At 55.8% G+C, this 230,686-nt stretch carries 207 protein-coding genes, 5 tRNA genes, 3 pseudogenes and 1 riboswitch (2 of these 216 running past the window's edge); of the genes and pseudogenes, 125 read left to right on the forward strand and 90 right to left on the reverse strand.

All coding sequences use genetic code 11. The features are described 5' to 3' along the window. The 18 genes from cydA to pnuC all read left to right on the forward strand — a co-directional run. Positions 1 to 520 carry the 3' end of a cytochrome ubiquinol oxidase subunit I gene (cydA, locus tag ACMWKA_RS00820; RefSeq protein WP_414759911.1) on the forward strand. The gene continues 1,049 nt to the left of window position 1, outside the view, so the window shows 520 of its 1,569 coding nt (coding positions 1,050-1,569); its start codon lies off the left edge, out of view; its stop codon occupies positions 518 to 520. 15 nt (positions 521 to 535) lie between these two features. Further along, on the forward strand, positions 536 to 1,675 hold the full coding sequence (gene cydB / locus ACMWKA_RS00825; RefSeq protein ID WP_414759912.1) for a cytochrome d ubiquinol oxidase subunit II: 1,140 nt from the start codon (positions 536 to 538) through the stop codon (positions 1,673 to 1,675). Between the two features lie 14 nt (positions 1,676 to 1,689). Continuing rightward, complete coding sequence (gene cydX, locus ACMWKA_RS00830; protein WP_003858598.1) at positions 1,690 to 1,803, forward strand: cytochrome bd-I oxidase subunit CydX; 114 nt, start codon at positions 1,690 to 1,692, stop codon at positions 1,801 to 1,803. Then, complete coding sequence (gene ybgE / locus ACMWKA_RS00835; protein WP_013097534.1) at positions 1,803 to 2,093, forward strand: cyd operon protein YbgE; 291 nt, start codon at positions 1,803 to 1,805, stop codon at positions 2,091 to 2,093. The genes cydX and ybgE overlap by 1 nt, the downstream gene beginning before the upstream one ends. Positions 2,094 to 2,240: 147 nt before the next feature. Continuing rightward, a complete protein-coding gene (gene ybgC / locus ACMWKA_RS00840; protein ID WP_003858593.1) occupies positions 2,241 to 2,645 on the forward strand; it encodes a tol-pal system-associated acyl-CoA thioesterase in 405 nt (134 codons plus the stop codon). Continuing rightward, a complete protein-coding gene (gene tolQ, locus ACMWKA_RS00845; protein ID WP_013097532.1) occupies positions 2,642 to 3,334 on the forward strand; it encodes a Tol-Pal system protein TolQ in 693 nt (230 codons plus the stop codon). The genes ybgC and tolQ overlap by 4 nt, the downstream gene beginning before the upstream one ends. A gap of 3 nt (positions 3,335 to 3,337) precedes the next feature. Beyond that, a complete protein-coding gene (gene tolR, locus ACMWKA_RS00850) occupies positions 3,338 to 3,766 on the forward strand; it encodes a colicin uptake protein TolR (RefSeq protein WP_003858589.1) in 429 nt (142 codons plus the stop codon). Positions 3,767 to 3,794: 28 nt separating this feature from the next. After that, entirely contained in the window at positions 3,795 to 5,078 is a 1,284-nt protein-coding gene (gene tolA, locus ACMWKA_RS00855) for a cell envelope integrity protein TolA (protein ID WP_062730151.1), read from the forward strand. 130 nt (positions 5,079 to 5,208) lie between these two features. Further along, positions 5,209 to 6,501 carry a Tol-Pal system beta propeller repeat protein TolB gene (gene tolB / locus ACMWKA_RS00860; RefSeq protein ID WP_013097529.1) on the forward strand — a complete coding sequence of 431 codons (1,293 nt, stop codon included), beginning with the start codon at positions 5,209 to 5,211 and terminating at the stop codon, positions 6,499 to 6,501. Between the two features lie 35 nt (positions 6,502 to 6,536). Next, positions 6,537 to 7,058 carry a peptidoglycan-associated lipoprotein Pal gene (gene pal / locus ACMWKA_RS00865; protein ID WP_006177214.1) on the forward strand — a complete coding sequence of 174 codons (522 nt, stop codon included), beginning with the start codon at positions 6,537 to 6,539 and terminating at the stop codon, positions 7,056 to 7,058. A gap of 9 nt (positions 7,059 to 7,067) precedes the next feature. Beyond that, complete coding sequence (gene cpoB, locus ACMWKA_RS00870; protein ID WP_013097528.1) at positions 7,068 to 7,862, forward strand: cell division protein CpoB; 795 nt, start codon at positions 7,068 to 7,070, stop codon at positions 7,860 to 7,862. Positions 7,863 to 8,023: 161 nt separating this feature from the next. Next, positions 8,024 to 8,099, forward strand: a tRNA-Lys gene (locus ACMWKA_RS00875). A 27-nt stretch (positions 8,100 to 8,126) separates the two neighbouring features. Continuing rightward, positions 8,127 to 8,202, forward strand: a tRNA-Val gene (locus tag ACMWKA_RS00880). Positions 8,203 to 8,205: 3 nt separating this feature from the next. Next, positions 8,206 to 8,281 (forward strand) — tRNA-Lys (locus tag ACMWKA_RS00885). Between the two features lie 46 nt (positions 8,282 to 8,327). After that, positions 8,328 to 8,403, forward strand: a tRNA-Lys gene (locus ACMWKA_RS00890). Positions 8,404 to 8,425: 22 nt separating this feature from the next. Continuing rightward, positions 8,426 to 8,501: transfer RNA gene (locus ACMWKA_RS00895), tRNA-Lys, on the forward strand. A gap of 191 nt (positions 8,502 to 8,692) precedes the next feature. Then, on the forward strand, positions 8,693 to 9,736 hold the full coding sequence (gene nadA / locus ACMWKA_RS00900; RefSeq protein ID WP_414759913.1) for a quinolinate synthase NadA: 1,044 nt from the start codon (positions 8,693 to 8,695) through the stop codon (positions 9,734 to 9,736). Between the two features lie 22 nt (positions 9,737 to 9,758). Further along, entirely contained in the window at positions 9,759 to 10,478 is a 720-nt protein-coding gene (gene pnuC / locus ACMWKA_RS00905; RefSeq protein ID WP_020685075.1) for a nicotinamide riboside transporter PnuC, read from the forward strand. Here pnuC and zitB read toward each other — a convergent pair. Together zitB and ACMWKA_RS00915 are read right to left on the reverse strand one after the other, a co-directional pair. Next, on the reverse strand, positions 10,475 to 11,407 hold the full coding sequence (gene zitB / locus ACMWKA_RS00910) for a CDF family zinc transporter ZitB (protein ID WP_013097525.1): 933 nt from the start codon (positions 11,405 to 11,407) through the stop codon (positions 10,475 to 10,477). The genes pnuC and zitB overlap by 4 nt on opposite strands. 106 nt (positions 11,408 to 11,513) lie before the next feature. Further along, complete coding sequence (locus ACMWKA_RS00915) at positions 11,514 to 11,891, reverse strand: YbgS-like family protein (RefSeq protein WP_020685076.1); 378 nt, start codon at positions 11,889 to 11,891, stop codon at positions 11,514 to 11,516. 304 nt (positions 11,892 to 12,195) lie between these two features. Between ACMWKA_RS00915 and aroG the strand changes: the two genes are divergently transcribed. Further along, entirely contained in the window at positions 12,196 to 13,248 is a 1,053-nt protein-coding gene (gene aroG / locus ACMWKA_RS00920; protein ID WP_013097523.1) for a 3-deoxy-7-phosphoheptulonate synthase AroG, read from the forward strand. 61 nt (positions 13,249 to 13,309) lie between these two features. Here the strand turns inward: aroG and gpmA are convergent, their stop codons facing one another. The 7 genes from gpmA to modE form a co-directional block, all read right to left on the reverse strand. After that, complete coding sequence (gene gpmA / locus ACMWKA_RS00925) at positions 13,310 to 14,062, reverse strand: 2,3-diphosphoglycerate-dependent phosphoglycerate mutase (protein WP_008501111.1); 753 nt, start codon at positions 14,060 to 14,062, stop codon at positions 13,310 to 13,312. Positions 14,063 to 14,282: 220 nt separating this feature from the next. Next, positions 14,283 to 15,326, reverse strand: a complete 1,044-nt coding sequence (gene galM, locus ACMWKA_RS00930) for a galactose-1-epimerase (RefSeq protein WP_058661669.1) — start codon at positions 15,324 to 15,326, stop codon at positions 14,283 to 14,285. Continuing rightward, positions 15,320 to 16,468: a galactokinase gene (galK, locus tag ACMWKA_RS00935; RefSeq protein ID WP_038418919.1), complete on the reverse strand. Its 1,149-nt coding sequence runs from the start codon at positions 16,466 to 16,468 to the stop codon at positions 15,320 to 15,322. The genes galM and galK overlap by 7 nt, the downstream gene beginning before the upstream one ends. A 3-nt stretch (positions 16,469 to 16,471) precedes the next feature. After that, positions 16,472 to 17,518, reverse strand: coding sequence for a galactose-1-phosphate uridylyltransferase (gene galT, locus ACMWKA_RS00940; protein ID WP_248076409.1), 1,047 nt, complete (start codon positions 17,516 to 17,518; stop codon positions 16,472 to 16,474). A 9-nt stretch (positions 17,519 to 17,527) separates the two neighbouring features. Next, positions 17,528 to 18,544 (reverse strand): UDP-glucose 4-epimerase GalE, encoded by a 1,017-nt coding sequence (gene galE / locus ACMWKA_RS00945; protein ID WP_023622345.1) that lies wholly within the window; start codon positions 18,542 to 18,544, stop codon positions 17,528 to 17,530. 201 nt (positions 18,545 to 18,745) lie between these two features. Beyond that, a complete protein-coding gene (modF, locus tag ACMWKA_RS00950; RefSeq protein ID WP_414759914.1) occupies positions 18,746 to 20,218 on the reverse strand; it encodes a molybdate ABC transporter ATP-binding protein ModF in 1,473 nt (490 codons plus the stop codon). Positions 20,219 to 20,285: 67 nt separating this feature from the next. Continuing rightward, a complete protein-coding gene (gene modE / locus ACMWKA_RS00955) occupies positions 20,286 to 21,074 on the reverse strand; it encodes a molybdenum-dependent transcriptional regulator (RefSeq protein ID WP_040020659.1) in 789 nt (262 codons plus the stop codon). Positions 21,075 to 21,203: 129 nt separating this feature from the next. On the opposite strand from modE, the gene ACMWKA_RS00960 reads away from it, so the two are divergent. The 4 genes from ACMWKA_RS00960 to modC all read left to right on the forward strand — a co-directional run bounded on the left by ACMWKA_RS00960 (position 21,204) and on the right by modC (position 24,055). Next, positions 21,204 to 21,353: an AcrZ family multidrug efflux pump-associated protein gene (locus ACMWKA_RS00960; protein ID WP_013097516.1), complete on the forward strand. Its 150-nt coding sequence runs from the start codon at positions 21,204 to 21,206 to the stop codon at positions 21,351 to 21,353. 178 nt (positions 21,354 to 21,531) lie between these two features. Continuing rightward, positions 21,532 to 22,308 (forward strand): molybdate ABC transporter substrate-binding protein, encoded by a 777-nt coding sequence (gene modA, locus ACMWKA_RS00965; RefSeq protein ID WP_038418921.1) that lies wholly within the window; start codon positions 21,532 to 21,534, stop codon positions 22,306 to 22,308. Continuing rightward, a complete protein-coding gene (gene modB / locus ACMWKA_RS00970; RefSeq protein WP_095439902.1) occupies positions 22,305 to 22,994 on the forward strand; it encodes a molybdate ABC transporter permease subunit in 690 nt (229 codons plus the stop codon). The genes modA and modB overlap by 4 nt, the downstream gene beginning before the upstream one ends. 2 nt (positions 22,995 to 22,996) lie before the next feature. Next, entirely contained in the window at positions 22,997 to 24,055 is a 1,059-nt protein-coding gene (modC, locus tag ACMWKA_RS00975; RefSeq protein ID WP_340348055.1) for a molybdenum ABC transporter ATP-binding protein ModC, read from the forward strand. On the opposite strand, the gene ACMWKA_RS00980 is transcribed toward modC, so the two are convergent. After that, a complete protein-coding gene (locus ACMWKA_RS00980) occupies positions 24,056 to 24,874 on the reverse strand; it encodes a pyridoxal phosphatase (protein WP_038986077.1) in 819 nt (272 codons plus the stop codon). A gap of 140 nt (positions 24,875 to 25,014) precedes the next feature. Between ACMWKA_RS00980 and pgl the strand changes: the two genes are divergently transcribed. Beyond that, positions 25,015 to 26,010 (forward strand): 6-phosphogluconolactonase, encoded by a 996-nt coding sequence (gene pgl / locus ACMWKA_RS00985; protein ID WP_129327592.1) that lies wholly within the window; start codon positions 25,015 to 25,017, stop codon positions 26,008 to 26,010. A gap of 106 nt (positions 26,011 to 26,116) precedes the next feature. On the opposite strand, the gene ACMWKA_RS00990 is transcribed toward pgl, so the two are convergent. Next, positions 26,117 to 27,400 carry a putative acyl-CoA thioester hydrolase gene (locus ACMWKA_RS00990; protein WP_038986074.1) on the reverse strand — a complete coding sequence of 428 codons (1,284 nt, stop codon included), beginning with the start codon at positions 27,398 to 27,400 and terminating at the stop codon, positions 26,117 to 26,119. 224 nt (positions 27,401 to 27,624) lie between these two features. On the opposite strand from ACMWKA_RS00990, the gene hutI reads away from it, so the two are divergent. The 5 genes from hutI to hutH all read left to right on the forward strand — a co-directional run bounded on the left by hutI (position 27,625) and on the right by hutH (position 33,864). After that, a complete protein-coding gene (gene hutI, locus ACMWKA_RS00995; RefSeq protein ID WP_095427300.1) occupies positions 27,625 to 28,845 on the forward strand; it encodes an imidazolonepropionase in 1,221 nt (406 codons plus the stop codon). Next, a complete protein-coding gene (hutG, locus tag ACMWKA_RS01000; protein ID WP_048971077.1) occupies positions 28,842 to 29,777 on the forward strand; it encodes a formimidoylglutamase in 936 nt (311 codons plus the stop codon). Before hutI ends, hutG begins: the two co-directional genes overlap by 4 nt. Before the next feature lie 19 nt (positions 29,778 to 29,796). After that, entirely contained in the window at positions 29,797 to 30,531 is a 735-nt protein-coding gene (locus ACMWKA_RS01005; RefSeq protein WP_013097507.1) for a histidine utilization repressor, read from the forward strand. 127 nt (positions 30,532 to 30,658) lie between these two features. Next, positions 30,659 to 32,347, forward strand: a complete 1,689-nt coding sequence (gene hutU / locus ACMWKA_RS01010; protein ID WP_161657403.1) for a urocanate hydratase — start codon at positions 30,659 to 30,661, stop codon at positions 32,345 to 32,347. Then, positions 32,344 to 33,864 carry a histidine ammonia-lyase gene (gene hutH, locus ACMWKA_RS01015; protein WP_414759915.1) on the forward strand — a complete coding sequence of 507 codons (1,521 nt, stop codon included), beginning with the start codon at positions 32,344 to 32,346 and terminating at the stop codon, positions 33,862 to 33,864. Before hutU ends, hutH begins: the two co-directional genes overlap by 4 nt. Positions 33,865 to 33,950: 86 nt before the next feature. Here the strand turns inward: hutH and ACMWKA_RS01020 are convergent, their stop codons facing one another. Further along, positions 33,951 to 34,427, reverse strand: coding sequence for a kinase inhibitor (locus ACMWKA_RS01020; RefSeq protein WP_414759916.1), 477 nt, complete (start codon positions 34,425 to 34,427; stop codon positions 33,951 to 33,953). 48 nt (positions 34,428 to 34,475) lie between these two features. Then, entirely contained in the window at positions 34,476 to 35,783 is a 1,308-nt protein-coding gene (gene bioA, locus ACMWKA_RS01025; protein WP_130626492.1) for an adenosylmethionine--8-amino-7-oxononanoate transaminase, read from the reverse strand. Positions 35,784 to 35,851: 68 nt separating this feature from the next. Between bioA and bioB the strand changes: the two genes are divergently transcribed. The 4 genes from bioB to bioD are packed head-to-tail and all read left to right on the forward strand — an operon-like array spanning position 35,852 to position 39,479. Next, a complete protein-coding gene (gene bioB, locus ACMWKA_RS01030; protein WP_014831141.1) occupies positions 35,852 to 36,892 on the forward strand; it encodes a biotin synthase BioB in 1,041 nt (346 codons plus the stop codon). Beyond that, complete coding sequence (gene bioF / locus ACMWKA_RS01035) at positions 36,889 to 38,046, forward strand: 8-amino-7-oxononanoate synthase (protein ID WP_214553445.1); 1,158 nt, start codon at positions 36,889 to 36,891, stop codon at positions 38,044 to 38,046. Before bioB ends, bioF begins: the two co-directional genes overlap by 4 nt. After that, positions 38,030 to 38,785: a malonyl-ACP O-methyltransferase BioC gene (bioC, locus tag ACMWKA_RS01040; protein WP_369706376.1), complete on the forward strand. Its 756-nt coding sequence runs from the start codon at positions 38,030 to 38,032 to the stop codon at positions 38,783 to 38,785. The genes bioF and bioC overlap by 17 nt, the downstream gene beginning before the upstream one ends. Further along, positions 38,778 to 39,479 carry a dethiobiotin synthase gene (gene bioD, locus ACMWKA_RS01045; protein WP_020685271.1) on the forward strand — a complete coding sequence of 234 codons (702 nt, stop codon included), beginning with the start codon at positions 38,778 to 38,780 and terminating at the stop codon, positions 39,477 to 39,479. The genes bioC and bioD overlap by 8 nt, the downstream gene beginning before the upstream one ends. Here the strand turns inward: bioD and ACMWKA_RS01050 are convergent. Beyond that, positions 39,442 to 40,164: an ABC transporter ATP-binding protein gene (locus ACMWKA_RS01050; protein WP_023622020.1), complete on the reverse strand. Its 723-nt coding sequence runs from the start codon at positions 40,162 to 40,164 to the stop codon at positions 39,442 to 39,444. The two genes, bioD and ACMWKA_RS01050, sit on opposite strands and share 38 nt — an antisense overlap. 751 nt (positions 40,165 to 40,915) lie before the next feature. Between ACMWKA_RS01050 and uvrB the strand changes: the two genes are divergently transcribed. Then, positions 40,916 to 42,931 (forward strand): excinuclease ABC subunit UvrB, encoded by a 2,016-nt coding sequence (gene uvrB / locus ACMWKA_RS01055; RefSeq protein WP_013097496.1) that lies wholly within the window; start codon positions 40,916 to 40,918, stop codon positions 42,929 to 42,931. Positions 42,932 to 43,002: 71 nt separating this feature from the next. Here uvrB and yvcK read toward each other — a convergent pair whose 3' ends face one another. Then, complete coding sequence (yvcK, locus tag ACMWKA_RS01060; RefSeq protein ID WP_013097495.1) at positions 43,003 to 43,911, reverse strand: uridine diphosphate-N-acetylglucosamine-binding protein YvcK; 909 nt, start codon at positions 43,909 to 43,911, stop codon at positions 43,003 to 43,005. 226 nt (positions 43,912 to 44,137) lie between these two features. Next, positions 44,138 to 44,272, forward strand: a riboswitch (molybdenum cofactor riboswitch). On the opposite strand from yvcK, the gene moaA reads away from it, so the two are divergent. The 6 genes from moaA (at position 44,260) to ACMWKA_RS01090 (ending at position 47,733) form a co-directional block, all read left to right on the forward strand. Next, positions 44,260 to 45,249 (forward strand): GTP 3',8-cyclase MoaA, encoded by a 990-nt coding sequence (gene moaA, locus ACMWKA_RS01065; RefSeq protein WP_058680904.1) that lies wholly within the window; start codon positions 44,260 to 44,262, stop codon positions 45,247 to 45,249. (Overlaps the previous riboswitch by 13 nt.) Positions 45,250 to 45,273: 24 nt before the next feature. After that, positions 45,274 to 45,786, forward strand: a complete 513-nt coding sequence (gene moaB / locus ACMWKA_RS01070) for a molybdenum cofactor biosynthesis protein B (RefSeq protein WP_013097493.1) — start codon at positions 45,274 to 45,276, stop codon at positions 45,784 to 45,786. Between the two features lie 3 nt (positions 45,787 to 45,789). Continuing rightward, positions 45,790 to 46,275 (forward strand): cyclic pyranopterin monophosphate synthase MoaC, encoded by a 486-nt coding sequence (gene moaC, locus ACMWKA_RS01075; RefSeq protein ID WP_248048221.1) that lies wholly within the window; start codon positions 45,790 to 45,792, stop codon positions 46,273 to 46,275. After that, on the forward strand, positions 46,268 to 46,513 hold the full coding sequence (gene moaD / locus ACMWKA_RS01080; protein ID WP_013097491.1) for a molybdopterin synthase sulfur carrier subunit: 246 nt from the start codon (positions 46,268 to 46,270) through the stop codon (positions 46,511 to 46,513). The genes moaC and moaD overlap by 8 nt, the downstream gene beginning before the upstream one ends. Before the next feature lies 1 nt (position 46,514). Further along, the gene (moaE, locus tag ACMWKA_RS01085) at positions 46,515 to 46,967 is read left to right on the forward strand and encodes a molybdopterin synthase catalytic subunit MoaE (RefSeq protein WP_013097490.1); all 453 of its coding nucleotides are present in this window, start codon (positions 46,515 to 46,517) and stop codon (positions 46,965 to 46,967) included. 58 nt (positions 46,968 to 47,025) lie between these two features. Then, positions 47,026 to 47,733 (forward strand): Bax inhibitor-1 family protein, encoded by a 708-nt coding sequence (locus ACMWKA_RS01090; protein WP_014831151.1) that lies wholly within the window; start codon positions 47,026 to 47,028, stop codon positions 47,731 to 47,733. An 83-nt stretch (positions 47,734 to 47,816) separates the two neighbouring features. Here ACMWKA_RS01090 and ACMWKA_RS01095 read toward each other — a convergent pair whose 3' ends face one another. Genes ACMWKA_RS01095 through ACMWKA_RS01105 form a run of 3 tightly spaced genes read right to left on the reverse strand, consistent with a single transcriptional unit; the run spans position 47,817 to position 50,775 of the window. After that, the gene (locus tag ACMWKA_RS01095) at positions 47,817 to 48,779 is read right to left on the reverse strand and encodes a lysylphosphatidylglycerol synthase transmembrane domain-containing protein (protein WP_114519137.1); all 963 of its coding nucleotides are present in this window, start codon (positions 48,777 to 48,779) and stop codon (positions 47,817 to 47,819) included. Beyond that, positions 48,779 to 50,017: a cardiolipin synthase ClsB gene (clsB, locus tag ACMWKA_RS01100; protein WP_020684983.1), complete on the reverse strand. Its 1,239-nt coding sequence runs from the start codon at positions 50,015 to 50,017 to the stop codon at positions 48,779 to 48,781. The genes ACMWKA_RS01095 and clsB overlap by 1 nt, the downstream gene beginning before the upstream one ends. Beyond that, positions 50,014 to 50,775: an endonuclease/exonuclease/phosphatase family protein gene (locus ACMWKA_RS01105; protein WP_058683717.1), complete on the reverse strand. Its 762-nt coding sequence runs from the start codon at positions 50,773 to 50,775 to the stop codon at positions 50,014 to 50,016. Before ACMWKA_RS01105 ends, clsB begins: the two co-directional genes overlap by 4 nt. Positions 50,776 to 50,908: 133 nt before the next feature. Between ACMWKA_RS01105 and ACMWKA_RS01110 the strand changes: the two genes are divergently transcribed. After that, complete coding sequence (locus ACMWKA_RS01110; protein ID WP_014831155.1) at positions 50,909 to 51,319, forward strand: YbhQ family protein; 411 nt, start codon at positions 50,909 to 50,911, stop codon at positions 51,317 to 51,319. Here the strand turns inward: ACMWKA_RS01110 and ACMWKA_RS01115 are convergent. From ACMWKA_RS01115 to cecR, 5 genes are read right to left on the reverse strand one after another with little or no spacing between them, the layout of a single operon-like run. After that, on the reverse strand, positions 51,281 to 52,387 hold the full coding sequence (locus ACMWKA_RS01115) for an ABC transporter permease (protein WP_014831156.1): 1,107 nt from the start codon (positions 52,385 to 52,387) through the stop codon (positions 51,281 to 51,283). The two genes, ACMWKA_RS01110 and ACMWKA_RS01115, sit on opposite strands and share 39 nt — an antisense overlap. A 9-nt stretch (positions 52,388 to 52,396) precedes the next feature. Further along, positions 52,397 to 53,530, reverse strand: coding sequence for an ABC transporter permease (locus ACMWKA_RS01120; RefSeq protein ID WP_038418946.1), 1,134 nt, complete (start codon positions 53,528 to 53,530; stop codon positions 52,397 to 52,399). Further along, a complete protein-coding gene (locus ACMWKA_RS01125) occupies positions 53,520 to 55,259 on the reverse strand; it encodes an ATP-binding cassette domain-containing protein (RefSeq protein WP_013097482.1) in 1,740 nt (579 codons plus the stop codon). Before ACMWKA_RS01125 ends, ACMWKA_RS01120 begins: the two co-directional genes overlap by 11 nt. After that, complete coding sequence (gene hlyD / locus ACMWKA_RS01130) at positions 55,252 to 56,247, reverse strand: secretion protein HlyD (protein WP_414759917.1); 996 nt, start codon at positions 56,245 to 56,247, stop codon at positions 55,252 to 55,254. Before hlyD ends, ACMWKA_RS01125 begins: the two co-directional genes overlap by 8 nt. Then, complete coding sequence (gene cecR / locus ACMWKA_RS01135) at positions 56,244 to 56,921, reverse strand: transcriptional regulator CecR (protein ID WP_013097480.1); 678 nt, start codon at positions 56,919 to 56,921, stop codon at positions 56,244 to 56,246. The genes hlyD and cecR overlap by 4 nt, the downstream gene beginning before the upstream one ends. A gap of 205 nt (positions 56,922 to 57,126) precedes the next feature. Between cecR and rhlE the strand changes: the two genes are divergently transcribed. Then, positions 57,127 to 58,479, forward strand: a complete 1,353-nt coding sequence (gene rhlE, locus ACMWKA_RS01140) for an ATP-dependent RNA helicase RhlE (RefSeq protein ID WP_414759918.1) — start codon at positions 57,127 to 57,129, stop codon at positions 58,477 to 58,479. A gap of 210 nt (positions 58,480 to 58,689) precedes the next feature. Here the strand turns inward: rhlE and ACMWKA_RS01145 are convergent. Continuing rightward, positions 58,690 to 59,001: pseudogene (locus ACMWKA_RS01145) on the reverse strand (hypothetical protein); the annotation flags it as partial. Between the two features lie 197 nt (positions 59,002 to 59,198). On the opposite strand from ACMWKA_RS01145, the gene ACMWKA_RS01150 reads away from it, so the two are divergent. Together ACMWKA_RS01150 and dinG are read left to right on the forward strand one after the other, a co-directional pair. Then, complete coding sequence (locus ACMWKA_RS01150; protein ID WP_040020676.1) at positions 59,199 to 60,320, forward strand: PAAR domain-containing protein; 1,122 nt, start codon at positions 59,199 to 59,201, stop codon at positions 60,318 to 60,320. A gap of 641 nt (positions 60,321 to 60,961) precedes the next feature. Next, positions 60,962 to 63,139: an ATP-dependent DNA helicase DinG gene (dinG, locus tag ACMWKA_RS01155; protein WP_047352104.1), complete on the forward strand. Its 2,178-nt coding sequence runs from the start codon at positions 60,962 to 60,964 to the stop codon at positions 63,137 to 63,139. Here dinG and ACMWKA_RS01160 read toward each other — a convergent pair. The 5 genes from ACMWKA_RS01160 to ACMWKA_RS01180 form a co-directional block, all read right to left on the reverse strand. Then, positions 63,126 to 63,626: a fimbrial protein gene (locus ACMWKA_RS01160; RefSeq protein WP_038984985.1), complete on the reverse strand. Its 501-nt coding sequence runs from the start codon at positions 63,624 to 63,626 to the stop codon at positions 63,126 to 63,128. The two genes, dinG and ACMWKA_RS01160, sit on opposite strands and share 14 nt — an antisense overlap. Positions 63,627 to 63,636: 10 nt before the next feature. Then, positions 63,637 to 64,626: a fimbrial protein gene (locus ACMWKA_RS01165; RefSeq protein WP_038420895.1), complete on the reverse strand. Its 990-nt coding sequence runs from the start codon at positions 64,624 to 64,626 to the stop codon at positions 63,637 to 63,639. Positions 64,627 to 64,643: 17 nt separating this feature from the next. Then, positions 64,644 to 67,139 (reverse strand): fimbria/pilus outer membrane usher protein, encoded by a 2,496-nt coding sequence (locus tag ACMWKA_RS01170; RefSeq protein ID WP_223232813.1) that lies wholly within the window; start codon positions 67,137 to 67,139, stop codon positions 64,644 to 64,646. A 71-nt stretch (positions 67,140 to 67,210) separates the two neighbouring features. Beyond that, positions 67,211 to 67,885 (reverse strand): molecular chaperone, encoded by a 675-nt coding sequence (locus ACMWKA_RS01175; RefSeq protein WP_058679309.1) that lies wholly within the window; start codon positions 67,883 to 67,885, stop codon positions 67,211 to 67,213. A gap of 61 nt (positions 67,886 to 67,946) precedes the next feature. Beyond that, on the reverse strand, positions 67,947 to 68,480 hold the full coding sequence (locus tag ACMWKA_RS01180) for a fimbrial protein (RefSeq protein WP_029882477.1): 534 nt from the start codon (positions 68,478 to 68,480) through the stop codon (positions 67,947 to 67,949). Between the two features lie 225 nt (positions 68,481 to 68,705). Between ACMWKA_RS01180 and ybiB the strand changes: the two genes are divergently transcribed. Continuing rightward, positions 68,706 to 69,668, forward strand: a complete 963-nt coding sequence (gene ybiB, locus ACMWKA_RS01185) for a DNA-binding protein YbiB (protein WP_058679308.1) — start codon at positions 68,706 to 68,708, stop codon at positions 69,666 to 69,668. A 114-nt stretch (positions 69,669 to 69,782) separates the two neighbouring features. Here ybiB and ybiJ read toward each other — a convergent pair whose 3' ends face one another. From ybiJ to mcbA, 3 genes are all read right to left on the reverse strand, one after another. Next, positions 69,783 to 70,043, reverse strand: coding sequence for a DUF1471 family protein YbiJ (gene ybiJ / locus ACMWKA_RS01190; protein ID WP_013097471.1), 261 nt, complete (start codon positions 70,041 to 70,043; stop codon positions 69,783 to 69,785). Positions 70,044 to 70,328: 285 nt separating this feature from the next. Next, positions 70,329 to 70,595, reverse strand: coding sequence for a DksA/TraR family C4-type zinc finger protein (locus tag ACMWKA_RS01195; RefSeq protein WP_414759919.1), 267 nt, complete (start codon positions 70,593 to 70,595; stop codon positions 70,329 to 70,331). A gap of 117 nt (positions 70,596 to 70,712) precedes the next feature. Then, entirely contained in the window at positions 70,713 to 70,979 is a 267-nt protein-coding gene (mcbA, locus tag ACMWKA_RS01200) for a DUF1471 family periplasmic protein McbA (RefSeq protein ID WP_013097469.1), read from the reverse strand. Between the two features lie 243 nt (positions 70,980 to 71,222). On the opposite strand from mcbA, the gene rlmF reads away from it, so the two are divergent. After that, positions 71,223 to 72,131: a 23S rRNA (adenine(1618)-N(6))-methyltransferase RlmF gene (rlmF, locus tag ACMWKA_RS01205; protein ID WP_013097467.1), complete on the forward strand. Its 909-nt coding sequence runs from the start codon at positions 71,223 to 71,225 to the stop codon at positions 72,129 to 72,131. Positions 72,132 to 72,179: 48 nt separating this feature from the next. Here rlmF and ybiO read toward each other — a convergent pair. The 6 genes and pseudogenes from ybiO to rhtA form a co-directional block, all read right to left on the reverse strand. Continuing rightward, positions 72,180 to 74,390, reverse strand: a pseudogene (gene ybiO / locus ACMWKA_RS01210) (mechanosensitive channel protein); the annotation flags it as partial. Between the two features lie 129 nt (positions 74,391 to 74,519). Next, the gene (gene glnQ, locus ACMWKA_RS01215; RefSeq protein WP_013097465.1) at positions 74,520 to 75,242 is read right to left on the reverse strand and encodes a glutamine ABC transporter ATP-binding protein GlnQ; all 723 of its coding nucleotides are present in this window, start codon (positions 75,240 to 75,242) and stop codon (positions 74,520 to 74,522) included. After that, positions 75,239 to 75,898: a glutamine ABC transporter permease GlnP gene (gene glnP, locus ACMWKA_RS01220; protein ID WP_003858462.1), complete on the reverse strand. Its 660-nt coding sequence runs from the start codon at positions 75,896 to 75,898 to the stop codon at positions 75,239 to 75,241. The genes glnQ and glnP overlap by 4 nt, the downstream gene beginning before the upstream one ends. Before the next feature lie 93 nt (positions 75,899 to 75,991). After that, positions 75,992 to 76,735, reverse strand: a complete 744-nt coding sequence (glnH, locus tag ACMWKA_RS01225) for a glutamine ABC transporter substrate-binding protein GlnH (RefSeq protein WP_013097464.1) — start codon at positions 76,733 to 76,735, stop codon at positions 75,992 to 75,994. Between the two features lie 361 nt (positions 76,736 to 77,096). Then, positions 77,097 to 77,600 (reverse strand): DNA starvation/stationary phase protection protein Dps, encoded by a 504-nt coding sequence (dps, locus tag ACMWKA_RS01230; RefSeq protein ID WP_013097463.1) that lies wholly within the window; start codon positions 77,598 to 77,600, stop codon positions 77,097 to 77,099. Positions 77,601 to 77,899: 299 nt separating this feature from the next. After that, positions 77,900 to 78,787, reverse strand: coding sequence for a threonine/homoserine exporter RhtA (gene rhtA, locus ACMWKA_RS01235; protein ID WP_058650918.1), 888 nt, complete (start codon positions 78,785 to 78,787; stop codon positions 77,900 to 77,902). A gap of 354 nt (positions 78,788 to 79,141) precedes the next feature. On the opposite strand from rhtA, the gene ompX reads away from it, so the two are divergent. Beyond that, complete coding sequence (gene ompX, locus ACMWKA_RS01240) at positions 79,142 to 79,660, forward strand: outer membrane protein OmpX (protein WP_013097460.1); 519 nt, start codon at positions 79,142 to 79,144, stop codon at positions 79,658 to 79,660. A 149-nt stretch (positions 79,661 to 79,809) separates the two neighbouring features. Here ompX and ACMWKA_RS01245 read toward each other — a convergent pair whose 3' ends face one another. Beyond that, a complete protein-coding gene (locus ACMWKA_RS01245) occupies positions 79,810 to 81,393 on the reverse strand; it encodes a phosphoethanolamine transferase (protein ID WP_058650917.1) in 1,584 nt (527 codons plus the stop codon). A gap of 283 nt (positions 81,394 to 81,676) precedes the next feature. Continuing rightward, positions 81,677 to 81,805: a manganase accumulation protein MntS gene (gene mntS / locus ACMWKA_RS01250; RefSeq protein WP_013097458.1), complete on the reverse strand. Its 129-nt coding sequence runs from the start codon at positions 81,803 to 81,805 to the stop codon at positions 81,677 to 81,679. 183 nt (positions 81,806 to 81,988) lie between these two features. On the opposite strand from mntS, the gene mntR reads away from it, so the two are divergent. The 9 genes from mntR (at position 81,989) to ACMWKA_RS01295 (ending at position 92,632) form a co-directional block, all read left to right on the forward strand. Further along, entirely contained in the window at positions 81,989 to 82,462 is a 474-nt protein-coding gene (gene mntR / locus ACMWKA_RS01255) for a manganese-binding transcriptional regulator MntR (RefSeq protein ID WP_013097457.1), read from the forward strand. After that, on the forward strand, positions 82,459 to 83,568 hold the full coding sequence (locus ACMWKA_RS01260; protein WP_038418965.1) for an anion transporter: 1,110 nt from the start codon (positions 82,459 to 82,461) through the stop codon (positions 83,566 to 83,568). The genes mntR and ACMWKA_RS01260 overlap by 4 nt, the downstream gene beginning before the upstream one ends. Before the next feature lie 101 nt (positions 83,569 to 83,669). Further along, positions 83,670 to 84,764, forward strand: coding sequence for an HlyD family secretion protein (locus ACMWKA_RS01265; RefSeq protein ID WP_038418967.1), 1,095 nt, complete (start codon positions 83,670 to 83,672; stop codon positions 84,762 to 84,764). Then, entirely contained in the window at positions 84,761 to 86,332 is a 1,572-nt protein-coding gene (locus ACMWKA_RS01270; protein ID WP_029882858.1) for a DHA2 family efflux MFS transporter permease subunit, read from the forward strand. The genes ACMWKA_RS01265 and ACMWKA_RS01270 overlap by 4 nt, the downstream gene beginning before the upstream one ends. Then, positions 86,332 to 87,855, forward strand: a complete 1,524-nt coding sequence (locus tag ACMWKA_RS01275) for an efflux transporter outer membrane subunit (RefSeq protein WP_349705045.1) — start codon at positions 86,332 to 86,334, stop codon at positions 87,853 to 87,855. The genes ACMWKA_RS01270 and ACMWKA_RS01275 overlap by 1 nt, the downstream gene beginning before the upstream one ends. 106 nt (positions 87,856 to 87,961) lie before the next feature. Beyond that, positions 87,962 to 89,002 carry an aldo/keto reductase gene (locus tag ACMWKA_RS01280; protein WP_040020693.1) on the forward strand — a complete coding sequence of 347 codons (1,041 nt, stop codon included), beginning with the start codon at positions 87,962 to 87,964 and terminating at the stop codon, positions 89,000 to 89,002. Between the two features lie 147 nt (positions 89,003 to 89,149). After that, complete coding sequence (locus tag ACMWKA_RS01285; RefSeq protein WP_414759920.1) at positions 89,150 to 90,526, forward strand: glycoside hydrolase family 1 protein; 1,377 nt, start codon at positions 89,150 to 89,152, stop codon at positions 90,524 to 90,526. 51 nt (positions 90,527 to 90,577) lie between these two features. Beyond that, positions 90,578 to 91,900, forward strand: a complete 1,323-nt coding sequence (locus ACMWKA_RS01290; RefSeq protein ID WP_095455632.1) for a PTS sugar transporter subunit IIC — start codon at positions 90,578 to 90,580, stop codon at positions 91,898 to 91,900. 15 nt (positions 91,901 to 91,915) lie between these two features. Beyond that, positions 91,916 to 92,632 carry a GntR family transcriptional regulator gene (locus ACMWKA_RS01295; protein ID WP_013097449.1) on the forward strand — a complete coding sequence of 239 codons (717 nt, stop codon included), beginning with the start codon at positions 91,916 to 91,918 and terminating at the stop codon, positions 92,630 to 92,632. A gap of 43 nt (positions 92,633 to 92,675) precedes the next feature. Here the strand turns inward: ACMWKA_RS01295 and ldtB are convergent, their stop codons facing one another. Then, complete coding sequence (gene ldtB / locus ACMWKA_RS01300) at positions 92,676 to 93,596, reverse strand: L,D-transpeptidase (RefSeq protein WP_020689864.1); 921 nt, start codon at positions 93,594 to 93,596, stop codon at positions 92,676 to 92,678. Positions 93,597 to 93,817: 221 nt separating this feature from the next. Between ldtB and ACMWKA_RS01305 the strand changes: the two genes are divergently transcribed. Continuing rightward, the gene (locus ACMWKA_RS01305; RefSeq protein ID WP_013097447.1) at positions 93,818 to 95,413 is read left to right on the forward strand and encodes an ABC-F family ATPase; all 1,596 of its coding nucleotides are present in this window, start codon (positions 93,818 to 93,820) and stop codon (positions 95,411 to 95,413) included. Between the two features lie 93 nt (positions 95,414 to 95,506). Here ACMWKA_RS01305 and ACMWKA_RS01310 read toward each other — a convergent pair whose 3' ends face one another. Both ACMWKA_RS01310 and ACMWKA_RS01315 read right to left on the reverse strand, forming a co-directional pair. Further along, positions 95,507 to 97,870: a TIM-barrel domain-containing protein gene (locus ACMWKA_RS01310; protein WP_414759921.1), complete on the reverse strand. Its 2,364-nt coding sequence runs from the start codon at positions 97,868 to 97,870 to the stop codon at positions 95,507 to 95,509. 17 nt (positions 97,871 to 97,887) lie between these two features. Beyond that, positions 97,888 to 99,189, reverse strand: a complete 1,302-nt coding sequence (locus ACMWKA_RS01315; protein ID WP_023621974.1) for an MFS transporter — start codon at positions 99,187 to 99,189, stop codon at positions 97,888 to 97,890. A gap of 287 nt (positions 99,190 to 99,476) precedes the next feature. On the opposite strand from ACMWKA_RS01315, the gene ACMWKA_RS01320 reads away from it, so the two are divergent. Next, positions 99,477 to 100,550, forward strand: a complete 1,074-nt coding sequence (locus tag ACMWKA_RS01320; RefSeq protein WP_414759922.1) for a LacI family DNA-binding transcriptional regulator — start codon at positions 99,477 to 99,479, stop codon at positions 100,548 to 100,550. Here the strand turns inward: ACMWKA_RS01320 and ACMWKA_RS01325 are convergent. The 4 genes from ACMWKA_RS01325 to ACMWKA_RS01340 all read right to left on the reverse strand — a co-directional run bounded on the left by ACMWKA_RS01325 (position 100,547) and on the right by ACMWKA_RS01340 (position 106,274). Then, a complete protein-coding gene (locus ACMWKA_RS01325) occupies positions 100,547 to 101,803 on the reverse strand; it encodes a DUF1479 domain-containing protein (protein WP_013097444.1) in 1,257 nt (418 codons plus the stop codon). The two genes, ACMWKA_RS01320 and ACMWKA_RS01325, sit on opposite strands and share 4 nt — an antisense overlap. 153 nt (positions 101,804 to 101,956) lie before the next feature. Beyond that, positions 101,957 to 102,772: a Cof-type HAD-IIB family hydrolase gene (locus ACMWKA_RS01330; protein ID WP_029882866.1), complete on the reverse strand. Its 816-nt coding sequence runs from the start codon at positions 102,770 to 102,772 to the stop codon at positions 101,957 to 101,959. A gap of 165 nt (positions 102,773 to 102,937) precedes the next feature. Further along, complete coding sequence (locus tag ACMWKA_RS01335; protein ID WP_045901360.1) at positions 102,938 to 105,370, reverse strand: formate C-acetyltransferase/glycerol dehydratase family glycyl radical enzyme; 2,433 nt, start codon at positions 105,368 to 105,370, stop codon at positions 102,938 to 102,940. Positions 105,371 to 105,374: 4 nt separating this feature from the next. Beyond that, a complete protein-coding gene (locus ACMWKA_RS01340) occupies positions 105,375 to 106,274 on the reverse strand; it encodes a glycyl-radical enzyme activating protein (protein ID WP_414759923.1) in 900 nt (299 codons plus the stop codon). Positions 106,275 to 106,402: 128 nt separating this feature from the next. Between ACMWKA_RS01340 and fsa the strand changes: the two genes are divergently transcribed. Continuing rightward, on the forward strand, positions 106,403 to 107,065 hold the full coding sequence (gene fsa, locus ACMWKA_RS01345) for a fructose-6-phosphate aldolase (RefSeq protein ID WP_102751719.1): 663 nt from the start codon (positions 106,403 to 106,405) through the stop codon (positions 107,063 to 107,065). 62 nt (positions 107,066 to 107,127) lie between these two features. Here the strand turns inward: fsa and moeB are convergent, their stop codons facing one another. Together moeB and moeA are read right to left on the reverse strand one after the other, a co-directional pair. Beyond that, on the reverse strand, positions 107,128 to 107,880 hold the full coding sequence (gene moeB / locus ACMWKA_RS01350; RefSeq protein ID WP_029882870.1) for a molybdopterin-synthase adenylyltransferase MoeB: 753 nt from the start codon (positions 107,878 to 107,880) through the stop codon (positions 107,128 to 107,130). Between the two features lies 1 nt (position 107,881). After that, the gene (gene moeA / locus ACMWKA_RS01355) at positions 107,882 to 109,114 is read right to left on the reverse strand and encodes a molybdopterin molybdotransferase MoeA (RefSeq protein WP_414759924.1); all 1,233 of its coding nucleotides are present in this window, start codon (positions 109,112 to 109,114) and stop codon (positions 107,882 to 107,884) included. A 189-nt stretch (positions 109,115 to 109,303) separates the two neighbouring features. On the opposite strand from moeA, the pseudogene iaaA reads away from it, so the two are divergent. The 5 genes and pseudogenes from iaaA to gsiD all read left to right on the forward strand — a co-directional run bounded on the left by iaaA (position 109,304) and on the right by gsiD (position 115,526). Beyond that, positions 109,304 to 110,267: pseudogene (gene iaaA / locus ACMWKA_RS01360) on the forward strand (beta-aspartyl-peptidase). Further along, positions 110,254 to 112,125, forward strand: coding sequence for a glutathione ABC transporter ATP-binding protein GsiA (gene gsiA / locus ACMWKA_RS01365; protein ID WP_414759978.1), 1,872 nt, complete (start codon positions 110,254 to 110,256; stop codon positions 112,123 to 112,125). The pseudogene iaaA and the gene gsiA overlap by 14 nt, the downstream one beginning before the upstream one ends. 23 nt (positions 112,126 to 112,148) lie before the next feature. After that, a complete protein-coding gene (gsiB, locus tag ACMWKA_RS01370; protein WP_045295697.1) occupies positions 112,149 to 113,687 on the forward strand; it encodes a glutathione ABC transporter substrate-binding protein GsiB in 1,539 nt (512 codons plus the stop codon). Positions 113,688 to 113,692: 5 nt separating this feature from the next. Next, positions 113,693 to 114,613, forward strand: a complete 921-nt coding sequence (gene gsiC / locus ACMWKA_RS01375; RefSeq protein ID WP_058684156.1) for a glutathione ABC transporter permease GsiC — start codon at positions 113,693 to 113,695, stop codon at positions 114,611 to 114,613. A 1-nt stretch (position 114,614) separates the two neighbouring features. Further along, positions 114,615 to 115,526: a glutathione ABC transporter permease GsiD gene (gene gsiD, locus ACMWKA_RS01380; protein ID WP_029882874.1), complete on the forward strand. Its 912-nt coding sequence runs from the start codon at positions 114,615 to 114,617 to the stop codon at positions 115,524 to 115,526. 63 nt (positions 115,527 to 115,589) lie between these two features. On the opposite strand, the gene rimO is transcribed toward gsiD, so the two are convergent. After that, positions 115,590 to 116,915, reverse strand: a complete 1,326-nt coding sequence (rimO, locus tag ACMWKA_RS01385; RefSeq protein ID WP_013097432.1) for a 30S ribosomal protein S12 methylthiotransferase RimO — start codon at positions 116,913 to 116,915, stop codon at positions 115,590 to 115,592. Positions 116,916 to 117,131: 216 nt separating this feature from the next. Between rimO and bssR the strand changes: the two genes are divergently transcribed. Both bssR and ACMWKA_RS01395 read left to right on the forward strand, forming a co-directional pair. Beyond that, a complete protein-coding gene (bssR, locus tag ACMWKA_RS01390; RefSeq protein ID WP_013097430.1) occupies positions 117,132 to 117,515 on the forward strand; it encodes a biofilm formation regulator BssR in 384 nt (127 codons plus the stop codon). A gap of 107 nt (positions 117,516 to 117,622) precedes the next feature. Then, positions 117,623 to 118,741: a PQQ-dependent sugar dehydrogenase gene (locus ACMWKA_RS01395; protein WP_414759925.1), complete on the forward strand. Its 1,119-nt coding sequence runs from the start codon at positions 117,623 to 117,625 to the stop codon at positions 118,739 to 118,741. On the opposite strand, the gene ACMWKA_RS01400 is transcribed toward ACMWKA_RS01395, so the two are convergent. Continuing rightward, positions 118,742 to 119,368 carry a glutathione S-transferase family protein gene (locus ACMWKA_RS01400; RefSeq protein ID WP_013097428.1) on the reverse strand — a complete coding sequence of 209 codons (627 nt, stop codon included), beginning with the start codon at positions 119,366 to 119,368 and terminating at the stop codon, positions 118,742 to 118,744. A gap of 241 nt (positions 119,369 to 119,609) precedes the next feature. Between ACMWKA_RS01400 and dacC the strand changes: the two genes are divergently transcribed. Continuing rightward, positions 119,610 to 120,815: a serine-type D-Ala-D-Ala carboxypeptidase gene (gene dacC / locus ACMWKA_RS01405; protein ID WP_040020720.1), complete on the forward strand. Its 1,206-nt coding sequence runs from the start codon at positions 119,610 to 119,612 to the stop codon at positions 120,813 to 120,815. Between the two features lie 49 nt (positions 120,816 to 120,864). On the opposite strand, the gene deoR is transcribed toward dacC, so the two are convergent. The 3 genes from deoR to ACMWKA_RS01420 form a co-directional block, all read right to left on the reverse strand. After that, positions 120,865 to 121,623 carry a DNA-binding transcriptional repressor DeoR gene (gene deoR / locus ACMWKA_RS01410; RefSeq protein ID WP_038418989.1) on the reverse strand — a complete coding sequence of 253 codons (759 nt, stop codon included), beginning with the start codon at positions 121,621 to 121,623 and terminating at the stop codon, positions 120,865 to 120,867. Between the two features lie 67 nt (positions 121,624 to 121,690). After that, positions 121,691 to 122,299 (reverse strand): undecaprenyl-diphosphate phosphatase, encoded by a 609-nt coding sequence (gene ybjG / locus ACMWKA_RS01415; protein ID WP_020689884.1) that lies wholly within the window; start codon positions 122,297 to 122,299, stop codon positions 121,691 to 121,693. A gap of 7 nt (positions 122,300 to 122,306) precedes the next feature. After that, complete coding sequence (locus ACMWKA_RS01420; RefSeq protein WP_095427279.1) at positions 122,307 to 123,035, reverse strand: phosphatase PAP2 family protein; 729 nt, start codon at positions 123,033 to 123,035, stop codon at positions 122,307 to 122,309. Between the two features lie 167 nt (positions 123,036 to 123,202). Between ACMWKA_RS01420 and ACMWKA_RS01425 the strand changes: the two genes are divergently transcribed. After that, a complete protein-coding gene (locus ACMWKA_RS01425) occupies positions 123,203 to 124,435 on the forward strand; it encodes an MFS transporter (RefSeq protein WP_013097422.1) in 1,233 nt (410 codons plus the stop codon). A gap of 58 nt (positions 124,436 to 124,493) precedes the next feature. On the opposite strand, the gene ACMWKA_RS01430 is transcribed toward ACMWKA_RS01425, so the two are convergent. Both ACMWKA_RS01430 and ACMWKA_RS01435 read right to left on the reverse strand, forming a co-directional pair. Beyond that, positions 124,494 to 125,306 (reverse strand): Cof-type HAD-IIB family hydrolase, encoded by an 813-nt coding sequence (locus tag ACMWKA_RS01430; protein ID WP_023620241.1) that lies wholly within the window; start codon positions 125,304 to 125,306, stop codon positions 124,494 to 124,496. Continuing rightward, positions 125,296 to 126,510: an MFS transporter gene (locus ACMWKA_RS01435; protein ID WP_023620242.1), complete on the reverse strand. Its 1,215-nt coding sequence runs from the start codon at positions 126,508 to 126,510 to the stop codon at positions 125,296 to 125,298. The genes ACMWKA_RS01430 and ACMWKA_RS01435 overlap by 11 nt, the downstream gene beginning before the upstream one ends. Before the next feature lie 82 nt (positions 126,511 to 126,592). Here ACMWKA_RS01435 and ACMWKA_RS01440 point away from each other — a divergent pair, with 82 nt between their 5' ends. Continuing rightward, on the forward strand, positions 126,593 to 127,144 hold the full coding sequence (locus ACMWKA_RS01440) for a TetR/AcrR family transcriptional regulator (RefSeq protein WP_062856878.1): 552 nt from the start codon (positions 126,593 to 126,595) through the stop codon (positions 127,142 to 127,144). Between the two features lie 15 nt (positions 127,145 to 127,159). Here ACMWKA_RS01440 and arsC read toward each other — a convergent pair whose 3' ends face one another. From arsC to ACMWKA_RS01460, 4 genes are all read right to left on the reverse strand, one after another. Continuing rightward, positions 127,160 to 127,591 carry a glutaredoxin-dependent arsenate reductase gene (gene arsC / locus ACMWKA_RS01445; RefSeq protein WP_038984932.1) on the reverse strand — a complete coding sequence of 144 codons (432 nt, stop codon included), beginning with the start codon at positions 127,589 to 127,591 and terminating at the stop codon, positions 127,160 to 127,162. 12 nt (positions 127,592 to 127,603) lie between these two features. Continuing rightward, positions 127,604 to 128,893, reverse strand: coding sequence for an arsenic transporter (locus tag ACMWKA_RS01450; RefSeq protein WP_414759926.1), 1,290 nt, complete (start codon positions 128,891 to 128,893; stop codon positions 127,604 to 127,606). A 35-nt stretch (positions 128,894 to 128,928) separates the two neighbouring features. Then, positions 128,929 to 129,249: a metalloregulator ArsR/SmtB family transcription factor gene (locus ACMWKA_RS01455; protein ID WP_414759927.1), complete on the reverse strand. Its 321-nt coding sequence runs from the start codon at positions 129,247 to 129,249 to the stop codon at positions 128,929 to 128,931. A 255-nt stretch (positions 129,250 to 129,504) separates the two neighbouring features. Further along, entirely contained in the window at positions 129,505 to 131,190 is a 1,686-nt protein-coding gene (locus ACMWKA_RS01460; protein ID WP_014169303.1) for an aspartate:alanine antiporter, read from the reverse strand. A gap of 270 nt (positions 131,191 to 131,460) precedes the next feature. Here ACMWKA_RS01460 and ACMWKA_RS01465 point away from each other — a divergent pair, with 270 nt between their 5' ends. Next, positions 131,461 to 131,844, forward strand: coding sequence for an inner membrane protein YbjM (locus ACMWKA_RS01465; RefSeq protein ID WP_414759928.1), 384 nt, complete (start codon positions 131,461 to 131,463; stop codon positions 131,842 to 131,844). A gap of 27 nt (positions 131,845 to 131,871) precedes the next feature. Here the strand turns inward: ACMWKA_RS01465 and ACMWKA_RS01470 are convergent, their stop codons facing one another. The 3 genes from ACMWKA_RS01470 to ACMWKA_RS01480 all read right to left on the reverse strand — a co-directional run bounded on the left by ACMWKA_RS01470 (position 131,872) and on the right by ACMWKA_RS01480 (position 134,260). Continuing rightward, entirely contained in the window at positions 131,872 to 132,042 is a 171-nt protein-coding gene (locus tag ACMWKA_RS01470) for a hypothetical protein (protein WP_156037802.1), read from the reverse strand. A gap of 144 nt (positions 132,043 to 132,186) precedes the next feature. After that, the gene (locus ACMWKA_RS01475; protein ID WP_414759929.1) at positions 132,187 to 133,383 is read right to left on the reverse strand and encodes a hypothetical protein; all 1,197 of its coding nucleotides are present in this window, start codon (positions 133,381 to 133,383) and stop codon (positions 132,187 to 132,189) included. A 607-nt stretch (positions 133,384 to 133,990) separates the two neighbouring features. Next, a complete protein-coding gene (locus ACMWKA_RS01480) occupies positions 133,991 to 134,260 on the reverse strand; it encodes a GrxA family glutaredoxin (RefSeq protein WP_006809455.1) in 270 nt (89 codons plus the stop codon). Positions 134,261 to 134,444: 184 nt separating this feature from the next. Here ACMWKA_RS01480 and nfsA point away from each other — a divergent pair, with 184 nt between their 5' ends. From nfsA to ACMWKA_RS01535, 11 genes are all read left to right on the forward strand, one after another. Beyond that, entirely contained in the window at positions 134,445 to 135,167 is a 723-nt protein-coding gene (gene nfsA, locus ACMWKA_RS01485) for a nitroreductase NfsA (protein WP_020689894.1), read from the forward strand. 51 nt (positions 135,168 to 135,218) lie between these two features. Continuing rightward, complete coding sequence (rimK, locus tag ACMWKA_RS01490) at positions 135,219 to 136,121, forward strand: 30S ribosomal protein S6--L-glutamate ligase (protein WP_013097373.1); 903 nt, start codon at positions 135,219 to 135,221, stop codon at positions 136,119 to 136,121. 63 nt (positions 136,122 to 136,184) lie between these two features. After that, entirely contained in the window at positions 136,185 to 136,661 is a 477-nt protein-coding gene (locus ACMWKA_RS01495) for a YbjN domain-containing protein (protein WP_003858385.1), read from the forward strand. A 351-nt stretch (positions 136,662 to 137,012) separates the two neighbouring features. Further along, on the forward strand, positions 137,013 to 138,125 hold the full coding sequence (gene potF / locus ACMWKA_RS01500) for a spermidine/putrescine ABC transporter substrate-binding protein PotF (RefSeq protein WP_013097372.1): 1,113 nt from the start codon (positions 137,013 to 137,015) through the stop codon (positions 138,123 to 138,125). A 143-nt stretch (positions 138,126 to 138,268) separates the two neighbouring features. Next, a complete protein-coding gene (gene potG / locus ACMWKA_RS01505; protein WP_013097371.1) occupies positions 138,269 to 139,402 on the forward strand; it encodes a putrescine ABC transporter ATP-binding subunit PotG in 1,134 nt (377 codons plus the stop codon). Positions 139,403 to 139,412: 10 nt separating this feature from the next. Then, positions 139,413 to 140,366 (forward strand): putrescine ABC transporter permease PotH, encoded by a 954-nt coding sequence (gene potH, locus ACMWKA_RS01510; RefSeq protein WP_414759930.1) that lies wholly within the window; start codon positions 139,413 to 139,415, stop codon positions 140,364 to 140,366. Then, positions 140,363 to 141,208 (forward strand): putrescine ABC transporter permease PotI, encoded by an 846-nt coding sequence (gene potI / locus ACMWKA_RS01515; protein WP_020689897.1) that lies wholly within the window; start codon positions 140,363 to 140,365, stop codon positions 141,206 to 141,208. The genes potH and potI overlap by 4 nt, the downstream gene beginning before the upstream one ends. 65 nt (positions 141,209 to 141,273) lie before the next feature. Next, positions 141,274 to 141,747 carry a YbjO family protein gene (locus tag ACMWKA_RS01520; protein ID WP_020689898.1) on the forward strand — a complete coding sequence of 158 codons (474 nt, stop codon included), beginning with the start codon at positions 141,274 to 141,276 and terminating at the stop codon, positions 141,745 to 141,747. Positions 141,748 to 141,787: 40 nt separating this feature from the next. Beyond that, positions 141,788 to 142,927: a 23S rRNA (uracil(747)-C(5))-methyltransferase RlmC gene (rlmC, locus tag ACMWKA_RS01525; RefSeq protein ID WP_095427273.1), complete on the forward strand. Its 1,140-nt coding sequence runs from the start codon at positions 141,788 to 141,790 to the stop codon at positions 142,925 to 142,927. Between the two features lie 105 nt (positions 142,928 to 143,032). Further along, complete coding sequence (locus ACMWKA_RS01530) at positions 143,033 to 143,740, forward strand: response regulator transcription factor (protein WP_029883196.1); 708 nt, start codon at positions 143,033 to 143,035, stop codon at positions 143,738 to 143,740. Further along, positions 143,724 to 145,193, forward strand: coding sequence for an ATP-binding protein (locus ACMWKA_RS01535; protein WP_038419005.1), 1,470 nt, complete (start codon positions 143,724 to 143,726; stop codon positions 145,191 to 145,193). Before ACMWKA_RS01530 ends, ACMWKA_RS01535 begins: the two co-directional genes overlap by 17 nt. A gap of 86 nt (positions 145,194 to 145,279) precedes the next feature. Here the strand turns inward: ACMWKA_RS01535 and artJ are convergent, their stop codons facing one another. The 6 genes from artJ to ACMWKA_RS01565 all read right to left on the reverse strand — a co-directional run bounded on the left by artJ (position 145,280) and on the right by ACMWKA_RS01565 (position 149,783). Then, positions 145,280 to 146,011, reverse strand: coding sequence for an arginine ABC transporter substrate-binding protein ArtJ (artJ, locus tag ACMWKA_RS01540; RefSeq protein WP_013097364.1), 732 nt, complete (start codon positions 146,009 to 146,011; stop codon positions 145,280 to 145,282). A gap of 155 nt (positions 146,012 to 146,166) precedes the next feature. Next, positions 146,167 to 146,835 carry an arginine ABC transporter permease ArtM gene (gene artM / locus ACMWKA_RS01545; RefSeq protein WP_414759931.1) on the reverse strand — a complete coding sequence of 223 codons (669 nt, stop codon included), beginning with the start codon at positions 146,833 to 146,835 and terminating at the stop codon, positions 146,167 to 146,169. After that, on the reverse strand, positions 146,835 to 147,551 hold the full coding sequence (gene artQ, locus ACMWKA_RS01550) for an arginine ABC transporter permease ArtQ (protein WP_013097362.1): 717 nt from the start codon (positions 147,549 to 147,551) through the stop codon (positions 146,835 to 146,837). Before artQ ends, artM begins: the two co-directional genes overlap by 1 nt. A gap of 6 nt (positions 147,552 to 147,557) precedes the next feature. Beyond that, a complete protein-coding gene (gene artI / locus ACMWKA_RS01555) occupies positions 147,558 to 148,289 on the reverse strand; it encodes an arginine ABC transporter substrate-binding protein ArtI (protein ID WP_414759932.1) in 732 nt (243 codons plus the stop codon). 20 nt (positions 148,290 to 148,309) lie between these two features. Next, positions 148,310 to 149,038 carry an arginine ABC transporter ATP-binding protein ArtP gene (gene artP, locus ACMWKA_RS01560; protein ID WP_045901386.1) on the reverse strand — a complete coding sequence of 243 codons (729 nt, stop codon included), beginning with the start codon at positions 149,036 to 149,038 and terminating at the stop codon, positions 148,310 to 148,312. 226 nt (positions 149,039 to 149,264) lie between these two features. Then, positions 149,265 to 149,783 carry a lipoprotein gene (locus tag ACMWKA_RS01565; RefSeq protein WP_013097359.1) on the reverse strand — a complete coding sequence of 173 codons (519 nt, stop codon included), beginning with the start codon at positions 149,781 to 149,783 and terminating at the stop codon, positions 149,265 to 149,267. A gap of 107 nt (positions 149,784 to 149,890) precedes the next feature. On the opposite strand from ACMWKA_RS01565, the gene ACMWKA_RS01570 reads away from it, so the two are divergent. The 3 genes from ACMWKA_RS01570 to ACMWKA_RS01580 all read left to right on the forward strand — a co-directional run bounded on the left by ACMWKA_RS01570 (position 149,891) and on the right by ACMWKA_RS01580 (position 151,928). Continuing rightward, a complete protein-coding gene (locus ACMWKA_RS01570) occupies positions 149,891 to 150,214 on the forward strand; it encodes a heavy metal-binding domain-containing protein (protein WP_006174327.1) in 324 nt (107 codons plus the stop codon). Then, entirely contained in the window at positions 150,211 to 151,041 is an 831-nt protein-coding gene (locus tag ACMWKA_RS01575; protein ID WP_414759933.1) for an N-acetylmuramoyl-L-alanine amidase, read from the forward strand. Before ACMWKA_RS01570 ends, ACMWKA_RS01575 begins: the two co-directional genes overlap by 4 nt. 263 nt (positions 151,042 to 151,304) lie before the next feature. Then, positions 151,305 to 151,928, forward strand: a complete 624-nt coding sequence (locus tag ACMWKA_RS01580; RefSeq protein ID WP_047351950.1) for a helix-turn-helix domain-containing protein — start codon at positions 151,305 to 151,307, stop codon at positions 151,926 to 151,928. On the opposite strand, the gene ACMWKA_RS01585 is transcribed toward ACMWKA_RS01580, so the two are convergent. Then, positions 151,925 to 152,551 (reverse strand): hypothetical protein, encoded by a 627-nt coding sequence (locus ACMWKA_RS01585; protein WP_038984443.1) that lies wholly within the window; start codon positions 152,549 to 152,551, stop codon positions 151,925 to 151,927. The genes ACMWKA_RS01580 and ACMWKA_RS01585 overlap by 4 nt on opposite strands. Beyond that, positions 152,551 to 154,104, reverse strand: a complete 1,554-nt coding sequence (locus ACMWKA_RS01590; RefSeq protein ID WP_414759934.1) for a peptidoglycan-binding protein — start codon at positions 154,102 to 154,104, stop codon at positions 152,551 to 152,553. The genes ACMWKA_RS01585 and ACMWKA_RS01590 overlap by 1 nt, the downstream gene beginning before the upstream one ends. A gap of 299 nt (positions 154,105 to 154,403) precedes the next feature. Here ACMWKA_RS01590 and gspC point away from each other — a divergent pair, with 299 nt between their 5' ends. From gspC to ACMWKA_RS01665, 15 genes are all read left to right on the forward strand, one after another. After that, a complete protein-coding gene (gspC, locus tag ACMWKA_RS01595) occupies positions 154,404 to 155,135 on the forward strand; it encodes a type II secretion system protein GspC (RefSeq protein WP_045295711.1) in 732 nt (243 codons plus the stop codon). Positions 155,136 to 155,147: 12 nt separating this feature from the next. Then, on the forward strand, positions 155,148 to 157,076 hold the full coding sequence (gene gspD, locus ACMWKA_RS01600; protein ID WP_038419009.1) for a type II secretion system secretin GspD: 1,929 nt from the start codon (positions 155,148 to 155,150) through the stop codon (positions 157,074 to 157,076). 13 nt (positions 157,077 to 157,089) lie between these two features. Then, positions 157,090 to 158,568, forward strand: coding sequence for a type II secretion system ATPase GspE (gspE, locus tag ACMWKA_RS01605; protein WP_414759935.1), 1,479 nt, complete (start codon positions 157,090 to 157,092; stop codon positions 158,566 to 158,568). Further along, on the forward strand, positions 158,568 to 159,776 hold the full coding sequence (gene gspF, locus ACMWKA_RS01610) for a type II secretion system inner membrane protein GspF (protein ID WP_020689910.1): 1,209 nt from the start codon (positions 158,568 to 158,570) through the stop codon (positions 159,774 to 159,776). Before gspE ends, gspF begins: the two co-directional genes overlap by 1 nt. A 2-nt stretch (positions 159,777 to 159,778) precedes the next feature. Next, a complete protein-coding gene (gspG, locus tag ACMWKA_RS01615) occupies positions 159,779 to 160,228 on the forward strand; it encodes a type II secretion system major pseudopilin GspG (RefSeq protein WP_013097349.1) in 450 nt (149 codons plus the stop codon). After that, on the forward strand, positions 160,228 to 160,713 hold the full coding sequence (gene gspH, locus ACMWKA_RS01620) for a type II secretion system minor pseudopilin GspH (RefSeq protein WP_020689911.1): 486 nt from the start codon (positions 160,228 to 160,230) through the stop codon (positions 160,711 to 160,713). Before gspG ends, gspH begins: the two co-directional genes overlap by 1 nt. Beyond that, the gene (gene gspI / locus ACMWKA_RS01625) at positions 160,706 to 161,080 is read left to right on the forward strand and encodes a type II secretion system minor pseudopilin GspI (RefSeq protein WP_013097347.1); all 375 of its coding nucleotides are present in this window, start codon (positions 160,706 to 160,708) and stop codon (positions 161,078 to 161,080) included. Before gspH ends, gspI begins: the two co-directional genes overlap by 8 nt. Further along, positions 161,077 to 161,748, forward strand: coding sequence for a type II secretion system minor pseudopilin GspJ (gene gspJ, locus ACMWKA_RS01630; protein ID WP_414759936.1), 672 nt, complete (start codon positions 161,077 to 161,079; stop codon positions 161,746 to 161,748). The genes gspI and gspJ overlap by 4 nt, the downstream gene beginning before the upstream one ends. Continuing rightward, positions 161,745 to 162,761 carry a type II secretion system minor pseudopilin GspK gene (gspK, locus tag ACMWKA_RS01635; RefSeq protein ID WP_414759937.1) on the forward strand — a complete coding sequence of 339 codons (1,017 nt, stop codon included), beginning with the start codon at positions 161,745 to 161,747 and terminating at the stop codon, positions 162,759 to 162,761. Before gspJ ends, gspK begins: the two co-directional genes overlap by 4 nt. Before the next feature lie 15 nt (positions 162,762 to 162,776). After that, positions 162,777 to 163,907, forward strand: a complete 1,131-nt coding sequence (gene gspL, locus ACMWKA_RS01640; RefSeq protein ID WP_130626459.1) for a type II secretion system protein GspL — start codon at positions 162,777 to 162,779, stop codon at positions 163,905 to 163,907. Next, the gene (locus ACMWKA_RS01645) at positions 163,904 to 164,389 is read left to right on the forward strand and encodes a type II secretion system protein M (RefSeq protein ID WP_414759938.1); all 486 of its coding nucleotides are present in this window, start codon (positions 163,904 to 163,906) and stop codon (positions 164,387 to 164,389) included. Before gspL ends, ACMWKA_RS01645 begins: the two co-directional genes overlap by 4 nt. Then, complete coding sequence (locus tag ACMWKA_RS01650) at positions 164,386 to 165,183, forward strand: prepilin peptidase (protein WP_262812358.1); 798 nt, start codon at positions 164,386 to 164,388, stop codon at positions 165,181 to 165,183. Before ACMWKA_RS01645 ends, ACMWKA_RS01650 begins: the two co-directional genes overlap by 4 nt. Positions 165,184 to 165,446: 263 nt before the next feature. Then, positions 165,447 to 168,149 carry a glycosyl hydrolase family 18 protein gene (locus tag ACMWKA_RS01655; RefSeq protein WP_040022868.1) on the forward strand — a complete coding sequence of 901 codons (2,703 nt, stop codon included), beginning with the start codon at positions 165,447 to 165,449 and terminating at the stop codon, positions 168,147 to 168,149. Between the two features lie 137 nt (positions 168,150 to 168,286). Further along, the gene (gene iagB, locus ACMWKA_RS01660; protein ID WP_029883008.1) at positions 168,287 to 168,739 is read left to right on the forward strand and encodes a type III secretion system invasion protein IagB; all 453 of its coding nucleotides are present in this window, start codon (positions 168,287 to 168,289) and stop codon (positions 168,737 to 168,739) included. 136 nt (positions 168,740 to 168,875) lie between these two features. Beyond that, on the forward strand, positions 168,876 to 170,717 hold the full coding sequence (locus ACMWKA_RS01665) for a glycoside hydrolase family 19 protein (protein ID WP_013097339.1): 1,842 nt from the start codon (positions 168,876 to 168,878) through the stop codon (positions 170,715 to 170,717). Between the two features lie 96 nt (positions 170,718 to 170,813). On the opposite strand, the gene ACMWKA_RS01670 is transcribed toward ACMWKA_RS01665, so the two are convergent. The 4 genes from ACMWKA_RS01670 to poxB form a co-directional block, all read right to left on the reverse strand. Further along, positions 170,814 to 171,827: an NAD-dependent epimerase/dehydratase family protein gene (locus ACMWKA_RS01670; protein WP_013097338.1), complete on the reverse strand. Its 1,014-nt coding sequence runs from the start codon at positions 171,825 to 171,827 to the stop codon at positions 170,814 to 170,816. A 92-nt stretch (positions 171,828 to 171,919) separates the two neighbouring features. Next, the gene (locus ACMWKA_RS01675; protein WP_013097337.1) at positions 171,920 to 173,356 is read right to left on the reverse strand and encodes an SDR family oxidoreductase; all 1,437 of its coding nucleotides are present in this window, start codon (positions 173,354 to 173,356) and stop codon (positions 171,920 to 171,922) included. 10 nt (positions 173,357 to 173,366) lie between these two features. After that, the gene (ltaE, locus tag ACMWKA_RS01680) at positions 173,367 to 174,368 is read right to left on the reverse strand and encodes a low-specificity L-threonine aldolase (RefSeq protein WP_020689923.1); all 1,002 of its coding nucleotides are present in this window, start codon (positions 174,366 to 174,368) and stop codon (positions 173,367 to 173,369) included. Between the two features lie 38 nt (positions 174,369 to 174,406). After that, a complete protein-coding gene (gene poxB / locus ACMWKA_RS01685) occupies positions 174,407 to 176,125 on the reverse strand; it encodes a ubiquinone-dependent pyruvate dehydrogenase (RefSeq protein ID WP_023343670.1) in 1,719 nt (572 codons plus the stop codon). Positions 176,126 to 176,277: 152 nt separating this feature from the next. On the opposite strand from poxB, the gene ACMWKA_RS01690 reads away from it, so the two are divergent. Next, positions 176,278 to 176,712, forward strand: coding sequence for a DoxX family protein (locus ACMWKA_RS01690; RefSeq protein WP_029883004.1), 435 nt, complete (start codon positions 176,278 to 176,280; stop codon positions 176,710 to 176,712). A 97-nt stretch (positions 176,713 to 176,809) separates the two neighbouring features. Here ACMWKA_RS01690 and hcr read toward each other — a convergent pair whose 3' ends face one another. The 4 genes from hcr to aqpZ form a co-directional block, all read right to left on the reverse strand. After that, positions 176,810 to 177,778, reverse strand: coding sequence for an NADH oxidoreductase (gene hcr, locus ACMWKA_RS01695; RefSeq protein WP_414759939.1), 969 nt, complete (start codon positions 177,776 to 177,778; stop codon positions 176,810 to 176,812). A 10-nt stretch (positions 177,779 to 177,788) separates the two neighbouring features. Continuing rightward, positions 177,789 to 179,441, reverse strand: coding sequence for a hydroxylamine reductase (hcp, locus tag ACMWKA_RS01700; protein WP_023622157.1), 1,653 nt, complete (start codon positions 179,439 to 179,441; stop codon positions 177,789 to 177,791). Between the two features lie 144 nt (positions 179,442 to 179,585). Continuing rightward, on the reverse strand, positions 179,586 to 180,485 hold the full coding sequence (locus tag ACMWKA_RS01705) for a lysine exporter LysO family protein (RefSeq protein ID WP_013097331.1): 900 nt from the start codon (positions 180,483 to 180,485) through the stop codon (positions 179,586 to 179,588). Between the two features lie 157 nt (positions 180,486 to 180,642). After that, entirely contained in the window at positions 180,643 to 181,338 is a 696-nt protein-coding gene (gene aqpZ / locus ACMWKA_RS01710; RefSeq protein ID WP_013097330.1) for an aquaporin Z, read from the reverse strand. A gap of 371 nt (positions 181,339 to 181,709) precedes the next feature. Between aqpZ and ACMWKA_RS01715 the strand changes: the two genes are divergently transcribed. Continuing rightward, a complete protein-coding gene (locus ACMWKA_RS01715) occupies positions 181,710 to 183,368 on the forward strand; it encodes an ATP-dependent endonuclease (RefSeq protein ID WP_013097329.1) in 1,659 nt (552 codons plus the stop codon). Here ACMWKA_RS01715 and ACMWKA_RS01720 read toward each other — a convergent pair. Then, positions 183,365 to 184,321, reverse strand: coding sequence for a VirK/YbjX family protein (locus ACMWKA_RS01720; protein ID WP_062934918.1), 957 nt, complete (start codon positions 184,319 to 184,321; stop codon positions 183,365 to 183,367). The two genes, ACMWKA_RS01715 and ACMWKA_RS01720, sit on opposite strands and share 4 nt — an antisense overlap. A 159-nt stretch (positions 184,322 to 184,480) precedes the next feature. Between ACMWKA_RS01720 and macA the strand changes: the two genes are divergently transcribed. Together macA and macB are read left to right on the forward strand one after the other, a co-directional pair. Continuing rightward, a complete protein-coding gene (gene macA, locus ACMWKA_RS01725; protein WP_251999839.1) occupies positions 184,481 to 185,596 on the forward strand; it encodes a macrolide transporter subunit MacA in 1,116 nt (371 codons plus the stop codon). Continuing rightward, entirely contained in the window at positions 185,593 to 187,533 is a 1,941-nt protein-coding gene (gene macB, locus ACMWKA_RS01730; RefSeq protein WP_020689930.1) for a macrolide ABC transporter ATP-binding protein/permease MacB, read from the forward strand. The genes macA and macB overlap by 4 nt, the downstream gene beginning before the upstream one ends. A 70-nt stretch (positions 187,534 to 187,603) precedes the next feature. Here the strand turns inward: macB and cspD are convergent, their stop codons facing one another. Next, complete coding sequence (cspD, locus tag ACMWKA_RS01735; RefSeq protein WP_008499993.1) at positions 187,604 to 187,825, reverse strand: cold shock-like protein CspD; 222 nt, start codon at positions 187,823 to 187,825, stop codon at positions 187,604 to 187,606. A 267-nt stretch (positions 187,826 to 188,092) separates the two neighbouring features. On the opposite strand from cspD, the gene clpS reads away from it, so the two are divergent. Both clpS and clpA read left to right on the forward strand, forming a co-directional pair. After that, positions 188,093 to 188,413: an ATP-dependent Clp protease adapter ClpS gene (gene clpS, locus ACMWKA_RS01740; protein ID WP_006174393.1), complete on the forward strand. Its 321-nt coding sequence runs from the start codon at positions 188,093 to 188,095 to the stop codon at positions 188,411 to 188,413. Between the two features lie 27 nt (positions 188,414 to 188,440). Further along, a complete protein-coding gene (clpA, locus tag ACMWKA_RS01745) occupies positions 188,441 to 190,720 on the forward strand; it encodes an ATP-dependent Clp protease ATP-binding subunit ClpA (protein WP_023622164.1) in 2,280 nt (759 codons plus the stop codon). A 276-nt stretch (positions 190,721 to 190,996) separates the two neighbouring features. On the opposite strand, the gene infA is transcribed toward clpA, so the two are convergent. The 5 genes from infA to trxB form a co-directional block, all read right to left on the reverse strand. Then, positions 190,997 to 191,215 carry a translation initiation factor IF-1 gene (gene infA / locus ACMWKA_RS01750; protein WP_002211347.1) on the reverse strand — a complete coding sequence of 73 codons (219 nt, stop codon included), beginning with the start codon at positions 191,213 to 191,215 and terminating at the stop codon, positions 190,997 to 190,999. Positions 191,216 to 191,499: 284 nt separating this feature from the next. After that, complete coding sequence (gene aat / locus ACMWKA_RS01755) at positions 191,500 to 192,204, reverse strand: leucyl/phenylalanyl-tRNA--protein transferase (protein ID WP_013097324.1); 705 nt, start codon at positions 192,202 to 192,204, stop codon at positions 191,500 to 191,502. Positions 192,205 to 192,249: 45 nt separating this feature from the next. After that, on the reverse strand, positions 192,250 to 193,971 hold the full coding sequence (cydC, locus tag ACMWKA_RS01760) for a heme ABC transporter ATP-binding protein/permease CydC (RefSeq protein WP_414759940.1): 1,722 nt from the start codon (positions 193,969 to 193,971) through the stop codon (positions 192,250 to 192,252). Continuing rightward, complete coding sequence (cydD, locus tag ACMWKA_RS01765; protein WP_013097322.1) at positions 193,971 to 195,737, reverse strand: heme ABC transporter permease/ATP-binding protein CydD; 1,767 nt, start codon at positions 195,735 to 195,737, stop codon at positions 193,971 to 193,973. The genes cydC and cydD overlap by 1 nt, the downstream gene beginning before the upstream one ends. Before the next feature lie 114 nt (positions 195,738 to 195,851). Further along, positions 195,852 to 196,820 (reverse strand): thioredoxin-disulfide reductase, encoded by a 969-nt coding sequence (gene trxB, locus ACMWKA_RS01770; RefSeq protein ID WP_414759941.1) that lies wholly within the window; start codon positions 196,818 to 196,820, stop codon positions 195,852 to 195,854. Between the two features lie 544 nt (positions 196,821 to 197,364). Between trxB and lrp the strand changes: the two genes are divergently transcribed. The 10 genes from lrp (at position 197,365) to ACMWKA_RS01820 (ending at position 211,417) form a co-directional block, all read left to right on the forward strand. Further along, positions 197,365 to 197,859 carry a leucine-responsive transcriptional regulator Lrp gene (lrp, locus tag ACMWKA_RS01775; protein WP_000228469.1) on the forward strand — a complete coding sequence of 165 codons (495 nt, stop codon included), beginning with the start codon at positions 197,365 to 197,367 and terminating at the stop codon, positions 197,857 to 197,859. 135 nt (positions 197,860 to 197,994) lie between these two features. Beyond that, positions 197,995 to 201,717 carry a DNA translocase FtsK gene (ftsK, locus tag ACMWKA_RS01780; protein WP_414759942.1) on the forward strand — a complete coding sequence of 1,241 codons (3,723 nt, stop codon included), beginning with the start codon at positions 197,995 to 197,997 and terminating at the stop codon, positions 201,715 to 201,717. Between the two features lie 128 nt (positions 201,718 to 201,845). Continuing rightward, positions 201,846 to 202,457: an outer membrane lipoprotein chaperone LolA gene (gene lolA, locus ACMWKA_RS01785; RefSeq protein WP_013097319.1), complete on the forward strand. Its 612-nt coding sequence runs from the start codon at positions 201,846 to 201,848 to the stop codon at positions 202,455 to 202,457. 9 nt (positions 202,458 to 202,466) lie between these two features. Beyond that, entirely contained in the window at positions 202,467 to 203,810 is a 1,344-nt protein-coding gene (gene rarA / locus ACMWKA_RS01790) for a replication-associated recombination protein RarA (protein ID WP_414759943.1), read from the forward strand. A gap of 92 nt (positions 203,811 to 203,902) precedes the next feature. Beyond that, positions 203,903 to 205,195, forward strand: a complete 1,293-nt coding sequence (gene serS, locus ACMWKA_RS01795; protein ID WP_008499983.1) for a serine--tRNA ligase — start codon at positions 203,903 to 203,905, stop codon at positions 205,193 to 205,195. A 210-nt stretch (positions 205,196 to 205,405) separates the two neighbouring features. After that, entirely contained in the window at positions 205,406 to 207,850 is a 2,445-nt protein-coding gene (gene dmsA / locus ACMWKA_RS01800) for a dimethylsulfoxide reductase subunit A (protein ID WP_102752531.1), read from the forward strand. 10 nt (positions 207,851 to 207,860) lie between these two features. Beyond that, positions 207,861 to 208,478 (forward strand): dimethylsulfoxide reductase iron-sulfur subunit DmsB, encoded by a 618-nt coding sequence (gene dmsB, locus ACMWKA_RS01805; protein WP_029882994.1) that lies wholly within the window; start codon positions 207,861 to 207,863, stop codon positions 208,476 to 208,478. 1 nt (position 208,479) lies between these two features. After that, positions 208,480 to 209,343, forward strand: a complete 864-nt coding sequence (locus ACMWKA_RS01810; RefSeq protein ID WP_058651188.1) for a dimethyl sulfoxide reductase anchor subunit family protein — start codon at positions 208,480 to 208,482, stop codon at positions 209,341 to 209,343. Positions 209,344 to 209,617: 274 nt separating this feature from the next. Continuing rightward, complete coding sequence (locus ACMWKA_RS01815; protein WP_013097314.1) at positions 209,618 to 210,766, forward strand: MFS transporter; 1,149 nt, start codon at positions 209,618 to 209,620, stop codon at positions 210,764 to 210,766. A 123-nt stretch (positions 210,767 to 210,889) separates the two neighbouring features. Then, complete coding sequence (locus ACMWKA_RS01820) at positions 210,890 to 211,417, forward strand: anti-virulence regulator CigR family protein (RefSeq protein ID WP_414759944.1); 528 nt, start codon at positions 210,890 to 210,892, stop codon at positions 211,415 to 211,417. A 36-nt stretch (positions 211,418 to 211,453) separates the two neighbouring features. On the opposite strand, the gene pflA is transcribed toward ACMWKA_RS01820, so the two are convergent. From pflA to ycaO, 4 genes are all read right to left on the reverse strand, one after another. Next, positions 211,454 to 212,194: a pyruvate formate lyase 1-activating protein gene (pflA, locus tag ACMWKA_RS01825; RefSeq protein WP_014831281.1), complete on the reverse strand. Its 741-nt coding sequence runs from the start codon at positions 212,192 to 212,194 to the stop codon at positions 211,454 to 211,456. A 198-nt stretch (positions 212,195 to 212,392) separates the two neighbouring features. After that, positions 212,393 to 214,675: a formate C-acetyltransferase gene (pflB, locus tag ACMWKA_RS01830; protein WP_013097311.1), complete on the reverse strand. Its 2,283-nt coding sequence runs from the start codon at positions 214,673 to 214,675 to the stop codon at positions 212,393 to 212,395. Positions 214,676 to 214,726: 51 nt separating this feature from the next. Continuing rightward, the gene (focA, locus tag ACMWKA_RS01835; protein ID WP_013097310.1) at positions 214,727 to 215,584 is read right to left on the reverse strand and encodes a formate transporter FocA; all 858 of its coding nucleotides are present in this window, start codon (positions 215,582 to 215,584) and stop codon (positions 214,727 to 214,729) included. Positions 215,585 to 215,990: 406 nt separating this feature from the next. Next, positions 215,991 to 217,751, reverse strand: a complete 1,761-nt coding sequence (ycaO, locus tag ACMWKA_RS01840; protein ID WP_414759945.1) for a 30S ribosomal protein S12 methylthiotransferase accessory factor YcaO — start codon at positions 217,749 to 217,751, stop codon at positions 215,991 to 215,993. 127 nt (positions 217,752 to 217,878) lie between these two features. Between ycaO and ACMWKA_RS01845 the strand changes: the two genes are divergently transcribed. The 10 genes from ACMWKA_RS01845 to ACMWKA_RS01890 form a co-directional block, all read left to right on the forward strand. Beyond that, positions 217,879 to 218,571 carry a DUF421 domain-containing protein gene (locus ACMWKA_RS01845; protein ID WP_013097308.1) on the forward strand — a complete coding sequence of 231 codons (693 nt, stop codon included), beginning with the start codon at positions 217,879 to 217,881 and terminating at the stop codon, positions 218,569 to 218,571. A gap of 162 nt (positions 218,572 to 218,733) precedes the next feature. Next, positions 218,734 to 219,822: a 3-phosphoserine/phosphohydroxythreonine transaminase gene (serC, locus tag ACMWKA_RS01850; RefSeq protein ID WP_095440418.1), complete on the forward strand. Its 1,089-nt coding sequence runs from the start codon at positions 218,734 to 218,736 to the stop codon at positions 219,820 to 219,822. Positions 219,823 to 219,890: 68 nt separating this feature from the next. Further along, positions 219,891 to 221,174, forward strand: coding sequence for a 3-phosphoshikimate 1-carboxyvinyltransferase (gene aroA / locus ACMWKA_RS01855; RefSeq protein WP_414759946.1), 1,284 nt, complete (start codon positions 219,891 to 219,893; stop codon positions 221,172 to 221,174). 185 nt (positions 221,175 to 221,359) lie between these two features. Then, positions 221,360 to 222,043 carry a (d)CMP kinase gene (gene cmk / locus ACMWKA_RS01860; RefSeq protein WP_013097305.1) on the forward strand — a complete coding sequence of 228 codons (684 nt, stop codon included), beginning with the start codon at positions 221,360 to 221,362 and terminating at the stop codon, positions 222,041 to 222,043. A 111-nt stretch (positions 222,044 to 222,154) separates the two neighbouring features. After that, entirely contained in the window at positions 222,155 to 223,828 is a 1,674-nt protein-coding gene (gene rpsA / locus ACMWKA_RS01865; protein ID WP_008499966.1) for a 30S ribosomal protein S1, read from the forward strand. Between the two features lie 170 nt (positions 223,829 to 223,998). After that, on the forward strand, positions 223,999 to 224,286 hold the full coding sequence (ihfB, locus tag ACMWKA_RS01870) for an integration host factor subunit beta (RefSeq protein WP_003858233.1): 288 nt from the start codon (positions 223,999 to 224,001) through the stop codon (positions 224,284 to 224,286). A gap of 214 nt (positions 224,287 to 224,500) precedes the next feature. After that, a complete protein-coding gene (locus ACMWKA_RS01875) occupies positions 224,501 to 226,765 on the forward strand; it encodes a ComEC family protein (protein ID WP_058651190.1) in 2,265 nt (754 codons plus the stop codon). Between the two features lie 36 nt (positions 226,766 to 226,801). Then, a complete protein-coding gene (gene msbA / locus ACMWKA_RS01880; protein WP_013097303.1) occupies positions 226,802 to 228,550 on the forward strand; it encodes a lipid A ABC transporter ATP-binding protein/permease MsbA in 1,749 nt (582 codons plus the stop codon). Then, the gene (gene lpxK / locus ACMWKA_RS01885; RefSeq protein WP_058660291.1) at positions 228,547 to 229,524 is read left to right on the forward strand and encodes a tetraacyldisaccharide 4'-kinase; all 978 of its coding nucleotides are present in this window, start codon (positions 228,547 to 228,549) and stop codon (positions 229,522 to 229,524) included. Before msbA ends, lpxK begins: the two co-directional genes overlap by 4 nt. Positions 229,525 to 229,568: 44 nt before the next feature. Next, a protein-coding gene (locus ACMWKA_RS01890; RefSeq protein WP_058651193.1) for a winged helix-turn-helix domain-containing protein crosses the window boundary here: on the forward strand, positions 229,569 to 230,686 show its 5' portion. It continues 112 nt past the right edge of the window; 1,118 of the gene's 1,230 nt are visible here — the first part of the coding sequence; the start codon lies at positions 229,569 to 229,571; its stop codon lies off the right edge, out of view.

The following is a 230,686-nucleotide window of genomic DNA, read 5'->3' on the forward strand; positions in this document are numbered from 1 at the left end:
TCTGGGCTACGGTCTGCTGCTGAAACGCTATACCCCGAACGTCTCCGACGCGACGGAAGCGCAGATCCAGATGGCAACCAAAGACTCTATTCCACGCGTAGCGCCACTCTACTTTGCATTCCGTATCATGGTAGGCTGCGGCATCATCATGCTGCTGATCATTGCGGCGTCCTTCTGGTCTGTGATTCGTAACCGCATCGGCGAGAAAAAATGGCTGCTGCGTACGGCGCTGTATGCTATCCCGCTGCCGTGGATCGCAATTGAGTCCGGCTGGTTTGTTGCGGAGTATGGACGTCAGCCATGGGCGATTGGTGAGGTGCTGCCAACGGCGGTGGCCAACTCCTCGCTGACAGCAGGCGATCTGATCTTCTCAATGCTGCTGATCTGTGGTCTCTACACCCTGTTCCTGGTGGCTGAACTGTTCCTGATGTTCAAGTTCGCGCGCCTTGGCCCAAGCAGCCTGAAAACCGGTCGCTATCACTACGAGCAGTCCGGTGTGACTACTCAGCCGGCACGCTAAGACAGGAGTCATCAAATGATCGATTATGAAGTATTGCGTTTTATCTGGTGGCTGTTGATCGGTGTTCTGCTGATCGGTTTTGCTGTCACGGATGGTTTCGACATGGGGGTGGGGATGCTCACCCGTTTCCTCGGTCGTAATGACACCGAGCGTCGAATCATGATCAACTCCATCGCCCCGCACTGGGACGGTAACCAGGTGTGGCTGATCACCGCAGGCGGCGCGCTGTTTGCTGCCTGGCCGATGGTTTACGCGGCTGCGTTCTCCGGTTTCTACGTGGCGATGATTCTGGTTCTGGCGTCTTTATTCTTCCGTCCGGTCGGTTTTGACTACCGTTCCAAGATTGAAGACACCCGCTGGCGTAACATGTGGGACTGGGGCATCTTCATTGGTAGCTTCGTTCCACCGCTGGTGATTGGTGTGGCATTCGGTAACCTGCTGCAGGGTGTACCGTTCCACATGGACGAGTACATGCGTCTTTACTACACCGGTAATTTCTTCCAGCTGCTGAATCCGTTTGGTCTGCTGGCAGGCGTAGTCAGTGTGGCGATGATCATCACCCAGGGCGCAACCTATCTGCAGATGCGTACTGTTGGTGAGCTGCATCTGCGTTCTCGTGCAACGGCTCAGGTTGCTGCCCTGATCACACTGGTCTGCTTCGCGCTGGCAGGTGTTTGGGTGGTCTACGGTATTGATGGTTACGTGGTGACGTCTGCGATTAACCACGTCGCGCCGTCTAACCCGCTGACCAAAGAAGTGGCGCGTGAGGCCGGTGCATGGCTGGTGAACTTCAACGCGATGCCTGTGCTGTGGGCTATTCCGGCGTTGGGTGTGTTGCTGCCGCTGCTGACGGTTCTGACGTCTCGTCTGGAAAAAGGCGCTCTGGCGTTCGTGTTCTCATCACTGACGCTGGCGTGCATCATCCTGACTGCAGGTATCGCTATGTTCCCATTCGTGATGCCATCCAGCACCATGCTGAATGCTAGCCTGACCATGTGGGATGCAACCTCCAGCCATATGACGCTGAACTTAATGACTTATGTTGCTTGCGTGTTCGTTCCGATTGTTCTGGCCTACACCATCTGGTGTTACTGGAAAATGTTCGGTCGTCTCACTAAAGAACATATCGAAAGCAACACCCACTCTATGTACTAAGTAAGGAGCTGAATATGTGGTATTTCGCATGGATTTTAGGGACGCTTCTTGCCTGTGCTTTTGGTGTCATCACTGCCCTGGCGCTTGAGCACGTTGAAGCGACCAAAGCGGGTGAAGAAAAACACTAATGAAGATTATCGCAACGTTATATGCGGTAATGGATAAGCGCCCGTTACGGGCGCTTTCTTTAGTGATGGCATTACTGCTGGCAGGGTGTATCTTCTGGGACCCTTCGCGTTTTGCAGCGAAGACCAGCGAGCTTGAGATCTGGCACGGTTTTCTCATTATGTGGGCGGTGTGCGCAGGTGTGATCCACGGCGTAGGCTTTCGTCCGAAAGCGATTCACTGGCAGGGCATTTTCTGCCCGCTTATTGCCGATATCGTGCTGCTTGCTGGATTGATTTTCTTCTTCTTCTGAATAAGAAATGTCCGTTAACCATATGGGCTTACCCGAGCCCATAAAAATTTACTCTCCGTTTACTTTCTCCCATTCCAAACCATCATTCCCGCGCGTATAGTAGCGAAGTTTAAAGCATAAACTTTTGTTGCATTACCGGGATGTAAAGTGAATACAACGCTGTTTCGATGGCCGGTTCGTGTCTATTACGAAGATACCGATGCCGGTGGTGTGGTTTACCACGCCAGCTACGTTGCTTTTTATGAACGGGCACGCACAGAGATGCTGCGCCATCATCACTTTAGTCAACAGGTACTGTTGGCTGAGCGAGTTGCCTTCGTGGTACGCAAGATGACGCTTGAGTATTTTGCGCCTGCCAGACTCGACGATATGCTCGAAGTCCAAACTGAAATTACATCAATGCGCGGAACCTCGCTGGTTTTCACGCAGCGGATAGTCAATGCAGAGAACACCGTACTGAACTCAGCTGAAGTACTGATTGTCTGTGTTGATCCAACCATAATGAAGCCTCGTGCGCTTCCTAAGTCTATTGTCGCGGAGTTTAAGCAGTGACTGACATGAATATCCTTGATTTGTTCCTGAAGGCAAGCCTTCTGGTTAAACTTATCATGCTGATTTTGATTGGTTTTTCAATCGCATCCTGGGCCATCATCATCCAGAGAACGCGTATTCTCAATGCGGCTGGCCGTGAAGCGGAAGCGTTTGAAGATAAGTTCTGGTCGGGTATCGAACTGTCCCGTCTGTATCAGGAAAGTCAGGGTCGTCGCGATAGTCTCGCTGGCTCCGAACAAATTTTCTACAGCGGATTCAAAGAGTTTGCCCGTCTGCATCGCGCGAACAGCCATGCACCTGAAGCGGTGGTGGAAGGGGCCTCGCGTGCGATGCGTATCTCCATGAACCGCGAGCTGGAAAATCTTGAAACGCACATTCCTTTCCTGGGAACGGTGGGTTCCATTAGCCCGTATATCGGCCTGTTTGGTACGGTGTGGGGGATTATGCACGCCTTTATCGCGCTGGGCGCAGTGAAGCAGGCGACGTTGCAGATGGTTGCACCGGGTATTGCAGAAGCACTGATTGCAACCGCTATCGGTCTGTTTGCGGCAATCCCGGCGGTTATGGCTTACAACCGTCTGAACCAGCGCGTGAATAAACTGGAACTGAACTACGACAACTTCATGGAAGAGTTCACCGCGATTCTGCACCGTCAGGCGTTTACCAGCACCGAGAGCAACAAGGGGTAAACCATGGCCAGATCGCGTGGACGAGGTCGTCGCGAGCTCAAGTCCGAAATCAATATCGTTCCGCTGCTGGACGTACTGCTGGTGTTGCTGCTGATCTTTATGGCGACAGCGCCCATCATTACCCAGAGCGTGGAAGTTGATCTGCCGGATGCGACAGAATCACAGGCGGTAAGCACCAATGACGATCCTCCGGTCATCATTGAGGTTTCCGGCGTAGGGCAATACAGCGTCGTGGTAGAGAAAGATCGTATGGATCAGCTACCGCCGGAGCAGGTGATTGCTGAAGCGCAACGACGCCTGGAGTCAAATCCGAAAACGGTCTTCTTAATCGGTGGTGCGAAAGACGTGCCTTACGATGAAATTATTAAAGCGCTGAACTTGCTACATAGTGCGGGTGTTAAGTCGGTTGGCTTAATGACTCAGCCTATTTGATCATCCGCGTAGTTTTTGGGAACCGATAGTGTCAAAGGCAACCGAACAGAACGACAAGCTTAAGCGAGCGATAATCGTCTCCGCAGTGCTGCATGTGATCCTTTTTGCAGGGCTGATCTGGAGTTCGTTCGACGAGCATATTGATGCATCAGGCGGCGGTGGCGGTTCTTCTATCGACGCCGTCATGGTGGATCCCGGTGCGGTCGTGCAGAACTATAACCGTCAGCAACAGCAGCAGGCGAGTGCAAAACGGGCTGAAGAGCAGCGAGAAAAACAGGCGCAACAGCAAGCGGAGGAACTGCGTGAAAAGCAGGCCGCCGAGCAGGAACGTCTGAAGCAGCTTGAGAAAGAACGTTTGCAGGCGCAGGAAGCCGCGAAAGAGCAGGCAGAACAGCAGAAGCAAGCCGAAGAGGCCGCGAAGAAAGCCCAGGAACAGCAAAAGCAGGCGGAAGAGGCGGCAGCGAAAGCCGCAGCGGATGCCAAAGCACAGGCTGATGCCCAGGCGAAATTAGCGGCAGAAGCGGCGAAGAAAGCCGCTGCCGACGCCCAGAAGAAAGCGGAAGCGGAAGCCGCGAAGAAAGCCGCCGCTGATGCTCAGAAGAAAGCGGAAGCAGAAGCCGCGAAAAAAGCCGCTGCTGATGCTCAGAAGAAAGCGGAAGCCGAAGCTGCGAAAAAAGCGGCTCAGGAAGCCGAGAAGAAAGCGGCTGCCGAGGCTGCGAAGAAAGCCGCTGCTGCCGAGAAAGCTGCCGCAGAAAAAGCCGCCGCTGCTGAAAAAGCGGCTGCGGAGAAGAAAGCTGCCGCCGAGAAAGCGGCTGCCGACAAAAAAGCTGCAGCTGAGAAGGCTGCTGCCGATAAAAAAGCGGCTGCTGAAAAAGCTGCAGCGAAAAAGGCTGCTGCAGAGAAAGCTGCTGCCGCTGCGGGCGTTGACGATCTGCTGGGCGATCTCAGTTCCGGTAAGAATGCGCCGAAAACAGGCGGTGGGGCGAAGGGGAGTGGTCAGCCGTCTAAAGACAGTGGTACTTCGGGTGCCAACGGTGGTGCGACGGGGGCGGATATCAGCGCTTACGCTAAGCAGATTCAGGTGGCTATTCAGAGTCGCCTGTTTGATGCAGGCCTTTATCAGGGTAAACAGTGCGTGCTGCATATCAACCTTGCGCCAGACGGCCGGTTGAAAAATGTGACGTCTGAAGGGGGCGATCCTGCGCTTTGTCAGGCAGCATTGGCCGCAGCAAGATCGGCGAACATTCCTAAACCGCCTAGTGAGGCTGTTTATGAAAAGATAAAAGATGCCAAACTGGACTTTAAGCTGTAATCGACTCTCCTTACGGAAGTATGGAAAACAGTCTATTGTCGTAACCAGGGTTTAGTAGTTTTGTCTATTTGGGTTTGTTAACATTCTGCTAAATTATCGTGGGTAAGGTTACCCAGATAAGGGAGATATGATGAAGCAGGCATTACGTGTAGCATTTAGTTTCTTAATGCTGTGGGCAGCTGTACTGCACGCAGAAGTACGTATCGAGATCACCCAGGGGGTGGACTCGGCACGCCCAATCGGTGTAGTTCCATTCCAGTGGGCTGGCCCTGGTGCGGCGCCTGAAGATGCCGGCGGCATCGTGGCTGCTGACCTGCGTAACAGCGGTAAATTCAACCCGTTAGATCGTTCTCGTCTGCCTCAGCAGCCGGGTAGCGCGCAGGAAGTTCAGCCTGCCGCGTGGTCTGCACTGGGCATTGATGCCGTGGTTGTGGGTCAGGTTACCCCTAACCCGGACGGCTCTTACAACGTGGCCTGGCAGCTGGTGGATACCGGCGGTGCACCGGGTACCGTTCTGGCTCAGAACTCTTACAAGGTCACTAAACAGTACCTGCGCTATGCGGCTCACGCTGCCAGCGATGCGGTATTCGAAAAACTGACCGGTATTAAAGGTGCGTTCCGTACCCGTATCGCCTATGTGGTACAGACCAACGGCGGCCAGTTCCCGTATGAGCTGCGCGTCTCTGACTACGACGGTTACAACCAGTTCCTGGTGAAACGCTCTTCTCAGCCACTGATGTCTCCAGCCTGGTCTCCGGACGGATCTAAACTGGCTTACGTGACCTTCGAAAGCGGTCGTTCTGCGCTGGTTATCCAGACGCTGGCTAACGGTGCTGTTCGTCAGGTGGCGTCGTTCCCACGTCACAACGGTGCGCCTTCGTTCTCGCCGGACGGCTCTAAGCTGGCCTTTGCGCTGTCCAAAACCGGTAGCCTGAACCTGTACGTGATGGACATTGGTTCTGGTCAGATCCGTCAGGTGACGGATGGTCGCAGCAACAACACGGAACCATCCTGGTTCCCGGACAGCCAGAACCTGGCGTTTACCTCTGACCAGGCAGGCCGTCCGCAAATCTATAAAGTGAACATCAACGGCGGGGCTCCGCAGCGTATCACCTGGGAAGGCTCTCAGAACCAGAACGCAGATGTGAGCAGCGACGGTAAATTTATGGTAATGGTCAGCTCCAACGGTGGGCAGCAGCACATTGCCAAACAAGATCTGGTAGCGGGTGGCGTCCAAGTTCTGTCGTCAACGTTCCTGGATGAAACGCCAAGTCTGGCACCTAACGGCACTATGGTAATCTACAGCTCTTCTCAGGGGATGGGATCTGTGCTGAATCTGGTTTCTACAGATGGGCGTTTCAAAGCGCGTATTCCGGCAACTGATGGACAGGTAAAATCCCCTGCCTGGTCGCCGTATCTGTAAATAATAATTAATTGATTACTAAAGGAATCATAGAAATGCAACTGAACAAAGTGCTGAAGGGGCTGATGATCGCTCTGCCTGTAATGGCAATCGCAGCGTGTTCTTCTAACAAGAACGCCAGCAATGACCAGAGCGGCGAAGGCATGATGGGTGCCGGCACCGGTATGGACGCGAACGGCAATGGCAACATGTCCTCTGAAGAGCAAGCGCGTCTTCAGATGCAGCAGCTGCAGCAGAACAACATCGTTTACTTCGATCTGGATAAATACGACATCCGTTCTGACTTCGCTGCGATGCTGGATGCTCACGCTAACTTCCTGCGTAGCAACCCGTCTTACAAAGTCACCGTAGAAGGTCACGCGGACGAACGTGGTACTCCAGAGTACAACATCTCCCTGGGTGAACGTCGTGCTAACGCTGTTAAAATGTACCTGCAGGGTAAAGGCGTTTCTGCTGACCAGATCTCCATCGTTTCTTACGGTAAAGAAAAACCTGCAGTACTGGGTCATGACGAAGCGGCGTACGCCAAAAACCGTCGTGCCGTACTGGTTTACTAAGAGAATTGCATGAGCAGTAACTTCAGACATCATCTGTTGAGTCTGTCGTTACTGGTTGGAATAGCGGCCCCCTGGGCCGCTTTTGCTCAGGCACCAATCAGTAGTGTCGGCTCAGGCTCGGTGGAAGACCGGGTCACTCAACTCGAGCGTATCTCTAACGCTCACAGTCAGCTTTTAACCCAACTCCAGCAACAACTTTCCGATAACCAAACTGATATCGACTCCCTCCGTGGTCAGATTCAGGAGAGCCAGTATCAGCTTAACCAGGTTGTGGAACGTCAAAAGCAGATCTTGCTGCAGATTGATAGCCTGAGCAGCGGGGGGGCAGCAGCGCAACCAGCAGCGGGCGATCAAAGCGGAGCGGCCACAGACGCGCCAGCGCCTTCAGCCGATGCCTCTGCTGCGACAGGGGCGCCTGTGCAGAGCGGTGACGCGAACACGGATTACAACGCGGCCATTGCACTGGTACAGGATAAATCGCGCCAGGATGATGCTATCGTTGCGTTTCAGAACTTCGTTAAGAAGTACCCGGATTCCACTTACCAGCCAAACGCAAATTACTGGCTGGGTCAGTTGAATTACAACAAGGGTAAAAAAGACGATGCGGCGTTTTATTTCGCTTCTGTGGTGAAAAATTACCCGAAATCGCCAAAAGCGCCTGATGCAATGTTTAAGGTCGGCGTGATCATGCAGGACAAAGGTGATACTGCGAAAGCCAAAGCGGTTTATCAGCAGGTGGTTGCAAAATTCCCGGGCACGGAAGGGGCCAAACAGGCGCAAAAACGTCTGAGTTCGATGGGATGATTATCGCATGACCAGAAATCGCGTTATTTCTGGTCGTGCAGCATGATTACTAAGCAGTTAAGTGATCTTCATCGAAATTTTTGTTGCGCAGAATTCTTAAATCAGTAATATATGCCGCCGTTGCCACGGGATATCAAACAACGTGAAAGCAGCGTAAAAGTGGGTCGTTAGCTCAGTTGGTAGAGCAGTTGACTTTTAATCAATTGGTCGCAGGTTCGAATCCTGCACGACCCACCACTTAAAGCAGTTCCGGCAGTACAGAGTGGGTGATTAGCTCAGTTGGTAGAGCATCTCCTTTACACGGAGGGGGTCGGCGGTTCGAGCCCGTCATCACCCACCACTCGGGTCGTTAGCTCAGTTGGTAGAGCAGTTGACTTTTAATCAATTGGTCGCAGGTTCGAATCCTGCACGACCCACCACTTCAAACGTGGAACCGAGTAAAATCTTCGAAGTCAGCACCCGAATGGGTCGTTAGCTCAGTTGGTAGAGCAGTTGACTTTTAATCAATTGGTCGCAGGTTCGAATCCTGCACGACCCACCACTTCGAAGAAAAATCCCGCAAGGGGTCGTTAGCTCAGTTGGTAGAGCAGTTGACTTTTAATCAATTGGTCGCAGGTTCGAATCCTGCACGACCCACCAATGTTAAAAAGCGCCCTAAAGGCGCTTTTTTGCTATCTGCAATACAACAAATGCTCCGCACATCTATTCCCGGTGACTTTTCACTCCAGATTCGCTATCTTGTTTAGTATACAAAACACAATTGCCCTGCGTTTTGCTATGTCAGGCAAAAGAAAGGCAATATTGTTAAGCCAGTAAAACGAGAAGCCATAATGAGCGTGATGTTTGATCCTGAAGCCGCAATCTATCCCTTCCCGCCGAAGCCTGTTCCGCTGAGCATGGATGAAAAGCAGTTCTACCGTGAGAAAATCAAGCGTCTTCTCAAAGAGCGAGATGCCGTGATGGTGGCACATTACTACACCGATCCGGAAATCCAGCAGCTGGCGGAAGAGACCGGAGGCTGTATTTCTGACTCTCTGGAGATGGCGCGCTTTGGTGCAAAACATCCTGCTTCCACGCTCCTGGTTGCGGGGGTGCGTTTTATGGGGGAAACGGCAAAAATCCTTAGCCCTGAAAAAACCATCCTGATGCCAACGCTGAACGCGGAGTGTTCACTGGATCTCGGCTGTCCGATTGACGAATTCTCGGCCTTCTGCGATGCCCATCCTGACCGGACCGTGGTGGTGTACGCCAATACGTCCGCTGCAGTGAAAGCGCGCGCAGACTGGGTTGTTACGTCGAGCATCGCCGTTGAACTGATTGAGCACCTGGACAGCCTGGGTGAGAAGATTATCTGGGCACCCGACCGCCATCTGGGAAGCTACGTCCAGAAGCAGACCGGGGCAGACGTGCTCTGCTGGCAGGGCGCCTGCATCGTTCATGACGAGTTCAAGACGCAGGCACTGTCCCGTATGAAGGCGCTTTACCCTGACGCCGCTATTCTTGTTCATCCTGAATCACCGCAGTCGATTGTCGACATGGCCGATGCCGTGGGTTCAACCAGCCAGCTTATTAATGCTGCCAGAACGTTGCCGCATAAGCAGCTTATCGTGGCGACCGATCGCGGTATCTTCTACAAGATGCAGCAGGCCGTGCCGGAGAAAGAGCTCCTCGAAGCGCCAACCGCAGGCGAGGGGGCCACGTGCCGCAGCTGTGCGCACTGTCCGTGGATGGCGATGAACGGCCTGAAAGCGATTGCCGAAGGGTTAGAAACCGGCGGTGCGGCGCATGAAATCCATGTGGATGCCGCTCTGCGTGAAGGCGCGTTAGTTCCACTTAACCGCATGCTGGATTTTGCGGCTACACTAAGTACTTAATTCACTACGTCCCGGGGAAAAGATGGATTTTTTTAGCACACAAAACATTCTGGTTCATATACCGATTGGTGCAGGTGGCTATGACCTGTCATGGATTGAGGCCGTTGGCACGCTGGCGGGATTACTCTGTATCTGGCTCGCAAGCCTGGAGAAGATCAGCAATTACGCGTTCGGGCTCATTAACGTTACGCTGTTTGCGATTATCTTCTTCCAGATCCAGCTCTACGCAAGCTTGCTTTTGCAGCTGTTCTTTTTTGCGGCCAATATCTACGGGTGGTACGCGTGGTCGCGGCAGAACAGCCAGCAGGAGGCCGAGCTGCAGATCCGCTGGTTACCCTTGCCGAAAGCCATCGCCTGGTTTGTCGCGTGTGTGGTCGCCATTGGTTTAATGACGGTCTACATCAACCCGGTATTTGCTTTCCTGACCCGCATTGCTGTGGCGGCCATGTCCGGCATCGGGTTACAGGTGACAATGCCTGTGCTTCAGCCGGATGCTTTCCCGTTCTGGGATTCCTGCATGATGGTGTTGTCCATTGCGGCGATGATCCTGATGACCCGTAAATACGTTGAGAACTGGCTGCTGTGGGTCATCATCAATGTCATCAGCGTGGTGATTTTCGCCCTGCAGGGCGTCTATGCGATGTCTCTGGAATATCTGCTGTTGACCTTCATTGCCCTGAACGGAAGCCGGATGTGGATTAACAGCGCGCGTGAGCGAGGCTCTCACGCGCTCTCCAGTTAATGGTGATGATGATGTGAATGGTCGGACTGCGCCTCATTCAGGTGGCAATCCGGCCCGTTACAGGGCTGGTACTCCATCTGGATGGTCGCGTGACCAATTTCATAGTGATGTTCAAGAAAGTGCTGGATGCGTTCGAGCAGCGCATCGTGGTCGTGCGGCGGGATCACCTGGACGTGCAACGTCATAACCGGTTTCTCGCCCACCAGCCAGACGTGCACGTGGTGGACGTTACGTACTTCAGGAACTGAACGATGCAGATTACGCTTTAACTCGGCGATATCCACCGAGGCGGGCGCCCCCTCCAGCAACTCATTGACGCTCTCCTTCAATAGCCGCCAGGCGCTGCGTAACACCAGACACGAGACCAGTACAGAAAGAATAGGGTCGACAGGCGTCCAGCCGGTGTAGAGGATCACCAGTGCGGCAACAATGGCTCCCACCGAGCCCAGTAAATCTCCCATCACATGCAGAGCCGCGGCGCGTACGTTAAGGTTCTTTTCACCACTGCCGCGATGCAAAATCCAGAAGGCCAGAAGATTGGCAAGCAGCCCCGCCACGGCGATCGCCATCATTGTCATCCCGGCGACCGGCTGAGGGTGTCTGAAGCGCTGAATGGCCTCCCAGACGATAAGAAGGGTAATGACCACCAGCGCAATCGCATTAACAAACGCGGCAAGCGTCGTCAGCCTCAGCCAGCCGAATGTATGGCGTGCATTAGGAGGACGACGTGCAAACTGTACGGCCAGGAGGGCAAAAAGCAGCGCTGCTGCATCGGTAAGCATATGTCCGGCGTCAGCCAGCAGCGCCAGGGAGCCGGAGATCAAACCGCCGATCACCTCAATAATCATGAAGGTGGCGGTAACGCCGAAGGCCAGCAGCAAGCGTTTAGCGTTGTCGTCGCCGGAGGCGTGGGAATGTGTGTGAGCCATGTTATCTTTCCTGATTCGTTATTGTTATTAGTGTAGCGTTTTTAATAAGTTACTCAAAAAGAAAGGAGAGCCTGAGCTCTCCTTTCGCAGTTAAATCCCTAACCGGTTACTGGGTTGTACCATCCGTTTTGGTATTGGCATCATCGCCCACTTTGTCATTCGCGTCCGGGCAACGGCCGTCTTTACACATCGTGTTTTTGTGAACCTCATCCTTGCTCATATTGTCATGATTCATGGTGCCTGAGTCGGTACCATCAGGGTGCAGCATCGTGCCGCCGGTATTCGTGTTCCCGTTATTAATTTGGCTGTTATCGACATTGTTCGGGGCGACATTCTGTTTGGCATCAGGGGCCACCTGGCCTGCTGACGCAGCCGCGTTAGCATCGCCGTTACCCGATGAGCTCGTTTCAGCCGCAAGAACGCTGCCGCTTGCCAGGGTGAGGGTTGCCGTCAGGAAGAGAGTTGCCAGTTTCGTCATTTTCATCATGGTGCTCCTGTTCTTGTCGTTACGCTGGATAACATTCTCCAACAGTGCATCTTTTTCAGAGGCGAAAGATCCCGCCAGACGGACTTACGTCAGTAGGGAATCGCGTTTAATAAAGCAAAAATGGTTGTTACAGTTAAAAAGCTTAGGTTAGATCTCGTTTTTCGCTATTTTGTGGCGATTTTTAGGCGAATTCCAGGAATTATCTGCGTGAAGTGTAAAACCGTGTTTACACTTCCTGGTCGACAAGATAGATTGAAAGGATTGCTTTCATTACTAAAGATATGGCAGAGCTGGAAAGAAGATGAATTATCAGAACGACGATTTACGCATTAAAGAGATCAATGAGTTATTACCTCCTGTAGCACTCCTTGAGAAATTCCCCGCCACTGAAAATGCCGCAAATACGGTTTCTCATGCTCGTAAAGCGATCCACAAGATCCTGAAAGGTAATGACGATCGTCTTCTGGTGGTGATTGGCCCGTGCTCTATCCACGATCCTGCCGCGGCAAAAGAGTATGCCGCGAGACTGCTTAAGCTGCGCGAAGAGCTTAAAGATGAGCTGGAAATTGTGATGCGCGTGTACTTTGAAAAGCCGCGCACCACCGTTGGCTGGAAAGGGCTGATTAACGATCCGCATATGGACAACAGCTTCCAGATTAACGACGGCCTGCGTATTGCGCGCAAGCTTTTGCTGGAGATTAACGACAGTGGCCTGCCAGCCGCCGGTGAGTTCCTGGATATGATTACGCCACAATATCTGGCAGACCTGATGAGCTGGGGCGCCATTGGCGCGCGTACCACTGAATCTCAGGTTCACCGTGAACTGGCGTCCGGCCTCTCTTGCCCGGTGGGTTTTAAAAACGGTACCGATGGCACCATCAAAGTCGCTATTGACGCCATCAATGCGGCAGGGGCACCACACTGCTTCCTGTCCGTGACCAAATGGGGTCACTCTGCCATTGTTAACACCAGCGGTAACGGTGACTGCCATATCATTCTGCGCGGCGGTAAAGAGCCTAACTACAGCGCAAAACATGTCGCGGAAGTGAAGGTCGGGCTGGAAAAAGCGGGGCTGCCGCCTCAGGTGATGATCGACTTCAGCCACGCCAACTCCAGCAAGCAGTTTAAAAAGCAGATGGAAGTCGGCGCTGATGTTTGTCAGCAGATTGCTGGCGGCGAGAAAGCGGTGATTGGGGTGATGATTGAAAGCCATCTGGTTGAGGGTAACCAGAACCTCGAAGGCAGCGAGCCGCTGGTCTATGGCAAGAGCGTGACGGATGCCTGCATTGGCTGGGAAGATACCGACGCGATCCTGCGTCAGCTGGCGAATGCGGTAAAAGCCCGTCGCGGTTGATTCTTCCGGCACAAATAAAAAAGCGCGGAAGGCTCCGCGCTTTTTTTATGTCCGGCGAAAATTACTTCGCTTTACCCTGGTTCGCAACAGCCGCGGCTTTCGCTGCGATCTCATCCGCGTTACCCAGATAGTAGTGTTTGATTGGCTTGAAGTTTTCGTCGAACTCATACACCAGCGGTACGCCAGTCGGGATGTTCAGTTCGAGGATCTCGTCTTCACCCATGTTGTCCAGGTATTTCACCAGCGCGCGCAGGGAGTTACCGTGAGCGGCGATGATCACGCGCTCACCGCTTTTCAGGCGTGGCAGAATGGTTTCGTTCCAGTAAGGAACAACGCGGTCAATGGTCAGCGCCAGGCTCTCGGTGGTTGGCAGCTCAGCGTCGGTCAGTTTCGCGTAACGCGGGTCGTGGCCCGGATAGCGCTCGTCATCTTTGGTCAGCTCTGGTGGGGTTACCGCGAAGCCGCGACGCCACTGTTTAACCTGCTCGTCACCGTACTTCTCAGCGGTTTCGGCTTTGTTCAGACCCTGCAGCGCACCGTAGTGACGCTCGTTCAGTTTCCAGGATTTCTCAACCGGCAGCCAGGCCTGATCCAGCTCGTCCAGCACGTTCCACAGGGTGTGGATGGCACGTTTCAGCACAGAGGTGTAAGCAAAATCAAAGCTGAAGCCTTCTTCTTTCAGCAGTTTACCTGCTGCTTTTGCTTCGCTTACGCCTTTCTCAGACAGATCAACGTCGTACCAACCGGTGAAGCGGTTTTCGTTGTTCCACTGGCTTTCGCCGTGGCGCACCAGAACCAGCTTAGTAATAGCCATCTCTTACTCCTCAAGCATTTTTAGAATGATAACAATTCTCATTATATTGCCGTGGCCGTGCCAGCAGCAACGCTTAACCCTAACCATAGCGAAAATAGTCTCTGAGTGTAAGGTGCTTGTGAATCCAGGGTTATGATTTTGTCTGCGATTGGCGCTATTTTCAGCAAGGCGTGCAGAAAAAAGCCCTCCAGGGGAGGGCTGACGTTGTTGCGGCCGGAGGTTAAGCGTGCGGAGTAAAATGATACTCGGTGACGCTGACGTACTCTTCACCCGGGCGCAGCACACAGTCCGGCTGTGGCCATTCGGGATAGTTCGGGCTGTCCGGCAGGAACTCGCTTTCCAGCGCCAGACCTTGCCAGTCGCTGTACTCGCCGTGCTCTCGTGCGGTTGTCCCGCCAAGATAGTTACCGGAATAGAATTGCAGGGCAGGGGCGCTGGTGTAGACCGTCATCTGCAGTTTTTCATCCGCAGACCAGACCTGTGCAGCAGGCTGTTTCACATCGCCTTGTGCCTGCAGCAGGAACGCGTGGTCGTAACCTTTCACCTTGCGCTGATCGTCATCGCTCAGGAAATCCTGGGCGATAGATTTTGCGTTGCGGAAGTCAAAGCTGGTACCTTCCACGGGCTTCAGCCCCTGATACGGAATGCCCATCTCGTCCACCGGCAAATAGGCATCCGCAAGGATCTGCAGCTTATGGTTACGCACATCGCACTGGTTACCGTCCAGATTGAAGTAGGCGTGGTTGGTCAGGTTGACCGGACACGGCTTATCGACCGTCGCACGGTATTCAATGGCGATACGGTTGTCGTCGGTCAGCGTAAAGCGTGCAAACGCGGTAAGGTTACCCGGGAATCCCTGGTCGCCATCCAGCGAGTCAAGTGAAAACAGTACTTCCCGGTCGTTTTGCTGGACAATTTTCCAGCGGCGTTTGTCAAATCCTTCCGGTCCACCATGCAGCTGGTTCTCACCCTGGCTTGGCAGCAACGTGTAGCGAACACCGTCGAGCTCAAAACGGCTTTTCGCAATGCGGTTCGCATAGCGCCCGACGGACGCGCCAAGATAGGCGGCCTGGTTGATATACTGCTCAGGCGAGGCGCAGCCGAGAAGGGTTTCGCGCACGCTGCCGTCTGGCATTGGTACGCGGGCGGAAAGTAGGGTGGCACCCCAGTCCATGAGCGTAACAACCATCCCCGCGCTGTTGCGCAGGGTTAACAGGCGATACGGCAGACCATCCGGTGCGAGGGTTGGCGTTTCGTTTAGCACTGTCCGGCTCCTTGTGATGCTTTACAAACATAGAACGTTTCTTTAATGCCCGTTTTGGCTTCGTACTGTTTCTCCACCGCCGACTGGACGGCCGGGACGAGATCTTCCGGCACCAGAGCGACGATGCAGCCACCAAAACCACCGCCCGTCATGCGTACACCGCCTTTATCGCCGATGACCGCTTTGACAATCTCCACCAGGGTGTCGATTTGCGGAACGGTGATTTCGAAGTCATCGCGCATGGAGGCGTGGGACTCTGCCATCAGTTCCCCCATACGTTTCAGGTCTCCTTTTGCCAGCGCGGAAGCGGCTTCAACGGTTCGGGCGTTTTCGGTCAGCACATGACGAACGCGTTTTGCCACTACCGGATCCAACTCGTGCGCCACTTTGTTGAATTCATCAAGCGTCACGTCGCGCAGGGCCGGCTGCTGAAAGAAGCGTGCGCCGGTTTCGCACTGCTCGCGGCGGGTGTTGTACTCGCTGCCCACCAGCGTACGTTTAAAGTTGCTGTTGATAATCACGACCGCGGCACCCTTTGGCAGGGGAACGGCTTTGGTTCCAAGCGTTCGGCAGTCAATCAGTAACGCATGCTCTTTTTTGCCCAGCGCGGAGATAAGCTGGTCCATGATGCCGCAGTTGCAGCCCACAAACTGATTCTCCGCTTCCTGGCCGTTCAGTGCGATTTGCGCCCCGTCCAGCGGCAGATGGTACAGCTGCTGGAAGACGGTTCCCACCGCCACTTCCAGGGATGCCGACGAGCTTAAACCGGCCCCTTGTGGCACGTTGCCGCTGATGACGAGATCTGCACCGCCAAAATTCTTGTTACGCTTTTGCAGATGTTTCACCACGCCGCGCACATAGTTGGACCACTGCTGGCTGTCGTGGATAACAATCGGGGCATCGAGGGAAAACTCGTCCATCTCATTACTGTAATCCGCCGCAATTACGCGCACTTTGTGGTCATCGCGCTTTGCGCAGGCGATCACCGTCTGGTAATCAATGGCACAGGGCAGAACAAAACCGTCGTTGTAGTCGGTGTGTTCACCAATCAGGTTTACGCGGCCAGGTGCCTGGATAACGTGGGTGGCAGGGTAGCCAAATTTTTCAGCAAACAGGGATTGTGTTTTATCTTTCAGACTCATTTATTAGACTCCTGATTCGCGATAATGGACATCGCTAACGGCACGCAGGCGTTCTGCGGCCTGTTCTGCCGTCAGGTCACGCTGGGTTTCCGCCAGCATTTCATAGCCCACCATAAATTTACGCACCGTCGCAGAACGCAGCAGCGGCGGATAGAAATGGGCATGCAACTGCCAGTGTTGATTCTCTTCGCCGTTAAACGGTGCGCCGTGCCAGCCCATTGAGTACGGGAAGGAGCACTGGAACAGATTGTCGTAACGGCTGGTCAGCTTTTTCAGCGCCAGCGCAAGATCGTCACGCTGTGCGTCGCTGAGATCCGTAATGCGCTGAACATGTGCTTTAGGCAGCAGCAGCGTTTCAAAGGGCCACGCCGCCCAGTACGGCACAACGGCCAGCCAGTGTTCCGTTTCGACCACAGTACGGCTACCGTCGGCCAGTTCACGCCGGGTGTAGTCCACCAGCATCGGGGAGCCGTTTTCCGCGTAATAGGTTTTTTGCAGGCGATCTTCTCGTTCGGCTTCGTTGGGCAGGAAACTGTTCGCCCAGATCTGCCCGTGTGGATGCGGGTTAGAGCAGCCCATCGCGGCGCCTTTATTTTCGAATACCTGCACCCACGGATAAGTCTGGCCCAGCTCCGCAGTTTGTGCCTGCCAGGTGCTCACCACCTCTTTCAGCGCATCAACGCTAAGCTCCGGTAGCGTTTTGCTGTGATCGGGCGAGAAGCAGATCACGCGGCTGGTTCCCCGGGCGCTTTCACAACGCATCAGCGGATCATCGCTCTGCGGCGCGTCCGGCGTGTCGGTCATGAGCGCGGCAAAATCGTTGGTGAAAACGAAGGTGCCTTTGTAGTCCGGGTTTTTATCTCCCGTTACGCGGGTGTTGCCCGGACACAGGAAGCAGTCCGGGTCGTGCTGTGGCAGCGTCTGTTTTGCAGGCGTCTCTTGCGCCCCCTGCCAGGGGCGCTTGGCGCGATGCGGAGACACCAAAATCCATTGCCCGCTAAGCGGGTTAAAACGACGATGCGGATGATCGACGGGATTGAATGAAGTCATGACGGATCCTTAGTCCGGATAACCTTGTGGGTGGCGAGACTGCCAGTGCCAGGTATCCTGTGCCATTTCATCCAGCGTGCGGGTAACACGCCAGTTAAGCTCTTTATCGGCTTTGGTTGCATCAGCCCAGTATGCCGGGAGGTCTCCTTCGCGGCGGGGGGCGAAGTGATAGTTGACCGGCTTACCGCAGGCTTTGCTGAAAGCGTTAACCACATCCAGCACGCTGCTGCCAATACCGGCGCCGAGGTTGTAAATATGCACGCCCGGTTTGTCGGCCAGCTGCTGCATTGCCGCCACGTGGCCGTCGGCCAGATCCATAACGTGGATGTAATCACGCACGCCGGTGCCATCTTCAGTTGGATAGTCATTGCCGAACACCGCCAGCGACTCGCGGCGGCCCACCGCCACCTGTGCGATATACGGCATCAGGTTATTCGGAATACCCTGCGGATCTTCACCCATATCGCCTGACGGATGGGCGCCGACCGGGTTGAAGTAGCGCAGCAGGGCGATGCTCCACTCCGGTTGTGCTTTTTGCAGGTCGGTCAGGATCTGTTCCACCATCAGTTTGCTTTTGCCGTACGGGCTTTGTGGCGTACCGGTGGGGAAGCTTTCAACGTAAGGAATTTTGGGCTGATCGCCGTAGACGGTGGCGGATGAGCTAAAGATGAAGTTTTTGACGTTCGCCGCGCGCATGGCGGAGATAAGACGCAGGGTACCGTTGACGTTGTTGTCGTAATACTCAAGCGGCTTCGCGACCGACTCACCGACCGCTTTCAGGCCAGCGAAGTGGATCACCGTTTCAATGGCGTGGTCGTGGAGGATCTCGGTCATCAACGCTTCATTGCGGATGTCACCTTCGACGAAAGTCGGCTGTTTTCCGCCAAGACGTTCAATCACAGGCAGCACGCTGCGCTTACTATTGCACAGGTTGTCGAGGATGATGACATCATGACCGTTTTGCAGCAGTTGCACACAGGTATGACTTCCTATGTAACCGCTACCACCTGTTACCAGAACTCGCATATTTCGCTCCATTAGGCTTATGGTATGTAATAACCATAGCATAACAGAGACGTGAAAAGTGTGACATGGGATAAATTAGTGGAATCGTTTACACTGTTTTTCAAACCCGCTTTTTTTTGATCCAGTCGCATTGTAGATCAAAGAGATAAAGAAGTATCACTGCAGGTTATCTGAAAAGCGGAGGGCGGCGCCCTCCGGAAGTTAATCGATTTTGCTCAGCAGGTAACGATAGTGCTCACCGTCCGGGATAAACTCCAGACGGTGCGTGATGCAGGCCGGTGCGTCTTCAGCATGATGTGAGACAAACAGTAACTGGGTCTCACCTTCGCCAATCAGCACATCCACAAAGCGACGGATCAGCTGGCGGTTCAGCGGATCCAGCCCCTGAAGCGGCTCATCGAGGATCAGCAGCGTCGGGTGTTTCACCAGCGCCCGGACGATCAATGCCAGACGCTGCTGCCCCCAGGACAGACTGTGAAACGGCGCGTCAGCGACCCGGTTGTCCATCCCCAGAATATCCAGCCACTGCTGGGCCAGCTTGTGCTGTTTGTCCGATACCGCCTGATAAATACCGATGGAATCAAAGTACCCGGAGAGGATCACATTGCGTACGGTGGTGCTGACCCGGTAATCCAGATGCAGGCTGCTGCTGACATAGCCGATATGCTTTTTGATATCCCAGATGGTTTCACCGCTTCCGCGACGGCGGCCAAACAGGGTCAGATCGTTGCTGTAGCCCTGCGGGTGATCGCCGGTGATCAGACTCAGCAGCGTCGATTTCCCCGCGCCGTTGGGACCGACAATCTGCCAGTGTTCGCCCGGATTAACCGTCCAGCTGAGATGATTCAGGATCGGACGATCGTCATAAGAGACCACCCCGTCACGCAGCACAATCCGCGGCTGATTGGGATCTAAAGCGAGACGTACCGAAGGGGCGTCGGGGTCGGGCAGGGTAATGCCGTCGAGCTTTTCGCTGTGCGCCAGTTGGGCAATCAACGCCTGCTTCAGCAGTACCGATTTTTCGCCGGTTTCGGTAAGGCTGCAGTCCGCCAGCACCCCGGCGTTCTGCACAAAATCCGGGATTTCATCAAAACGGTTAAGCACCAGCACAAGGGTGTAGCCCTGCTGGTTAAGCGAGGCCAGCAGGTCTGCCAGCTGGGCGCGGGACTGCACGTCCAGACCGTCGAACGGCTCGTCCAGGATTAACAGCTCAGGTTCGCTCATCAGCGCCTGGCAGAGCAGCGTTTTACGCGTCTCGCCGGTAGAAAGGTATTTGAAGCGGCGGTTGAGAAGGGCGGTGATGCCGAACTGCTCCGCCAGCTGCTGACAACGGGCAGGATTGTTGACTTCATCCTGAATAATTTCTGCCGTTGTGCGGCCCGTGTCTTCTTCGCCCGGGCTGAGGAGGTCCGTGTTGTTACGCTGCCATTCATCGCTCACCAGCTTCTGCAGCTGTTCAAACGACAGGCGCGTCGTACGCGTAAAATGGCTCTGGCGTTCACCTTTAAGCAGGGTGAGCTCTTCGGCCAGCGCCCGGGCCAGCGCGGACTTGCCGCTTCCGTTGGTGCCCACAAATGCCCAGCTTTCACCCGCATGGAGTGTTAAATCTGGCAGCGTCAGCGTTCGGGTATCGCCAAGACGAAACGTACCTTGCGAAATATGCAATGATGACATGATTTATCCCATTTTTTGCAGCATCAGATGTCAGGGATACTCACTGTCGACACGCTTGTCAATCCGCTCAGCACAATGTGGCGATAATTACCCGGTCTGCGTTGAAATATGCGGTGACTACAGCACCTTCTTCTAATTCGTGCGCCTCGCTCAGGGCAACCGTCGCGCACAGCACCTGGCCGTCCGGCAGGGTCATCAGGACCTCACACTGCGCTTCACCACGTTCAATGTGCTGGATGGTGCCCTGCAGCTGGTTGTCTGCCGCTTTGGCGCGTTCGGCATCGCGTGTCACTGCGACCCACGGCGCTTTCAGCAACACCAGCACCTCCTTGCCTTCATCCAGTCCCAGACGCTCTCCGCTTTGGGCGGTAATCGCGGCTTTCAGGCGGGTGGTGCCGTCGGCAAGCAGGATCTCGATATGTTGCTGCACCTGCCCGTTATCGCGCGCGGTGACCGTGCCAAACCACTGGTTGCGGGCGCTGGTCTGGAGTGAGAAGCGAGAAATGGCGGCTAACAGGCTGTCCAGCGGGAGGTTATCATCGTCACTTAGCACATCGAACGCTTTCTGCTGGATCTGGGCCAGCAGGTCATAAAGCTGAATCAGACGCTGGCCGTAGCGGGTCAGCACGGCGCCACCGCCCCCTTTGCCGCCCGTGGCTCGCTCAACCAGCATCTGCTCGCTCAGGGTATTCATGTCGTTGATCGCGTCCCAGGCGCTTTTATAACTAATGCCCGCGTTCTTTGCCCCCTGGCTTATTGAACCCGTTTGTTCTATTTGTTTAAGCAGGGCGATACGTCGTGGATCGGCGAAAAGCTTCTGCTGAAGTCGTAGGGTAAGGAGAATTTCAGCCTGCATAACGGAGTGTCCTGACAAAAGAGCTATTGTGAACCAAATGGCACAGGGCGCAAAGGGGACCGCACAAAAGGGGATGTTTTTCTTACTTTTCAGGGTAGAATAAGCCGTCCACAATATCTGGAGAAAACCATGTTAGAGTTGTTGAAAAGTCTGGTATTCGCCGTGATCATGGTACCAGTAGTGATGGCCATCATCCTCGGTGCCATCTACGGCCTGGGTGAAGTGTTCAACGTCTTTTCGAACATTGGTCACAGAGACCGCGCTAAAAAGCAGCACTGATTCCCCACAAAACGCCCGGCTTGCCCGGGCGTTTTGCTCTCAAGTATTTTTCGTCATCGCCGATATGATTTAAAGCATCCGGTAATTGTACCTCTTGATCGGTACGATTTAACGCTGGGATATCTCCGGCGTTGTCGTTATATTATTGCGTATATAACGAAACTCACAGGAGCTACAGATGGCACGTACAGGGTTACGCTTTTTCGCAGGGGCAACGCTGGCACTTTCGCTGACCGGACACGCGCTGGCCGACGAAGGTAAAATTACGGTTTTTGCGGCGGCGTCGCTGACGAATGCGATGCAGGATATTGCTGCTGCGTATAAAAAAGAGAAGAACGTCGACGTCGTCTCCTCTTTCGCGTCTTCTTCTACACTGGCGCGCCAGATAGAAGCGGGGGCACCGGCCGATCTGTTCATCTCTGCCGATCAGAAATGGATGGATTACGCCGTTGATAAGAAAGCCGTGGATACCACAACCCGCGAAACGCTGCTGGGGAATAGCCTTGTCGTGGTCGCGCCAAAAGCCAGTCCGCAGGGTGACATCACCATCAACAAAGAGACTCACTGGACGCGTCTTCTGAACGGTGGCCGGCTGGCAGTGGGCGATCCGGACCATGTACCGGCTGGGATTTACGCGAAAGAGGCCCTGCAGAAACTGGGCGCGTGGCAGACACTGTCATCAGATCTGGCGCCGGCGGAAGATGTACGCGGTGCGCTGGCGCTGGTGGAGCGCAATGAGGCTCCGCTGGGCATTGTCTACGGCTCGGATGCCGTTGCCAGCAAGGGGGTCAAAGTGGTTGGCACGTTCCCGGAAGACGCCCACAAAAAAGTGGAATATCCTGTTGCGATTGTTGATGGACATAAAAATGCGACCGTGACGGCCTTCCAGGCGTACCTGAAGGGGCCGGAAGCGTCCGCAATCTTTAAACGTTATGGATTTACGACTCACGAATGATATTGACCGATCCTGAATGGCAGGCTGTACTGCTGAGCCTGAAAGTCTCTTCCCTGGCGGTTGCGCTAAGTTTGCCCTTTGGGATCTTCTTTTCCTGGTTGCTGGTGCGCTGTAAGTTTCCCGGCAAAGCGCTACTTGACAGCGTTCTCCATCTTCCGCTGGTATTGCCGCCCGTCGTGGTGGGATATCTGCTGCTGGTGTCCATGGGCCGACGCGGGTTTATCGGCCAATGGCTGTACGACTGGTTCGGGCTGACCTTTGCCTTTAGCTGGCGCGGTGCGGTGCTGGCCGCGGCGGTGATGTCATTTCCGCTGATGGTGAGGGCTATCCGCCTGGCGCTGGAAGGGGTGGATATCAAACTGGAACAGGCCGCCCGCACGCTGGGTGCCGGGCGCTGGCGCGTCTTTTTCACCATTACGCTACCGCTCACGCTGCCGGGCATTATTGTCGGTACGGTACTGGCCTTTGCCCGTTCGCTGGGTGAATTCGGTGCCACCATTACCTTTGTTTCGAACATCCCCGGTGAAACGCGGACGATCCCTTCGGCCATGTATACGCTGATACAGACGCCGGGTGGCGAAGGTGCTGCGGCGCGTCTGTGTGTTATCTCAATTGTGCTGGCGCTGATATCGCTGCTGGTCTCTGAATGGCTGGCGCGACTCAGCCGCGAGCGGATGGGGAAATAGTTATGCTGGAACTCCATTTCACCCAGACGCTGGGAAACCACACCCTTACACTGGACGAGACGCTGCCTGCCACCGGCATCACCGCCATCTTTGGGGTCTCTGGCGCCGGGAAAACCTCGCTCATTAATGCGATCGGTGGCCTGACACGCCCGCAGGCAGGGCGCATTGTGCTGAACGATCGCGTCCTGAATGACGTTGAAAACAAGATTTACCTGACGCCGGATAAACGGCGTATTGGCTATGTGTTTCAGGATGCGCGGTTATTCCCGCACTACAGCGTGCGCGGGAATCTGCGTTATGGCATGGCCAAAAGCATGGCCGCGCAGTTTGACAAGCTGGTGGCGCTGCTGGGCATTGAGCCACTGCTTGACCGGTTGCCTTCCTCGCTCTCCGGCGGTGAGAAACAGCGAGTGGCGATAGGGCGCGCGTTGCTCACCGCCCCCGAACTCCTGCTGCTTGATGAGCCGCTGGCCTCGCTGGATATTCCGCGTAAACGTGAACTCCTGCCGTATCTCCAGCGCCTGGCGCGTGAAATCAAGATCCCGATGCTGTACGTCAGCCACTCCCTGGATGAAATTCTGCATCTGGCGGATAACGTACTGGTGCTGGAAAACGGCAGCGTAAAGGCGTTTGGCAATCTTGAAGAGGTCTGGGGCAGTAGCGTCATGCACCCGTGGCTGCCCCGGGAGCAGCAGAGCAGTATCCTGAAGGTGAGCGTGCTGGAGCACCACCCGCATTACGCGATGACCGCCCTGGCATTGGGCGACCAGCACCTGTGGGTGAATAAAATCGACAAGCCCCTGCAGTCGGCGCTGCGTATTCGTATTCAGGCGTCGGATGTCTCTCTGGTTTTACAGCCTCCGCTGCAGACCAGTATCCGTAATATCCTGCGCGCGAAGGTCGCCGAGTGTTTTGATGATAACGGTCAGGTAGAGGTGCAGCTTGAGGTGGGGAGCAGGACGCTCTGGGCACGGATCAGTCCGTGGGCCAGGGATGAGTTAGGGATCAAACCTGGCCTGTGGCTTTACGCGCAAATCAAGAGCGTCTCCATTACCACCTGATTACAGCAGGTGGGTATAAATATACTGCGCGATGCTGTCGGTGGTGTTATCGCCAATCACCACGTTAGCGCGCGCTTTCACCGCGTCATCGGCATTGCCCATTGCCACGCCCGTTCCGGCGGCTTCCAGCATGCTGATGTCGTTGTAGTTATCGCCAAAGGCGATTACATCCTGCATTGACCACCCCTGAGACTCCACGAACTGTGTCAGGCGTTTACCTTTGCTGTTACCTTTACGGGCAATATCCACCTGGTCATGCCAGGACCATTCGCACTCCAGACCCAGCGCCTGTTCAACGTGTTTCGCGAAGGTATTCAGTTTGGTGGTATCTTCATCGGTCAACGCGAATTTCCAGATAGCCTCAACATCCTGAGCCGCCTGGCGCAGGGAAGAGACCTGGGTAAAGACCGGACGCTGCGCTTCTGGCAGAGACTGAGCCCAGTTGGTGGTGCGGATAACGTGGCCGGTCGGGCGCTCATAGACCATCGCATTATCGACATACATCAGGCCGTGGATCGCATGTTCATCCAGCAGATCTATTAACTGCAATGCCTGGGGAACCGGCAGCGGGTCGGATTCTAAAACCTTTTTTGCTTGATAATCATACAAATAAGTGCCATTACAACAAATTGCAGGTGTATCTAACGCCAGTGCCTGATAAAAAGGGTGAATGGCAACGTGATGTCGACCCGTTACGATAAGGAGTTGATATCCCACTTCCTGCGCGCGTTTAAGCGCTTGAAGGGAGGAGGGGAGAAGGGTTTTTTGCGGCGTCAGTAAGGTACCGTCTAAATCCAGAGCAATCACACGCGAGGTCATTTGTTTTTCCGGGTTAATATTGAATTTACGATCTGATGGGATGGTACACCGAGAGGCGAACGCGTCAAAATTCCCGTCGACAATTCAGCATTCACCGTCAAAAGTTAACTACTTTCATGCGCAGTGAGGAGTGAATATTCATGAAACAAACCGTTTATACCGCCAGTCCTGAAAGCCAGCAGATCCACGTCTGGCGTTTAAATGCCGAGGGGACCCTCACGCTGGTGCAGGTTGTTGATGTGCCTGGTCAGGTACAACCAATGGCGATCAGCCCGGATAAACGTTTCTTGTACGTGGGTGTGCGCCCGGAGTTTCGCGTGCTGGCCTACCGCATCTCTCCGGATGACGGCGCGCTGACTTACACTGCGGAAGCGCCATTGCCGGGTAGCCCAACCCACATCTCAACCGATCGCCAGGGCAACTTTGTTTTCAGCGGCTCCTATAACGCGGGCTGTGTCAGCGTGACGCGTCTGGAAGAGGGCATTCCGGTCGAAACCGTGGATGTGGTGGAAGGGCTGGAAGGCTGCCACTCGGCGAATATCTCCCCGGACAACCGCACGCTGTGGGTACCGGCGCTGAAGCAGGATCGTATCTGCCTGTTTACCCTGAGCAACGATGGTCACCTGGTGGCGCAGAATCCGGCTGAAGTGACCACCGTAGAGGGGGCAGGCCCGCGTCATATGGTCTTCCATCCAAACCAGCAGTACGCCTACGTGGTCAACGAGCTGAACAGCTCAGTGGACGTCTGGGAACTGAAAGATCCTAACGGGCAGATTGAGTGCGTGCAGACGCTGGATATGATGCCGTCTGACTTCTCGGATACCCGCTGGGCGGCGGATATTCACATTACGCCGGATGGTCGCCATCTCTACGCCTGTGACCGTACTTCCAGCCTGATCACCATCTTTAGCGTTTCGGAAGACGGCAGCGTGCTGGCAGTAGAAGGCTTCCAGCCGACGGAAACGCAGCCGCGTGGTTTTAATATCGATCACAGCGGTAAATACCTGATTGCAGCGGGGCAGAAGTCTCACCACATCGCCCTGTACGAAATCAAAGGCGAGCAGGGCCTGCTGGAAGAGAAAGGGCGCTATGCGGTAGGCCAGGGGCCAATGTGGGTAGTGGTAAACGCTCACTAAGCGGCTTAAAACAAAAAACCTCGCGAACGCGAGGTTTTTTTATGCCCGATGGTACTGCATTAATGGACAGGCCGGGTAAGGCGAAGCCGCCACCCGGCAAAACAGATTACTGCTTCGGCTCAGCAACCACTTTGCTACCCAGACCGCGGTTGTTGTATTCCCACATGCGGTTGAAGTTAGCGTCGTTCAGGTTGCGCTGCACGTTTCCTTTATCGTCCACGGAACCGGTATTGCCGGAGAATGGACGTTTGGAGATGGCGGCGTCAGCCCATGGTTTTGCCACGTTGAAACCTTCGTTGATAACGCTGTCGCGGATCACAACCTGACCGTTGGTTGCAGAGTCCACGTCCAGGGAGCGACCCAGCTGCGCCACGCCGTCACCGGAGGCGTTGAAGCGGCTGTTGACGGCGAGGAAACCGTAGAACAGGTTAGACTGTGTCGCTGGCGCAAAGACATAACCTTCCTGCTGAGTACGTGAGTTTACGACGCGGAAATCGGTGTTATCAAATACCACCGCGCCACGACCGGAGACCATATCCACATCACCTTCGATGTAGCTGTTGGTCACCAGCGTACGGGTCAGACGGTTATTCTGCAGGGTGTTCTGTACGCCGCTGTTGGTCACGAAGAAGGTGTTCTGACGACCCAGAATGTTCACGTTGTTGATCTGCACTTTGTCGCCATCGCTACGCAGCGCCACGGCCTGGTGGTTACCCGCATCAACGCTGTCGCCCAGGGTGTTCTGAATGGTCAGGTTCTGCAGTTGCAGACCGTTGTTCTGAGACCAGACGACCGCAGAACACATCACGCCAATGGTAGCGGCACGCTTGCTCTGGCAGTTATCAAACATATACCAGGCCGGTTTGCCCGGCATGTATTTACCCGCCGGGTTGACCAGGTGACGCCAGGTGGTGCTGTCAATTTCGGAATCAATCGCCAGACCAATTTTAACGTCGATGGCTTTTTCGCCCAGACCGTAAAGGGTGATGCTGCCCGGTGCTGCCGGAATGTAAACGGTACCTTCATATTCACCTGGCATGATCGCGATGTACTGGCGAGATGCGCTGTGTTTGGTGATGGCAGCGTCAACCGCAGCCTGAATAGAGGTATGCGTCACGCCCTGCGCCCCTGCCGGACCCACAACAAAGTTTGGCTGCTTCGGCAGGTTAATAGAAGACGGCGTCCACGGCGCAGCGTTTGGATCCATCGCGGAGAAGTAGTGCGCGCGATCGAAGTTTTTCGCTTCATCAGCGGACAAAATCGGACGGGACGCGGTGCCTGGCGCGACCTGCTCAGAAGGTCGCTGATCCGGTGGCGTTGAACTGCATGCGGATAATGTCACGCCAAAGGCGAGTGCCAACGCCAGACGGGAAATCCTGGAAATGTTCAAGGTGAAGCTCCTGGGTATGCAAGTCTTAAACGAGATAGACGAAATAGCCTGCTTTTTTATACTAAGTTGAGCGAAACGGGAAGATAAAAAGGGGAAAAGTTGCATTTTTCGCCCGCAGGGGGCGGGAAAGTCGTCACAAATAAATAACATTTTCATAAAGGCGGTTGACAGCAGCCAGCAGATGAAAATAAATGTCTATACAACCCATGACAAGTGAAAGGCTTATGCTGCAACTTCATCCCGACGATGTGATATGGCGAAATGCGCGACTGGCGACAATGGTTCCTGGTGAAGAATCTTATGGCCTGCAAGCGCATCATGCCCTTGTGGTGCGCGGTCAAACCCTTCTGGCCGTCATTCCTGAAGCAGACCTCCCTTCCGGGCATGATAAATGCGTCGATCTCGGTGGACGCCTGGTCACGCCGGGTCTTATCGACTGCCATACCCACCTGGTGTTTGGCGGCAATCGCGCGGCGGAGTGGGAGCTGCGTCTCAACGGTGTCTCCTATCAGACCATCAGCGCACAAGGGGGCGGAATTAACGCCACCGTCTCGGCAACCCGCGACAGTTCGCCGGAAAATTTGCTTACACTGGCGCAGCAGCGGCTGGAGCGGTTAATGAATGAAGGGGTGACCACCCTGGAAATCAAATCCGGCTACGGTCTTAACGCCGCGGCTGAAGAAAAAATGCTGCAGGTCGCACACCAGCTCAGCCTGAGTAATCCGGTTGAGATCAGCCCAACCCTGCTGGCGGCACATGCGGTTCCGGCGGAATACCGCCACGATCCAGACGCGTACCTCACACTGGTGTGCGAGCAGATCATGCCCGAACTGTGGCAAAAAGGGCTGTTCGAAGCGGTGGATGTTTTTTGTGAAAACGTCGGCTTCACGCCAGCACAAACCGAGCGGCTTTTCCTGGCCGCCCGCGCACGGGGTATTCCGGTGAAAGGGCACGTGGAGCAACTTTCTAACCTGGGCGGTGCGGCGCTGGTCAGCCGATTTAAAGGGTTATCTGCCGATCATATCGAATACCTGGATGAAAAGGGTGTTCAGGCCATGGCGCAAAGCGGCACGGTTGCGGTACTGCTGCCCGGCGCGTTCTATTTTCTTCAGGAGCGTCAGCGTCCACCGGTTGAACAGCTCCGGGCGCAGGGCGTACCGATGGCGGTCGCCACGGATTACAACCCCGGCACCAGCCCGTTCGCGAGCATTCATCTGGCCATGAACATGGCCTGCGTACAGTTTGGCCTGACGCCTGAAGAGGCCTGGGCTGGCGTCACGCGGCACGCCGCGCAGGCGCTGGGGCGTGGAACAACGCACGGGCAGTTAAAGGCCGGTTTTATGGCTGATTTTATCGTCTGGGATGCAGACCATCCGGTAGAAATGGTTTACGAGCCGGGACGCAATCCGCTGTATCAACGCATTTTCCGGGGGGAGGCAGTATGAGTTGGCAGCCCGTTGCAGAGACCGTCTGGCAGGGGCGCGACGACAGCGCCGAGGCCAGCAACGCAAAACGTATTTTTCAGACCATACGCCAGCCGTCTCAATTTACCCCGGTTTCATCCGCGATTGCGCTGATAGGCTTTGCCTGTGATGAAGGAGTAAGGCGTAATCAGGGCAGGCAGGGTGCGGCGCAGGCTCCCGACGTGCTGCGTAAGGCGCTGGCGAACATGGCAACGCATTCCGGCCACGAACGGCTGGTGGACATGGGGTCGGTTTACGTTGAGGATGACCAACTGGAAGAGGGCCAACAGGCACTGAGCGATGCCGTGGTCACCTGTCAGCAGGCTGGCATGCGTACGCTGGTGTTGGGCGGCGGACACGAGACCGCCTGGGCCCACGGCCGTGGTATTCTTGAGGCGTTCCCGAATGAGCGCGTGGCGGTCATCAACCTGGATGCGCATCTTGATTTGCGCAAGGCCGAACGGGCCACCTCCGGCACCCCGTTTCGTCAGCTGGCGAACTACTGTGCTGACCACGCGCGGGAATTTCAGTACGCCTGTTTTGGCGTCAGCCGCGCGGCGAACACCCAGGCGCTGTTTGACGAGGCTGAACGGCTTAACGCCACGCTGGTGGACGATCTGCATTTCCACCGGGATGCGCTATCAGCCCTGGAACAGGTGCTGGCGCAGGCCGATCGTGTTTACCTCACCATTGATCTGGACGTTCTGCCCGCAGCCGAGATGCCCGCCGTGTCAGCCCCCGCGGCGTTAGGCGTGCCTGCGCGGGATCTCCTGCCCGCGATAGAGCGCATTTGCCGTAGCGGAAAACTGCAGGCCGCCGATCTGGTAGAATTTAACCCTCACTACGATCGGGACGGACAGGGGGCGAAGCTTGCCGCCCGTCTGGCCTGGCAAATTGCTCACTGGTGGGCATAACAACATTTAAGGAGTCACGATGTTCTCACGCTCACCTCAGCCGCCGTCCGGCTCTCCCGCGCCTTTCTACGAAAAGGTGAAGCAGACGATCAGCGAAAAAATCGCCACCGGCGTCTGGCGGCCGCATGACCGCATTCCCTCTGAAGCCGATCTGGTGGCGCAGTTTGGTTTTAGCCGGATGACCATCAACCGGGCGTTACGCGAGCTAACCGACGAAGGCCTGCTGGTGCGCCTGCAGGGGGTCGGGACGTTTGTGGCGGAGCCAAAAGGACAATCGGCGCTGTTTGAAATCCGCAGCATTGCGGACGAGATAGCGTCGCGAAACCATCAGCACCACTGCGAAGTGCTGGTGCTTGAAGAGACGCAGGCCAGCGCCGAGCAGGCTGCGGTACTGAACGTCAAGGAGGGAACCCGGATCTTCCATTCCGTAATGGTGCATTTCGAAAATGACGTGCCGGTGCAGATTGAGGATCGCTGCGTAAACGCCGAACGGATACCGGACTATCTGGACCAGGATTACACTCAAACCACGCCGCATGCCTTTCTCTCGCTTGTCGCACCGCTGACGGAAGGGGAGCACATTGTGGAAGCGGTGCGCGCGACGCCGCAGGAGTGCGAGCTGCTGCGTATCAAAGAGCACGATCCCTGCCTGCTGATCCGCCGCCGCACCTGGTCATCCGCGCAGATTGTGTCGCATGCAAGACTGCTGTTCCCCGGTAGCCGCTATCGGTTGCAGGGCCACTTTATGTCATAAGTTTTAAAAGCGTGATAGCTAACGCAATATAACAAAATTGTATCTTTTTTGTTAAATCTGACCTTGTGTGTGCTTGTCTATACAAGTATATCTAAATGCATCATCTGTCCCGTATGAGGAGCACACAATGTCGTCAGGTAAATACCGTCAGCAGGATGTCCGCGCCGCGCGCGGCACCACCCTTACCGCCAAAAGCTGGCTCACCGAAGCACCACTGCGCATGTTGATGAACAACCTTGATCCTGAGGTTGCGGAAAACCCCCACGAGCTGGTGGTGTACGGCGGCATTGGCCGCGCCGCGCGCAACTGGGAGTGCTATGACGCCATTGTTAAGGCCCTGACCGAACTGGAACACGACGAAACCCTGCTGGTGCAATCCGGCAAGCCGGTCGGCGTGTTTAAAACCCACAAAAACGCGCCGCGCGTTTTGATTGCCAACTCCAACCTGGTCCCACACTGGGCGACCTGGGAACACTTTAACGAACTGGATGCCAAAGGGCTGGCGATGTATGGCCAGATGACCGCGGGTAGCTGGATCTACATTGGCAGCCAGGGGATTGTGCAGGGCACCTATGAAACCTTCGTCGAAGCCGGTCGTCAGCACTACAACGGCTCGCTGAAAGGCCGCTGGGTACTGACCGCGGGTCTGGGTGGCATGGGCGGTGCACAGCCGCTGGCCGCGACGCTGGCTGGCGCCTGCTCGCTGAACATTGAGTGCCAGCAGAGCCGCATCGATTTCCGTCTGCGTACCCGCTATGTTGACGAACAGGCCGACAGCCTCGATGACGCGCTGGCGCGTATCAAAAAATACACCGCGGAAGGTAAAGCGGTATCGATAGCGTTGTGCGGCAACGCGGCAGAGATCCTGCCGGAACTCGTGGCCCGTGGCGTTCGCCCTGACCTCGTCACCGACCAGACCAGCGCCCACGATCCGCTGCACGGCTATCTGCCAAAAGGCTGGACGTGGGAAGCCTACCAGCAAAAAGCCGAAACCGATCCTGAAGGCACGGTACTGGCCGCTAAGCATTCGATGGCAGAACACGTCTCCGCCATGCTGGCGTTCAGCGAGATGGGCATTCCGACCTTCGATTACGGCAACAACATCCGCCAGATGGCAAAAGAGATGGGCGTCAGCAACGCCTTTGATTTCCCGGGATTTGTTCCTGCCTATATTCGTCCGCTGTTCTGTCGCGGTATCGGTCCGTTCCGCTGGGTGGCCCTGTCCGGCGACCCGGAAGATATCTACAAAACCGATGCCAAAGTGAAGGAAATTGTCGCGGACGATGAACACCTGCACCACTGGCTGGATATGGCCCGCGAGCGCATTAACTTCCAGGGCTTGCCGGCGCGTATCTGCTGGGTTGGGCTGGCGTGGCGGCAAAAGCTGGGTCTGGCTTTTAACGAAATGGTGCGCAGCGGCGAAGTGTCAGCCCCGATTGTGATTGGTCGCGACCATCTGGATTCTGGCTCCGTCGCCAGCCCGAACCGTGAAACCGAAGCCATGCGCGACGGCTCAGATGCGGTCTCCGACTGGCCGCTGCTGAATGCCTTACTCAACACCGCCAGCGGCGCGACCTGGGTATCGCTGCACCACGGTGGCGGCGTGGGGATGGGCTTCTCCCAGCATTCCGGGATGGTTATCGTCTGTGACGGAACGGATGAAGCCGCCGCGCGTATCGCACGCGTGCTGCACAACGACCCGGCAACCGGCGTGATGCGTCACGCAGATGCGGGTTACGAGATTGCTATTGAATGTGCCACAGAGCAGGGACTTAACCTGCCGATGATCCCTGCCACACAAGGAAAGCATGAATGAACGCGTTAACACTCACTCCCGGCTCGCTCACGCTCAAACAGCTGCGTCATGTCTGGCGTCAGCCGGTCACGCTCTCGCTGGATGAAAGCGCCCATGCCGCCATTAACGACAGCGTGGCCTGCGTTGAAGCCATTATTGCCGAGGGGCGTACCGCCTACGGTATCAACACCGGTTTTGGTCTGCTGGCGCAGACGCGCATTGCCACGCACGATCTGGAAAATCTCCAGCGTTCGCTGGTGCTTTCCCATGCCGCAGGCGTTGGCCAGCCGCTGGACGACGAGATTGTCCGTCTGATGATGGTGCTCAAAATTAACAGTCTGGCGCGCGGCTTTTCCGGCATTCGTCTGAGCGTGATCCAGGCCCTGATAGCGCTGGTGAACGCGGAAGTCTATCCGTGGATCCCCGCCAAAGGCTCTGTTGGCGCCTCCGGCGATCTCGCCCCGCTGGCGCATATGTCGCTGCTGTTGTTGGGGGAGGGCCAGGCGCGCTGGCAGGGAGAGTGGCTCCCGGCAAAAGAGGCGCTGAAAAAAGCCGGATTAGCGCCAATCACCCTTGCGGCAAAAGAGGGGCTGGCACTGCTTAACGGCACGCAGGCCTCCACGGCCTTTGCGCTGCGCGGTCTGTTTGAAGCCGAAGATCTGTTCGCCTCGGCCGTGGTGTGCGGTGCGCTGACCACGGAGGCGGTGCTGGGCTCGCGTCGTCCGTTTGACGCGCGTATTCATGACGTACGTGGCCAGCGCGGGCAAATTGACGCTGCCGCAATGTATCGCCAACTGCTGACGGAGACCAGTGAGATTGCTGATTCGCACCATAACTGTGACAAGGTACAGGATCCGTACTCACTGCGCTGTCAGCCGCAGGTGATGGGTGCGTGTCTGACGCAGCTGCGCCAGGCCGCAGAAGTGCTGCTGGTGGAAGCCAACGCGGTGTCCGATAACCCGCTGGTGTTCGCCCAGGAAAACGAGGTGGTCTCCGGTGGTAACTTCCACGCCGAGCCCGTGGCGATGGCGGCGGATAACATCGCGCTGGCGATTGCCGAAGTGGGCGCCTTGTCCGAGCGGCGAATTGCGCTGATGATGGATAAGCATATGTCCCAGCTGCCACCGTTCCTGGTGCGCAACGGCGGGGTGAATTCAGGCTTTATGATTGCCCAGGTGACGGCCGCAGCGCTGGCGAGCGAAAACAAAGCGCTGTCGCATCCGCACAGCGTGGACAGCCTGCCAACCTCTGCCAACCAGGAAGACCACGTCTCAATGGCTCCGGCAGCCGGACGTCGTCTGTGGGAGATGGCCGCCAATACCCGTGGCGTGCTGGCGGTGGAATGGCTGGCGGCGTGTCAGGGGATCGATCTGCGTGAAGGGCTGAAGTCCAGCTCGCAGCTGGAACAGGCACGTCATGTGCTGCGTGAGCACGTAACGCATTACGATGATGACCGCTTCTTTGCGCCGGATATTGATAAGGCGATGCAGCTTCTGGAAGAGGGGCGTCTGGTGGGGTTGCTGCCTTCGGTGCTGTGATTTTTTTGCCCGGTGGCGCTGCGCTTACCGGGCCTACGAATCCGAAATGTAGGCCGGGTAAGGCGTAGCCGCCACCCGGCTTTTTTTTACGAATACATCGCCGTAATCGACGCGCTCTCCAGCGAATGGAAATGCACGTTAAACCCTACCATCGCGCCGCTCGCCCCTTCGTCGACCTCAATCTTCTCTACATCCAGCGCGTGAACCGTGAAGATATAGCGGTGCGTTTCTCCTTTTGGCGGCGCTGCGCCACCGTAACCGGCTTTCCCAAAATCGGTGCGCGTCTGAATGGCGCCTTCCGGCAGGGCGACCAGGTCGGAGCCGGAACCCTGCGGCAGAACGCGCGTATCGGCGGGCAGGTTAGCCACAACCCAGTGCCACCAGCCGGAGCCGGTTGGCGCATCCGGGTCGTAGCAGGTGACCACAAAGCTTTTAGTACCCGCCGGCACATCGTCCCATGCCAGGTGCGGAGAGATATTATCTCCCTGATACCCCATCCCGTTGTAGACGTGGCGTTCTGGCAGTTTTTCGCCGTCGCGCAGATCTTTACTGATGATTTTCATACGGTTTGCCCTCGTTATTCACTCGTTCAGGAAGTGTAACGCATAGGGTCAAATCGTGAAATGCGCCGGAATGTTAACGGCTTCAACCACCGCGGCGGTTAACGTGCGTAGCTGTTCAGCCGTGATGATATACGGTGGCATCAGGTAGATAAGTTTGCCGAAAGGCCGCACCCAGACCCCCCGCTCTACAAAGAAGCGCTGCAATGCCGCCATATTCACCGGATGGGTGGTCTCAATCACGCCGATGGCACCCAGCACGCGCACGTCCGCCACGAAGTTCGCCCCCGAGGCGGCGCTCAGCTCTTCTTTCAGCTGCGCCTCAATCGCCGCAACCTGCGTTTGCCACTCGCCGTTTTGCAGGAGCGCGAGACTTTCGTTTGCCACCGCGCAGGCCAGCGGATTACCCATAAAGGTCGGGCCATGCATAAAGCAGCCCGCTTCGCCGTCGCTGATGGTGTCGGCCACCTGACGGGTAGTGAGGGTGGCGGAGAGCGTCATGGTGCCACCGGTCAGCGCTTTCCCCAGGCACAGGATATCCGGTGTGATATTCGCATGTTCGCAGGCAAACAGCTTACCCGTGCGGCCAAATCCGGTGGCGATCTCATCGGCAATCAGCAGGATGCCCTCGCGGTCACACATTTTACGAATGCGTTTTAACCACTCGGGATGGTACATGCGCATCCCACCAGCACCCTGAACAATCGGTTCGAGGATCACGGCGGCAATCTCATGGCGGTGGGCAGCCATCAGCCGCGCAAAGCCGGCCATGTCCATTTCATTCCACTCGCCGTCGAAACGGCTCTGCGGGGCCGGGGCAAACAGGTTTTCCGGCAGGTACCCCTTCCACAGGCTGTGCATGGAGTTATCCGGATCGCACACCGACATCGCGCCAAAGGTATCGCCGTGGTAGCCGTTGCGGAAGGTCAGGAATCGCTGACGGGATTCCCCCCTGGCATGCCAGTACTGCAGCGCCATTTTCATCGCCACTTCCACCGCCACCGAGCCGGAGTCGGCAAGGAATACGCACTCCAGCGCATCGGGCGTCATCGCCACCAGACGACGGCAGAGATCAACCGCCGGTTGATGGGTAATGCCGCCAAACATCACGTGCGACATCTGCTCAATCTGCGCTTTCATCGCGGCATTCAGACGCGGGTGGTTGTACCCGTGAATGGCCGCCCACCAGGATGACATACCGTCAACAAGCGGCTCGCCGCTGGCAAGGTGCAGTTCGCAGCCGTGGGCCGAGGCCACCGGGTAGACCGGAAGCGGGCGGGTCATGGAGGTGTAAGGGTGCCAGATATGCTGCTGGTCGAAGGCGAGATCGTCCTGGGTCATAATCGACTTGTAAACCATTTTGAAAAGTTTTAGGTTTACGAGTATAAACCGAACCGAAAATTAACAAAACCCTTTGGAGAAGCCCCATGGCTCACCACGCACGCTGGACGATGTCGCAAGTCACTGAATTATTCAATAAACCTTTCCTGGAGCTGATGTTCGAAGCCCAACAGGTGCATCGTCAGCACTTCGATCCGCGCCATGTTCAGGTCAGTACGCTGCTGTCGATCAAGACCGGTGCCTGCCCGGAAGATTGCAAATATTGCCCGCAGAGCGCGCGCTATAAAACCGGGCTGGAATCTGAACGTCTGATGGAAGTGGAGCAGGTGCTCGACTCCGCGCGTAAGGCGAAAAACGCGGGCTCTACCCGTTTCTGCATGGGGGCGGCATGGAAAAACCCACACGATCGCGACATGCCGTACCTGGAGCAGATGGTAAAAGGGGTCAAAGAGATGGGGCTGGAAGCCTGTATGACCCTCGGCACGCTGAACGAAGAGCAGGCGCAGCGCCTGTCTGCTGCAGGGCTGGATTATTACAACCACAACCTTGACACCTCGCCAGAGTTTTACGGCAACATCATCACCACCCGTACCTATCAGGAGCGTCTGGATACGCTGGACAAAGTGCGCGAAGCGGGCATCAAAGTGTGCTCGGGCGGGATTGTGGGGCTGGGCGAGACGGTGAAAGATCGCGCCGGTCTGCTGCTGCAACTGGCGAACCTGCCGACCCCGCCGGAAAGCGTGCCAATCAACATGCTGGTGAAGGTCAAAGGCACGCCACTGGCGGATAACGAGGATGTCGATGCGTTTGATTTTATCCGCACCATCGCGGTCGCGCGCATCATGATGCCAACCTCATACGTCCGCCTTTCTGCCGGTCGCGAACAGATGAACGAGCAGACGCAGGCGATGTGCTTTATGGCTGGCGCTAACTCCATCTTCTACGGCTGCAAGCTGCTGACCACGCCGAACCCGGAAGAGGACAAAGACGTCCAGCTGTTCCGCAAGCTGGGGCTGAACCCGCATCAGACCGAGGTGCTGGCGGGAGATAACGAGCAACAGCAGCAGCTGGAGCAGCAGATTTTCAACGCCGATACCGAACAGTTCTACAACGCGGCATCCGTATGACCTGGCAGGCTCGTATTCAATCCGCGCTCGAAGAGCGCCGGGCGCGGGATGCTTTTCGCGTTCGCAGGGTAGTGGAAAACGGTGCAGGCCGTTTTCTGACCCACGCCCGGCGGCAGTACTGTAATTTTTCCAGCAATGATTATCTCGGCCTGAGCCAGCATCCGGCGATTGTTCGCGCCTGGCAGCAGGGGGCGGAACACTACGGCGTGGGCAGCGGCGGTTCGGGGCACGTCAGCGGCTATACAACAGCGCATCAGGGGCTGGAAGAGACGCTTGCCGACTGGCTGGGCTATCCGCGCGCGCTGCTGTTCATCTCCGGCTTTGCCGCCAATCAGGCGGTGATTGCCGCGCTGATGGGCAAGGACGATCGTATCACCGCGGACCGCTTAAGCCACGCCTCTTTGCTGGAGGCGGCGAGTCTCAGCCCGGCACAGCTGCGGCGCTTTGCCCACAATGATGCGCTTTCGCTCGCCACGCTGCTGGATAAACCCTGTGCCGGACAACAGCTGGTGGTGACGGAAGGGGTCTTTAGCATGGATGGCGACAGCGCGCCGCTTCGTGCGCTGTCTGACGTTGCGAAACAGCAAAACGCCTGGCTGCTGGTGGATGATGCCCACGGTATTGGCGTGATGGGTGAGGACGGTCGCGGTAGCGCCAGTCAGCAGGGCGTGAAGCCGGAACTGCTGATCGTCACCTTTGGCAAAGGCGTTGGCGTGAGCGGGGCCGCCGTGCTGTGCAGCGAGTCCGTCGCCGATTATCTGCTGCAGTTCGCCCGACATCTGATTTACAGCACCAGTATGCCGCCTGCGCAGGCGGTGGCGCTCTCTGCCTCGCTGGAGGTGATCCGCGGTGAAGAGGGGGCTGAACGGCGCGCGCGTCTGGCAGAACATATTCAGCGTTTCCGTCAGGGTCTGGATCGGCTTCCTTTCCAAAGCACCGACTCGCAGAGCGCCATCCAGCCCGTTATCGTGGGGGAAAACAACCGCGCGCTCGCGCTGGCACAGACGCTGCGCGAACGGGGAATGTGGGTCACGGCCATCCGTCCGCCCACCGTGCCGCCGGGTACGGCGCGTCTGCGTCTGACGCTGACGGCGGCGCACAAAGCGGAAGATATCGATGCGCTGCTGGAGGCTCTCCATGTCGCCAGTCAATAAACAGGCCATTGCGGCGGCGTTTGGCCGTGCTGCACGCAGTTATTCTCAGCATGATGAGCTTCAGCGTCAGAGCGCTCAGGGGCTGCTTGAGCTACTCGGTGCGCGTCGTTTCCGGTACGTACTGGATGCCGGATGCGGCCCCGGCGGCAACAGCCGCTACTGGCGCGACGCCGGAAGCCACGTCACCGCACTCGATCTCTCTGAGCAGATGCTGGACGAGGCGCGACAGCAACAGGCGGCTGACCGCTATCTGACTGGCGATATTGAGTCGCTTCCGCTGCAGGATGCGCAGTTCGATCTGGTGTGGAGTCACCTGGCGGTACAGTGGTGCAGTAGCCTTTCGCAGGCGTTAAACGAGCTGTATCGCGTGGCGCGTCCGGGCGGAAAGGTGGCCTTTACCACCCTGCTGGAAAGCTCGCTGCCCGAGCTGAATCAGGCATGGAAAGCGGTAGACGAACAGCCGCACGCCAACCGCTTTTTAGCGTATGAACAGGTGACGGACGCGCTGACGGGCTGGCGCTTTCGCAGCCAGGTGCAGAACATCACGCTGAACTTTAGCGATGCGTTCAGCGCCATGCGCTCGCTGAAGGGCATTGGCGCTACGCATCTGCATGACGGGCGCGAGAGAAAACCGCTCACGCGCGGGCAGTTGCAGCGCCTGGAGCTGGCCTGGCCGCAGCGGCGGGGCACTTTCCCGCTCTCTTATCAACTCTTTCATGGGATTATCGAACGTGACTGAACGTTATTTTGTCACCGGAACGGATACCGAAGTGGGTAAAACGGTGGCCAGTTCCGCACTGTTGCAGGCGGCTCGTCTGCAGGGCAAAACCACCGCCGGGTACAAGCCCGTCGCCTCCGGAAGTGAGATGACGGCACAGGGGTTACGCAACACCGACGCGCTGGCGCTGCAGCGTAACAGCACGCTGCCGCTGGACTATGCGGCGGTGAATCCTTATACCTTTGCCGAGCCGACGTCGCCGCACATTATCAGCGCCGATGAAGGCCGCCCCATCGCGTTTTCCGTGCTCTCGGACGGCCTGCGCGCACTGGAGCGCCAGGCTGACTGGGTGCTGGTGGAAGGCGCAGGGGGCTGGTTTACGCCGCTGTCGGACGAACTGACGTTTGCGGACTGGGTCCAGCGTGAGCAGCTTCCGGTGATCCTCGTGGTCGGGGTGAAGCTCGGCTGTATCAACCACGCCATGTTAACGGCACAGGCCGTTCAGCAGGCCGGGCTGCGTTTGGCGGGCTGGATAGCCAACGACGTGGTCGCACCCGGTAAGCGTCATCAGGAGTATCTGGCCACGCTCAGGCGAGTGCTTCCCGCGCCGTTCCTGGGGGAGATCCCATGGCTTGCGGACGGTGCTGAGCACGCCGACACCGGGCATTACCTCGACCTCAGTGCCTTGCTTCCCGCGACATCCAGTGGGCAATAAGCTCGTCATCCAGCTCGGTAACGTGGCCCTGGGCCACGTTACGCCCGCGATACAGCATACAGAAACGATCCGCTACCCGGCGGATAAACGACAGCTGCTGCTCGGCTAATAACACCGTCATCCCCAGCTCACGATTAAGCCTCGCCAGCAGATGGCCCAGCTTCTGAGCAAAGCTGTACCCTGCGCCCTGCAGCGGCTCATCCAGAATCAATACCCGCGGTCGGTTGACCAGCGCGTTAGCCAGAGCCAGCTGATACTGATCGTCCGGGGAGAGCCCGTTCGCCCGAATCTGTCGCAGCGCCCATAGCTGCGGGAACAGGTCATAGACATCGCTTTTTGCGCGCGTGTCCGTTGCCCCTGTCGCCCGCATGGCGATGTGCAAGTTTTCCTCAATGGTCAGTTGCGAAAAAATCCGTCGGTCCTGTGGCACGTAGCCAATCCCCGGCAGCGCGCGTTGATCCGGTGCCTGACGCAGTAAATCACAGGGCGGGGCACCGGCTTCGTGCCAGACGATGGTTCCGCTCTGCACCGGTAACGCGCCGGTGATGCAGTTGATGAGGGTGGTTTTTCCCATGCCGGGCAGGCCAATCACCCCTGTGCATAAGCCCTGCGGTAAATCCAAATCGACATTCCATAGCGTATGTTGGTTTCCGTAAAACTGATTGACTGCACGCAGACTCAACATCTTTCTCTCCTTAAAAATGTATGTGGGTGAGGCTCGTTAATGAATCTGCAAATCTCCTGCCAGAACCGTTGAACTGATTAAAAAAGAGGCTTTTTTAGGATAATGCCGTCGCAAAACGACCGATCGATAAGCGGATTGCACTGTCTCAGTGCCAGAACTGTTAGCGGTGGTGCAGGGACTGAAATGGCTGAATTGTGAGCAAGATCTCATTGATTGGTTATGAATAACGCAACGGTTGATTGGCAAAAATTAGCGATAAAAATTTTTTGTCACCGCCTCGTGGGAAAAACCGGGAATTTGCTGAGCGGCAGTCTGTATGGGCTGGACGCAGTTATCCACTATTCCTGTGGATAACCATGTGCATTAGAGTTAGAAAACACGCGATAAGCGAGAGAGGACGCGGGTTACGCCCAAATTGACGCGAAACGCGGCTCTGGAAAATATCCTTTAAGATTTAAATGGTTAGATAAAATCAATTGCCGTCATAAAAGTGTCACCGGTTGCCATAAAACAACCATTACCTGGCTTGACAAATGTTAAAAATGAAAATGTTCTGGGGATAACCGGGTAGGGCTGGTGTTTTATGTCGTCTCAGTCGAAATTTTGACCGGGAATACGCTAATCCTTCGGGTGCTATGCTAAATATCGTGACACGCTACTGGTTTTACATCCAGTGTTTTTTACTGGCATTCCTGGCCACAACGAGTAAAATTACTCACCTGCCGCTTTTTACATCACCAGGTTGTCGCCCATGAGTAAACCGTTCAAACTGAATTCTGCTTTCCGTCCTTCTGGCGACCAGCCTGAGGCGATCCGTCGTCTTGAAGAGGGGCTGGAAGATGGGCTGGCACACCAGACGCTGCTGGGGGTGACCGGTTCGGGTAAAACCTTCACCATCGCCAACGTCATTGCGGATCTGCAACGCCCCACCATGGTGCTGGCGCCCAACAAAACGCTGGCGGCGCAGCTGTATGGCGAGATGAAAGAGTTCTTCCCGGAGAATGCCGTCGAGTATTTCGTCTCGTATTACGATTACTACCAGCCAGAAGCCTATGTGCCGAGCTCTGACACCTTCATCGAGAAAGATGCCTCGGTGAACGAACACATTGAGCAGATGCGTCTCTCGGCGACGAAGGCGCTGCTGGAGCGTCGTGATGTGGTGGTGGTCGCATCGGTGTCTGCCATCTACGGTCTGGGCGACCCGGATCTCTACCTCAAGATGATGCTGCACCTGACGCAGGGGATGATCATCGATCAGCGCGCGATTTTGCGCCGACTGGCGGAGCTGCAGTACACCCGTAACGACCAGGCGTTCCAGCGCGGTACGTTCCGCGTGCGCGGCGAGGTTATCGACATCTTCCCGGCGGAATCGGACGACATTGCCCTGCGCGTTGAGCTGTTTGACGAAGAGGTGGAACGCCTGTCGCTGTTCGACCCGCTCACCGGCCACGTCGAGTCCGTTATTCAGCGTTACACCATCTACCCGAAAACGCACTACGTAACGCCACGCGAGCGTATTGTGCAGGCGATGGAAGAGATCAAAGAGGAGCTGGCGGAACGCCGTAAGGTGCTGCTGGCGAACAATAAACTGCTGGAAGAGCAACGCCTGAGCCAGCGTACCCAGTTCGATCTGGAGATGATGAACGAGCTGGGCTACTGCTCCGGCATCGAAAACTACTCCCGTTTCCTCTCCGGTCGTGGGCCGGGCGAGCCGCCGCCGACGTTGTTTGACTACCTTCCGGCGGACGGGTTACTGGTGATCGACGAATCCCACGTCACGATCCCGCAGATCGGCGGGATGTATCGCGGTGACCGCGCGCGTAAAGAGACGCTGGTTGAGTACGGCTTCCGTCTGCCGTCGGCGCTGGACAACCGTCCGATGAAGTTTGAAGAGTTTGAAGCGCTGGCACCGCAAACCATTTACGTTTCGGCGACGCCGGGCAACTACGAGCTGGAGAAATCGGGCGATGAGGTGGTTGACCAGGTGGTTCGTCCGACAGGGCTGCTGGATCCGGTGATCGAAGTCCGTCCGGTTGCGACGCAGGTGGACGATCTGCTCTCCGAGATCCGCGCCCGTTCGGCAATCAACGAGCGCGTGCTGGTCACCACGTTGACCAAACGTATGGCGGAAGACCTGACCGAATATCTGGAAGAACACGGCGAGAAGGTGCGTTATCTGCACTCGGATATCGATACCGTGGAGCGTATGGAAATTATCCGCGACCTGCGTCTGGGCGAGTTTGACGTGCTGGTGGGGATCAACCTGTTGCGAGAGGGTCTGGATATGCCGGAAGTCTCGCTGGTGGCAATCCTCGACGCCGACAAAGAGGGCTTCCTGCGTTCTGAGCGCTCGCTGATCCAGACCATTGGCCGCGCCGCGCGTAACGTCAACGGTAAAGCGATTCTCTACGGCGATAAAATCACCCCGTCGATGGCGAAAGCGATTGGCGAAACGGAACGCCGTCGCGAGAAACAGCAGCGCTACAACGAAGAGCATGGCATTACGCCGCAGGGTCTGAACAAGAAGGTGGTGGATATTCTGGCCCTGGGTCAGAACATTGCGAAGACCAAAGCGAAAGGACGCGGCAAGGCGCGTTCCGTGGTGGAGGAAGATACCGTCGCGCTGACGCCGAAAGCGCTGCAGCAGAAAATCCACGAGCTGGAAGCGCAGATGATGCAGCACGCCCAGAACCTGGAGTTCGAAGAGGCAGCGCAAATTCGCGACCAGCTGCATCAGCTGCGGGATCTTTTCATCGCCGCATCTTAAAAGCAGCGTGTTTTCGCCCTCTCCCTGTGGGAGAGGGCCAGGATGAGGGCATCAGGCCGCACAAAACGAGCCTAACCCAACTCCTGAATCGCCTTCTCCAGCGCGTCACGCAACAAGTGACGGTCATGACGGTATTTGATATCGCTGGCCTCCAGCGGCTCCTGCACCACCACGCGATCGCCAATGCCCGTCACATCCACTTTCGGCCCGACCACAACACCGTCGATGATTTTTTTACCGACGTACTGCTCCATCAGCTCCAGTTTATCCGCCAGGGACAGGCTGGCCGCTGCCGGACTCAATTCGCGGCCTAAATTACCGATGTACACCATCGGGGCGGGCGTTCTGCGCAGGGCCTGCGCCAGCTCTTTCACCAGTAAAATCGGCATCAGGCTGGTGTAAAAACTGCCCGGGCCAATCAGGATCAAATCCGCCTCGGCGATGGCCTCAACCGCTTCGCGCGTGGCGGGAACGGCCGGGTAAGTCATCAGCTCTTTCGGCGGCAGCGTAAGCTGATCAATATTCACTTCGCCGTACACTTCATGGCCTTCCACGTCGATGGCCATCAAATCGACCGGTTGTTCAGACATCGGGATCAGGAACGCATCCACTTTGAGCAGATTGCGGATGAGATTGATCGCTTCCAGCGGGCGCACGCTCAGGTGATCCAGCGCTTTAAGCATCAAATTTCCGAGGTTATGCCCGGAAAGTTCCCCGTTACCGCCAAAACGGTACTCAAACATCGCCGAGGCGACGCTCGGTTCGGTAATTAACTGGTTCAGGCAGTTACGCATATCGCCCCAGGCAATGCCGCCTTCTGCGCGTCGGATCCGCCCCGTCGATCCGCCGTTATCCGTTGTTGTTACTATCCCTGTCAGTCTTGAGCCAAGGGATGACAAAGAGGACATCACCCGGCCCAGACCATGGCCTCCACCCAGTGCCACCACCCGGTCAAGATCCGCAAAAGTGCGATTGCGCATACCTATTCCTTATCACGTTCTATCTGCGTAACAGTAACCTAACTACCCCTAAAAGACGATGCCTCAGCCAGGGCAAAATGACGTATATCAATGCGAATCTGCTGTTTTGGCGTATTCTGTAACGAAAATGCACGATCAGGTCGCTATATACATGTTTATATAGCGTTAAGCGGTAATGGCGAAAGGGTGATTTACGCGCTACTATCGCCATAACCACGTTTTCAAATTTGAAAACATACACTCTAGCCCTGGTGCCTGTGTCGAAAGATATGGCGCCCTGGCCGTGGCAACTATGCCACCAGGGTACAGAAAGAAATGACTGTGCCTCCCGTATCTGGAAAGGTGTACATGGCTTCACAACTTACTGATGCTTTCGCGCGTAAGTTTTACTACTTACGTCTGTCGATTACCGATGTGTGCAACTTCCGTTGCACCTACTGTCTGCCCGACGGCTACAAACCGGGCAGCGTCACCAATAACGGCTTTCTCTCCGTGGATGAAGTTCGCCGCGTTACGCGCGCGTTCTCGGCACTCGGCACGGAAAAAGTGCGTCTGACCGGCGGAGAACCTTCGCTGCGCCGTGACTTCCCCGACATTATTGCCGCCGTGCGTGAAAACGAACGCATCCGTCAGATTGCGGTGACCACCAATGGCTACCGCATGGCGCGCGATGTCGCAACCTGGCGTGATGCGGGCTTAACGGCCATTAACGTCAGCGTGGACAGCCTGGATGCCCGTCAGTTTCATGCCATTACCGGCCAGGATAAATTCCAGCAGGTGATGGACGGTATTGATGCTGCGTTTACCGCCGGGTTCGATAAGGTCAAAGTCAACACCGTGCTGATGCGTGATGTAAACCATCATCAGCTGGACACCTTCCTGGCGTGGATCAAATCCCGCCCCATTCAACTGCGGTTTATTGAACTCATGGAGACGGGCGAGGGCAGCGAGCTGTTCCGCCGCCACCATATCTCCGGCATGGTGTTGCGCGATGAGCTGCTTAAACGCGGCTGGATCCACCAGATCCGCCAGCGAAGCGACGGCCCGGCGCAGGTCTTTTGTCACCCGGATTACGAAGGGGAGATTGGGCTTATCATGCCTTACGAGAAAGATTTCTGCGCCAGCTGTAACCGCCTGCGCGTCTCCTCGGTGGGCAAACTGCATCTGTGTCTGTTCGGGGATGGCGGCGTTAACCTTCGCGATCTGCTGGAAGACGATGCGCAACAGGCCGCGCTGGAAGCGCGTATTTCTGAGGCGCTGACGCATAAAAAACAGACCCACTTCCTGCATCAGGGCAACACCGGCATTACTCAGAACCTGTCATACATTGGCGGGTAATCAGGCTTAAGAAGGAACCAGAAGATGAGTCAGGTCAGCGCGGAATTTATCCCGACACGTATTGCCATCCTTACCGTTTCCGACCGTCGTGGCGAAGAGGATGACACCTCCGGCCACTGGCTGCGCGAAGCCGCCCATGACGCCGGGCATAAGATCGTCGATAAAGCGATCGTCAAAGAGAACCGCTATGCCATACGCGCGCAGGTCTCCCAGTGGATTGCCAGCGATGAAGTGCAGGTGGTGTTGATCACCGGCGGCACCGGTTTTACCGCAGGCGACCAGGCGCCAGAGGCGCTTATCCCGCTGTTTGACCGCGAGGTAGAAGGCTTCGGCGAAGTGTTCCGCATGCTGTCGTTTGAAGAGATTGGTACCTCGACGCTGCAGTCACGTGCGGTGGCGGGCATGGCGAACAACACACTGATATTCGCCATGCCGGGCTCGACCAAAGCCTGCCGCACCGCGTGGGACAACATTATCGCCCCGCAGCTGGATGCCCGTACCCGTCCGTGTAATTTTCATCCCCATTTAAAGAAATAAGCTATGTCGCAACTGACCCACATTAACGCCGCTGGCGAAGCGCATATGGTGGACGTTTCTGCCAAGGCCGAAACGGTCCGCGAGGCGCGTGCCGAAGCGTTCGTTACCATGCTGCCAGACACCCTGGCGATGATTATCGACGGCAGCCACCATAAGGGTGATGTCTTTGCCACTGCCCGCATCGCCGGGATCCAGGCGGCGAAACGCACCTGGGACTTAATTCCGCTCTGCCACCCGCTGATGCTCAGCAAGGTGGAGGTCAATCTTCAGGCCCAGCCAGAGCACAACCGCGTGCGCATCGAATCGCTGTGTCGTTTAACCGGTAAAACGGGCGTGGAGATGGAAGCGCTGACGGCGGCGTCCGTTGCCGCGCTGACTATCTACGATATGTGCAAAGCGGTGCAGAAAGATATGGAGATTGGCCCGGTTCGTCTGCTGGCGAAAAGCGGCGGCAAATCCGGTGATTTTAAGGTGGACAGCCATGATTAAGGTGCTCTTTTTTGCCCAGGTGCGTGAACTGGTGAATACCGACAGCCTGACGCTGGAAGCGACGTTTAAAGACGTTGCCGCACTGCGTGCGCATCTGGCGGCGCAAAGCGACCGCTGGGCGCTGGCGCTGGATGAAGGGAAGCTGCTGGCCGCCGTCAACCAGACGCTGGTGGAGTTTACCCATCCGCTGGCGGCAGGTGATGAAGTGGCCTTCTTCCCACCGGTGACGGGGGGTTAAGATGGCTGATACGCGAATTCTGGTTAGCCCTGAGCGCTTTAATGTCGGTACGGAATATCACTGGCTGGCAGAGCGCGATGAAGACGGTGCTGTTGTGACCTTCACCGGTAAAGTGCGTAACCACAACCTTGGCGACAGCGTAAAAGCGCTGACGCTGGAACACTATCCGGGCATGACCGAGAAATCTCTGGCTGCGATCGTCGAAGAGGCGCGAGGCCGCTGGCCGCTCGGGCGTGTGACGGTTATCCACCGCATCGGTGAGATGTGGCCGGGCGAGGAGATCGTTTTCGTGGGGGTGACCAGCGCCCATCGCGGCAGCGCGTTTGCCGCCGGGGAGTTCATCATGGATTACCTGAAAACCAAAGCCCCGTTCTGGAAACGTGAAGCGACGCCGGAGGGGGAGCGGTGGGTTGAATCGCGCGACAGCGACAAACAGGCCGCCAGCCGTTGGTAACAGGTTTATGTGGATGTGTTAGTCTTAACGTGTGTGTCTACTTAATCAGGAGTGAATCATGGACCGATTTCCGCGTTCCGATTCGATAGTACAGCAGACCCGTAGTGGCCTGCAGACGTATATGGCTCAGGTTTATGGCTGGATGACGGTGGGCTTACTGCTTACCGCATTTATCGCGTGGTATGCGGCCAATACCCCTGAACTGATGATGTTTATCTTTTCCAGCAAAATCACCTTCTTTGGGCTGATCATTGCGCAACTGGCACTGGTGTTTGTGCTCTCCGGTCTGGTACAGAAGCTGAGTGCCGGGATGGCGACCACCCTGTTTATGCTCTATTCGGCACTGACGGGGCTGACGCTTTCCAGCATTTTCATCGTCTATACCTACTCCTCCATCGCCAGCACCTTTGTGGTCACCGGCGGGATGTTTGGTGTGATGAGCCTGTACGGTTACACCACCAAACGTGACCTCAGCGGTCTTGGCAACATGCTGTTCATGGGGCTGATCGGGATTGTGCTGGCGTCGCTGGTGAACCTGTGGCTGAAGAGCGACGCGCTGATGTGGGCGGTAACCTATATCGGGGTGGTGATTTTCGTTGGCTTAACCGCCTACGACACCCAGAAGCTGAAAAACATCGGTGAGCAGATTGACGTGCGTGACAGTTCCAACCTGCGTAAATACTCAATTCTGGGTGCCCTGACGCTGTATCTGGACTTCATCAACCTGTTCCTGATGCTGCTGCGTATTTTCGGCAACCGTCGTTAAATACTGCCCCTCACCCTAACGGTGCGGTTTTTCTCCCTCTCCCTGTGGGAGAGGGCCGGGGTGAGGGCATCAGACCGCTGCGCCTATTTTGCCATCGCCTTCTCGTTCTTCGCTCTCAGCTTCTTCGCCCGGCTCTCAAGCACCAGATAACAGACCGTGGCCAGCGCCAGCGGCAGGAAGTAATAGAGCATGCGGTAGGCGAGCAGGGCGGCGATAATCGTCCCATGAGAAACATGTTCTCCGGCAAGCAGGGCGATAAATACCGCTTCCAGCACCCCAATCCCGGCCGGAATATGTACGATCACCCCGGCAATACTGCTCACCAGCAGCACCCCCAGCACGAAGAAATAATTCACATCTTCGCCAATGAGCAGCCAGATAATTGTCCCCATCGCCATCCAGTTGGCGCTGGAGACCGCCATCTGCAGCACGGCAAATTTCCATGAGGGTAAAACCAGCTTTTGCCCTTTGATGGTCATATGGCGGCGTCTGGCAAAGGCGCAGGCCCAGAGATACAGGGCGATAATGAGCAGGAGCGCGAAACCCAAAATCCGCAGCGTGGCTTCATCGATATACCAGTGTGCGGGCAACTGCACCACGCCGATGGTAAAGATCACCCCACCCAGCAGAATATAACCCAGCCAGTTGGTGGTGATGCTCAGCGAAAATATACGCGTGATAGTCCCACCGGGCAGTCCCAGGCGCGAGTACAGGCGATAGCGCATGCCAATCCCTCCGACCCAGGTGCTGAGCGTCAGGTTAAAGGCGTAGCAGATAAACGACACCAGCATGACCTGGCGTTTTGCCAGCTTGTGGCCGCAGTAGGCGCGGCCCAGCAGGTCATAGCAGCCGTACATCAGATAGCTCACAATCACCAGCCCAACCGCTCCCAGCAGCACCATCCGGTTGTAGTTGCGGATGACTTTCCACACCTCTTCCCAGTCCACCTTTTGCGCGTAAACCACCAGCAGCACCGCAACGGCAATAAAAAACAGCCAGGTCAGGATCTTTTTCGCCATTCGCCAGCGTGGATGCGATTTAGACATCAGGTTTTCCCTCCATCTTCCGCCTCAATGCGGTCCTGGGTTTCCATTTCGGGTTGAACAGGCGGATCCACCAGCGCAAGTTTTGGGGTATGCGCCGGCAGCCAGCCCACCATCGCCGGGAAATGGCGCAGGAAGTGGAACACCACTACGCTGATCCCCAGATTCCACCAGGTGCGTTTTGGCACCATGGACTCGTCCACGCGCACGCAGTCGTTGACGATCAGACCCTGCAGGTTATCCCGCAGGGTCTGGTTAAACTGGCGATCGTGAATGATCAGGTTCGCTTCCAGGTTAAGCGACAGGCTCAGCGGATCGAGGTTACTGGAGCCGACGGTCGCCCAGTGATCGTCCATCAGCGCGACTTTGCCGTGCAGCGGTCGGCGACGGTATTCGTAGATTTGCACTCCGCCTTTGAGCAGGTAGTTATAGAGCAGCCGCGCGCCGACTTTGACGATGGGCATATCCGGCTCGCCCTGCACAATCAGCTTCACGCGGACGCCGCGTCGGGCAGCACTGCGCATGGCGTGCAGCAGCCGGTAGCCCGGGAAGAAGTAGGCGTTGGCGATGATCACTTCGCGTTTGGCATTCGCCAGCATTTTCAGGTAGTGGCGCTCAATATCGTCCCGGTGCTCGCCGTTATCCCGCCAGACGAACAGCGCCTGCGCTTCGCCGGGCTTCCGGTTCTCTTCCGGACGATGGCGGCGCTTCCACCAGCGTCGGGCGGCCTCTTTGCCGGGTAAGTTTTCCAGTTCAAACAGCAAAATGTCCTGAACCACAGGCCCTTCGATGCGGATGGCGTAATCCTGCTTGGCCTCCGGGCCGTAGTCAGACATATGCTCGGCGGAGTAGTTAATTCCACCGACAAACGCCACCGTCTCATCAACGACGACGATTTTGCGGTGCATCCGGCGAAAGAGATTGGTACGCATGCCGAACAGGCGAGGGCCGGGATCGTAGTAGCGGAACACAACGCCTGCGGCAGTGAGCTCATTCACGAACGCATCGCTAAGATCGGGCGAGCCATAGCCATCCAGCAGCGCTTCAATTTTGACGCCGCGCTGGGCGGCGCGCAGCAGCACGCTGTGCAACTGTTTGCCCACATCATCTTCAAACCAGATAAAGGTCTCGAGGATCACTTTATGCTGCGCGTGGTCTATCGCATCAAAAACGGCGGGGTAATATTCGTCCCCGTTGACCAGCAGCGTGATCCGGTTGCCTTCCTGCCAGGTACATTTCATAAGTGGATCTCCGCGCTCAGCGGGGCATGGTCGGAAAGGTGGCGCCAGTTAAGCAACGCCAGCGCGGTCGGGCTGCTGGCATGGGCGTTTTTCACATAAATGCGGTCAAGCCTCAGCAACGGGAAGCGCACCGGAAACGTGCGCGCAGGTCTGCCGTGCGCGCGGGTGAAAATCTCCTCCAGCCCGGCCTCCACCTTCAGAGGGTGGTTAGCCCGCTGCCGCCAGTCGTTGAAATCCCCGGCAATCACCACCGGCTCTCCTTCGGGCAGGGCGTTAGTCCATTCAGCCAGCATCTGCAGCTGTGCCTGGCGATGCGCTTCCCGCAGACCGAGATGCACACAGCCAACGTGCACCGGAAAATCGAGATCCGGCGGGGTGATACGGCAATACAGCAGCCCACGCTTTTCGCTTTCGCCGACGGAGACGTCCCGGTTCTCGTAATGTTCAATGGGATAACGCGACAGCACCGCATTTCCGTGATGCCCTTCAGGATAGACCGCATTGCGGCCGTAAGCGTAATCACTCCACATGGTGTCGGCCAGAAATTCATAGTGGGGCGTGTCGGGCCAGTTTTCGAAGTGCATCGGATGGACCTCGTGCGCGCCCATCACTTCCTGCAGGCAGACAATGTCCGCGCTGACGGTGCGAACCGCGTCGCGCAGCTCCGGTAAAATGAAGCGGCGATTAAATGCTGTGAAGCCTTTATGAATGTTTATCGTCAGCACTTTAAGCGAGAAATGCTGCATTTTTTTGGTCATAAGCTCCTTCCTGAGTGACTATCCCAATGAAAATAAAGTGTAGTCGTCGTCACAAAAAGATGCGGTGTTACGGAATTTTCCGTAAAGTGCGGTAGTCTGATTAAGCAGAGAAAAATCCTTCAGGAGAGAAGCCATGAAGTGGCAACAACGTGTTCGTGTCGCAACGGGTCTAAGTTGCTGGCAGATAATGTTGCATTTACTGGTCGTGGCCGTACTGGTGATGGGCTGGATGAGCGGCACGCTGGTGCGTGTTGGCTTAGGACTATGCGTCCTCTATGGCGTCACCGTGCTGTCGATGTTGTTCCTGCAGCGCCATCATGAAGCGCGCTGGCGCGAGGTGGGTGATGTGCTCGAAGAGCTCACCACCACCTGGTACTTTGGTGCCGCAATGATTGTGCTGTGGCTGTTGTCTCGCGTGCTGCAAAACAACCTGCTGCTGGCGCTGGCCGGTCTGGCCATTCTTGCAGGGCCTGCGGTGGTCTCTTTGCTGGCCAAAGAGAAAAAGCTACGCAATGTTGCGTCTAAACATCGCGTACGCCACTGACCCCGTCGTGGCCGCTATGACCAGTAGCGGCCACAAACTTCCCCAGATAATATCCAGACTCGCATCCTTCAGATAAATTTGCTTGGTGATATCCGTAAAGTGACGAATCGGGTTTATCCACGTCAGATCCTGTAACCACACCGGCATATTCTCAACCGGCGAAACATACCCGGAGAGCAGGATGGCCGGCATCATAAAGACAAATACGCCAATAAACGCCTGCTGCTGCGTGGAGCAGAGCGCGGAAATCAGCAGGCCAAACCCGACCAGCGACAGTCCATAGATCACCATCGTGAAGTAGAACAGCGCCAGCGACCCGGCGAACGGGATCTGGTAGGCCCAGATCCCCACGCCCAGCACGATGGTGGCCTGGAACGTGGCAACAATCAGGGCGGGAACCGCTTTACCGACGAAGATTTGCCAGGTCGCCAGCGGGGAGACCAGCAGTTGATCGAGCGTACCTTGCTCGCGTTCGCGGGCGACGGACAGGGAGGTGACGATCATCACCCCAATGGTGGTAATCATGGCGATCAGCGACGGCACCACAAACCATTTGTAGTCCAGGTTTGGGTTGTACCAGTTACGTACCACCAGCTCGCTGTTGTTGGGCTTCGGTTTCCCCTCCATCAACTCCTGCTGATAATCCTTCACCACCTGTTGCAGATAATTCGCGGCAATCTGCGCGCTGTTGGAGTTACGCCCGTCGAGGATCAACTGCATGGGCGCGGGCTGGAAGGTGTCCAGATTGCGGGAAAAATCAGCCGGAAAACGCACCAGCAGCAGCGCTTTCTGGGTATCGATGGTGGGCTGGATCGCCTGTGGGCTTTTCAGCAGCAGGATATGGGTAAAAGCCTTCGCCCGGGCAAAGCGCTGGGTCAGCTCGACGGAATGTTTACCGTTGTCTTCGTTGTAAATCGCGATGGTGGCGTTGGTCACCTCAAGCGTGGCGGCAAAAGGGAACAGAAACACCTGGATGAGCACCGGCAACACCAGAATGGCGCGGGTTTGCGGCTCGCGCAGCAGCGATTGCAGCTCTTTGCGTATTAACGTCCATAAACGGTGAAACATGTTCGCTCCTTAATCCAGACGCCGTTTGGTTTTCATCCACGTCAGCCCAATAAACATCGCCGCCGACGCCAGCAAAAACAGGGTATTGATAATCAGCACTACCGGAATATTCCCCGCCAGGAACAGGCTTTGCAGCGTGCTGACGAAATAGCGCGCCGGAATTATGTAGGTCACGGCACGGATCACCGCGGGCATGCTGTCTATCTGGAAGATAAACCCGGACAGCATAATCGACGGTAAAAAGGCGGCGTTCAGCGCCACCTGCGCGGCGTTAAACTGGTTGCGGGTGACGGTGGAGATGAGCAGCCCCATGCCCAACGTGCTCAGCAGGAACAGGCTGGTAATGAAAAAGAGCAGCACCAGCGAGCCGCGGTACGGCACCCCAAGGATAAACACCGAGACCAGCATACAGAGCAGCATCGCCAGCATGCCGAGGAAGTAGTAGGGGATAAGCTTACACAGCAGCAGCTCAAGGCGCGTCACTTCGGTTGAAAGCAGCGCCTCCATGGTGCCGCGCTCCCACTCGCGGGCAATCACCAGCGAGGTCAGGATTGCGCCAATCACCGTCATAATGATGGTGACCGCACCCGGGATAATAAAATGCTGGCTGATGGCGGCAGGGTTAAACCAGTAGCGCATCTGTACGTCGATCAGCGGTTCGAACGTTTCGCCCCGGTCTTCGGCGCGCTGCATCTGCCAGAGCTGCCAGATCCCCTCTACGTAGCCCTGGACAAAGTTGGCGGTATTCGGCTCGCTGCCGTCAGTGATCACCTGGATCGGCGCAGCGGTATCTGCCCGCGCCATGTTGGCGGCAAAATCGACCGGGATCACCACCAGACCGCGGATTTTCCCGGCCTGCATCTTCTGAATAAGCGCTTGCCGGTTGTCGCTGATGGTGGCGTCAATGTAGGGCGAGCCGGTCATGGCGTGGGTGAAGTCCAGCGCCTCTTCGCTCTGCTGCTCCAGTAATATCCCGACCCGCAGCTTGCTGGAGTCGAGGTTGATCCCATAGCCGAAGATAAACAGCAGCAGAAGCGGGATAACCACCGCAATCAGCCAGCTGCTGGGGTCACGCACGATCTGACGCGTCTCTTTGATGCACAGCGCGCGCACCCGGCGCCAGGAAATCGCCTTATTGCGCATCGGCATTCTCCTTATCCCAGTCGTGGATGAGGGTGATAAACGCCTGCTCCATGGTCGGGTCCGGCACCTCGTCGTCTGCAGCCTGGGCTTTCAGGTCATCCGGCGTGCCGTGGGCAATCAACTTGCCGCGATAGACCAGCCCGATACGGTCGCAATACTCCGCCTCGTCCATAAAGTGGGTGGTTACCATCACCGTCACCCCTTTCTCCACCATGCTGTTGATGTGCAGCCAGAACTCGCGGCGGGTGAGGGGATCAACGCCTGACGTGGGTTCATCCAGAAACAGAATATCGGGCTCGTGCATCAGCGAGCAGGCCAGCGCCAGCCGCTGTTTGAAGCCCAGGGGCAACTCATCCGTGGCGTGGGAAGCGATAGCTGTCAGGCCAAACGCCTCGCTCATGCGGTGGATTTTCTCGTCCTGGGCGCGCCCTCGCAGGCCGTAAACGCCGGAGAAAAAGCGCAGGTTCTGCTCGACCGTCAGGTTGCCGTACAGCGAGAACTTCTGCGCCATATACCCCAGATGCTGGCGCGCCTTGCCGGAGCTGACTTTCAAATCCATATCCAGTACCAGCGCTTTGCCGGACGTAGGCACCAGCAGGCCACACATCATCTTAAAGGTGGTGGATTTCCCCGCGCCGTTTGGCCCGAGCAGGCCAAAAATTTCACCGCGCTTCACCGCGAAATTGACGTTATCGGTGGCGGCGAAATCACCGAATTTTTTGGTCAGGGATTTGGCTTCGATCACCGTCTCACCCGGCGTACCTTCCACCGTGTGCAGGATCGCCCCGAGCGGCGATTCCGAAGTACCCGCTCCGCCCAGCAGATCGATAAACGCGTCCTCAAAGCGGGGAGCCGTCTCTTCCATCTCAATGTCAGGCATGCCCGGCGCGTGACGAATATCCGCTTCGGTCGCCTCTTTGGTCAGGATCACGCGCACCGAACGGCCCTGAATCATCCCGTCGCTGACCTGGGGCAGCTTCAGCACCCGTTGCAGCAGTTTGCGGTTCGACTCCTGCGGGCTGTGCATCAGGAAACTGCGTCCGGCCATGCTTTGGGTCAGCTTCGTCGGTTCTCCCTGATAAAGCAGCTCGCCTTCGTTCATCAGCAGCACATCGCGACACTGCTCGGCTTCATCCAGATAGGAGGTGCTCCAGAGGATCAGCATTCCGTCACCGGCCAGCTCGTGCACCATCTGCCACAGCTCGCGGCGTGAAATCGGGTCCACGCCCACGCCGGGCTCATCCAGCAGCAGCACTTTCGGCTCGCCGACCAGCGTACAGGCCAGCCCCAGCTTTTGCTTCATCCCGCCGGAGAGCTTGCCCGCCAGACGATCGGTGAAGGGACCGAGGGAAGTGAAGGACAGCAGACGGGCGAAAGTCTGCTGACGGGTTTCACCGGTCACGCTACGCAGATCGGCGTACAGATTAAGGTTTTCCATCACCGTCAGGTCTTCATAGAGACCAAACTTCTGCGGCATATAGCCGAGCATGGCGTGGAGTGCACCGTCATCTTTAATCGGATCGAGCCCGAGCACGCTGGCCGCCCCTTCATCGGGCTTAAGCAGGCCTGCCAGCATCCGCATCAACGTGGTTTTGCCTGCGCCGTCCGGACCAACCAGCCCGGTTACATAGCCTTTCTGGATGGTGCAGTTCAGCGGCGCGACGGCCGGTTTTTCCATGCCCGCGAAGCGTTTGACCAGATTGTCGAGCCGGATAACCGCGTCATTCATGTCGTTCCCCGCTGTTCACTTTTACGGTGACTGGCATGCCCTGGCGCAGCGCGTCGTCCGCATCGGTGACGATGATGCGCAGGCGATACACCAGGTCGGTACGCAGATCCGGCGTTTCCACCGTTTTTGGCGTGAATTCAGCGGTGGGTGAAACAAAGCCCACTTTGCCGTGATACGGTTTATCGGGACGACCGTCGGTATAGAGCAACAGTTCGCGACCCGGCTGCATCTGGCCGAGGTTTGGTTCATCAATGTAGGCGCGCACCCATACCGGACGGGTGAGCGACAGGGTTAAAACGGTGCTTCCGGCGTTGAGCATGCTGCCGGGCTCCACGGCGCGGGTCATCAGCGTGCCGTCAGACGGTGCCACCAGCGTGGTGTCGTGCAGATCGAGTTCCGCCTGGGCCAGTTGGGCCTGCGCCTGTTCAAGGTTGGCTTTGGCCTGGGCGATATCCTGCGGGCGGTTACCGGTGTGGTACTGACTCAGTTTGTCCTGTGCGGATTTCAGCGTTGCCTGAGCCTGATCGCGTGATGAACGGGCGTTTTCCAGATCGTTGGCCGAAATAGTGCGGCTTTTCCACAGCCCCTGCTGGCGGGCATAGAAATTCTGCGCATAGTCATAGGCCGCCTGCGCCTGTTTGACTGCGGCAGCAGCCTGGGCAATCTCTTCGTCACGATAACCGGCCAGCATCAGATCATATTGCGCCTGGGCGACGGAAACGCCGGCTTTTGCCTGCATCAGCGCGTTCTCGTAGGGCGCTTTATCAAGCATCCCCAGCGTCTGCCCGGTTTTGATGGTGTCACCCTCATCTACGTTAAGCGACGCCAGCCGCCCCCCGACGCGGAAGCTCATGTTCACGGTGCGAATATCAACGTTACCGTACAGCGTCAGGCCGCGATCCTGATGGCTTTGATACCACAGCCAGCCACCGACGCCTGCGGCAAGCAAAACAACAACCACCAGAATGATGGCGACAGGTTTTTTCATGACTTCAGGCTCCTTTGCGTTAAGCCTTGCAGGATCAGATCCAGATGACAGGTGATAACCTGGCTAATCTGCGCGGCTTTATCCTCATCAAATTGTGTCCAGCCGGTGCGTAACAGAATCGTTTCTCGCCCCAGACGGAAGGCCAGAATCTCACCCAGCAGGGCGTGGGTATGCAAAATCGTAGCGGTATCGTTGGCGTCTTGCCCGGTATAGGCCGCGATCAGCCGGGTCAGGTGCGTGTGCATCGGGGCAATCACCTGGTCATGCACCAGCTGGTAGGCGGCAGTGGGGAAGAGCTGTTCACGGGAGATAAATCGACTCAGGTTCAGCGTGTCGTCGTGCGTCAGCAGGCGGATCATGTTGTGGCAGGCGTTGAGGATCAGCTGGCGGATAGCGTCACGATCGGGCGACGGCTGGCTGAGCAGCGCGGTGGCTTCCTCCACGTGCGGGTGAAACTGCGTGCCAATAAAATCGGCGATCCACTGGGCACAGGCGAGGTATAAATCCTCTTTTGAGCCAAAATAGTAGGGGATAGCCGCAATGTTTTGCCCGGCCTGCGCCGCGATATCCCGGGTGGTGGCGTGTAAGCCATACTCACCAAACTGCGCCAGCGCGGCAGCAATAAGCTGGCTTTTGGCCTGTTCGCCTTTAGAGGTTGTCGGGGTTGTATTCATAGCGGCATTAAAAATTAATCAATCGATTGATTAAGATTATGCCTGATTAGCGAAATCGTCGAGGGAAGGTGGAGGGATATTTTATGCGCCACGTCACAAAAGCTGCTACACTCCGCCCCTTCGCGACATTGTGGTTTTTGTCCTCCTAATTGTTATATCTCCCTGAAAACTACACCTGTGATGGTCGGGGCGGTTCGGAGTTTTTATGTCTTTTGATTCCCTTGGCCTGAACCCGGAAATTCTGCGCGCGATCGCAGAGCAGGGCTACGTTGAGCCAACCCCAATCCAGCAGCAGGCGATCCCTGCCGTTCTGCAGGGCCGTGACCTTATGGCCAGTGCCCAGACCGGGACCGGTAAAACCGCAGGCTTCACCCTGCCACTGTTAGAGCTGCTGGTAAAAAAACAGCCGCACGCGAAGGGGCGTCGCCCGGTTCGTGCGCTGATCCTCACCCCAACCCGCGAGCTGGCGGCGCAGATTGGCGAGAACGTGCGTGACTACAGCCGCTATCTCAACATTCGTTCGCTGGTGGTTTTCGGCGGTGTGAGCATTAACCCACAGATGATGAAACTGCGCGGCGGCGTGGACGTGCTGGTGGCAACGCCGGGCCGTCTGCTGGATCTGGAACATCAGAACGCCGTGAAGCTAGATAACGTCGAAATTCTGGTGCTGGACGAAGCCGACCGCATGCTCGACATGGGCTTTATCCACGATATTCGCCGCGTGCTGGCTAAGCTCCCGCCGCGCCGTCAGAACCTGCTGTTCTCCGCGACCTTCTCCGACGAGATCAAAGCGCTGGCTGAAAAGTTGCTGCATAACCCGCTGGAAGTTGAAGTGGCGCGTCGCAACACCGCCTCTGAGCAGGTGACCCAGCACGTGCACTTCGTTGATAAAAAGCGTAAGCGGGAACTGCTCTCCCAGATGATTGGTCAGGGTAACTGGCAGCAGGTGCTGGTCTTTACCCGTACCAAGCACGGTGCAAACCACCTGGCGGAACAGCTGAACAAAGACGGTATTCGCAGTGCGGCTATCCACGGTAACAAGAGCCAGGGGGCGCGTACCCGTGCGCTGGCGGACTTTAAATCCGGTGATATCCGCGTGCTGGTGGCAACCGACATTGCTGCCCGTGGTCTGGACATTGAAGAGCTGCCGCACGTGGTGAACTACGAGCTGCCAAACGTGCCGGAAGACTATGTTCACCGTATCGGCCGTACTGGTCGTGCGGCGGCCACTGGCGAAGCGCTCTCGCTGGTCTGCGTGGATGAACACAAACTGCTGCGCGACATCGAACGCCTGCTGAAGAAAGAGATCCCGCGTATTGAAACGCCGGGGTACGAAGTGGATCCGTCCATTAAAGCGGAGCCAATTCAGAATGGTCGGCAGCAGCGTGGCGGCGGTGGACGCGGTCAGGGCGGCGGCCGTGGTCAGCAGCAGCCACGCCGTGCCGAAGGCGGTGCGCCGAAGTCGGGCAATAAACCGCCTCGCCGCGACGGCGAAGGGAAACCGGCAGGCGAAGGACAGCGCCGTCGCCGTCCGCGTAAACCGGCTAACCCACAGTAATCTGGAAGCCCGGCCGTAAAGCCTAATGCCGTTCACTTAAGCCTCACGTGACTTAAAGCTGAACGGATATTTAGGCGGAACATAAAGCACCGAACGATCATGTCTTCGGTGCTTTCTTTTTTCCGGCAAAAAGAAGGATTTTACATTTTCCCTCATTCCTTTCAGATGTTTAGGTATATTTACTGCTGTACCTTTACCGCAGACCCGAGCAACCATAGCCCTTAGATTCGTAACGCTAACACCGCATGTTGGCCCAACGAATCGGCCTCCCTCAGCAGTATTAGCAGAACGATGCCCCACAGTACGCACGCGCCCGGTGCTATGGCAGTGATCCAGCACGGCTGATGCAAGGCGCAGCAGCTTACCTGTCACCGCACTGCGGCGGTATTGATAATTCCATAAGAAGACACGGACAGCTGCCACGTCAGCGCGGCGCAGATCCAGCCGCCCCGAACCATTCATCAGGAAGCGATACACATCTTCGAATACAGCAGCATTTGTAATCCGTTCAGCCAACGGCATGTTGCCGAGATACTCCAGATAACCCACAGCCTCACTGTCAAAACGCGAAACAGGGGAATAAACGCCACAGAGGAAGGCAAATCGATATACAGCCCCTCTAATTACCTATCACTTTGTTACAACTGCTCATTTACTCACCACCGGCAAAAGCCTACACTTTTCTTAAGGATTTCAAACCAACACAGGGATAAAAATAAATGGCTATTGGTCACTACTTATTCAGGGGTGATAAAACGGTTTGCGGTGGTCGGATTATTGAAGGATGTATCGATCATCAGTTTTTTTCTAGAGACATGGCTTGTGAAGGGCATCAAGTGACATGTGGGAAACATGCTGGCAGATTCCGCATAGTGGGAGGGCTTGAAAACGATGAAATACATGGTAAAAGGATTGCCGGAACACTGCACAGCCGTAGCTCTTGCCCCTGCAAATCACGTTTTATCCCTTCTATCTTCGATACTTACGAATTTTCTACAGAGCCAGCGAAAGCCAACACCGCCCAATCTCACATCGTTGAGTTTCCCGTTCTCCCAGGCCCGATTGCAGATCCTAAAATTGATAGCTTTGCTGACACCTGCGAGCCAGAAGATAACCCGTTATTGAATGGTGTTTACATCTGGACTGAAACCACTGACGCAGGACACGCCTTTGTATCCGTACATCAGAATAATTCGATCTACGTATACACCTATGGGCGATTTGGTAGAAGAGGTCCAGCTAACTTTACAGGCGATGGAATACTCAACTTCTTTACCGGAGAGGATGCTCGTAGCTACTACCGTGAAGAACTTTATAAAGTTAATGCTCGGGTATTCAAGATTGATGATGCATCCGTAGCTGAGACACGCTCATTGTTTGAAAACCTTTGGAACTCAGGAGCAAAGCCAATCCCTACAGAGAAAATGGGTGAAAGAACCAAACTCAGGGGAAGAGTAATTGACGTCTATGATCTGACTGGTAGCAACTGTACAACGCATACTGTTCAGGTAATTCGTAAATCAGGCTCAAACGTTTTCGAAACAAGCTACACATCGACTACAACACAATTACCGATTGAAAGCGAGGAAGACTTTGCAGTGCCTTTGTCTCTACAAAATTATCTTATTCGCAAAAGCAGTAGCTTAAGTTCGATGCAAGTAACTGAAGTTACCAACGAATTCAAAGAACAGTATCCAAACATAGACAATTACACTGCTGGTGAAGAAAACGCTATGGAGAAAAGCCTTGCAATGGGAGCCTCAAAATTAGGTTCAGCTTCTGGTTATTCTGGCGGTACGGTTGGTGGAGTCTTGGGGGGGTCATATGACCTTGACGAGTAGAACAAAATTTATCATCCGATGGGGAAGCATAATCACGATTTCTTTCATTTACATAGCATCCATTTTGGTTATTGTTTTAGATTATGGGATAACGAGAAAATACACAGACATACTCAACGAAAAGACGATCACGATTGAAGCCTGTAATGCTGTGGTTGCTGAATTTGATCAGTATTACGACAGACTGATTCATGTTTCGCTCTTCGGTTACGTTGTTACTTCCGTGTTGATTCTGCTCATTTTCAAGAAAGTGAGATAACCGCCAAAGGCTGGAGTGATCTAGCCTTGCCCCCTTATCCCTGATTTTAGGCATAACAAACCTAATGTCCTATTGGTGATATACGATCAAGCGGAGTGGCGAGACATCATTCGGGGTTATGTCATTACAACGTGGCTTATCAGGGCGCTCGTGCATCCTCAACAGGAACCGTGAGCCAGACGGAGACAGAGCCTGCATATCGTATTCAGACATAAAAAATCCGGGTTTAGAGGGAATGAACCTGGATTGTCTCTTACTGGCAGGATCGTTCAAATACTATTAAACGATCGGCATTAGGCCGTAAAGCCGGGCTTTTCTTTTTGCGGCGACGAAAATAAAGTGCCACAATAGTGGCTGTTTATACAGTATTTCAGGTTTTCCGATGGCTTTAACCGCGGCGCTGAAAGCGCAGATTGGTGCCTGGTATAAGGCACTCCAGCAGCAGATCCCCGACTTTATCCCCCGGGCACCACAGCGGCAGATGATTGCCGATGTGGCAAAAACGCTCGCCGGTGACGACGGGCGACATCTGGCGATTGAAGCACCAACCGGGGTCGGTAAAACCCTCTCTTATTTAATCCCGGGCATCGCTATTGCGCGGGAAGAACAAAAGACGCTGGTGGTCAGCACCGCTAACGTGGCGCTACAGGATCAGATCTTCAGCAAAGACCTGCCGCTGCTGCGCAAAATTATCCCCGAGCTGCGTTTTACCGCCGCCTTTGGCCGCGGACGTTATGTCTGCCCGCGTAACCTGGCGGCGCTCGCCAGCAGTGAGCCCACCCAGCAGGATCTGCTGGCGTTTCTTGATGACGAACTGACGCCAAACAACAAGGCGGAGCAGGAACAGTGCGCGAAGCTGAAAGCCGATCTCGACAGCTACAGGTGGGACGGTTTGCGCGATCACACCAGCCAGGCCATCGGCGATGATTTATGGCGCAGGCTCAGCACCGATAAAGCCAGCTGCCTCAACCGTAACTGTCACTACTACCGCGAGTGCCCGTTTTTTGTCGCCCGGCGGGAGATCCAGGAAGCGGAAGTGGTGGTCGCCAATCATGCGCTGGTGATGGCGGCGCTGGAGAGCGAGGCGGTGCTGCCGGAGCCGAAAAACCTGCTGCTGGTGCTTGATGAAGGCCACCATTTGCCTGACGTAGCCCGGGATGCGCTGGAGATGAGTGCTGAAATCACGGCCCCGTGGTTCCGCCTGCAGCTCGATCTGTTCTGCAAGCTGGTGGCCACCTGCATGGAGCAGTTCCGTCCTAAAACTACGCCGCCGCTGGCGGTGCCCGAGCGTCTGAGCGAACACTGTGACGAGGTCTACGGCCTTATCGCATCCCTGAACAACATTCTGAATCTGTATCTCCCGGCGACTCAGGAGGCAGAGCACCGTTTTGCCATGGGGGAGCTGCCGGACGAGGTGATGGAGATTTGCCAGCAGCTGGCGAAGCATCTGGAAAAGCTGCGCGGCCTGGCCGAGATGTTCTTAAACGATCTCAGTGAAAAGACCGGCACCCATGACGTGGTGCGTTTGCACCGTATTCTGCTGCAAATGAACCGTGCGCTGGGCATGTTTGAAGCGCAAAGCAAACTCTGGCGGCTGGCCTCAATGGCGCAGGCGTCCGGCGCGCCGGTCACCAAATGGGCCACCCGCGAAGTGAGAGACGGGCAGGTGCACCTCTTTTTCCACTGCGTGGGCATTCGCGTGGCCGATCAGCTGGAAAAGCTGATCTGGCGCAGCGTGCCGCACGTGGTGGTAACGTCAGCGACCTTGCGTTCCCTGAACAGCTTCTCGCGGCTGCAGGAGATGAGCGGCCTGAAAGAAAAAACGGGGGACCGTTTCGTGGCGCTGGACTCGCCGTTTAACCACTGCGAGCAGGGCAAGCTGGTGATCCCGCGTATGCGCTATGAGCCGCTTATCGATAACGAAGAGCAGCATATTGCCGAAATGGCCGCCTATTTCCGCGAACAGCTGGAGAGTAAAAAATACCCCGGCATGCTGGTGCTGTTTGCCAGCGGACGCGCCATGCAGCGCTTTCTGGAACATGTTACCGATCTGCGTTTACTGCTGCTGGTGCAGGGCGATCAGCCGCGCTATCGGCTGGTAGAGCTCCACCGCCAGCGCATCGATAACGGCGAGCGCAGCGTGCTGGTGGGGTTACAGTCTTTTGCGGAAGGTCTGGATCTGAAGGGCGACTATCTGACCCAGGTGCATATTCATAAAATCGCCTTCCCACCCATCGACAGCCCGGTGGTGATCACCGAAGGAGAATGGCTGAAAAGCCTCAACCGCTATCCGTTTGAGGTACAAAGTCTTCCGGCGGCGTCGTTTAACCTGATTCAGCAGGTGGGTCGTCTGATTCGTAGCCACGGCTGCTGGGGCGAAGTGGTGATCTACGACAAGCGTCTGCTCACCAAAAACTATGGTCAGCGCCTGCTGAATGCCCTGCCGGTGTTCCCGATAGAACAGCCGGAGGTGCCTGAAATAAAAAAACGCCCGGCAAAACAGACTGCCGGGCGTCGGAAAAGCATCCGTGCTAAGGGGCGCGGTCCTACTGGTAAGTAAAGGTGGCCTGAACAACGCTGTTGAAGGTACCCGCCGTCACAGGCAGGGCGGTAGCGTAATAGCGTGCCGCCATGGGAAAATCGGCGGTGTGGGTACCGGCGTCAATCACCACGCTAAAGCGGGCTTCGGGGGCAAGCACGATGTAATCCAGACGATCGGCCAGCTCTAATGCCACCCCTTTGGCGGTGCCACTATTGGCGAATTTAAAGGGGTGGTCCGTATCGCGGGGGCCGTCAACGCTGATGGTGGCAACCGTCAGGGTGGGCGGACAATTGGTGAGCTTTAAATCGAAGTTTTTCCACGGGCCGGTGTCGCCGATATCCTTAAAATCACTGGCGACGGCCTGTCCCAGATCCACCACCATGTTCTGGCTGGCGCTGTCTACCTGGCAGGTGGTGTCGTAAATATTCCCTTCGATATTGAGCGTGACGTCGGTCGCGCCCGCAGAGAGGCTCGTCAGAGCGAGCAAAAGGGATAACGTTTTCATCTTCGCTCCGTTACTGGTATTCAAGATCGATGGTGGCAATCGTATTGGCTTTCCCCGCCGTGACGCTGGCATCCGTCTGGTAATACTGCACCGCGAAGGGGATCACATCCGGAACGCCTGGCTCGGCTCTTCCACCCACCGGGATTGGGTAGTCGTATTTAAGATCGACACCGTCAAGCAGCATTCTCACCCCCACGCCCGTGGCGCTGTCGCTGCCGGGCGTCAGGTTCAGGACATCTGCATACTGGCTGTTGATGCCATTTGCGCTGGTTACCGAGGCCGTAAGATTAACCTCTTCGGTACAGGTAGCGGTGATGTTGAAATACTTCCAGGCGGTATAGCTGCCCACGTGGGTAAATTGCGACACCGGGAAATTGCCGAGGGTCACCGTCAGATTTAGCGGATCAATAGAACAGGTCGCCGTTCTTTCGCTGACCGTGGCGGAATAGTGGCTGGTATTACGTGCACCAGAAATCCCCACAGAGTTATAAACCCCGAATCCATAGGGATCCTGCGCGAGCGAAAGGGTACCGCTACCGATATGTGATGCCGTTTTGATTAACCGCTGGGTGTAGCTGAAAGAAAATGTTTGTCCGCTGTCGCTGCTGACCGTCCCAATGGGCGTGGCGGTTGTATCGCATGAGTACCCTTTGCCGCGAACGATCTGCCCGCTGCTGTTCAGAAGCTCAATGCCGATGCCGTCAACATTGGTGGTGTACACGCCCGGCATGCCAGGCACTTCCGTTCCCGTTCCGTAATAGCAGGAAATTAGGGTGTGATTCGTCATCGTGCCGGTACAGCTGCCGTTAACGGTATGGGTCTTTGCCGAACCCGGGATGACGCCGCCAATATCGAGTGTTGTGGGTACAGAAAGCGTGCCCGCATCAAGGGTATAAGGCAGATCGGCGCTGTCACAGGAGGTTGCCGCCTGGGCATGCGGCACCAGACACGCGCTCGTGAGTAAAACCAGCAGTGCGAAGACATATCTACACATGTTCATTTTTTCCTCGGGAAGGGTCATACACACTGCGCCGTGACGTTAAGAACAGGGCCGTCGGCTTTGGTGGGCAGGTGATAAGTTGCCTTGCAATGGCTGTCGGCGGCTTTCCCCCAGCTGACGTTAACCGTACCTGCCTCGTGCATACCGGTGAGGTACACCTGCCCGCCGTCGCCTACGATAAATTCACCGTCCTGATGGGCCTGAGATGCCGTTGCGCCAAAGGGGATCGGGCGACCATCCGCGTGTTTTAGTGTCATCAACACCCGACTGCCTACGTGCGTTTCATAATGTGCTCGCACGATGGCGCCGCGCGTTGGCGTCACCGTTTTGGCGGCCTGGTCGATATCGGCATTTTCCGGCAAGGTTTCGGTGTTCAGCGCGAGGGTGTTGTGACGGTATGGCGAAACGTACGGCACAATGGCATAGCCGCGATAATCGGTGTTGATGCCTGTCTGATTGGTGACATTGGTGTCGTCTGCGCCCGGCGCTTCGATCAGCGCAGCGGTCTCACCCATCGGCTGACCAAGGGTGATGCCGTGCGCATGGGCGATCATGCTGCCCTGAAGACCGACATTGAGCTGTTGTTGCTGGTTATCCTGGGAATACCCGGCACTCACTTCGCCGTAGGTGCCTTTATAATCGGCATTCAGACTGGTGCTGTCCCCGCTGCTCTGACTATGGCCCTGCTGAACCCCCCAACTGAGGTTATTACCGGCCAGCGCCGTGCCGTTCAGACCCACGCTTTGGGTTGTTTCGTGCTTCGTGCTGTTCAGGTTGTAGTTCACCCAGGTGTTGCTGAGCCAGCGATCGAGCGGAACGGAGACGTTAAACGCGATCGTCTGCTCGCTGGTTTTCTCATTATTATCATCCCCGCTGTCACGCGTGTTTTTATCCAGTCCGTAACTGAGACCGTAGCTGATGCCGTGCCAGGAGTTGTTGTAGCCGAGGTTCAGTGAGGTCATCCCCTGGCTTGAATTCCAGTAGTTCTCTTTGACCAGGCTTAACGTCAGGGAACCAAACGCCCCGCCCAGGGACTGGTCGACAGTCGCCTCCTCGCGGCTGCGGCGCGTGTCCGACGTTTCCCAGTCGTCATTACGGGTATGGGAATCCAGCGTGTCCTGCAGGGTGTAGAACCCCTTGCTGTTATAGCGATAGCCAGCAATGGAAAAATGGGTACCGGTGGTGGCGAAATCTTTGCTGTAGCGGATGCGCCAGGAGCGCCCGCGAGTGGGGTCCTGATCCTGCATCTCTGATTTGGCGTCGGTGACATCCACCGAAAAGGCCCCGAGATCGCCGATATTCTTGCCGACCCCCAGCGCCAGCGCATCGTAATACTGGCTTGCCTGCACGCCGCCGTAGACCGTAAAGCCGTAAGGCAATCCGTAGATTGCCGTACCCTGCATAAACGGGTTTTTTTCGACGTCGTTGTCATAGCTGCGATAGCGCCCCGCGGTGAGGCTGTATTTAAAGCGGCCTTCACGCTGCAACACCGGCACCGACGCATAAGGCACCACAAAATGCTGTTCGCTGCCGTCCGTCTCTTTCACGGTGACGTTCAAATCGCCGCTTCCGCCGGTGGGGTAGAGATCGTTAATCTCGAACGCGCCGGGAGCGACATAGTTCTGGTAAATGACGTAACCATTCTGGCGAACGATAACCTGGGCGTTACTGTGCGCCGTACCGCGTATTACCGGCGCAAAGCCCTTCATGCTGTCCGGGAGCATGTCGTCATCCGAGGCGATCTGCGCCCCGGTGTAAGAGATGCTGTCAAACACGTCGGAAGGGGAAGAGCTTTGGCCGAATGTGACGTTCCCGCCAAGGGCGATAATATCGCGCTGGGCGTAGGTATAGACCGAAGAAAACTGGCTCTCTGCGTCACCGTCACCGCTGGTTTTGCTCCAGGTGGAGTAGTTACGAAAACGCCACGCCCCGAGGTTAAGACCCGGACGCAGGTTAAGAAACTCGCTGCGCTGATCGCTACCGTTCTCACCTTTGCCGCGGTTTTCCCCGGCGGTGAAGCTGTAATTGAGCAGCAGGGCGTTAATTCCCTCGTCATACTCCTGCGGGTCGACGTAATCACGCGGTACATGAGTAATTGCGGTCTGGGGAATGCTTAACAGCAGCTGCTGCGGATTAACATGAAACGTTGCGCTGGCGGAGGGGATCACGCTCAGGTCAATGCACTGCGCCTTATCGTCCTGCCCGAATTTTTCGGTATTAATACCGAAGCTTTTTAACTGGGCGGCGCTAAGGCACGGCTGCAGGGTTGATTTACCGCTGGCGTCTTTCTTCAGCGTGAACTCAATCTCTTTGCTTGCCACTTTATTATTGTTGACATAAACGTCAACGTGATATTTACCGGGAGCCTGACCGGGACCAATCTCATAAATACTGAGGTCGGTTTTACCCTGGCCTGGGTTATCAATATCCAGTAGCGCCGGGTTGAAATAATCATCGGCCAGCACTTTTTGCACGCACACACCCAACAGCGTGCAGCCCAATGCAATAAGCATTGAGCGTCCGTGCTGTTTGGGTGGTTCGGTGGAGTAGTCCCAGCTCATAATAATATTCGCTATTCCAGACGTTATTTAATCTGTGCGCTATAGGACTGGCTAATACCGCCGTAATCATTGATGATTTTCCAGGTCACGGTGTGTGCTGTAATATTTCCTGGTATCGCGAAATGGGTTTCACTTTTTGGGCCGGCATAGGTGGCTTTATCGACCTTTTTACCGTCGAGCGTTATTTCCTGGAAATTCATATAAAACGGCGTGGGGTTTTCGACAATCAGCTGGTTTCCCCGGGTGTGCCAGGATAATTGCGTGGCGACATCTTCCGGTTTTCCGGTAATACCTGACGGGCGATAAAGCAGCTTAATGCGGGTTTTAATCGCAATCTGCAGCGTATTAACGCTCTCATTGCGCGCAGAAGAGGGGATGGATTTAATATTCAACCAGAACAGCGATTCGCGATCGGCAGGTAAGTTTCCCCCGGTTCTGATGATGCGCAGAACGTTCTCTTGCTTCGCATCAAGGCGAAACAGCGGCGGCGTGATCAGGAACGGCGCTTTCTCACGTGCGTTATCTTCCGTTTCGACCCATGACTGCACCAGATAATCGAGATTGTCCGGGTTGGTGATCCCAATAGAGGATTCTTTTTTACTTTCTGGGTAGACCACGCGCGTGCCGCCAATGGTAATACCCGCATGGGCAACGGAGGCAATCAATAAAAAAGAGGAGGCCAGAAGATATTTTCGCATAGTGACACCGTAATAAAGCAATAACAGATATTAGCCACTGGGGTAGCTAATATCTGTTTTATTAGTTGTAAACGATAGTGAAGGTAGAAGCGGCATTCGCCAGTCCGGCAGACACCGTTCCTCCGGTCTGGATATAACGTGCGCCAAACTGCAGATCGTTTGTTGTGGTACCTGGCGTGAGCGTATACGCAGCAGAGGCCGTATATAAGCTCAGTGGATTTTCCGTTTTATCCAGCAACTGAACACCCACTCCTGACGCCGAACCGGTTCCTGATGTCACAGCAAGAATATCTTTGTTGTTACTGTCAGGCGTCCCGCCGAACGTCACCGAGGCGCTGGTAACCGTTTCAGGACAATCTTTTAACTGAATACTAAAGCGGGTTGTCGAGGTCGTCGAACCACTTCCGGTAAATGCAGATTTAGACACCTTACCTAATGAAACATTAAGCGGATTGCTTAAACCGTTTACCACAGTACATGCAGAATCAATAATCTCACCTGTGAAATTAATTTGACCTTCACCACTGGACGCAAATACAGAAACGGAAGCACACGCCATCCCGGCGGCGATCCCCGCAATAATCATTTTTTTCATTTAAATCCTCTGAATGAAAGTATGGCACTTCAGGTATTAATCATCACGTGGCTGATTAATTCGGCATGAACTATCGCTGAGAACTATTTTTCGTTCAATTTATCTTCAGACCATTTTTACCCTCGAAGGGCGTTTGTTCGGGTGTCGGGAGAGAAAGGAAAATGATTACCCGCCAGGCATTTATCAGGGCTATAGTATCTGCAAAGAGCCGCAAGGAGAGATGTCGTGGACTATCGTAAAATTATCAAAGAGGTAGGGCGGGGGAAAAACCATGCCCGCGACCTGGATCAGGAAACGGCCCGTGCGCTGTACACCCATATGCTTAACGGCGACGTTCCCGATCTGGAGATGGGCGGTATCCTGATTGCGCTACGCATTAAAGGTGAAGGCGAAGCGGAGATGCGCGGTTTCTATGACGCGATGCAGGCGCAAACGCTGCGCTTAACGCCACCAGTAGCCAGACCGATGCCGATTGTCATCCCTACCTACAACGGCGCGCGCAAACAGGCGAATCTGACGCCACTGCTGGCTATTCTGCTGCATAAGCTCGGGTTCCCGGTGGTTGTTCATGGCGTTAGCGAAGATCCGACTCGCGTCCTGACGGAGACCATTTTCGGCATGTTAGGTATCGAGCCGACCCTGCACGCCGGACAGGCACAGGCAAAGCTGGATGGTCATCAGCCGGTCTTTATTCCGGTTAAGGCGCTCTGTCCACCGCTGGAAAAACAGCTGGATATGCGCTGGCGCATGGGCGTGCGCAACAGTGCGCACACCCTGGCGAAACTGGCGACGCCGTTTGGTGAAGCGGATGCCCTGCGCCTCTCCAGCGTATCGCACCCGGAGTATGTCACGCGGGTGGGCAAGTTCTTTGAAGATATCGGCGGCAGGGCGCTGCTGATGCACGGCACCGAAGGGGAAGTTTATGCCAATCCGCAGCGCTGCCCGCAGCTGGTGCTGATTGATGCCGCCGGCACGCGACCCGTGCTGGAGCGGGGTGAAGAGAATGTGGATGTGGTGTTGCCGGAGGCAAAAGATCCGCACACGACTGCGCACTGGATTGAGCAGTGCCTTGCCGGCAATGTCCCTGTTCCGCACACCCTTAAGCTGCAGATGGCCTGCTGCCTGCTGGCAACCGGAGAAGTGGAGTCTGTCCAGGCGGGGTTAGCCCGTGTGGAACAGGCGTTTTAGGCAAAAAAAAGCCCGTCCAGTGGCGGACGGGCAAGCAAGGGTAACAACAGGGTCAATGAGGGTTGGAGCAGCTCACCAGAGGGTATGGTGAGGGTGGAGCATTAATTCAGTCGATTATTTGTAGATAACCGCAGTGCCGCTCAGCTTGTTATTGCCGTTAGCGGAGGTAATGGTGTATCCGCTTGCACCGGCCGCTGCGGCTTTCTCAGCCAGTTTGGCTTCCAGACCGTCCAGCGTGGTTGCGCCATCAGCACTCACCACACCCACTTTATTCATGTTCTGTGCCTGAGCAGAAGAAACGGGCTCTACAGCGAAAGCGCCAAAGGACAGAGCGGACAGGGCAACAGCAGCAACAGCATATTTGATGGTTTTCATAATTAATCTCTCGCAGGTTTTTCTGTTAAGGGGACTATGTTCCGTCGATGTGATAAGTATCACGTTTTTTTTCGGCAGATAAAATCGAAGAGAATTGACGTGGTTGCTCAAAAAAATTGAATGACAAATAACTTATTGAATATTAATAAATTCAGAAGGGCAATTTACAGTTCTTGTCGCTCCGGTTTACAGACGCATGATTCATGGCACATTTTGCTACGCGCCTGTTAAAAAATCGTGAGCGTAAAGGAAATCGCTTGCGCGGTGAACTTCGGTAAAGGAAAGTCAACGTAACTGGCTGTCTTTCGATCCTCTGCGATTATATCCTGAATGTGATTTATTTTTTGAATCTTTATTCTGCTGGCAGGAGACGCATAACCGTACGCCGGGCATGGCTTTACGGCGCGCTTCCGGAATCGTTTCTCCGCACTCTTCACATTCCGTTAAACTTTCTCCGCGCGGAATTTTACCGCGAGCACGGGCAACGGCATCTTCAATGGTACTGTTGATCTGTTCGTTAACGGCGTCATCATTCGCCCATCCGGAAGCCATGGCTTATCCTCACGTTCGGTGTGTATCTTATTCATATGGGGTCAAAAAACGTACAGTCAAGACGGGGGTTGAGAACTGCATCTGTCAGCCAGATGCAGTGGTTCTCGGAAGGGGAACTTATTTATAGATGGTTGCTGTGCCATACATATGGTTATCGCCGCCGGCGGAATTCACCACGAAGCCTTTCGCACCTTCTTCGCGCGCTTTTTCGGCCAGCTTGTTTTGCAGATCGTCAAGGTTACTTGCACGGCTTACCGAGACGGTGCCTGCGGGGCGCAGCTGGCTGGTATCGGTACTTTCGGTCAGTGACTGAACGGCCATGGCAGAAAATGACGCACTCGCCAGCGCGCCAGCGATAACAACAAGAGTCAGGTATTTTTTCATAATCACATCCTCAGGGGGAAACAACAGGTGATTCCCTTTAAGTTTAGAAGCCTGACGAGTGTGATTTAGCGCAAAAATTTGATGATGATCTGCTTATTTTTTGAACGATATAAATTGACAATTCGCTGACAGATCAGCGACATAAAGGTCACTGATTTATGGCGTTTTTTTGCGCACAGCAGAGAGATATTTACCGTTGCTCCCGCACAGGGTATCTTACGCCGCTGTTTAAAGGAGAATGCCATGACTTCCAAGCCGGGATTACACCCGCGAAATCGCCACCGCAGCCGCTATGACATGAAGGCGTTATGCCAGAGCTGCCCTCCGCTGCAGGACTACATCGTGCAGACCCCAGCCGGTGAGCCTTCGGTCAACTTTGCCGACCCGCAGGCGGTAAAAATGCTGAATAAAGCCCTGCTGGCGCATTTTTACGGCGTTACGCACTGGGATATCCCGGAAGGCTTTCTCTGCCCGCCCGTGCCGGGGCGTGCCGATTATCTCCACTATCTTGCCGATCTTCTGGCTGACGATCGTGGCGGCGTTATTCCTCAGCAGGCCACGGTTCTGGATATTGGGACCGGCGCGAACCTGATTTATCCGCTCATCGGCGTGCATGAATATCACTGGCGCTTTACCGGGAGCGAAATTGGCGCTGAGGCGTTTGCCAGCGCGCAGGCGATCATTAATGCCAATCCTGGCTTAAGTCGGTCTATTCGCTTACGCCGTCAGAAAGATGCCGCCTCTATTTTCAACGGCATTATCCACAAGAACGAGCACTACGACGCCACCCTCTGCAACCCGCCATTCCATGATTCAGCGGCTGCCGCCCGGGCCGGGAGCGAACGTAAGCGTCGCAATCTGGGGCAGGCTGAAGATGGCGCGCTCAACTTCGGCGGCCAGCAGCAGGAGCTGTGGTGCGAAGGGGGCGAGGTGGCGTTTATCCTGCGCATGATCGCGGAAAGTAAACAGTTTGCCCGTCAGGTGAAATGGTTTACCACCCTGGTTTCGCGCGGCGATAACCTGCCGCCGCTCTACCGCGCGCTGACCGAAGCCGGTGCCGTGAAGGTGGTGAAAAAAGAGATGGCGCAGGGACAAAAACAGAGCCGCTTTATTGCCTGGACGTTTATGGACGATAACAAACGTCGCAAATAGCACGCCGTCGTAAGCCGGGTAAGGCGAAGCCGCCACCCGGCTCGGTTCCAGCGTCGGCTCCTGCGGAGGGAGCGGCGAGGCGGGCGGCGGCAGCACCTGATACGTCTGCACCGGCATACGCACATCCGCCAGATCAAAGTGTTTTTTCACCATGCTGTCGAGGGCAAAACGTACCGTCCACTGTTTGAGCGGCTGGGTGGTGAACGACACGCGCAGGGTAAAGGCGGTGTTGGTCAGCCCGACAATACCGGCAAACGACGGCTCGCCAATCACCAGGCCGCGAATATCCTCCATGGACATCATCTCATCTACCGCGTCCCGCAGCGCCTGTTTGGCTTTATCGGCATCTTCATGACGATCGACATCATAATTTGCCACCACCGAGCCAATACCCCGGACGAAGTTGGCGAAGGTGGTAATCGATGACCACGGAATAATATGGTACGCCCCGGTGTCCTGGCGCACGCCGACGGATCGAATCGACATTCGCTCAACGGTGCCGGTCAGCGGCCCGATGGTCACCAGATCCCCGGTGTTCATGCCGTTTTCAAACTGAATAAAGATACCGGTGATGATGTCCTTCACCAGCGTCTGCGAGCCGAAGGAGATAGCCAGACCCAGCGCACCCGCACCGGCCAGCAGTGGCGCGATATTCACGCCGATTTCCGAAAGCACAATCATAATCGTGATGGTACTGATGATAACCGCCAGCGCGTTGCGGAACAGGGTGAGCAAGGTGCGGGCACGCGCGCTTGGCAGCGGCCTGCCGTGAATGTCAGAGACCAGGCGGTTCTCAATCAGGCTTGCCAGCAGCGTCCAGCCTACGGCAGAGAAGAACAGGATCAGCGCGATACGAATTAAAATATCAACGGTCTTTTCCCCCGCGCCGTTGTGCAGCCAGTTCCAGAAATCGAACAGTCCCCAGGCATTGAGCAGCAGCATAATCGCCACACAGACGGTGAGAATGCGCGCCACCTTCAGTGAAACCGAAAGCCAGCCGTTCACCCGTTTTTGCAGCTCCGGGTAATTGCGCTGAACCTGCGCAGACAAGGTAATGGTTTTCGATAGCCAGCGAGAGAGCAGACCGGAAACAAAGGCCGCGACGCCAATAATGGCCAGGCTTTTAAACGTGGCACCCATCATAAATTTCAGGCTGTTGCCGGGATCGAACAGCGAGAAGAAGCACAGCACAATGAAGTAAGCGCTGGCCAGCCAGTGCCACACCAGGGCAAAAGCGCGAATAAAGAGGCTAAAGAACGAAAGGGAACGGTCAGCCAGGTGCAGCAAGCTCTCGGTGATCGTCTTTTTGTTATGGAAGATGAGATAGAGCGCCCAGACGGTAATGCAGATCATAATCAGCACATTCGCCAGCGCACCAGACTGGACGTTCACCTGGTTGGAGATAATTGGCACGGACACCAGCAGACCATAACCAATCAACCCGCTGAGCACGCTCAGACGCAGCGCCCAGTATCTGGCGCTGCTATCCCGAATAGTGAAAGGGCGAAGATCTGGCACGCGTGGGCAAAATATCAGCCGCAGCAGCGCTTTAAAGAACTCAATTACGGCGAAGGCATTCAGAAACAGCGCCTGCTGGAAGGCGATAGTTTTGTTGCCGGTATTCAGCCTGTCGGTCAGCAATTGCCCTGTAAACAACGTCAGCGCCAGCAGCAGTAAATCAATGATAAACGCGGCGGCGATCATCAGCGGCAGATGCAACCAGCTGCTTTTCTGCTGATTCTTCTTGCGACCCCATTGCCCCATTTTTCGGTACAGGGGCCACGCGCACAGGCGCACCAGCCAGTAAAAAATGAAGACGGCGGACGCCAGCAGTAAAAATTGCGTGGCAGCCGCGGTAAACGTCCGGGGGTTAAAGGGCTTGTGCGAAGAGCCCATCAGGTTGCGATAGAGCTGGGCAAAGCGCGAGGAGAGGGCATCGGCATAGTGGCGGCTAACCTCAGTCACATTTTCCAGCACCGTTTTTTGCTCTTCTACCGGCGGCGGGGTGATGGTTGGAACGGGCTCCTGGGGTGGTGTGGCGGCAATTTTTCGCAGCTGATCGACTAACTCTTGCCTGGAGGTGTCGTTTTCCAGCACATCGGCAAGGGCACTGTAGGCGGCTTTTTTCTCTTCTGCATCCGGTTCCGGTGGAGGCGTTTTTTGCTGCGCAGTGGACGTTCCGGTGGTGACGCCGGGGATAGCAACGGCTATCGATGGCGCACTAAACAAGCTAAGCAACAACAGCAGGATCCACGGCACGGTGCCCTCCGGTGAAAATGTCGAACAAAATGATAAGTATAGAGGGCAGGGAGCGGAGGGCGTGTTTTGGGAACAATCTGGCGAAAAAAAGCCGGGCATGCCCGGCTTTGTATTTTAGAGGTCTGGCAATCAGGAGACGTGCTGCAGGAACTCCTGCAAACGCTGGCTTGGCGGGTTTGCAATCAGCGCCTGCGGGTTACCGTCTTCTGCGATACGGCCTTTATCAATGAAGATAAGGCGGGACGCCACTTTTTCGGCGAAGCCGATTTCGTGGGTCACGATCACCATCGTCATGCCTTCTTCGGCCAGATCCTGCATGACTTTCAGCACCTCGTGGCGCAGCTCCGGGTCGAGTGCGGAGGTTGGCTCATCAAACAGCATCATTTTCGGTTTAACCGCCAGCGCGCGGGCGATAGCCACACGCTGCTGTTGTCCACCGGAAAGTTCAGAAGGGTAGTGGTGAGCACGTTCTGCGAGGCCCACTTTCGCCAGCAGATCTTTAGCCAGCGCTTCCGCCGCCGCTTTGTTGGCACCGCGTACGCGCAGCGGGCCAAACATTACGTTTTCCAGCGCCGTCAGGTGCGGGAACAGGTAAAACTGCTGGAACACCATGCCCGCTTCCTGACGAATCAGACGGTCGTCCACTTTCGGATCATTCACCTTCAGACCATCGACGATCAGATCGCCACTGGTGATCTCTTCCAGCTTATTGATGCAGCGCAGCAGCGTGGATTTACCGGAGCCAGAGGGCCCGATAATGACAACCACTTCACCCTGTTTGATGCTCAGATCGATATTGTGCAGCACCTGGGTTGGACCAAAGTGCTTGGATACGTTTTTAAATTCAATCACAGGATTTTCATCCTTCTTTCAAGACGACGCAGAACGAAGCTAAGAACCAGAGTGATAATCAGGTAGACAACGGCTACCGCACTCCAGATTTCCAGCGCACGGAAGTTGCCAGCAATGATCTCCTGGCCCTGGCGGGTCAGTTCAGCAACGCCAATAACGATGAACAGCGACGTGTCTTTGATACTGATGATCCACTGGTTGCCCAGCGGCGGCAGCATGCGGCGCAGCGCCAGAGGCAGAATTACGTGACGGATGGTTTCGCGACGCGAAAGACCTAACGCCAGACCCGCTTCACTGAAGCCTTTATGAATCGACAGCACCGCACCGCGCGTAATTTCCGCGATGTAGGCACCTGAGTTGATCATAATGGTCACGACGGCGGCGCTGAACGGGTCGATGCGCAGGTCGGTGAAGGCCATTGGCAGGGCGAAGTAGATGAACATGACCTGTACGACAATAGGCGTGCCGCGGATCACTTCGATGAAAACCAGTGCGATGTGGTTTGCAATCCAGCCACCGTAGGTGCGGGCGAAACCGGCGACAAGACCGATAATCAACCCGCCAACCAGACCGAGGACCGAAATCCACAGGGTCATTTTAGCGCCTTCAAGCAAGAGAGGAATGGCAGGCCAGATGGCGCTCCAGTCAAACTGCATGATGTATTCCTGTATACCGTGGTGAAAAACGAAAAACGTAGGCCCGGTAAGCGTGAGCGTCACCGGGCGTTACAAACCTGAATTCAGGTAAAATTATTTAGGCTCGGTACCGAACCATTTTTTGTAGATTTCGTTATACGTGCCGTTCTCTTTCAGGGTTTTCAGCGCGCCGTTAACTTTCGTACGCAGGTCGTCGCTGCCTTTCGGGAAGGCAATACCGTACTGCTGTGCTTCCAGAGACTCACCGACCGCTTTGAACTTACCGTTACCTGCGGTTTTGATGAAATAGAGGATGTTAGGCGTATCGTGCAGAACCGCGTCAGCACGGTTGGTGCCAAGTTCCATATAGGCGTTATCGATGTTCGGGAACTGGCGCAGATCTTTGGTTTTGATGTTCGCTTTCGCGTAATCAACGGAGCCGGTGCCGCTCTTCACCGCCACCACTTTACCGTCGAGATCTTTCACGCTTTTAACATCGTTATTGTCAGCTTTGACCATCACCAGCAGGCCGCTTTTGTAGTAGCCGTCAGAGAAGTCGATCGCTTTTTTACGCTCATCAGTAATGGTGATGCCTGCCAGGGCCAGGTCTACGTTTTTGGTTTGCAGTGCCGGGATGATACCGCTGAAGTCCATTGGCTTCAGGGTGTAATCCAGTTTGAGTTCTTTTGCGATTGCGGCCCACAGATCCACATCAAAACCAACGTATTTATCACCCTGTTTGAATTCAAACGGAACAAACGCCGTGTCGGTGGCTACAACCAGTTTATCGGCGGCCTGAGAAGAGACCGCAAAAGCCAGGGTAAGTGCAGCCAGTGAAACTTTTAATACAGACTTCATAGCATTTCCTTTTATATCCACGGGGCGATCCCCTGCGAGAACGACAGGCACAATGAAAAAATCGTGCCAACTTTACAAGCTGTTGTTTTGCAAAGGGGAGGATGTCATGCATTGCACAATAAACGTGGCAATGATGTCTGATTGCACCAAGGTGGAGCACCGTTTTGGTGCGCGTCGTTTGGCTCAACTGACGGGGAGATATTTAGCGCAAATAATGATGAAAAAACAATCTTCCGTTAACGGTTGTGTGAGGTGATTATTACATTTCTTTCACGTTTGCAGCGTCTCAGTGGAAAAGTGTGCACCATAAATGTGCAAAACCCTCACCGGAGGCGAGGGTTTGATAGAAAATTCGTATGGATTATTCGATGTTAGATTCGATAAACCACAGGAATTGATCCAGGTCGCGAGACGCGGCGGTGAAGATATCCGCAGTATCTTCGTCTTTAGCCTGGCTAATCGCTTTACGCACGTCGTTAGCCACAATCGCATAACGGTCTGCCAGCTCTTTTAGGTGATCCTGAACGGTGTGAATATCCAGCGGATAGCTTTTCAGTGGCGTTTTGCTGTTAATCACCTGCGTGGTACCCAACGCCACACCGCCTAACTGCACGGCGCGTTCGGCCATGGTGTCCAGGTGGGTGACCAGTGCTGTGCGGAAGCCATCCAGCATTTCATGAACGGCAATAAAGTTTGCACCGCGCATATTCCAGTGGGCCTGTTTGGTGATCAGCGAAAGATCGATGAACTGGATCACCTGGCGATTCAGCAACTCAATCGTTGCTTTTTTGTCGCTGTCCGATACATCGTTACGGGTATAAAGCAGATTAGACGCTTTCGTTTTCACCAGTTTAGCGGTACTCATAATCTCATATCCTCTTGATGTTTATGTCCCAGGTAATTACGGAACTAAGTATAGCACCGGATTTTTTCCCTGCGGTTTGGCTGTGCCTATTGGTTTAATAGCAAGAAGGGAGTTGAATTATTAACTGCTTGAACTGTATGGTATTTTTTAAAATTGACACAGATCAATCTTAATTCTCTATTTCCCATTAAGGGCGAGGGAAATATGACTTTTCGATGACGAAGAATGTAAGAAATTATAAATAATACAGAACTGGCCTTTATTCTGCATGGCACCGAGGCCATGCAGAATATACGGTATCAGCGGATGTCCACTTTCTCAACTTTTGGCTCAGGGCGCATGGTGAGCGTTGACCCCATCGACGCCGCAATAATGGAGCACAGCGCCAGCGTCTGGGTAAATGTGAGGGTTTCCCCGAGGAATACCATACCGGAGATGGCGGCCAGTGCAGGCTCCATGCTCATCAGGGTACCGAAGATGCGCGTCGGCAGCCGCGTGAGGGCAATCATCTCCAGTGAATAAGGCAGAGCCGTTGAGAGGATGGCGACAGCAAAACCCACCGGCATTACTGACCACTGCCAGATAGAGTCCGTCGCCTGAGCCATACCCAGCGGAACAAAGATGATGGCGGCAATGAGCGAGCCCAGCGCGACGGTCGCCGGGCCGTGCTCTTCGCCAGCGCGCTGACCCGTAAGGATATACACCGCCCAGCAGGCTCCGGCGCCCAGAGCCAGCGCGGCACCCGTCAGGTCGATTTCAGAGACGCTCTGGCCCAGTGGCAAGAGGAACCACAACCCCACAACCGCTAGCACCACCCAGATAAAATCGACAGGCCGTCGGGAGGAGAAAAGGGCCACCGCCAGCGGGCCGGTAAATTCCAGCGCGACGGCAATCCCCAGCGGAATGGTCTGGATAGAGAGATAGAACATATAGTTCATGGCCCCCAGCGCCAGCCCGTAGAAAAGCAGCGGGAGGCGCTGCTCTTTTTTGACGCGCAACCGCCAGGGTTTAAAAATGACCACGAGGATCAGGGTACCCAAAGCGATACGCAGGGCAGTCACCCCCGGTGCGCCTACCAGTGGAAAGAGCGATTTCGCGAGGGACGCGCCACTCTGTATGGACAGCATCGCAATTAGAATTACAGCAACCGGCATCCAGACCGATGACGTGCGGGATATCCCTGGCATCCTTTCTCCTGTCAATTTTTGTCAAATAGGGTAAAAGCCGCAGTGTAATTGAAATATGGCGCAACGGTTGAGCTACTGTTGAAAAAAAACCAGGGAAAATCCGTAAAATGGATAAGCGTTGCTGGTTTTATCGCCTGTCAGATTAGGAATAATCTGGATGAATGTAACGGCGTTGACGCGCAGTATGAGTATTTAGCAACAGAAATCCTTCGTGATTTGAACAAGATAACTGATGCTGGAAACGTTCTGTTACAGGAAAGGTCCCGTTAGACATCACGAATCACAAAGAGTTTCGCAAATTTTTTTGATATATTTAAAACTTACGGATTTACTTGAAGCACATTTGAGGTGGTTATGAAAAAAATTGCATGTCTTTCAGCACTGGCCGCTGTACTGGCTGTTTCCGCAGGTACCGCTGTAGCTGCTACTTCCACTGTTACCGGTGGTTACGCTCAGAGCGATATGCAGGGCGTAATGAACAAAGCTAACGGTTTCAACCTGAAGTATCGTTACGAGCAGGATAACAACCCACTGGGCGTGATCGGTTCTTTCACCTACACCGAGAAAGATCGTTCTGAAAACGGCGCATACAACAAAGGCCAGTACTACGGCATCACCGCTGGTCCAGCTTACCGTATCAACGACTGGGCAAGCATCTACGGTGTTGTAGGTGTTGGCTACGGTAAATTCCAGCAGACCGAAAACCAGGGTCTGAACCGCACAGCAAGCAACAGCGACTACGGCTTCTCCTATGGCGCGGGTCTGCAGTTCAACCCAATCGAAGACGTTGCTCTGGACTTCTCCTATGAGCAGAGCCGTATCCGCAACGTTGACGTTGGCACCTGGATCGCGGGCGTAGGTTACCGCTTCTAATCACTTCGGTGAGCCAGTAAAAAATCCGCCCATGTGGCGGATTTTTTTTTGCATGGTAAAAGCAAAACGGCAACCAAGGGTTGCCGTTTTTAGTGTTTTTTCCCTCTCCTGTGAGAGAGGGCCAGGATGGGGGCATCAGACCGCACAGCTTACTTACTCTTTATATCGAAAATATCCGTACCCAAATGGTTATAGTCAACTTTCTGTAACTTGAAGTTGGTAACGTACACTGGGGGAGCTTTCTTGTTTGAGATAAACGGGTAAGCATTTTTGATCTGCTCTGCTGAAATCCCCGTCCACTGCGAGAAGAACGTCAGGAAATCATTGGCCGAGCGGCGCGCGGTGATAATACGATGCTTCTTGTCATCACTCGATAACACCATAAACGGTACCTGGAAGTTTTGCTGGAATTTATCGTCGTGCGCCAGATACTGCACCTCTTTACCGCGCTCTTTAAACGCCAGCCCGTGATCCGAGAAATAAACCATCGAGAAACTCTCACCCGTATTACGTAGCTGATCGTACAGCTTGCTGAGCAGTTCGTCGGTTTGCGTCATGGTGTACAGATAACAAGAGGTCTCTTTAGATTGCACAAACTCGGCGTATTTCCCCTGCGTGCGGTCACAGGCCTGAGGGTGCGAACCCATCAGGTGCAGGACGATCAGCTGTGGCTGCGTACGCTGCGTGGCAAAAACCTGTGCCGTCATCTTGAGCAATGCTTCGTCTTTGGTATTTTTATCGGCTTCAAAATCCCCGTTTTTCAGGAACTGCACTTCATCGGCACGCTTCGCGATGCTGGCAATGGCGGTATCGTATTCGCCAATTTGCCCCTGATTAGAGAACCACCACGTCTGAAAACCGGCACGGTTTGCCAGCGTGACAAAGTTATCCTGATACTGTGGTTTGCCGTCGACAACGCGGTTCAGGGTCAGGCCGAGCGATTTCTGCGTCGAGCCGCTGGCCGCAATATAATCGGTAAACAGGGTACCGTTGACGGAGCTGGCGAACGGCGTGTTATCCCAGTGTCCGCCGAACGCGCCCATCGCATCGCGGCGTGCGCTTTCGCCGATGACGACCACATAGGTATGGTACTTCGGCTTCACCGCCAGCACGTTCCAGGTGTCTTTCATATTGGAGAGCTCAGCCATGCGCGCCTGCTCGTCGAGAACTTCCTGGTTATTGACGACAACGTCTTTTACAAAGCGGAACACCGGGTAGCCGGTATCCTTCAGCTTGAACACGCCGCCCCAGGCCAGGTTTTGCACGGGGGTGACAAAGAAGGTCACTACGCTGAATGCCAGGCACAGCGTCTCTATTTTTCCCCACGCTTTTTTCTCATCGGGTTTACGACGCACCGCTATAACGCCAAGCGCAAAAATAAAGAGGCCGACCACGTAGCTGTACCACGGGAAGATCGTCAGGATCTCGGTCGACTCTTCCATGTTGGTCGAGTGCAGCGCCAGCAGGGTATTAAAGTTTGGCGAACCGTAAGCCTGACCAAACGGGAAATAGAGCGCTGCAATCAGGGAGCAGATGCCCACTAACGTTTTTTGCGCGCGCGGCGCGGTACGCCACAGCAAATGCAGAATGCAGGTAAATGCAACGGCATACAGCAGGCTGAAGGGGTAACCCAGCGCAAAGTTAATCAGCAAGGATTGTAAAAAGTAGAATGCCGTCCACGGACTTAAGGCCCGACTGCGGGTAACAACGGTGTCTATCAGGGTTAAATTCATAGGTCACTATCATGCATAAAAACGCCATGTGCTCACCCTGGCGTCAAGGGTCATAACCTGCCTGACAGTGCGTGGAGAGGGAATGAGGGTCCGCTTCAGCGAGCCGCAAATTGTGCAGGGCTGCAAGAAGATAGTGCGAGCGCTAAATAATATCAACCGTTGCTAAGCAGATGTTTTGCGAAGAGGATTGCAAATCCGTAAAAAAAACCGGGAATAGGGCGGCCGGAGGCCAGTTTACAGCGGGAATATGACGGCAAAATGAAGCGGCGTACCGCAACGCCGCTTAGTGGGAAGGTTTGTCGTCCTGATGTGGCTTGTTGTTAAACATATCGCACAGCATGTTCAACAGCATTAAGCGCACCCTGAAGGGGGAGTGAGTAAACACGGTCATACACCTCTTGAATTCGTTCATAAGACCTCCTGATTTTTGATCCCTTCGATCCGTGAAGGGTGACTGCATTACATACAGATATAGCACAGGCTATATTGTATAGCTATGGCTATTTCGTTAATTTTTTGTGCTTGTAGAGGTATGGTTTACAATGTGCGCTCTCGATACCGGGCGCTGGAAGCGTCACCCCACTGAGGAAGTACAATGAACCGTCGCGCAGGTAAGCCAACAATCAGAAAAACGACGCAACTGGTGAATGTGGAAGAGCACGTCGAAGGTTTTCGTCAGGTGCGTGAAGCCCACCGACGTGAACTGATTGATGATTATGTTGAGCTGATTTCCGATCTGATTCGCGAGGTCGGGGAAGCACGTCAGGTTGATATGGCGGCCAGGCTGGGGGTTTCGCAGCCAACCGTTGCGAAGATGTTAAAACGTCTGGCCTCCGTCGGCTTAATCGAAATGATCCCGTGGCGCGGTGTCTTTCTGACGCCGGAAGGGGAGAAGCTGGCGCAGGAGAGCCGCGAGCGCCACCAGCTGGTGGAGAACTTCTTGCTGGTGCTGGGCGTAAGCCCGGAGATTGCCCGTCGGGATGCGGAAGGAATGGAACACCACGTCAGCGAAGAGACGCTGGTGAAGTTTCGTGAGTTTACGCTTAAATATGGTTCCTCCGCTGAATGAAAATCCCTGGACTGCAGGCCCTCACGCGCGATCGCTTCTTTCATCTCTTATTGATTATTGGTGCAGGTTTAAGCCTTTTTGTACCGTTTGCGCCCAAGGCCTGGCCTGCGGCGATTGACTGGCGCACTATCATTACCCTGAGCGGGTTAATGATGCTCACCAAAGGGGTGGAGCTGAGCGGCTACTTCGACGTGCTGGGGCGCAAAATGGTGCGCCGGTTTGCCACCGAACGCAGGCTGTCGCTGTTTATGGTATTCTCCGCCGCGGTGCTGTCGACCTTTCTCACCAACGATGTGGCGCTGTTTATCATCGTGCCGCTGACGCTCACCCTGCGTAAGCTGTGCGAGATCCCGGTGAGCCGGCTGATCATCTTTGAAGCGCTGGCCGTCAACGCGGGCTCGCTGTTAACCCCTATCGGCAACCCGCAAAACATTCTCCTCTGGGGACGTTCAGGGTTATCGTTCGCCGCCTTTACCTGGCAGATGGCGCCGCTGGCGCTGGTGATGATGGCGTCGCTGCTGGCGGTCTGCTGGTTTGCCTTCCCGGATAAAAAACTGCAATACCACAGCGGCACAACTGGCCCGCAGTGGCAGCCTCGTCTGGTCTGGAGCTGCCTGGGGCTGTATATCGTCTTTCTGTTTGCGCTGGAGCTGCGGTATGAACTGGCGGGCGTGCTGCTCGTGGCGGCTGGTTTTGTCGTGCTGGCGCGACGCGTGCTGGTGAGCGTGGACTGGACGTTGCTGCTGGTCTTTATGGTGATGTTCATCGACGTGCATCTGCTTATCCAGCTCCCGGTGCTGCAACACGTGCTGCACAGCGTCAGCGGTCTGTCTCAGCCGGGGCTGTGGCTGACGGCGATCGGCCTCTCGCAGGTCATCAGCAACGTGCCTTCTACCATTTTACTGCTCAACTATGTTCCGCCGGACACGCTTCTGGCCTGGGCGGTTAACATCGGCGGGTTTGGTCTGCTGCCCGGCTCGCTGGCCAACCTGATTGCCCTGCGGATGGCGAACGATCGCCGCATCTGGTGGCGTTTCCATCTCTGGTCGATCCCCATGCTGCTCTGGGCTGCGGCGATCGGTTTCGGATTATTCCTTCTCATATAGTGCGCAATTTGTCAGTTTTTCCTGGCAAACGTATAGCAACGTCCTAGCTTTAGTGAACGGCATAGTGTGATGCCGCTCACTGACAGGACCGTTGCTGAACTATGGCTGAAGATCAAAACACGCCTGCTGACGAGCAGGACAAAAACAATAATGAGCGTAAGCGTCCGGGCAAAAAACCGTTAATTATCCTCGGCATTGTCGTGGTGGTGATGGTCATCGTGGCGCTGGTCTGGTGGTTTTTAACCCGTAACGAAGAGACAACTGACGACGCCTTTACCGACGGCGATGTGGTGACGATTGCCCCTAAAACGGCGGGTTATGTCACGGCGCTACATGTGCGTGATAACCAGCGCGTGAAAAAGGGCGATCTGCTGGTGGTTATCGATCCGCGTGATACCACCGCCCAGCGCGATCAGGCTCAGGCCCAGCTTGGCCTGGCTATTGCGCAGCTGCATCAGGCCCAGGCACAGCTGGCGCTCTCGAAAGTGCAATACCCCGCCCAGCGCGACGAAGCCAAAGCGCAGGTGCTGAAAGCGCAGGCAGACCTCGCCAACGCGCAGGCGGAGTATCGCCGCCAGCGCGGGGTCGATCCGCGTGCCACCACCCAACAAAGCATTGATTCCGCCAACGCCCAGCTGCGTAGTGCACAGGCCGCTCTGGCAAGCGCGCAGGCCCAGCTGGAAGTGGCGGAGCAGGTACAGCTGCAAATCCGCCAGCAGGAGACCAACGTCGAAGCGCGTGAGCGCCAGGTCGATCAGGCTAAAGCGCAGCTGGAAACCGCTAACCTCAACCTCTCTTACACCGAAGTTCGCGCCCCGTTCGACGGGTTTGTCACTAAGCGCAACGTGCAGCCGGGTACGCTGGTGCAGGCGGGCACGGCGCTGTTCTCGCTGGTCTCACCCAACGTCTGGGTGGTGGCCAACTTTAAAGAGTCTCAGCTTGAGCGCATGAAGCCAGGCGATAAGGTGGAGGTTTCCGTCGATGCCTGGCCAGATATGGCGCTTGAAGGCCATGTCGACAGTATCCAGCAGGGCAGCGGCTCGCGTTTCTCGGCGTTCCCGTCGGAAAACGCCACCGGCAACTTTGTTAAAATTGTCCAGCGCGTGCCGGTGAAAATTGTGATTGATAAAGGGCTGGATCCGAACAAACCGCTGCCGCTGGGGCTGTCGGTGGAACCGAAGGTCACCGTGGAATGACGGATCACAGCCACGACAACTGGAAGCCCGCCAGCAATCCGTGGGCGGTGGCGATTGTCGTTACGCTGGCGGTGTTTATGGAGATCCTCGACACCACCATTGTCAACGTGGCGCTGCCGCACGTGGCGGGCTCGCTCTCGTCCAGCTATGACGAGTCCACCTGGGTGTTAACCAGCTACCTGGTGGCTAACGGCATCGTCCTGCCCATCTCGGCGTTTCTCAGCCGGGTGTTTGGCCGCAAGCAGTTCTTCCTGATTTGCATCGTGATGTTTACCGTCTGCTCGTTCCTGTGCGGGATCGCGACCGAGCTGTGGCAAATCATCTTGTTCCGTGTGATGCAGGGCTTTTTTGGCGGCGGCCTGCAGCCCACGCAGCAGTCGGTGCTGCTTGACTACTTTAAACCGGAAGATAGGGGTAAAGCGTTTGGTCTCTCCTCCATCGCCATCATCGTTGCGCCGGTACTCGGCCCGACGCTCGGGGGCTGGATCACCGACAACTACTCCTGGCGCTGGGTGTTCTTTATCAACATCCCGGTGGGGATAGTGACGGTGCTGGCGATCTACCAGCTGCTGGAAGATCCACCCTGGGAGAGCAAAGCTAAAGAGAAGCTGACTATCGACTGGACGGGGATCGGCCTGATCGCGCTTGGCCTCGGCTGTCTGCAGGTGATGCTCGACCGGGGCGAGGATGATGACTGGTTCTACTCGAACTTTATTCGCACCTTTGCGGTGTTAACGCTGGTCGGCATCATTGGCGCCATTTACTGGCTGATGTATGCCAAAAAACCGGTTGTTGATCTGCACTGCATGAAGGACCGCAACTTTACCATCTCCAGCCTGCTGATGGCGGGGATGGCGATGATCCTTTACGGCAGCTCGGTGGTGATCCCGCAGCTGGCGCAGCAGGATCTGGGCTATACCGCCACCTGGTCCGGGCTGGTGCTGTCGCCCGGCGCAGTGTTGATTGTATTGACCATCCCGCTGGTCCTGAAGCTGATGCCGGTGGTGCAGACGCGCTGGATCATCGCCTTTGGCTTTACCTGTCTGGCTGTGTCGTTCTTCTGGTCGCGCACGCTCACCCCGGATATTGACTTCGAAACGCTGGTGCTGTTCCGCAGCGCCCAGTCGATTGGGCTGGGGTTCCTGTTTGTCCCGCTGACCACCATTGCGTTTATTTCTATCCCGAGGCGGCTGAACGCGGATGCCGCGGCGCTGTTCACCATGTTCCGTAACGTTGCGGGCTCGATTGGCATATCGCTTTCCACGGCGGCCATCACCGAGCGCTCGCAGGCCCACAGCGCGCACCTTGCGTACCACGCCTCGCCGTTTAACGAGCAGTTCCAGCAGGCGATCCGCGAAAGCGCGCAGGCGATCCAGAACTTTACCACTCAGGTCGGCGACCCGACCGGCATTGCCACCGGGCGCATGTACCAGACCATGATTGAGCAGTCGCGCTTCCTGGCCTATATCGACGTATTCACCATTCTGAGCGTGGTGGCGCTGGTCCTGATTCCGTTTTGTTTGTTGCTCTCGCCGGTTAAGAGCGAGGGGAGTGCAGGAGCACATTGATGATACACAGACGTTTACACCCCCTGATGATAATGATGCTGCTGGCAGGTTGCGCCGTGGGGCCGGATTACCAGCCGCCTGCACCGCCTGCCGTCACGCACTGGAACGATAAAGGCGACAGCACGGTGAAATCACAAACCACCTCCGCTGCGACTAACCCGCGCTGGTGGAAAACGTTCGGCTCGCCGCAGCTCGACAGCCTGATTGAACGCGCCATCGCCGGGAATTTGTCCCTGCAGCAAACGGTGCTGCGCATCGCTGGCGCGCGCGAACAGATTAACCAGGCGGGCGGGGGGTTTTATCCGTCGGTCAACGGCAATCTGCAGGCGACGCGCCAGCAGCTCGGCCTGGAAGGTGAGCTGAAGTCTCATGGGGTCTACGACCAGCTTGATAACGTCGATCCGGAACTCAGGGGGGCGTTAGGACCGCTGACGCAGCCGATCAACCTCTACCAGGGCAGCTTCGACGCCCAGTGGGAGATTGACCTCTGGGGTAAAGTTCGCCGTCAGGTTGAAGCTGCTGAAGCGCAGCAGAAAGCCGCTATTGAGCAGCGTAACGACGCGCTGGTCTCCCTTGAAGCCGAAGTGGCGCGCGCCTGGCTCCAGCTGCGCGGGGCGCAGAGCATTATTGCCACGCTGAACACCCAGATTAAAAGTGCGCAGCAAACGCTGGATCTGACCGAAAGTCGCCAGCGGGGCGGGTTGTCGCCGCAGATGGACGTAGAAAATGCGCGGGCGCAGCTGGGCAATCTTGAAGCACAACTGCCGCAATATCAGGCGCAGGAGCGGCAGGCGATGAACGGCCTGGCGATCCTGCTCGGCAAGCCGCCGGGGGCGTTGGATGCGGAATTGCAGTCCGCCCAGCCGATGCCTGCGCTGCCGGATATCGTGCAAACGGGTATTCCATCCACGCTGGCGCGACGTCGTCCGGACGTGCGAGAAGCGGAAGCGAATCTCCATGCCGCCACAGCGCAAATTGGCGTGTCGGTGGCCGAGCTGTTCCCGAGCTTTACCCTTTCCGGGCAGTTTGGCCTGCGCAACAGCGAATCCAACTGGCTCACCGACTGGAGCAGCCACTTCTACAGTTTTGGTCCGCAGGTCTCCATTCCCATCTTCCAGGGCGGAAGACTGGTCTCCAGCGTGAAAGTGGCGCGTGCGCAACAGGGGGCAGCAGTGCTGGATTATCGCCAGACGGTACTGACCGCGCTGGGGGATGTTGAGAATGCGCTGGTGAGTTACCGCACCGATCAGCAGCGTGAAGCGGGTCTGGCAAAAACCATCGATGCGCTGCAAAACGCCTTCGATCTGGCCAGCGACAGCTACCGGCAGGGGATTGCCAGCTTTATCGACGTGCTCGACGCCCAACGGCAGCTGGCACAGGCCGAGCAGCAACGTGCCCAGGCGCAGGTGCAAAGCGCGCTCGATCTGGTGGCGCTCTATAAGGCGCTTGGCGGCGGCTGGGAGCCCTATCAGCAGGTGCAGTTACCGGATTACGCCATCTTTGGCGATGCCCCGCGCGGATAATATTCAGAGGATTGGGCAAGAAACGGACAGGAACGCCACATTCGCGTTGGCCAGGGGGCGGGTATAACTATCAGGCACCCATCAAACGACATGTGAGGACTATCTTATGCGTTATCAAAAACTGGGCAATACCGGTCTGTTTGTTTCTGAACTGTGCCTTGGCACCATGACCTTCGGCGGTGAAGGTGGCATGTGGGGCAAGATTGGCCAGCTGCAGCAAAGTGAAGCCGAGCAGCTGGTGGGCCGTGCGCTGGATGCCGGGATCAACTTCATCGACACCGCGAACGTCTATTCCGAAGGCCGCTCGGAGGAGATCACCGGCCAGGCACTCAAGAACCTGAAAATTCCGCGCGAAAACGTGGTGGTGGCCACCAAAGTGTTTGGCGAAACGGGCACGGCGGGGGTGAACTCACGCGGCAGCTCACGCTATCACATTATCAGCAGCGTGAAAGAGAGCCTGCGCCGTATGCAGCTCGACCATATCGATCTCTACCAGCTTCACGGTTTCGACCCCGCAACGCCGATGGAAGAGATGCTTTATGCCCTGGATAACCTGGTGCAGCACGGCCACGTGCGCTACATCGGTGTCTCTAACTGGGCCGCGTGGCAGATCGCCAAAGCGCTGGGCATTTCCGAGCGACTGGGTCTGGCCCGTTTCGCATCGCTGCAGGCCTATTACACCATCGCCGGACGTGATCTGGAGCGCGAACTGGTGCCAATGATGCAGAGCGAAGGCGTCGGGCTGATGGTCTGGAGCCCGCTGGCGGGTGGCCTGCTGAGCGGGAAATATGGCCGCGACGGGCAGAGTGAAGCCGGTGGCCGTCGTCTGGAGTTTGACTTCCCGCCGGTGGAAAAAGAGCGCGCCTTCGACTGTGTGGATGTGATGCGTACTATTGCCGAAAGCAAAGGCGTCTCCGTCGCGCAAATCGCCCTGGCGTGGCTGCTGCATCAGAAGGTGGTGACCAGCGTCATTATTGGTGCCAAACGCGTCGATCAACTGGATGACAATATCGCCGCAACCGGGATCCGTTTAAGTGAAGACGAGCTGAAACAGCTTGATGCCGTCAGCGCACTGCCGCGCGAATATCCGGGCTGGATGCTGGAGCGGCAGGGGGAATATCGTCGTAATCAGCTCGCACAGCAATAACCCTCCTTTCCCCGGTGGCGCACCGCTCACCGGGGCTTTTTTTCCCGCTCTGCTCACAAAATTCGATCCTCCTCTTTGATCGCTTTTACATCTTCGCCTATATGACTAGTCATGAAATTTAAATGACTAGTCATATAGGGAGAGACCATGAATCAATCACTGCCAGCCAACTTTTTATGGGGCAACTCGGTATCCAGCATGCAGACGGAAGGGGCATGGAATGAGGGCGGGAAGGGGATGTCGGTGTACGACATTCGCGAAGCGGGGGAAAACATCTCCGACTGGAAAGTGGCGACCGATTCCTACCACCGCTACCGGGAAGATTTCGACCTGATGCAGGATCTGGGCATGAACTGCTACCGCTTTCAAATCTCCTGGAGCCGGGTCTGTCCGCAGGGCGACGGCGAGTTCAACGATGAGGGCATCGCCTTTTACGACCGCTTTATTAACGATCTCATCGCCCGCGGTATCGAGCCGATGATCTGCCTCTATCACTTCGATATGCCGCTGGCGCTGGCGCAGGAGTACAACGGCTTTAACGATCGTCGCGTCATGGATGCCTTTATCCGCTATGGCAAAAAGATGATCGACTGCTTCGGCGACCGTGTGAAGTATTGGCTGACCTTCAACGAACAGAACATCTTCCATATGCCGGAAGCGTTTCGTATTTCCGGCTACATGAAAGGTGAGAAAACCCTGCGCGAGCTCTACGAGTTGCAGCATCACACCATGGTGGCGCACATGACGCTGACCGAATACCTGCACCAGACAAAACCGGGTCAGCTGATGGGCGGTATGCTGGCGCACCAGCTGGTTTACCCGGCCACCTGCAAACCGCGCGATATCTTCTGCGCCCAGCAGTACGACGAATTCCTCAACCACAACCTGCTGCGCGTCTTTGCTGGTCAGGGCTATAGCCCGGCGGTGATGGCGGTGGTGGAGCAGGAAGGGTTTGGCGATATCTACCGTGCCGAGGATCTGGCGCTGTTCGCAAGAACCCAAAACGACTTTATGGCCTTCAGCTACTACGCCAGTAAAACGCTGGACAGCGATGCCATTCCGCAGGGAACCCCGGTGAACAATTACCTGCTGTACGGCGATAAAAATAACCCGTACCTGAAAGCCACCGAATGGAACTGGCAGATCGATCCGCTCGGTTTTCGCACCATCATCACCCGCTACGCCAACGACTGGCGCATGCCGGTGTTCCCGATTGAAAACGGCATTGGCGTGATTGAATCCTGGGATGGCGTGAACCCGATTGAGGATACCTACCGCATCGACTATCACCGGGCGCATATCGAGGCCATGAAAGCCGCCATGTTCGAGGATGGCGCAGAGGTGATGGGGTATCTCGGCTGGGGTCTGATCGACATTCTGAGCTCCCAGGGTGACATGCGTAAGCGCTACGGCGTGGTCTACGTCAACCGTGAAAACCACGACCTTAAAGACCTGAAACGCGTGCCGAAGAAGAGCTACGCGTGGTTAAAACAGGTTATCCATACCAACGGACGCGAGATGTAAGCCGTACGCTGCCGGGCCGTTTTTGTGACTGATTGATGGGAACTATCCGCTATGTCTGAAACAAAAATCACACCGCATATGCAGTCCTTTGTCGATAAATTTGTTGAGTTCTCAGCGCGCCTGGCAAACCAGGTGCATCTTCGCTCCCTGCGCGATGCCTTCGCCACGGTGATGCCGATTTTCATCCTCGCCGGACTGGCGGTACTGGTGAACAATGTGGTGTTTCCTTGGATTTTTGACGGCGACACGCTCACGCACTTCAAGGTATGGGGCGAGGCGATCATCAATGGCACGCTGAATATCGCCGCGCTGCTGCTGGCGCCGATGATTGCCTGGTCGCTGGCGCGCAACAAGGATTTCGACAATCCGGTCTCGGCAGTGGTTATCGCTGTCAGCAGCTTTATTATCATGATGCCGATGCGTCTGCAGCTCACGCCCGTCGGCAGCGACACCACGGTGAATGTCACCCAGGTGCTGACCTTCGCCAACATTGGTTCGACCGGGATTTTCGCCGGGGTGCTGATTGGCTTGCTCTCGACGGAGCTGTTTATCGCCATCTCGCGGCTTAAGGCGCTGCAAATATCACTGGGGGAAAACGTGCCGCCGGCGGTCAGTAAATCGTTTACCGCCCTGATCCCGACCATCCTGACGCTCTCACTGTTTGCCGTTCTGGCCGCGCTGCTGGCGAACGTATTGCATACGGATCTGATTCACCTGATCACCACCTTTATCCAGCAGCCGCTGCGACTCATCAATACCAGCCTGCCGGGGACGATTTTTATCTACAGCTTCGGTAATTTCCTCTTCACGCTGGGTATTCATCAGTCGGTAGTTAACAGCGTGGTGCTGGAGCCGTTCCTGTTGATTAACACCAATGAGAACATGCTGGCCTTTGCCAACGGCCAGCCGATCCCGCATATCATCAACAACATCTTCGTGCCGACCTTTGGCATGGTGGGCGGTACCGGTAGCACCATTTCACTGCTGATCGCCATCTTTATCTTCTCGCGGCAACAATCGGCGAAACAGGTGGCACGTCTGTCGCTGGCGCCGGGTCTGTTCAATATCAACGAGCCGGTGATTTTCGGCCTGCCGATTGTGTTTAACCTGCCTTTAATGATTCCGTTTGTCCTGTTGCCCGCCATTGGCATTTACTTCGCCTGGCTCTGCACCACGCTGGGATTAATGTCGCGCTGCGTGGTGATGATCCCGTGGACCACGCCGCCAATTCTGAGCGCCTGGCTGGCAACGGCGGGGGACTGGCGGGCGGTGGTGGTGCAGTTGGCAATCATCGTATTTGGTGTATTCTTCTACCTGCCTTTCCTCAAAATTGCCGAGCGAGTGGCGTTGAAAAACAGCGGGATAGAACATTAAACAGAAGGAAGGACGATGGCGGCGAAGTACATCACCATAGCGCGTGAAATCAAAAAACGCATCATCAGCCAGCAGTATGCCGCCAATGAACCGCTGCCGGACCAGTTTGCGCTGGCGGCGGAGTTCAATACCAGCCGGATGACCATTCAGCAGGCCATGCGTCAGCTGATCGTTGAAGGGCTGGTATATACCCGTCAGGGGCAGGGGACGTTCATCCGCAAAAACTTCCTTCAGCTGTCGCAGTGGGATCTCTCCGGCAGCGACTACTTTGGCGCGACCAAAACCTGGGAGCATCTGGGCACGGTAACGAGCCAGGTGGTGCATTTTGAACTGCGCTTCCCGAACGAAAAAGAGCAGGCCTCGCTGATGATCAATGCCGATACGCCGGTCTATGACTTCATTCGTCTGCGTTTGCTTAATGGTGAGCCCATGTCGCTGGACGCGACCGTAATGCCGCTCAACCTGGTGCCCGGCCTGAACAAAAGTCATCTTGAAAGCTCGGTGTTTCGCTATGTGCAGGAGACGCTGGGGCTGAAAATTATGGGATCGTACCGCGTGGTGCGGGCGCTAAAGCCGAATGCGCTGGATATGCAGCATCTGGTCTGCGAGGAGAGCGACCCGGTGCTGGAGGTGGAGCAGGTGATCTATCTGGAAGATGGCACACCGCTGGAGTATGCGCACTGTCATTATCGTTACGACCACGGCGGGATTGTGATTGTGAATAACGGATAAAAAAAAGCGGGCATCGAAGCCCGCTTTTTTCGCTGTATCGCGATTAGTTCAAACGCACCGGCATACCGGAACGGTTCTGCACAGCCTGGTCAACGATAGTCGTTTCCACGTCCGGCTGAGAGGTCACGGACTGCACCGCGCTGGTCAGCGTAATCGGCACGATTTCGTTATTGTTGATCTGGTCTTCGCTGGTGGACAGCGGGTTGTGCACTTCAATGTAACGGCTGCCATCCGGCTCAGAGGTCGCTTTAACCGGTTCGTTGATGAACTGGACGCGGGTACCTACCGGCACGTTTTCGAACAGGAATTTGATGTCGTCGTTACGCAGACGCACGCAGCCGTGGCTTACGCGCAGGCCGATACCGAAGTTAGCGTTGGTACCGTGGATGGCGTACAGGCGGCCGATGTACAGGGCGTACAGACCCATTGGGTTATCCGGGCCTGCCGGAACCACGGCTGGCAGCGGTTCACCTGCCGCGATGTATTCCGCGTGCATTTTCGCCGTTGGGGTCCAGGTTGGGCCTGCTTTCTTACGTTCAACTTTGGTGGTCCAGTTCAGCGGGGTATCTTTACCCAGCTGACCGATACCGATTGGCAGCACGATTACCGTGTTAGTGCCTTTCGGGTAGTAATACAGACGCATCTCCGCGCTGTTGATCACGATACCTTCATGAACGGTATCCGGCAGGATCAGCTGCTGAGGGATGTTGAGAACGGTACCTGCTTTTGGCAGGTATGGGTCAACGCCCGGGTTCGCTTCCAGCATGTTAGACAGGCCCAGCTGGTACTGTGCTGCGAAATACTCCAGCGGCTGAGTGTTACCCTCAGGCACCGTCACCACCTGGTTTTGACCCACCAGACGGCTACCGTCTGTCGGCAGCGGATAAGTCACCGCAGAAGCGGTTTTGCAAAAACCTACTACGGCTAACGCCGCCGCAAAAAGCGTTGTTAATTTCATGTTCATGTTGTGCGAGGTATCTAAGCCATTCAGGCGTGAGTTGATAAGTCTGAATCTGTGATGGGAGCGCATTATATGTGCATTCCCGCTAACAGGGAATTCAGATGTGTACGAAATCACATTTTTTTCGATTTTGTTAAAGTTTAGCGGAGCGTCGCAACACAGGATCTCAATTCGGAATTGTGGCATAATGCCGTGTTTATCACACTTTTCGCAGGAATCTCCCCGTGTTAGTTACCAGCAACGTCACTATGCAGTTTGGCAGTAAGCCGCTGTTCGAAAACATTTCCGTCAAATTTGGCGGCGGCAACCGTTACGGCCTGATTGGTGCCAACGGTAGCGGTAAATCCACCTTTATGAAGATCCTCGGCGGTGACCTGGAGCCGACGCTCGGCAACGTGTCGCTCGATCCCAACGAGCGCATCGGTAAACTGCGTCAGGATCAGTTCGCCTTTGAAGAGTTCACGGTGCTTGACACCGTGATCATGGGGCACGCGGAGCTGTGGGAAGTGAAGCAGGAGCGCGACCGTATCTATGCGCTGGCCGAAATGAGCGAAGAAGATGGCTACAAAGTGGCCGATCTGGAGACGCAATACGGCGAAATGGACGGTTATTCTGCAGAAGCGCGTGCGGGCGAGCTGCTGCTGGGCGTGGGCATTCCGGTCGAACAGCATTACGGCCCAATGAGCGAAGTGGCACCCGGCTGGAAGCTGCGTGTGCTGCTGGCGCAGGCGCTGTTCTCTAACCCGGACATTCTGCTGCTCGATGAACCGACGAACAACCTGGACATCGACACCATCCGCTGGCTGGAGCAGACACTCAACGACCGTGACAGCACCATGATCATCATCTCGCACGACCGTCACTTCCTGAACATGGTGTGTACGCACATGGCGGATCTGGATTACGGTGAGCTGCGTGTTTACCCGGGCAACTACGACGAATACATGACGGCGGCCACCCAGGCGCGTGAACGTCTGCTGGCGGATAACGCCAAGAAGAAAGCGCAGATTGCGGACCTGCAATCCTTTGTCAGTCGCTTTAGCGCCAACGCCTCTAAATCCCGTCAGGCAACATCGCGGGCCCGCCAGATTGACAAAATCAAACTGGAAGAGGTTAAAGCTTCCAGCCGTCAGAACCCGTTCATCCGTTTCGAGCAGGACAAGAAACTGTTCCGTAACGCGCTGGAAGTGGAAGCCCTTACCAAAGGTTTTGATGAAGGCCCGCTGTTTAAGAATTTCAACCTGCTGCTGGAAGTGGGCGAGAAGATCGCCATTCTGGGTGCCAACGGCGTAGGTAAATCCACCATGCTGAAAACCCTGGTCGGCGAACTGCAGCCGGACAACGGGAGCGTGAAATGGTCCGAAAACGCGCAAATTGGTTATTACGCGCAGGATCATGAATATGAATTTGAAAACGACCTGACCGTCTTCGACTGGATGAGCCAGTGGAAGCAGGAAGGCGACGATGAGCAGGCGGTGCGCAGTATTCTGGGGCGTCTGCTGTTCAGCCAGGACGACATCAAGAAGCCTGCCAAAGTGCTCTCCGGTGGAGAGAAGGGCCGTATGCTGTTCGGCAAGCTGATGATGGAAAAACCGAACATTCTGGTGATGGACGAACCGACCAACCACCTGGATATGGAATCTATTGAATCGCTGAACATGGCGCTGGAGATGTACCAGGGTACCCTGATCTTCGTCTCTCACGACCGTGAGTTCGTCAGCTCGCTGGCAACCCGCGTGATTGAAATTACGCCAGAGCGCGTGGTGGACTTCACCGGTAACTACGAAGATTATCTGCGCAGCAAAGGTATCGAGAACTAAAAAAAAAAGCCGGGTGGCGGCTTCGCCTTACCCGGCCTACGTTCTGTTCCCTCTCCCTGTGGGAGAGGGTTAGGGTGAGGGCATCAGGCCGCACTACATCACCCACTCACTCCCTTCAATCCCATTCACCAGCAGCCTGCGTTTTTCCCCCGCCGGTAATGACACCTTCAGTGCTTTCCACGCCGGACGATAATCTCCGCGCGCAGCGATCTTCAAATTGATGGTTGCCCCATCACACACCATTTCCCACTCTACCCACAGCGCATTGCCGTTCTGATAGCCCCAGCTTTCACCGTCATCTTCAAACAGCAGACCGGTGCTGGTGCCCACGCCTTTGACCGGGAACAGCTTCAGCTCGCGGGTGTCGTCTTTTTCCGCGCTGACGTGAGTGATGCGTTCGCTGAGCGGCAGACCGGCACCGGCGCGCACCAGCAGCGGCAGTTTTTCCAGCGGTGCATCCAGAGCGATCCACTGCCCGCCCGCGTACCACGCGTGGGTGTAAAAATCGTACCAGCCGGTTTCGTTATCCGGCAGCCAGAGACGGCGCTCGCGCTGTCCGGCCTCCACCACGCTTGCCACCAGCAGGTCCCGGCCCAGCAGGAACTCGTCGCACTCTTCAAAGGTCTGCGCATCGTGTTCGTGGTCGAGGAAGGTTGGGCGCAGCATCGGTTCGTCATCGGCATGCGCCTGCCAGAGCAGGGTGTAGAGATACGGCAGCAGACGATAGCGCAGCTCAATGGCACCGCGAATGGCAGGGGTGACGCCTGGATACATCCACGGCTCGTTTACCGTGTGGTCATCGTTCCACGAGTGAATGGTAAAACGCGGGTGCATCACGCCGTTCTGCACCCAGCGGACAAATAGCTCAGCGTCGGGTTTGTCGCCAGAAAAACCGCCCACGTCATGACCAACGTTAAACAGTCCGGACAGGCTCATACCCAGCCCCATGCGGATGTTATAGCGCAGGGTGTCCCAGTTGGTGCGGTTATCGCCGCTCCAGGTCTGAACGTAACGTTGCATCCCGGCGCAGCCGGAACGGGAGATCAGATACGGGCGCTTTTCCGGGGCAAACCGCTGCTGCGCTTCCAGCGAGGCGCGCATCATCAGCAGCGGCATCACCGGGCGGATGTGTTTGATGGCGATCTCCTTGCCAAAACCATGACAGCGCGCTTCGCCGTCCCACACTTCGTATTCGTTGTTATCGTTCCAGGTGGAGTCGATCCCCATCTCCAGCAGCTGCGTGGTGACCCCTTCCTGCCACCATTTCACCGTCTGCGGGTTGGTAAAGTCGAGGTGGGAACCTTCGTCATCCCAGAAGCTGGAGCGTTCTGGTGCGTCGGTTTCTGAATCACGAATGAACAGGCCGTTTTCCGCCACTTCGCTATAGCGCGGGTGGTCCTGCAGCAGGCACGGCTTGATGTTTGCCGCCAGCCGCAGTCCCGCATCGTGGAATGCCTGGGTCATCACCTTCGGTTGCGGCACTTTATCGTAGTTCCAGTTAAAGACATAGCGCTTACCGTTGATCGAGGTATAACCCGATGAGAGCTGGAACGAGTCGCACGGGATCGCATGCTCTTCGCACAGGCGAATAAAATTCATCAGTTGTTTCTGCGCGTCCGGCGCGTCGGTGTAGTGCATGGTCGACCCGCTGTAGCCCAGGCTCCATTTCGGCCCGAACAGCGTTTTCCCGGTCAGGCGCACAAAGGCTTTGGTGACATCCAGCACCCGTTTGCCGGTAAAGAGGTAGTAATCGATATCACCCGCTTCCGCCTGCCAGCGACGGTAAGCGGTGTGGTAGTTATCAATCTCGTTGCCCAGATCCAGCCAGCAGCTGCTCAGGTTGTCGTAGAACAGGCCGTAACTCACGTCATCGCGGCGGGTAAGGGTAAACGGGATGTGTTTGTACAGCGGGTCGGTGCTGGCCGCGTTGTAGCCCATGGCGTCGAGGTTGCGCATCTCGAAGCGCTTACCGTTGCGCTGCAGGTCGCCCGCTTTCTCACCCAGGCCGTAAAAACGCTCGTCCTTGCGACGGCTCAGGTAGTGTGCCACCCCGTCGCCGTGAGCGTTCAGCAGATAGGCGCTGGTCGGACGGTCATTGACCAGCGGCTGCCACTCACCGGCGTCATTGCGATAGTGCCACTCCAGCCACAGCGGCTGATGAACGGTCACACGCAGCTGTTCGGTGGCAATTGTCAGCCCCTCATCCTGCTGGCTTAGCGTCCAGGCAGGGCAGCTGAAGCCGCTCAGATCGTCGCGACGACGGCCTTCCCACGGCACATCTTCTTCCGGGGCGATGCTCCAGGTGCGGTCCAGCGCCAGTTCGCCTTTACGTTTGATCAGTACGCGGAACAGGTTCTCTTCCAGCACATACAGGCACAGGCGGTGCTGGTTATCCACCAGCAGTTCCAGATGGTTGGCCGACTGCTTATCGACGGTCCAGTTTTTCAGGGTTTTCATATGCAATACATCCACTATCAGGCGCGCTTGGCGCGACGTTCAGCAATAAATGCCACCAGGAAAACAGCGCCAATCAGGTCAAAGAAACCCATGGCAATAAAGAGCGGGTTGAAGCCGATTTTGTCGGCGGTCACACCAATCAACAGCGAAAACAGGAAGCTGGCGATCCACGCCGCCGAGCCGCGCATACCGTTAACGGTCGCCATCTGGCCTTTATCGAACGACTCCACCACCAGGGCGCTGAGCATGCAGGAGATGATCTGATGCCCGAAACCGCCGATGGAGATCAGCACGATGGTGATGTACGGGTCGCGGGTAATGGCGACGACGGCCAGAGAGATCATCAGGAACGCGCCGGTGACGGAGCTTGCCACCACGGAGTTGACGCGGGAGCAGCCAAACAGGCGGGTATACAGACGGGTGAGGTAACCGCTCGCCACGCTGCCGAGATCGGCGGCCAGGAACGGCAGCCAGGCAAACATCGCGATCTGCTTCAGATCCATGCCGTGCTCTTTGGCGAGATACAGCGGCACCCAGAAACTCAGCACTGCCCAGGCCGGTTCCGCCATAAAGGCCGGGATGGCGATACCGTAAAAACGTTTATTTTTTGAGACGGTTTTCAGTGCGGTCAGGAAGGGCAGTTTTACCGCAGGCGGTTCGTTATCCTGCTTGATAAACGCCAGCTCGTCTTTGCTCAGGTTCGGATGCTGCTCCGGATTGTGGTAGAACGCCCACCACAGGATCACCCACAGCAGCGCCAGCACGCCGGTGAACATAAACGCGCCCTGCCAGCCAAACGAGGCGTGCGCGAAGTAGATGATAGGCGGAGCCAGCATTGCGCCAATGGAGAAGCCCACACCGGCCCAGCCGGCTGCCACAGGACGTTCCGATTTCGGGAACCATTCACCAATGGTTTTGGCGTTTGCGGGCGTGGCGGCGGCTTCAGAAGCCCCCATAAAGAAGCGCAGGATGGCAAGGTGCAGCCAGCTCCCGGCACCCGCGTGGAAAATACACATCAGCGCCCAGATCCCGGCGCAAATCATAAAGCCAATCTTCAGGCCGATCACGTCGATCAGCCAGCCGCACAGAGGCTGGAAAATGGTGTAGGCGATCTGGAATGCCCCGACGATCCAGGAGTACTGCTCGGTGGTGATACCGAGGCTCTCTTTCAGTTCCGGGGCGAGGATGCCGAGTGAGTTTCGGGTGATGTAGTTAACGGTGACGCCAAGTAAGAACAGCACCAGCACATACCAGCGCAGGTTTTTAATGACGCGACGGGTTTTGCTTGCCGCAACGGTGTTATTAATGTCCTGACTCATTTTACTCTCCACAAGACGGACGGTAAGGGGGACGGAGGTTCAGGTGTCACACAGGTTTATGACGTTGATTGTTATCTGTTTTACCGCTTCAAGTTGCTATACAACTAGTATGGAAGTTGTGTGACAAGTTCACCTTAAGGGAGAAAATGAGAGGGCAATAGTGGATTTTGTGCAAAATTTCTCATAACTGAGCGACATCATTTGGCATCATGGCTTTGACATCAGCTATTGCCTGATATCCACGCTATGAAAATTTTGTCATTTCGCAAATGGAGCCAGATCACAAAATGGACAAAAGGCTAAAAATCACCGAAATCGCTGCCCGGACTCAGCTCTCCATCAGCACCGTTTCGCGGGTCCTTGCCGGGAAGGCGAATACCAGTGAAAAAGCACGTGCGAAGGTGCTGGCATGCGCGCGCGAGCTGGGGGTGCTGGACGGAATGGCTGCGGGCCGTTTGCTGCTCAACAGTCTCGTTGTCTTCGCCCCACAGCGCGCCTTTGACGAGCGGTCTGACATCTTTTACTACCGTGTGATCCAGAGCGTAAGCAAAGGCCTGGCCTCGTACGATGTTCGCCTGCGTTACTGCGCGCTGGAGGAGAACGACAGCGACGCCCAGCTGTTTCTGGCGCGAATGAACGAGCCGGACACCCAGGCCGCCATCCTCCTCGGGATTGACGATCCGCATATCCACGACCTGGCAGTGGATGTCGGTAAACCCTGCATGCTGATTAACTGCCGCGACCGGCATATGCGCCTGCCTGCTGTCGCGCCGGACCATCGGGCCATTGGCGAGCGGGCGGCGGACTATCTGTTTGAAATGGGACACCGAGAGGTGATGAATGTGTTGTGCCTGCGGCGTTACACCATGGAGCTGCGCCTTGCGGGGATCCGCGATGCATGGCAGTCACACAACCTGAAGTTCAACGACAAACGCGATTTGCTGGTGGCGCCGAGCTTCAGCGCTCGCGAAACAGAGCAACTGGTCACCGACTGGCTGAGCCACATGCAGGGGAAAGACTTGCCGACTGTGTTTCTGGTGGGGGGGGACTTTATGGCGGCGGGCACCATCAGCGCCCTGCAAAAACAGGGGTTGCGCGTGCCGCAGGATATCTCGGTGATGAGCATTGACGGCTTTAATCTGGCGGCCATTCAGGATGTACCGTTAACCGCGGTGCATGTCCCGCGTGATGAGCTGGGCACCGAAGCGGTACATATGCTCCAGCAGCGGCTGATGCGTCCGGAGGCGCCATCAGGCACGCTATTGCTTAACGGCACCCTGACCGTACGGGAATCGGTCCGGCGGATACGTCAGGGGAAACGACGCACCGCCGTTGAGCGGGAAGGGCTGTACGACAGTTAAGCCATGCCCAGCGCACGCTTGCCGTGGATATTGAGATCGGCCACGGTAAAGCGATCCTGCCAGGTTTTTTCATAATCCTCGCGCGGGAAATCACCCGGCGATGCCCCGGTTTCCAGCGCCGCTTTCACCTTCTTCGCGTAGGCGAGGTTCTTCTCGCACATCGGCGCGGCAGGAATGTACATCACGTTGCCCCAGCCCTGTTGATCCTCAACCGGCGCGACGGAGTGGATCACATCGCAGTGCCACCACACCGAATCGCCCGCCTCCAGTGCCGGAATGCTGGTGAGCGCTTCGATAAGCAGCGGGTGCCATTTCTCTGATACCGGCAGAACGCGCCCCGGCGCGACGCCGCACAGTTCGTCCTCCGGCACGTCATCCAGCAGCGGACGCAGCAGAATATAAGCCATCGCTTCCGGGATTGGCACCACGTGCAGCAGCCCCTGGCCCGGGATCATGTCCGACAGCGCCGTCCAGCCCTGGAAGGTGCGGAACACCGAACATTTGGTGGTGTTATCCACGGTGTACTCTTCCACTTCAGTACGGTGCGCAGCATTCCACGGGTCGTATTTCTCAACGTTGCCATCAAAGACGCGGGCGAAAACCTGCTGATAGGCGGGCAGCAGCCAGCGCTCCAGCGCACCGGAATCGGTATGCGCGCCCAGCCCTTTCGAGGTGGTACCCGGTGGACGACGGCGGATGCGATCCGGGTAAATCACGCTGACGTCCGGATCGAACCACTGTTTGCCGTTGCTCTCGAATGTCCACAGACGGTTCAGAAACGACTGCACCTGCGCCATCTCTTCACTCTGGCGCGCCTGCATTTGCGCCTGTGACCAGTAGATAGGGTAAATCTCCGGGCGAGACGCCGTTAAGGTACCAAAGAAGTTATCGCCGGGCCCTTTATAGACTTCATCAAACTGGTTGAGATCGAGGTAATCGAGCATCGACTGATCCCATGCCAGCGCCTGCTCGCGCGGGAAATGACCTTTTATTACCGCGCAACCCCGGCGTTTGATCGCCTCACGCTGCGCGGATGTGATGGTGCCATCTTTCACATCCGCAAACGGGATCACCGGCCAGACGGGCTCGCCTTTGTTTTTCAGGGCGTTAATTTCCGCCACGCGGGTCGCGATGGTATCGCTGAGCTTATCGAACACCGCCTGCACATCGCCGATTTGCGCCCGTAGCTCGCGCTTCATCTCACGGATTGCGGCTTTGTGATCCGCCGGCAAAGTTTCACTGGTAAACGTCATAACTGCCTCGCGTCTTTCATTCGAAAGTAAAAATGTCTGCAAGTGATACTTTAAGTTAAAAATTGGTTAATGCAAGTTTAAAAAGTTGACGGGTAGCACAGGATGGAAAAAGAGTAAGGGGGGGGCCGGAGCGCGGCTCCGGCAGGAAGGGAATCAGGCGTCGAACGGGGAGTGGTGATCCAGCACCGCCTGAATAACGTTCAGCGCGCCCTGGTGGTTGTTGTCGTCGGTGCTGTAGCGGCTTACGTCTCTGATGCTTTCGGCTGCGTTGCCCATTGCAAAGGAGTATTTCACCAGCTTCAGCATCTCTGCGTCATTGCCGCTGTCGCCAATACCCACGCACTCCTGCGGGGAGACTTTCCAGCGTTTCAGCAGACGGCTGATGCCATTGGCTTTGTGCAGGCCGGGGATAATCAAATCGACAAAACCAAAGCCGCTGGTGACAGGCTTCATAATGCCGTCCAGGGAGACATGCAGTTTATCGACCAGATTCGGGATATCGCTGTCCGGCAGGTTCAGGGAGAACTTAAACAATACGTCGTTAATGTCGCGGTAGTCGCTGATACGCTTTAAGCGGTGATAGTGCTTTGACATCAGCGCCACGAACGCCTCCGGGGCCTGGTCGCTGACGTAAGCGCTGTCGAGACCGCAGGCCACAAAGTTCAGCCCTTTGTCTTTCAGCAGTTCGCCAATAACGATTTGCGACTCATGACGCGTCAGCTCGCCGTGGAAAATTTGTTCACCGTGATCGAAGACCAGCGCACCGTTTTCCGCCACGAAGGAGATCTGATCTTTCAGTTCCGGGAAGAAGGAGATGAGCTGGTAATACTGGTTACCGCTGGCGACAACAAATTCAATATTACGGGCTTTAAGCTGCTCAAACTGTGCCTGAAAGCGGTCACGATCGTACTGCTTGGCATCATCAAGGAAAGTTCCGTCCATATCGGTGACGATAACTTTAACGGTCATACTGTGCTCCTGGGTCACTGCGTTTTGAAACATTCTAATAACAAGGTGACGGAGAGCACAAATTTAATTTCGAATGAAAGTAGAAAAGCCGAGTGGCGGCTTCGCCTTACCCGGCCTACGGGGAGAATTGTAGGCCCGGTAAGCGCAGCGCCACCGGGCGTTTTTTTACAGAGTATGCTCCGTACGCGCAATGATATCGTCCTGCGCATCCGGCGACAGGGCGGTGAAGAACGCCGAGTAGCCTGCGACGCGTACCACCAGGTCACGATACTGGTCCGGGTGTTTCTTCGCGTCCAGCAGCGTTTCGCGTGAAACGATGTTGTACTGAATATGCCAGCCTTTATGCACCTCGAAGAAGGTACGCAGCAGCACCATCAGCTTTTGACGATCGCTGTCGTTTTCCAGCGTCGACGGGTTCAGCTTCTGGTTTAACAGCACGCCGCCAAGAATCGCTTCGGTCGGCAGTTTACCCACGGAGCCGATCACCGCCGTTGGACCGAGATGATCGGTACCGGAGGCCGGACTGGCGCCTTCCGCCAGCGGGGTGTGCGCTTTGCGTCCGTCCGGAGTCGCCATTGTCGCTGCACCAAACGGCACGTTTGCGGAGATGGAGGATGTGCCCGCGTAGTAGTTACCGCCAATGGGGCCACGGCCGTAACGCGGGTTATGATACTGCTTCAGCTCGTCAATGTAGGTCTGATAAGCACGGGTCAGCAGCATGTCCACACTGTCGTCATCGTTGCCGTACTTCGGCGCACCGTTGATCAGACGCTGACGCAGCTGCTCGTGCGTCAGCCCGTCGAAGTCATCCGCCAGCGCCGCCGCCAGCTGCTGCTGACCGATGACGCCCTGCTCGAACACCAGTTTCTTCACCGCCGCCAGGCTGTTACCGAGGTTGGCAATACCTACCTGCAGACCGGAGACCCAGTCATACTTCGCGCCGCCCTGCTTGATGCTTTTCGCCCGCTCGATGCAGTCATCCACCAGCGCCGAGCAGAGGATATCGTGGACATTCTCTTCCAGCATGGTGTCCACGACATACTCAATCTCGATGGATTTACGGGTGTAATAGCGGATCTGGGTATCCCAGGCCGTCATCACCTCGTCGAAATTACCGAAGTTACCGGCAGAGAGCGCTTTCTCCTGCGGCAGGAACACTTTCCCGCTGGTGGCGTCGCGGCCGCCTTCCAGCGCGGCGAGCATCACGCGGGCGAAGTTAATAAAGCTCATGCCGGTGCAGCGGTAGCCCCATTTGCCGCCAACGGCGGTTTCGATGCAGCCGATGGCGGCATAGTCGTACGCATCTTCTTTTTCTACGCCGAGCTTGATGAATTCCGGGATCACGATTTCATCGTTGTTGAACGCTGGCATGCCGAAGCCGCAGCGGATCACCTGCACGCAGGCGTCGAGGAAGTCGTTGCTCATCCCTGCGTGATAACGCACGCTCAGGTTTGGCTGGGTGGAGCGCAGACGACCGCAGGACTCCAGAATCGCGTAAGAGAGCGGGTTGACGGCGTCCATTGGCTCACCGTTGACCAGCTTCTGACCGCCGATGGTGACGTTCTGGTACAGCGGGCTGCCTGCGGAGGCTTTGGAGTGCGAGCCGGAGCGGATCTTGTTCACTTCCAGCAACTTCAGCCAGCAGCTGTGGAGCAGCTCGATGGCGTGCTCGCGGTCGAGGCTCTGGTTCAGCTCTACGTCGCGACGGTAGTACGGGTAGAGATACTGATCCATGCGGGCGAACGACACGGAGTGGCCGTTGGACTCAATCTGCAGGATAAGCTGAATGAAGTAGCACAGCTGCAGCGCCTGCCAGAAGGTTTTTGGCGGTTCATGGGCAATCGCGTCACAGTTTTCCGCTATCGCCAGCAGCTCGTCGCGGCGGCTGACGCGGGATTCGGTAGCCGCCATTTCACGCGCCAGGGCTGCAAAACGTTCGATATGCAGACTTACCGCCTCCAGCACGATATCAATCGCTTTCAGGAACTGATCGCCGTGCAGGTCGTCCAGCACTGTCAGGTTGATGCGCGAGCGGCGCTCGGCCACTTTAGCGCGCAGGCCGTCGAGCCCTTTTTCCAGCACCAGCGGGAAGTTTACCGCCAGGTGGGCATCGCCGGAGGTCATGTTGCCTTCGGCTTTGATAATGCCGGTTTCCAGCAGGCTTTTCTGCTCGTCGGTGAACATGCCGTAACAGCGATCCTGTACCGTCTGGCCGCGCCACCACGGGCAGATCTCATGCAGAACGCGCTTATTCTCTTCGCTGACCGCAAAGCCCGCGCCGGGACGGTCCGCCAGATCGTCAATCTCTTTCTCAATCCAGGAGACGGTATATTCCGGGAAGATCGGCGCGGCGCGCACTTCGCTTGCCTGGTTACCAACGATCAGCTCATCGTGTTTGATCCAGATGGTGCGCTGCGCGAGATGATGTGCCAGCGCCAGCGCGCGACGCACCGGGATCGGTTTATCCATATGCTGCTGGTACATTTCAGTGTAGTGCTGCGCGCGCTCGGTACAGACCGGCGGCTTCACGATATGCACCAGGGCCATTTTGTGCGCTTTAATGCGCTCGCTGAGGGTGTTGAGATTCAGGGTAGTCATCGTTTTATCCTCGTAAGGTCGCGGTTAACCCTTTCTGGCAGGCATACTGCTGTGCAAAGTCCAGTAGCGCAGGGTTATCCAGCGGTTTGTCAGGGGCAGAGTAGGGTTGGCCGAGCAGGGTGTATTTGTTCATGCCCAGCGTGTGATACGGCAGAAAGTGAATGTCGCGAACGTTCAGTTCGTCGGCGGCGAAATTGGTAATGGCGGTAACAGAGGCTTCATCGGCGTTAAAGCCCGGGATCAGCGGCACGCGAATGATGATTTTTTTCCCGGCCGCCGCCAGGCGTTTCAGGTTGTCCAGGATGCGTTTTGCCGAGCCGTCCGTCCACTGTTTGAACACCTCTGCATCCACATGCTTCAGGTCGGCGAGGAACAGATCGATATACGGTAGTGAAGGCGCGATATAGTGCCACGGCACGTGAAGGCAGGTTTCGACGGCGGTATGAATACCCTGTTCATGGCTGGCTTTAAACAACGCCAGTGCCAGATCGGGGTTCATAAACGGCTCGCCGCCGGAGAGGGTGATTCCACCGCCGCTGCGGTCGTAAAACGGCTTATCGCGCAGGATGGTCGCCATGATCTCCTCCACCTGACGTTCTTCACCACATACGGTGAGCGCCTGTGTCGGGCAGCAGTCGGTAAGGGCGTTAAGCGTCTGTTCGTCTAGCTTCTCACGGTGGATGACCAGACCGTTCAGCGCACGTTCGATACAGCCCGGTGCCGCCTGCTGGCACAGATCGCAGCCGTCCAGGCAAAGACGTGCATCAAACAGCACGTCCCGCGTGCGGGCCCGGCTTTCCGGGTTCTGGCACCAGCGACAGCCCAGCGAGCAGCCTTTCAGGAACACCACGGTACGGATCCCGGGGCCATCGTGGGTAGAGTAACGCTGAATATTGAAGATCATGATTTTGCCTCTCATCTTGCATATGAAGATTAAATTACTTTCGAATGAAAGCTATCTTGATGCAGGTCAACTCCTGAGCAGGTTTTGTCGTGATAGGGTAAGTGCAGGCTAAAATTGAGGGCGACATCATGGAACTTTATCTCGACACTTCTGACGTTGCGGCAGTGAAAAAGCTCGCACGCATCTTCCCGCTGGCGGGCGTAACCACCAACCCCAGCATTGTGGCGGCAGGCAAAACGCCGCTTGAGGTTCTGCTGCCAGAACTGCACGACGCGCTGGGTGGCAAAGGCCGTCTGTTCGCGCAGGTGATGGCCACGACCGCCGAAGGCATGGTGGACGATGCGCGTAAGCTGCGTGCCATCATTAACGACCTGGTGGTGAAAGTGCCGGTGACGGCGGAAGGGCTGGCGGCGATCAAAATGCTAAAAGCAGAAGGGATCCCGACGCTGGGGACCGCGGTATATGGTGCCGCACAGGGGATGTTGTCCGCGCTGGCGGGGGCAGAGTATGTCGCGCCTTACGTTAACCGCGTGGATGCGCAGGGCGGAGACGGGATCCAGACCGTTGTGGAATTACAGCAGTTGCTGGCGCTGCATGCCCCGCAATCAAAAGTGCTGGCGGCGAGCTTCAAAACCCCGCGTCAGGCGCTGGATTGCCTGCTGGCCGGCTGTGAGTCCATCACGCTGCCGCTGGATGTGGCGCAGCAGTTTATTACCTCTCCGGCGGTGGATGCGGCGATCGTGAAGTTTGAGCAGGACTGGCAGGGGGCGTTTGGACGGACGGCTCTCTGACGCGTAATCTCCCTCTCCCGGTGGGAGAGGGCCGGGGTGAGGGCATCAGGCCGCAACGAGGTTTAACCGCTGCACACCTCACACCCCGGATTACGCATCAGCTTCATCTCGCGGAACTGGCAGGTCATTGCGTCATACATCACAATTTTCCCCGCCGCTGGCGTACCGTAACGGGTCAGCACTTTGATCGCTTCCATCGCCTGTAGTGACCCGATCACGCCGACTAACGGCGCCATTACGCCCGCCTCGACGCAGGTGAGCGCATTCTCACCGAACAGGCGGCTCAGACAACGATAGCACGGTTCGCCTTCAGCATAGGTAAAGACGCTGATCTGTCCTTCCATGCGGATTGCCGCGCCAGAAACCAGCGGCGTTTTGTGGGTAAAACAGCCGGCGTTTAGCTGGTTGCGGATGGCAACGTTATCAGTACAGTCCAGCACCAGATCGTGCTTTGCGATTTGCGCGTATAACGCCTCGTCATCCAGCATCGCGTTAATCGGAGTGAACTGAACGTGGGGGTTGATGCGCGTTAACGCTGCGCGGGCAGAGTCTACCTTCGGCTGGCCAAGTGTCGCATCGCTGTGCAGCGTCTGGCGCTGCAGATTTGACACCGACACGGTATCAAAGTCCAGCAGCGTCATCTTGCCCACACCCGCCGCGGCGAGGTATTGCGCGGCGGCGCAGCCCAGACCGCCCAGGCCGACGACCAACACGCTGGCCGCCTTGAGCGCTTCCTGGCCTTCAAAATCAAAACCGCGCAGCACAATCTGGCGGTTATAGCGCATCATCTCTTCATCGCTCAGTTCCGCCGCCATCTCAGCCTCCGAACAGGTGGTTAAAGCGCTCCACCTCAACCCATTCGCCTGCTTCCACATTGCCACGCTCGCGCTCCAGCACGATAAAGCAGTTGCCCTGGCTGAAGGAGCTGAAAATGTGCGAGCCCTGATGGCCGGTGGTGCTCACCTCCAGCTCGCCCTCCGCATTGCGCGTCAGAATACCGCGCTGGAAATCAAGACGACCGGGGGATTTCTTAAGGCGCGTAGCGGCACGCACGCGCTGGCGTACCGGCAGCGGACTGGCACGGTTGCCCGAAAGCTTCGCCAGCAGCGGGATCACCAGCTGGTAGAAGGTCAGGGCGGCAGAGACCGGGTTACCCGGCAGGCCGCAGAACCAGCTGTGCTGAAGCTTGCCAAAAGCGAACGGTTTGCCCGGCTTGATGGCCAGCTTCCAGAAGGCGATTTCACCCAGCTCTTCCAGGATGGTTTTGGTGTAATCCGCTTCACCCACCGAAACACCGCCGGAGCTGATCACCACGTCGGCCGCGTTGTCTGCCTCAATAAAGGCGGCGCGCAGTTTTTCCGGGTCATCAGGAATAATGCCAAGGTTGATCACTTCACAGCCCAACTGCTCCAGCATCAGGTGTACCGCCAGACGGTTGGTGTCGTAAATCTGCCCGTCCTGCAGCGGCTGGCCCGGAAGCTGCAATTCATCACCGGTAGAAAAGAGCGCGACGCGCACCTGACGGATCACCTCAATGTCCGCGATACCGAGCGAGGCCAGCACCGGCAGTTCACCCACCGTCAGCTTCTGCCCCGCAGCGAATACCGTTGCGCCAAGAGCAATATCTTCGCCGGTGCGGCGGATGTTCTGGCCTGCTTTGACGCTGGCGGTAAAGCGCACGCCGTCAGCGGTCTGTTCGGTCTCTTCCTGCATCACCACCGCATCGCAGCCTGCGGGAACCGGCGCGCCGGTCATGATGCGTACGCAAGTGCCCACAGGCCATTCTCCGTCAAACGGTTGACCGGCGAAGGCTTTTCCTGTGACAGGCAGCGCCTGACCCGTCTGGAGATCCGCCAGGCGTACCGCGTAACCGTCCATCGCTGAGTTATCAAACCCCGGTACGTTAAGCGGGGAAATGATGTCGCGTGCGGCAATACGACCAAAACAGCGCGCCAGCGGCAGCGTCTCTACGTCGTGCAGCGGGGAAAGTCGGTCAAGCATCTGCGTGAGTGCCGTCTCAAGCGGCATCAGTCCGGCGGTAAAATCCATGGTGGGCTCCAGCACAGTAACAACGAAAGCGCTCATTATGGCAGAAAAGTGCGGCTAACTGTATGACCCACCATGAGTACCCTTTACATCGCAGTTGCGTCTTTCTATATTCAAAAATTATCTGAAGAATCATCAACGATAATGATATTTATAGAAAAAGCCGCCATGCAGGCTGACAGGTGAGGCGAAATGGTTAATGCGGTAATCGCAATTCATGGCGGCGCCGGGGCTATTACCCGTGCACAGCTCAGTCCTGAGCAGGAGAAGCGCTACATTGATGCGCTCTACGCCATTGTCGAAACGGGCCAGCGAATGCTGGAGGCGGGCGAAAGCGCGCTGGATGTGGTGACCGAAGCGGTACGTCTGCTGGAAGAGTGTCCGCTGTTCAATGCGGGGATAGGTTCCGTGTATACGCGTGACGAGACGCACGAGCTGGATGCCTGCGTGATGGATGGCGTCACCCTGAAAGCAGGGGCCGTGGCGGGCGTGAGCCATTTGCGCAACCCGATTCTGGCGGCGCGACTGGTGATGGAAGAGAGTCCTCATGTGCTGCTGACGGGCGTCGGGGCGGAGAACTTTGCCTTCGCACACGGGATGGAGCGGGTATCGCCGGATCTTTTTTCCACTGACGAGCGCTACCAGCAGCTACTGGCAGCCCGTACGGCGGGCATGACCCAGCTGGACCACTCCTCACCGCTCAATGAAACCACCAAAATGGGCACGGTTGGCGCGGTGGCGCTTGATAAGGCCGGTAATCTGGCGGCGGCCACCTCAACCGGCGGTATGACCAACAAGCTACCTGGCCGGGTTGGCGACAGTCCGCTGCCGGGCGCCGGGTGCTATGCCAATAACGCCACGGCGGCGGTCTCCTGCACCGGAACCGGCGAAGTGTTTATTCGCGCGCTCGCCGCATACGACATTACCGCCCTGATGGATTACGGCGGGCTCAGCCTGAGTGAAGCCTGCGAGCGTGTGGTAATGGAAAAGTTGCCCGCGCTGGGCGGTGAGGGTGGACTCATTGCGGTGGACCGTGAGGGTAACGTAGCCCTGCCGTTCAACAGCGAAGGGATGTACCGCGCCTGGGGCTATGCCGGTGATGAACCCAGCACCGGGATCTATCGTGAATAAGGGGGCAACGCGTGCCGCACAGTGAAGAGCTGGATAACCGCGAAGTGCTGGCTGTCCATCAGCTGAATATTGCGTTTCAGGAGGAGCGGCAGTTCATCCCCGCAGTAGAGAATTTATCCTTCTCACTCAACCGCGGCGAAACGCTGGCGATTGTGGGGGAGTCCGGCTCCGGGAAATCGGTCACCGCGCTGGCGCTGATGCGCCTGCTGGAACAGACGGGCGGGCAAATCAGCAGCGAGAAGATGCTTCTGCGCCGTCGCAATCGTCAGGTCATTGATTTAAACGAGCTGAGCGCAGCACAGATGCAGGGCGTGCGCGGGGCGGATATCGCGATGATCTTCCAGGAGCCGATGACCTCGCTGAACCCGGGCTTCCCGGTTGGAGAGCAAATTGCCGAATCCATCCGCCTGCATCAGGGGCTGAGCGGCGATGAAGCCCTTCTGGAAGCCAAACGGATGCTGGAGCTGGTACGTATCCCGGAGTCGCAGTCCATACTGGGCCGCTATCCGCATCAGCTCTCTGGCGGGATGCGTCAGCGGGTGATGATTGCCATGGCGCTCTCGTGCCGTCCGGCGGTATTGATTGCGGACGAGCCGACGACGGCGCTGGATGTCACCATTCAGGCGCAGATCCTGCAGCTTATCAAAGTGCTGCAGCAGGAGATGGAGATGGGGGTGATGTTTATCACCCACGATATGGGCGTGGTTGCGGATATTGCCGATCGCGTGCTGGTGATGCACCAGGGCAGGGCGGTAGAAACCGGCACGGTAGAGCAGATTTTCCATGCGCCCGCCCACCCATACACCAAAGCGCTGCTGGCGGCGGTTCCGCGTCTGGGAGCGATGAACGGCAGCGATCTTCCGCGCCGTTTCCCGCTGATTTCCCTTGAGGCGGCGGGCCGCCAGGAAGAGGAAACCGAGCAGGACACCGTGGTCCCCGGCAAGCCCATTCTGGAGGTGCGGGATCTGGTGACCCGTTTTCCTCTGCGCAGCGGCATTTTCAACCGCGTAAAGCGTGAAGTGCACGCGGTTGAAAACGTCAGTTTTGATTTGTGGCCAGGCGAAACGCTGGCGCTGGTGGGGGAGTCGGGCTGCGGCAAATCCACCACCGGACGCGCGTTACTTCGGCTGGTGGAGTCGCAGGAAGGGAGCATTACCTTTAACGGCGAACGTATCGACACCCTTCCTGACAGTAAGCTTCAGGCGGTGAGGCGGAATATCCAGTTTATTTTTCAGGATCCGTATGCGTCTCTGGACCCGCGCCATACGGTGGGGTATTCGATTATGGAGCCGCTGCGGGTGCATAACCTGCTCGACGGCGAAGCCGCACAGCGTCGGGTGGCGTGGCTGCTGGAACGCGTGGGTCTGAAGCCGGAACATGCCTGGCGTTACCCGCATGAGTTTTCCGGCGGTCAGCGGCAGCGAATTTGTATTGCCCGCGCGCTGGCCCTGAACCCAAAAGTGGTGATCGCAGACGAATCTGTCTCGGCGCTGGATGTCTCTATCCGCGCGCAAATCATCAATTTATTGCTCGACTTACAGCGGGAGCTGGGGATTGCCTTTCTCTTTATTTCCCACGACATGGCGGTGGTGGAGCGCATCAGCCATCGCGTGGCGGTGATGTATCTGGGGCAAATCGTCGAGATTGGTCCGCGGCGGGCGGTGTTTGAGAACCCGCAGCACCCGTACACCCGTAAGCTGATGTCTGCAGTACCGGTTGCCGATCCCGAACACCGTCACGGGCAGCGCGTGCTGCTGCAGGATGAGATGCCGAGCAATATTCGTAAACGGGGTGAGGTCATGGAGCGGGTCACGCTGCGTGAAGTGGGCCCCGGACATTTTGTTGCCCCTCCGCGTCAGGACAATGCATTTTCGCGGTTATAACGTACAACAGGCAGGAGAACACAATGGTTAAATTTGTTGCTCGTACATGGCTGTTAGCCGCGAGCGTGACGGCAGCCCTGGCCGCCTCTCCCGCGTTCGCTGCCAAAGATGTGGTGGTTGCCGTCGGCTCCAATTTCACCACCCTCGATCCCTATGACGCCAACGATACGCTCTCGCAGGCGGTCGCCAAATCGTTCTACCAGGGGCTGTTTGGCCTGGACAGAGAGATGAAGCTGAAAAATGTGCTGGCAGAGGGGTACACCGTCTCGGATGATGGGCTGGTCTATACCATTAAGCTCAGAACCGGCGTGAAGTTCCAGGATGGCACCGATTTCAACGCGGAGGCGGTGAAGGTTAACCTCGACCGCGCCAGCAACCCGGAAAACAGCCTCAAGCGCTATAACCTCTATAAAAATATCGCCAGCACCGAGGCGGTCGATCCGACAACGGTAAAAATTACCCTGAAAGAGCCGTTCTCGGCCTTTATTAATATTCTGGCGCATCCGGCGACGGCGATGATCTCCCCTGCCGCGCTAAAAAAATACGGGAAAGATATTGGGTTCCATCCGGTCGGTACCGGCCCGTATGAGCTGGTGACCTGGAACCAGACGGACTTTGTAAAGGTGAAGAAATTCGCCGGCTACTGGCAGCAGGGGCTGCCGAAGCTCGACACCATCACCTGGCGCCCGGTGGTGGATAACAACACCCGCGCGGCGATGCTGCAAACCGGCGAAGCGCAGTTTGCCTTCCCGATCCCGTACGAGCAGGCGGCGATCCTGCAGAAGAACAGCAAGCTGGAGCTGGTGGCCAGTCCGTCCATTATGCAGCGTTACATCAGCATGAACGTGACGCAAAAGCCGTTTGATAATCCCAAAGTGCGCGAGGCCATCAACTACGCGATTAACCGTCAGGCGCTGGTAAAAGTGGCCTTCGCGGGCTTCGCCACCCCGGCCACCGGCGTGCTGCCACCGGCTATTGCCTATGCGCAAAGCTATCAGCCGTGGCCATACGATCCGGCGAAAGCCCGTGAACTGTTAAAAGAGGCGGGCTTCCCGAACGGCTTTAGCACCACGCTATGGTCATCCCATAATCACAGTACCGCGCAGAAGGTGCTGCAGTTTACCCAGCAGCAGCTGGCGCAGGTCGGTATTAAGGTGCAGGTCACCGCGATGGATGCCGGGCAGCGTGCAGCAGAAGTGGAAGGGAAAGGGCAGAAAGAGAGCGGCGTGCGGATGTTCTACACCGGCTGGTCGGCCTCTACCGGTGAGGCTGACTGGGCGCTGTCGCCGCTGTTCGCCTCACAGAACTGGCCGCCGACCCTGTTCAACACGGCATTCTACAGCAACCCACAGGTGGATAAAGATCTTGCCGATGCGCTGAAAACCACCAAACCGGATGAGAAAGCGCGCCTCTACAAAGACGCACAGGATATCATCTGGAAAGAGTCGCCGTGGGTACCGCTCGTGGTGGAAAAACTGGTTTCGGCGCATAACAAAGCGTTGACCGGGTTTTACATCATGCCGGATACGGGCTTTAGCTTTGACGATGCGGATTTAAAATAACACTCATGCTCAATTATGTTTGTAAACGCCTGCTGGGGCTTATCCCGACGCTGCTGATTGTGGCGGTACTGGTGTTTTTGTTTGTCCATCTGCTGCCGGGCGATCCGGCGCGTCTGGTGGCCGGGCCAGAGGCGGATGCCACCGTCATTGAACTGGTGCGCAAACAGCTTGGTCTCGACCAGCCTCTGTACATGCAGTTTCTCCATTATATTTGCAACGTGCTGCAGGGCGATTTTGGTATCTCGATGGTGTCGCGTCGCCCGGTATCGGAAGAGATTGCCAGCCGCTTTATGCCTACGTTCTGGTTAACGATTGCCAGCATGTGCTGGGCGATGGTGTTTGGGCTTGGCGCCGGGATTGTCGCTGCCGTCTGGCGCAACCGCTGGCCGGACAAGGTCGGCATGGCGCTGGCGGTGACCGGGATCTCTTTCCCGGCTTTTGCGCTGGGGATGCTCCTGATGCAGATTTTCTCCGTGGAACTGGGCTGGTTGCCCACCGTCGGGGCCGATACCTGGAAGCACTACATCCTGCCGTCCATGACGCTGGGCGCGGCCGTCTCCGCGGTGATGGCGCGCTTCACTCGCGCGTCGTTCGTTGACGTGTTGAGTGAAGATTATATCCGTACCGCACGGGCGAAAGGGGTGAGCGAGAAGTGGGTCATCCTCAAGCACGGTTTTCGCAACGCGATGATCCCGGTGTTGACCATGATGGGGCTGCAGTTCGGCTTCCTGCTGGGGGGCTCTATCGTGGTGGAAAAGGTCTTCAACTGGCCGGGGCTGGGGCGCCTGCTGGTGGATTCGGTCGAGATGCGCGACTATCCGGTCATTCAGGCGGAAGTTCTGCTCTTCTCGCTGGAATTTATTCTTATCAATTTAGTGGTGGATGTGCTGTACGCCGCCATTAATCCGGCCATCAGGTATAAGTAAGATGCGATTGTTGAACTGGCGTCGTCAGGCCATTGTAAACGCTATGCCGGGGCTGAAGCCGGACCATATCCGCACCCCATGGTTTGAATTCTGGCGGCGCTTTCGTCGCCAGCCTGTTGCCATGACGGCGGGGCTGTTTGTACTGCTACTGATTGTGGTGGCCGCCATTGCGCCGTGGGTGGCACCGTATGATGCGGAAAACTACTTTGATTACGACCGTCTGAATGACGGACCGTCGATGATGCACTGGTTCGGCGTGGACTCTCTGGGGCGCGATATTTTTAGCCGCGTGCTGATGGGCGCGCAGATATCGCTCGCCGCCGGGGTGTTTGCGGTGCTTATCGGTGCGGTCATTGGTACCGTTCTGGGCCTGGTGGCAGGGTATTACGAGGGCTGGTGGGACCGGATCATTATGCGCATTTGCGACGTGCTGTTTGCCTTCCCCGGCATTTTGCTGGCAATTGCGGTTGTCGCCATTATGGGTAGCGGCATGGCGAATGTCATCATCGCCGTCGCGGTCTTTTCGATCCCGGCGTTTGCCCGCCTGGTGCGCGGCAATACGCTGGTACTGAAGCAGCAGACCTTTATTGAATCCGCCCGCAGTATGGGGGCCAGCGACGCCAACATCCTGTTCAGCCATATTTTGCCGGGTACGGTGTCGTCGATTGTTGTCTATTTTACGATGCGTATTGGCGTGTCGATAATTTCCGCCGCCAGCCTGTCGTTTCTGGGATTAGGGGCCCAGCCACCGACGCCGGAGTGGGGCGCGATGCTCAACGAGGCGAGGGCAGATATGGTGATTGCGCCGCATGTGGCGATATTCCCGAGTCTGGCGATTTTCCTGACCGTGCTGGCGTTCAACCTGCTGGGGGATGGGCTGCGCGATGCGCTGGATCCGAGGATTAAGGGGTAGGGCAGTGGAATGTGCCGGGTGGCGGCTACGCCTTACCCGGCCTACAAAACAGGCGCTGGGTGTTTAAACCCGGCTACCCCACAGGTCATACTCGTCGGCGTTTTCCACTTTCACGCGAATGATGTCACCCGGCTTGACGTTGGTTTCCCCGTTCAGGTACACCGCGCCGTCGATTTCAGGGGCATCCGCCATGCTGCGGCCAATCGCGCCTTCTTCGTCAACTTCGTCGATGATGACCATAATTTCGCGACCCACTTTCTCCTGCAGACGTTCAGCAGAGATCTGCTGTTGCAGCTGCATGAAGCGGTTCCAGCGCTCTTCTTTTACCTCTTCCGGCACCTGATCCGCCAGCTCGTTAGCGGTTGCGCCTTCAACCGGGCTGTACTTGAAGCAGCCTACGCGGTCCAGACGCGCCTCTTTCAGGAAGTCGAGCAGCATCTGGAAGTCTTCTTCGGTTTCACCCGGGAAGCCAACGATGAAGGTCGAACGCAGGGTCAGGTCCGGGCAGATTTCACGCCACTGCTTGATGCGCGCCAGCTGGCGGTCAACGGAGCCTGGGCGTTTCATCAGCTTCAGGATACGCGGGCTGGCGTGCTGCAGCGGGATATCCAGGTACGGCAGGATTTTGCCTTCGGCCATCAGCGGGATGACGTCGTCAACGTGCGGATAAGGGTAAACGTAGTGCAGACGCGTCCAGATGCCCAGTTTAGCGAGCTGTTCGCACAGGCCGACCATGCTGGTTTTCACCGGCTCGCCGTTGTGGAAACCGGAACGGTGCTTCACATCCACGCCGTAGGCGGAGGTATCCTGGGAGATCACCAGCAGCTCCTTCACGCCCGCATCGGCCAGACGTTTGGCTTCTGCCAGCACTTCGCCAATCGGGCGGCTCACCAGATCGCCACGCATGGACGGGATAATGCAGAAGGTGCAGCGATGGTTGCAGCCTTCGGAAATTTTCAGGTAAGCGTAGTGACGCGGCGTCAGCTTCACCCCCTGTTCCGGCACCAGGCTCAGGAACGGGTTGTGCTTAGGCTTGGGTACGTAGTGATGAACATGTTCCAGCACCTGCTCGTAGCTGTGTGGACCGGTGATCTCCAGCACCTTCGGGTGCACTTCACGGATCTGGTCCTCTTTTGCGCCCAGGCAGCCGGTCACAATCACTTTGCCGTTTTCCGTCAGGGCTTCACCAATGGCTTCCAGGGATTCCTGAACCGCGCTGTCGATAAACCCGCAGGTGTTCACGATCACCATGTCGGCGTTGTCGTAGCTTGGCACCACGTCGTAGCCCTCGGTGCGAAGTTCGGTCAGGATGCGTTCAGAATCCACCAGGTTTTTCGGGCAGCCCAGGGAGACAAAGCCGATTTTCGGCGGGTGCGTAACATTGCTCATAGGTTAAAAATTCATCAATTATGGAGTTATCAGGGCGGGATTTTACAGCGTATCGCGGGGGATTTATACACTCTTTGCAGTGCAGATGATGCCCGCGCAGGTTGTAACATTGTAAAGAATGTTAATCAGTTAAGAATAATTGATCTCAGGCATTAAACTGTACAAAAAATAACCTTATTCTGACTGTGCACAGGGGCTGACAGAGGAGGAATGAGCATGTCCGTTGACAGACTGAAACGCGATCTGCTGAACAAGCTGATCAACGCCCGAATCGACCTTGCCGCATATCTGCAGCTGAGGAAGGCGAAAGGGTATATGTCAGTCAGCGAAAGCGAACATCTGCGTGATAATTTCTTTGAACTTTGCAATTTCATGCGTGAAAAAGCACCCATCCTGAAAGCGGAATACGCCGAAAGCGAATGTATTGCGCTGCGCCGCGCCGCCGAGGTGCTCTCCATTGCCGGGGTTTGTCTGATGAACGGACGCCATGACTGCCCGACTTTTATCGCAGTAAACGCGGAGAAGCTTGAAAACTGCCTGACAACGCTCTCTCTATGCATCATGTGTCTGAACGAGCACGCGAAGCTTGAACAGCACTGATTCCGGGGGGAGGCAACTCCCCCTTCTGATTAAGCTTTTGTAAAAGTGATAACGCGCCCGGACGTAGTGGCTAATCTTTATGCCATATGCCGATAAAGGAGCGCGTTATGCACCGATCCTCGCTGATTTTCCTGCCTGCGTTGTTATTTCCGTTTTCGCTCCTTGCTGCGCCTGATGCGGTTAAGGTTGAGGTATTGCAGAACAAACTCGAACACCCCTGGTCGCTGGCGTTCCTGCCGGATAATAAAGGGCTGCTCGTGACGTTGAAGGGCGGCCAGTTGAAACACTGGCAGGCCGGGAAAGGGCTGTCAGACCCGATAACAGGGGGGCCCAAAGTCTGGGACAACGGACAGGGAGGACTGCTGGACGTGGTGCTGGCGCCGGATTTTGCCACCTCGCGCCGCGTCTGGCTGAGCTACGCCGAGGCAGGCGCTGACGGCAAAGCCGGAACGGCAGTGGGTTATGGGCGCTTAAGCGACGATCTTTCCCGCCTTGAGGCGTTCCAGGTGGTGTTCCGTCAGATGCCGAAACTCTCCACCGGTCACCACTTTGGCGGAAGGCTGGTATTTGATGGCAAAGGCTATCTGTTTATTGCGCTGGGCGAAAACAACCAGCGCCCGACGGCGCAGGATCTGGATAAACTCCAGGGGAAAGTGGTGCGCCTGACGGAGGATGGCAAAGTCCCGCCGGATAACCCCTTTGTGAACACCGCCGGTGCGCGGCCGGAAATCTGGTCTTATGGCATTCGTAACCCGCAAGGGATGGCGATGAACCCGTGGAGCGACACGCTGTGGCTTAATGAACACGGCCCGCGTGGCGGGGATGAGATCAACATCCCGGAGAAAGGGAAAAACTATGGCTGGCCGCTGGCGACCCACGGTATCAACTACAGCGGATTGAAAATTCCTGAGGCGAAAGGTGAACACGTTGAAGGAACCGAAAAACCGCTGTTTGTCTGGAAAGTCTCACCCGCCGTGAGCGGAATGGCGTTTTATAACAGTGACGTGTTCCCGCAGTGGAAAAACAAGCTGTTTATCGGGGCGCTGAAAGAGAAGGATGTGATCGTGCTGAGTGTGAACGGCAACACGGTGACCGAGGACGGACGGATCCTGGGCGACCGGAAACAGCGCATCCGCGATGTGCGCGTCGGTCCGGACGGCTATCTGTATGTTCTGACCGATGAAACGGACGGGCAGTTGCTGAAAGTCAGCCCGTCCGGGAGGTGATCAGCTTACCGGAATCATCACCACGTTACGGTAGGCCGGGCGTTCGCTCAGCTGTTTAAGCCAGCGCGCCAGGTGAGGGCGCGGCGTCCACGTCAGACCGAGGTTGGTCAGGTTCCAGACAAATGGCGCAACGGCAATATCGCCCACGCCGAAGTCGGCACCCGAGAACCAGGCGTGTTTCGCCAGCTCATCGTCCATCATCGCAAACAGATTTTCACAGGCGTCCTGCGCCGCATGAATGGCGGGATAGTCGCGCTCGGCTTCGGGGGTTCTGACCAGCCCCATCAGGATCACGCGGTGCGTGGGGGAGAGCGTCTGGTTGGCCCAGTCCATCCATTTTTCTCCCTGCGCGCGGCGGGCCGGATTTTCTACCCACAGACGGCCTTGTCCATACTGGGCGGCCAGGTAGCGGACAATGGTGTTGGATTCCCACAGCGTGGCGTCCGTCTCATCATCGCGCAGCAGCGGCACCAGGCCGTTCGGGTTCATCGCCAGGTAGTCGGCGTCTTTATTAACCCCATACTGCAAACCCGCCATTATCTGGTTAAACGGTAAATCCAGCTCCTCCAGCGTCCAGAGCACTTTTTTGACGTTGGTCGAATTATTCCTTCCCCACAGCGTAATCATAATTACTCCCGATAAGATGTGAATCCGAGTCAGCTTTTCGCCATGGTGAGATAAACCTAACAATTACGCAACAGAAGAGAAAAAAATCGCCTTAATCAAAGCGTATCTGAATGTTATTGCATAAACTTTAATAACTTTACCCTCGTTGGGTTTCATTAACCGTTTTAGTGCGCTATTACTCATCGCTTCTTGCGACACGGTGATGTGACGTAATTTTTGAATGGACACTCGGGTGGCATTTATGACGCGAAAAATGACTTCTCTGCGCAGCCTGGCGGCAGGCTCCGCGCTCCTTTTCCTGTTTGTACCAACTCTCTATGCGGCTGAGCAGGCTGCGCCCGAAGCGCCGCCGGTAGATGCGCGTGCCTGGATCCTGATGGATTACTCCAGCGGTAAAGTGCTGGCGGAAGGCAATGCGGATGAGAAACTCGACCCGGCCAGCCTGACCAAAATCATGACCAGCTACGTGGTTGGCCAGGCGTTGAAGGCGGGTAAGATCAAGCTCGACGATATGGTCACCATCGGGAAGGACGCCTGGGCGACCGGCAACCCGGCGCTGCGCGGGTCATCGGTAATGTTCCTGAAACCGGGCGATCAGGTTTCCGTTTCCGATCTGAATAAAGGGGTGATTATCCAGTCCGGCAACGATGCCTGTATCGCCCTGGCAGATTATGTTGCGGGAAGCCAGGACTCGTTTATTGGCCTGATGAACGGCTATGCGCAAAAGTTGGGTCTGACCAATACCACCTTTAAAACCGTCCACGGTCTGGATGCGCCGGGCCAGTTCAGTACCGCGCGCGATATGGCGCTGCTCGGCAAGGCGCTCATCCACGATGTGCCGGACGAATATGCCATCCACAAAGAGAAAGAGTTTACCTTTAATAAAATCCGCCAGCCGAACCGCAACCGTCTGCTGTGGAGCAGCAACGTCAACGTTGACGGGATGAAAACCGGCACCACGGCCGGGGCGGGTTATAACCTGGTGGCCTCCGCGACCCAGGGTGACATGCGTCTGATCTCGGTGGTGTTGGGCACCAAAACCGACCGTATTCGTTTTAACGAGTCAGAAAAACTGCTGACCTGGGGCTTCCGCTTCTTTGAAACCGTGACGCCGATTAAACCGGATGCCACGTTCGTCAGCCAGCGCGTCTGGTTTGGTGACAAGAGTGAAGTGAACCTGGGGGCTGGTGAAGCCGGGTCGGTGACCATTCCACGTGGTCAGCTGAAAAACCTGAAAGCGAGCTATACCCTGACCGATCCGCAGCTCACCGCGCCGCTGAAAAAAGGCCAGGTGGTCGGGACGATTGATTTCCAGTTAAACGGTAAGTCGATTGAACAGCGTCCGCTGATTGTGATGGAAGCGGTCGAAGAGGGCGGCTTCTTCAGCCGGATGTGGGACTTCGTGATGATGAAATTCCATAGCTGGTTTGGCAGTTGGTTTAGTTAAGTCTTCCAGCTTTTCACCCTCTCCCTGTGGGAGAGGGTCTGATGCCCTCTCAATACATCAACTTCACCTGCTGCGCCTTTGCGTAGGTCACGTATTCTTCATCCGGGCGGCAATCGCTGATGATGGCATTGAACTGTGCCAGCTCGCCCATCCGTGCCGGACGCACCTTGCCGAACTTGCTGTGATCCACCACCAGCACATGGTACTGCGCGGCGCTTAACGCCCAGTGTTTTACCGGTAGCTCTTCCAGGTTAAAACAGGTCGCCCCCTGACGGGTACTCACGCCCGCCGCGGAGTAAAACGCGATATCCGGGCACAAATTGCTGAGCGTGTCCTGAAGATTGAGCGGTTTAAAAATGGCGTTGCTGGCATGGAACTCACCGCCGCAGAGGATCACCCGGCACTCGGGTTTCTCCTGAAGGGCCAGGAAGGTGTTCAGCGAGTAGCACACGGCGGTAAAGGGGATGCTGCTGTCGATGGCTTCGATTATCCACGGCGTGGTGGTGCCGCAGTCAAAAAACAGCGTCTGGTGCGGTTGCACCAGAGAGGCCGCCAGACGGGCGGCTTTGCGTTTCTCTTCAACCAGGCGCGTCTTTTGATCGCTGATCAGATAATGACTGGCGCTACGTGGCTCCAGCACAATATAACCGCCCAGCAGCACGACGGGCGCGCTCTCGCTGTTCAGGTCACGGCGAATGGTCATCTCTGAAACGCCGAGGAGGGTAGCGGCTTCCTTAAGATGAAGCTTATCACTACGCTTCAGCGCCTGTATCAACTGAGCTATGCGGTCATCGCGGCGTGTTTCCATAGATCCTCAGGATGAAAAAGTGAGCCCCCGCAGGGCGGGGGCTCAAGTGTAACCTGTCATACCGGGGTTAGTCACGTATCCAGCCTTTGCGGATCGGGATAGCGAAAAGGGTGCGATAGAGAGACGAGAGTCCGCGATACAGCGCCAGCCCGAAGAGGTTCCACAGGATAGCCGCGCTGACGCAGCCGATCAGCCCCACCAGGAAGCCGCCAACCATATCCAGCGGCCAGTGTACGCCCAGATACACGCGAGACCAGGCAATGGCGACCGCAATGGCCATCAGCAGCGCACCTGACCACAGGCGATGCCAGAACAGGAAGGCCAGCGCAAAAGCAAAGATCACCGTACCGTGATCGCTTGGGAACGAGTCATCCGGCGCGTGGTGCAGGAAGGTATAGCCGACGTGTTCGACAAAAGGACGATCGTGCGGGAAGGCGAGACCCAGAACATAGCTGACCAGCACACTGACCCCCAGCGTCATCGCCACTTTGATCACCAGCTGACGCTGCGCGTTGACCTGGCTGCGCGGTCCCCACAGCCAGAGGATGGCCGCCAGCACAGGCACAATACTGATCAGATCTTTTGCCAGGAAAGTGGCCAGATCGATCATCCACTCAGGCGAGGCCGGGGTGGCGTTGATCAGATAAAACAGCTGGTAATTCAGATTCTCTAACATAGCGTTTTTACTCTTTAGCAAACCAGGCAGAAACGAGGCCGTAGACCGCTACCTGGGAAAACCAGACCCACCACCCAGCCCACAGGTTGTGAGAGAAAAAATGCGCCCCGCGCATGACCTGGCCAAAGCCCATCGCCAGACCTAACACCACGCCGAAGGCCACAAAGCTCCAGGCGAGACGCGGACGCTCGCGCCAGAAGGCAAAGAACAGACCCATCACCATAAAGCCGCTGGACGCATGGCCGCCGGGGAAGCAGCGGCCAGGACCGCTGTCTGCCGGAGCGGAACTGAACAGGGGGTAAGAGACGGCCTTACCGCCATACTCCACCAGATCCCACGGGCAGCTGTGATGGCTCAGGCTTTTCAGCACGCCAACCACCAGCGTGCCAAGCCCCATCAGCAGTGCGGCAGTGACCAGTCTCGCATTGCGATTCCAGGCACCGTAAAACAACGCACCCACCGCCATGGCAATGGCGATGTATTTCGCCAGCCGGTGGTTCAGCAGATCCAGCAGCGGGTTTTTCTGCAGCGGGAAACGGTGTGTTGCCGCGTCATACCAAAAGCCAGTGATCCATTTATCAAGCGTTTCGCCACGAGAAAGCCAGGTAAACACCACGGCAAGGGCGATCAGCACTAAAAGCTGATAACCATAAAAGCGCACAGGCAAGCGGTAAAGTTGTTTTGTCTTATTTGTCTGTAACTTAGACAATTCTGAACGAGGGGATATGCGGGTCATAGAGTTGGTTGGCAGCGTGAAATATGGCTATCATATTGGTGTCAACTTAAGGAAACCTTAAACAACGACGATAAATGCTTTATTTCTGTTTCTTCTGGATAATTTGCTATCTCAGACAGCGGCAATTCATTACACTCATCGCGATTTTTTCATCATAAAGAGATTGCATGTTAAACCGTTCTTCTTCGGGTACGCGTCTGGGTCGTCAGGCGTTACTTTTCCCTCTGTGTCTGGTGCTTTACGAGTTCTCTACCTATATCGGCAACGATATGATTCAGCCCGGCATGCTGGCCGTGGTGGCGCAATACAACGCAGGTATTGAATGGGTGCCGACCTCTATGACCGCCTACCTGGCTGGCGGCATGTTTTTACAGTGGCTGTTAGGGCCGCTGTCGGATCGTATTGGCCGCCGTCCGGTGATGCTGACGGGCGTGGTGTGGTTTATCGTGACCTGTCTCGCCACGCTGCTGGCGCAAAACATTGAACAGTTCACCCTGCTGCGTTTCCTGCAGGGGGTAAGCCTGTGCTTTATCGGTGCCGTGGGGTATGCCGCCATTCAGGAGTCCTTTGAGGAGGCGGTGTGTATCAAAATCACCGCGCTGATGGCGAACGTGGCGCTGATTGCTCCGTTGCTGGGGCCGCTGGTGGGCGCCGCGTGGGTGCATGTGGCACCGTGGGAAGGCATGTTTGTGCTCTTCGCCGTGCTGGCCGCCATCGCGTTCTTTGGCCTGCACCGCGCAATGCCGGAAACGGCCACCCGACTGGGTGAGACGCTGTCGCTGAAAGAGCTGGGACGGGATTATAAAGCGGTGCTGAAAAACGGCCGCTTTGTGGCAGGCGCGCTGGCGACGGGCTTTGTTAGCCTGCCGCTGCTGGCGTGGATCGCCCAGTCACCGGTCATTATCATCAGCGGTGAACAGCTCAGCAGCTATGAGTACGGGCTGCTGCAGGTGCCGATTTTTGGCGCACTGATTATCGGTAACCTGGTGCTGGCGCGTCTGACATCACGACGCACGGTGCGCTCGCTCATCATTATGGGCGGCTGGCCGATTGCGGCGGGCCTTACCGTGGCCGCGGTGGCGACGGTGGTATCATCTCATGCCTATCTGTGGATGACGGCGGGGTTGAGTATTTATGCCTTCGGTATTGGCGTGGCGAATGCCGGGCTGGTGCGTCTGACGCTGTTTGCCAGCGAGATGAGTAAAGGCACCGTTTCGGCGGCGATGGGGATGCTGCAGATGCTGATTTTTACCGTCGGGATCGAGGTGAGCAAGCACGCTTATGCGCTCGGCGGCAACGGTCTGTTCAGCCTGTTTAACCTCGCCAACGGCGTGCTGTGGGTTATCCTGATGGTGATGTTCCTGAAAGACAAGCGCGTCGGGAACGCCCTGCAGCCATAATTCTTATTCCCTCTCCCGGTGGGAGAGGGTCAGGGTGAGGGCACCTGAGCGCACGGAATCAATTAAACGGTGCTTCTCTGTTGAGCACCTTATCAATCACATCCAGTACGCCTTCCTCGTTATTATGCGGCGCTTCAAAGCGGGCCGCTGCTTTAATATGCGGCCTGGCATTCGCCATCGCAAAGCTGAAACCTGACTGGCGCAGCATCTCCACGTCGTTCCCGCTGTCGCCGAAAGCCACCACCTCGCTGTCGTCAATGCCCCAGCGCTGTTGCAGGATCCGCAGGCCGTTGGCTTTATGCACGCCGGGGATAATCAGGTCAATACTGCCGTGGCCGGTCGTGACGGGCACCATAATGTCGTTGAGTTTTTCGTGCAGCATGGCCTGTATGCGCGGGATTTCATCGTCAGAAACGTTGAGCCCGAACTTGAAGAAAATATCGTTCAGGTTGTCGAAATCACTTACCATTTCGAGGCGATGATAGTACTTCGCGGCGATAGCTTTGAACTCATCGTCATAGGCTTTGAGCGTATAGGCACTGCCTTTGCCGCAGGCGATAATCTCAATGCCGGGAACGTCGTTTAGCACGGCAGCAACGGTGTCGAAGTGCGTTTTCGACAGTTCACCGTTAAAAACATCTTCCCCGGCGCTGACCACCCAGCCACCGTTTTCGGCGACAAACGCAATCTCATGCGCAATCTCCGGGAAGAAGGAGATCAGCTGGTAATACTGGTTACCGCTGGCCACCACAAAGCGAATACCTTGCTCCTTCATACGCGCATACTGCGCCAGAAAACGTTCGCGATTGTAGGTTTTCGCGTCGCTCAGGAAGGTGCCATCCATGTCGACTGCAATCAGTTTAACGCTCATATCCCTTCTCCAGTGTCGTTTGTTCTTTTTCCGGCTTCGCCACGGCGCGCGCCACCAGCGCCGCAATCATGACCAACCCTAACACCACCAGCATGGCGCTGCGCAGCCCGTAGTGCTCACCCAGGAAGCCCAGCAGCGGCGGCCCGACCAGGAAGGCCAGATAGCCTGTGGTTGCCACCACGCTGACGCGCGTCGGGGCATCCGGGCCGGTATCGCTGGCGGCGGAGATGGTCAACGGGAAGCCAAGTGAGGCACCCAGGCCCCAGAGGATCACCGATACGCCGGCAATCCAGTCCACATCCACGAAGATGATCATCGCAATGCCCAGCCCGCCGAGCAGGGCGCTGGCGCGCACCACTGCCACGCGGCTGTAGCGGTCAATAAACCAGCCGCCGGTAAAGCGTCCGACGGTCATCCCCAGCGTAAACCCGGCGTAGATCAGCGAGCCAGAGGTCGGGCTAAACCCATGTCCGTCCACCATCAGCAGCGGCAGCCAGTCGTTGGCGGAGCCTTCGGCAAACGCCATCGCCAGCACCACCACGCCGATCAGCATCAGCTGGAAATCACGGTAGAACGGCAGCCCTTTTTCCGCCGTTTTGTGTTCATCAGAGGTGTTTTTGCCCGTGCCGTCCGGAATGGCGCGGATACCGGTCAGCACCGGCACAACAGAGATCAGAGCGGCCAGCAGGATATGCAGATTCGCGCTCACGCCGGAGGCCGTCAGCGCCATGCCCACGCCCGCACCGGCCAGCGTGCCAAGGCTGTAAAAGCCATGCATCATTGGCAGCACGGTTTTATTCATCTCGCGCTCGACCGCAGCCCCTTCAACGTTAATGGCCACTTCCGCCGCGCCAAAGCTGCCGCCAAAGATCAACAGACCCAGGGCAAACATGACCGGCGAGGCATACCACAGCGCCACGCTGAGCACCAGCATCCCCAGTATTGCGCAGCACATGGTGGTGCGGATCACCGCCCGGGTACCAAAGCGCTTCACCAGCCACGCCGAGCAGAGAATACCGCTCATTGAGCCTATCGACAGGCCAAACAGCACAATGCCCATCTCCGCGGTGGAGACCGACAAAATGTCGCGGATCGCCGGGGTACGCGTGGCCCAGGACGCCATCAGCAGACCCGGAATAAAGAAGAACATGAAAAGCGCCCACATGCGCAACCGCAGGGCCTTACGGGATGAGGTCAGAGTCATTGAGATAAGCACCAGAAGCACAATAATAGCGACAACACTAGCAAGTTTGTGTACATTTGTACACAAATCAGATGAGGCATGTATGAGCAGACCACCTAACGACCCGCATCGCCGGGAGAAGATCCTGCAGGCGACGCTGGACACCATTGCTGAGCACGGTATCCATGCCGTCACGCACCGTAAAATCGCCAGCTGTGCCGGGGTTCCGCTGGGGTCGATGACCTACTATTTCGACGGCATGGAGTCGCTGCTGGAAGAGGCGTTCACGTGGTTTACCCGGCAGATGTCGCAGCAGTACCGTGATTTCTTCGCGGGGGTAACCAGCCCGGAGATGGCGTGTGAATCTATCACCACGCTGATCCACAGCTCGCAGGTGACGACGCCGCACAACATGGCGCTGATGTACCAGCTCTACACTTTTATGCACCGCAGCGCGGCGCTGAAAACGGTAATGCAGGACTGGATGCAGATGAGCCAGACGACGCTTGAGCAGTGGTTTGACCCGGTCACCACCCGCGCGCTGGACGCCTTTATCGAAGGAATGACGCTGCACTTTGTCACCGACAGAGCGCCGCTCACGCGTGAGGAGATCCGAGCGATGGTGGGAAGGATCGCAGGCGAGAGGGACCGCTAGCCTGCAGGCCCGCCTCTATTTCTGGGTGATTTTTTTCCCGCTGGCATCCACGACGGCTTCACCGTCCTCTTTCGTAAATGCCCCTTTCTGCGCATCCGGCAGAATATCGAGGACCACTTCAGATGGGCGGCACAGGCGGGTGCCCAGCGGCGTCACCACAATCGGACGGTTAATCAGGATCGGGTGTTGCAGCATAAAACCGATAAGCTGGTCGTCAGTGAACGTCTCTTCTGCCAGGCCCAGTTGCTCATAGGGCTCCACGTTTGTACGCAGCAGCGCCCGCACCGAAATGCCCATGTCGGCAATCAGTTTGATCAGTTCATCGCGTGACGGCGGATTTTCCAGATAGAGAATGATCTCTGGCTCGATGCCGCTGTTGCGGATCATCTCCAGCGTGTTGCGCGAGGTGCCGCAGGCGGGGTTGTGGTAAATGGTGATGTTGGTCATATCAGTGGCTCATTACAGTGTGAAGGAGAGACGTAACGCCAGCGCGGCGAGCGTCACAAACAGAACCGGCAGCGTCATGATGATGCCCGTCCGGAAATAGTAGCCCCAGGTAATGGTCATGTTTTTTTGCGCCAGCACGTGGAGCCAGAGCAGGGTGGCGAGACTACCGATAGGCGTGATTTTTGGCCCCAGATCGCAGCCAATCACATTGGCGTAAATCATCGCTTCTTTAATCAATCCTGTTGCCGTGCTGCCATCAATAGAGAGCGCGCCAATCAGCACCGTGGGCATATTGTTCATTATGGATGACAGGAAGGCGGTGATGAACCCGGTTCCGAGGGTAGTTACCCATAAACCGTGGGTGGACAGCACATTCAGTACGCCTGAAAGGTATTCGGTTAACCCGGCGTTACGCAAACCGTAGACCACCAGATACATCCCCAGTGAGAAGATGACGATCTGCCACGGTGCGCCGCGCAGCACTTTTCCGGTATTAATCGCGTGTCCGCGTTTTGCAACGGCGAATAAAATCAGCGCGCCAGCTGTTGCAATGGCGCTGACCGGAATGCCGAGAGGCTCAAGCACAAAGAAGCCGACGAGAAGAAGCAGTAGCACTATCCAGCCTGTTCTGAACGTCGGGAGATCGTGAATGGCCCGGGCGGGCTCCCGGAGTTTCGCAAGATCATATTCCGGTGGAATTTCCTTGCGAAAGAACAGATGCAGCATCACTAGCGTGGCAGCAATCGCGGCGATATCAACCGGGATCATCACCGAGGCGTATTCGCTGAACCCCAGCTTAAAGAAGTCTGCCGACACAATGTTGACCAGGTTCGAGACAATCAGCGGCAGGCTGGCGGTATCGGCGATAAAACCTGCCGCCATCACAAACGCCAGCGTGGCCTGCTTGCTGAACCCCAGCGCCAGCAGCATGGCGATGACGATTGGTGTCAGGATCAACGCTGCACCGTCATTGGCAAACAGCGCCGCAACGGCCGCCCCCAGCAGCACGATATAAGTAAAGAGCAAACGCCCCCGACCGTTTCCCCAGCGGGCGACATGCAGCGCCGCCCACTCGAAAAAGCCGGACTCATCCAGCAGCAGGCTGATGATAATAACGGCGATAAACGTCGCCGTGGCATTCCAGACGATATTCCACACCACCGGAATATCGTTAAGGTGGATCACGCCGCTGGCCAGCGCCAGCACGGCGCCAATCGTCGCGCTCCAGCCGATACTGAGCCCTTTGGGCTGCCAGATGACCAGTACCAGCGTAAACAGAAAAATTACCCCTGCCAGAAACATCGTTTACTCCATTATATCTGTTTTTATGAATATGTTTAACATGACCCAGGAAGGCTATTCTTTAGCCTGGCGCGCGTTTCATCCCGCAGACAGTTCCAACTGTTATCGATGACGCTAGCTGCCCACGCAGGCATGTTTGGAGACAAACGGTAATAGACCCACTTCCCCTCACGACGGTCGATAACCAGCCTGGATTCGCGAAGTAAGGCCATATGGCGCGAGACTTTCGGCTGTGACTCCGTGGTTGCGGAGCAGAGATCGCAGACGCATAGCTCGCCGGCTTCACGCAGAAGCATGACGATGGAGAGCCGCGTTTCGTCGGAGAGGGTTTTGAAAAGCTGGAGCGGGTGGAGCATGGTTGAACCCTGCGGGTAGTTGATACATATTTGTTTAATCATATATGTTTGAGGCGGGGGAGGGAAGAGGGGGATGATGGAGCAGAGAATTTCAGGCAACAAAAAACCCATCAACCTTGAACCAAAACGGCGGGGTTGATGGGCTCCACAAATTGGGGACATCAAAGAAAAGCAGTGGCACTAGTTATGACTGCCCCCTGATAAAAAAGTTCTGCGCGTAACGAAAATTTTTTCAACCACGCGCAAACTTAGGAGTTATCCGAGTCCAGGCCAGATGATGATGATGAGAGTACCTGCCAGCGTAAGCAGTACGTTAGCGATAGCGTAGGTGCCCGCATAACCCAGCGCCGGGATGTTGCTGCGGGCGGTATCGCTGATGATTTCCATCGCTGGCGCACAGGTACGCGCACCCATCATTGCCCCGAAGAGCAGGGCGCGGTTCATGCGCAGCACATAGGCACCGAACAGGAAACAGATCACCACCGGCACCAGGCTGACGATAAGTCCGGAAACTAACATTTGCCAGCCGACGGCGCCCAGGCTGTGGCCAATGCCGCTACCGGCGCTTAAGCCGACACCCGCCATAAAGACCATCAGACCGAACTCTTTTACCATGTTCAGCGCGCCCTGCGGAATGTAGCCGAAGGTTGGGTGGTTCGCTCGCAGGAAGCCCAGCATAATCCCGGCAAACAGCAGCCCGGCGGCGTTACCGATGCCAAAGCTAAAGTTGCTGAACTGGAAAGTGATCATCCCAATCATCAGGCCAACAATAAAGAAGGCGCAGAAGGCCAGCAGGTCGGTGACCTGGCTGTGAATGGAGATAAAGCCGATACGGTCGGCGACGGTTTTTACGCGGCGTGCGTCGCCGCTGACCTGCAATACGTCACCTTTATTCAGGACAACATTATCGTCGATAGGCATCTCAATCTGGCTGCGGATCACGCGGTTCAGGAAGCAACCATGGTCGGTCAGCTTCAGCTGCGCCAGACGACGGCCGACGGCGTTGTGGTTTTTCACCACAATCTCTTCGGTGACGATACGCATGTCGAGCAGGTCGCGGTCGAATACCTCTTTACCGTTACGGAAGCTTGGGTCCAGCCGCGCGTGGGCATCCGGGTAACCCACCAGCGCGATGTCGTCGCCCATCTGCAGTACCGCATCGCCGTCCGGGTTCGCCAGAATGCCGTTACGGCGGATACGTTCGATATAGCAACCTGTCTGGCGGTAAATCCCCAGTTCGCGCAGATTTTTACCGTCCGCCCAGGCGACCAGCTCAGGTCCGACGCGGTAGGCGCGGATCACCGGAAGATAAACTTTTCGTTTGGAGTCCGTGTCCAGACCACGCTCGCGGGCGATTTGCTGGGCGCTGGTCTGCAGATCCTGATGCTGCAGTTTCGGCAGATAGCGTGCGCCTACAATCAGGCTCACCAGACCAATCAGATAGGTCAGGGCATAGCCCAGGCTCAGGTGATCGAGTGCGGTAGAAAGCTGTGCCCCGGCCATACCGGAATGGCGCAGGGTATCGCCTGCACCCACCAGAACCGGCGTCGAGGTCATGGAGCCTGCCAGCATACCGGCCGTTAAGCCGATATCCCAGCCAAACAGTTTACCCAGCCCTAACGCGATCAGCAGCGCACTGCCGACCATCACCAGCGCAAGCATCAGATAATTTTTGCCGTCGCGGAAGAAAATGGAAAAAAAGTTAGGACCCGCTTCCACACCAACACAAAAAATAAACAGCATAAAACCTAAGTTAAGCGCGTCTGTGTTAATGCTGAAATGCTGCTGACCTAATAATAAGGAGACGACTAAAACGCCAATGGAATTACCAAGTTGTACTGAACCCAGGCGCAATTTACCCAGGCAAAGGCCCAGCGCCAGTACCACAAATAATAACAGGATGTAATTCCCATTTAACAAGTCTGCGACGTTTATATTCACGGAGGCTAACTTCTTGTTTACCAGTAAGTTGTTGAATGAAAGGACATTTTGGGCTACTGTTTTCAGTGCCAGGGAATACTTCTACACTCCCTGCGGCCAAAAAAATTCCCTAAGACAATAGCAGCTGGATAGTTTAATCGCATTAGCTACCAACGGCTACTCATTATCGCATAACCGTATGCGGGTTTTGGCAAGGATTGCCGCATAACTTTATCCGATCGGGTGTCCACGCGACGAAACTTTATTTGATAGAGAAGTCAGGAGGATAATTTGAACATTCAAGGAAAATGGGCAGGGGCGATAAGCTGTTTCTTACTGTTCACCGTTGTCTGTATGTCATTAGCGTTTAATGTTAAGGGGGCATTCAGAGCCTCCGGGCATCCGGAACTGGGACTGCTCTTTTTCATTCTGCCTGGCGTGGCCGCGAGTTTTCTCTCTCGCGAGGGCGAGGTTGTTAAGCCGCTGTTAGGGGCAATGCTGGCGGCACCGCTGTGTCTGGTGCTGATGCGGTTGCTTTTTGTGTCCACGCGAAGCCTCTGGCAGGAGCTGGCCTGGCTGCTGAGTGGCGTATTCTGGTGCGCGCTCGGTGCGCTGTTTTTCCTGTTTCTTCGCACTCTGATACGGCATCAACGGTTACATAATAAAAAAGAATGAGGACGCCGTTGCGCCCTCATTGCGTCCTCATAACGGCAGCACTGTTCCGCCGGGCAATTGCACCCTCATTGGCCCCAGGATGCTATTCATCAGGAGATCGCCATCCGGCATAAACTCCATTTGTGCGTATATGCCGTTGCCGCAGATATTGTCGTTAAATACGGTACTGTGCACGGTTTGCCCGGTATTCCAGTCCATACCTACCACCTTCCATCCGCCATTATTGCGATAGTAACCGCTGGTATAAACCGTATTACTCGCAGAACTGATGGCCGGGATCATGGTGTTGGAGCAGATATCAGCCCGGCTCCAGGTTGAGCTCCAGCTGTGACTGACGGGATCCTAGGCAAAGCGCTCAACGCCCTGAGGGGAATCAAGGATCGGGCCGCGCGCCAGCGCGTCGGTAAGGGCGACTCCCGTACCGGTGCCTGCGCCCACATTATTGACCACAAAGGCACCGTAGTCCTGAATCGCCACGGACTGATCGCTCTGGATGTATTCAGTGCTCAGCGGCAGACCGCAGGTTACCGGGATGATCCCCGCAATGCGCTCGCTGAACCCGGTTGGGATCGCATCGCGCCAGAAAGCCACCAGACTCATTCGCTTCTTACCGTCGGTGATTACCACCAGCTTATCGGCATCGCTGCCGAACCCCATTAATGTCGGCGTAGCCCCTGAACCCGAGCCGAAGATGGTCGGGTAGGTATCACCGGTGGGATAAGAACTTACCCATGCGCCATCGGCCGGATCGGCAGAGAGCGTGCTGCCTGTCCAAACGACTTTATGCATCAGCTTATCCGAGACGACATAAATACCGCCGTGTTCATCTACCGCCGCCGAGTTTGAAACGTACTCATCGGCTCCCAGCGTCAGGGTATGCACCGGGCCAGAGAAGGTGCGCGAAACGACCGAAATGGACCGCGTGCCCAGCACAACCAGATTCCCGTCATAGGTCAACACGAGACCTGTGATGGCCTGTCCTTCCGGAATAAATGCCGAGGTATCCAGCGTGCGTTTAATGCCTATCCCCAATAACGGTAAATCAGGAACATTCAACCCAACGGCATAGACTTTTGTGCCGTAGTTAGCGAACAAGGTATTGGTGTTATCCACAAGGCAATAGGCACTGTTAATTCCCCCGGAAGGGGTAACCGGTGAGAGTTGAGAAGTGATCCCTTCGATCACGCCAGGTGAATCCAGAGGTTGGGTGAGCAGTGTCACCAGCAGGTCTATGGGAAACTGAGTCAGTCCCGGAACGGGCAGGCGTGCTACTGGTGTAAAGGCATTACCGCTGGTACTGATATAGGTAATGCCGGTCCAGGTAACTCCCCACATATAATCGGGTGAGGGGGAGGCGAGGGTCATGATGTTAATGGGACCATTGACCGCCTGCGGCAGAGCAGGCGTGAGCGGTAACGACGCATGCACTGTACTTTCACCCGACGGAACCGGAAACGGCAGCGAGTCAGATTGAGAGGAGTCGAAGTGTGTGATAGCGGCTTTAGGGGCGGCGAGATAAGTATTCATGACAGGGTTCATGGTGTATCTCCACGGGGTAACCTGCATAACGGACGTTGCCCAGCGTCAGGCAACGACCTGCCCGGAACACAATTTAGCTGTATATATATACAGCATTTTGAGTTCGTTCAGAAAGTATAATCAGATCGCCCGGCTTCGCCAGAGAAAATGAGAAATTTTTAATATATTGATTTTTATAGATTTATTTCTTAGTTGTCTGCGTAACAGGTTGAGGTGGGTTGCCGGGTGGCGCTACGCTTACCCGGCCTACAATCGGCATTAATATCAATCAATTGCATTATTTATCGTAGGCCCGTGCAAGCGTAGCGCCGCCGGGCAAAACGCATGAAAACAGGCTAACCCGTGAATCAAATGGTTCATTACGTGTGGGGATATTCGTAAAAGAAAGGAAAGCAAACCGATGATGAATCACATGGTTCATTTTTATGAGGGGAAGTAAAAATGCAATTTTATCAGCGCATTAAATCTCAGGTGTGAAACAAGAAAACCTGGTTTCACGTAGTGCACGCGCGTTTATCCAGTTGCCATAACCAAAGGTTATCGGCTGGCTGCTATGCACTGGCAAATAGATAAAACCCCACGTCAGGACGCGGGGTTTGCTTAGTGATTACTGAGCGGCAAACAGACCCAGATGTTCTTTAGCGTAAGCTTCAAAATCGGTGCAGCCGCCAATGTGTTTCTGATCGAGGAAGATCTGCGGTACGGTTTCAACCGGTTTACCTACGGTTTTTTCCAGATCGGCTTTGGTGATGCCTTCTGCGTGGATATCCACATAGCGGAAGTTAAAGTCATCACGCTCTTCAGTCAGTTTTTCTGCCAGCTCTTTTGCGCGCACACAGTAAGGGCATCCTGGACGACCAAAAATTACTGCAAACATTTCTCTCTCCTCAAAAAACAAGCCTGACGGCGAATGACACGTATAGTGCACGATAACCTGCCGTCATTAAAGTAGGTTTCGCCTGTCGCTTTAATACCCTTGAGCTATGTTTCGCCAATTACATGCCGCGCATCATTGCCTATACTGGCTGCCACACGTATTAAGCAAGACAAAGAGAGAGACGATGACACCAACTATTGACCTGCTCCGTTCCCACCGTTCTATCCGCCACTTCACCGATGAGCCCATTACCGAGGCGCAGCGTGAGGCCATCATCGACAGCGCCAGAGCCACCTCGAGCTCCAGCTTTCTGCAGTGCAGCTCGATTATTCGTATTACCGACAAGGCCATGCGCGAGCAGCTGGTGACGCTCACGGGCGGGCAGAAGCATGTAGCCCAGGCCGCCGAGTTCTGGGTATTCTGCGCTGACTTTAACCGTCACCTGCAAATTTGCCCTGAAGCCGAGCTGGGGCTGGCAGAACAGCTGCTGCTGGGCGTGGTCGATACCGCACTGATGGCGCAAAACGCCTTTACGGCGGCGGAATCGCTGGGATTAGGCGGCGTGTATATCGGCGGGCTGCGTAACAATATTGAAAGCGTAACCGAACTGCTGAAGCTGCCGAAGCACGTCCTGCCCCTGTTCGGTCTCTGCCTCGGCTGGCCGGCTGACAACCCGGATCTCAAGCCGCGCCTGCCTGCGGCGATGCTGGTCCATGAAAACCACTACCAGCCGGTCGACAACGACGTGCTGGCGCAGTATGACGAGGAGCTGGCGCACTACTACATGACGCGCGGCAGCAATAACCGCCGCGATACCTGGAGCGACCACATCCGCCGTACCATCATTAAAGAAAATCGTCCGTTTATTCTCGATTATCTGCACAAACAGGGCTGGGCGACGCGCTAGCCCATTCGGTATGATACGCAGGCTTTTCCCATGTCTTTAGAGAGGTGCAGGGTGAAAATTGCCATTTTGTCCCGGGATGGAACGCTCTATTCATGCAAACGCCTGCGAGAAGCGGCGGCAAAACGCGGACATCAGATTGAGATCCTCGATCCGATGTCCTGCTATATGAACATTGACCCTGCTGCTTCCTCGATCCATTACAAAGGCCGCAAGCTACCGCATTTTGATGCGGTGATCCCCCGCATCGGCTCGCAGATCACCTATTACGGTACGGCCGCGCTGCGCCAGTTTGAAATGCTGGGCAGCTATCCTCTCAACGAATCTGTCGCCATTTCCCGCGCCCGGGATAAGCTGCGCTCGCTGCAGCTGCTCGCCCGCCAGGGTATCGATCTTCCGGTCACCGGCATCGCTCACTCCCCGGACGACACCAGCGATCTGATCGACATGGTGGGCGGTGCGCCGCTGGTCATCAAGCTGGTGGAAGGCACACAGGGTATTGGCGTGGTGCTGGCAGAGACGCGACAGGCAGCAGAGAGCGTGATTGACGCCTTCCGCGGCCTGAATGCGCACATTCTGGTGCAGGAGTACATCGAAGAGGCCAAAGGGCGCGATATCCGCTGTTTCGTGGTGGGCAATGAGGTGGTGGCGGCCATTGAGCGTCAGGCGAAAGAGGGCGATTTTCGCTCCAACCTCCACCGGGGCGGCGTTGCACGGGTTGCTGATATCAGTGAGCGCGAGCGGGAGATTGCCGTGAAAGCGGCGCAAACGCTGGGGCTAGACGTGGCAGGCGTAGACCTTCTGCGCGCAACGCGCGGGCCGCTGGTGATGGAAGTGAATGCCTCGCCCGGGCTGGAAGGGGTAGAAAAAACCACCGGTGTCGATATTGCAGGTAAAATGATTGCATGGATTGAGCGTCATGCCACGCCGGGCTACTGTCTTAAAACGGGTGGTTAAATGGATTACCGCGCACTTTTTGAGTACCCTATGCGAAGTTTTTACTAAAGAGGCTCCACCGCGATGGATTTACAGGTCGTTCCAACACTGGATACGTTACGTCAATGGCTTGATGATGCCGGTATCACCTTCTTTGAATGTGATTCCTGCCAGGCGCTGCATCTGCCTCACATGCAGAATTTCGACGGCATTTTTGATGCCAAAATCGATCTCATTAACGACGTGATCCTCTTCTCTGCGCTGGCAGAAGTTAAGCCGTCTGCGCTGCTGGCGCTGGCCTCTGACCTCTCTGCGATCAACGCCAGTTCTTTGACGGTGAAAGCATTCCTCGATATACAGGATGATAATCTGCCAAAACTGGTCGTTTGCCAGTCTTTGTTCTCCGGCGCGGGGCTCTCCTTCAAGCAGTTCGCCTGGTTTATGCGTTTGAGTGAAGAGCAAATTTCAATGGTTATGATGGAAGCCAATGCACACCATCTGCTGTACAGCGCGGAAGACGATGCAGAGAATAATGATGCATCTCCCAATTTTCTTCACTAAGCCTGTCTGACTTTTGCGCAGTCGCTGCCAGAGCGGCTGCATAACGCCATTTATTCTGCTGCTTTTAACCTTTCTTTAAAGAATTTTTCACCTCCTCAAAGGCCATTTCGGCTTATCACGTAGACATAACCTGCATAAAAAATTGATAAAAGGCGTTTTTTCGTCTGGGCTATAGCCGGAGACACGGGCTACAGTTATTCTTGCGATGCTTAAAAAAGCGAGCGGATCCTGCCGGGTAAAGAGGTTTCTTTTTATTTTGAGCAGAGCGACAAACTATGCATGATTTTTGCATATATCCAGATTGCACAGTTTTAGTTCGTTTGTTAACGAGCTTTCAGAAGGAATAACACTATGATCGCCTTGAATAAAAAATGGTTATCGGGTCTGGTTGCGGGTGCTCTGATGGCCGTCTCTGCCGGCACGCTCGCTGCGGAACAAAAAACGCTGCATGTTTATAACTGGTCTGACTATATTGCCCCGGACACGGTGGCTAATTTTGAAAAAGAGACCGGCATTAAAGTGGTCTACGACGTGTTTGATTCCAACGAAGTGCTGGAAGGCAAACTGATGGCAGGCAGCACCGGTTTTGACCTGGTGGTACCGTCCGCAAGTTTCCTGGAGCGTCAACTGACCGCAGGCGTTTTCCAGCCGCTGGACAAGAGCAAGTTACCAAACTGGAAAAACCTCGACCCGGAAGTGCTGAAGCTGGTCTCTAAGCATGACCCGGAGAACAAATACGCCATGCCGTATCTGTGGGCGACCACCGGTATTGGCTACAACGTGGATAAAGTCAAAGCGGCGCTGGGCCCGGACGTCAAGCTGGACAGCTGGGACGTGGTGCTGAAGCCGGAGAACCTCGCGAAGCTGAAAAGCTGCGGCGTCTCCTTCCTGGATGCCCCGGAAGAGATTTTCGCTACCGTGCTGAACTATCTTGGCAAAGATCCGAACAGCAACAAGGCGGATGATTACACCGGCCCGGCGACCGATCTGCTGCTGAAGCTGCGTCCGAATATCCGTTACTTCCACTCTTCACAGTACATTAACGACCTGGCTAACGGCGATATCTGCGTGGCAATTGGCTGGGCAGGGGACGTCTGGCAGGCGGCTAACCGCGCGAAAGAGGCGAAAAACGGCGTGAATGTCTCCTACTTCATTCCGAAAGAGGGGGCGCTGGCCTTCTTTGATGTCTTCGCCATGCCTGCCGATGCGAAAAACAAAGATGAAGCGTATCAGTTCCTAAACTACCTGATGCGTCCGGAAGTGATTGCTCATATCAGCGACCATGTCTACTACGCCAACGGTAACAAGGCCTCCTTGCCACTGATTAGCGAAGAGATCCGTAATAATCCGGCTATCTATCCGCCAGCGGATGTGTTTGCCAAGCTCTTCACCCTGAAAGTACAGGATCCAAAAATTGACCGCGTACGTACCCGTGCGTGGACCAAGGTGAAAAGCGGGAAATAACGGCGTTTGGTAACGTTGCCCGGTGGCGCTATCGCTTACCGGGCCGACACAACCCGTAGGCCGGGCAAGCGTTCGCGCCGCCCGGCGATGCGCACCCTGACGGTGCGTTTGCACCAGTTTTGATCTATGCCGGAGAACACCCCGTGAATGACGCGATCCCCCGCCCGCAGGCGAAAGTCCGTAAAGCGCTGACCCCGCTACTTGAAATTCGTAACCTCACCAAATCTTTCGATGGCCAGCATGCCGTGGACGACGTCAGCCTGACTATCTACAAAGGCGAAATATTTGCCCTTCTCGGGGCGTCTGGTTGCGGTAAATCAACCTTGCTGCGCATGCTGGCCGGGTTTGAACAACCTACCGCCGGGCAGATTGTGCTGGATGGCGTGGATCTCTCCAGCGTACCGCCGTATCAGCGTCCGATTAACATGATGTTCCAGTCTTACGCACTGTTCCCGCATATGACGGTGGAGCAGAACATCGCGTTTGGCCTGAAGCAGGACAAGCTGCCAAAAGCCGAAATCACCGCGCGTGTGGCGGAGATGCTGAGTCTGGTGCACATGCAGGAGTTTGCGAAGCGTAAACCGCACCAGCTTTCTGGTGGTCAGCGTCAGCGCGTGGCACTGGCCCGAAGCCTGGCGAAACGCCCGAAACTGCTGCTGCTTGATGAGCCGATGGGTGCTCTGGATAAAAAACTGCGCGACCGTATGCAGCTCGAAGTGGTGGATATCCTCGAACGCGTAGGCGTGACCTGCGTGATGGTCACCCACGACCAGGAAGAGGCCATGACCATGGCCGGGCGTATCGCGATCATGAACCGCGGTAAGTTCGTGCAGATTGGCGAGCCGGAAGAGATTTATGAACACCCGACTACCCGATACAGCGCGGAGTTCATCGGCTCGGTGAATGTTTTTGAAGGGCTGCTGAAAGCGCGTGAAGAAGACGGGCTGATCATCGAATCGCCGGGGCTGCAGCATCCGCTGAAGGTCGACCCGGATAACTCCGTGGTAGACAACGTGCCGGTCTATATCGCCCTGCGACCGGAGAAAATCATGCTCTGTGAAGATCCTCCGGCCGATGGCTTTAACTTTGCCGTGGGCGAAGTGGTGCACATTGCCTATCTGGGCGATCTCTCTATCTACCACGTCCGTCTGAAGAGCGGGCAGATGCTCAGCGCCCAGCTGCAAAACGAACATCGCTACCGTAAAGGACTGCCGACCTGGGGCGACGAAGTGCGTCTGTGCTGGGATGCGGACAGTTGTGTCGTGCTGACGGTATAAGGAGCGGCCAATGAGTACACTTGAACCGCCAGCCCGCGTCGAAAAACCGGGCGGCTTTGCGAACTGGCTGGCGCGCATGCAGATGAACCACGGCCGCAAGCTGGTGATTGCCATGCCTTACGTGTGGCTGATCCTGCTGTTCATGCTGCCGTTCCTGATCGTTTTCAAGATAAGCCTGGCGGAAATGGCGCGGGCGATCCCGCCTTACACCAATCTGCTGGACTGGGCAGACGGCCAGCTGACGCTGACGCTTAACCTTGGCAACTTCCTGCAGCTGACGGAAGATCCGCTTTATGTCGAAGCCTACCTGCAGTCGCTGCAGGTGGCGGCCATCTCCACGCTCTGCTGTCTGCTGATGGGCTACCCGCTGGCATGGGCGGTGGCGCACAGTAAGCCCTCGACGCGCAATATTCTGCTGCTGCTGGTGATCCTGCCGTCGTGGACCTCGTTCCTGATCCGCGTCTACGCGTGGATGGGGATCCTGAAAAATAACGGGGTGCTGAATAACTTCCTGATGTGGTTAGGGGTTATCGATCAGCCGCTGACTATTCTGCACACCAATCTCGCGGTCTATGTCGGGATTGTATATGCCTACCTGCCGTTTATGGTGCTGCCGATCTATACGGCGCTGACGCGTATCGACTACTCGCTGGTGGAAGCCTCGCTGGATCTGGGCGCCCGTCCGCTGAAGACTTTCTTCAGCGTGATTGTGCCGCTGACCAAAGGCGGGGTTATCGCCGGGTCGATGCTGGTGTTCATTCCGGCGGTTGGGGAGTTTGTGATCCCGGAACTGCTCGGCGGCCCGGACAGCATCATGATTGGCCGCGTGTTGTGGCAGGAGTTCTTCAATAACCGCGACTGGCCGGTAGCCTCCGCAGTGGCGATCGTGATGTTGCTGCTGCTGATCGTGCCGATCATGTGGTTCCACAAGCATCAGCAGAAACAGATGGGAGACCACGGATGAACAACTTACCGGTAGTGCGCTCTCCGTGGCGAATTGCGATCCTGGTGATCGGCTTTACCTTCCTGTATGCGCCGATGCTGATGCTGGTGATCTACTCGTTCAACAGCTCCAAACTGGTCACCGTATGGGCTGGCTGGTCGACGCGCTGGTACAGCGAACTGTTTCACGACGATGCGATGATGAGCGCGGTGGGGCTGAGCCTGACCATCGCGGCGCTGGCGGCCACGATGGCCGCGGTGCTGGGCACCATCGCCGCGCTGGTGATGGTGCGCTTCGGGCGTTTTCGCGGCTCGAACGGCTTTGCCTTTATGATCACCGCGCCGCTGGTGATGCCGGACGTGATCACCGGCCTGTCGCTGCTGCTGCTGTTTGTGGCGCTGGCGCATGCCATTGGCTGGCCGGCGGATCGCGGCATGCTCACCATCTGGCTGGCGCATGTGACCTTCTGTACCGCGTACGTGGCGGTGGTCATCTCCTCGCGTCTGCGCGAGCTGGATCGCTCCATTGAAGAGGCGGCGATGGATCTCGGTGCCACGCCGGTGAAGGTCTTTTTCATCATCACGCTGCCGATGATTATGCCTGCGGTGATCTCCGGCTGGCTGCTGGCCTTTACCCTGTCGCTCGACGATCTGGTGATCGCCAGCTTTGTTTCCGGGCCAGGGGCGACGACGCTGCCAATGCTGGTCTTCTCCAGCGTGCGCATGGGGGTGAACCCGGAGATCAACGCCCTGGCGTCGATAATCCTCGGCGTGGTCGGAATTGTCGGATTTATCGCCTGGTATTTGATGGCGCGCGCGGAAAAGCAGCGCGTGCGCGATATCCAGCGTGCAAGACGCGGCTGAAGGAATTATTATTTCCAGTGATGTGCCGCGCATGACGCGGCACTGTTTTTCAGGGAAGTAAAACATTGGGATTATTAAAAAAATCACGTCTTACGCACGCTCGTCCAAACGTACCTGCGCTGGTGCAGGTGGCGGCGCTCGCTATTATTATGATCCGCTGTCTTGATGTACTGATGATCCTCAACACCCTGGGGGCGCGCGGCATCGGTGAGTTCATTCACCGCAGCGTGCAAACCTGGAACCTCACGCTGGTATTCCTCAGCAGCCTTGTGCTGGTGTTTATCGAAATCTACTGCGCGTTTTCGCTGGTTAAAGGGCGCAACTGGGCGCGCTGGGTCTATCTGCTGACGCAGGTGACCGCCGCCAGCTATCTGTGGGCCGCCTCGCTGGGCTATGGCTATCCGGAGCTGTTCAGCATTGCCGGTGGATCCAAACGTGAGATCTTCCATGCGCTGGTCATGCAGAAATTACCCGATATGCTGGTGCTCCTGCTGCTCTTTGCTCCAGCTTCAAGCCGGCGGTTCTTCCGCCTGCAATAATGTGTATAATCGCAGCCCTCGTTATTCTTAAGGTTTTCCTATGCAGTGCGCACTCTATGACGCCGGACGCTGCCGCTCCTGTCAGTGGATAGAACAGCCGGTCTCTCAACAACTCACCGCCAAAATGGCCGACCTGCAACAGCTGCTGGCTGAACATGCGGTGGGCGAGTGGTGCGCCCCCGTCAGCGGCCCGGAGCAGGGTTTTCGTAATAAAGCCAAAATGGTGGTCAGCGGCAGCGTAGAAAAACCGCTGCTGGGCATGCTGCATCGCGACGGTACGCCGGAAGATCTCACCGGCTGCCCGCTTTATCCTGCCTCGTTTGAGCCGGTCTTCGCGGCGCTCAAACCATTTATTGCCCGTGCGGGGTTAACACCTTATAACGTTGCCCGTAAGCGCGGCGAGCTGAAATATCTCCTCCTGACCGAGAGCCAGATGGACGGCGGTATGATGCTGCGTTTCGTGCTGCGCTCGCAAGCCAAGCTGGAACAACTGCGCGCGGCGCTGCCGTGGCTGCAGGAGCAACTTCCGCAGCTGAAGGTCATTACCGCCAATATTCAGCCGGTTCATATGGCGATTATGGAGGGGGAGACAGAGATCTTCTTCTCCGGGCAGCATGCGCTGGCGGAAACGTTCAACAACGTGCCGCTGTGGATCCGTCCGCAAAGTTTCTTCCAGACCAACCCGACGGTGGCGAGTGCGTTATATGCCACCGCCCGCGACTGGGTAAGGGCGTTAAACATCCATCATATGTGGGATCTGTTCTGCGGTGTCGGGGGCTTTGGTCTGCATTGCGCCACGCCTGAGATGCAGCTGACCGGGATTGAGATCGCCGCCGAAGCGATTGCCTGTGCGAAACAGTCTGCCGCTGAGCTCGGATTAACCAATCTGCACTTCCAGGCGCTGGACTCCACGCAGTTCGCGACCGGCCAGGGCAACGTACCGGAGCTGGTGCTGGTCAACCCGCCGCGCCGGGGCATTGGCAAGGCGCTGTGCGACTATCTGAGCCAGATGGCGCCGGATTACATTATCTACTCCAGTTGCAACGCCCGTACCATGGCGACAGATATCGCTCACCTGCCGGGCTACCGCGTTGAACGCGTTCAGCTTTTCGATATGTTCCCGCATACCGCGCATTATGAAGTGTTGACGTTGTTAACCCGCATCCCGGGTAAGGCGTAGCCGCCACCCGGCATGACATCCGCAAAATCTTCAACAAAATGTGAACTCTTCAACCCTGCGAAATCAGGTAAGCTTACGTCATAAGAGATGAAATAAGGCTTACCCATGAAGCAGATCCTGCTGGTGGAAGATGACCACGATATCGCGGCACTTCTGCGACTCAATTTAGAAGATGAAGGCTACATCATCACCCACGAGCCCGACGGCGGCAACGCGTTACAGTGCCTTGAAAAACAGCCGTGGGACGCGGTGATCCTCGATCTCATGCTCCCCAACGTCGACGGCCTGGAGATTTGCCGTCGTATTCGCCAGATGACCCGCTACCTGCCGGTGATCATTATCAGCGCCCGCAGCAGCGAAACCGATCGGATCACCGGCCTGGAAACCGGCGCGGATGATTATCTGGCAAAACCGTTCTCGGTGCAGGAGCTGATTGCGCGCATTAAGGCGCTGTTCCGCCGCCAGCAGGCGATGGGGCAGGCGCAGAGTGCCGGGAATATTCAGGCGCATGGCCTGACGATCGACCCGCTGGCCCGCAGCGTGCTGCTTCACGGCCAGATAGTGGATCTCACCCCGCGCGAGTTTGAACTGCTGTACTTCTTTGCCCGCCATCCTGGCGAGGTCTTCTCGCGTCTGGCGCTGCTGGAGCAGGTGTGGGGCTATCAGCACGAAGGTTACGAGCATACCGTTAACACCCATATCAACCGCCTGCGCATCAAGATTGAAAAAGACGCTGCCGAGCCGGAGATCATTCGCACCGTGTGGGGAAAAGGCTATAAATTTGCGGAGCCGCACCATGATGCGCCGCTTTAGCCTGAGCCAGCGCCTGACGCTGCTGTTCATTTTATTGATGATGCTCTGTGCCGCCGTCGCCTGCGCCGTCCAGCTCTACAGCAGCATGCAGTATGGTAACGCCATGGTTCAGCGTCTCTCTGGCGGCCTGGCGCAACAGATCGTGCAGCGCGAACCCATTCTGAACGCCCAGGGCAGGGTCGACCGTACCGCGCTGAAACCGCTCTTTGACAGGCTGATGACCTTCAACCCGAGCGTGGAACTGTACGTCGTCTCCCCGGATGGCGATATTCTGGCCGATGCCGCCCCGCCTGGCCATATTCAGCGACAAAGCATCAATCTCGCGCCGGTACAGGAGTTCCTCAGCGGTGCGGCCATGCCGGTTTTTGGCGACGATCCGCGTAGCCAGAACAAGAAAGTGTTCAGCGCGACGCCGTTACGTCAGGACGGCGAGCTTAAAGGCTATCTGTATATTATTTTACAGGGCGAGGAGTCGAACGCGCTGGCGGACATGGCCTGGCACAAGGCGCTGTGGAGTACGGTGCTCTGGTCAATGCTGTGGGTGGCGCTGTTTGGCCTGCTGGCGGGCTTACTGATCTGGTACTGGGTCACGCGTCCGGTTAAACGATTGACGCGTGAAGTGGCCGGGCTGGAGCATGACAGCATGAGCGCGATACGCGCGCTGGCGGTCCAACAGCCGGATGCGACAGCAAAAGATGAAGTGGCGCTCCTGCGTAACAGTTTTATCGAGCTGGCACGCAAAATCACTCAGCAGTGGGATCAGCTGGCCGACAGCGACCGCCAGCGCCGGGAGTTTATCGCCAATATTTCCCACGACTTACGCACGCCGCTGACCTCGCTGCTGGGCTATCTGGAAACGCTGTCGCTGAAATCCGCCACCCTGACGCCGCAGGAGCATCAGCAATACCTCGCCACGGCGTTGCGTCAGGGGCAAAAGGTGCGTCACCTGTCACAGCAGTTGTTTGAGCTTGCGCGTCTTGAGCACGGCGGCATCAAGCCCCAGCGCGAGCGTTTTGCGATGGGAGAGCTTATTTCCGACGTGGCGCAAAAGTTTGAGCTCACGGCGCGCACGCGCGAGCTTCAGCTCCAGATAGACGTTCCCGGGCCGCTGCCGCTGGTGTATGCCGATGTCTCAATGATAGAGCGCGTGGTGACCAATCTGCTGGATAACGCCATCCGCCATACCCCCACCGGCGGCAAGATCCGTCTCGCCGTATGGCAGGAGAATGAAAAGCTACAGGTTGAGGTGGCCGATTCAGGAACCGGTGTGGATGCCGCGCTGCGCGACGATCTGTTCCAGCGGCCTTCAGCGTTGAATCCGCAGGCAACGCGGGAGAATCGCGGTGGGTTAGGGCTGTTGATTGTCAAACGGATGCTGGAACTACACGGGGGAGGGATCAGGCTGATGGAGTCGGTGAGCGGGGCGCGATTCAGGTTCTTCGTGCCGTTGTGAGAGAGTGCCGGGTGGCGCTGCGCTTACCCGGCCTACAACTCCCCCCGTAGGCCGGGTAAGGCGAAGCCGTCACCCGGCAAAAAAAGTTACTGCGGGAACCACTGGTCGCTGATTTTCTGATACGTACCGTCAGCTTTAATCGCCTTCAGCGCGCCGTTCAGTTTTGCCAGCAACGCTTTGTTATCCGGACGCACCGCAATGCCCAGACCCGTACCGAAGTACTGCGGATCGGTCACTTTTTCGGTTGCCGTACCGAGCTGCGGGTTGGTTTTCAGCCATTCGTTTACGACCGCGGTGTCACCAAATACGCCATCGATACGGCCATTTTTCAGGTCGATAATCGCGTTCTGATAGCTGTCATACGCCACGGTTTTCACTTCAGGATGTTTGTCCTGGAGGTATTTCTGGTGCGTGGTGCCGTTTTCCATCCCGATGCGTTTGCCTTTCAGCTCATCAAAGGATTTATAAGCCCCTTTCTTCGCGATGACCACCGCCGAGTTGGCGTAGTACGGGTCGGTGAAGGCCACCTGCTTGCTACGCTCTGGCGTGATGTCCATACCGGAGATCACCGCGTCGTATTTTTTAAATTTCAGGGACGGGATCAGGCTGTCAAAAGCATGGTTGGTAAAGGTGCAGTCGGCCTGCATCTGTTTGCACAGCGCTTTTGCCAGATCGATATCAAAACCCACGATCTGGTTGCTGGCATCCAGCGATTCAAATGGTGGATACGTGGCAGAAACGCCGAAATTAATTTTATCGGCAGCCGTTGCGCCTGCGGCAAACGTTGCCAGTAATGCGGCCAGAACTAACTTTTTCATTGTAATACTCCCGTCTGTAGGTCTTATGAAAGCACAATGCCATTTATTGAATTTATATTCAATATAAATGATTAAATATTTATTGCGGAATAAAAAAAAGCGGATAACCCATCAGGTTACCCGCTTTATCAATACCGTTTTATGCATTTGCGTGATTAATTTCTGCGCTCAAATGCCAGCGCTTTACGCTCGATCAGGCGCATCATCAGCGTCAACAGTCCGTTAATCACCAGATACACCACGCCTGCCGCGCCAAACACCATCACATCGTAGGTGCGTCCATAGAGCAGTTGCCCGTGGCCCATCACTTCCATCAGGGTGATGGTGTAGGCCAGCGAGGTACTCTTGAACACCAGCACCACTTCGTTGGAGTAAGAGGAGAGGGCACGCTTAAAGGCGTACGGCAGCAAAATGGCCAGCGTATCTTTTTTGCTCATGCCGAGCGCGCCGCAGGACTGCCATTGTCCTTCCGGAATGGCGCGGATCGCTCCGTAGAACAGCTGAGTGGTGTAGGCAGCGCTGTTCAGTGAAAGGGCGATCAGGGCACACAGCCACGGCTCAGAGAGCAGATGCCAGATAACCGGATACTCCTGTAGCGACGGGAACTGGCCCGGGCCGTAGTAAATCAGGAAGATCTGCACCAGCAGCGGCGTACCGGTAAAGAGGGTGATATAGCCGCGCACAATCCACACCAGCACCGGCGTTTTCAGCGTCAGGATGATGGTAAAGATCAGCGCCAGGATCAGCGCCACGATGATGGACGCCACGGTCAACGTCAGGCTGGTGTGCAGCCCTTTCATCAGCTCGGGTAAATAGTCCAGCATCAGCCTGGTCTCCGTTCAAAGCGCGTCGCACGCAGGTCAATACGCTTAAGGATGTACTGACTCAGCAACGTGATCACCAGGTAGATAGCCGCCGCCACAATGTACCAGGTAAACGGCTCCTGGGTGCGGGTAGCGATGCTTTTGGTCTGCAACATTAAATCGTTAACGCTTATCAGGCTCACCAGCGCCGTATCTTTCAGCAGCACCAGCCACTGGTTCCCTAAACCTGGCAGGGCATGACGCCACATCTGCGGCATCACCAGACGGAAGAAGATCGCCGCTTTCGACATTCCCAGCGCCTGGCCAGATTCCCATTGTCCTTGCGGTACCGCTTTCAGCGCACCGCGCAGGGTTTGCGACGCGTACGCAGAATAGAGCAGGGAAAGGGCAATGACGCCACAGAGGAACGGGCTGACGTCGAAGTTTTCAATCTGCATCTGCACCGGGATCTGCACGACGCCAAGATTGAGGGTAAAGCCGTCCGACAGCGTGAGCAGCAGCTGTGAGGAACCGAAATAGATAAACAGGACCACCAGAATCTCCGGTAGCCCACGCAGCACGGTGACCAGCGCGGAGCCAGTCCAGGCGACAGGGAACCACTTTGCAGATTCCCATACCGCAAAGAACATCGCCAGCACCAGGCCGATAATCAGTGCGCAAACGGCAAGGCCGACGGTCATCCCGGCGGCGCTTGCTAAAGGAAGAATTTCATTCATCAGGAATTACTTCTGGAACCATTTTTTATAGATGGTTTCGTAGGTGCCGTCTTTCTTCACTTTTTCCAGCGCAGCGTTGAATTTCTGCTGCAGCTCAGTGTTGCCCTGACGAACGGCAATCCCCAGACCTGTGCCGAAGTAGTCCTTGTCGGTCACTTTGTCGCCCACTGGCGCGAGTTTATCGTTGGCTTTCAGCCATTCGGTTACTACCGCGGTGTCACCAAACACGCCATCGATACGGCCGTTCTGCAGATCCAGCTTCGCGTTCTGGTAGCTGTCGTAAGGCACGGTGGTGATTTCCGGATGTTTATCCATGATGAATTTCTGGTGCGTGGTGCCGTTCTGTACGCCCACTTTTTTGCCTTTCAGCTGGTCAACAGAGGTAAATTTCCCTTTCTGACCAATAAACAGGGCGGAGTTGTCATAGTACGGCGTGGTGAACAGCACATGCTTTTCACGCTCTGGGGTGATGTCCATACCGGCCATCACGGCGTCGATACGGCGGAACTTCAGGCTTGGGATCAGGCTGTCAAACGCCTGGTTGCTGAAGGTACAGGTCGCGTCGATCTCTTTACACAGCGCGTTAGCCAGATCGACATCGAAGCCCACAATCTTGTTGTTGGCGTCGATAGATTCAAACGGAGGATAGGACGCTTCGGTGGCGAAACGGATGGTCTGGGCTGCGGTAGCGGAAAGGCTGACGCTAGCGAGCAGCGCGGCAATCAATACTTTTTTCATTATCATTTTCCCTGGCACTCTCAGTGAGATAAGTAGTTTTTGAAGGCATCGGTTTGCGGGTTGATAAAGCAACTCGCATCACCTTGCTCAACGATATACCCGTTTTCCATGTAGACCACACGGCTGGCGGTTTTACGCGCCACTTCCACTTCATGGGTGACGATGACCTGAGTAATGTTGGTTTCCGCCAGTTCACGAATGATGCTCACGATCTGGGCGGTGATTTCCGGGTCCAGCGCGGCGGTCGGCTCATCAAACAGCAGTACCGCTGGCTCCATCATCAGCGCACGGGCAATCGCCACACGCTGTTGCTGACCCCCGGAGAGGTGCAGCGGATAACGATCGCTGTAGGGCTTAAGGCGCAGACGCTCCAGCAGCTTTTCAGCACGCGCCATGGCCTGATCCTTGCTCAAACCGAGAACGCGACAGGGCGCTTCAATCAGGTTTTGCAGGACGGTCAGGTGCGGCCAGAGGTTGTATTGCTGGAAGACCATGCCAACGTTTTGACGCAGTTCACGAATCGCTTTATCGGACGGCGTTTTCGCAAAATCAAAGTGGTTACCGGCGATAGCCAGCGTTCCTGAACGGGGCATTTCAAGCAGATTAAGGACACGCAAAAGAGAACTTTTACCCGCGCCACTTGGACCAAGCAAAACCAGCGTTTCGCCTTCCGGGCACTCCAGCGTGATGTCGAACAGCGCCTGGTGTGCGCCGTAGAAGCAGTTAATGCCGTTTAGTTTAATACTCATCGGGGCAGTCTTTACTCATCCAGGCAATCTATAGCAATTGAGGCCGCAGATAGTACCGTTGACAGAATAGTTATGCAATATTTCTGCGTTAAAAGTTAAATATAACCCGTAATACCCCTTAAACATAGCACAAAATAGCGAAGCCCAAGGTCGGCGAGTATAAATGTCGGCATTCCGCATGAAATGCCGCACATTTTTCGGGGTTTACAATTCTGAAACAGTGGGTTTAGCGATTCTCAATCGACTGGCGCAGCGTGCCTGCCGGGGCATGAACGCTCCCGCCGATATAGCGTACGTCATCCACCGCCCAGCACTGGCCTTCGCGGATCATCAGCACTTCATCCTGCCAGGTTTGGGTGCCCTGGGTCAGCTTCACGCGCAGGGGGATGTTACGCGCATCGGTGTTCGGGATGGTCGAGGCGCTGGCCACTTCGGCGCTGTCCGGCAACGTCGTGCGACTGGAGAATGGATCGGATTTCAGCAGCGCGTTGTGCTGCGGATCGCGCGTGGCATCGTTCAGCAGTTTTGCCAGCCCATCGCTCAGATACGGACGCAGGCCGGTGAGATCGTTGCTGCGGTGTTGAATGCGATAATCATAGAACTGTTGCGCCACGGTATCCGGGCCGCCCTCTATACAGGGGCCGCTGCGGGTACCGATATCCTTAAAGGCTGGCGTGACCGTGGTGGTACACGCGCTGAGCACCAGCGCGCAGGGCACCAAAAGCGTTAAAGCAGAGTAGCGCATGTTGATTTCCTTATTTATTAACTATCCTTTCAATCATAGCGTAACGAACCGATAATGCTGGTGAAGTTATGGGCTAAGGCATTGAACGCTAAAGAAGGAGAGAAACCATGCAGTTTTCAACAACGCCAACCCTGGAAGGGCAGCCGATTACCGAGTATTGCGGTGTGGTCACGGGCGAAGCCATTCTGGGGGCCAACATTTTTCGCGATTTCTTTGCCGGTATCCGCGATATCGTCGGCGGTCGCTCTGGCGCTTATGAAAAAGAGCTGCGTAAAGCCCGGGAAATCGCCTTTAAGGAGCTGGGCGAACAGGCCAAAGCACTGGGGGCGGATGCGGTTGTGGGGATTGATATCGACTACGAAACCGTCGGTAAAGATGCCAGCATGCTGATGGTGAGCGTAAGCGGTACGGCGGTGAAAACCCGTCGATGAAACGCGCGTTTTCAACACTCCTGCTGGCGCTGTTGCTGGCAGGGTGCGCCACGGAAAAAGGCATTGTGGATAAAGGCGCCTATGAACTGGATACCCGCCACCAGGCGCAGGCGGCCTATCCGCGCATCAAGGTGCTGGTTATCCACTATACGGCGGATGACTTTGACAGTTCGCTGGCCACGCTGACGGACAAGAACGTCAGCTCCCACTATTTGATCCCGGCAAAGCCGCCCGCACCGGACGGTAAACCGCGCATCTGGCAGCTGGTTCCCGAGAACGAACTGGCCTGGCATGCGGGTATCAGCTTCTGGCGCGGCACCAACCGTATTAATGATACGTCGGTTGGCATTGAGCTTGAGAATCGCGGCTGGCAAAAAACGGCCGAGGTAAAACACTTTTCGCCATTCGAACCCGCGCAAATTGCGGCCCTGGTGCCGCTCGCAAAAGACATTATCGCCCGCTATCACATTAAACCCGAGAACGTGGTGGCCCATGCGGATATCGCGCCTCAGCGCAAGGACGATCCCGGCCCGCTGTTCCCGTGGCGCGAGCTTGCAGAGCAGGGGATTGGCGCCTGGCCCGACGCGTCCCGGGTGGTGTTCTATATGAACGGGCGGCCACGGTATCAGGCCGTGGAGACCGCAGCGTTACTCGATTTGCTCGCGCGTTACGGTTACGAGGTTCCCGACAACAGCACCCCCGCTCAGCAGAAGCGCATCATTATGGTCTTCCAGATGCACTTCAGGCCGCAGCTGTGGAACGGCGTGGCAGATGTGGAAACGCTGGCCATTGCCGAAGCACTTTTAGAGAAATACGGGCAGGGGTAATCCTTCGGGATTAACCCGAATGCCTCGTTTTTGTGAGCATGATCATAAGATTAATCTTAAGTACATTCTCAATTCATTTTAAGTAAATTGATTTAAAATCGCCCTCATCTAAGATTGATTCATCGATTCACAGCATGAATCAAATTAAAGAAACAGTCCTCTTTTGGTTTTTTTAATTTCAAAAAGAATACCAACACATTTTACGGCAACGTAACACCTTGTCGGATAATTTTCTTATTTAAACATCTTAATTGGGTATAATAATGTTAAGCATTTTTGGTAAAAAAACACGTCCCCATCATGAAATGGAAGCCATTATTTCTGCAACGGCCGGGTATGAAGAAAAAACGTTAAGAAAATGGCAAAAAATATCAACCTGTAACTCCGATAATATTCACATTATCGTCAGCGGAGAAGTCGAGTTCCGCCGCAGTTCTGATGACTTATGTATGTTTACGCTACAGGGACAATGTATCTTTGGTCTCTCCGCTATTTTCTACAACTCTACGCATATGCAGGGCGTGGTACGCAGTAATACCGTGGTTCGTACCATACATAAAGATCAATTCCAGCAGTTAATGACCCAACACGGGCTGTGGCCTGAACTGACTAAAGTGCTGGCATGGTATATCTGTTTGCTCAGTAAACGTGATGATGTTTTGGTTGCCCGCAGCGCATATTCCGTCGTCCGTGAATTCCTGATTGAAATTAACGAACTGATTGTTGATCATCAGCGAGATATTAATATTTATGATTATATTCAGGAATACACCAACCTGGCACGCAGTACCATTATTAAAATTCTCTCAGACCTGAAAAAAGGTCAATATATTGTGGTCGAAAAAGGGCGACTGATTAGCCTGACCTCCCTGCCGGAAAAATATTAATCCCCTCCCGCGTCTCCTTTTATTATCGAAGGAGACGCATTTTGCGTTTCGTCAACTGGTGGTGCGGGCATTTTTCCCTTCGCCATATCATCCTGCTGCTGTTTTAGCGCCTGCATAAATAACGTTTTTAATGAATTGTCTTCATCCGGCTGCGTTGCCTGCGCGTGTTTCATCGCCTGTTCGTGCGCTTCGGTGCCGGGTAAGGTATCGCGCGAGGTATCATGCGTGACGGGGCTGTCCGGCAATGCGCCATCAGGTGCCTGCTGCCAGTCATTTTCGTCGCTATTAATGGGCATATTGTCCATCGGCGGTAAATCTTCCTGCACTTTTACCGACTGTGGCTTTGGCTGCGGGTGCGGGAACGGTTTGGTGACATACACGTAATGCATATCAGAAAGGGTGGTGTCTGGCTTCGCGACGCTCACCTTTTTTATCACCGGTGCCGGGTGGCGCAGGTTCCAGTACACGTGCGCATAGAGGCCTGCGACGATCAGCGCGCACAGCCCCAGACACCAGAGCGTCACCACGCTGATAATTTTACTGAATGACGGCAAACGCCATGAGAACCAGACCGGTTCCCCGGTGGTATAGCTGCGCTGGGCAGCGAGGCAGATGGTAGACATTATGCGTGCTTCTCTTGCGTAGTCGGGTTAGCCTGGGTTGTCTGGATCAACACGCTCGGCGTGGTATGGGTTTCGCGCATCAGCTGCATCAGAGTGTCTTCACCCGGAATACCGTCGACGCGGAGGTGCATTTTTTCCTGGAATTCGCGGGTGCGCTTCATCAGTTCCGCCGTCCAGTTTTTATCGTGCGTTTCGTTTTCGCCCAGCGCCACGCTCAGCTGCTGATCCAGCCACTCAAGATCTTTACTGTCGCTGGCGGCGGTGATTTCGTCTTTGCCTGACGGGGTCAGGCGGTGCAGAAGGGTGTAATTGCCCGTTGCGTGCTGGTTATACCACGTGCGGCTCACCTGCCAGGTGCGGTTGTTCATCAGCAGATCGAGGGAATTTTTCCCGGCACGCGCCACGACGGCGTAATTAATGTGATCGCCTGTTTTAATCTCGCTCACCCACGGGTAACCGTCATTAGCCAGCGTGTCCAGGGAGGCATTACCCTGTTTACACATCAGGTTCACTTTTGCGGCATTCTGGCACAGGGCATCGTCGGCAGAGGCGTCATAGCCCCACATGGCATAAAGCTGGTGCATGGCATCGGGCTGATTCACCACCTCCTGTTCGATAACCGGCAGTACCGGCGCGTCTGGCGTTTTTACCTGCTGTTTCCAGCTGGCCGGTACCGGCAGCGCCACCGGCAGTTTTGCCGTAATGGACGAGGTCATCATCCAGCCGCAGGCGGCGAACAGGACGGACGCGAACAACCCGATGGAGGCCAGCGTTTTACCACGCTTAGGCGCTGGCAGGGCTTCACCGGTGGCGAGACGCAAATGACGCGGTCCAACGTTTGGCGCCCGTTCGGTCCAGGCGGCCAGCATGGAAAGATGAGCCAGTTCGTTCAGCTTGCTGATGTTGCCTTTGGTCAGGGCGTGGATTTTTTTCACGCGAGCGGGCGTCAGCGGAGAGACATCCGCGCCGTGCTCGTGGCACTGGGCGTCAACGTAGCTCAGGAACTCGCGGCAGGTCAGGTTGCGCAGGGTGTGGCAGGTCAGCACATATTCCTGCAGGGCAGAGGCTTTCAGCATCACTTCCTGGTCGGCCGTGCCCATCAGCACAATCGACAGGCGAACATCCAGCTCCTGCGCACGGGTAAGCAGTATGCCCAGCACGTCATAGCCGCTGGCCTTCATCGCCTGCGCCTGGGAAATGACCAGCACCTTATGGGTCGACTTCGCATCGCGCCACAGGCGAATAATAGCGTCAACCGCCTGGAGCTTGTTCTTCTCTTTCGCTACCGGGTTGAGTTTGAAGAGCAGGCTACTGGCGCTCAGCTTCGGAAAGGCATTAATGCAGAGCACCGATTTGCTGTTGGCTTTGAGGGCATCGCTGAACTGCCCCAGCAGTTCGCTGTCGTGGTAAAAGAGCCCGGTGATCCCTGCCTGCTGGCTTTTCTCTTTCAGAAGATTAAACACATCCTGATGATAAGGCACCAGAAAATCGCCCGACTTGCGGGTGATATTTCTGAACGGCGGGGTACTGAATTTAAAATGGCTCTGATACATAACGACTTACCGTCTCTTCTCTTTAATAGCAATGGGCGAAAAGTACGGTAAGCCCCTGTCATGGTCAATTTAACACCAGAGTAAAAATAACCTGTCAGGCCGCATCTAACACTCCCTTTTTTTCCGGTCAATCATTTTCTTCATTAAAGTTAATAGCGAAGCCGGTGGTTTGCACTGGTCACGCTTATTACTATTTGCTCACTAAGTTATGCAGCATACCGCTGCGAATTCCTGCTTTGCTAAAAGGCCCGATAATAATGAGGAACGCATTCCTTTCCAGGCTAATGACGCCCTGCATAATGCTAGTCATGCTAATTTTTTGCAGCCAGCAGGGTTATGTCGTTTTTAAAGATTATAAAAAGGTTACGAATAAGTTAGCGAATGCTGATAAAGCGCCGCTAAAACCGCGTAACAGTGACAAAACGTTTGGTCTTTTTACGGCTGCGGTCCGTCAGGCCGACGTTCCGGCGGCAGTAAAAGCGCCGCTGTCTGCAGAAATTGAAGGCATCATCCGCAGCGATGAGTCGTGGCTGTCGTTCGCCGTGATTAAGACCCCCGCCGGGCAGAAGAGCTACCGGGAAGGGGAACCGCTGGTGGGGTTCGACGATGCGTATGTTGATGAAATTAATAAAGATAATGTGGTTGTTCAGTATGAAGGCACGAAGCAAACGCTCGCCCTCAAACAGCCGCCTTATTTTAAGGGCGATGCAGGCAACAGCCCGGTGACGAAATCGAAAAAAGATGCCGGCGCGGACAGTCTGCATCTCGATGATTATCTGGTCTTAAAGCCGTTAATCGATAAAGGCCAACTGGAAGGCTTTAACATTAATCCACGCAATGCTTCGCCTTTTTACAGTGAAACAGGACTGAAACAGGGTGATGTGGTGGTGAAAGTAAATGACGTCGATATGACGAAAGAAGCGCAGGCGAAAAATATTATCGCCAACTGGTCGAAAATGAAAGAAGCGGAGGTCGTCGTCAGACGGCACGCTCACCTTGAAAATATTCGGGTTAATGTTCTAAACAATTAACAAGTGTAAATCATGAAGAAATTTCCATGGGCGTGCGTGGCGCTGACCGCATTGTCGTTATATTCCGGTTCGCTGTTTGCAGCCAACTTTAGCGCCAGTTTTAAAAATACCGATATTCGCGAATTTATCGATACGGTAAGTCGCAATCTGAATAAAACGATTCTCGTCGATCCGTCCGTTCAGGGCACGGTGTCGGTGAGAACCTATAACGTGCTGTCGGAAGATGAATATTATCAGTTCTTCCTGAGCGTGCTGGATCTCTACGGTCTGTCGGTGATCCCAATGGATAACGGCATGATTAAAGTGGTGCGTTCCAGCGTGGCGCGTACCGCCGGGGTGCCGGTGGCCGACAGCAAAAACCCGGGCAAAGGGGATGAGATCATTACCCGCGTAGTGCGCATGGAGAACGTGCCGGTACGCGAGCTGGCCCCGCTGCTGCGCCAGCTGAACGATGCCTCGGGGATCGGCAACGTGGTCCATTTTGAACCCTCTAACGTGCTGCTGTTAACCGGGAAAGCCTCGGTGGTGAACCGCCTGGTGGATCTGGTTGAGCGCGTGGACCGTTCCGGTATGCAGCGTCGCGAAATCGTACCGTTGCGCTATGCCTCGGCGAAAGAGCTCTCCGATATGTTGAACAACCTCAACAATGAAGAGCAGAAAGGGCAAAACGCCCCGCAACTGGCGACCAAAGTGGTGGCCGATGACGAAACCAACAGCCTGGTGATCAGCGGCACCGAAGATGCCCGCGCGCGCACCCGCTCGCTGATTGGCCAGCTCGACCGCGAACAGAACAACGAGGGCAATACCCGCGTCTTCTACCTGAAATACGCCAACGCCTCGAAAGTGGTGCCGGTGCTGACCGGTATTGGTGAGCAGTTGAAAGACAAAGCCGGTACCGCGAAAAGCAAAACCGCCACAACCAATAGCGAGCTTAATATCACCGCCGATGAGTCCACCAACTCGCTGGTGATCACCGCTCAGCCAAACGTCATGAACTCGCTGGAGAAGGTGATCGACAAGCTGGATATTCGTCGTCCGCAGGTGCTGGTGGAAGCCATCATTGCGGAAGTGCAGGACGGTAACGGCATGGATCTCGGCGTGCAGTGGACCGGCAAACACGGCGGCGTGCAGTTCGGTTCAACCGGTCTGCCCATTAGCCAGGTCAAAAACGGCACGATCAAAGGGGCCTCCTTTACTGGCCTGGCGACCGGTTTCTTCAACGGTGACTATGGCGCACTGCTGACCGCGCTCTCCACCAGCGGCAAGAACGATATTCTCTCCACGCCAAGCGTGGTGACGCTGGATAACAAAGAAGCGTCGTTCAACGTGGGTCAGGATGTGCCGGTGCTGTCGGGTTCTCAGACCACCAGCGGCGACAACGTCTTTAACTCGGTTGAGCGTAAAACCGTCGGTACCAAGCTGAAGATTGTTCCGCAGATCAACGACGGGGACATGATCCACCTGAAGATCGAGCAGGAGGTCTCCAGCGTTGACGCCAGCGCCACCGAAGACGCCAGCCTCGGCCCAACCTTCAACACCCGTACCATCAACAACGAAGTGATGGTCCACAGTGGCCAGACGGTGGTGCTGGGCGGTCTGATGGAAAATGTCAGCAAACAGAACGTGTCGAAAGTGCCGCTGCTCGGCGATCTACCGCTGGTGGGACAGCTGTTCCGCTATACGTCGGAGGATACGTCGAAGCGCAACCTGATGGTGTTTATCCATACCACGGTCCTGCGTGATGACGACAACTACAGCGCGGCGACGAAGGAGAAATACGACCAGATCCGCGCCCGTCAACAGCAGCGTCTGGAGGAGAAAAAGCTCGGCATCGTTGAGAACACCGATAACGCCGTCCTGCCTGCCTATCCAAAGCAGGATCACTCCATGCCGGTCGGCGTGAGCGCACCTGCTACCACGCGCAACCCCTTCAAAGAGTAAGGGGAGGTGACGCGTGGATGAACTGACGAAACAGCTTTGCACCAGCGGCTTTGCGAAGGAGAACGGCATCCTTTTCTGGAACGACACGGTCTATATCCGTGATGACGTCCCCGCGTTTGCGCTACTGGAGATGCGCCGGGTACTGGGGCGCGCCTTTGTACCCCAGACACTGAGCGCGGAGGCGTTTGATGAGATGCTGGCCAAAATCTGGCAGCAGAACAGCGGCGTTTCGCAGCAGCTGGTGGACGATATGGATGCGGATATCGATCTGATGGCGTTAACCGAGGAGATCCCGGACAACGAAGATCTACTGGATAACGACGAAAACTCACCGGTGATCCGCCTGATCAATGCCATTCTCGGCGAAGCGGTAAAAGACGGCGCATCGGATATCCATATCGAAACCTTTGAGCGCACGCTGAGCATCCGTTTTCGCGTTGACGGCGTGCTGCGCCCGGTGCTCCAGCCCGCACGTAAACTGGCCCCGCTGCTGGTCTCGCGTATTAAGGTCATGTCGAAACTCGACATCGCCGAAAAACGACTGCCGCAGGATGGCCGTATCTCCCTGCGCATTGGCCGCAAGGCGATTGACGTGCGTGTCTCGACCATTCCGTCGCAGTACGGCGAGCGCGTGGTCATGCGTCTGCTCGACAAGAGCAACCTGAAACCGGATATCAACAAGCTCGGACTCATTGATGAAGAGCTGGAAAAACTGAAAGGGCTGATTAACCGCCCGCACGGCATCATCCTGGTCACCGGGCCGACAGGCTCCGGTAAAAGTACCACCCTGTATGCCATTCTGTCGGCCCTGAACGGACATGAACGCAACATTCTGACCGTCGAAGATCCGATTGAGTACGAGCTGGAAGGGGTGGGGCAGACGCAGGTCAACCCGCGCGTGGACATGACCTTTGCCCGCGGCCTGCGCGCCATTTTGCGTCAGGATCCGGACGTGGTGATGATCGGGGAAATTCGTGACGGTGAAACCGCGCAAATCGCGGTGCAGGCGTCGCTCACCGGTCACCTGGTCATGTCTACGCTGCACACCAACAGTGCGGCGGGGGCGATTACCCGTCTGCGGGATATGGGGCTGGAGTCCTTTTTAATCGGTTCGTCGCTACTCGGCGTCATTGCCCAGCGTCTGGTGCGTCGGCTGTGTCCGCACTGCCGTACCACCAGTCCGCTGGATGACAATGAAAAAGCGCTGTTTAGCTTTATGGATAAGCCACCAAAGGCCATCTATCGCGCCGTTGGTTGCGACCAGTGCCGCCACAGCGGGTATCAGGGACGCGCGGGCATTCACGAGTTTCTGGTGGTCGACAGCGCCATGCGCCGCGCCATTCATGAAGATAAAGATGAGATGTCCATTGAGACCGAGCTGTTCAAACAGGCCTACAGCCTGCGTGAAAACGGGCTGATGAAGGTCATCAGCGGTATCACGTCCCTTGAAGAGGTGATGCGCGTGACCGCCGAGCGTGGAGGCGATGAATAATGGCTTTCTACGCGTGGACCGCGACCGATGCCGCCGGGAAAACCCAGCGCGGCACGCTGCAGGCGGAAGGACCTAAGCAGGTGCGCCAGTCGCTGCGTGAGCAGAAGCTGATGCCGCTCACCATCACCGAAACCCGTGAAAATGCGGCCAGCGCTAAAGCCAAAACCGGCGCCAGACTCTCTGTGCCGGTGCTGTCGATGTTCACCCGTCAGCTGTCAACGCTGGTTAACGCGTCGCTGCCGCTGGAAAGCGCCCTGAAGGCCATTTCAAAGCAGACGGAAGACAAAAAGCTGGCGGCTATGGTGACGGAGATCCGCGAGAAAGTGGTGGAAGGCCATACGCTGTTTGATGCCTTCAGCCAGTTCCCGCGCACCTTTGACAAGCTGTACTGCACGCTGGTGATGGCCGGGGAAAAAACCGGCCACCTCGGCGATGTGCTGGAGAAGCTGGCGGAGTACAACGAGCAGCGCCAGAAGATGAAAAGCAAGCTGACGCAGGCGATGGTCTACCCGATCACCCTGACGGTGGTTGCCGTGGCGGTGATCAGCATCCTGCTGGTGGCGGTGGTGCCGCAGGTCATCGAGCAGTTCGTGCACATGAAACAGCAGCTGCCGATCACCACCCGCACGCTGATTGCGGTGAGCGATTTTCTGCAGGCGTACGGGATCTACATTGCCGGGGGGCTGTTCGGCGCAATCGTGGGCTTTAAGACGTGGGTGAAGAAAACCACGAACCGCTTTCGCTGGCACAGCTGGCTGGTGAATGGCTCGCCGATCAAAAAGCTGGTTTGCGCCATCAACAGCGCCCGCTATATCCGTACGCTCAGCATTCTGCAGGCCAGTAGCGTCCCGCTGCTGGAGGGGATGTATATCGCGATGGACGGGATCGAAAACCTCTATGCCCGGCAGGTGCTGGAGCAGGCGGCGGATACCGTACGTCAGGGCGCTTCTCTGTATAACGCGCTGGACCAGGCGAAACTCTTTCCGCCGACCATGCTGTATATGATTGCCTCCGGCGAAGAGAGCGGGGAATTAGGTTCATTGATGGATCGCGCCGCGGAAAACCAGGAATCGGCATTACAGCATCGAATTACGTTAACGCTGTCGGTATTTGAACCGGCACTGGTGGTGACAATGGCGACAGTGGTTTTATTTATCGTGCTGTCAATATTACAACCGCTTCTTCAGCTCAATAATATGGTGGGTTAAATATGTCTTTAAAACGAAATAGCCTGAAAGGTCAGGCTGGCTTTACCTTGCTCGAATTAATGGTGGTGATCGTTATTCTCGGTGTGCTCGCCAGTATGGTGGTACCAAATTTAATGGGGAATAAAGAAAAAGCCGATGCCCAGAAAGCAACCAGCGATATTGTGGCGCTGGAAGGTTCGCTGGATATGTACAAGCTGGATAACCACCGTTACCCCACGACGGAGCAGGGGTTGCAGGCGCTGGTCACCAAACCTGATATCGCGCCTATCCCGAAAAACTACCGTGATGATGGCTATATTCGCCGCCTGCCGGAAGATCCGTGGGGCAATGATTATATTCTGGTCAGCCCGGGCGAACATGGCGCAGTGGATGTTTTCTCTGCGGGCCCGGATGCCGAAGCGAATACCGCGGATGATATTACCAACTGGTCTTTAGATAAAAAAGAGAAGTAATGAATAAGCAACGTGGGTTTACCTTACTGGAAATTATTCTGGCGCTGGTGATATTTGCCTCCTGCGCCATGATGGTGGTGTCGACAATCCCCTCGCGCAGCGGCGCGGATATTTTCGGTCAGCAGTTAAAAGCCCTCGTTGAATATGGTTCAGACCGTGCGGTAATGGACGGAAATATCGTCGGGCTGGTGATCACCACCTCAGAATATCAGCTGGTGACCTGGGCCGAAAAAGAGGGCGAACGACACTGGGAACCCTTAACCGCCGGGCGCATTGTCACCCACGGCCAGTTCCCGGAAGAGATGCACGTGTCGCTGTCACCGCAGCGCATTGCTGCCACAACCGACGCCACGCCGCAGATTGTCTTTTTGCCGGACGGGGAGATAAGCCGCTTCACACTGTCCCTGCAGAGTTTCGATAAAAAGCAGCGCTTTCGCGTGGTGTCGCAGGGGGCATCACCGGTTTCGGTAGAGAACGATGACTAAACGCAAAGAACAGGGGATGACCCTGCTGGAAGTGATGGTCGCTCTGGTCATCTTCTCCACCGCCGCGCTGGCGCTGATGAACTCCGTCTCGCTGAACGTGCGCTTTACCCATGGCCTGGGCGATTCGCTGCAGGCGAGCTGGGTGGCGGAAAACCAGCTGGCGGAAGCAAAGCTGAGCAACACGCCGTTCCCGGATGCCCTGCAGACAGGGACTGAAATCATGGGGGGGCGAAGCTGGATCTGGCGCAAGCAGCGGGTGAAAACCGCCGAAAATCGCTTTGCCGATGAAGTGCAGGTGTACGCCGAGGATGATGAAGACAAACCGGTGTTGAGCCTGCAGATACCGGAACCCGGAGAGGTGAAATGAGTAAGCACATTCAGCGTCAGCAGGGCTTTACGCTGCTGGAGATTATGATTGCGCTGACCATCTTCGCGGTTATCAGCACGCTTGCCTGGCAAATTCTGGACGGGGCGATGCGCACCTCGAACGCCACCGACGTGGCGGCGACTCAACTCAACCAGCTTCAGCGCGCCTATAACCTGCTGGAGCGGGATTTCTTTCAGCTTCAGGCACGCGCGCCACGCAACGAGCCTGACGTATTTGTCCAGCACGACGATGCGCTGGAGCTGACCACGCTGAACGGCGTGAGCGGTCAGGTCCAGCTGGAGCGCGTGCGCTGGCGGCTTGAGGACAAAAAACTGTGGCGCGATATCTGGCCGGTTATCGACAGCCCTGCCGATGTGAAGCCAGAAGAGGTGCCGATCCTCAGCGATGTCAAAGAGATGACGTGGCGCTTCTGGAAAGAGGGCTGGCAGAACAAATGGACCGACACGGCGCATCAGCCGGACGGCCTAGAACTTCTGCTGACCATGGAGAATGGCGATACCTGGCGCTGGGTATTTACCACGCCGGGTGATATGCCGGTCGCCCCGGCGGCTCCAGCAGAACAAACGCCTGCGCCATCGGGAGATGCGGCCACGCCAGAGCAGCCACAACCGCAGCCGGTGCCCGCTCCGTCAGGAGAGAACAAATGAGCGGAAAATCGGTTCGAAAACAGCGCGGTGTCGCGCTGCTGGTGGTGCTAATTTTGCTGGTCATGATGTCGGCGCTGGCGGCCAAAATCAGCCAGCAGTTCTGCCGCAATCTGCAGAAAACCCGTTATCAGGTAAGCCAGCAGCAGCTGCGCTGGGCCATTCAGAGCCAGCAAAAAACCATTGAAGGTCTGCTTCAGACCTACGCCAGCGGTGACAGCCAGGGGCTGTCGCCCAAAGGGGAGTGGACAGAGCCGGTGGAGACAGAGGGTGAACACTACACCGTGGTGAGCCAGATTGAGGATGCCCAGACCTGCTTTAACGTCAATAACCTGCTGGCGGCCGATCCGACCCCCGCGGTACAGACCGCAGGGGCGCTGCCGGAAAAACCGGTCAAAGCGCGCATCGTTGAGCAGCTTCTGACCGACAGCGGCATTTCCGCTGGTGACGCAGAAGAGATTTACCAGCAACTAATGGACTATCTCGACGGTGATACCACAACGGCCAAAGAGGGGCTGGAGACAGATGCCTGGGTCGGCGTTGAGCCCGCGCGGCTGCCTGCGAATCAGATGATGCGCACCCCGGGCGAGCTAAAGCTGCTGCCCGCGTTTCCGGTGGCGGCCTACGGCAAGGTCAGTAAAGTGCTGTGCGCCTTACCCGACACCGCCAGCAAGGTGGATGTCAACACCCTGACCGAAGAACAGGCACCGCTATTGGCAGCCCTGTTTATCGGCTCGCTGAGCGAGGACGAGGCCGCCCGTCTGATCGCCTCCCGCCCGGAAGAGGGCTGGGAGTCGATGGAGGCATTCCAGAAAGAGCTTGAGACAAATTATCCGCAGACCAAAGACGCCCTCAAGCAGGTTCAGGCGTTTCTTGCGGTGAACAGTCACTATTTCCGGGTCAACAGTACCGGCAATACCGATGATTTAACGCTGCGCGTCGTCAGCCAGCTTCATGTTGATAATGAAGCCGGGAAGGTGATTACCTGGCAACGTCGCTACCGAATGGTTGAATAACACAAGACGAATTCTATGAAACAGGTGCTTTTTATTCGTCCCGACACGCATGAGGATGGGAACATAATGTGGTGCGAGTCCGGTAGCGACCAGGTGGAACAGCGTCAGGGCGGGGCGTCACTGGCGGCGCTTGCCGGTCACGCGTTAGCCGCACGCGTCTGCCTGCTACTGCCGGCCAGCGAAATGATCTTCCGTCGCTTCACGTTGCCCAAAAAAGGCAGCGTTGAGTTCTCCTGGCTGGCTGAAGAGACGCTGATTGGCGATGTGGACACGCTTCACTGGACGGTGCTCAACAAGAAGGGGCGGGAAGTGGACGCGGTGGCCATTGATGCGGCGCGTCTGCAGTACTGGCTGGACCGCTGTGCCGATGCCGGGTTGACGGTGGTGCAGGTGCTGCCCGATGCGATCCTTCTGCCGGTAACCGAAGGCGGCAGCACGCTGGTCTCCACCGACAGCGGTTACTGGATGCGCTATTCGCCGTTTGGCGCCTGTGAAACCGACGCTGCCCTGTTGCCGCTGCTGTTGAGCCAGCAGTGCGCCGGTAACCTCGTCTGTTACGGCGATGCGCCAGCGGACGTGCAGGTGGATGAGCAACGGGCCTGGCAGCATCCGCTGGTGCTGATCCAGCCGCAGTGGAAAAGCTGCAAAGCAAACCTGCTGCACGGCGTTTTTAGCGCCACGGGTGCACAGACCGGTTTCCGTTATGCGAAACCGACTCTTGCCGCCATGGCGGTGCTGAGTATCGGGTTGCTGGTTGGCCCTCGTATCGGCATGGCCTGGATGCTCTCTAACCAGGAAAACCTGGCCCAGCAGCAGATGGTGGAATTGGCCCAGCACTATTTCCCCACGCTGCGCCAGACCACCAACCTGAAGTACCACTTCGGGCAGAACATCAAGAAAGAGAAGAAAGGGATCTTTCTTCAACTGGACGCACTGGAGCAGGTCAAGCAATCGCTCCCGGCGGTCGAACTGAGTGAAGTGGGATACGACGACACCCAGAATCAGCTCACGCTGAACATCCGTTCGATGGATCCCACGGCGTTGCAGGCGTTCGTCAATAAGGCGAGTGATACCTTCGACTTTACGCTGCAGCCGGTCTCCAGTGAAGCGCCTTATACCGCTATCATCACAGGGAAATATAAATGAAAGAGAAAATTGGACAATTAAAAGCACGCTATTTGCGTTACAGCCCGCGCGAACGAACGCTGATTAAACTCTGTGGCTCGGCGCTCTGTTGCGCCATTATCTGGTACGGTGTAATGACCCCGCTGGATAATATTATTAAAAATGAGAAAAGCACGCTGCAAAAACAGAAACAGACCCTGAACTGGATGCGTGCAGAAATTAATAAAAATCACCTTCAGGCGAAAGTCTTAAAAACCAGTAACCCGAGAAGCGTGGTGGAAGAGAGCGCCAAAGAGATCCACGTTGCGCTGAGTAATATCCAGCAGGACGGGCAAACCCTGACGTTTAATATTGTTCGGGTCAACGTCTATGAACTGAAAAACTGGCTTCGGGAGGTGAATTTAACCACCGGGGTTCGTCTGGAGAAAATGGATCTCACGCCGGTTGATCACCTTAGCGATGTAAAGGCCCAGATTAAGCTCTCCTGGGCGAAAGTGGCATGAACTCGCTGACGCTGCTTCAGGGCAGCCAGATGCCCGCCCTTTGCCTGCTCAGCGGCACGCTTGGCGGCATTATCGGCAGCTTTCTGGGAGTGGTGGTCGAACGCATTCCCCCGCTCATTAAAGAGGAGGAGGGGGCCGGAAACCTGCTGTTTCCGGCCTCCCACTGTCCCGCATGCTCCCACACGCTCGCCTGGTGGGAAAATATCCCGGTTCTGAGCTGGTGTTGCCTGCGTGGGCGCTGCCGCTGCTGCCAGACCGCGATCCCGCTGCGTCTGCTGTTGCTTGAACTTTCCAGCGCCCTGTTTTTTGCCCTGACGGCGGCGTACGCCCCGTCTGCGGCCGCATTGATGTCGCTATGGGTGCTCTGGTGTGGACTGCTGCCGCTGGCGACGATAGACGCAAAACACATGCTGCTGCCGGACTGCCTGACGCAGCCGCTGCTGTGGGCGGGCCTGCTGAATCATGCGCTTTTTCATACCTTACCGTTGTCGGATGCCCTGTTTGGCGCAGCGGCGGGCTACCTGTCGCTGTGGCTTCTCTACTGGGCCTTTCGCCTGACAACAGGACGCGAGGGATTGGGCTACGGTGATTTTAAGCTGCTGGCTGCGCTGGGCGCGTGGTGCGGCTGGCAGGCGTTACCTTCGTTATTGCTCGCGGCGGCATTAAGCGGTATCGCATTGTATTTTGTTTTTTATAAAGCTGTTAAAGAAAATAGCGTTATTCCTTTTGGCCCTCTGTTGTCACTCGCCGGTTTGGTTATTTTTATTCTGCAGACCTTGCAATTCACATTCTGATTTACGCGGTCAAGTTTTTTTTGAAATTTTTTCGCTGAGGGAATGAAAGGACGTCAACTAATTCCCGGAGTATTGTAAGAAACATAAGCTGTAAGGATTGCCGCTCATGTCTTTTTATGGAGGGTATATTAGCACTATACATGGTTAGTAAAATTAAATTGGGTTTGTGGTTTTAATTAAATGGCTTATTCAGTACTCGCCCATGTTATATGGAATACATGGTCCTTTTCATTTATCAAAAATAAGATTATCAGGAATTAATAATGAAATTTATGAAGCCAACCTATCTGGCACTCTTTGTCGCAGCCGTTTCCGGCTCTGCGTTCGCCGCAGCGCCAGGTACGCCTTCAATCAGCAGCGGTAACGATAAATTTGCCATCGTTGAAGTGGACCAGGCCGTAGTGGACTACGGTAATCTTGTTAAGGTTCATAACGACGGTGTCGACGTAAAAGTCGAGTGGAACGTCTGGAGCGGCGACGCGCCGACCTCCGGTAAAGTGCTGCTGGATGGCAAGACCGTCTGGTCCGGTGCTGCCGGTGCATCCGGTTCTGCCACCTTTAAAGTGAAAAAAGGTGGTCGCTACCAGGAGCAGGTTGAACTCTGTAACAACAGCGGCTGTACCAAAAGCGCAAGCAAGCTGATCATCGTGGCGGATACTGACGGTAGCCACCTCCTGCCGCTGAATGCGCCTCTGCAGGAAAACAACAAAACCTTCGCAAAACATACCGATAAAGTGGTTGCCGCCTACTTCCCTGAGTGGGGCGTTTATGGCCGTAACTTCCCGGTCGATAAAATCCCTGCCGCTAACCTGAACCACATCCTGTACGGCTTCATTCCAATCTGTGGCGGCGACGGCATCAACGACGGTCTGAAAACTGTTGAAAATGGCAACAGCTTCGCCAACCTGCAGAAAGCCTGTGCTGGCCGTCCTGACTACACCGTGGCGATCCACGACCCGTGGGCTGCGCTGCAGAAACCACAGTCCGGCGTATCTAACTGGGACGACCCGTACAAAGGTAACTTCGGCCAGCTGATGGCGCTGAAAAAAGCCCATCCTGACCTGAAAATTCTGCCATCCATTGGCGGCTGGACCATGTCCGATCCGTTCTATCACATGAACGATTCCGCGATCCGTGCACGTTTCGTGGCCTCTGTTAAAGACTTCCTGAAAACCTGGAAATTCTTCGACGGCGTGGATATCGACTGGGAATTCCCGGGCGGCGGCGGTGTGAACGAATCACTGGGTAACCCGCAGCAGGATAAGGCAACCTATACTGCCGTGATTCGCGATCTGCGTACCATGCTGAACGAACTGTCCGCTGAAACCGGACGCACCTATGAACTGACCAGCGCCATCGGTGCCGGTAAAGACAAGATTGAAGACGTGGATTACACCACGGCGCAGCAGTATCTCGATCACATCTTCCTGATGAGCTACGACTTCTACGGCGCGTGGAGCATGACCGATCTGGGCCACCAGGCTGCGCTGCATGCACCAGCATGGCGTCCGGACACCAACTACACCACCGAAAATGGCGTTAACGCGCTGCTGGAGCAGGGCGTACAGCCAGGCAAAATCGTGGTGGGTACTGGCATGTACGGTCGTGGCTGGACTGGCGTTCACGGCTATACCGGCAACAACCCGTTCACCGGTACGGCGACTGACGGCGTGAAAGGCACCTGGGAACCAGGCGTTGTTGACTATCGTCAGATTGTGAACGAGTACAAAGGCAAGCCAGGCTGGGAATACGGCTACGACGCGGACGCTGAAGCGCCATACGTCTTCAACAAATCCACCGGCGAGCTGATCTCTTATGAAGATGCCCGTTCCGCAACCGCAAAAGGTAAGTACGTTCTGGCGAAAAACCTGGGCGGCCTGTTCGCGTGGTCTATCGACTCCGATAACGGCGATATCCTGAACGCGATGAACGAAAGCCTGCTGGGCAGCTCCACGCCAGATCCGGTAGTGACCAACCATGCACCGGTTGCTTCTGCGGCGGATCAAACCGTGACCGGCCCTGCGACCGTGACTCTGGATGGCTCTGCCTCCACCGATCCTGATGGCGATGCGCTGACCTACAAATGGACCCAGATCTCTGGCCCAAGCGTTACCCTGACCAACAGCACCAAAGCGAAAGCGACCTTCTCTGTTGGCGCTGTGACCAGCAACCAGACCCTGGCATTCCGTCTGACCGTGACCGATCCAAAAGGTCTGAGCAGCACCGCTGACGTTCAGGTTGTGAACAAAGCGCCGAAAGCCAACCAGGCCCCTGTGGTTAACCAGATGCAGAACGTCACTCTGGAAGCCGGTCAGACCTACGCGCTGAACGTGCAGGCAGCGGATCCAGACGGTGATGCACTGACCTACGCCTGGAGCGTACCATCTGATATGCACGCGACCGGTACTGATACCTCCAGCGTACAGATCACCGCGCCGGACGTTACAACTGACTCAACCTACACCCTGAGCGTTGTCGTAAGCGACGGTAAAACCAGCGTACAGTCTAACGTACAGGTTACCGTAACGCCGAAAGCCACCCCGGTTGTGCCTGATGAAGACAATACCCCGTCTGACGAAGGCAACACGCCATCCGATGAAGGTAACACCCCATCTGATGAAGGCACTGCAACCGGCAGCTGCGATAACCCGGTAGATGCCAATGCCAGCAAATACGCGGCATGGGAATCCAGCAAAATCTACAACAACGGCGACATGGTCAGCTCCGATAATCTGGTATGGAAAGCGAAGTACTGGACTCAGGGCAACAAACCTGGCTTTAACGCCGATGCATGGGAACTGGTCAGCCAGGTGAAAATGAACTGGCGCTCCGACATGGTCTACAACGGTGGTGACAAGACAACCTATCAAGGTTTCGAGTACCGCGCGAAATGGTGGACAAAAGGTGACAAACCAGGCAACAGCGATGTATGGGTGAAAGAAGGCGCGTCAGCAGACTGCAAATAATCTTCTGAGCTTGAAATTGTGGGTGTGATATCGGCCCACAATCACTGGTCACACCCCGCTTCGGGTGTGGCCAGTACCTTCCACTAATTTAACAGGACGTGTTTGAGGAGAATAAAAAACGGCCACGCAGGTGAAGAATGAAAAGGTTTCTGTTTTTGTTATTGATATTAAGTCATAGCGCATTTGCAAATTGCTGGAATAAAGCGGCGCATTATTATCATATTGATCCGTTTTTACTTTATGCCATCGCGAATGTGGAATCGGGAATGAACCCGTACGCCATTGGCATCAATCATGACGGAACGCGCGATGTCGGATTAATGCAAATCAACAGCTCGCACTTTCCTGAACTTGAACGCAAAGGCATTAATGAAAACCGTCTGATGACAGAGCCCTGCACCTCCATTATGGTCGGCGCCTCTATTTTGTCAGGCATGATTAAGGTTTATGGATACAACTGGGAAGCGGTAGGTGCGTATAACGCCGGGCTTAAAAAAGAAAATTACCCTAAGCGCATGGTCTATGCCCATAAGGTCTGGAAAAAGTATCAGCAGTTAAAATTAGCCGCCCGCGACAGAACCAACTGGTGAGTTTTTTGTTTTTTGAAGAGTACCCCCCCGTATTCTTCAGAAAATGAAAAGCAGCTGTCTGAAGTTTATTTATTAACGGATTAATAAATGAATTTAGATTTATTTAACTTTATCGAAATTAACAGGAATAACCGAGATGAATAAAAGGACATTACTGAGCGTGCTTATTGCCGGTGCCTGCGTAGCGCCGGTAATTGCTCAGGCCACCATGCTGAAGGCGGAAAGCAGTGTGCCTTACACCATGAAAGCCAGCGATCTGGCTAAAAAGGAAAAAGAGCTCACCGATTTCCCACTGATGAAATCCGTGAAGGATACCATCCGTACGCTGGACAACGCTCAGGTCGAGCAGATTGAGCCAGGCCGTGCAGCCAACCCGGTAAACGTGAAACGCGTTGAAGGGATCCTTAAAGAGAGCGACTGGGAATACCTGTTCCCGCTGCGCGCGAAGGATTACAGCTACAGTAACTTCCTGAAAGCCGTGGGTAAATTCCCGGCGCTGTGTGATACCTACAACGATGGCCGCGACAGCGAAGCTATCTGCCGTAAAGAGCTGGCAACCATGTTTGCTCACTTCGCACAGGAAACCGGCGGCCACGAAAGCTGGCGTCCGGAGCCGGAATGGCGTCAGGCACTGGTCTATGTGCGTGAGATGGGCTGGAGCGAAGGCCAGAAGGGCGGCTATAACGGGGAGTGTAACCCGGACGTCTGGCAGGGTCAGACCTGGCCGTGCGGTAAAGACAAAGATGGCGACTTCCTGAGCTACTTTGGCCGCGGCGCTAAGCAGTTGTCCTACAACTACAACTACGGTCCATTCTCTGAAGCAATGTACGGCGATGTCCGCACGCTGCTCGACAAACCTGAGCTGGTGGCCGACACCTGGCTGAACCTGGCGAGCGCCATCTTCTTCTTCGCCTATCCACAGCCGCCAAAACCAAGCATGCTTCAGGTTATCGACGGCACCTGGCAGCCGAACGACCACGATAAAGCCAATGGTCTTGTCCCTGGCTTTGGCGTGACCACCCAGATCATCAACGGCGGCGTAGAGTGCGGTGGCCCGACTGAAATTGCTCAGTCTCAGAACCGTATCAAATACTACAAAGAGTTCGCTAACTACCTGAAAGTCCCTGTACCGGCTGACGAAGTGCTTGGCTGTGCCAACATGAAGCAGTTCGATGAAGGTGGCGCAGGCGCCCTGAAGATCTACTGGGAACAGGACTGGGGATGGAGCGCGGATACCCCAGATGGCAAGACCTACGCTTGCCAGCTGGTGGGTTACCAGACGCCATTTAGCGCGTTCAAAGACGGCGACTACACCAAGTGTGTACAGAAGTTCTTTAACGTGAACATCGTTAACGACGACGGTTCCGCGGTCGTGCCGGATGAAACACCGGCTCCTGCTCCAGCCCCGTCTGAAGATGAGACGCCAGCGCCGACACCAACACCGGATGAAACCCCGGCACCTGTGCCAGACGACATCCCGGCGGTGGTAAACCATGCGCCTGTAGCGCAGATTGCCGGTCCGATCGGTGCGGTTGAAGCCGGTGCGCAGGTCTCCCTGAGCGCAGAAGGCTCTACCGACGAAGATGGCAACAAGCTGACCTACACCTGGCGTTCCCAGGACGGCCAGACCGTTACTGGCGACGATAAAGCGGTGGTGACCTTCAACGCGCCTGAAGCCGCGACGGCGCAGCAGTATGAAATCAGCCTGACCGTCAGCGACGGCGAGCTGAGCAGCACCACCACATACCTGCTGAACGTAAAAGCCAAAGCAGCCACCCCGTCTCAGGACGAAGGCACTTCCGGCTCTTACCCGGCGTGGAGCGCGAACAGCAAGTACAGCGCAGGCGATATCGTGAACAACCACGGTAAACTGTTCCAGTGCAAACCGTTCCCGTACAGCGGCTGGTGTAACAACGCACCAATGTACTATGAACCAGGCGCAGGTCTGGCATGGTCTGAGGCCTGGACGGCTCTGTAAAAGCAAAACGGCAACCTTCGGGTTGCCGTTTTAGTCTTTACTCCCTCTCCCTGTGGGAGAGGGCCGGGGTGAGGGCATCAGCCCGCACCAGATTAACTACCTGTGCAACTTCCCATGGTCCCGCAGCCATGCCGCGGTACGCACAATCCCTTCATCCAGGGTCACAATCGGCTTATACCCCAGCTCGTTCTCCGCGCGCGAAATATCCAGCGTGAAATCAAAATTCAGCTTCGACACGCCGTAATGCGTCAGCGCAGGCTCTTTGGCGGTTTTGCTGCCAAAACGCTCCATGCTGCGGGCAATCATATCCAGCATAGGATAAGGCACCGAGCGAATGCGGCAGTCGATGTGCAGCTCGTCGATCAGGCGCTGCACAATGGTGCGAAGGCGGCAGGGTTCGCCGTTGGTAATGTTATACGCGCGACCGGACGCCAGTTTATCGCTGTCCGGCTGGCTCGCCAGCCACATGGCGTACACGGCATTTTCGTAATAAGTCATGTCCACCAGCGCATCACCGCCGCGCGGCAGCAGCACGCTGCCGTAGTGGTGCATCATCTGCGCGAGGCGCGGAATAAACACTTTATCGTGCGGTCCGAAAAGACTTTGCGGACGCAGGATCGTAAAGCGCGTATGCGGGTTCGACTGCGCCAGCAGGTCGATCACCTCTTCGCTGGCCGCCTTGCTGCGGGCAAACTCACAGGCAAAACGGGCCGGACGGAACGTTTCCTGGATATCCCGGTGGTGGTGGTAGTCGAAGTAGAGCGACGGAGAGGAGATGTGAATAAAGTTACGCACGCCCCAGGCAACGGCCCACTCGCCCAGACGGCGTGTGGCGCGCACGTTGGCGAGATCGAAGGCTTCCTGGGTTCCCCACGGAGAGGTAAAACTGGAGCAGTGCCACAGGGTGTCGATTCCGGCGAGCATCACTTTCGCCTGAGAGGAGACCAGCTCCGTCAGGTCGGCATGGACAAACTCTGCGCCCATTTTTTGCAGCAACTTACCCATCGCCTCGTTGCGACCGGTAGCCCTGACGCTAATGCCTTTGTTGCGCAGAAATTCGACCGCATTTCGGCCTAAGCCGCTGGTCGCCCCGGTAACCAGTACCTTCATAACAATCCACTGTGTTGAAAAGAATTTCGTGCGCATTCTTTCGTGAATTACGGCGGGTTGCAATGGGAAAGGTGAAAGAAAGCGAGTTTTATTTAGTTCTTTTCCGTTTTTTGTTCTGCCAGTTGCGCAATCCGTTTTGCCATCCCGCGGAAGATAAACAGATGTGCGGGGATCATCAGTAACCAGTAGAACAGACCGGGCATCCCATGTGGGTGCCACCAGGCGCGGACGTCCAGTTCACGGCAATCGCCTTTGTCTTTCAGCGTGAAGCAGAGCCGTCCCAGCCCTGGCGCTTTCATGCCGAACAGCAGTGCCAGTTGTTTTTCCGGTTCGACGATGATGACTTTCCAGCTGTCGACCGTATCACCCACTTTGAGGTACGGCTGCGCAGGGCGCCCTTTCGCCAGCCGGTGGCCCACCAGCAGATCCATCGCTCCGCGTGTCTGCCAGAGAATATTGCCGAAGAAATAACGCTCTTTGCCGCCGATCTGGTTCACCACCTCCCACAGTGATGCCAGGCTGGCCGAGGTTTTCACTGTGCAGCCCGCCTGTTTCGGGTAATAACCGTACTCCGGCCGCCAGCGGGCAAACGCCTGCGCGTCGTAGCCCCAGTCGCTGGAGTTCACCAGCTTCTCTTCTTCTTTCAGGGTATGGCGTACCGCGTCGTCAAAACGGATCAGCGTCTGCGGAATTAATGCGCGCAGTTCGCCATCGTCCGCCAGCAGATCGTGCTTCAGCCCCTGGATCAGCGCTTTCGCTGTCGTCGGCGGCACCGAGGTAATAACGTTTAAAAACCACACGGAGATCCAGCGGGTCGGGAAGGGAACGGGGATGAGCCAGCGTCGGCGGCCGCTGACGCGCATAAAATGCTCGAACTGTTCCTGATAGCTCAACACCTCCGGCCCCGCGGCCTCAAGCACGCGGTGCCGTTCGGCGGGATGGTCCAGCAGCGCCACCAGGTAATGCAGCAGGTTTTCCAGGGCAATCGGCGTGGTGCGCGACCGCACCCAGCGCGGTGGGGTGAGTACCGGCAGGTTGTAGACCATATCGCGCATCACTTCGAAGGCGGCAGAGCCCGCGCCGACGATGATCCCCGCCCGCAGTTCGGTGACGGGGATATCCGCACTGCGCAAGGTGTCCGCGGTAAGCTGACGGGCGCGCAGGTGGTCCGACTGCTCATTTTCGGGCACCTGGAGCGAGCTTAAAAAAATCACCTGCTTAACCGGCGTTTGCCGCAGGGCATCGCGGACGTTCAGGGCCACCTGACGTTCGTGGGCGATAAAATCGCCGCCTTCGCCCATGCTGTGCACCAGGTAATACAGCGTGTCGACCCCTTCCAGCAGCGCGGGCAGCGACTCAGGCCAGTTAAGGTCGACGTTGTGGCAGGTGACGCCAGGCAGGTTTAGTTTTTGCAGGCGTTCCGTGTTGCGTGCCGCTGCCAGCACCTGATGCCCCTGCTGGCTTAACGCCGTGGTCAGATGCTGACCGATATACCCGCTGGCACCGAGCACCAGAATACGTTGCGGCACGTTCTGCTCCTTAACGCTGTAAAAACGCCTGCCAGTGTTTCACGACGTCCAACAGCTGCTCGCGGCTGACGTCGAGATGCATCACCAGACGCACAACGGGTGACGCGTTGATCAGTACGCCACGCGCTTTCATGAACTCCCCAAGCGCAGCGGCGTGCTCATCACCCACGCGAACAAACAGCATGTTGGTGTCGTGTCGCATCACGTCGGCGCCAATTTCACGCAGTTGCCCGGCCATCCACGCGGCGTTGTCGTGATCGTCCTGCAGACGTGCCACGTTGTTTTTAAGGGCATACAGACCCGCTGCGGCCAGAATACCGGCCTGGCGCATGCCGCCGCCGGTCATCTTGCGCCAGCGGTTGGCGCGTTTGATGTAGTCCGCATCGCCCACCAGCAGAGAACCCACGGGGGTGCCCAGCCCTTTTGAGAGGCAGATGGTGAACGAGTCACAATACTGCGTAATCTCGTTCAGCTCGCAGCCGTAGGCTACCACGGCGTTAAAGATTCGTGCGCCGTCCACGTGCAGGCCGAGCCTGCGCTCGCGGGTAAATTCCCACGCCGCTTTGAGGTACTCGCGCGGCAGGACTTTGCCGTTGTGGGTGTTTTCAAGGCTGAGTAATTTGGTGCGGGCGAAGTGGATGTCGTCGGCTTTGATTTTTGCGGCGACCTTGTCGAGCGGGAGAGTGCCGTCCGGTGCGGCGTCGATCGGCTGCGGCTGAATGCTGCCGAGCACCGCCGCGCCGCCCGCTTCGTACAGGTAGTTATGCGCTCCCTGGCCGACGATGTACTCTTCACCGCGTTCGCAGTGGCTGAGCAGCGCCACCAGGTTGGCCTGCGTTCCGGTGGGCAGGAACAGGGCGGCCTCTTTACCGCTGAGTTCTGCGGCATAGCGCTGCAGTTCGTTGACCGTTGGATCGTCACCGTAGACGTCGTCCCCGACCGGGGCGGCCATCATCTCTTCGAGCATGGCGCGACTCGGACGGGTAACGGTATCACTGCGTAAATCAATCATTTCACATCCCTTTATTTTAAGAGGTCATGCGAAATGTTTTACCTGAGCCAGTTAGTTTTTGCCAGTTCGATCACTTCATCGCCGCGGCCGCTGATGATCGCCCGCAGCATGTAGAGGCTAAAGCCTTTGGCCTGCTCCAGCTTGATCTGCGGCGGGATGGCCAGCTCCTCTTTGGCGACCACCACATCCACCAGCACCGGGCCGTCGATGGAAAACGCCCGTTGCAGGGCTTCATCCACCTCGGAGGCTTTCTCCACGCGGATACCGGTTATGCCGCAGGCTTCGGCAATGCGGGCAAAGTTGGTGTCGTGCAGCTCGGTGCCGTCCGTCAGATAGCCCCCGGCCTTCATCTCCATCGCCACAAAGCCCAGCACGCTGTTATTGAAGACCACGATTTTCAGCGGCAGCTTCATCTGCACCACCGAGAGGAAATCGCCCATCAGCATGCTGAATCCGCCGTCACCGCACATCGCCACCACCTGACGCTCCGGGGCGGTGGCTTTGGCGCCCAGCGCCTGCGGCATGGCGTTGGCCATCGAGCCGTGGTTGAACGAGCCGAGCAGGCGGCGTTTGCCGTTCATCTTCAGGTAGCGTGCCGCCCAGACGGTTGGCGTGCCGACGTCGCAGGTAAAGATGGCATCGTCGTCCGCGAAGTGGCTGATCTGCTGCGCGAGATACTGCGGGTGGATCGCTTTGTCGCTCGGTTTGGCGAGATCGTCCAGCCCCTTACGCGCATCGCGGTAATCGCTCAGGGCTTTGTCGAGGAATTTACGATCCGTTTTCTCTTCCAGCAGCGGCAGCAGGGCGGCAAGGGTGGATTTAATGTCGCCCACCAGCGCCATATCGACCTTGCTGTGTGCACCGATGCTGGCCGGGTTAATATCGATCTGAATGATTTTGGCATCCGTCGGGTAGAACGCGCGATAGGGGAACTGGGTACCGAGCAGGATCAGCGTGTCGGCATTCATCATGGTATGGAAGCCGGACGAAAAACCGATCAGCCCGGTCATGCCCACGTCGTAGGGGTTATCGTACTCAACGTGCTCTTTGCCGCGCAGGGCATGAACAATTGGGGCTTTTAGCTTACCTGCAAATTCAAGGAGTTCCTTGTGCGCGCCAGCACAGCCGCTGCCGCACATCAGGGCGATATTGCTGGCGTAACGCAGCAGTTGCGCCAGTTTTTTCAGCTCCTCTTCAGCTGGGGTAACGACCGGCTGGGGGGCGTGATACCAGTGGGTGCTGGCCCCTTCGGGCGCAGCCTTGAGCGCCACATCCCCCGGGATCACGACCACAGAAACACCGCGGTTCAGCACCGCCTTGCGCATGGCTATCGCCAGAACCTGCGGGATCTGCTCCGGCGAGGACACCAGCTCGCAATAGTGGCTGCATTCACGGAACAGCTCCTGCGGATGCGTCTCCTGAAAATAGCCACTGCCGATTTCAGATGAGGGAATATGGGCGGCAATTGCCAGCACCGGCACGTGATTGCGGTGACAGTCGAACAGCCCGTTAATCAGATGCAGGTTCCCTGGGCCACACGATCCGGCGCAGACGGCCAGCTCCCCGGTGAGCTGTGCTTCAGCCCCGGCGGCAAAGGCGGCGACCTCCTCATGACGGGTCGGCATCCATTCAATGGTTTTCATTTTGTTGAGGCTGTCGCTCAGCCCGTTCAGTGAATCGCCGGTTACGCCCCAGATACGTTTTACACCTGCCTGTTCAAGGGTCTTCGCTATGTATGCAGCCACGGTTTGTTTCATGGTTGTCCGTCTCCTTTTTGTGATATCGCTTACAAGCTTAGAAGAAAGTCACTGTATTGCCTGCATAATACCCCTCATTTCAGGGTGGTTTTCACCGGCAATGATTCGGCATAATCTGGCGACAGATTGGGTGAAAACGGGAATCATTTCAGATGGTTAAATCATTGTTAATTGCTGTAAACGAAAAGCTAACGTGCGACGATCTCGGCAAACTCTTGTTACGACTTGCCGTCGGTGGGCTGATGTTGTTTCACGGATTACACAAGTTATTTGGCGGTGTGGGCTTCATCAGCGGCCTGCTGGTGGAAAAAGGGCTGCCGGGGTTTATTGCTTACGGCGTATTGATTGGCGAAGTGGTGGCACCGATCCTGATCATTGTCGGCCTCTTTACGCGCCCGGCGGCGCTGGTACTGGCGTTTACCATGATTGTGGCATGGCTGATGGTGGGCACGGGCAAAACCTTTGCACTCGATGCCGTCGGTGCGTGGGCCATTGAGAGCCTGGTGTATTTCTTTATCGGCTCGCTGGCGGTGGCGTTTTTAGGGGCAGGGCGGTACGCGGTAGGGAAAGGTCCTGCGTGGCGATAGGGTTGTTGTAGGTCGGGTAAACGTAGTGCCACCCGACAAAAAGCCCGGTGGCGCTGACGCTTACCGGGCCTACGATCGAACATTTAACGTTTATCGTTTATGCAAGGACCAGGTCCCCCTGCGGATGACATGAGCACGCCAGCACATAACCTTCAGCAATTTCTGCATCGGTCAGCGTCATGGTGCTGGTCACGCTGTACTCCCCGGAGACTACCTTCGTTTTACAGCAACCGCATACGCCCGCGCGACAGGCAGCTACCACCGGCACCTTATTGCTTTCCAGCGCCTCCAGCAGCGTGGTGCCGACGCGGCCAAAGAAGGTTTGTGCCGGTTGCAGTTTGGTGAACTGAATCCCGCTGGTTGCCGCCTCCGCCACCGGCGTGAAGAACTGCTCTTTGAAGAAGCGGGTTACGCCCAGGGCTTTCACTTCCTGTTCCACAATCTCCATATACGGTGCCGGGCCGCAGGTCATCACGGTACGGTTCGCTATATCGGGCACGCTTTGCAGCAGCTCGCGGCTCAGACGACCCTCGACAAAACCGTGCGTCGCGTTGTGCTCTGCCACCAGCGTCACCGGATAGTTGTGCCACTCATCGGCAAAGATCACATCGTCCGGCGAGCGCACGCTGTAGATCACCTGCACGTCGGCCTGCGGGCGGTTTTTGGCCAGCCAGCGACGCATTGACATGATCGGCGTGATGCCACAGCCCGCGGCCAGCAGCAGGAATTTATCTTCGCTTTTGTCGTCACAGGTAAATTCCCCCTGCGCGTCAGACAGCCAGATGTAATCCCCGCGCTTGACGTCGCGCGTGAGCCACTGCGAGCCTGCACCGTCATCGATGCGGCGGATAGTGAGCGTAATGTATTCGCTCACGCCCGGCGTCGAGGAGATCGTATAGGCGCGCAATGTGTCCGCGGAGTTGCGGACACTGACCAGCGCATACTGACCGGCACGGTACGGGTAGTAGTCATGGCACAGCAGCGACAGCGTCCACACATCCGGCGTCTCCTGATGGATGTGATGAACCTGCATCCGCCACGGGCACTGAGAGGTTGGCATGGTCATGAAATACTCCTTACGCGCTCAGCAGTTGCTGCATATCTTCTTCTACGGTGGTCACGGAACGCAGACCGAATTTCTCGTTCAGCACGGCCAGCAGGTCCGGCGTCAGGAAGCCTGGCGCGGTTGGGCCGGTGACGATATTGGTTACGCCCAGAGAGAGCAGGGTCAGCAGGATCACAATCGCTTTCTGCTCGAACCAGGAGAGCACCAGCGACAGCGGCAGATCGTTCACGCCGCAGCCCAGTTTCTCCGCCAGCGTGACCGCCAGAATGATGGCTGAATAGGCATCGTTACACTGACCAGCATCCACCAGACGCGGCAGCCCTTCAATGTTGCCGAAGTCCAGCTTGTTGAAACGGTATTTACCGCAGGCCAGCGTCAGGATCAGGCAATCTTCTGGCACGCGGGTGGCGAAATCGGTGAAGTAGTTACGCTCACCGCGTGCGCCGTCACAGCCGCCAATCAGGAAGATGTGGCGCAGTTTTTCACGGCTGACGAGGTCAATCAGCGAGTCTGCGGCGCCGAGCAGCGTTTCGCGGCCAAAGCCAACGGTGATGAGGTGCGGAATTTCACTGTACGGGAAGCCTGCCATCTGCTGCGCCTGGGCGATCACCGGGCCGAAATCGTCACCTTCAAGGTGGCTCACGCCCGGCCAGCCGACGATGCTGCGGGTCCAGATGCGGTCATCATACGCGCCGACGGTCGGGTCGATGATGCAGTTAGAGGTCATCACAATCGGGCCCGGGAAGCGGGCGAATTCAACCTGCTGATTCTGCCAGCCGCTGCCGTAGTTCCCGATCAGATGTTTGAATTTACGCAGTTCCGGGTAGCCGTGTGCGGGCAGCATTTCGCCGTGGGTATAGACGTTAACGCCGGTGCCTTCGGTCTGCTTCAGCAGGTTGTAGAGATCTTTCAGGTCGTGGCCGGAGATGAGAATACATTTGCCTTCGGTCGCTTTCACATTGACCTGCGTTGGCGTTGGATGACCGTAGGTGCTGGTTTCACCGGCATCCAGAATGCTCATCACTTTGAAGTTCATCTGGCCGATTTCCATGGAGCACTCAAGCAGCGCATTCATATCGGCAGGCCAGGTGCCCAGCCACGCCATGATTTTGTGGTACTGCGCGTAGATGTCGTTATCGTACTGGCCAAGCACGTGCGCGTGCTCCATATAGGCTGCGGCACCTTTCAGGCCGTACAGGCACAGCAGGCGCAGGCCGAGAATGTTCTCGCCAATCGCGGCTTTGTCTTTGTTCGGGGTAAATTCTGCGGCCTGACGCTGTAATTCGCCCAGGTCGTCACTCACCAGCTGCAGTTCTGACATCGGGTTGTCCACGCGGGCGCTGGCATCGGCATTCAGGCACTGCGCTTTCAGCGCTTCGCGCAGGGCAATCGCTTCACGGGCGTACCCGACAATGCGCGGCGAATCAAAGTTAACGTTAGTCAGCGTGGAGAAAAAGGCGCGCGGCGCAAAGCTGTCTACGTAGTGGTCGACAATACCGTACTCGCGGGCTTTGAATGCCCAGGCGGAAAGTCCCTGCAGGGCAGCAATCAGCAGATCCTGCAGGTCTGATGTTTCTGCGGTTTTACCGCACATACCCTGCGCGTAAGAACAGCCATTGCCTGCCGGGGTACGGATAGTTTGTTCACATTGCACACAAAACATAATCACACCTGTTAAAGTTATATTTGATATACATGTTTAAGGTTATGCCTGTGTCCGGGCGGTGAAAAGGGCTTTTTTTGACAAAGTAGAGGGAGATTGATTTAGCGCAATTTTGGCGGCAGGAACCCTACCGCCAGAGAGGTATCAGGCGGAGAAAAAGGCCATCAGAACAGGCACCAGCAGGCTCAGAATAAAGCCGTGTACGATGGCGGCGGGCACCATTTCCAGCCCGCCAGAGCGTTGTAATACCGGCAGGGTAAAGTCCATCGACGTCGCCCCGCTCAGACCCAGCGCGGTAGAGCGGCTGCGGCGAACCAGACCCGGGATCAGCATGATGGCGATTAACTCCCGCGCCAGGTCGTTAAAGAAGGCGGCGCTGCCAATAACAGGGCCAAACGACTCGGTTAGCAGAATACCGGAGAGGGAATACCAGCCAAATCCGGAGGCCATGGCCAGGCCGGTTTTGAGCGGCAGGTCGAGAATCAAGGCGTTAATGACGCCTGCCACCATTGAACTGGCGACCACAATAACGGCAACAATCATTCCCCGACGATTCAGGACAATCTGTTTCAGGGTCATGCCATTATTGCGTAACTGGATACCAATAAGGAACAGCAGGAAGATCAGGGTATATTCGCTGGCTTCGGTGGCGTGCTGCAAAAAAGGCCATCCGGTGAGCCCAAGGACAAAACCGAGCACCACGACGCCGCACAGTTTTAATGATTCCAGCGCCATCGCAATCCGGGAAGGCAGTTTTTCCTGATGGTGATGGTTTTTCCACGGAATAGTGCGCTCAAGCCAGAATAAGGCGGCGATATTGCAGAGCAAAATAACCACAACAGTGACCGCAGAATAATGCAGGATGGAAAGCAGATTGGTCGCCAGGTTATCCAGAAAGGCCAGGCTAATCCCCATAAAGAACAGAATGACGTAAACAATCCAGCTGAGAAAACGGTTGATAAGCCGTAATGCCGATGCCTGATGCAGCGGGATAAGATAGCCCACAATCAGGGGCAGCAGAATAATGAGGAGTCCTGAGAACATGAACAACCGGTCCTTGTGAGTAGCTGTTGAGCGCCAGAGACACTACCCAATAAAGGCTGTTCAGTAAAGCGGCAAAAGAAAGCCGGGTGTCGGCTGCGCCTTACCCGGCCTGTTGCCCTCACCCTGGCCCTCTCCCACAGGGAGAGGGAGGGAAAGATTAATCGCGTTTTTCCAGCAGGGTGCGATACAGCACGCCGCCCAGAATACCGCCGACGATCGGCATTACCCAGAACAGCCACAGCTGCTCAAGTGCCCAACCGCCCTGGAAGATGGCGACGGCGGTGCTGCGCGCCGGGTTCACCGAGGTGTTGGTCACCGGAATGGAGATCAGGTGAATAAGCGTCAGTGCCAGACCAATGGCGATAGGCGCGAAGCCCGCAGGGGCGTATTTGTCGGTCGCGCCGTGGATCACCAGCAGGAAGCCGGCGGTCAGCACAATTTCAATCACAATGGCAGAGAGCATAGAGTAGCCGCCAGGCGAGTGCTCACCGAAGCCGTTGGAAGCAAAACCGCTGGCTGCGGCGTCAAAGCCGGCTTTACCGCTGGCAATCACGTACAGCACCGCGGCAGCAATAATACCGCCCACAACCTGAGCGACAATATAGCCAATGACCTCTTTGGCCGGGAAGCGACCACCAGCCCATAAGCCTAATGTCACGGCCGGGTTAAAATGACCACCGGAAATATGTCCTACGGCGAAGGCCATGGTTAATACCGTTAAACCAAATGCCAGCGCGACGCCGACAAAACCAATGCCGAGTTCCGGAAATGCTGCTGCCAGAACGGCACTACCGCAGCCACCAAACACCAGCCAGAATGTACCAAAGCATTCTGCTGCTAATTTTCTGAACATAACCACCTCAATTAACTACCGCACGCTTTCCCGCGCGCGGGATATATCGCCATAAAGGGATGACGACTCAAAGAGCCATTATTTTAGAAACCAACAACACCCCTTCGCCACTTAAATAAATTCGGATAATTTGATTTAAGGCAATGTGATGTCAATCCTTGTTCAAACTGGAGGTGAATAGATCATAGTCCAATTTGCGGGCGATAGTTTGTGGTGCTATTGAGACTATTTCAAATGAAACCTTGCACGTAAATTCTGAATTTTTCGTGCTGAGACAAAATAATCAGGAGGCCTGACAGTGTTCTGCGCGGCATCCTCCCGCTATACTGCTGATAACTTAAAGGAAAAAGTGATCATTTCTCGGGGGATGTATGCTTCTCGAACGTGTGGAAATTGTCGGGTTTCGCGGTATAAACCGTCTGTCACTCCAGTTGGAGCAGAATAACGTCCTCATCGGCGAGAACGCCTGGGGTAAGTCCAGCCTGCTGGACGCGCTGACGCTGCTGCTTTCGCCCGAAGGCGATTTGTATCACTTCGTTCATGATGATTTCTGGTTTCCACCCGGCGATGTCAACGGCCGTGAGAAGCATCTCCATATCATTCTGACGTTCCGCGAATCCGAGCCGGGGCGTCACCGGGTGCGTCGCTTCCGCCCGATGTCACCGTGCTGGGTTCAGAGCGATGATGGCTTCCACCGTATTTTTTATCGTCTGGAAGGCGAGATGTCAGAGAATGAAGGGGTGCTGACCCTGCGTGAATTTCTCGACCAGAAAGGCAACCCCATACCGCTGGACAATATCGACGAGCTGGCCCGGCATCTGATTCGTTTGATGCCGGTGCTACGCTTGCGCGATGCGCGTTTTATGCGGCGTATCCGTAACGGTACCGTGCCGCATATGCCGGAAGTAGAAGTCACCGCCCGCGAGCTTGATTTCCTGGCACGCGAGCTGGTTTCGCGTCCGCAAAATCTCACCGATGGGCAAATCCGCCAGGGGCTCTCTGCCATGGTGCAACTGCTGGAGCACTATTTTTCCGAGCAGGGAACCTCGCAGTCGCGCCATCGTCTGATGCGCCGTCGGTCCCATGATGAGCAACGAAGCTGGCGCTATCTCGATATCATTAACCGGATGATCGACCGGCCCGGCGGACGCACTCATCGGGTGATTTTGCTGGGGCTGTTTTCCACTCTTCTACAGGCCAAGGGAACCGTTCGTCTGGATCGCGATGCGCGTCCGCTGCTGCTGGTGGAAGACCCGGAAACACGTCTGCATCCCATCATGCTCTCCGTTGCCTGGCACCTGTTAAATCTGCTGCCGCTTCAGCGCATTACCACCACCAATTCCGGCGAGTTGTTGTCGCTGACGCCGGTCGAGTATGTTTGCCGCCTGGTGCGTGAATCATCGCGCGTTTCTGCTTACCGGCTGGGGCCGGGAGGGATGAATGCCGAGGATGGTCGCCGTATTGCGTTTCATATCCGCTTTAATCGCGCCTCGTCGCTTTTTGCCCGCTGCTGGCTTCTGGTGGAGGGGGAAACCGAGACCTGGGTCATCAACGAGCTGGCGCGCCAGTGCGGCCACCATTTTGATGCGGAGGGGATTAAGGTCATCGAGTTTGCGCAGTCAGGGTTAAAGCCGCTGATCAAATTCGCCCGGCGGATGGGCATAGAATGGCACGTGCTGGTCGACGGCGATGAGGCGGGTAAAAAATACGCATCCACCGTGCGCAGCCTGTTGAACGATGAGCGAGAAGAAGAGCGGGATCATTTAACCATGCTGCCCGCCATGGACATGGAGCACTTTATGTACCGCCAGGGGTTCGATGACGTGTTCCACAGGATAGCGATGGTGCCGGTCGATGTGCCGATGAACATGCGGCGCGTGATCGCCAAAGCGATCCACCGCTCTTCAAAACCGGATTTAGCCATTGAAGTGGCAACAGAAGCAGGGCGGAGAGGGATCGAATCGGTGCCTACGCTGCTGCGTAAAATGTTCTCCCGCGTCCTGTGGCTGGCACGCGGGAAAGCCGATTAACGTCGGGTTGCCTGGGTGACCTGCTCTGTCAGGCTATCCAGCAGCTCATAGCGGCGGCGATATTCCGCGCGTTTTTTACTGGCAATCTCTTCCATGGACTTACGCGGCATGGCAAGCGGCAGTTCAAAGTTACCGTTATCCTGTTTGTGTCCGCCGAGGGAGATCCAGAAGCTGTCGTAATCCGCCAGCAGTTTCCCCTCTTTTTTCTTGCGATATCGCCAGCTGCGATAGATGTGGGTGGCATTACTCACCGCTACAATCTGCTCCACCGGAAAGGCGCTGCCGAGCGTCATGACAGCTTCAACCAGCAGTCGTTTCGGGAAAAGGCCATGGCACGCCTTGGTTGCTTTCTGGATCAGCTCATGCGGAACGTGGGCTTTCGCCCCCTGCAGGCCGCCGATAAAGAGCGTGCTTTTGCCTTCAAACGGGCACAGCGTAAACGTTATTTCCGCCAGCACGGTATCCTGATGGTCACTGAAAAAGAGGGTAGCTTCTCCCTCTTTATCCAGGAACGCATCGGCGCACAACCGAACGGTAAACTGCTGTTCATCCTTACCGGTTAAGGTCAGGAGCGTCACGCCCTGCTTAGAAAGATAGCCTTTGTGCAGCGCGGCCGGCAGGTGGTCACTCATGGTCTGGTAGTGCCAGTTCAGGGCTTCCAGCGCATGCGGGCGATCCATATTCACGGTCAGCCAAGGGCGATGCAGGCGACAGGGCAGGCCGGGCTGGACCTGCAGCATTTGCATCAAACGGGGCTGCTTTGCCAGGCTTGAGAGCAGACGTGCGGTGCTGAGCGGCGTCGCCAGCGTGCGAAGCGCAAACTTACGTCGATAGGCGGGGTTTTGCCATGCCAGGCCCGGCGTAATGGCGCCAGTGACCAGACTTTTAAACAGCTGCCAGCCGGATTTAGGCTGCGACAGAGTGGAATACGGTGTATCGACGATGGAAGACATGTGAGATCCTGCTTCTTATGGAATGGCGTTATTTCAGCAGGCCCTTTGTCAACGTTGTGTCAACAAATCCAGGCATTTCCTGAATTCAGGGGTTTCGTTGAGGAGTGGTTTAGATAGAATCGACGTTGATGTAAGCCAGAATAATTATTTGGAATATTTATGAACCTTAAGGGAAAACGCAGAAAGTGGTTTCTGCTGCTGGCGATAGTGGTGATAGCGGGCGGATACTGGTTATGGCAAGTGCTCAACGCGCCGGTTCCGCAGTATCAAACGCTGATCGTCCGTCCGGGTGAATTGCAGCAAAACGTGCTGGCGACCGGCAAACTTGATGCGCTGCGCAAGGTTGACGTGGGCGCACAGGTTAGCGGGCAGTTAAAAACGCTGTCCGTTGAGATTGGCGATAAGGTGAAAAAGGGGCAGCTGCTCGGCGTTATCGACCCGGAACAGGCTGAAAACCAGATCCGGGAAGTGGAAGCCACGCTGATGGAGCTGCGCGCACAGCGTGCGCAGGCGCTGGCGGAACGTAATCTTGCCCAGGTGACCCTGACGCGTCAGCAGGCGCTGGCTAAAACACAGGCGATCTCGAAACAGGATCTCGACACGGCCGCCACCGAACTGGCGGTGAAACAGGCGCAGATTGGCACTATTGACGCGCAAATCAAGCGCAACCAGGCCTCGCTGGATACGGCGAAAACCAACCTCGATTATACGAAGATTGTGGCGCCCATGGCCGGGGAAGTGACCCAGATCACCACGCTTCAGGGTCAGACGGTGATTGCCGCCCAACAGGCGCCGAACATTCTGACGCTGGCGGACATGAGCACTATGCTGGTGAAAGCGCAGGTTTCCGAGGCGGATGTTATCCATCTTAAGCCGGGGCAGAACGCCTGGTTTACCGTACTGGGCGATCCGCAGACGCGCTATGAAGGCGTGCTGAAGGACATTCTGCCCACGCCGGAAAAAGTGAACGATGCGATCTTCTACTATGCCCGTTTTGAAGTCCCCAACCTGCAGGGCGTGCTGCGTCTGGATATGACCGCGCAGGTCCATATTCAGCTGACCGGCGTCAAAAACGTGCTGACTGTTCCGCTCTCTGCGCTGGGGGAATCCGCCGGGGATAACCGCTATAAGGTGAAGGTGCTACGCAACGGCGAAACGCGCGAGCGTGAAGTGGTGATTGGCGCACGCAACGATACCGACGTGGTGGTGGTGAAAGGGCTGGAAGAGGGTGACGAGGTAGTCACCAGCGAAACCCTGCCCGGAGCGGCGAAATGACGGCGTTGCTTGAGCTGACTGATATTCGTCGCAGCTATCCGTCGGGCGATGGTCCGGTGGAGGTGCTGAAGGGCATCTCCCTGCGCGTGGAAGCGGGCGAGATGGTGGCGATTGTTGGCGCGTCGGGTTCCGGTAAATCGACGCTGATGAACATTCTTGGCTGTCTGGATAAACCGACCAGCGGTACCTACCGCGTGGCCGGAACGGACGTTTCCACTCTGGACGGCGACGCGCTGGCAAAGCTGCGTCGGGAACACTTCGGCTTTATCTTTCAGCGTTACCATCTGCTCTCTCACCTGAGTGCGGCGCAGAACGTGGAGGTCCCGGCGGTCTATGCAGGCGTGGAGCGCAAGAAACGCCTTGCGCGGGCGCAGGCGCTGTTAACGCGTCTTGGCCTGGCGGAGCGGGTAGATTATCAGCCCTCGCAGCTTTCTGGCGGTCAGCAGCAGCGCGTGAGTATTGCCCGTGCGCTGATGAACGGCGGTCAGGTGATCCTGGCCGATGAACCCACCGGAGCGCTCGACAGCCATTCCGGTGAAGAGGTGATGGCGATCCTCCATCAGCTTCGCGATCAGGGGCACACGGTCATTATCGTGACTCACGATCCGCAGGTGGCGGCGCAGGCTGAGCGCATTATCGAGATCCACGACGGCGAGCTGGTGAGCAACCCGCCGCCGCGTGCGTCCAGAGCGGCCGCGCCAAAAGAAGCCTTGCCTGCTGCAACCGGCTGGGGACAGTTTTCCAGCGGTTTTCGCGAGGCGCTGACCATGGCCTGGCTGGCGATGGCGGCCAATAAAATGCGCACCCTGCTGACCATGCTTGGGATCATCATCGGTATTGCATCGGTGGTGTCGATTGTGGTGGTGGGCGATGCAGCCAAACAGCTGGTGCTGGCGGATATCCGCGCTATCGGGACCAACACCATTGACGTCTATCCCGGGAAAGACTTTGGTGATGACGAACCGCAGTATCAGCAGGCGTTGAAATACGACGACCTGGCGGCCATTCAGAAACAGCCGTGGGTCAATTCGGCGACTCCTGCCGTGTCGCAAAACCTTCGCCTGCGCGTGGGTAACGTGGACGTTGCTGCCAGCGCGAATGGCGTCAGCGGAGATTATTTCAACGTCTACGGCATGACCTTCAGCGAAGGGGCGACCTTCAACGCCGAACAGCTGGCGGGCAGGGCGCAGGTGGTGGTACTGGACGCGAACTCGCGCAGACAGCTCTTCCCCAATAAAACCAACGTCGTGGGCGAAGTGATCCTCGTAGGGAACATGCCAGCCACCGTGATTGGCGTGGCGGAAGAGAAGCAGTCCATGTTTGGCAGCAGCAAGATCCTGCGGGTCTGGCTACCGTACAGCACCATTTCCGGGCGGATTATGGGGCAGTCATGGCTGAACTCCATCACCGTGCGCGTCAAGGAGGGTTATGACAGCGCGCTGGCCGAACAGCAGCTTGAGCGGCTGTTAACCCTGCGTCACGGGAAGAAGGATTTCTTCACCTGGAATATGGACGGCCTCTTGAAAACGGCGGAAAAGACCACACGTACTCTTCAGCTGTTCCTCACGCTGGTGGCGGTGATTTCGCTGGTCGTTGGCGGTATCGGGGTAATGAATATCATGCTGGTCTCGGTGACGGAACGTACCCGGGAAATTGGTATTCGCATGGCGGTCGGGGCCAGAGCCAGCGACGTGCTGCAGCAATTTTTGATTGAAGCGGTGCTGGTGTGTCTGGTGGGCGGCGCCATGGGGATTGCGCTGTCGATGATGATCGCCTTTGCCCTGCAGATTTTCTTACCCGGCTGGGAGATTGGGTTTTCACCGGTGGCCATTCTTACCGCATTTTTATGTTCGACCTTTACCGGCATCTTGTTTGGCTGGCTGCCGGCTCGCAACGCGGCGCGGCTGGATCCGGTGGATGCGCTGGCTCGGGAATAACCCGAAAATAAAAATGCCAGCCGATCGGGCTGGCATTTTGACTGCGGGATGTACACAATAAAACAGAGAGCTAAGCAACCGTTTCTGCTTCAATCGGTACGATAAGGCTTGCGTGATTGCCTTTGGGTCCCTGATGTACATCGAACCGGACGGACTGCCCGGCTTTGAGCGTTCTGTAACCATCCATCTGAATGGTGGAATAGTGAGCGAATATATCCTCGCCGCCGCCTTCGGGGCAGATGAAGCCAAACCCTTTGGCGTTGTTGAACCACTTAACAGTACCCATTTCCATGCTTCGACATCCTTCGTAAATCTTATAAGTTAAGATGGAATGAACCGGTGGTGGAGTGGGGGCTGTTCAAAACCTCGCCATCTCACGCTTGTACAATTTAGAGAATCGAAAGACATCGTCAAGCGTTTGGCGCTGGAGATGGGACAATAATCAACCAAAGTTTGAAGCAGTTAACGCTATTGCAACAGTTTGTGACAGACATCGCGGATGACAGTAATAGATGATTGTTATCTAACATCTGAGGTAGATTCAAAGTGGTTATGCAAAATGGGTAAGACCAACGACTGGCTGGATTTTGACCAGCTGGCGGAAGACAAAGTGCGTGACGCGCTAAAACCGCCATCTATGTATAAAGTTATGTTAATGAACGATGATTACACGCCGATGGAATTTGTTATTGACGTGCTACAAAAGTTCTTTTCTTATGATGTAGAACGTGCAACGCAACTGATGCTTACCGTTCATTATCGTGGCAAAGCTATCTGCGGCATCTTTACCGCCGAGGTGGCAGAAACCAAAGTGGCGATGGTGAACGACTATGCGAGGGAGAACGAGCATCCGTTGCTGTGTACGCTGGAAAAGGCCTGATAAGGCATAAAATTGGGGGAGGTGCCTATGCTCAATCAAGAACTGGAACTCAGTTTAAATATGGCTTTCGCCAGAGCGCGTGAGCACCGACATGAGTTTATGACCGTCGAGCATTTACTGCTCGCACTGCTTAGCAACCCATCTGCCCGCGAAGCGCTGGAAGCCTGCTCCGTGGATCTGGTGGCGCTACGTCAGGAACTCGAAGCCTTCATCGAACAAACGACACCGGTGCTGCCAGCCAGTGAAGAAGAGCGCGACACACAGCCGACGCTCAGCTTCCAGCGTGTGCTGCAGCGCGCGGTATTCCACGTCCAGTCTTCCGGACGTAGCGAAGTGACGGGCGCAAACGTCCTGGTCGCCATCTTCAGTGAGCAGGAGTCGCAGGCGGCCTACCTGCTGCGCAAACACGAAGTCAGCCGACTCGATGTGGTTAACTTTATTTCCCACGGCACGCGCAAAGACGAGCCTAACCAGGCATCGGATCCCAGCAATCAGGTCAATAACAATGAAGAGCAAGCAGGCGGGGAGGATCGTATGGAAAACTTCACCACCAACCTTAATCAGCTTGCTCGCGTTGGCGGTATCGACCCGCTGATTGGTCGCGATAAAGAGCTGGAGCGCGCGATTCAGGTGCTGTGCCGTCGCCGCAAAAATAACCCGCTGCTGGTGGGGGAATCGGGCGTGGGTAAAACCGCGATTGCCGAAGGTCTCGCCTGGCGCATTGTGCAGGGCGACGTACCGGAAGTGATTGCCGATTGCACTATCTACTCGCTGGATATCGGCTCTTTGCTGGCGGGCACCAAATACCGTGGTGATTTTGAAAAACGCTTCAAGGCGCTGTTAAAACAGCTGGAGCAGGATACCAACAGCATCCTGTTTATCGATGAAATTCATACCATCATCGGTGCGGGTGCCGCTTCGGGTGGGCAGGTGGACGCCGCTAACCTGATCAAACCGCTGCTCTCCAGCGGCAAGATCCGGGTGATTGGCTCGACCACTTACCAGGAGTTCAGCAACATTTTTGAGAAGGATCGTGCCCTGGCACGTCGCTTCCAGAAAATCGATGTCACTGAACCGTCCGTCGAGGAAACGGTGCAGATCATCAACGGCCTGAAACCGAAGTATGAAGCGCACCACGACGTGCGTTACACCGCGAAAGCGGTGCGTGCGGCGGTGGAGCTGGCGGTGAAATACATCAACGATCGCCATTTGCCGGATAAGGCGATTGACGTGATTGACGAGGCAGGGGCGCGTGCGCGTCTGATGCCAGCCAGCAAGCGTAAGAAAACCGTCAACGTGGCGGATATTGAGTCCGTAGTGGCTCGTATCGCGCGCATTCCTGAGAAGAGCGTTTCTCAGAGCGATCGCGACACGCTGCGTACCCTTGGCAATCGTCTGAAGATGCTGGTCTTTGGTCAGGATAAAGCCATTGAGGCCTTAACCGAAGCGATCAAGATGGCCCGTGCCGGACTGGGGCATGAGCATAAGCCTGTCGGTTCGTTCCTGTTCGCCGGTCCAACCGGTGTCGGGAAAACCGAAGTAACGGTGCAGCTCTCCAAAGCGCTGGGCATTGAACTGCTGCGCTTTGATATGTCCGAGTATATGGAGCGTCACACCGTCAGCCGTCTGATTGGTGCGCCTCCGGGATACGTGGGCTTTGACCAGGGCGGTCTGCTCACCGACGCGGTGATCAAGCATCCACATGCGGTACTGCTGCTCGATGAAATCGAGAAAGCGCACCCGGACGTGTTCAACATCCTGCTGCAGGTGATGGACAACGGGACGCTGACCGACAACAACGGGCGCAAGGCGGACTTCCGTAACGTGGTGCTGGTGATGACCACCAACGCCGGGGTACGTGAAACCGAGCGTAAATCCATCGGCCTGATCCACCAGGATAACAGCACCGATGCGATGGAGGAGATCAAGAAGATCTTTACGCCGGAGTTCCGCAACCGCCTGGACAACATTATCTGGTTCGATCACCTGTCTACCGAGGTGATCCATCAGGTGGTGGATAAGTTCATTGTCGAACTGCAGGTTCAGCTAGATCAGAAAGGCGTGTCGCTGGAAGTGAGCCAGGAGGCCCGCAACTGGCTGGCTGAGAAAGGCTACGACCGTGCAATGGGTGCCCGTCCGATGGCGCGTGTGATTCAGGACAACCTGAAGAAACCGCTGGCGAACGAACTGCTGTTTGGCTCGCTGGTGGACGGCGGCCAGGTGACGGTGGCACTGGATCAGGCGAAGAACGAACTGACGTACGATTTCCAGAGTGCGGCGAAGCACAAGCCGGAAGCGGCTCACTGATTTCTTACGTAGGTCTAAAAACCGGGCAATAGCCCGGTTTTTTTATGCCTGCTTTTCTCCCTCTCCCGGTGGGAGAGGGCATCATGCCGCAGAGGAATTTTGCAAGGCGCTTTCCAGTTTCGTTCGATGTTGGTTCTGGATAAATCCACAGCCATAAATTGGCGCCTCTGTACAACCGTGGAAGACAATACACCAACACTGAAGCCATGAATAAAAAAAAGGCCGGGATTATCCCGGCCTTTTTTAATATTCATCTGCCATTACAGGCGAAAACAATTAGCGACTACGGAAGACAATGCGGCCTTTGCTCAGGTCGTACGGGGTCAGTTCAACAGTCACTTTGTCGCCCGTCAAAATGCGGATATAGTTTTTGCGCATTTTACCGGAGATGTGCGCAGTTACCACGTGACCGTTTTCCAGCTCTACGCGAAACATGGTGTTAGGCAACGTATCAAGTACGGTACCCTGCATTTCAATATTGTCTTCTTTGGCCATCTAATCCTCTGGGGTATCACTACCAAGTTTTGAACCGGCAAGATAATGCCGAAATTCATCAATTAAGTAAAGAATTGCGCGTTTAAAACGCAGCAAAACAGTTTCGGCGCATTGCCCAAGCGTCACGGTACAACCGAACGGAAAGCGCATTCGTAAAGGGGATACAACAGGATAAACGTCAGGACGTTATCTGAAGCGAAGGTCCCAAACGGCGGCGGGGCAACAGGCAGAAGCTACTCTGCGGCATAATTATAACACCCTCATAAAAAATATGCGGAAAACATTTAGACATTGGGCATAAAGAGTGTCCGCGGTACCCAAAAATCGCGCGGCAGCTTCTCCTGACGGCAGTTATCCAGGTGCTCAATGTAGTGGCGGCGGGAGATTTCAACAGCACCGAGGGAGGCGGTATGCTCGTTCAGAACCTGACAATCCAGCAGCTGCCCGCCGCGCTGAGCAAACTCCTGGCAGAAAACCAGCAGGGCCGTTTTCGAGGCGTTTACCGCACGGGAGAACATCGACTCACCGCAGAACAACGTCCCCTGCGCGACGCCGTACATACCGCCAACAAGTTCGCCACCTTCCCAGACCTCAATGGAGTGGGCGTAGCCAAGCTCGTGCAGTTGATGATAGGCAGTGATGATATCGCGGGTGATCCAAGTCCCCTCATGACGGTCTTCCGCACACCCTTCTATCACCTGACCGAAGGCGTGATTCAATGTGACCCGGTACGGTGATTTTGCGTGGAAACGCTTCATGCTGCGGCTCAGGTGAAACTGCGTGGGCCAGAGCACGGCGCGCGGATCGGGAGACCACCATAAAATAGGGTCACCAGGTGAAAACCACGGGAATATGCCGCGCTGGTAGGCCATCAGCAGCCGGGCAGGGCTGAGATCGCCGCCAAGTGCCAGCAGCCCATTGGGTTCACGCAGCGCTCCCTCTGGCGACGGGAACGCAATGTTATGACGAGAAAGCTGGACCAGGCGCATGACAGCAAAACTCCAGTACGCGAGTGAGGACGCTACAAATATAGTCTACAGACGCTGTTTAAACTGGTAGTAGCGACCCTGTTTCGTCAACAGCTCTGCGTGACTACCTTGCTCAATAATGTGTCCGTTGTCCATCACAATTATCCGATCAAAACTTGCCAGTCCACGCAGGCGGTGTGTCACCATCAGTACGGTTTTACCGGCCATAACATTCGTAAGTAAATCAAGGATCTGGCTTTCAGTTGTCGCATCAAGCCCTTCTGTGGGCTCGTCGAGCAACATCAGCGGCGCATCATGCAGCAGCGCGCGCGCAATCGCCAGACGACGCAGTTCACCGCCAGAGAGTTGACGACCGCCTTCACCCAGCCAGCTGTTCAGGCCATCGTCTTCAAGCAGCTTATGCAGCCCGACCTGCTCCAGCATGGCGCGGAGTACGTCATCAGTGGCCTCCGGTGCAGCCAGCAGCAGGTTATCGCGCAGCGTGGCGCTGAAGAGATGAACGCGCTGTGGAACCACGCTGACGGTTTTGCGCAGCGCCTGTTCGCAGAAGTCTGCCAGCGGAGTTCCGTTAAACTGAATCTGACCTTGCTGTGGATCCCAGGCTCGCGTTAACAGTTGCAAAAGCGTGGATTTGCCGCAGCCGGTACGGCCGAGGATCGCAATCCGCTGACCCGCATCTACAGCGAGGCTAATGCCTTCCAGCGCATTCTGTGCCTGCTTGTCATAGGCGAAGGTGACGTTACTGAGCGTCAGGGCAACCTGCTCAGGCGTGGCCGTTTGCTCTGCGGTGAACTTCACCTCCGGATCCTGCTCCGCAATCTCCGTGATGCGCAGGGCGGAGGCGATGACCTGGCCGAGATGCTGGAAGGCACCCGTCACCGGCGCCAGCGCTTCAAAGGCCGCCAGAGCACAGAATACGAACAAGGCAATCAGAGGGCCCGGCTGTGCGTTATTGCCAACGCCACCGGACGCCATCCAGAGCATGGCGATGACTGCGACACCCCCGATTAACATCATAAGCGCCTGAGAGAACGCGGTAAGCTCAGACTGACGGCGCTGGGCTTCATGCCAGTTCAGTTCTGTATTCTCCATTCGCGCACGGTAGCGCTCGCTGGCGCCAAATATCGTCAGTTCGGCCTGCCCCTGTAACCAGGAGGTAAGCTGCTGGCGGTACTCCCCGCGCAGACGCGTCAGGTTCTCTCCGGTGGATTTACCCGCGCGGTAAAATAGCGGCGGCAGGATAATGAGCGTCAAAAGCATGATCCCGCCCAGCGTCAGCGCAACAGCGACATCCAGCACCGACAGACCCAGCGTGACCACCACAATCACCACAAACGCGCCGACTATCGGGGAAATCACGCGCAGGTAGAGGTGATCCAGGGTGTCGACATCCGCAACCACACGGTTGAGCAATTCCCCCTGACGAAAACGCGCCAGTCCGGCAGGGGAGAGGGGCAGCAGTTTACTGAAGGTGTAAATGCGCAGATGTTGCAGCACGCGGAATGTCGCGTCATGGCTGACCAGTCGCTCGAAGTACCGTCCAGCCGTACGGGTAATGGCGGTGCCGCGGACGCCCGCCGCCGGAAGCATGTAGTTGAAGCTGTAGAGCCCGGCAACCCCCGCCACGGCAGAGGCAGACAAGAACCAGCCGGAAAGTGTGAGCAGGCCGATGCTGGCAAGCAGGGTCACAATGGCCAGCACGATGCCCAGCGTCAGCATCCATTTGTGGCGTTTATAGAGCGCGAGATAGGGAAGCAGGGCACGCATCAGATGTCCTCCTGACGATTCGCCAGCAGGGCAGCGAAGGGGCCCTGCGCGGTAACGAGAGAGGCGTAATCGCCTTGCTCAACAATACGACCGTTTTCCATGACCCAGATCTGGTCCCAGTCGGCAATGCCTTCCAGCTGATGAGTGACCATCAGGGTGGTTTGCTGCCGCGAGGCGGCGTTCAGGGCCGCCATCACGCGCTGTTCACTGTGCGCATCCAGGCTGGCCGCTGGCTCGTCCAACAGCATTAACTGGCATGGATTAAGCAACGCGCGGGCGACCGCCACGCGTTGCGCCTGGCCCACGGATAACCCGGCAGACTGATCGCCGACAACGGTATCGACGCCATGCGGAAGCAGCGGCAGAAACTCGCTGACCCAGGCGCGGTCGAGAACAGATTGCAACTCGTCTTCACGTGCATCCGGGCGAGCCAGCAGGACGTTTTCCCGTAGCGTCGGGGCTGGCAGCTGCGGGTTTTGCCCCACCCAACTGAGCTGTTTCCGCCAGGCGTTCGGATCGAGATCGCGCAGTTCGGTTTTGTTGATGCGCAGTGAGCCGGTATAAGCCATAAAACCGGATAACGCATTAATCAGCGAGCTTTTCCCTGAACCACTGGTCCCTACCAGCACCACCCGTTGCCCGGCGGGTAAGGTAAAGTTCAGTGGGCCAGCCAGCACTTTCCCTTCCGGTGACAGGATAGAGAAATCACGTGCTTCAATGGTCACGGGTTCATTGGCGTTCAGCGTTACCTCTCCTCGCTCCGGATGCGCCAACGGCGTCTCCAGGAACGTTTTCAGGCTGTCAGCCGCGCCAACGGCCTGCGCTTTGGCATGGTAGAAGGTGCCAAGATCGCGAAGCGGCTGGAAAAATTCCGGAGCCAGAATAAGCGCCAGGAAACCGGCCGACAGCGTTACCGCCGTGCCGTAATGACCAAAATCCAGCGCGCCGAGATACGAGAAACCAAAATAGACCGCCACGAGGGCGATAGAGAGCGATGTAAAGAATTCCAGTACGCCAGACGACAGAAACGCCAGACGTAACACTTCCATCGTGCGCTGACGGAAATCCTGCGACGCCAGGCGAATGTTTTCCGTTTCGGCTTCACCCCGGCCAAAAATGCGTAACGTCTCCATCCCGCGCAGACGATCAAGGAAATGGCCGCTCAGGCGACCCAACGCAAGGAAGTTACGGCGGTTCGCATCGGCCGCTCCCATCCCCACCATCGCCATAAACAGGGGGATCAGCGGGGCGGTACCCAGCAGGATCAGCGCTGCCACCCAGTTGACAGGGAAAATGGTTATCACAATCAGCAGCGGGACGCAGACGGCCAGCGCCATCTGCGGAAGGTAGCGGGCATAGTAGTCGTGCATATCGTCAATCTGTTCAAGGATTAACGTTGCCCAGCTTCCGGCTGGTTTTCCCTGGATCCATGCGGGCCCGGCTTCCTGAAGACGATCAAGCACCTGTCGGCGAATTTCGTAGCGAATATGCTGCCCCGCATGAAAACCAACGCGTTCGCGCAGCCAGACGACCCAGGCGCGCAGAATGAAAACCAGGATCAGGACGATGAAGGGCAGCAGAAGCGCTTCACGCGGAATGTTCTCCATGATCATATGATTGAGAATGCGGGCCAGCAGCCATGCCTGGGCAACAATCAACAGACCACTGATCAGTCCCAGAAGACGGGAAATCATGAGCCAGCGGCGGGAAAGAACGCTCTGCTGTTTTAGCCAGCGTGTTAACTCTTGTTGACGGGTTTTTTCCATTGCGTGCTTTGCAGGTGATGTTATTAGAAAGTGGGCAGCGCAATGTTACAACGAGGAGACAATAAAGGCGACTTATCGCCGCCTTTATTTACGTTTGTTACTGACTTGTAAAGATTATTTACCTTGTTCAGCCAGCCCATCAAGGTAGCGTTCAGCGTCCAGCGCGGCCATGCAACCGGTGCCTGCGGAGGTGATCGCCTGACGGTAAATGTGGTCCATGACGTCACCAGCAGCGAACACACCCGGGATGCTGGTCTGGGTCGCGTTGCCGTGAATACCGGACTGCACTTTGATGTAGCCGTTTTCCAGCTCCAGTTGCCCCTCGAAGATCGCCGTGTTCGGGCTGTGGCCGATAGCCACAAACAGGCCCGCCACTTCCAGCGTTTCGACGTTGTCGGTGTTCTGGGTATCACGAATACGCAGACCGGCAACGCCCATCTGATCGCCCGTCACTTCTTCCAGCGTACGGTTGGTGTGCAGCACAATGTTGCCGCTCGCCACTTTATCCATCAGACGTTTGATCAGGATCTTCTCGGCGCGGAAGGTATCGCGACGGTGGATCAGGTGCACTTCAGAAGCGATGTTCGCCAGATAGAGCGCCTCTTCTACGGCGGTGTTACCGCCGCCGATGACCGCGACTTTCTGGTTGCGATAGAAGAAACCGTCGCAGGTTGCGCAGGCAGAAACGCCGCGACCTTTGAACGCCTCTTCTGACGGCAGGCCAAGGTAGCGGGCAGAAGCGCCCGTTGCGATGATCAGCGCATCGCAGGTGTACTCGCCGTTGTCGCCCGTCAGGCGGAACGGACGGTTCTGCAAATCGACCTTGTTAATATGGTCGAACAGAATTTCGGTTTCGAATTTAGCCGCATGCTCGTGCATACGCTCCATCAGCAGCGGCCCGGTCAGGTCGTTAGGGTCGCCTGGCCAGTTTTCCACTTCAGTGGTGGTGGTCAGCTGACCGCCTTTTTCCATACCGGTAATCAAAACCGGTTGCAGGTTAGCGCGTGCAGCATAGACCGCCGCGGTATATCCCGCAGGTCCAGAACCAAGAATTAGCAGCTTACTGTGTTTGGCCGTGCCCATGAGATCCCCATTGTTGTTGGCAGACAGTTGGCTGGATTGTAGGGAATTTGTTGCCGTAAAAAAAGAGCACAGCAATGTTGATCTCAATCTGTACGATAGGCAATGACGATAAATTGAGCGCTATAACATCAGGCTTACTTCTTAAATTCGCTTGTTTATAAGGCAATAAAATGAGGATTAATACCCTACCGAAATGAATATCCGGCATGTTGTACTAAAAATCGATGTTTTGCTTTGACAATCCCCTGCGCTTTTGCGAAAACATTCAAGGAAGAAAAAAAACCGCGTTAACCGTGTGCCGCATAGGCATGCATGTAAATGCCATTTTTACCGGGTCAGTGAAATCTACGCATGGCGTGGACAGACGCCATACGTGATGTCGGTGACTGCCTTCGGGCAACGGTCTTCTTACCAACAGAACCCGAATCCGCATCGCGTCTAATAGATAACCAGGCGATGTGATGACTAACGGGTACAGGCTCTGAACAGTGATGTGCACAGGGTCCAGGCAGGAGTAGGGAAGGAATACAGAGAGACAATAATAATGGTAGATAGCAAGAAGCGCCCTGGCAAAGATCTCGACCGTATCGATCGTAACATTCTTAATGAATTGCAAAAGGATGGGCGTATTTCCAACGTCGAGCTTTCAAAACGTGTGGGACTTTCCCCGACGCCGTGCCTTGAGCGTGTGCGCCGACTGGAAAGACAGGGTTTTATTCAGGGCTATACGGCTCTGCTGAACCCGCATTATCTGGATGCCTCACTTCTGGTATTTGTTGAGATTACTCTGAATCGTGGTGCACCGGATGTGTTTGAGCAATTTAACGCCGCTGTACAAAAACTTGAAGAAATTCAAGAGTGTCATCTGGTTTCTGGCGATTTCGACTACCTGTTGAAAACCCGCGTACCAGATATGTCCGCCTACCGTAAGCTGCTGGGTGAAACCCTGCTGCGTCTGCCAGGCGTGAACGACACCCGTACCTATGTGGTGATGGAAGAGGTCAAACAGAGCAATCGTCTGGTTATTAAGACGCGCTAACACGGAACAGGTGCAAAATCAGTGTAGTTTGATTACACTCCTGTTAATCCATACAGCAACAGTGCCGGGGTGTCCCGGCGCTGTTGTCCGTTTTAGCAAACAGGCAGGATATGCCTGATACCTGGAGAGCCTTTCTTGAGCCAGGAATACACTGAAGACAAAGAAGTCACATTATCGAAGCTAAGCAGCGGACGTCGGCTCCTTGAGGCGTTGCTGATTGTTATTGCCCTTTTTGCCGTCTGGCTGATGGCAGCCTTACTCAGTTTCAACCCCTCAGATCCCAGCTGGTCACAAACTGCATGGCATGAGCCTATCCATAATTTAGGCGGCGTTCCCGGTGCCTGGCTTGCGGACACCCTGTTTTTCATTTTCGGTGTGATGGCCTATACCATTCCCGTCATTATTATTGGCGGATGCTGGTTTGCCTGGCGCCATCGTCAGAACGACGACTACATCGACTATTTCGCGGTTTCGCTGCGCCTGATAGGCGCGCTGGCGTTGATCCTCACCTCCTGCGGGCTGGCAGCCATCAACGCCGATGACATCTGGTATTTCGCCTCTGGCGGGGTCATCGGTAGCCTGCTGAGCTCTGCGTTGCAGCCTATGCTTCACAGCAGCGGCGGTACCCTGACATTGCTGTGTATCTGGGCGGCAGGATTAACGCTGTTCACCGGCTGGTCGTGGGTGAGCATTGCCGAGAAGATCGGCAGTTTTGTCCTCACTATTCTGACCTTTGCCAGCAACCGTACCCGTCGTGACGACACATGGGTTGATGAAGACGAATATGAAGATGAGTACGAAGAGGAATACGATGCGCCAGTACAGCGTCGTGAATCTCGTCGTGCACGTATTTTGCGTGGAGCACTGGCACGCCGTCAGCGCGTCGCCGAGAAATTTGCCAACCCGCTGGGCCGTAAAACCGATGCGGCGCTCTTTTCCGGTAAACGTATGGACGAAGACGATCATGTTGAGTACCGTTCAGCCGGTGCCGCCGTCGATCCTGATGATGTGCTTTTCTCTGGCAGTCGCGCCACGCCGGGCGATTTTGATGAATACGATCCACTGCTAAACGGTCACTCTGTTACCGCACCAGTTGCCGCCGCGGCAGCCGCGACCACGGCGGCACAGGCTTATGCAGCACCAGCGGAAGCCGTTATGCCGTCTGCGTCGGTTCCCGCTCCCGAGTCCGCTATTCAACAGCCTCAGGTAGAGTGGCAAACGGCGCCTGGCGTTCATACGCCAGAGCCGGTTATCGCACCAGAGCCAGAAAGCTATGCGCCGGTCCAGCAGGAACCGTGGCAGCAACCTTATCAGCCTGAGCCCGTTCATGAGCCGCAGGGGTACCCGTACGACGAGCAGCCCGTCGCGCAACCGTATCAGGAGTATGTCCCTGAGCCTGTTCAGCCTGCTGAGCCTTATGTCGCGCCTCAACCAGAACCTGAGGTGGTGGAAGAGGTCAAACCGTCTCGTCCGCCAATGTACTATTTCGAAGAGGTTGAAGAGCGCCGTGCCCGTGAGCGCGAGCAACTGGCAGCATGGTATCAGCCTGTTCCTGAGCCGGTGCAGGAGCCTGTTGTGAATACACCTTCTGTCTCAGCACCGCCGGTTACTCCAACGCCTGCGGTTGCACCAGTGGCAGAGAGCGTGAAACAGGCTACAGCAGCCGCTTCGGCTGCGGCGCCGGTCTTTAGCCTGGCGACAGGTGGAACACCACGTCCTCAGGTAAAAGAGGGGATTGGTCCGCAATTGCCGCGTCCTAACCGCGTGCGTGTGCCAACCCGCCGCGAGCTGGCATCCTATGGCATTAAGCTGCCTTCTCAGCGTATGGCTGAGGAGAAAGCCCGTGAATCTGATTACGACGATGATGCAGATGAAATGCAGCAGGACGAACTGGCGCGTCAGTTCGCCGCACAGCAGCATCAGCGCTATGGCGAGGAGTATCAGCACGATCATCCTGCTCAGGCGGACGATGATGATGCAGCAGAGGCAGAATTAGCACGCCAGTTTGCGGCCACCCAGCAGCAACGCTATTCAGGCGAGCAGCCTGCTGGTGCGAACCCGTTCTCGCTGTCGGATTTCGAATTCTCACCGATGAAAGATCTGGTGGGTGATGGTCCGAGTGAACCGCTGTTCACGCCGAGCGTCATGCCGGAAGCCGAGCCGGTGCGTCAGCAGCCGGCCCCTGCGCCACAGGCGTACGCCCAGCCGCAGCAGCCTGCGCCACAATCTTATGCGCAGCCACAGCAGCCACAGCAGCCACAGCAGCCACAGCAGCCACAGCAGCCGCAATTCCAGCAGCCTCAGGCACAGCCGCAGGAAAGTCTCATTCATCCGCTGCTGATGCGTAACGGTGACAGTCGTCCGTTGCAACGTCCGAGCACGCCTCTGCCGTCGCTGGATCTGTTAACGCCGCCGCCAGCAGAAGTTGAGCCGGTCGATACCTTCGCGCTGGAGCAAATGGCCCGTCTGGTAGAAGCGCGTCTGGCTGACTTCCGCATTAAAGCGGACGTGGTCAACTACTCTCCAGGCCCTGTCATTACCCGTTTCGAACTCAACCTGGCGCCTGGCGTTAAAGCCGCGCGTATTTCAAACCTGTCCCGCGACCTGGCGCGTTCTCTGTCGACCGTTGCGGTTCGTGTGGTTGAAGTCATTCCTGGTAAACCTTATGTCGGCCTTGAGCTGCCGAACAAAAAACGTCAGACCGTTTACCTGCGTGAAGTGCTGGATAACACCAAATTCCGCGACAACCCTTCACCACTGACCGTGGTGCTGGGTAAAGATATCGCGGGTGAGCCGGTGGTAGCCGATCTGGCGAAAATGCCTCACCTGCTGGTCGCGGGTACAACCGGTTCCGGTAAGTCGGTGGGTGTGAATGCCATGATCCTCAGCATGCTCTACAAAGCGCAGCCTGAAGATGTCCGTTTCATCATGATCGATCCGAAAATGCTGGAACTGTCGGTCTATGAGGGGATCCCGCATCTGCTGACGGAAGTTGTGACCGACATGAAAGACGCGGCCAACGCCCTGCGCTGGAGCGTCAACGAGATGGAGCGCCGTTATAAGCTGATGTCGGCTCTGGGCGTGCGTAACCTTGCCGGTTATAACGAGAAAATCGCCGAGGCGGCGCGGATGGGTCGTCCAATTCCCGATCCATACTGGAAACCGGGCGATAGCATGGATGCCCAACATCCGGTGCTGGAAAAACTGCCTTACATCGTCGTGCTGGTGGATGAGTTCGCCGACCTGATGATGACCGTCGGTAAGAAAGTGGAAGAGTTGATTGCCCGTCTGGCACAGAAAGCGCGTGCGGCCGGTATTCACCTTGTCCTGGCGACGCAGCGTCCTTCTGTGGACGTCATTACGGGTCTGATTAAAGCCAACATTCCGACCCGTATCGCCTTTACCGTATCAAGCAAAATTGACTCGCGTACCATCCTTGATCAGGGCGGTGCTGAATCGCTGCTGGGGATGGGGGATATGCTCTACTCCGGCCCGAACTCCACCTCTCCGGTGCGCGTTCACGGCGCATTCGTTCGCGACCAGGAAGTGCATGCCGTGGTGCAGGACTGGAAAGCGCGCGGTCGTCCACAATACGTTGACGGCATTACCTCCGACAGCGAAAGCGAAGGCGGCGGCGGTGGCTTTGACGGCGGCGAAGAGCTGGATCCGTTATTCGACCAGGCGGTTAATTTTGTTACCGAAAAACGCAAAGCGTCGATCTCCGGCGTTCAGCGTCAGTTCCGTATTGGCTACAACCGCGCGGCGCGCATCATTGAGCAGATGGAAGCCCAGGGCATTGTCAGTGAGCAGGGGCATAACGGTAACCGTGAGGTGCTGGCTCCGCCGCCGTTTGATTGATCTTCAGCGTGTGCAAAGAAGGGTAAATCAGCCAAATTTAAGCATTTTCTTCTGTCACCTGCCTGCGGGCAGGTCCAGAATAGAAAACGGAAACCCCATTTCGGGATGACGTATTTTAAGGAACAACAATGAAAAAAATCGCAATCGCCTGTGCATTACTCACCAGTTTTGTCGCCAGCAGCGTCTGGGCTGATGCGGCCAGCGACCTTAAAAGCCGCCTGGATAAAGTGAGCAGCTTCCACGCCAGCTTCACGCAAAAAGTGACTGACGGCAGCGGTAATGCGGTGCAGGAAGGCCAAGGCGATCTGTGGGTAAAACGCCCAAATCTTTTCAACTGGCACATGACTCAGCCGGATGAGAGCATCCTGGTCTCTGACGGCAAAACCCTGTGGTTCTTCAACCCGTTTGTTGAGCAGGCAACCGCCACCTGGCTGAAAGATGCGACCAGCAACACGCCCTTTATGCTGATAGCCCGTAACCAGGCCAGCGACTGGCAGCAGTATAATATTAAGCAGAACGGTGATGAGTTTGTCCTGACGCCAAAAGGAAGCAACGGCAACCTGAAGCAGTTCACCATCAATGTAAGCACCAACGGTACCATCAATCAGTTCGGCGCCGTTGAGCAGGACGATCAGCGCAGCAGCTATCAGCTCAAATCACAGCAAAATGGCGCTGTCGATGCATCTAAATTTACCTTTACCCCGCCGCAGGGCGTAACGGTGGACGACCAACGTAAGTAAGAGGCATGAGTGGGCAACCTGTCGCTCGATTTTTCAGATAATGCGTTTCAACCTCTGGCCGCGCGTATGCGGCCAGAAAATTTAGCTCAGTATATTGGCCAGCAGCACCTGCTGGCTGCGGGTAAGCCGTTGCCGCGGGCCATTGAAGCCGGGCATCTGCACTCGATGATCCTCTGGGGACCACCCGGTACCGGTAAAACCACGCTTGCTGAAGTGATCGCCCGCTACGCTAACGCGGACGTCGAGCGCATCTCGGCCGTCACATCCGGTGTGAAGGAGATCCGCGAGGCAATCGAGCGCGCGCGCCAGAACCGTAACGCCGGGCGACGAACCATCCTCTTTGTGGACGAAGTCCATCGCTTCAATAAAAGTCAGCAGGATGCATTCCTGCCGCACATCGAAGATGGCACCATCTTTTTCATTGGTGCCACCACCGAAAACCCGTCGTTTGAACTCAACTCGGCACTGCTTTCCCGGGCGCGCGTCTACCTGCTTAAATCGCTCACCACCGAGGATATTGAAAACGTCCTCACCCAGGCGATGGACGACAAAGCCCGCGGCTATGGCGGACAGGACATTGTCCTGCCTGACGACACGCGTCGGGCAATTGCGGAGCTAGTCAACGGCGATGCGCGGCGGGCACTGAATACTCTGGAAATGATGGCCGATATGGCCGAAGTCGACGACGCCGGCAAACGGGTATTAAAACCGGAACTGTTGACCGAAATTGCCGGTGAGCGTAGCGCCCGTTTTGATAACAAAGGCGATCGCTTTTACGATCTGATCTCGGCGCTGCATAAGTCGGTACGCGGCAGCGCGCCGGATGCCGCGCTTTACTGGTACGCACGCATTATCACTGCCGGTGGCGATCCGCTGTACGTCGCGCGTCGCTGTCTGGCGATTGCTTCAGAAGATGTTGGCAATGCCGATCCGCGCGCCATGCAGGTGGCGCTTTCGGCCTGGGATTGTTTTACTCGCGTCGGGCCGGCAGAAGGTGAGCGCGCTATTGCCCAGGCGATTGTCTATCTGGCCTGCGCGCCGAAAAGTAATGCCGTCTATACCGCATTTAAAGCGGCCATGTCGGATGCGCGTGAGCGCCCGGACTACGATGTGCCGGTGCATCTGCGTAATGCGCCAACGAAGCTGATGAAAGAGATGGGGTACGGGCAGGAGTATCGTTACGCTCACGATGAACCCAACGCTTACGCGGCCGGGGAGGAGTATTTCCCGCAGGAAATGGCACAAACCCGCTATTATCACCCCACAAACAGAGGTCTTGAAGGCAAGATTGGCGAAAAGCTCGCCTGGCTCGCCGCACAGGATCAAAATAGCCCTATAAAACGCTACCGTTAGTTCAGTCGTTGCGGTAATGTTGGCATTGTATCCCTGTGGCCGCAGGCTGTGGCCACATTTTCCTATTTTAATTCGATAAGCACAGGATAAGCATGCTCGATCCCAATCTGCTGCGTAATGAGCCAGACGCAGTCGCTGAAAAACTGGCACGCCGGGGCTTTAAGCTGGATGTAGATAAGCTGCGCGCTCTTGAAGAGCGTCGTAAAGTTCTGCAGGTACAAACTGAAAATCTGCAGGCAGAGCGTAACTCTCGATCGAAGTCCATCGGCCAGGCGAAAGCGCGCGGGGAAGATATTGAGCCATTACGCCTGGAAGTGAACAAACTGGGTGAAGAGCTGGACCAGGCGAAAGCTGAGCTGGACGTTCTTCAGGCCGAAATTCGTGATATCGCCCTGGCTATCCCGAACATTCCTGACGACAGCGTTCCTGTCGGTAAAGACGAAAACGACAACGTTGAAGTGAAACGCTGGGGTACGCCTCGTGAGTTCGACTTCGAGGTTCGCGATCACGTTACTCTGGGCGAAATGCACGCGGGCCTGGACTTTGCGGCAGCCGTGAAGCTGACCGGTTCTCGCTTCGTGGTGATGAAAGGTCAGATTGCTCATCTGCACCGTGCACTGGCACAGTTCATGCTGGATCTGCACACTGAGCAGCACGGTTACAGCGAAACCTACGTTCCGTATCTGGTTAACCACGATACTCTGTACGGTACCGGACAACTGCCGAAATTTGCCGGCGATCTATTCCATACCCGTCCGCTGGACGAGGAAGCCGACAGCAGCAACTACGCGCTGATCCCAACCGCGGAAGTGCCGCTGACCAACCTCGTGCGTGATGAGATCATCGACGAAGACGACCTGCCAATCAAACTGACGGCGCACTCTCCGTGCTTCCGCTCTGAAGCGGGTTCTTACGGCCGTGACACGCGTGGTCTGATCCGTATGCACCAGTTCGATAAAGTTGAGATGGTACAGATCGTTCGTCCGGAAGAGTCCATGGACGCGCTGGAAGAGATGACCGGCCACGCGGAGAAAGTGCTGGAGCTGCTCGGTCTGCCGTACCGTCGTATGGCGCTGTGCACCGGTGATATGGGCTTTGGCGCCTGCAAAACCTTCGATCTGGAAGTGTGGGTACCTGCGCAGAACACCTACCGTGAAATCTCCTCCTGCTCTAACGTCTGGGATTTCCAGGCGCGTCGTATGCAGGCACGCTGCCGCAGCAAGTCCGACAAGAAAACCCGTCTGGTGCATACCCTGAACGGCTCTGGTCTGGCTGTTGGCCGTACGCTGGTTGCCGTGCTGGAAAACTATCAGCAGGCAGACGGACGTATTGAGATCCCTGAAGTGCTGCGCCCATACATGAAAGGCCAGCAGTACATCGGCTAATTCTTTGCCTTACAACAAAAAAGCGCCTTTTGGCGCTTTTTTTATACCCTCGGTTTGATACGACGCAATACCCCCTCCCTCTAAAGTAGTAATACTCCTGCGAATGAAAGCCAGCATAAAACACGCATAACGCATTAGCTCGTTATATATAAAACTATATCGCGGTTAATTCCGCCCCTTATTCTTTGTGAGCAACCAAAGTGAGTCTTTATGAAAATCAAAGCGCCTGAAGCGTTAATGGCTGCCGAGGTCACTCGCCGTGGGTTGATGAAAACCACGGCAATTGGCGGTCTCGCCGTTGCCAGCAGTGCCTTCACTCTCCCTTTTACCCGACTGGCGTCGGCGGCGGATGCGTTGTCCCCGGCTACGGCCCCGGAAAACGTGGTGTGGAGCGCCTGTACCGTAAACTGTGGTAGCCGTTGTCCATTACGTATGCATGTGGTGGATGGCGAGATCAAATACGTCGAAACCGACAATACCGGTGACGATAACTACGACGGCTTGCATCAGGTTCGCGCCTGTCTGCGTGGCCGCTCAATGCGCCGCCGGGTTTATAACCCGGACCGTCTGAAGTACCCGATGAAACGCGTCGGTAAGCGCGGGGAAGGGAAGTTCGAGCGCATCAGCTGGGATGAAGCTTACGATATCATCGCCAGCAATATGCAGCGTCTGATAAAAGAGTACGGTAACGAATCCATCTACCTGAACTATGGCACCGGAACGCTCGGGGGAACGCTGACCCGCTCCTGGCCACCGGGTAAAACGCTGGTGGCGCGCTTGATGAACTGCTGCGGCGGTTATCTCAATCACTACGGTGACTACTCTTCTGCACAGATTGCTGCCGGCCTGAACTACACCTACGGTGGCTGGGCAGACGGTAACAGCCCGTCCGATATCGAAAACAGTAAACTGGTGGTGCTTTTCGGTAACAACCCTGGTGAAACGCGGATGAGCGGCGGTGGGGTAACCTATTACCTTGAACAGGCTCGCGCCAAATCTAACGCCCGGATGATCATCATCGATCCGCGTTATACCGATACGGGGGCAGGCCGGGAAGATGAGTGGATCCCCATTCGCCCGGGCACCGATGCGGCGCTGGTCAGCGCGCTGGCGTGGGTCATGATCACCGAGGACCTTGTCGATCAGCCATTCCTCGATAAATACTGCGTCGGCTATGACGAGAAAACCCTGCCCGCCAGTGCGCCTGCCAACGGGCATTACAAGGCGTATATTCTGGGCCAGGGCAGTGACGGCGTGGCGAAAACCCCGGAGTGGGCATCAAAAATCACCGGGATACCGGCGGAACGTATTGTCCAGCTGGCGCGTGAAATCGGTTCAGCGAAACCGGCCTATATCAGCCAGGGCTGGGGGCCACAGCGTCACGCGAATGGCGAAATCGCCACTCGTGCTATTTCGATGCTCTCCATTCTGACCGGTAACGTGGGTATTAATGGTGGGAATAGTGGCGCGCGCGAAGGTTCCTATTCGCTGCCGTTTGAACGGATGCCAACCCTGGAAAACCCGGTTCAGACCAGTATCTCCATGTTTATGTGGACCGACGCCATTGAGCGCGGGCCGGAGATGACCGCCCTGCGCGATGGCGTACGGGGCAAAGACAAGCTGGATGTGCCGATCAAGATGATCTGGAACTACGCCGGTAACTGCCTTATTAACCAGCACTCGGAGATCAACCGCACCCACGAAATCCTGCAGGATGACAAGAAGTGCGAGATGATTGTGGTGATCGACTGCCACATGACCTCATCGGCGAAATATGCGGATATTCTGCTGCCGGATTGCACCGCCTCGGAGCAGATGGATTTCGCGCTGGATGCCTCCTGCGGCAACATGTCCTACGTGATCTTCACCGACCGGGCCATCAAACCGCGTTTCGAGTGCAAAACCATCTATGAGATGACCTCTGAGCTGGCGAAACGTCTTGGTGTCGAACAACAGTTCACAGAAGGCCGCACTCAGGAAGAGTGGATGCGTCATCTGCATGAACTTTCCCGTAAAGCGATCCCTGACCTGCCGGATTTCGATACCTTCCGCAAGCAGGGCATCTATAAACAGCGCGATCCGCAAGGGCACCACGTGGCGTACAAAGCCTTCCGCGACGATCCGCAGGCGAATCCGCTGACCACGCCATCGGGCAAAATCGAGATTTACTCCGAAGAGCTGGCAAACATTGCCGCAACCTGGGAATTGCCGGAAGGGGATGTTATCGATCCCCTGCCGATCTACACGCCCGGGTTTGAAAACTATAACGATCCGCTGACCGCAAAATTCCCGCTGCAACTGACCGGATTCCACTACAAAGCGCGCGTTCACTCCACCTACGGCAACGTTGATGTGCTGAAAGCCGCCTGCCGCCAGGAGATGTGGATTAACCCGATGGATGCGAAAGCGCGAGGTATCAGCAATGGCGATCGCGTGCGTATCTTTAACGATCGCGGCGAGGTGCATATCGAAGCCAAAGTGACGCCCCGCATGATGCCTGGTGTTGTCGCGCTGGGGGAAGGCGCGTGGTACAGCCCGGATGCAAACCGCATCGACCAGGCTGGCAGTATTAACGTACTGACCACGCAGCGCCCATCGCCGCTGGCGAAAGGCAACCCGTCCCACACAAACCTTGTTCAGGTTGAGAAGGTGTAAGGAGTAACCGATGACAACCCAGTATGGATTTTTTATTGACTCCAGCCGTTGCACCGGGTGCAAAACCTGCGAGCTGGCCTGCAAGGATTACAAAGACCTGACCCCGGACGTCAGCTTCCGCCGGATCTACGAATACGCGGGCGGCGACTGGCAGGAGGATAACGGCGTCTGGCATCAGAACGTCTTTGCCTATTATCTGTCGATTGCCTGTAACCACTGTGAAGACCCGGCCTGCACCAAAGTGTGCCCGAGCGGGGCGATGCACAAGCGCGACGACGGGTTTGTGGTAGTGAATGAAGACGTCTGCATTGGCTGCCGCTACTGCCATATGGCCTGTCCTTACGGTGCGCCGCAGTACAACGCTGCCAAAGGCCACATGACCAAGTGCGACGGCTGCCATGACCGCGTCGCAGAGGGCAAAAAGCCGATTTGCGTGGAGTCCTGTCCGCTGCGCGCGCTGGACTTCGGCCCGATTGACGAGCTGCGTAAAAAACACGGCCAGCTTGCGGCCGTCGCGCCGCTGCCGTCTGCGCACTTCACGAAGCCAAGCATTGTGATTAAACCTAACGCCAACAGCCGCCCGACGGGAGATACCACCGGCTATCTGGCAAACCCGAAGGAGGTGTGAGATGGGAAGTGGATGGCATGAATGGCCGCTGATGATCTTCACGGTCTTTGGGCAGTGCGTGGCGGGTGGCTTTATTGTGCTCGCGCTGGCGTTACTGAAAGGCGATTTGAAAGCTGAACAGCAGCAGCGCGTGGTGCTGAGTATGTTTGGTCTGTGGGTGTTGATGGGGATCGGTTTTATTGCCTCTACGCTGCACCTCGGCTCGCCAATGCGCGCGTTCAACTCTCTCAATCGCGTGGGGGCATCCTCACTGAGTAACGAAATTGCCAGCGGGGCGATCTTCTTTGCCGTCGGTGGGTTGGGGTGGCTGCTGGCAGCCCTGAAAAAGCTTCCTGCGGGGCTGCGCAACGTGTGGCTGATCGTGACAATGGTGCTGGGCGTGGTCTTCGTGTGGATGATGGTGCGGGTTTATAACACCATCGATACCGTTCCCACCTGGTATAGCGTCTGGACGCCAATGAGTTTCTTCCTGACGATGTTTATCGGCGGGCCGCTGCTGGGCTACCTGCTGCTGCGCGTGGCGGGTGTGGACGGCTGGGCGATGCGTCTGCTCCCTGCCGTTTCGCTGTTGGCGCTGGTGGTAAGCACGATGGTTGCGCTGATGCAGGGCGCTGAGCTGGCAACCATTCACAGCTCCATTCAGCAGGCCTCAGCCCTGGTGCCAGAGTACGGTTCTCTGATGGCCTGGCGTGTGGTGTTGCTGGCTGTTGCGCTGGTGTGCTGGATTGCCCCTCAGCTTAAAGGTTATCAGCCCGCACTGCCGTTACTGTCAGTGGCCTTTGTGCTGGTGCTGGCAGGGGAGTTGATCGGTCGCGGTGTGTTTTACGGCCTGCATATGACGGTAGGCATGGCTATCGCCAGCTGATTTGATTTTTCGTTATAAAAAGCCGGGACATAGCGCCCGGCTTTTCTTTTTTCCATCATGAAATTTTTCGACTGATGTTTGGTATTAAAAATCCCCTGAAATAAATAAAAACAACCAGATAATTAATATCAGTAGCAGACTTTGCATTAGCAGGATGAGTTTTTTAAATCGACATGGCACATATCGTGCGTGACGCCTGAATCGGTGGATTGACTTTGTTTTTGCCAGTGGCATGATGCGCACGAAATCTGAACTTCCTCACGGTTTTTAATCCATGACCATCTATACCCGGCCAGTGCTCCTGTTGCTCTGTGGCCTGCTTTTGTTGACCCTGGCGATCGCAGTGTTGAATACGCTCGTCCCGCTATGGCTTGCCCATGAAAACTTACCAACCTGGCAGGTGGGTATGGTCAGCTCGTCCTTTTTCACGGGGAACCTGCTGGGCACCCTGATGACGGGGAGCCTGATTAAACGCGTTGGCTTTAACCGCAGCTATTATCTGGCCTCGCTGATTTTCGCTGCCGGCTGTGCCGGGCTGGGCCTGATGGTCGGCTTCTGGAGCTGGATGATCTGGCGCTTTATCGCTGGCGTAGGCTGCGCGATGATTTGGGTCGTGGTGGAAAGTGCGCTGATGTGCAGCGGTACCTCGCGCAACCGGGGACGTCTGCTGGCAGCGTATATGATGGTCTATTACGTCGGAACCGTGCTTGGGCAATTAATGGTCAGCAAACTGCCGACCGACCTGATGAGCGTTCTGCCGTGGGTAACGGGCATGGTCCTGGCGGCGATCCTGCCGCTGCTCTTTACTCGCATTGTGAATCAAAACAGTGAGCATCAGGAAGCGACCCACGTCTGGCCGATGCTGAGACTGCGACAGGCGCGTCTGGGCGTGAACGGCTGTATCATCTCCGGAATTGTTCTGGGGTCGCTTTATGGTCTGATGCCGCTCTACCTGAACCATCAGGGCGTCAGTGATTCCGGGATCGGCTTCTGGATGGCGGTAATGGTCAGCGCGGGCATCGTCGGACAGTGGCCGATTGGCCGTCTGGCAGACCGTTTTGGGCGTCTGCTGGTGTTGCGCGTTCAGGTCTTCGTGGTGATCATGGGTTGCCTTGCCATGCTCAGCAATGCCGCGATGGCGCCTGCGCTGTTTATTCTGGGGGCGGCAGGCTTCACACTTTATCCGGTCGCGATGGCCTGGGCCTGTGAAAAAGTTGAACATCACCAGCTGGTGGCGATGAACCAGGCGCTGTTATTAAGTTATACCATTGGCAGTTTGCTGGGGCCGACATTCACCGCGATGCTGATGCAGAATTATTCCGACAATTTGCTGTTTATCATGATTGCCAGCGTGTCGTTTATTTATCTCTTAATGCTACTGCGCAAAGCGGGCGAACATCCCACGCCAGTGGCGCATGCCTGATGAATTAAAAGCCAGTCATTGACTGGCTTTTTTGTCCCCATCACATATAAGAATTTTACGCATTGTTTGTTTATCGCGCCAGGCGATAATTCAGGTGAGTTCTAACACTAAAAGGCAGCAATCATGGCTACACGTCGTTTAACCACTACCGCACTGGCAGTAGTGTTGTCTTTAACGTTTGCTACAGCACCGGTCATGGCTAACCCTGGAAACGGGAATGGCGGTGGTGGTCACGGTAACAGTGGCGGACAAGGTAATGGCGGTAATCACGGCAACGGGAATTCCGGCAATCATGGCAACGGAATGTCCGATACTCATGGCAATAAAAAAAGTGGTATGGACAACCCGGGTAAATCGAATAAAAGCGTCAGCGATGATGTCGATGCTCGCGTGAGCTTCGATCATGCTCGCCATCTGGCAGTGAACTATGGATTAACGGGGTATAAATCGCTGCCTCCGGGCATTGCTAAAAACCTCGCACGCGGCAAACCACTGCCTCCAGGCATTGCGAAGAAAACCGTGCCAGCCTCCATGCTGGGCCAGCTCCCTAACTATCCTGGCTATGAATGGCGCGTGGTCGGTGACGATCTGGTCCTGGTTGCGCTGAGTACTGCGATTGTGACTTCCATTATTAATGGTGTCTTTAAATAAAATACAAAAAGGCCCGGTTCTTACCGGGCCTCTTCTTTAATACATGACCTTGTGTCCGTATTGTTCCAGAATACCTTTCACGCGCTCCATCGTTTCTTTCTTCGGCGGCTTAACGCCATCAAGCTTATATTCTTCACCCATCGCCACCCATTTATGTTTACCCAGCTCATGGTAGGGCAGAAGCTCAATTTTCTCGACGTTGCCCATATCGCGGGTAAATTCGCCCAGGCGATGTGCGGAATCATCATCATCAGACCAGCCTGGAACCACGACATAGCGGATCCAGGTTTTGATGCCCTTGGCTGAAATATATTTGGCGAACTCCAGCGTACGGTGGTTGGATACGCCAACCAGGTTCTGGTGGATCTCATCATTCATCTGTTTGAGATCGAGCATGACCAGGTCGGTGACTTCAAGCAATTCATCGATGACCGGATCGTAGCGGCGCACAAACCCGTTCGTGTCGAGGCAGGTGTGTATGCCTTCTTTGTGGCAGGCGCGGAACCAGTCGCGCACAAATTCCGCCTGAAGAATGGCTTCACCACCGGATGCGGTGACGCCTCCGCCGGACGCGTTCATAAAGTGGCGGTAAGTCACCACCTCTTTCATCAGATCTTCAACGGTCACTTCTTTGCCGCCGTGCGTATCCCATGTGTCACGGTTGTGGCAGTACAGGCAGCGCATCAGGCAGCCCTGGAAAAAGGTGATAAAACGGATGCCCGGGCCATCAACAGTGCCACAGGATTCAAAGGAGTGAATGCGACCAATAATTGACATTGCGGTGATATCTCCGAATTTGGCCCATCCCGGGGCCTGTGTTGATGCACAGCTCAAAGGCTATGTCGAGTCTGTTTTGGCTGTTATCCATTCAGTATAGATAGCGGCCAAAAGAGACTGGGGTGGGGAAGAAAAAGGCCCCACTGACGTGGAGCCTTTATTGTACGCTTTTTAACGCGTGATTTCAGTCAATTCCAGTTACATGGACTGAGTGAAAGTACGGGTGATAACGTCCTGCTGCTGTTCTTTAGTCAGGGAGTTAAAGCGTACTGCGTAGCCAGATACACGGATGGTCAGCTGAGGATATTTCTCAGGGTGTTCCATCGCATCAAGCAGCATTTCACGGTTCATGACGTTCACGTTCAGGTGCTGACCACCTTCGATGGACGCTTCGTGGTGGAAGTAACCATCCATCAGACCCGCGAGGTTAGTTTTACGCACTTCGTCGTCTTTACCCAGCGCGTTTGGCACGATAGAGAAGGTGTAAGAGATACCATCTTTCGCGTAAGCAAACGGCAGTTTTGCAACGGAAGTCAGAGAGGCAACCGCACCTTTCTGGTCACGACCATGCATTGGGTTAGCACCTGGGCCAAATGGCGCGCCAGCACGACGACCGTCTGGGGTGTTACCGGTTTTCTTACCATACACAACGTTAGAGGTGATGGTCAGAACAGACTGAGTCGGGATAGCGTTACGGTAAGTGGTCAGTTTCTGAATTTTCTTCATGAAACGTTCAACCAGGTCAACCGCCATGTCATCAACGCGAGCGTCGTTGTTACCAAACTGCGGATATTCGCCTTCGATTTCGAAGTCGATAGCCAGACCGTCTTCGTCACGAATTGGTTTAACTTTCGCATATTTGATAGCAGACAGGGAGTCAGCAGCAACGGACAGACCTGCGATACCACACGCCATGGTACGGATAACGTCACGGTCATGCAGCGCCATCAGAGAGGCTTCGTAGCTGTACTTGTCGTGCATGTAGTGGATAACGTTCAGTGCAGTAACGTACTGTTTCGCCAGCCAGTCCATGAAGTGATCCATGCGATCCATGACTTCGTCATAGTTCAGCACATCGCCTTTGATTGGTTCAGACTTAGGACCAACCTGCATTTTCAGTTTTTCATCAACGCCGCCGTTGATAGCGTACAGCATGGTTTTCGCCAGGTTTGCACGCGCACCGAAGAACTGCATTTGTTTACCAACAACCATTGGGCTTACGCAGCATGCGATAGCGTAGTCGTCGTTGTTGAAGTCCGGACGCATCAGGTCATCATTCTCATACTGCAGAGAAGAGGTGTCGATGGACACTTTAGCGGCGAATTTCTTGAAGTTCAGAGGCAGTTTTTCAGACCACAGAACGGTGATGTTTGGCTCCGGAGAAGGACCCATGGTGTACAGGGTGTTCAGGAAGCGGAAGCTGTTTTTGGTGACCAGAGTACGGCCATCTACGCCCATACCACCGATAGATTCGGTTGCCCAGATTGGGTCACCAGAGAACAGTTCATCATACTCTGGGGTACGCAGGAAGCGAACCATACGCAGTTTCATGACCAGGTGGTCAATCATTTCCTGAGCGTCTTGCTCGGTGATTTTACCTGCTTTCAGGTCACGTTCGATGTACGCGTCCAGGAAGGTGGATACACGACCGAAGGACATTGCTGCACCGTTCTGAGACTTAACCGCGGCCAGGTAGCCGAAGTAGGTCCACTGGATAGCTTCCTGAGCGTTAGTTGCAGGACCAGAGATATCGCAGCCATATTTAGCAGCCATCTCTTTGATCTGACCCAGCGCACGGTGCTGTTCAGCGATCTCTTCACGCAGACGGATGGTCGCTTCCAGGTTTACGCCGTTTTCCAGATCGGACTGCAGGGAAACGAACTGCGCGTATTTGTCTTTCATCAGGAAGTCGATACCGTACAGCGCAACGCGACGGTAGTCACCGATGATACGGCCACGGCCGTAGGCATCTGGCAGACCAGTCAGAACACCGGATTTACGGCAGTTCAGAATGTCTTTGGTGTAAACATCGAATACACCCTGGTTGTGGGTTTTACGGTATTCGGTGAAGATTTTTTTCAGCATTGGGTCCAGCTCGCGGTTGTACGCTTTGCAGGAACCTTCAACCATTTTGATACCACCGAACGGGATGATCGCACGTTTCAGTGGTGCTTCAGTCTGCAGACCAACGATTTTCTCAAGGGCTTTGTTGATGTAACCAGCATCGTGAGAAGTGATGGTGGAAGCAACGGAGGTGTCAAAATCAACTGGCGCGTGAGTGCGGTTTTCCAGTTTTACGCCTTCCATTACGCTGTCCCACAGCTTGGTGGTCGCTTCAGTTGCGCCAGCCAGGAAGGATTCGTCACCTTCATACGGGGTATAGTTTTTCTGAATGAAGTCACGTACGTTTACTTCATTCTGCCAGTCACCTTTTGCAAAACCTTCCCAGGCTGTGGCTAACTTTTCATTAAGCTCGGACATGTAACACCTACCTTCTTAAGTGGATTTTTTATTTACTGCCTGAGATAACCATCAATGATGATCGTCGCCACGCAGGTAAATGACCCAGTATGTCAACCCAACTAACAGACCCCCACCGATAATGTTCCCGATAGTGACAGGGATCAGGTTATCAGTAATGAAATTCATAATAGTCAGGTGAGAGAAACTTTCCGGGGTTGAACCAACTGCAGTCCAGAACTCCGGGCTCGCAAAGTTGCGGATTACAATACCCATTGGGATCATAAACATGTTCGCGATACTGTGCTCGAAGCCGCTGGCAACAAACATCGCAACCGGCAGAACCATAATCATGGCTTTGTCCATCAGGCTACGGCCGGAGTAACTCATCCATACCGCCAGACAGACCATCAGGTTCGCGAGGATGCCAAGTGCAACCGCTTCGATAAATGTGTGGTGCATTTTGTGGTCCGCGGTCTGCAGGACGTTCAGTCCCCAGCCACCGTTGGCGGTCATATACTCGCCAGAGAGCCACATCAACAAAACAAAGAGCAGACAGCCAATCAGGTTACCAACATAGACGTTAAGCCAGTTGCGCGCCAGTTGACCCCAGGTAATTCTTCCGCTGGCTTTTGCTACGACAATCAGCACCGTTGAGGTGAAGAGGTCGGCGCCACAGATAACGCACAGAATCAGACCCAGTGAGAAGCAAATGCCGCCAATCAGTTTGGCCATGCCGTAAGGCATCGCGGCAGTACCGGTGGTGGCAGTGATGTAGAAGACGAACGCGATAGAGATGAACACACCAGCCGTGATCGCCAGATAGAACGTCTTCATCGGGTGTTTCGTTGCTTTATAGACACCTGCTTCTTCGGCCACTTTGGCCATCGCAGCAGGGAGTAAAAGATCAAAAGGGTTGTCAGCTTTCACACTAACTCTCTCTTTATTAAGTCGGCGACGAGATACTAACAAAGCATTATAGAAGAGAAATTGATATAGATCATATCTCGCCTGGCTTATAGGCCCGCAGTGTGTATGGTTTTACGACAAATGCGGTGTAAGTTTTTGATTATCCGTATAAAAATAAATTTTAAAAGTTATGAAAAGAGTTGAATTTTTTCGGTCGGCCACCTCTGAAACAGTTAATTAATATGGAGTATTTGCCATAAAAAGTAACAGTAAAGCCCAGGCAAATATTATTATATTTACCCATATTTAACTTTATTATTACATTCAACGTTCATTGCCGAAAAAAATAAAAAACGGGGCAATGAAATTGCCCCGTAATATAGCCCAGACGATTAAATACGCCTACTGCTGATAATGTTATATGCGCTTATTTTGACCAGTAAGCGGCTTTTGCTTTCTGCAGTTTTTCATAGGCCTTCAACAGCGACTGATGCGCAGGGAAGGCTTTCAGATCGCTGTCGACCGCCTGCAGTCCGTAGAATGGCGCTTCGCCGCTCAGGGCCGCGCTGGCGGCTTCTACCGCCTCGGCACCGTACATGCGCACGAAGGCATTCAGGTACTGCAGTGGCTCACGATCCTCTTCCTGCGCAAGAAGCAGGAGGGTTTGCAGGCAGCGGTAGTAGTTGGTGCGCTCGGCAGAGAACACTGACTGGTTGAATTCCATGGTCCACTCGGTCCAGGCCAGGGCCTGATCCAGATCGCCGCCAGCCAGCGCCAGCATCGCTTTCAGCTCGCCGATGCGCAGGGTATACCAGCCGTTGTCTTTACCGGTAGCCAGACCCAGCAGTTCACGTACGCGCGTGAAGTCATCATGGCCTTCGTCGTCCAGCTGGGCGATCAGGTTCAGATAATCCTCTTTTTCCCACTCGCTGCCTGGCAGGGCCAGCAGCGTTTCACGCAGGTGCGCACCCATGCTGTTGTTTGCCAGCCACAGATCTTCAGCCGGATAGATATCGGACATGCCCGGCACCAGAATACGGCAGGCGTAAACACCCAGGTGTTCGTAGTCAGCAATGTAGACTTCTTTATCTTCCGCGTTGAAGATGGCCATCAGGGTAGCGAACTCTTCTTCGGTCGTACCGGCAAAGCTCCAGTCGACGAATGGATAGTCTGCGTCCTGCTTGAACATATCCCAGGAGATCAAACCGCTGGAGTCGATGAAGTGGGTTTCGAGGTTGGTATGCTCGGCCACTTCTTCGTCGTCAAAGGTTGGTGGAGTAAATACATCGAGATCTTTCAGGCTACGGCCCTGCAGCAGCTCGGTGACGGTACGCTCCAGCGCCACGCCGAAGTCAGGATGCGCGCCGAAGGAGGCGAAGCAGGTGCCGTTCGTCGGGTTAAACAGCACAACGCAGATAACCGGGTATTTACCGCCCAGCGAGCCATCATACGCAAAGATAGGAAAGCCTTCTGCCTCCAGCTTAGCAATGGATTCCACCACGCCCGGATAGCGCGCCAGCACGTCGGCCGGAATTTCAGGCAGACTGATGGATTCAGCAATGATGCGGTTTTTAATGTGGCGCTCAAACACTTCTGACAGCCCCTGCACACGCGCTTCATTGCGGGTATTACCGGCGGACATGCCGTTAGAGACATACAGGTTACCGACAATGTTCATCGGGATGTACACGGTCTGTTCATCAGACTGACGGGTGAACGGCAGGGCGCAGATCCCACGCCCTTCATTACCCGACTGCAGATCGATCAGCATGCTGGCGGTCAGTTCATTTTCCGGATCGTAGAACGCACGCAGACGGGCATCCAGAATGCCTTCCGGCAGTTCATCGTCTTCGGTCAACGGGAACCATTTTTCATTGGGATAGTGAACAAACGGGCCGTTAGCAATGGTTTCACCCAGCCAGAAATCGGCGAAGAAGTAGTTGGTCGACAGACGTTCAAAATACTCACCCAGCGCAGAAGCCAGCGCCGCTTTTTTCGTCGCGCCTTTACCGTTGGTAAAGCACAGTGCACAGTCTTTATCGCGAATATGCACGGACCAGACGTGAGGCACTGGATTAAGCCAGGAGGCTTCTTCGATATTAAAGCCCAGGTCGGTCAGTTTCTGCTGGAAGCGAGCGATGGAATCTTCCAGGGCGGCGTCTTTGCCGGGGATAAACGTTTGAGTCATGGCGTTCACTTTTATCGTACGTAAAGCGCGCAATGATACGGGTTTTGCGTGACGGGTGCTATCTCCGGCGAAAATAAAAGACTGGGCTATGCTTACTGTCAGTAACTGACTGTTAAGGCATAAAAAAATGAAAGCATTCGATCTGCAAAGGATGGCGTTTGATAAAGTCCCACCCGAATTTTTAGGCGAAGTGGCGCTGCGTAGTCTGTATACCTTCGTCCTGGTCTTCCTGTTTCTTAAAATCACCGGTCGGCGTGGCGTACGGCAGATGTCGCTGTTTGAGGTGCTGATCATTCTGACGCTGGGTTCAGCGGCGGGGGATGTCGCTTTTTACGATGATGTGCCAATGGTGCCGGTGTTTATTGTCTTCGTCACGCTGGCGCTGCTTTACCGGCTGGTCATGTGGCTGATGTCGAAAAGCGAAAAGCTGGAAGACATGCTTGAAGGGAAACCCGTCGTTATCGTTGAGAATGGACAGCTGGCCTGGGAAAATGTCCAAAGCGCCAATATGACCGAATTTGAGTTCTTTATGGAGTTGCGGCTGAACAGCGTGGAGCAGCTTGGGCAAGTGCGTCTGGCGATAATGGAAACGAATGGGCAAATCAGCGTGTATTACTATCCTGACGACGAGGTTAAGCCAGGGCTCTGTATTCTGCCGGATATGTTGATCGAGCGGTTTAAAACGGTACCGGAATCCGGCGAATATGCCTGTGTAAGATGTAGCCATGTCGTTGCCATGCACGTGGGCGATCATCAATTATGTCCCCGCTGTACAAATCCGGAATGGTCGAAGGTTAGCCGGGCCAAACGCCTTGTCTGACAGCCATTTTGTCGGTTTTGTGACAGCGAGGCGACAGATTGTATTGTGTGACGAAGGGCACATTTCACCGGTCATAAGTTTTAGACATTGCGGCGCGTGTCACTGAATGATAAAACCGATATCCACAGTTATAACTTATGGCTTTTAGCGTGGTGAGGGGAAATGGCTCAAGTCTTTAATTTCAGTTCAGGTCCGGCAATGTTACCGGCAGACGTGCTTAAACAGGCTCAACAGGAACTTTGTGACTGGAACGGTCTGGGTACGTCGGTGATGGAAATCAGCCACCGAGGTAAAGAGTTTATTCAGGTGGCGGAAGAAGCAGAAAAGGATTTTCGCGATCTGCTGAACATTCCCTCGAACTACAAAGTATTGTTCTGCCACGGTGGTGGACGCGGCCAGTTTGCTGGCGTACCGCTGAATATTCTGGGTGACAAAACCACGGCAGACTATGTTGACGCTGGCTACTGGGCGGCCAGCGCGGTGAAGGAGGCGCACAAGTATTGCACGCCAAACGTCATCGACGCCAAAGTGACTGTTGATGGCCTGCGTGCCGTGAAGCCAATGAGCGAGTGGCAGCTCTCTGACAACGCCGCGTATCTGCACTACTGCCCGAACGAAACCATTGACGGGATTGCCATCGACGAGACGCCGGACTTCGGTAAAGACGTGGTGGTTGCTGCTGACTTCTCCTCCACCATTCTCTCTGCGCCGATTGACATCAGCCGCTACGGTGTCATCTATGCGGGTGCGCAGAAAAATATCGGCCCTGCAGGCCTGACTATCGTCATCGTACGTGACGATCTGCTGGGTAAAGCGCATAAATCCTGCCCGTCGATTCTTGATTACACTGTGCTGAACGATAACGACTCCATGTTCAACACCCCACCGACGTTTGCCTGGTATCTCTCCGGCCTGGTCTTTAAATGGCTGAAGCAAAACGGCGGCGTGGCGCAGATGGACAAGATCAATCAGCAGAAAGCAGAACTGCTGTACGGCGTCATTGATAAGAGTGATTTCTATCGTAACGATGTGGCGAAAGCCAACCGTTCCCGCATGAACGTGCCGTTCCAGCTGGCGGACAGCAACCTGGATAAAGTTTTCCTGGAAGAGTCCTTCGCCGCAGGTCTGCATGCGCTGAAAGGTCACCGTGTGGTAGGCGGCATGCGCGCCTCCATCTATAACGCCATGCCGCTGGAAGGCGTTAACGCCCTGACCGATTTCATGATTGACTTCGAACGTCGCCACGGTTGATTGCGCTGTTTTCACCCCCGTAGCCCTGCTGCGGGGTTTTTATTATGTTGAGTTGAGAGTTAAGTTTCATGGAATCCCTGACGTTACAACCTATCGCGCGGGTAGATGGCACCATCAATCTGCCTGGTTCAAAAAGTGTCTCGAACCGCGCTCTGCTGCTGGCAGCTCTGGCAAACGGCACCACCGTCCTCACGAACCTCCTGGACAGCGATGACGTGCGCCATATGCTCAATGCGCTGAAAGCGTTGGGAGTTCACTACACGCTGTCTGACGACCGTACCCGCTGTGAAGTGACGGGGAACGGCGGTGCGCTACGTTCAGCCGAGGAACTGGAGCTGTTTCTGGGTAACGCGGGAACCGCCATGCGCCCACTGGCGGCAGCTCTGTGCCTGGGCAGCAACAATATTGTTCTTACCGGCGAGCCGCGCATGAAAGAGCGTCCGATCGGTCATCTGGTGGATGCCCTTCGTCAGGGCGGTGCCCAGATTGACTATCTGGAGCAAGAAAATTACCCACCACTGCGCCTTCGCGGTGGCTTTACCGGCGGCAACGTCGAGGTGGACGGCAGCGTCTCCAGCCAGTTCCTGACGGCACTGCTGATGACTGCACCGCTGGCACCGCAGGATACGGTCATCACTATCAAGGGCGACCTGGTGTCTAAGCCGTACATTGATATCACCCTGCATCTGATGAAAACCTTCGGTGTGGAGGTGGAAAACCACGCGTATCAGCGCTTCGTGGTTCGCGGTGCGCAGCAGTATCAGTCTCCGGGTAACTATCTGGTTGAAGGTGACGCCTCATCTGCGTCTTACTTCCTGGCGGCAGGTGCTATTAAAGGCGGTACGGTGAAAGTGACCGGTATTGGCCGTAACAGCGTGCAGGGCGATATTCGTTTTGCTGGTGTGCTGGAGAAAATGGGTGCGGTGGTGACCTGGGGGGAGGATTTCATCGCCTGTACACGTGGTGAACTCAACGCCATCGATATGGACATGAACCACATTCCTGACGCGGCAATGACCATTGCTACCGCGGCGCTCTTTGCAAAAGGCACTACGACGCTGCGTAACATCTACAACTGGCGCGTGAAAGAAACCGACCGTCTGTTCGCGATGGCTACCGAGTTGCGTAAAGTAGGCGCCGAAGTGGAAGAGGGCGAAGACTACATTCGCGTAACGCCTCCGGCAAAACTGCAGTTCGCGGAAATCGGAACTTACAACGATCACCGTATGGCGATGTGCTTCTCGCTGGTGGCGTTGTCCGATACACCTGTCACGATCCTCGATCCGAAATGTACGGCGAAAACCTTCCCGGACTATTTCGAACAGCTGGCCCGCATCAGTACACTGGCCTGATGACATGATGCCGCATCACCCGATGCGGCATTTCCTTACGTTTTCTGACGTTTGTTCCCGCACATTTCTTCTACACTCTGCTTCATTAATTCCGTAATTTGCACGCAAAGGTAACAGTTGCGCACGTTGGCGCGTATAATGCGCGGCGTTCATGTTAACGGTATGCCTTTATTAAGGAGAAAAAGATGACGGCAGTTGCCCCGGTAATCACCATTGATGGGCCTAGTGGCGCAGGGAAAGGAACTCTGTGCAAGGCGATGGCGGAAGCATTGCAATGGCATCTTTTAGATTCGGGAGCTATCTATCGCGTGCTGGCGCTGGCAGCGCTGCATCACCATGTGGATGTTGCGTCTGAAGAGGCGCTGGTTCCGCTGGCTGCGCATCTGGATGTGCGTTTTGTCTCGACCGATGGCAACCTCGAAGTGATCCTGGAAGGGGAAGATGTGAGCGGCGAAATTCGTACGCAGGAGGTTGCTAACGCTGCCTCTCAGGTGGCGGCTTTCCCGCGCGTTCGTGAGGCCCTGTTACGCCGTCAGCGTGCTTTCCGTGAAGCACCCGGCCTGATCGCTGACGGACGAGATATGGGGACGGTGGTATTCCCTGATGCGCCAGTGAAAATTTTCCTTGACGCCTCCTCGGAAGAACGGGCTCAACGCCGCATGCTTCAGTTGCAGGAGAAGGGGTTTAGTGTTAACTTTGATCGCCTTTTATCCGAGATAAAAGAGCGCGATGACCGCGACCGTAACCGCGCCGTAGCCCCACTTGTTCCTGCAGAAGATGCATTAGTTCTGGATTCCACCAGTTTAACTATTGAGCAAGTGATTGAAAAAGCGCTACAATATGCGCGCCAAAAACTGGCACTCGCGTAATTGCGACCGATTTAGCAGTACCCCCGCTGCAATGGATTGACGGCGGGTATGTGAAACAACCCCATCCGGCACGGAGCCAGGTGGACGTTAATATTAACCTGAAGATTAAACATGACTGAATCTTTTGCTCAACTGTTTGAAGAATCCTTAAAAGAAATCGAAACCCGTCCGGGTTCCATCGTTCGCGGTGTTGTTGTTGCTATCGACAAAGACGTAGTACTGGTTGACGCCGGTCTGAAATCTGAGTCCGCCATTCCGGCAGAGCAGTTCAAAAACGCCCAGGGCGAGCTGGAAATCCAGGTAGGTGACGAAGTTGACGTTGCTCTGGACGCAGTAGAAGACGGCTTCGGCGAAACCCTGCTGTCTCGTGAAAAAGCTAAACGTCACGAAGCATGGATCACGCTGGAGAAAGCTTACGAAGAAGCTGAAACTGTGGTCGGTGTTATCAACGGCAAAGTTAAAGGTGGCTTCACTGTTGAGCTGAATGGTATTCGTGCGTTCCTGCCAGGTTCTCTGGTAGACGTTCGTCCAGTCCGTGACACCCTGCACCTCGAAGGCAAAGAGCTTGAGTTCAAAGTAATCAAGCTGGACCAGAAGCGTAACAACGTTGTTGTTTCCCGTCGTGCCGTTATCGAATCCGAAAACAGCGCAGAACGCGATCAGCTGCTGGAAAACCTGCAGGAAGGCATGGAAGTCAAAGGTATCGTTAAGAACCTCACTGACTACGGCGCATTCGTTGACCTGGGCGGCGTTGATGGCCTGCTGCACATCACCGACATGGCGTGGAAACGCGTTAAGCACCCAAGCGAAATCGTGAACGTGGGCGACGAAATCACTGTTAAAGTGCTGAAGTTCGACCGCGAGCGTACTCGTGTATCCCTCGGCCTGAAACAGCTGGGCGAAGATCCATGGGTAGCTATCGCTAAGCGTTACCCAGAAGGTACCAAACTGACTGGCCGCGTGACCAACCTGACTGACTACGGCTGCTTCGTTGAAATCGAAGAAGGCGTTGAAGGTCTGGTACACGTTTCCGAAATGGACTGGACCAACAAAAACATCCACCCATCCAAAGTTGTTAACGTTGGTGACGTAGTGGAAGTTATGGTTCTGGATATCGACGAAGAACGTCGTCGTATCTCCCTGGGCCTGAAGCAGTGCAAAAACAACCCATGGCAGCAGTTCGCGGAAACCCACAACAAGGGCGACCGTGTTGAAGGTAAAATCAAGTCTATCACTGACTTCGGTATCTTCATCGGCCTGGACGGCGGCATCGACGGCCTGGTTCACCTGTCTGACATCTCCTGGAACGTTGCAGGCGAAGAAGCAGTTCGTGAATACAAAAAAGGCGACGAAATCGCAGCAGTTGTTCTGCAGGTTGACGCAGAGCGTGAGCGTATCTCTCTGGGCGTTAAACAGCTCGCAGAAGATCCGTTCAACAACTGGGTTGCACTGAACAAGAAAGGCGCAATCGTAAACGGTAAAGTGACTGCAGTTGACGCTAAAGGCGCAACCGTAGAACTGGCTGACGGCGTTGAAGGTTACCTGCGCGCTTCTGAAGCTTCACGTGACCGCGTTGAAGATGCCACTCTGGTTCTGAACGTTGGCGACGATGTTGAAGCTAAGTTCACCGGTGTTGACCGTAAGAACCGTGCAATCAGCCTGTCTGTTCGTGCGAAAGACGAAGCTGACGAGAAAGATGCAATCGCTACTGTTAACAAACAGGAAGATGCAAACTTCTCTAACAACGCAATGGCTGAAGCTTTCAAAGCAGCTAAAGGCGAGTAATATCAAGTCCTCAGCATCCTTTGAGCGGTAACGCATTTATCGCGCGAAGGATGAGGAGCAAACTTGACAGATTGCAGGATTCGTCCTGTAATCAATAACAAAGGGCGGCTACGGCCGCCCTTGTTTAATGAGCTGTTCAGCTAATTGGTTTGAAAGGAACCGGAGGAATCATGACCAAGTCAGAATTGATTGAAAGACTTGCCAGTCAGCAACCGCATATCCCAGCTAAAGCAGTGGAAGATGCCGTAAAAGAGATGCTGGAGCATATGGCCACCACTCTTGCCCAGGGCGAGCGCATTGAAATCCGCGGTTTCGGTAGTTTTTCTCTGCACTATCGTGCTCCACGTACCGGGCGTAACCCGAAGACTGGTGATAAAGTCGAGCTGGAAGGTAAGTACGTTCCACACTTTAAGCCGGGTAAAGAACTGCGCGATCGCGCCAATATTTACGGCAACTGAGTTTAGCCATCTGGTTAAACTGGGTTCAAAAGAAAGCACCTCCGGGTGCTTTTTTTGTACTTATCGTTTTTATTCTGAAGCTGTGCCGCAATCCCCGTGTCGTTTTCTGCAAACCGACAAAAACAGTGCAGCGTGCGCTGTAACCTGCATTTTATTCAACTGACGCCTCTCTCCCTCTTCTTACATACTGCCGCCCTGAAACAGGGAGGTCGTAATGGGAATTCCCACACTAAGTCTGTGCGCCATTCTGGCGATAGTGCCGCTACTCTGGTTACCAGAACTACCTGCACGGCATACTGTATGGACCATGGTTGCCGGTGGGTTGGTGCTGGGCTTACAGCGAAGCTTCAGTCTGAAGTGTATCGGTATGGGGTTGTTATTTTGCGCGTGGGGCATTCTGGCTGCGCAGGAAAGCGTCTGGCCGATGCAGCATTTAACCACCGGTGCAGTCAAGGCTGAGGTAGAGATCACCGCCACCGATGGCGCAACAGTCCATCAGGGGAAAATCGTTGCACTTAATGGCAAACGCTGGTGGGCATCGACGGGCATCGTGCTGTATGGCAATTACCTGCCGCAAAAGGCCTGCGCGGGTCAGCGCTGGGCCATGACGCTCAGGCTCAGGCCTGTACACGGTGAACTGAACGACGGGGGATATGATCCTCAACGAAATGCTTTTGCCCGGCATCAAACGTTAAGCGGACGTTTTACGCGGGCAGAAATTATTGATGAACGCTGCAGCTTGCGTGCCCGCTATCTGTCATCGCTGCACGACACGCTTTCAGCCTATCGTTGGGGAGCGGTGATCCTGGGGCTGGGGATGGGCGAGCGCCTGGATGTGCCCCGGGAAATAAAAACACTGATGCGTGAAACCGGCACGTCGCATCTGATGGCTATCTCGGGTTTGCACATCGCGCTGGCGGCTTCCATCGTCTGGTTGCTTGCCAGGGGTATTCAGTTTTTATTGCCGTGTCAGTGGATCCGCTGGCAGATGCCACTGCTTGCGGGACTGTTTTTTGCGGCCTTCTACGCATGGCTAACGGGTTTGCAGCCGCCAGCATTACGCACGGTCATCGCGCTTGCGGTGCTGGCCGCTCTGCGGATCGGCGCGCGTCAGTGGTCTGCATGGCAGGTCTGGTGTAGCTGTATTGCAGCGATACTCATCGTTGATCCGCTGGCGGTGCTTTCTCAAAGCCTGGCGTTGTCAGCGTTTGCTGTCGCGGCCTTGATTTTCTGGTATCAGTGGCTGCCACTCCCCAGCTGGCGCTGGACTCGCCGGGTGCGACCCCTGATAAATTTACTCTATCTGCAGGTTGGGATGTTGCTGCTGCTCCTGCCTTTGCAGGTGTTGATGTTCCATGGCTTCAGCGTCTCTTCGCTGGTGGCCAATCTCTTTGCCGTTCCGCTGGTGACCTTTATCTCGGTTCCGCTGATCCTGCTCGGTATGCTACTGCACCTGCTCCCGCTGGTCCCCCTGGAGACTGGCGTATGGTTTGCGGCAGATAAGTCCCTGGCCGGTTTGTTCTGGCTGCTGCAGCGTCTGCCTGATGGCTGGCAGGACGTCGATGAGCGCTGGCAGTACCTGACATTGCTGCCCTGGCTGGCCATTATCGGCTGGCGCTTTCGCTCCTGGAAAAGCATGCCGGCGGTGTGTCTGACAGGAACTGTCGTGCTGGCATCCCCATTCATGCAAACGGCGAAAACCGATAGCTGGACGTTGCATATGCTGGATGTGGGGCAGGGGCTATCAATGGTTATTGAGCGGCAGGGTAAAGCGCTTCTATACGACACCGGTCCCGGCTGGCCTGGGGGAGACAGTGCGCAGCAGTTGATCATTCCGTGGTTACGCTGGCATCACCTGCAACCAGATGGCGTTATTCTCAGTCACGAGCACCTGGACCATGCTGGTGGTCTGGCATCGCTGCAGGCGGCATGGCCAGACTTGTGGGTACGAAGCCCGCTGGGGTGGGCGCAGCATCTTCCCTGCTTTCGCGGGCAGCAGTGGAAATGGCAGGGGTTAACATTCACCGTCCACTGGCCACCGGCTGGATCCACTGCCCAGGGTAACAATCGCTCCTGCGTGGTTAAAATTGATGACGGTGAGCAGAGTGTTTTGCTGACAGGGGACATTGAAGCGCAAGCGGAACAGGCTATGCTTAGCCATTACTGGCGTTATCTGACGTCAACGGTGATACAGGTGCCGCACCATGGCAGTAATACCTCCTCATCGTTGCCGCTGGTACAACGGGTGGGAGGCGAAATCGCGCTGGATTCTGCGGCCCGTTACAATGCGTGGCGATTCCCGTCAGTGAAGGTGGTGAAGCGTTATCGAAAAGAGGGCTATGTCTGGCACGATACCCCTCATTCGGGCCAAATATCGGTGACGTTTTCGCAACATGCCTGGCAAATCCGACGGTTGCGGGAGCAATATTTACCGCGTTGGTATCATCAGTGGTTTGGCGCGCCCGTCGATAACGGGTAGAATATGCGGCTATTTCAACAGATGCTGGTTTTTTGAATGCATAACGACAAAGATCTCTCCACGTGGCAAACCTTCCGCCGACTCTGGCCGATGATTGCACCTTTTAAAGCAGGTTTAATCGTGGCGGGTATAGCGTTAGTTCTCAACGCAGCCAGCGATACTTTTATGTTATCGCTCCTCAAACCGTTACTGGATGACGGTTTTGGTAAAACGGATCGCTCAGTGTTGCTATGGATGCCTCTGGTGGTGATCGGACTGATGATCTTACGCGGTATCACCAGCTATATTTCCAGTTATTGCATCTCCTGGGTGTCAGGAAAAGTGGTCATGACAATGCGCCGTCGGCTGTTCAGCCACATGATGGGCATGCCGGTGGCCTTCTTTGACAAACAATCGACAGGTACGTTGTTGTCACGTATCACCTATGACTCAGAACAGGTGGCATCCTCTTCCTCCAGCGCACTGATTACCGTTGTGCGTGAAGGTGCGTCAATTATCGGTCTGTTCGTGATGATGTTCTATTACAGCTGGCAGCTGTCGCTGATCCTCATCGTGCTGGCTCCGGTTGTTTCTGTCGCGATCCGCGTCGTCTCAAAGCGTTTTCGCAATATCAGTAAGAATATGCAGAATACGATGGGGCAGGTGACCACCAGCGCTGAACAGATGCTGAAAGGACATAAAGAGGTGTTGATTTTCGGCGGGCAGGAGGTCGAAACAAAACGCTTCGATAAAGTCAGCAACAAAATGCGTCTGCAGGGGATGAAAATGGTCTCGGCCTCTTCAATCTCTGATCCCATTATTCAGCTGATTGCCTCTCTGGCTCTGGCATTCGTCCTGTATGCGGCAAGCTTCCCGAGCGTAATGGAAACGCTGACGGCGGGAACCATCACCGTTGTGTTCTCTTCCATGATTGCGCTGATGCGTCCGCTGAAGTCGCTGACCAACGTTAACGCCCAGTTCCAGCGCGGGATGGCAGCATGCCAGACGCTGTTCAGCATCCTGGATTCTGAGCAAGAGAAAGACGAAGGTACTCGCGTCATTGAGCGCGCAAAGGGCGATGTCGAATTCCGCAACGTGACCTTCACTTACCCTGGCCGTGAAGTTCCAGCATTACGTAACATCAACCTGACCATTCCGGCAGGCAAAACCGTTGCGCTGGTCGGCCGTTCCGGTTCGGGTAAATCGACGATTGCCAGCCTGATTACCCGTTTCTACGACATCGATCAGGGTGAAATTCTGTTAGACGGTCACGACCTGCGGGAATACACCCTGCAGTCGCTGCGTAACCAGGTTGCGCTGGTGTCTCAGAACGTGCATCTGTTCAACGATACTGTTGCGAACAATATTGCCTATGCGCGCACTGAAGAGTACAGCCGCGAGCAGATTGAAGAAGCCGCTCGCATGGCCTATGCCATGGACTTTATTAACAAGATGGACAACGGCCTGGATACCATCATCGGTGAGAATGGAGTTCTGCTCTCCGGTGGTCAACGCCAGCGTATCGCCATCGCCCGTGCACTGCTGCGTAACAGCCCTATTCTGATCCTTGACGAAGCAACCTCTGCTTTGGATACAGAATCTGAACGTGCAATTCAGTCTGCGCTGGATGAACTGCAAAAGAACCGTACATCACTGGTGATTGCGCACCGCCTGTCAACGATTGAACAGGCTGATGAAATCGTCGTTGTGGAGGATGGGGTCATTGTAGAACGCGGTAGCCATACCGATTTACTGGCACAGCGTGGTGTTTACGCTCAGCTCCATAAGATGCAGTTCGGCGAATGATTGCCCGCATCTGGTCCGGTGAGTCCCCGCTGTGGCTGCTGCTTCTGCCGCTCTCCTGGCTGTATGGTCTGGTGAGCGGCATTATCCGTCTGTTTTACCGTCTGGGGCTAAAGCGGGCGTGGCGTGCGCCGGTGCCGGTTGTCGTGGTGGGCAACCTTACGGCAGGGGGGAACGGTAAAACCCCTGTGGTCATCTGGCTGGTTGAGCAACTGCAAAAGCGCGGCATCCGCCCCGGCGTGGTGTCGCGAGGTTACGGCGGAAAAGCGGCGCACTATCCACTGCTCCTGACGCCGGACACGACGACCGCCGAGGCGGGGGATGAGCCGGTATTGATTTATCAGCGCACTGGCGCGCCTGTCGCAGTCTCTCCGGTGCGTAGTGATGCTGTTCAGGCGTTGCTTGCCGAACACGACGTGCAAATAATTATTACCGATGACGGTCTGCAGCATTACGCGCTGGCGCGTGATAAAGAGATTGTGGTCATTGATGGCGTCCGCCGTTTTGGCAACGGCTGGTGGCTGCCTGCAGGCCCCATGCGTGAACGCGCTTCGCGCCTGAAGTCCGTGGATGCGGTGATTGTCAACGGCGGTGTGGCACAGCCGGGGGAGATCCCGATGCAACTCCAGCCAGGCATGGCAATTAACCTGTTGACCGGTGAACGACAGGCCGTTTCCCGGCTACCCGCGCTGGTCGCGATGGCAGGTATTGGTCATCCTCCGCGTTTCTTCGCAACGCTGGAACAGTGTGGTGCCCGCCTTGATAAACGTGTTCCGCTGGCCGATCACCAGGCGCTGGTGGCGGAGCAGGTAGACGCGTTGACAACATCCGGTCAGACATTAATCATGACCGAAAAAGATGCGGTGAAATGCCGCGCTTTTGCGAAAGAAAACTGGTGGTATCTGCCGGTTGACGCTGAACTCAGCGGCGAGCAGCCGGAACACTTGCTCCAGGAACTGATTGCGTTGGTGCATTAAGAGCTTACGCGGTTCTGGTGGCGCTTTGACTGACAGGAAAACGCATGTCTTTACCGCAACTCTCGCTTTCAGCCGCACGTAACTTGCACCTTGCTGCGCAAGGACTTCTTAAAAAGTCCCGTCGCCGCGCGCAGCCTGCCGATATCCTCACTACCGTGCAACGCATGTCGTTGTTGCAAATCGACACCATCAACATTGTGGCTCGTAGCCCCTACCTGGTGCTGTTCAGCCGGCTGGGCAATTATCCGCCTCAGTGGCTCGATGATGCGCTCAGCAAGGGAGAGCTGATGGAATACTGGGCACATGAAGCCTGTTTCCTGCCCCGCAGCGATTTTGCCCTGGTTCGCCATCGTATGCTTGCCCCGGAAAAAATGGGCTGGAAATACCGGCAGGCGTGGATGCACGAGCATGCGGCTGAAATTGAGCAGCTCATTGCCCATATCGCGGAAAAGGGGCCAGTACGTTCCGCGGATTTTGAACATCCACGAAAAGGGGCAAGCGGCTGGTGGGAATGGAAACCGCACAAGCGTCATCTCGAAGGGTTGTTTACATCAGGCAAGGTGATGGTAGTCGAGCGGCGTAATTTTCAACGGGTGTACGACCTGACGCAGCGGGTGATGCCTCACTGGGACGACGAGCGCGACCTGCTCACACAGGAGGCAGCCGAAGCCATCATGCTTGAAAACAGCGCCCGCAGTCTGGGTATTTTCCGTCCGCAATGGCTGGCCGATTATTACCGTCTCCGACAGCCCACGCTGAAACCGTTGCTGGATAATTGGCAGCGCGAGCAGCGGGTTATCCCGGTCTCTGTAGAGAGGTTGGGCGAAATGTGGCTGCATGCGGATTTACTCCCGCTGCTGCCACAAGCTGAAGCAGGTAAACTTCAGGCAACCCATAGCGCGGTGCTGTCACCTTTTGATCCGGTGGTCTGGGACAGAAAACGGGCCGAGCAGCTGTTTGATTTCAGCTACCGGCTGGAGTGCTACACTCCCGCGCCAAAGCGCCAGTACGGTTACTTTGTTTTGCCCCTGCTGCACAAAGGTCAACTGGTAGGGCGCATGGATGCCAAAATGCACCGTAAAACCGGCACGCTAGAGGTCATTGCGCTGTATCTGGAAGAGGGCGTCAGGATAACCGCGACCCTGGAAAAAGGGTTAACATC

The sequence above is a fragment of the Enterobacter sp. 03-F-07-AD-ECC genome (assembly GCF_047530935.1).
GTDB lineage: Bacteria > Pseudomonadota > Gammaproteobacteria > Enterobacterales > Enterobacteriaceae > Enterobacter > Enterobacter cloacae.

Coding starts and splice junctions, on each gene's coding strand:
- ACMWKA_RS01450 (WP_414759926.1), bottom strand. CDS start 128,893: ATGTTTCTGGCAGGGGTAATTTTTCTGTTTACGCTGGTACTGGTCATC.
- ACMWKA_RS01845 (WP_013097308.1), top strand. CDS start 217,879: ATGAAAGCATTCGATCTGCAAAGGATGGCGTTTGATAAAGTCCCACCC.
- ACMWKA_RS01115 (WP_014831156.1), bottom strand. CDS start 52,387: ATGTTTCACCGTTTATGGACGTTAATACGCAAAGAGCTGCAATCGCTG.
- dinG (WP_047352104.1), top strand. CDS start 60,962: ATGGCTTTAACCGCGGCGCTGAAAGCGCAGATTGGTGCCTGGTATAAG.
- moaD (WP_013097491.1), top strand. CDS start 46,268: ATGATTAAGGTGCTCTTTTTTGCCCAGGTGCGTGAACTGGTGAATACC.
- moeB (WP_029882870.1), bottom strand. CDS start 107,880: ATGGCGGCGGAACTGAGCGATGAAGAGATGATGCGCTATAACCGCCAG.
- clsB (WP_020684983.1), bottom strand. CDS start 50,017: ATGAAATGTACCTGGCAGGAAGGCAACCGGATCACGCTGCTGGTCAAC.
- modF (WP_414759914.1), bottom strand. CDS start 20,218: ATGTCATCATTGCATATTTCGCAAGGTACGTTTCGTCTTGGCGATACC.
- ltaE (WP_020689923.1), bottom strand. CDS start 174,368: ATGATTGATTTACGCAGTGATACCGTTACCCGTCCGAGTCGCGCCATG.
- artP (WP_045901386.1), bottom strand. CDS start 149,038: ATGAGTATTAAACTAAACGGCATTAACTGCTTCTACGGCGCACACCAG.
- ACMWKA_RS01670 (WP_013097338.1), bottom strand. CDS start 171,827: ATGAAGGTACTGGTTACCGGGGCGACCAGCGGCTTAGGCCGAAATGCG.
- modE (WP_040020659.1), bottom strand. CDS start 21,074: ATGCAGGCTGAAATTCTCCTTACCCTACGACTTCAGCAGAAGCTTTTC.
- dmsA (WP_102752531.1), top strand. CDS start 205,406: ATGAAAATCAAAGCGCCTGAAGCGTTAATGGCTGCCGAGGTCACTCGC.
- moaC (WP_248048221.1), top strand. CDS start 45,790: ATGTCGCAACTGACCCACATTAACGCCGCTGGCGAAGCGCATATGGTG.
- pnuC (WP_020685075.1), top strand. CDS start 9,759: ATGGATTTTTTTAGCACACAAAACATTCTGGTTCATATACCGATTGGT.
- galE (WP_023622345.1), bottom strand. CDS start 18,544: ATGCGAGTTCTGGTAACAGGTGGTAGCGGTTACATAGGAAGTCATACC.
- bioC (WP_369706376.1), top strand. CDS start 38,030: ATGTCGCCAGTCAATAAACAGGCCATTGCGGCGGCGTTTGGCCGTGCT.
- serC (WP_095440418.1), top strand. CDS start 218,734: ATGGCTCAAGTCTTTAATTTCAGTTCAGGTCCGGCAATGTTACCGGCA.
- nfsA (WP_020689894.1), top strand. CDS start 134,445: ATGACACCAACTATTGACCTGCTCCGTTCCCACCGTTCTATCCGCCAC.
- ompX (WP_013097460.1), top strand. CDS start 79,142: ATGAAAAAAATTGCATGTCTTTCAGCACTGGCCGCTGTACTGGCTGTT.
- hcr (WP_414759939.1), bottom strand. CDS start 177,778: ATGACCATGCCAACCTCTCAGTGCCCGTGGCGGATGCAGGTTCATCAC.
- nadA (WP_414759913.1), top strand. CDS start 8,693: ATGAGCGTGATGTTTGATCCTGAAGCCGCAATCTATCCCTTCCCGCCG.
- ACMWKA_RS01310 (WP_414759921.1), bottom strand. CDS start 97,870: ATGAAAACCCTGAAAAACTGGACCGTCGATAAGCAGTCGGCCAACCAT.
- modB (WP_095439902.1), top strand. CDS start 22,305: ATGATATTGACCGATCCTGAATGGCAGGCTGTACTGCTGAGCCTGAAA.
- ACMWKA_RS01400 (WP_013097428.1), bottom strand. CDS start 119,368: ATGATTACGCTGTGGGGAAGGAATAATTCGACCAACGTCAAAAAAGTG.
- moeA (WP_414759924.1), bottom strand. CDS start 109,114: ATGGATTTTACCGCCGGACTGATGCCGCTTGAGACGGCACTCACGCAG.
- moaE (WP_013097490.1), top strand. CDS start 46,515: ATGGCTGATACGCGAATTCTGGTTAGCCCTGAGCGCTTTAATGTCGGT.
- mntS (WP_013097458.1), bottom strand. CDS start 81,805: ATGAACGAATTCAAGAGGTGTATGACCGTGTTTACTCACTCCCCCTTC.
- ACMWKA_RS01530 (WP_029883196.1), top strand. CDS start 143,033: ATGAAGCAGATCCTGCTGGTGGAAGATGACCACGATATCGCGGCACTT.
- ACMWKA_RS01470 (WP_156037802.1), bottom strand. CDS start 132,042: ATGGACTGGAATACCGGGCAAACCGTGCACAGTACCGTATTTAACGAC.
- ACMWKA_RS00915 (WP_020685076.1), bottom strand. CDS start 11,891: ATGAAAATGACGAAACTGGCAACTCTCTTCCTGACGGCAACCCTCACC.
- gspF (WP_020689910.1), top strand. CDS start 158,568: ATGGCTTTCTACGCGTGGACCGCGACCGATGCCGCCGGGAAAACCCAG.
- gspD (WP_038419009.1), top strand. CDS start 155,148: ATGAAGAAATTTCCATGGGCGTGCGTGGCGCTGACCGCATTGTCGTTA.
- bioB (WP_014831141.1), top strand. CDS start 35,852: ATGGCTCACCACGCACGCTGGACGATGTCGCAAGTCACTGAATTATTC.
- bioA (WP_130626492.1), bottom strand. CDS start 35,783: ATGGTTTACAAGTCGATTATGACCCAGGACGATCTCGCCTTCGACCAG.
- cydD (WP_013097322.1), bottom strand. CDS start 195,737: ATGGAAAAAACCCGTCAACAAGAGTTAACACGCTGGCTAAAACAGCAG.
- glnP (WP_003858462.1), bottom strand. CDS start 75,898: ATGCAGTTTGACTGGAGCGCCATCTGGCCTGCCATTCCTCTCTTGCTT.
- ACMWKA_RS01020 (WP_414759916.1), bottom strand. CDS start 34,427: ATGAAAATCATCAGTAAAGATCTGCGCGACGGCGAAAAACTGCCAGAA.
- gsiB (WP_045295697.1), top strand. CDS start 112,149: ATGGTTAAATTTGTTGCTCGTACATGGCTGTTAGCCGCGAGCGTGACG.
- ACMWKA_RS01110 (WP_014831155.1), top strand. CDS start 50,909: ATGAAGTGGCAACAACGTGTTCGTGTCGCAACGGGTCTAAGTTGCTGG.
- ACMWKA_RS01535 (WP_038419005.1), top strand. CDS start 143,724: ATGATGCGCCGCTTTAGCCTGAGCCAGCGCCTGACGCTGCTGTTCATT.
- glnH (WP_013097464.1), bottom strand. CDS start 76,735: ATGAAGTCTGTATTAAAAGTTTCACTGGCTGCACTTACCCTGGCTTTT.
- moaA (WP_058680904.1), top strand. CDS start 44,260: ATGGCTTCACAACTTACTGATGCTTTCGCGCGTAAGTTTTACTACTTA.
- ACMWKA_RS01335 (WP_045901360.1), bottom strand. CDS start 105,370: ATGACTACCCTGAATCTCAACACCCTCAGCGAGCGCATTAAAGCGCAC.
- ACMWKA_RS01270 (WP_029882858.1), top strand. CDS start 84,761: ATGACGGATCACAGCCACGACAACTGGAAGCCCGCCAGCAATCCGTGG.
- gspI (WP_013097347.1), top strand. CDS start 160,706: ATGACTAAACGCAAAGAACAGGGGATGACCCTGCTGGAAGTGATGGTC.
- gpmA (WP_008501111.1), bottom strand. CDS start 14,062: ATGGCTATTACTAAGCTGGTTCTGGTGCGCCACGGCGAAAGCCAGTGG.
- fsa (WP_102751719.1), top strand. CDS start 106,403: ATGGAACTTTATCTCGACACTTCTGACGTTGCGGCAGTGAAAAAGCTC.
- ACMWKA_RS01125 (WP_013097482.1), bottom strand. CDS start 55,259: ATGAATGACGCGGTTATCCGGCTCGACAATCTGGTCAAACGCTTCGCG.
- cmk (WP_013097305.1), top strand. CDS start 221,360: ATGACGGCAGTTGCCCCGGTAATCACCATTGATGGGCCTAGTGGCGCA.
- ACMWKA_RS01575 (WP_414759933.1), top strand. CDS start 150,211: ATGAAACGCGCGTTTTCAACACTCCTGCTGGCGCTGTTGCTGGCAGGG.
- ACMWKA_RS01315 (WP_023621974.1), bottom strand. CDS start 99,189: ATGAGTCAGGACATTAATAACACCGTTGCGGCAAGCAAAACCCGTCGC.
- zitB (WP_013097525.1), bottom strand. CDS start 11,407: ATGGCTCACACACATTCCCACGCCTCCGGCGACGACAACGCTAAACGC.
- rhtA (WP_058650918.1), bottom strand. CDS start 78,787: ATGCCAGGGATATCCCGCACGTCATCGGTCTGGATGCCGGTTGCTGTA.
- poxB (WP_023343670.1), bottom strand. CDS start 176,125: ATGAAACAAACCGTGGCTGCATACATAGCGAAGACCCTTGAACAGGCA.
- ACMWKA_RS01475 (WP_414759929.1), bottom strand. CDS start 133,383: ATGAACCCTGTCATGAATACTTATCTCGCCGCCCCTAAAGCCGCTATC.
- ACMWKA_RS01720 (WP_062934918.1), bottom strand. CDS start 184,321: ATGTCTTCCATCGTCGATACACCGTATTCCACTCTGTCGCAGCCTAAA.
- ACMWKA_RS01430 (WP_023620241.1), bottom strand. CDS start 125,306: ATGAGCGTTAAACTGATTGCAGTCGACATGGATGGCACCTTCCTGAGC.
- artJ (WP_013097364.1), bottom strand. CDS start 146,011: ATGAAAAAGTTAGTTCTGGCCGCATTACTGGCAACGTTTGCCGCAGGC.
- ACMWKA_RS01435 (WP_023620242.1), bottom strand. CDS start 126,510: ATGACTCTGACCTCATCCCGTAAGGCCCTGCGGTTGCGCATGTGGGCG.
- hutI (WP_095427300.1), top strand. CDS start 27,625: ATGCTGCAACTTCATCCCGACGATGTGATATGGCGAAATGCGCGACTG.
- ACMWKA_RS01090 (WP_014831151.1), top strand. CDS start 47,026: ATGGACCGATTTCCGCGTTCCGATTCGATAGTACAGCAGACCCGTAGT.
- rlmF (WP_013097467.1), top strand. CDS start 71,223: ATGACTTCCAAGCCGGGATTACACCCGCGAAATCGCCACCGCAGCCGC.
- ACMWKA_RS01050 (WP_023622020.1), bottom strand. CDS start 40,164: ATGTTGAGTCTGCGTGCAGTCAATCAGTTTTACGGAAACCAACATACG.
- pgl (WP_129327592.1), top strand. CDS start 25,015: ATGAAACAAACCGTTTATACCGCCAGTCCTGAAAGCCAGCAGATCCAC.
- bssR (WP_013097430.1), top strand. CDS start 117,132: ATGTCCGTTGACAGACTGAAACGCGATCTGCTGAACAAGCTGATCAAC.
- gspG (WP_013097349.1), top strand. CDS start 159,779: ATGTCTTTAAAACGAAATAGCCTGAAAGGTCAGGCTGGCTTTACCTTG.
- ybjG (WP_020689884.1), bottom strand. CDS start 122,299: ATGTTAGAGAATCTGAATTACCAGCTGTTTTATCTGATCAACGCCACC.
- tolB (WP_013097529.1), top strand. CDS start 5,209: ATGAAGCAGGCATTACGTGTAGCATTTAGTTTCTTAATGCTGTGGGCA.
- gspL (WP_130626459.1), top strand. CDS start 162,777: ATGAAACAGGTGCTTTTTATTCGTCCCGACACGCATGAGGATGGGAAC.
- ACMWKA_RS01330 (WP_029882866.1), bottom strand. CDS start 102,772: ATGACCGTTAAAGTTATCGTCACCGATATGGACGGAACTTTCCTTGAT.
- ACMWKA_RS01275 (WP_349705045.1), top strand. CDS start 86,332: ATGATACACAGACGTTTACACCCCCTGATGATAATGATGCTGCTGGCA.
- ACMWKA_RS01195 (WP_414759919.1), bottom strand. CDS start 70,595: ATGGCTTCCGGATGGGCGAATGATGACGCCGTTAACGAACAGATCAAC.
- msbA (WP_013097303.1), top strand. CDS start 226,802: ATGCATAACGACAAAGATCTCTCCACGTGGCAAACCTTCCGCCGACTC.
- ACMWKA_RS01570 (WP_006174327.1), top strand. CDS start 149,891: ATGCAGTTTTCAACAACGCCAACCCTGGAAGGGCAGCCGATTACCGAG.
- rlmC (WP_095427273.1), top strand. CDS start 141,788: ATGCAGTGCGCACTCTATGACGCCGGACGCTGCCGCTCCTGTCAGTGG.
- clpA (WP_023622164.1), top strand. CDS start 188,441: ATGCTCAATCAAGAACTGGAACTCAGTTTAAATATGGCTTTCGCCAGA.
- artM (WP_414759931.1), bottom strand. CDS start 146,835: ATGCTGGACTATTTACCCGAGCTGATGAAAGGGCTGCACACCAGCCTG.
- hutU (WP_161657403.1), top strand. CDS start 30,659: ATGTCGTCAGGTAAATACCGTCAGCAGGATGTCCGCGCCGCGCGCGGC.
- cpoB (WP_013097528.1), top strand. CDS start 7,068: ATGAGCAGTAACTTCAGACATCATCTGTTGAGTCTGTCGTTACTGGTT.
- ACMWKA_RS01290 (WP_095455632.1), top strand. CDS start 90,578: ATGTCTGAAACAAAAATCACACCGCATATGCAGTCCTTTGTCGATAAA.
- ACMWKA_RS01295 (WP_013097449.1), top strand. CDS start 91,916: ATGGCGGCGAAGTACATCACCATAGCGCGTGAAATCAAAAAACGCATC.
- potH (WP_414759930.1), top strand. CDS start 139,413: ATGAGTACACTTGAACCGCCAGCCCGCGTCGAAAAACCGGGCGGCTTT.
- ACMWKA_RS01420 (WP_095427279.1), bottom strand. CDS start 123,035: ATGACCCGCATATCCCCTCGTTCAGAATTGTCTAAGTTACAGACAAAT.
- mntR (WP_013097457.1), top strand. CDS start 81,989: ATGAACCGTCGCGCAGGTAAGCCAACAATCAGAAAAACGACGCAACTG.
- ACMWKA_RS01280 (WP_040020693.1), top strand. CDS start 87,962: ATGCGTTATCAAAAACTGGGCAATACCGGTCTGTTTGTTTCTGAACTG.
- ACMWKA_RS01285 (WP_414759920.1), top strand. CDS start 89,150: ATGAATCAATCACTGCCAGCCAACTTTTTATGGGGCAACTCGGTATCC.
- iagB (WP_029883008.1), top strand. CDS start 168,287: ATGAAAAGGTTTCTGTTTTTGTTATTGATATTAAGTCATAGCGCATTT.
- aat (WP_013097324.1), bottom strand. CDS start 192,204: ATGCGCCTGGTCCAGCTTTCTCGTCATAACATTGCGTTCCCGTCGCCA.
- ACMWKA_RS01495 (WP_003858385.1), top strand. CDS start 136,185: ATGGATTTACAGGTCGTTCCAACACTGGATACGTTACGTCAATGGCTT.
- ybiJ (WP_013097471.1), bottom strand. CDS start 70,043: ATGAAAACCATCAAATATGCTGTTGCTGCTGTTGCCCTGTCCGCTCTG.
- ACMWKA_RS01585 (WP_038984443.1), bottom strand. CDS start 152,551: ATGTCTACCATCTGCCTCGCTGCCCAGCGCAGCTATACCACCGGGGAA.
- ACMWKA_RS01645 (WP_414759938.1), top strand. CDS start 163,904: ATGAAAGAGAAAATTGGACAATTAAAAGCACGCTATTTGCGTTACAGC.
- bioF (WP_214553445.1), top strand. CDS start 36,889: ATGACCTGGCAGGCTCGTATTCAATCCGCGCTCGAAGAGCGCCGGGCG.
- ACMWKA_RS01590 (WP_414759934.1), bottom strand. CDS start 154,104: ATGTATCAGAGCCATTTTAAATTCAGTACCCCGCCGTTCAGAAATATC.
- yvcK (WP_013097495.1), bottom strand. CDS start 43,911: ATGCGCAATCGCACTTTTGCGGATCTTGACCGGGTGGTGGCACTGGGT.
- ACMWKA_RS01175 (WP_058679309.1), bottom strand. CDS start 67,885: ATGCGAAAATATCTTCTGGCCTCCTCTTTTTTATTGATTGCCTCCGTT.
- ACMWKA_RS01480 (WP_006809455.1), bottom strand. CDS start 134,260: ATGTTTGCAGTAATTTTTGGTCGTCCAGGATGCCCTTACTGTGTGCGC.
- infA (WP_002211347.1), bottom strand. CDS start 191,215: ATGGCCAAAGAAGACAATATTGAAATGCAGGGTACCGTACTTGATACG.
- ACMWKA_RS01340 (WP_414759923.1), bottom strand. CDS start 106,274: ATGATCTTCAATATTCAGCGTTACTCTACCCACGATGGCCCCGGGATC.
- rpsA (WP_008499966.1), top strand. CDS start 222,155: ATGACTGAATCTTTTGCTCAACTGTTTGAAGAATCCTTAAAAGAAATC.
- lrp (WP_000228469.1), top strand. CDS start 197,365: ATGGTAGATAGCAAGAAGCGCCCTGGCAAAGATCTCGACCGTATCGAT.
- modA (WP_038418921.1), top strand. CDS start 21,532: ATGGCACGTACAGGGTTACGCTTTTTCGCAGGGGCAACGCTGGCACTT.
- ACMWKA_RS01705 (WP_013097331.1), bottom strand. CDS start 180,485: ATGTTCTCAGGACTCCTCATTATTCTGCTGCCCCTGATTGTGGGCTAT.
- lpxK (WP_058660291.1), top strand. CDS start 228,547: ATGATTGCCCGCATCTGGTCCGGTGAGTCCCCGCTGTGGCTGCTGCTT.
- ACMWKA_RS01395 (WP_414759925.1), top strand. CDS start 117,623: ATGCACCGATCCTCGCTGATTTTCCTGCCTGCGTTGTTATTTCCGTTT.
- ACMWKA_RS00980 (WP_038986077.1), bottom strand. CDS start 24,874: ATGACCTCGCGTGTGATTGCTCTGGATTTAGACGGTACCTTACTGACG.
- pal (WP_006177214.1), top strand. CDS start 6,537: ATGCAACTGAACAAAGTGCTGAAGGGGCTGATGATCGCTCTGCCTGTA.
- rhlE (WP_414759918.1), top strand. CDS start 57,127: ATGTCTTTTGATTCCCTTGGCCTGAACCCGGAAATTCTGCGCGCGATC.
- tolR (WP_003858589.1), top strand. CDS start 3,338: ATGGCCAGATCGCGTGGACGAGGTCGTCGCGAGCTCAAGTCCGAAATC.
- serS (WP_008499983.1), top strand. CDS start 203,903: ATGCTCGATCCCAATCTGCTGCGTAATGAGCCAGACGCAGTCGCTGAA.
- ACMWKA_RS01120 (WP_038418946.1), bottom strand. CDS start 53,530: ATGCGCAATAAGGCGATTTCCTGGCGCCGGGTGCGCGCGCTGTGCATC.
- ACMWKA_RS01160 (WP_038984985.1), bottom strand. CDS start 63,626: ATGAAAACGTTATCCCTTTTGCTCGCTCTGACGAGCCTCTCTGCGGGC.
- ACMWKA_RS01665 (WP_013097339.1), top strand. CDS start 168,876: ATGAATAAAAGGACATTACTGAGCGTGCTTATTGCCGGTGCCTGCGTA.
- moaB (WP_013097493.1), top strand. CDS start 45,274: ATGAGTCAGGTCAGCGCGGAATTTATCCCGACACGTATTGCCATCCTT.
- galT (WP_248076409.1), bottom strand. CDS start 17,518: ATGACTTCATTCAATCCCGTCGATCATCCGCATCGTCGTTTTAACCCG.
- artI (WP_414759932.1), bottom strand. CDS start 148,289: ATGAAAAAAGTATTGATTGCCGCGCTGCTCGCTAGCGTCAGCCTTTCC.
- ACMWKA_RS01165 (WP_038420895.1), bottom strand. CDS start 64,626: ATGAACATGTGTAGATATGTCTTCGCACTGCTGGTTTTACTCACGAGC.
- ldtB (WP_020689864.1), bottom strand. CDS start 93,596: ATGAACATGAAATTAACAACGCTTTTTGCGGCGGCGTTAGCCGTAGTA.
- ACMWKA_RS01580 (WP_047351950.1), top strand. CDS start 151,305: ATGTTAAGCATTTTTGGTAAAAAAACACGTCCCCATCATGAAATGGAA.
- cydX (WP_003858598.1), top strand. CDS start 1,690: ATGTGGTATTTCGCATGGATTTTAGGGACGCTTCTTGCCTGTGCTTTT.
- dacC (WP_040020720.1), top strand. CDS start 119,610: ATGACGCGAAAAATGACTTCTCTGCGCAGCCTGGCGGCAGGCTCCGCG.
- ACMWKA_RS01875 (WP_058651190.1), top strand. CDS start 224,501: ATGGGAATTCCCACACTAAGTCTGTGCGCCATTCTGGCGATAGTGCCG.
- ACMWKA_RS01170 (WP_223232813.1), bottom strand. CDS start 67,139: ATGCTTATTGCATTGGGCTGCACGCTGTTGGGTGTGTGCGTGCAAAAA.
- ACMWKA_RS01810 (WP_058651188.1), top strand. CDS start 208,480: ATGGGAAGTGGATGGCATGAATGGCCGCTGATGATCTTCACGGTCTTT.
- ACMWKA_RS01715 (WP_013097329.1), top strand. CDS start 181,710: ATGCTTCTCGAACGTGTGGAAATTGTCGGGTTTCGCGGTATAAACCGT.
- modC (WP_340348055.1), top strand. CDS start 22,997: ATGCTGGAACTCCATTTCACCCAGACGCTGGGAAACCACACCCTTACA.
- aroG (WP_013097523.1), top strand. CDS start 12,196: ATGAATTATCAGAACGACGATTTACGCATTAAAGAGATCAATGAGTTA.
- gsiD (WP_029882874.1), top strand. CDS start 114,615: ATGCGATTGTTGAACTGGCGTCGTCAGGCCATTGTAAACGCTATGCCG.
- ihfB (WP_003858233.1), top strand. CDS start 223,999: ATGACCAAGTCAGAATTGATTGAAAGACTTGCCAGTCAGCAACCGCAT.
- ACMWKA_RS01440 (WP_062856878.1), top strand. CDS start 126,593: ATGAGCAGACCACCTAACGACCCGCATCGCCGGGAGAAGATCCTGCAG.
- ACMWKA_RS01320 (WP_414759922.1), top strand. CDS start 99,477: ATGGACAAAAGGCTAAAAATCACCGAAATCGCTGCCCGGACTCAGCTC.
- ACMWKA_RS01325 (WP_013097444.1), bottom strand. CDS start 101,803: ATGACGTTTACCAGTGAAACTTTGCCGGCGGATCACAAAGCCGCAATC.
- cspD (WP_008499993.1), bottom strand. CDS start 187,825: ATGGAAATGGGTACTGTTAAGTGGTTCAACAACGCCAAAGGGTTTGGC.
- hutG (WP_048971077.1), top strand. CDS start 28,842: ATGAGTTGGCAGCCCGTTGCAGAGACCGTCTGGCAGGGGCGCGACGAC.
- trxB (WP_414759941.1), bottom strand. CDS start 196,820: ATGGGCACGGCCAAACACAGTAAGCTGCTAATTCTTGGTTCTGGACCT.
- cecR (WP_013097480.1), bottom strand. CDS start 56,921: ATGAATACAACCCCGACAACCTCTAAAGGCGAACAGGCCAAAAGCCAG.
- aroA (WP_414759946.1), top strand. CDS start 219,891: ATGGAATCCCTGACGTTACAACCTATCGCGCGGGTAGATGGCACCATC.
- ACMWKA_RS01455 (WP_414759927.1), bottom strand. CDS start 129,249: ATGCTCCACCCGCTCCAGCTTTTCAAAACCCTCTCCGACGAAACGCGG.
- pflA (WP_014831281.1), bottom strand. CDS start 212,194: ATGTCAATTATTGGTCGCATTCACTCCTTTGAATCCTGTGGCACTGTT.
- ACMWKA_RS01655 (WP_040022868.1), top strand. CDS start 165,447: ATGAAATTTATGAAGCCAACCTATCTGGCACTCTTTGTCGCAGCCGTT.
- artQ (WP_013097362.1), bottom strand. CDS start 147,551: ATGAATGAAATTCTTCCTTTAGCAAGCGCCGCCGGGATGACCGTCGGC.
- gspH (WP_020689911.1), top strand. CDS start 160,228: ATGAATAAGCAACGTGGGTTTACCTTACTGGAAATTATTCTGGCGCTG.
- cydB (WP_414759912.1), top strand. CDS start 536: ATGATCGATTATGAAGTATTGCGTTTTATCTGGTGGCTGTTGATCGGT.
- ACMWKA_RS01095 (WP_114519137.1), bottom strand. CDS start 48,779: ATGTCTAAATCGCATCCACGCTGGCGAATGGCGAAAAAGATCCTGACC.
- cydC (WP_414759940.1), bottom strand. CDS start 193,971: ATGCGTGCCCTGCTTCCCTATCTCGCGCTCTATAAACGCCACAAATGG.
- lolA (WP_013097319.1), top strand. CDS start 201,846: ATGAAAAAAATCGCAATCGCCTGTGCATTACTCACCAGTTTTGTCGCC.
- ACMWKA_RS01820 (WP_414759944.1), top strand. CDS start 210,890: ATGGCTACACGTCGTTTAACCACTACCGCACTGGCAGTAGTGTTGTCT.
- ACMWKA_RS01105 (WP_058683717.1), bottom strand. CDS start 50,775: ATGACCAAAAAAATGCAGCATTTCTCGCTTAAAGTGCTGACGATAAAC.
- macA (WP_251999839.1), top strand. CDS start 184,481: ATGAACCTTAAGGGAAAACGCAGAAAGTGGTTTCTGCTGCTGGCGATA.
- potF (WP_013097372.1), top strand. CDS start 137,013: ATGATCGCCTTGAATAAAAAATGGTTATCGGGTCTGGTTGCGGGTGCT.
- clpS (WP_006174393.1), top strand. CDS start 188,093: ATGGGTAAGACCAACGACTGGCTGGATTTTGACCAGCTGGCGGAAGAC.
- ycaO (WP_414759945.1), bottom strand. CDS start 217,751: ATGACTCAAACGTTTATCCCCGGCAAAGACGCCGCCCTGGAAGATTCC.
- ACMWKA_RS01260 (WP_038418965.1), top strand. CDS start 82,459: ATGAAAATCCCTGGACTGCAGGCCCTCACGCGCGATCGCTTCTTTCAT.
- dmsB (WP_029882994.1), top strand. CDS start 207,861: ATGACAACCCAGTATGGATTTTTTATTGACTCCAGCCGTTGCACCGGG.
- hcp (WP_023622157.1), bottom strand. CDS start 179,441: ATGTTTTGTGTGCAATGTGAACAAACTATCCGTACCCCGGCAGGCAAT.
- ACMWKA_RS01005 (WP_013097507.1), top strand. CDS start 29,797: ATGTTCTCACGCTCACCTCAGCCGCCGTCCGGCTCTCCCGCGCCTTTC.
- ACMWKA_RS00960 (WP_013097516.1), top strand. CDS start 21,204: ATGTTAGAGTTGTTGAAAAGTCTGGTATTCGCCGTGATCATGGTACCA.
- dps (WP_013097463.1), bottom strand. CDS start 77,600: ATGAGTACCGCTAAACTGGTGAAAACGAAAGCGTCTAATCTGCTTTAT.
- deoR (WP_038418989.1), bottom strand. CDS start 121,623: ATGGAAACACGCCGCGATGACCGCATAGCTCAGTTGATACAGGCGCTG.
- ACMWKA_RS01245 (WP_058650917.1), bottom strand. CDS start 81,393: ATGAATTTAACCCTGATAGACACCGTTGTTACCCGCAGTCGGGCCTTA.
- pflB (WP_013097311.1), bottom strand. CDS start 214,675: ATGTCCGAGCTTAATGAAAAGTTAGCCACAGCCTGGGAAGGTTTTGCA.
- macB (WP_020689930.1), top strand. CDS start 185,593: ATGACGGCGTTGCTTGAGCTGACTGATATTCGTCGCAGCTATCCGTCG.
- gspJ (WP_414759936.1), top strand. CDS start 161,077: ATGAGTAAGCACATTCAGCGTCAGCAGGGCTTTACGCTGCTGGAGATT.
- ACMWKA_RS01565 (WP_013097359.1), bottom strand. CDS start 149,783: ATGCGCTACTCTGCTTTAACGCTTTTGGTGCCCTGCGCGCTGGTGCTC.
- gspC (WP_045295711.1), top strand. CDS start 154,404: ATGCTAGTCATGCTAATTTTTTGCAGCCAGCAGGGTTATGTCGTTTTT.
- arsC (WP_038984932.1), bottom strand. CDS start 127,591: ATGACCAACATCACCATTTACCACAACCCCGCCTGCGGCACCTCGCGC.
- ybgE (WP_013097534.1), top strand. CDS start 1,803: ATGAAGATTATCGCAACGTTATATGCGGTAATGGATAAGCGCCCGTTA.
- hutH (WP_414759915.1), top strand. CDS start 32,344: ATGAACGCGTTAACACTCACTCCCGGCTCGCTCACGCTCAAACAGCTG.
- hlyD (WP_414759917.1), bottom strand. CDS start 56,247: ATGAAAAAACCTGTCGCCATCATTCTGGTGGTTGTTGTTTTGCTTGCC.
- ACMWKA_RS01815 (WP_013097314.1), top strand. CDS start 209,618: ATGACCATCTATACCCGGCCAGTGCTCCTGTTGCTCTGTGGCCTGCTT.
- gspK (WP_414759937.1), top strand. CDS start 161,745: ATGAGCGGAAAATCGGTTCGAAAACAGCGCGGTGTCGCGCTGCTGGTG.
- ACMWKA_RS01425 (WP_013097422.1), top strand. CDS start 123,203: ATGTTAAACCGTTCTTCTTCGGGTACGCGTCTGGGTCGTCAGGCGTTA.
- ACMWKA_RS01180 (WP_029882477.1), bottom strand. CDS start 68,480: ATGAAAAAAATGATTATTGCGGGGATCGCCGCCGGGATGGCGTGTGCT.
- uvrB (WP_013097496.1), top strand. CDS start 40,916: ATGAGTAAACCGTTCAAACTGAATTCTGCTTTCCGTCCTTCTGGCGAC.
- ACMWKA_RS01650 (WP_262812358.1), top strand. CDS start 164,386: ATGAACTCGCTGACGCTGCTTCAGGGCAGCCAGATGCCCGCCCTTTGC.
- mcbA (WP_013097469.1), bottom strand. CDS start 70,979: ATGAAAAAATACCTGACTCTTGTTGTTATCGCTGGCGCGCTGGCGAGT.
- ACMWKA_RS01690 (WP_029883004.1), top strand. CDS start 176,278: ATGGTTAAATCATTGTTAATTGCTGTAAACGAAAAGCTAACGTGCGAC.
- galK (WP_038418919.1), bottom strand. CDS start 16,468: ATGAGTCTGAAAGATAAAACACAATCCCTGTTTGCTGAAAAATTTGGC.
- aqpZ (WP_013097330.1), bottom strand. CDS start 181,338: ATGTTCAGAAAATTAGCAGCAGAATGCTTTGGTACATTCTGGCTGGTG.
- potI (WP_020689897.1), top strand. CDS start 140,363: ATGAACAACTTACCGGTAGTGCGCTCTCCGTGGCGAATTGCGATCCTG.
- ACMWKA_RS01265 (WP_038418967.1), top strand. CDS start 83,670: ATGGCTGAAGATCAAAACACGCCTGCTGACGAGCAGGACAAAAACAAT.
- ACMWKA_RS01150 (WP_040020676.1), top strand. CDS start 59,199: ATGGCTATTGGTCACTACTTATTCAGGGGTGATAAAACGGTTTGCGGT.
- rimO (WP_013097432.1), bottom strand. CDS start 116,915: ATGAGCAATGTTACGCACCCGCCGAAAATCGGCTTTGTCTCCCTGGGC.
- gsiC (WP_058684156.1), top strand. CDS start 113,693: ATGCTCAATTATGTTTGTAAACGCCTGCTGGGGCTTATCCCGACGCTG.